This window comes from Microcoleus sp. T2B6 (genome assembly GCF_036700475.1).
Taxonomy (GTDB): domain Bacteria; phylum Cyanobacteriota; class Cyanobacteriia; order Cyanobacteriales; family Microcoleaceae; genus Microcoleus.
Genome location: NZ_JAUBOZ010000004.1, coordinates 1 through 169,007, shown reverse-complemented (window position 1 = coordinate 169,007; position 169,007 = coordinate 1). Strand labels below are relative to the sequence as shown.

At 44.8% G+C, this 169,007-nt stretch carries 137 protein-coding genes, 1 tRNA gene and 2 pseudogenes; 84 read left to right on the top strand and 56 right to left on the bottom strand.

All coding sequences use genetic code 11. The features are described 5' to 3' along the window. The first annotated feature begins 99 nt into the window (after positions 1–99). The 16 genes from QUA00_RS03165 (at position 100) to QUA00_RS03090 (ending at position 20,891) form a co-directional block, all read left to right on the top strand. Positions 100–1,728: a DUF2079 domain-containing protein gene (locus tag QUA00_RS03165; RefSeq protein ID WP_333408658.1), complete on the top strand. Its 1,629-nt coding sequence runs from the start codon at positions 100–102 to the stop codon at positions 1,726–1,728. Between the two features lie 173 nt (positions 1,729–1,901). Beyond that, positions 1,902–2,570 (top strand): DUF3318 domain-containing protein, encoded by a 669-nt coding sequence (locus QUA00_RS03160; RefSeq protein WP_333109239.1) that lies wholly within the window; start codon positions 1,902–1,904, stop codon positions 2,568–2,570. A 520-nt stretch (positions 2,571–3,090) separates the two neighbouring features. Beyond that, positions 3,091–4,089, top strand: a complete 999-nt coding sequence (locus tag QUA00_RS03155) for a sugar transferase (RefSeq protein ID WP_333408657.1) — start codon at positions 3,091–3,093, stop codon at positions 4,087–4,089. A 546-nt stretch (positions 4,090–4,635) separates the two neighbouring features. Then, positions 4,636–5,073, top strand: a complete 438-nt coding sequence (locus QUA00_RS03150) for an ATP-binding protein (RefSeq protein ID WP_333147319.1) — start codon at positions 4,636–4,638, stop codon at positions 5,071–5,073. A 160-nt stretch (positions 5,074–5,233) separates the two neighbouring features. Further along, a complete protein-coding gene (locus tag QUA00_RS03145; protein WP_333308394.1) occupies positions 5,234–6,502 on the top strand; it encodes a glycosyltransferase family 4 protein in 1,269 nt (422 codons plus the stop codon). 117 nt (positions 6,503–6,619) lie between these two features. Next, positions 6,620–7,036, top strand: coding sequence for a XisH family protein (locus QUA00_RS03140; RefSeq protein WP_333408656.1), 417 nt, complete (start codon positions 6,620–6,622; stop codon positions 7,034–7,036). Then, positions 7,024–7,377: a XisI protein gene (locus QUA00_RS03135; RefSeq protein ID WP_333408655.1), complete on the top strand. Its 354-nt coding sequence runs from the start codon at positions 7,024–7,026 to the stop codon at positions 7,375–7,377. The genes QUA00_RS03140 and QUA00_RS03135 overlap by 13 nt, the downstream gene beginning before the upstream one ends. After that, positions 7,364–7,516, top strand: a complete 153-nt coding sequence (locus QUA00_RS03130; protein ID WP_333408654.1) for a hypothetical protein — start codon at positions 7,364–7,366, stop codon at positions 7,514–7,516. The genes QUA00_RS03135 and QUA00_RS03130 overlap by 14 nt, the downstream gene beginning before the upstream one ends. Positions 7,517–7,684: 168 nt before the next feature. Next, positions 7,685–11,113 carry a protein NO VEIN domain-containing protein gene (locus QUA00_RS03125; RefSeq protein ID WP_333408653.1) on the top strand — a complete coding sequence of 1,143 codons (3,429 nt, stop codon included), beginning with the start codon at positions 7,685–7,687 and terminating at the stop codon, positions 11,111–11,113. Next, entirely contained in the window at positions 11,110–14,241 is a 3,132-nt protein-coding gene (locus tag QUA00_RS03120; RefSeq protein WP_333408652.1) for a DUF1156 domain-containing protein, read from the top strand. The genes QUA00_RS03125 and QUA00_RS03120 overlap by 4 nt, the downstream gene beginning before the upstream one ends. Before the next feature lie 287 nt (positions 14,242–14,528). Further along, positions 14,529–17,525: a DUF499 domain-containing protein gene (locus QUA00_RS03115; RefSeq protein ID WP_333408651.1), complete on the top strand. Its 2,997-nt coding sequence runs from the start codon at positions 14,529–14,531 to the stop codon at positions 17,523–17,525. 199 nt (positions 17,526–17,724) lie between these two features. Next, positions 17,725–18,360, top strand: coding sequence for a bis(5'-nucleosyl)-tetraphosphatase (symmetrical) YqeK (gene yqeK / locus QUA00_RS03110; RefSeq protein WP_333408650.1), 636 nt, complete (start codon positions 17,725–17,727; stop codon positions 18,358–18,360). A 137-nt stretch (positions 18,361–18,497) separates the two neighbouring features. Then, a complete protein-coding gene (rsfS, locus tag QUA00_RS03105) occupies positions 18,498–18,917 on the top strand; it encodes a ribosome silencing factor (RefSeq protein ID WP_333308381.1) in 420 nt (139 codons plus the stop codon). Positions 18,918–18,919: 2 nt separating this feature from the next. After that, a complete protein-coding gene (locus QUA00_RS03100; RefSeq protein WP_333408649.1) occupies positions 18,920–19,429 on the top strand; it encodes a CGLD27 family protein in 510 nt (169 codons plus the stop codon). A gap of 311 nt (positions 19,430–19,740) precedes the next feature. Further along, positions 19,741–20,694 carry an asparaginase gene (locus tag QUA00_RS03095; protein WP_333408648.1) on the top strand — a complete coding sequence of 318 codons (954 nt, stop codon included), beginning with the start codon at positions 19,741–19,743 and terminating at the stop codon, positions 20,692–20,694. A gap of 120 nt (positions 20,695–20,814) precedes the next feature. After that, a tRNA-Met gene (locus tag QUA00_RS03090) sits at positions 20,815–20,891 on the top strand. 350 nt (positions 20,892–21,241) lie between these two features. Here QUA00_RS03090 and QUA00_RS03085 read toward each other — a convergent pair. The 4 genes from QUA00_RS03085 to QUA00_RS03070 all read right to left on the bottom strand — a co-directional run bounded on the left by QUA00_RS03085 (position 21,242) and on the right by QUA00_RS03070 (position 23,992). Further along, positions 21,242–22,408 (bottom strand): RNA-guided endonuclease TnpB family protein, encoded by a 1,167-nt coding sequence (locus tag QUA00_RS03085; protein WP_333144244.1) that lies wholly within the window; start codon positions 22,406–22,408, stop codon positions 21,242–21,244. 150 nt (positions 22,409–22,558) lie between these two features. Beyond that, entirely contained in the window at positions 22,559–22,747 is a 189-nt protein-coding gene (locus QUA00_RS03080; RefSeq protein ID WP_333056627.1) for a DUF2949 domain-containing protein, read from the bottom strand. A 230-nt stretch (positions 22,748–22,977) separates the two neighbouring features. Beyond that, positions 22,978–23,382 carry a hypothetical protein gene (locus QUA00_RS03075; protein WP_333408647.1) on the bottom strand — a complete coding sequence of 135 codons (405 nt, stop codon included), beginning with the start codon at positions 23,380–23,382 and terminating at the stop codon, positions 22,978–22,980. 370 nt (positions 23,383–23,752) lie between these two features. Further along, a complete protein-coding gene (locus QUA00_RS03070; RefSeq protein ID WP_333144246.1) occupies positions 23,753–23,992 on the bottom strand; it encodes a hypothetical protein in 240 nt (79 codons plus the stop codon). Positions 23,993–24,043: 51 nt separating this feature from the next. Here QUA00_RS03070 and QUA00_RS03065 point away from each other — a divergent pair, with 51 nt between their 5' ends. After that, complete coding sequence (locus QUA00_RS03065; protein WP_333408646.1) at positions 24,044–26,932, top strand: PAS domain S-box protein; 2,889 nt, start codon at positions 24,044–24,046, stop codon at positions 26,930–26,932. A gap of 254 nt (positions 26,933–27,186) precedes the next feature. On the opposite strand, the gene QUA00_RS03060 is transcribed toward QUA00_RS03065, so the two are convergent. Then, the gene (locus QUA00_RS03060; protein WP_333408645.1) at positions 27,187–27,777 is read right to left on the bottom strand and encodes a rhomboid family intramembrane serine protease; all 591 of its coding nucleotides are present in this window, start codon (positions 27,775–27,777) and stop codon (positions 27,187–27,189) included. Between the two features lie 469 nt (positions 27,778–28,246). Between QUA00_RS03060 and QUA00_RS03055 the strand changes: the two genes are divergently transcribed. From QUA00_RS03055 to QUA00_RS03045, 3 genes and pseudogenes are all read left to right on the top strand, one after another. Then, complete coding sequence (locus QUA00_RS03055; RefSeq protein ID WP_333408644.1) at positions 28,247–28,624, top strand: Mo-dependent nitrogenase C-terminal domain-containing protein; 378 nt, start codon at positions 28,247–28,249, stop codon at positions 28,622–28,624. Between the two features lie 652 nt (positions 28,625–29,276). After that, a complete protein-coding gene (locus tag QUA00_RS03050) occupies positions 29,277–30,161 on the top strand; it encodes an SGNH/GDSL hydrolase family protein (protein WP_333144250.1) in 885 nt (294 codons plus the stop codon). A 120-nt stretch (positions 30,162–30,281) separates the two neighbouring features. Then, positions 30,282–30,416: pseudogene (locus QUA00_RS03045) on the top strand (Mo-dependent nitrogenase C-terminal domain-containing protein); the annotation flags it as partial. Between the two features lie 254 nt (positions 30,417–30,670). On the opposite strand, the gene QUA00_RS03040 reads toward QUA00_RS03045, so the two are convergent. Continuing rightward, a complete protein-coding gene (locus QUA00_RS03040) occupies positions 30,671–31,129 on the bottom strand; it encodes a hypothetical protein (RefSeq protein ID WP_333408643.1) in 459 nt (152 codons plus the stop codon). A 449-nt stretch (positions 31,130–31,578) separates the two neighbouring features. Next, the gene (locus QUA00_RS03035; protein WP_333108327.1) at positions 31,579–31,785 is read right to left on the bottom strand and encodes a ribbon-helix-helix domain-containing protein; all 207 of its coding nucleotides are present in this window, start codon (positions 31,783–31,785) and stop codon (positions 31,579–31,581) included. A 575-nt stretch (positions 31,786–32,360) separates the two neighbouring features. Here QUA00_RS03035 and QUA00_RS03030 point away from each other — a divergent pair. From QUA00_RS03030 to QUA00_RS03020, 3 genes are all read left to right on the top strand, one after another. Then, a complete protein-coding gene (locus QUA00_RS03030; RefSeq protein WP_333144253.1) occupies positions 32,361–32,990 on the top strand; it encodes a Uma2 family endonuclease in 630 nt (209 codons plus the stop codon). A gap of 143 nt (positions 32,991–33,133) precedes the next feature. Then, the gene (locus tag QUA00_RS03025) at positions 33,134–33,751 is read left to right on the top strand and encodes a Uma2 family endonuclease (RefSeq protein ID WP_333144254.1); all 618 of its coding nucleotides are present in this window, start codon (positions 33,134–33,136) and stop codon (positions 33,749–33,751) included. 303 nt (positions 33,752–34,054) lie between these two features. After that, positions 34,055–34,288, top strand: coding sequence for a hypothetical protein (locus QUA00_RS03020; protein ID WP_333408642.1), 234 nt, complete (start codon positions 34,055–34,057; stop codon positions 34,286–34,288). Between the two features lie 178 nt (positions 34,289–34,466). Here the strand turns inward: QUA00_RS03020 and QUA00_RS03015 are convergent, their stop codons facing one another. The 3 genes from QUA00_RS03015 to bchB all read right to left on the bottom strand — a co-directional run bounded on the left by QUA00_RS03015 (position 34,467) and on the right by bchB (position 37,517). Continuing rightward, the gene (locus QUA00_RS03015; RefSeq protein ID WP_333144257.1) at positions 34,467–34,946 is read right to left on the bottom strand and encodes a DUF2188 domain-containing protein; all 480 of its coding nucleotides are present in this window, start codon (positions 34,944–34,946) and stop codon (positions 34,467–34,469) included. Positions 34,947–35,111: 165 nt separating this feature from the next. Beyond that, positions 35,112–35,912 carry a DUF1963 domain-containing protein gene (locus tag QUA00_RS03010; protein WP_333144258.1) on the bottom strand — a complete coding sequence of 267 codons (801 nt, stop codon included), beginning with the start codon at positions 35,910–35,912 and terminating at the stop codon, positions 35,112–35,114. A gap of 78 nt (positions 35,913–35,990) precedes the next feature. Beyond that, positions 35,991–37,517 carry a ferredoxin:protochlorophyllide reductase (ATP-dependent) subunit B gene (bchB, locus tag QUA00_RS03005; RefSeq protein ID WP_190659189.1) on the bottom strand — a complete coding sequence of 509 codons (1,527 nt, stop codon included), beginning with the start codon at positions 37,515–37,517 and terminating at the stop codon, positions 35,991–35,993. A gap of 1,043 nt (positions 37,518–38,560) precedes the next feature. On the opposite strand from bchB, the gene QUA00_RS03000 reads away from it, so the two are divergent. Then, positions 38,561–39,814 (top strand): transposase, encoded by a 1,254-nt coding sequence (locus tag QUA00_RS03000; RefSeq protein ID WP_333056613.1) that lies wholly within the window; start codon positions 38,561–38,563, stop codon positions 39,812–39,814. Positions 39,815–40,381: 567 nt separating this feature from the next. Beyond that, on the top strand, positions 40,382–45,895 hold the full coding sequence (locus tag QUA00_RS02995) for an AAA family ATPase (protein WP_333408641.1): 5,514 nt from the start codon (positions 40,382–40,384) through the stop codon (positions 45,893–45,895). Positions 45,896–46,171: 276 nt separating this feature from the next. Here the strand turns inward: QUA00_RS02995 and QUA00_RS02990 are convergent, their stop codons facing one another. Then, on the bottom strand, positions 46,172–47,383 hold the full coding sequence (locus QUA00_RS02990; protein ID WP_333408640.1) for an acetate kinase: 1,212 nt from the start codon (positions 47,381–47,383) through the stop codon (positions 46,172–46,174). A 228-nt stretch (positions 47,384–47,611) separates the two neighbouring features. Between QUA00_RS02990 and psaK the strand changes: the two genes are divergently transcribed. Beyond that, entirely contained in the window at positions 47,612–47,872 is a 261-nt protein-coding gene (gene psaK, locus QUA00_RS02985) for a photosystem I reaction center subunit PsaK (RefSeq protein WP_333200839.1), read from the top strand. 44 nt (positions 47,873–47,916) lie between these two features. On the opposite strand, the gene QUA00_RS02980 is transcribed toward psaK, so the two are convergent. The 3 genes from QUA00_RS02980 to QUA00_RS02970 form a co-directional block, all read right to left on the bottom strand. After that, a complete protein-coding gene (locus QUA00_RS02980; RefSeq protein ID WP_333408639.1) occupies positions 47,917–48,555 on the bottom strand; it encodes a histidine phosphatase family protein in 639 nt (212 codons plus the stop codon). Between the two features lie 112 nt (positions 48,556–48,667). Then, positions 48,668–49,354 (bottom strand): DUF3226 domain-containing protein, encoded by a 687-nt coding sequence (locus tag QUA00_RS02975; RefSeq protein ID WP_333408638.1) that lies wholly within the window; start codon positions 49,352–49,354, stop codon positions 48,668–48,670. Beyond that, complete coding sequence (locus tag QUA00_RS02970) at positions 49,347–50,453, bottom strand: AAA family ATPase (protein ID WP_333200833.1); 1,107 nt, start codon at positions 50,451–50,453, stop codon at positions 49,347–49,349. The genes QUA00_RS02975 and QUA00_RS02970 overlap by 8 nt, the downstream gene beginning before the upstream one ends. Positions 50,454–50,490: 37 nt before the next feature. On the opposite strand from QUA00_RS02970, the gene QUA00_RS02965 reads away from it, so the two are divergent. Continuing rightward, a complete protein-coding gene (locus QUA00_RS02965; RefSeq protein WP_333408637.1) occupies positions 50,491–50,784 on the top strand; it encodes a DUF433 domain-containing protein in 294 nt (97 codons plus the stop codon). A gap of 316 nt (positions 50,785–51,100) precedes the next feature. Here QUA00_RS02965 and QUA00_RS02960 read toward each other — a convergent pair whose 3' ends face one another. Further along, positions 51,101–53,575: a phosphoketolase family protein gene (locus tag QUA00_RS02960; RefSeq protein WP_333408636.1), complete on the bottom strand. Its 2,475-nt coding sequence runs from the start codon at positions 53,573–53,575 to the stop codon at positions 51,101–51,103. A gap of 986 nt (positions 53,576–54,561) precedes the next feature. Between QUA00_RS02960 and QUA00_RS02955 the strand changes: the two genes are divergently transcribed. From QUA00_RS02955 to QUA00_RS02945, 3 genes are all read left to right on the top strand, one after another. Continuing rightward, positions 54,562–54,690 carry a DUF433 domain-containing protein gene (locus QUA00_RS02955; RefSeq protein WP_333308398.1) on the top strand — a complete coding sequence of 43 codons (129 nt, stop codon included), beginning with the start codon at positions 54,562–54,564 and terminating at the stop codon, positions 54,688–54,690. A gap of 132 nt (positions 54,691–54,822) precedes the next feature. After that, positions 54,823–55,149 (top strand): DUF433 domain-containing protein, encoded by a 327-nt coding sequence (locus tag QUA00_RS02950; RefSeq protein WP_333144268.1) that lies wholly within the window; start codon positions 54,823–54,825, stop codon positions 55,147–55,149. 4 nt (positions 55,150–55,153) lie between these two features. Then, a complete protein-coding gene (locus QUA00_RS02945; RefSeq protein ID WP_333025693.1) occupies positions 55,154–55,507 on the top strand; it encodes a DUF5615 family PIN-like protein in 354 nt (117 codons plus the stop codon). A gap of 102 nt (positions 55,508–55,609) precedes the next feature. On the opposite strand, the gene QUA00_RS02940 is transcribed toward QUA00_RS02945, so the two are convergent. Continuing rightward, positions 55,610–55,945: a hypothetical protein gene (locus QUA00_RS02940; protein ID WP_333408635.1), complete on the bottom strand. Its 336-nt coding sequence runs from the start codon at positions 55,943–55,945 to the stop codon at positions 55,610–55,612. Positions 55,946–56,398: 453 nt separating this feature from the next. Between QUA00_RS02940 and QUA00_RS02935 the strand changes: the two genes are divergently transcribed. Continuing rightward, entirely contained in the window at positions 56,399–56,770 is a 372-nt protein-coding gene (locus QUA00_RS02935; protein ID WP_333408634.1) for a hypothetical protein, read from the top strand. A 5-nt stretch (positions 56,771–56,775) separates the two neighbouring features. Continuing rightward, positions 56,776–57,204, top strand: a complete 429-nt coding sequence (locus QUA00_RS02930; RefSeq protein ID WP_333408633.1) for an HNH endonuclease signature motif containing protein — start codon at positions 56,776–56,778, stop codon at positions 57,202–57,204. 119 nt (positions 57,205–57,323) lie between these two features. Here the strand turns inward: QUA00_RS02930 and QUA00_RS02925 are convergent, their stop codons facing one another. Both QUA00_RS02925 and topA read right to left on the bottom strand, forming a co-directional pair. Further along, positions 57,324–59,165, bottom strand: coding sequence for an AAA family ATPase (locus QUA00_RS02925; protein ID WP_333408632.1), 1,842 nt, complete (start codon positions 59,163–59,165; stop codon positions 57,324–57,326). A gap of 278 nt (positions 59,166–59,443) precedes the next feature. Next, positions 59,444–62,206, bottom strand: a complete 2,763-nt coding sequence (topA, locus tag QUA00_RS02920) for a type I DNA topoisomerase (RefSeq protein ID WP_333408631.1) — start codon at positions 62,204–62,206, stop codon at positions 59,444–59,446. Between the two features lie 463 nt (positions 62,207–62,669). Here topA and QUA00_RS02915 point away from each other — a divergent pair, with 463 nt between their 5' ends. The 9 genes from QUA00_RS02915 to QUA00_RS02875 all read left to right on the top strand — a co-directional run bounded on the left by QUA00_RS02915 (position 62,670) and on the right by QUA00_RS02875 (position 78,918). Continuing rightward, positions 62,670–63,443 carry a hypothetical protein gene (locus QUA00_RS02915; protein WP_333408630.1) on the top strand — a complete coding sequence of 258 codons (774 nt, stop codon included), beginning with the start codon at positions 62,670–62,672 and terminating at the stop codon, positions 63,441–63,443. 170 nt (positions 63,444–63,613) lie between these two features. After that, positions 63,614–70,423 (top strand): AAA family ATPase, encoded by a 6,810-nt coding sequence (locus QUA00_RS02910; RefSeq protein ID WP_333408629.1) that lies wholly within the window; start codon positions 63,614–63,616, stop codon positions 70,421–70,423. Next, on the top strand, positions 70,420–71,796 hold the full coding sequence (locus tag QUA00_RS02905) for a response regulator (protein WP_333408628.1): 1,377 nt from the start codon (positions 70,420–70,422) through the stop codon (positions 71,794–71,796). Before QUA00_RS02910 ends, QUA00_RS02905 begins: the two co-directional genes overlap by 4 nt. Positions 71,797–72,082: 286 nt before the next feature. Further along, positions 72,083–73,096 (top strand): poly(ethylene terephthalate) hydrolase family protein, encoded by a 1,014-nt coding sequence (locus QUA00_RS02900; RefSeq protein WP_333144851.1) that lies wholly within the window; start codon positions 72,083–72,085, stop codon positions 73,094–73,096. A gap of 490 nt (positions 73,097–73,586) precedes the next feature. Beyond that, the gene (locus tag QUA00_RS02895; RefSeq protein WP_333408661.1) at positions 73,587–75,158 is read left to right on the top strand and encodes an NAD(P)H-quinone oxidoreductase subunit N; all 1,572 of its coding nucleotides are present in this window, start codon (positions 73,587–73,589) and stop codon (positions 75,156–75,158) included. A gap of 266 nt (positions 75,159–75,424) precedes the next feature. Further along, positions 75,425–75,916, top strand: coding sequence for an OsmC family protein (locus QUA00_RS02890; protein WP_333408627.1), 492 nt, complete (start codon positions 75,425–75,427; stop codon positions 75,914–75,916). Between the two features lie 110 nt (positions 75,917–76,026). Further along, positions 76,027–76,626: a Uma2 family endonuclease gene (locus tag QUA00_RS02885; protein ID WP_333408626.1), complete on the top strand. Its 600-nt coding sequence runs from the start codon at positions 76,027–76,029 to the stop codon at positions 76,624–76,626. Positions 76,627–76,889: 263 nt separating this feature from the next. Next, a complete protein-coding gene (locus QUA00_RS02880) occupies positions 76,890–78,509 on the top strand; it encodes a cyclic peptide export ABC transporter (protein WP_333144849.1) in 1,620 nt (539 codons plus the stop codon). Continuing rightward, on the top strand, positions 78,490–78,918 hold the full coding sequence (locus QUA00_RS02875; RefSeq protein WP_333104348.1) for a GNAT family N-acetyltransferase: 429 nt from the start codon (positions 78,490–78,492) through the stop codon (positions 78,916–78,918). The genes QUA00_RS02880 and QUA00_RS02875 overlap by 20 nt, the downstream gene beginning before the upstream one ends. A 63-nt stretch (positions 78,919–78,981) precedes the next feature. On the opposite strand, the gene QUA00_RS02870 is transcribed toward QUA00_RS02875, so the two are convergent. Together QUA00_RS02870 and QUA00_RS02865 are read right to left on the bottom strand one after the other, a co-directional pair. Further along, a complete protein-coding gene (locus tag QUA00_RS02870) occupies positions 78,982–79,338 on the bottom strand; it encodes a Spx/MgsR family RNA polymerase-binding regulatory protein (protein WP_333144848.1) in 357 nt (118 codons plus the stop codon). 159 nt (positions 79,339–79,497) lie between these two features. Continuing rightward, on the bottom strand, positions 79,498–79,941 hold the full coding sequence (locus QUA00_RS02865; RefSeq protein WP_333306702.1) for a DUF4332 domain-containing protein: 444 nt from the start codon (positions 79,939–79,941) through the stop codon (positions 79,498–79,500). A 396-nt stretch (positions 79,942–80,337) separates the two neighbouring features. Here QUA00_RS02865 and QUA00_RS02860 point away from each other — a divergent pair, with 396 nt between their 5' ends. The 9 genes from QUA00_RS02860 to QUA00_RS02820 all read left to right on the top strand — a co-directional run bounded on the left by QUA00_RS02860 (position 80,338) and on the right by QUA00_RS02820 (position 91,158). Then, the gene (locus QUA00_RS02860) at positions 80,338–81,726 is read left to right on the top strand and encodes an aminopeptidase P family protein (protein WP_333408625.1); all 1,389 of its coding nucleotides are present in this window, start codon (positions 80,338–80,340) and stop codon (positions 81,724–81,726) included. 403 nt (positions 81,727–82,129) lie between these two features. Next, positions 82,130–83,698, top strand: coding sequence for an adenylate/guanylate cyclase domain-containing protein (locus QUA00_RS02855; protein ID WP_445305715.1), 1,569 nt, complete (start codon positions 82,130–82,132; stop codon positions 83,696–83,698). A gap of 54 nt (positions 83,699–83,752) precedes the next feature. Beyond that, positions 83,753–84,616: an RNA-guided endonuclease TnpB family protein gene (locus tag QUA00_RS02850; RefSeq protein ID WP_333408623.1), complete on the top strand. Its 864-nt coding sequence runs from the start codon at positions 83,753–83,755 to the stop codon at positions 84,614–84,616. Positions 84,617–84,662: 46 nt separating this feature from the next. After that, positions 84,663–84,878 carry a transposase gene (locus QUA00_RS02845; protein ID WP_333408622.1) on the top strand — a complete coding sequence of 72 codons (216 nt, stop codon included), beginning with the start codon at positions 84,663–84,665 and terminating at the stop codon, positions 84,876–84,878. 298 nt (positions 84,879–85,176) lie between these two features. Continuing rightward, a complete protein-coding gene (locus tag QUA00_RS02840) occupies positions 85,177–86,160 on the top strand; it encodes a GntR family transcriptional regulator (protein WP_333104356.1) in 984 nt (327 codons plus the stop codon). 202 nt (positions 86,161–86,362) lie between these two features. Further along, entirely contained in the window at positions 86,363–87,037 is a 675-nt protein-coding gene (locus tag QUA00_RS02835) for a nitroreductase family protein (RefSeq protein ID WP_333104359.1), read from the top strand. A gap of 159 nt (positions 87,038–87,196) precedes the next feature. Beyond that, complete coding sequence (locus QUA00_RS02830; protein WP_333408621.1) at positions 87,197–89,086, top strand: hypothetical protein; 1,890 nt, start codon at positions 87,197–87,199, stop codon at positions 89,084–89,086. 169 nt (positions 89,087–89,255) lie between these two features. Then, positions 89,256–90,392, top strand: coding sequence for an AAA family ATPase (locus tag QUA00_RS02825; RefSeq protein WP_333144842.1), 1,137 nt, complete (start codon positions 89,256–89,258; stop codon positions 90,390–90,392). After that, positions 90,385–91,158 (top strand): hypothetical protein, encoded by a 774-nt coding sequence (locus tag QUA00_RS02820; protein ID WP_333144841.1) that lies wholly within the window; start codon positions 90,385–90,387, stop codon positions 91,156–91,158. Before QUA00_RS02825 ends, QUA00_RS02820 begins: the two co-directional genes overlap by 8 nt. Before the next feature lie 113 nt (positions 91,159–91,271). Here the strand turns inward: QUA00_RS02820 and QUA00_RS02815 are convergent, their stop codons facing one another. Together QUA00_RS02815 and QUA00_RS02810 are read right to left on the bottom strand one after the other, a co-directional pair. After that, positions 91,272–91,913, bottom strand: a complete 642-nt coding sequence (locus QUA00_RS02815; protein WP_333408620.1) for a Uma2 family endonuclease — start codon at positions 91,911–91,913, stop codon at positions 91,272–91,274. 180 nt (positions 91,914–92,093) lie between these two features. Beyond that, positions 92,094–92,873 (bottom strand): ABC transporter permease, encoded by a 780-nt coding sequence (locus QUA00_RS02810; protein ID WP_333408619.1) that lies wholly within the window; start codon positions 92,871–92,873, stop codon positions 92,094–92,096. Between the two features lie 127 nt (positions 92,874–93,000). Here QUA00_RS02810 and QUA00_RS02805 point away from each other — a divergent pair, with 127 nt between their 5' ends. From QUA00_RS02805 to QUA00_RS02790, 4 genes are all read left to right on the top strand, one after another. Then, entirely contained in the window at positions 93,001–94,158 is a 1,158-nt protein-coding gene (locus QUA00_RS02805) for a DegT/DnrJ/EryC1/StrS family aminotransferase (protein WP_333408618.1), read from the top strand. Between the two features lie 484 nt (positions 94,159–94,642). After that, complete coding sequence (locus QUA00_RS02800; protein WP_333144836.1) at positions 94,643–96,319, top strand: AarF/ABC1/UbiB kinase family protein; 1,677 nt, start codon at positions 94,643–94,645, stop codon at positions 96,317–96,319. 162 nt (positions 96,320–96,481) lie between these two features. Next, complete coding sequence (locus QUA00_RS02795) at positions 96,482–96,856, top strand: hypothetical protein (protein ID WP_333047934.1); 375 nt, start codon at positions 96,482–96,484, stop codon at positions 96,854–96,856. Between the two features lie 190 nt (positions 96,857–97,046). Continuing rightward, positions 97,047–97,997, top strand: coding sequence for an NAD-dependent epimerase/dehydratase family protein (locus QUA00_RS02790; RefSeq protein WP_333144835.1), 951 nt, complete (start codon positions 97,047–97,049; stop codon positions 97,995–97,997). A gap of 135 nt (positions 97,998–98,132) precedes the next feature. On the opposite strand, the gene QUA00_RS02785 is transcribed toward QUA00_RS02790, so the two are convergent. From QUA00_RS02785 to QUA00_RS02705, 17 genes and pseudogenes are all read right to left on the bottom strand, one after another. Then, positions 98,133–100,031 carry an Npun_R2821/Npun_R2822 family protein gene (locus QUA00_RS02785; RefSeq protein ID WP_333144834.1) on the bottom strand — a complete coding sequence of 633 codons (1,899 nt, stop codon included), beginning with the start codon at positions 100,029–100,031 and terminating at the stop codon, positions 98,133–98,135. Positions 100,032–100,074: 43 nt separating this feature from the next. After that, on the bottom strand, positions 100,075–100,452 hold the full coding sequence (locus QUA00_RS02780) for a hypothetical protein (protein ID WP_333408617.1): 378 nt from the start codon (positions 100,450–100,452) through the stop codon (positions 100,075–100,077). 12 nt (positions 100,453–100,464) lie between these two features. After that, positions 100,465–101,337: an Npun_R2821/Npun_R2822 family protein gene (locus QUA00_RS02775; protein ID WP_333408616.1), complete on the bottom strand. Its 873-nt coding sequence runs from the start codon at positions 101,335–101,337 to the stop codon at positions 100,465–100,467. Continuing rightward, positions 101,334–102,308 (bottom strand): Npun_R2821/Npun_R2822 family protein, encoded by a 975-nt coding sequence (locus QUA00_RS02770; RefSeq protein WP_333408615.1) that lies wholly within the window; start codon positions 102,306–102,308, stop codon positions 101,334–101,336. Before QUA00_RS02770 ends, QUA00_RS02775 begins: the two co-directional genes overlap by 4 nt. A gap of 107 nt (positions 102,309–102,415) precedes the next feature. After that, positions 102,416–103,531, bottom strand: coding sequence for a formylglycine-generating enzyme family protein (locus tag QUA00_RS02765; RefSeq protein ID WP_333104377.1), 1,116 nt, complete (start codon positions 103,529–103,531; stop codon positions 102,416–102,418). Positions 103,532–103,542: 11 nt separating this feature from the next. Further along, on the bottom strand, positions 103,543–104,493 hold the full coding sequence (locus QUA00_RS02760) for a glycosyltransferase family 10 domain-containing protein (protein ID WP_333408614.1): 951 nt from the start codon (positions 104,491–104,493) through the stop codon (positions 103,543–103,545). Between the two features lie 143 nt (positions 104,494–104,636). Further along, positions 104,637–105,878: a glycosyltransferase family 4 protein gene (locus tag QUA00_RS02755; RefSeq protein ID WP_333306724.1), complete on the bottom strand. Its 1,242-nt coding sequence runs from the start codon at positions 105,876–105,878 to the stop codon at positions 104,637–104,639. A gap of 119 nt (positions 105,879–105,997) precedes the next feature. Then, positions 105,998–108,001 carry an ABC transporter ATP-binding protein gene (locus tag QUA00_RS02750; protein WP_333144827.1) on the bottom strand — a complete coding sequence of 668 codons (2,004 nt, stop codon included), beginning with the start codon at positions 107,999–108,001 and terminating at the stop codon, positions 105,998–106,000. A gap of 93 nt (positions 108,002–108,094) precedes the next feature. Continuing rightward, on the bottom strand, positions 108,095–109,246 hold the full coding sequence (locus QUA00_RS02745) for a glycosyltransferase family 4 protein (RefSeq protein ID WP_333104383.1): 1,152 nt from the start codon (positions 109,244–109,246) through the stop codon (positions 108,095–108,097). A 280-nt stretch (positions 109,247–109,526) separates the two neighbouring features. After that, positions 109,527–110,363, bottom strand: coding sequence for a hypothetical protein (locus QUA00_RS02740; RefSeq protein ID WP_333144825.1), 837 nt, complete (start codon positions 110,361–110,363; stop codon positions 109,527–109,529). A gap of 254 nt (positions 110,364–110,617) precedes the next feature. Beyond that, the gene (locus tag QUA00_RS02735; protein ID WP_333408613.1) at positions 110,618–111,541 is read right to left on the bottom strand and encodes an alpha-1,2-fucosyltransferase; all 924 of its coding nucleotides are present in this window, start codon (positions 111,539–111,541) and stop codon (positions 110,618–110,620) included. A gap of 97 nt (positions 111,542–111,638) precedes the next feature. Continuing rightward, positions 111,639–112,261 (bottom strand): annotated as a pseudogene (gene galE, locus QUA00_RS02730) (UDP-glucose 4-epimerase GalE); the annotation flags it as partial. Beyond that, the gene (locus tag QUA00_RS02725) at positions 112,177–112,461 is read right to left on the bottom strand and encodes a hypothetical protein (protein ID WP_333408612.1); all 285 of its coding nucleotides are present in this window, start codon (positions 112,459–112,461) and stop codon (positions 112,177–112,179) included. The pseudogene galE (QUA00_RS02730) and the gene QUA00_RS02725, both read right to left, overlap by 85 nt. Positions 112,462–112,500: 39 nt before the next feature. Next, positions 112,501–112,911 (bottom strand): hypothetical protein, encoded by a 411-nt coding sequence (locus QUA00_RS02720; protein WP_333311087.1) that lies wholly within the window; start codon positions 112,909–112,911, stop codon positions 112,501–112,503. 164 nt (positions 112,912–113,075) lie between these two features. Continuing rightward, complete coding sequence (locus tag QUA00_RS02715; RefSeq protein WP_333408611.1) at positions 113,076–113,951, bottom strand: hypothetical protein; 876 nt, start codon at positions 113,949–113,951, stop codon at positions 113,076–113,078. Further along, complete coding sequence (gene galE / locus QUA00_RS02710) at positions 113,917–114,915, bottom strand: UDP-glucose 4-epimerase GalE (protein WP_333408610.1); 999 nt, start codon at positions 114,913–114,915, stop codon at positions 113,917–113,919. The genes QUA00_RS02715 and galE (QUA00_RS02710) overlap by 35 nt, the downstream gene beginning before the upstream one ends. Positions 114,916–115,115: 200 nt before the next feature. Continuing rightward, the gene (locus QUA00_RS02705; RefSeq protein ID WP_333144783.1) at positions 115,116–115,319 is read right to left on the bottom strand and encodes a hypothetical protein; all 204 of its coding nucleotides are present in this window, start codon (positions 115,317–115,319) and stop codon (positions 115,116–115,118) included. Positions 115,320–115,554: 235 nt separating this feature from the next. Between QUA00_RS02705 and gloB the strand changes: the two genes are divergently transcribed. From gloB to QUA00_RS02685, 4 genes are all read left to right on the top strand, one after another. Beyond that, positions 115,555–116,328, top strand: a complete 774-nt coding sequence (gloB, locus tag QUA00_RS02700; protein ID WP_333408609.1) for a hydroxyacylglutathione hydrolase — start codon at positions 115,555–115,557, stop codon at positions 116,326–116,328. Between the two features lie 659 nt (positions 116,329–116,987). Then, positions 116,988–122,156, top strand: coding sequence for a PAS domain S-box protein (locus tag QUA00_RS02695; RefSeq protein ID WP_333408608.1), 5,169 nt, complete (start codon positions 116,988–116,990; stop codon positions 122,154–122,156). Positions 122,157–122,425: 269 nt separating this feature from the next. Next, a complete protein-coding gene (gene rplI, locus QUA00_RS02690) occupies positions 122,426–122,884 on the top strand; it encodes a 50S ribosomal protein L9 (RefSeq protein WP_333108796.1) in 459 nt (152 codons plus the stop codon). Positions 122,885–123,051: 167 nt separating this feature from the next. Then, positions 123,052–125,667, top strand: a complete 2,616-nt coding sequence (locus tag QUA00_RS02685; RefSeq protein ID WP_333408607.1) for a replicative DNA helicase — start codon at positions 123,052–123,054, stop codon at positions 125,665–125,667. Positions 125,668–125,760: 93 nt separating this feature from the next. On the opposite strand, the gene QUA00_RS02680 is transcribed toward QUA00_RS02685, so the two are convergent. Then, positions 125,761–126,348 (bottom strand): FKBP-type peptidyl-prolyl cis-trans isomerase, encoded by a 588-nt coding sequence (locus QUA00_RS02680; protein WP_333408606.1) that lies wholly within the window; start codon positions 126,346–126,348, stop codon positions 125,761–125,763. 278 nt (positions 126,349–126,626) lie between these two features. Then, a complete protein-coding gene (locus tag QUA00_RS02675) occupies positions 126,627–126,953 on the bottom strand; it encodes a phasin family protein (RefSeq protein ID WP_333408605.1) in 327 nt (108 codons plus the stop codon). 215 nt (positions 126,954–127,168) lie between these two features. Between QUA00_RS02675 and QUA00_RS02670 the strand changes: the two genes are divergently transcribed. From QUA00_RS02670 to QUA00_RS02655, 4 genes are all read left to right on the top strand, one after another. After that, complete coding sequence (locus QUA00_RS02670) at positions 127,169–127,525, top strand: zinc ribbon domain-containing protein (RefSeq protein WP_333408604.1); 357 nt, start codon at positions 127,169–127,171, stop codon at positions 127,523–127,525. Between the two features lie 203 nt (positions 127,526–127,728). Beyond that, on the top strand, positions 127,729–128,694 hold the full coding sequence (locus tag QUA00_RS02665) for a BadF/BadG/BcrA/BcrD ATPase family protein (protein ID WP_333408603.1): 966 nt from the start codon (positions 127,729–127,731) through the stop codon (positions 128,692–128,694). 399 nt (positions 128,695–129,093) lie between these two features. Beyond that, positions 129,094–129,750: a hypothetical protein gene (locus tag QUA00_RS02660; RefSeq protein ID WP_333108808.1), complete on the top strand. Its 657-nt coding sequence runs from the start codon at positions 129,094–129,096 to the stop codon at positions 129,748–129,750. Between the two features lie 103 nt (positions 129,751–129,853). After that, positions 129,854–130,255 carry an MgtC/SapB family protein gene (locus QUA00_RS02655; protein WP_333144774.1) on the top strand — a complete coding sequence of 134 codons (402 nt, stop codon included), beginning with the start codon at positions 129,854–129,856 and terminating at the stop codon, positions 130,253–130,255. A gap of 931 nt (positions 130,256–131,186) precedes the next feature. Here the strand turns inward: QUA00_RS02655 and QUA00_RS02650 are convergent. Together QUA00_RS02650 and QUA00_RS02645 are read right to left on the bottom strand one after the other, a co-directional pair. Next, a complete protein-coding gene (locus QUA00_RS02650) occupies positions 131,187–131,399 on the bottom strand; it encodes a hypothetical protein (protein WP_333408602.1) in 213 nt (70 codons plus the stop codon). 50 nt (positions 131,400–131,449) lie between these two features. Further along, positions 131,450–131,680 (bottom strand): hypothetical protein, encoded by a 231-nt coding sequence (locus tag QUA00_RS02645; protein WP_333064039.1) that lies wholly within the window; start codon positions 131,678–131,680, stop codon positions 131,450–131,452. Positions 131,681–131,806: 126 nt separating this feature from the next. Here QUA00_RS02645 and QUA00_RS02640 point away from each other — a divergent pair, with 126 nt between their 5' ends. The 3 genes from QUA00_RS02640 (at position 131,807) to QUA00_RS02630 (ending at position 135,230) form a co-directional block, all read left to right on the top strand. Next, positions 131,807–131,974 carry a hypothetical protein gene (locus tag QUA00_RS02640; protein ID WP_333408601.1) on the top strand — a complete coding sequence of 56 codons (168 nt, stop codon included), beginning with the start codon at positions 131,807–131,809 and terminating at the stop codon, positions 131,972–131,974. An 82-nt stretch (positions 131,975–132,056) separates the two neighbouring features. Beyond that, complete coding sequence (locus QUA00_RS02635) at positions 132,057–133,808, top strand: hypothetical protein (RefSeq protein WP_333408600.1); 1,752 nt, start codon at positions 132,057–132,059, stop codon at positions 133,806–133,808. Between the two features lie 795 nt (positions 133,809–134,603). Next, positions 134,604–135,230, top strand: a complete 627-nt coding sequence (locus QUA00_RS02630; protein WP_333144769.1) for a hypothetical protein — start codon at positions 134,604–134,606, stop codon at positions 135,228–135,230. A 316-nt stretch (positions 135,231–135,546) separates the two neighbouring features. Here QUA00_RS02630 and cobS read toward each other — a convergent pair whose 3' ends face one another. Next, on the bottom strand, positions 135,547–136,344 hold the full coding sequence (cobS, locus tag QUA00_RS02625) for an adenosylcobinamide-GDP ribazoletransferase (RefSeq protein ID WP_242722367.1): 798 nt from the start codon (positions 136,342–136,344) through the stop codon (positions 135,547–135,549). 261 nt (positions 136,345–136,605) lie between these two features. Here cobS and QUA00_RS02620 point away from each other — a divergent pair, with 261 nt between their 5' ends. From QUA00_RS02620 to QUA00_RS02610, 3 genes are all read left to right on the top strand, one after another. After that, positions 136,606–137,055, top strand: a complete 450-nt coding sequence (locus tag QUA00_RS02620; protein WP_333144768.1) for a hypothetical protein — start codon at positions 136,606–136,608, stop codon at positions 137,053–137,055. Positions 137,056–137,551: 496 nt separating this feature from the next. Beyond that, entirely contained in the window at positions 137,552–138,682 is a 1,131-nt protein-coding gene (gene tgt, locus QUA00_RS02615) for a tRNA guanosine(34) transglycosylase Tgt (protein ID WP_333144767.1), read from the top strand. 60 nt (positions 138,683–138,742) lie between these two features. Next, a complete protein-coding gene (locus QUA00_RS02610) occupies positions 138,743–138,880 on the top strand; it encodes a photosystem II reaction center protein K (RefSeq protein ID WP_006634808.1) in 138 nt (45 codons plus the stop codon). Between the two features lie 173 nt (positions 138,881–139,053). On the opposite strand, the gene QUA00_RS02605 is transcribed toward QUA00_RS02610, so the two are convergent. Next, positions 139,054–139,608, bottom strand: coding sequence for a glutathione S-transferase family protein (locus QUA00_RS02605; protein ID WP_333144766.1), 555 nt, complete (start codon positions 139,606–139,608; stop codon positions 139,054–139,056). Between the two features lie 211 nt (positions 139,609–139,819). Then, on the bottom strand, positions 139,820–140,401 hold the full coding sequence (locus QUA00_RS02600; RefSeq protein ID WP_333144765.1) for a manganese efflux pump MntP family protein: 582 nt from the start codon (positions 140,399–140,401) through the stop codon (positions 139,820–139,822). Positions 140,402–140,598: 197 nt separating this feature from the next. Here QUA00_RS02600 and QUA00_RS02595 point away from each other — a divergent pair, with 197 nt between their 5' ends. Next, positions 140,599–141,198 carry a cytochrome b/b6 domain-containing protein gene (locus QUA00_RS02595; protein WP_333408599.1) on the top strand — a complete coding sequence of 200 codons (600 nt, stop codon included), beginning with the start codon at positions 140,599–140,601 and terminating at the stop codon, positions 141,196–141,198. A gap of 445 nt (positions 141,199–141,643) precedes the next feature. Here the strand turns inward: QUA00_RS02595 and QUA00_RS02590 are convergent, their stop codons facing one another. From QUA00_RS02590 to QUA00_RS02575, 4 genes are all read right to left on the bottom strand, one after another. After that, complete coding sequence (locus tag QUA00_RS02590; protein ID WP_333144763.1) at positions 141,644–144,052, bottom strand: cache domain-containing protein; 2,409 nt, start codon at positions 144,050–144,052, stop codon at positions 141,644–141,646. A 696-nt stretch (positions 144,053–144,748) separates the two neighbouring features. Further along, positions 144,749–145,213, bottom strand: coding sequence for a hypothetical protein (locus tag QUA00_RS02585; protein ID WP_333144762.1), 465 nt, complete (start codon positions 145,211–145,213; stop codon positions 144,749–144,751). A gap of 309 nt (positions 145,214–145,522) precedes the next feature. Further along, on the bottom strand, positions 145,523–146,083 hold the full coding sequence (locus tag QUA00_RS02580; protein ID WP_333144761.1) for a sugar O-acetyltransferase: 561 nt from the start codon (positions 146,081–146,083) through the stop codon (positions 145,523–145,525). A gap of 277 nt (positions 146,084–146,360) precedes the next feature. After that, entirely contained in the window at positions 146,361–147,035 is a 675-nt protein-coding gene (locus tag QUA00_RS02575; RefSeq protein WP_333408598.1) for an MBL fold metallo-hydrolase, read from the bottom strand. Between the two features lie 33 nt (positions 147,036–147,068). On the opposite strand from QUA00_RS02575, the gene QUA00_RS02570 reads away from it, so the two are divergent. From QUA00_RS02570 to QUA00_RS02550, 5 genes are all read left to right on the top strand, one after another. Next, positions 147,069–148,541: a site-2 protease family protein gene (locus QUA00_RS02570; protein ID WP_333144759.1), complete on the top strand. Its 1,473-nt coding sequence runs from the start codon at positions 147,069–147,071 to the stop codon at positions 148,539–148,541. A 481-nt stretch (positions 148,542–149,022) separates the two neighbouring features. Beyond that, positions 149,023–150,135 (top strand): glycosyltransferase, encoded by a 1,113-nt coding sequence (locus tag QUA00_RS02565; RefSeq protein ID WP_333105143.1) that lies wholly within the window; start codon positions 149,023–149,025, stop codon positions 150,133–150,135. Positions 150,136–150,227: 92 nt separating this feature from the next. Continuing rightward, on the top strand, positions 150,228–150,878 hold the full coding sequence (locus tag QUA00_RS02560) for an IS607 family transposase (RefSeq protein ID WP_333408659.1): 651 nt from the start codon (positions 150,228–150,230) through the stop codon (positions 150,876–150,878). Between the two features lie 9 nt (positions 150,879–150,887). Next, the gene (locus tag QUA00_RS02555; protein WP_333105145.1) at positions 150,888–151,733 is read left to right on the top strand and encodes a transposase; all 846 of its coding nucleotides are present in this window, start codon (positions 150,888–150,890) and stop codon (positions 151,731–151,733) included. Next, a complete protein-coding gene (locus QUA00_RS02550) occupies positions 151,724–151,966 on the top strand; it encodes a zinc ribbon domain-containing protein (protein ID WP_333105146.1) in 243 nt (80 codons plus the stop codon). Before QUA00_RS02555 ends, QUA00_RS02550 begins: the two co-directional genes overlap by 10 nt. Before the next feature lie 232 nt (positions 151,967–152,198). Here QUA00_RS02550 and QUA00_RS02545 read toward each other — a convergent pair whose 3' ends face one another. Next, positions 152,199–152,987, bottom strand: coding sequence for an FkbM family methyltransferase (locus QUA00_RS02545; protein ID WP_333408597.1), 789 nt, complete (start codon positions 152,985–152,987; stop codon positions 152,199–152,201). A gap of 135 nt (positions 152,988–153,122) precedes the next feature. Between QUA00_RS02545 and sat the strand changes: the two genes are divergently transcribed. Continuing rightward, positions 153,123–154,304, top strand: coding sequence for a sulfate adenylyltransferase (sat, locus tag QUA00_RS02540; protein ID WP_333143028.1), 1,182 nt, complete (start codon positions 153,123–153,125; stop codon positions 154,302–154,304). 207 nt (positions 154,305–154,511) lie between these two features. Then, complete coding sequence (locus QUA00_RS02535) at positions 154,512–156,683, top strand: caspase family protein (protein ID WP_333408596.1); 2,172 nt, start codon at positions 154,512–154,514, stop codon at positions 156,681–156,683. A gap of 48 nt (positions 156,684–156,731) precedes the next feature. Here the strand turns inward: QUA00_RS02535 and QUA00_RS02530 are convergent, their stop codons facing one another. From QUA00_RS02530 to QUA00_RS02520, 3 genes are all read right to left on the bottom strand, one after another. Next, positions 156,732–157,292, bottom strand: coding sequence for a Uma2 family endonuclease (locus tag QUA00_RS02530; protein ID WP_333207316.1), 561 nt, complete (start codon positions 157,290–157,292; stop codon positions 156,732–156,734). Between the two features lie 374 nt (positions 157,293–157,666). Further along, entirely contained in the window at positions 157,667–158,944 is a 1,278-nt protein-coding gene (locus tag QUA00_RS02525) for a valine--pyruvate transaminase (protein ID WP_333408595.1), read from the bottom strand. Between the two features lie 112 nt (positions 158,945–159,056). Continuing rightward, positions 159,057–159,233, bottom strand: a complete 177-nt coding sequence (locus tag QUA00_RS02520) for a hypothetical protein (protein WP_333207314.1) — start codon at positions 159,231–159,233, stop codon at positions 159,057–159,059. A gap of 96 nt (positions 159,234–159,329) precedes the next feature. On the opposite strand from QUA00_RS02520, the gene QUA00_RS02515 reads away from it, so the two are divergent. The 4 genes from QUA00_RS02515 (at position 159,330) to QUA00_RS02500 (ending at position 162,714) form a co-directional block, all read left to right on the top strand. Next, the gene (locus QUA00_RS02515) at positions 159,330–159,482 is read left to right on the top strand and encodes a hypothetical protein (RefSeq protein WP_333105153.1); all 153 of its coding nucleotides are present in this window, start codon (positions 159,330–159,332) and stop codon (positions 159,480–159,482) included. Positions 159,483–159,653: 171 nt separating this feature from the next. Continuing rightward, positions 159,654–160,196 (top strand): carboxymuconolactone decarboxylase family protein, encoded by a 543-nt coding sequence (locus tag QUA00_RS02510; protein ID WP_333207313.1) that lies wholly within the window; start codon positions 159,654–159,656, stop codon positions 160,194–160,196. 21 nt (positions 160,197–160,217) lie between these two features. Further along, positions 160,218–161,423, top strand: a complete 1,206-nt coding sequence (locus QUA00_RS02505; RefSeq protein ID WP_333105155.1) for an adenylate/guanylate cyclase domain-containing protein — start codon at positions 160,218–160,220, stop codon at positions 161,421–161,423. 451 nt (positions 161,424–161,874) lie between these two features. Further along, complete coding sequence (locus QUA00_RS02500; protein WP_333408594.1) at positions 161,875–162,714, top strand: Tab2/Atab2 family RNA-binding protein; 840 nt, start codon at positions 161,875–161,877, stop codon at positions 162,712–162,714. A 582-nt stretch (positions 162,715–163,296) separates the two neighbouring features. Here QUA00_RS02500 and QUA00_RS02495 read toward each other — a convergent pair. Further along, positions 163,297–163,503 carry a hypothetical protein gene (locus QUA00_RS02495; RefSeq protein ID WP_015177188.1) on the bottom strand — a complete coding sequence of 69 codons (207 nt, stop codon included), beginning with the start codon at positions 163,501–163,503 and terminating at the stop codon, positions 163,297–163,299. 209 nt (positions 163,504–163,712) lie between these two features. Here QUA00_RS02495 and QUA00_RS02490 point away from each other — a divergent pair, with 209 nt between their 5' ends. From QUA00_RS02490 to QUA00_RS02480, 3 genes are all read left to right on the top strand, one after another. After that, entirely contained in the window at positions 163,713–164,585 is an 873-nt protein-coding gene (locus QUA00_RS02490; protein WP_333408593.1) for an S-methyl-5'-thioadenosine phosphorylase, read from the top strand. Positions 164,586–164,750: 165 nt separating this feature from the next. Continuing rightward, positions 164,751–166,073 carry a three-Cys-motif partner protein TcmP gene (gene tcmP, locus QUA00_RS02485; protein WP_333408592.1) on the top strand — a complete coding sequence of 441 codons (1,323 nt, stop codon included), beginning with the start codon at positions 164,751–164,753 and terminating at the stop codon, positions 166,071–166,073. Positions 166,074–166,079: 6 nt separating this feature from the next. Then, complete coding sequence (locus QUA00_RS02480) at positions 166,080–167,018, top strand: radical SAM protein (RefSeq protein WP_333160781.1); 939 nt, start codon at positions 166,080–166,082, stop codon at positions 167,016–167,018. Between the two features lie 128 nt (positions 167,019–167,146). On the opposite strand, the gene QUA00_RS02475 is transcribed toward QUA00_RS02480, so the two are convergent. Beyond that, the gene (locus QUA00_RS02475) at positions 167,147–168,370 is read right to left on the bottom strand and encodes a tetratricopeptide repeat protein (RefSeq protein WP_333408591.1); all 1,224 of its coding nucleotides are present in this window, start codon (positions 168,368–168,370) and stop codon (positions 167,147–167,149) included. A gap of 76 nt (positions 168,371–168,446) precedes the next feature. On the opposite strand from QUA00_RS02475, the gene QUA00_RS02470 reads away from it, so the two are divergent. Next, the gene (locus tag QUA00_RS02470) at positions 168,447–168,938 is read left to right on the top strand and encodes a WbuC family cupin fold metalloprotein (protein ID WP_333143040.1); all 492 of its coding nucleotides are present in this window, start codon (positions 168,447–168,449) and stop codon (positions 168,936–168,938) included. The last annotated feature ends 69 nt before the right edge of the window (positions 168,939–169,007 follow it).

Genomic DNA, 169,007 nt, shown 5'->3' with positions numbered 1-169,007 from the left:
CTGCCTCCTGCCTCCTGCCTCCTGCCTCAAAACTCCAATTTCTAGCGGAGGGCTGCAAAGGTGAGATGCTCCCAGCAAATATCGCGTTCAGCAAAAACTATGAAATTTAAACCTCTCTACTACTGGAACAATCAAACAGGATTGCGTCAAGTTAAAATCCTAGCAACCATCTTTTTTGTATTAGTTTTAACTTTTAGCATAATTCGCTACGAAAGCTTCTTATCCACCTACGATAACGGTCTATTTAACCAAGTATTTTGGAATAGCATACACGGTCGATTTTTTCAAAGTTCAATGTCCTCAGCCGCCTCCAGCGCTTCGCTGATGGACAGACAACTTTCCTACCCATCTTACATTCATTTAGGCCAACACTTCGTCATCGATTTTCTGATTTGGATGCCGATTTATGCCTTATTTCCATATCCCATTACCCTGATAGTGTTGCAAGTTGCTTTAATTGCCGCAGCCGGAATAGTGCTGTATTTCTTAGCAAGACACTATCTATCTGTTCCCCTGTCGGTAATGATAGTAGCCAGCTATTACGGAGCAAATGGTGTCATCGGCCCGACGCTGGGAAATTTTTACGAACACTGCCAAATTCCTCTATTTCTATTTAGCTTGCTCCTAGCATTAGAAAAGCAGCGCTGGCCGCTATTTTGGCTGTTCGCAGTTTTAACATTAGGCACTCGCGAAGATGCTGGAATTAGCTTGTTTGGCATCGGATCGTATTTAATTGTCAGTCGGCGCTACCCCCGCGTCGGCCTAGCTTTGTGCGCTCTCAGCTTTAGCTACGTGGTGTTCATAACTAATACAATTATGCCGATGTTTTCGGTTGACAATTCCCGCTTGTACTTAGCTACTTACTTTAGGAAATTTGTCAAAACCGAGAACCCGTCAACACTAGAACTGCTTTGGGCGATTATCAGTCAACCTCATCTTATAATAGAAGTATTTTTTAAAGATGCAAGTAGGCGAATTTTATATCTTTTAGGTCATTGGTTGCCGCTAGCCTTTGTACCTGTGATTACTCCTAGCGCCTGGTTAATGACTGTTTTTCCTTTACTGGTTCTGTTGCTGCAAGTTGTTAATAAGGCCGCTACTGGTATCAACACCCGCTACACATTTGCTATAATTCCGGGGTTGTTTTACGGTACAATCCTGTGGTGGTCGCAACATCAAGATAAATTCAAACCCAGGTTCCACCGCTTCTGGATTGGGTGTATCGGTCTGTCAATACTGCTTACGTACACTTCCAATCCGAATCGAGCTTTGTATTTCATCTCTCCTTATTCTTTTCAACCTTGGGTTTATCAATCTTTGCCGGCTCAACTCGGACACGCAGCTAATGTCAAAAAAGTCTTAAGTTTGATTCCCCAAGATGCTAGCGTTTCTACCAGCGGTTATATCGTTTCCCACCTTTCTGGCCGCCGGAACATCATCCGTTTAGAAGTGATGCAGATGAAAGACGAAGAGGGAAAAGTTGTTGATATTGATTATGCGCTGTTGGATTTGTGGCAGTTGAAGCAAAATAATTTGAAAGCTGAGGTTGACAGAGGTAGAGTTCGGGGGGGAGTGCGTTTTACTGATGTAGCTCTGCGGAATGGTTTGTACGGAATTGCTGAAGTATTGGACGGAGTTGTTTTAGTTCAAAAAGGCATAACTTCTAAGCCGGAAGTTTTGTCGGCTTGGTCGAAATTGCGGCAAGAAATCGAACCGTTGATGAAATAGTCGAAATTCAATGATCTAGCAGGCAGTTGCGATCGCCCCCTGAGAGTAAAATCAAGTAAAATTGCAAGTATTGGTCGATCGACCCCCGTTACTCGACTATATTTGGATTCAAGGTTTGCTATACTCCAGAAACAGACACATATTAACCTTTGGAAAATCAATAGGCCGGAGCTATGACATCCTATGCAACCTCTACAGCAAGAGCCGAGATGAGTGAGATCCGGCGCTTGAAAAACATACTGCCCCCAGAACTCCAAAGTTGGGTAACAGTAGAAAAAACAATAGAAGTTAATCCTACCCTGATCCGCAGCGAAGAAATAGGCAAAGACCAGGTAGAAATCCAAATAGACCTGATCCGCTGGGAACAGCTAGCAATGGATCAGCGCAACCTCCTATTTTGGCACGAAGTCGCCAGAATCCAAAACGACACCATCCCCAGAGACGGTTGGGAAATGGCAGCCCTCGCCATTGGTTTAGGCGGCGCCGTCGGCGAACTTTGGGTGCAAGACGGCTTGCTGCTGTTACTGGCCCTATCCCTGTGCGGCGTCTCCGGCTGGAGACTTTTCCAAAAAAACAACGGAGAGAAAAGTTTAAAAGAAGCAATAGACGCCGACGAAAAAGCCCTCGCCCTAGCCACCCGCTTCGGCTACACTCTCCCAAACGCCTACAAAAGCCTTGGCAGCGCCTTAAAAACCTTAATCGAGCAAACCTCCAAAAAACAGCAGCGGGCTAAATACGAAGCTCGTCTCCAGGCCCTCAAACGCAACGCAGCCAAAGCCAAAGCCAAAGTCAAACCGATCACCCGCGAAACATCCCAGTCAGAAAACGTCTACAATTCTTAACCTCATCCCCCGACGCTTGGTACGGGGTTTTCCAGTTAACCGTTAACTGTTGACTTCTGTGTTAGCTGTTAACTGTTAACTGCGATGGCTATCCGGTGCAAGACAGGCAGGAAAATTATTAACGACAAGATTAAGGGGCCTGAATCCACAAAAATTTTGATTCCGATGTCAAAGTTTGGCAGCGACTGCGTTGAAAAATCTTTGGGCCAAAACTGGCAAAAATAGACTTATAGCGGTTCTCAAGCGTGGTGAGGTATGCCCTATGCCCTATGCCCACGGAGGCCTATGCCCTATGCCCACGGAGGCCTATGCCCTATGCCCATGAGTACCTCATATGAGAGCTCGAAAGGCTATAAGTCTATTTTTGCCTTTGATATCATTCTCGGCGGGCGACTTGGCAGGCGTTTTTGTAAAGTTTGTATAAAGCTAGCCTTTTGTTAACCATAATATTTGGTAAAGGTGGATCTGCTAGGACAGAATAGGCTAAAGACATCAGCTTGAAATTTGAAACCAGGACTTCATGGTCAGTCAAACCCCAGAGGCAGATTTTCGGGTAACGTACTCGGACGAGATTCCCTCAGTTCACATACCCGTGCGCTTGAGCGTACTTGAAGCCGTAAACTTCAAGACAACCTGCCAGCAACTTTTTTCGGGAAGCACCGTTCCCAGCAAGATTGTCCTAGACTTTAGTCAGACGACATTCATCGACAGTAGCGGGATCGGTGCTTTAGTCAGCAATCTGAAATTTGCCAAACAGCGTGGCAGCGACTTGGTGCTCCGAAGTCTCAAGCCACAGGTGATGGCAGTATTTGCTCTCACCAGCCTAGATCAAGTGCTGACGATCGAGCAGCCCTCTGCAACCTCAACTCCCACAGAGACTAACCCCTCGGACAATCACCTACCGATGACCCACCCTTCAGTGCAATCGTGGGTGAAGCGGCTGATAGATATCGTTGGGGCAATCGTCGGTTTGATGATTACAGGAATTTTGCTTGTACCCATAGCTGCAGCCATCACTATCAACGATCCAGGCCCGATATTTTTCGGTCAAACCCGCTGTGGCTGGATGGGCAGACAATTTCGGATTTGGAAATTTCGATCGATGTGTACCAACGCCGAAGCCATGAAAGACCAAATCAAAAACCAAGCTTCTGGCGCATTTTTCAAAAATGACAACGACCCGCGGATTACCAAAGTCGGGCGCATCTTACGCAAAACCAGCCTCGACGAACTGCCGCAGTTTTGGAACGTGCTCAAAGGCGAAATGAGTCTAGTCGGCACTAGACCGCCTACCCCAGACGAAGTTGAGCGCTACGAAGTCCCTCAGTGGCAGCGTTTGGATGTCAAACCCGGGATGACCGGGGAATGGCAAGTCAACGGTCGCTCTCAAGTCCGCGATTTTGAAGATGTCATCCGTTTAGATTTAAAATACCAACAAAACTGGAGCCTGGTGTATGACTTGAAACTAATTGTTAAAACTGTAACAGTCCTTTTTAACAAAAATAGTGGCGCTGTGTAGGAGCCCTCAACAACCCAGCCCTGAACTTTCAGGTGCTGTTGCCGACGGGCGGCGGGAACTCAAACTTGATACTTAGTCAAGCAGACGATCGCTAGCAATACCTACGTTAGCATTAAGTGTTAAAATTCACACGCCCAGAAAATGCACAGCTAGTTGCCAGCTCTGCAATCAGAGCATTAATAATTAGCAATTAGCCAGTTCCAGTCATACTCAAATGCTCCCAGCATGATTTTCGAGGACGAGAAGAACTCACCTGTGTTTAGAAAAGTAGCGACTGCTAACACGGTCGAAGCTTAAATCACTGCCTCGCAAGCTGACTCGGAAATTTTCCCTATTTAAACGCCCTACCGAGGCGGCTTACAGTATCGGAAGTCTCTCATTTGCTGTGCGAGTAAATGGTGCGAAAGGAATGCTCACCTTGAGGCAAAACGGGCTTCTTCAACTCAAGCTTGACTTAACTAATATGTTGCCAAGACCTTGCCCTCCTTTTTCTCTCCCTCCGGCGCTGAGTACAGCGGTGGTGGGGGCCGACCTGGGGGAAGAAAGATGAAAGACAAGCAACCAAAGGCCGAGTGGCACCTGCAGGTTGAAACAGACCTGAATGCTTTAACATCCGTTTTGGAATGGTTGGAGAATATCGTTTTGCCAATGATACCAGCGGATTTCTGGTGGCAGTGTCGGCTGATAATCAACGAAGGCTTTACAAACGCTGTCCGCCACGCTCACCAGAACTTGCCCCCCACGACGCCCATAGACATTGAGGTAAAAGTGTTTGCCGATTACTTAGAAATTAGGATTTGGGACAGGGGTCAACCCTTCAACTTAGAAGCAAAGCTGCACTCGATCATGCAAGAGCAGCGCGATCCTTTGGACAGAGACGGAGAAAGGGGACTGGTGTTCATGTACAAGCTCACAGACGAGCTTCGGTATATCCGTACCGACGATCGCCGCAACTGCCTGGTAATGCGAAAAAACATTAGCTGAGGGCGCGATACCCGCCCGGTAAGGGCGGCTTCTTTCCCAAGCAGTGAAAGATCCCTCGCCCCTTATTGTCCTACCCGGAACCCAACCACATCCTCTGCAATTCTGCGGGTGCAGGCTCGATGCAAGCGGCTGCAGGACAATTTGCTTCAAAATAAATATTATGCGTATTCTAATTTATTCCTATAACTATTATCCAGAGCCGATCGGCATTGCCCCCCTGATGACAGAACTAGCGCAAGGCCTAGTCAAGCGCGGGCACCAAGTCCGAGTCGTCACAGGAATGCCCAACTATCCCCAGCGCCGGATTTATCCGCCATATGAGGGCCAATTTTACCTTACCGAAGAACACAACGGCGTCACAATTCAGCGCAGCTATCTGCGCGTCAACGGCCCCCACCCCAGCCTCCTAGACCGACTTGTGCTAGACGGCAGTTTTGTCGTCTCCAGCGCCGTCCAAGCCTTCAGAGGCTGGCGTCCAGACGTGATTTTCTCGACAATGCCCCCTTTACCGATTTGCGTCCCAGTCGCCTTTTACGGCTGGATTCGCGCTTGCCCGATCGTCCTCAACGTTCAGGATATCGTCTCAGAAGCAGCCGTGCGCGTCGGCTTGGTCAAAAAAAATGGACTGCTAGTTCGCATTGCTGACGCTTTGGAAAAATTGGCATACTGCACAGCCAGCCAAGTCAGCGTCATCGACAGCGGTTTTGTCAAAAAATTGCACTCTCAGGGAGTACCCCCGGAAAAAATAGTTTGCGTTCCCAATTGGGTTGATGTCAATTTCATTCGGCCGTTACCCAAGGAAAGTAACTCATTTCGAGAAACTCACAAACTCAAGGGCAAATTTGTCGTTCTCTATGCTGGCAATATTGCCCTAACTCAAGGCTTGCAAACAGTTGTCCAAGCAGCGGCTCGTTTGAAACACATACCCGAAATCGCTTTTGTAATTGTGGGGGAATCAACAGCCTTGGCGCGCTTGCAACAAGATTGCGAAACTTACAAAGCTAATAATGTAATGCTGCTACCATTTGAACCGCGAGAAAAATTGCCAGAATTGTTAGCTGCTGCTGATGTTAGTTTAGTTGTACAAAAGCGCCGCGTTACTAACTTCAATATGCCTTCAAAAATTCAAGTAATTCTCGCCAGCGGCAGGGCTATTTTGGCGTCGGTTCCCGAAACTGGTACTGCCCACAAAGCTGTGCAGCAAAGCGGTGGCGGGGTGGTGGTAGCGCCGGAAGATCCGGAGGCTTTGGCGGAGGCTGTTGAGGATTTGTACCTGCACCCTGCTAAGGTGGATGCGTTGGGCGAGCAAGGCAGAAGTTATGCTGTAGAGAATTACGGATTTGAGGAAGCTTTGAATCATTATGAAGCTTTATTTGCGGCGGTTGCAGCAAGTCATGGTGATAAGCTGTTGCAGCCTTTGCCGAAATAATAAGCTCATTAGGTTAGTAAGTACCGACCGTTATTTGTTTCTTGGTGAAACCGACTCTTAAGAGTTATAATGTATTTACTGTATTTAAAGAGCGAGTAATATTTAACTGTTTTTACAATGCCTGCCAAAGACACCTATCACAATGCAGTTAAAAATGCCCTGCTAAAAGATGGTTGGATAATTACGGCTGACCCGTACTTCATCAAATATGAGGATGCGGAGTTGTATGCCGATATAGCAGCAGAAAAGCCGATCGCCGCAGAACGCCAAGGACAAAAAATAGTTGTTGAAATTAAGAGCTTTATTGGGCGATCGCTAATGTATGATTTCCACGGGGCACTCGGTCAATACATTGTCTACCGAAATCTGATTCAACTCACGGCTCCAGAATACAGGCTCTATTTGGCAATTGATGATATCGTATACCAAGATTTTTTTAAACGCAAGTCTATCCAAGTAATAACTAATGAAAATCAGGTTTTGTTAATGGTAGTTGAAATGGCAAAGGAGGAAATTCTGGAATGGATAAATTAGAATACTATCGCAATACAATTAAACAAATATTGACTGGATATTATGAAATGACCGTCAAAGGGGCGATCGCACTAGATGAATTAGAGCCAGAGCATCGTCTAGCATTTGACGAAGAACGAGATCACTATCTATGGTTTCATTCGGGCTGGGATGGCAAAAAACGGCTCCGTCATATTACGATGTATCTTCGGATTAAAGATGGTAAAATTTGGGTAGAAGAAGATTGGACGAATTTGTGCGTAGTTGATGATTTACTAGCAGCAGGAATTTCTAAGGGCGATATTGTTTTGGGGTTTCATCATCCTAGCAAAAGACCTTTGACAGAATTTGCCACAGTTTGATGAAAGACAAAAATTTATAGCCTCATTTCACTCCTTTGGCTGTCACGGATTTGAGGAAGCTTTGAATCATTATGAAGCTTTATTTGCGGCGGTTGCAGCAAGTCATTCTGAGAAAATATTGGAGCCTTTGCCGAAATGAGCGCTAGGGGCGATCGCTCCGGTAAATGAAATCGCTCCCGTTGATAAGATAAAATTAGTAAGATGGGTGTAAAATAGCTACTTAATTATATTGTTTTATCCATAAAAAACTAAAGTTAGCAGCTAGACCGTATTAATTATAAAATCCTGTTTGGGGAATGGAAAGCTGATGCAAGTAGAGCAAATGAAGTCCAATGTAATTCTGCGAGGCTCCCTCTTCCCAGAACCTGTAAAAGTAATTATGGTAGTGCCGATGGGAGATGCCATTAAACTCATCGGCAAAGGAATCAATACCAACCAAGTTTACGAGCCCATTCTGTCCAAAGAACAGGTGGCTCAACTAGAAGCTACGCCAGAACAAGAACCCTTTGACGGCAACGCCCTGCATTTTCGCCTGGGCGTGGAAGCCCTGCGCTTGGGTTTAGCCTACGAATATGACCCTTATTTTGCCCTGGCGATCGCCCATGTAGACCCCCTGCCCCACCAACTAGAAGCCGTCTACGAATACTTTCTCAAACAACCCCGCATCCGCTTCCTGCTAGCCGATGACCCCGGTGCTGGTAAAACCATCATGGCCGGACTGCTACTCAAAGAACTCAAAGTCCGGGGCTTAGTCAGACGTACCTTAATTGTCACCCCCGCCAACCTCACATTTCAATGGCAGCGGGAACTCAAAGACAAATTCCGCGAAGATTTTGAGGTGATTCGGGGCGATGTCCTGCGGGCAAATTACGGATCAAACCCTTGGAAAGAAAAGAAACAAGTCATCACCTCAATATCCTGGGTTTCCCGCATTGAAGATGCCAAAAATAGTCTCCTGCGGAGTCATTGGGACTTAATCATTGTGGATGAAGCCCACAAGATGAGCGCCTATAGTTCCGATGATAAAACCTTGGCTTACAAACTCGGTGAAGAACTCTCCAAACTCACCGACCACTACTTATTAATGACCGCCACGCCTCATAAAGGCGACCCCAAAAACTTTTGTTTATTCCTAGAACTTCTAGACCGCGATGTTTATGGTGATGTTACGAGTTTAGAAGAAGCAATGCGTCGGAATAATGCTCCGTTTTATCTGCGGCGCACCAAAGAAGCTCTCGTTACTTTCCCCGATACAGAGACAGGTCAAGCCAAAAAGCTATTTACTAATCGCAAAGTTGAAACCATCGACTTTCAAATTGATGACGAAGAATTGGATTTCTACGACGACTTGACTAAGTATGTAGAAGACCAATCCATCAAAGCATCGGCTGATGATTCCGCCCGCGGTCGCGCCTTGGGTTTTACGATGGCAATGTTGCAACGTCGTTTCGCGTCTAGTGTCTACGCAGTGCGGCGCAGTTTAGAACGAATGCGCGATAAACGCCAGCGGATATTGGAAGACCCAGAGGCTTATCGGGCCGAACAGATTGCTAAGAAAGTTCCAGAGGATTTTGATGAATTGACTGAAGCAGAACAGGAAAAAATTCTGGGAGATTTGGAAGGAGTCGTCGCTTCCATTGACCCCGTAGCGCTGCAACAAGAAATCTATCAGTTGAACAAACTGATCGACCAAGCGCGGACGTTGGAAAAACGAGAAGTTGAATCGAAACTGGTGAAACTGAAAGAAGCTATTACCCAGAAAGGCATATTCCAAGACCCGCTGATGAAACTGCTGCTTTTCACCGAGCACAAAGACACCTTGGATTATTTGGTGGGTAAGCTGCGGGAGTGGGGACTATCGGTGACTCAGATTCACGGGGGGATGAAAATTGGAGACAGGGATACGCCCAATACCCGAATTTATTCTGAACGCGAGTTTCGGGAAGATTGTCAGGTATTGGTGGCGACGGAAGCGGCGGGGGAGGGCATTAACTTGCAATTCTGCTGGTTTCTGATTAATTATGATATTCCCTGGAATCCGGTGCGCTTGGAACAGCGGATGGGTCGCATCCACCGTTACGGTCAGGATAAGGATTGTCTGATTTTTAACTTTGTTTCGACGAATACCCGCGAAGGACGGGTGTTGTGGAAGTTGTTTGAGCGCATCCGGGCGATCGAGATTGACATCGATCCAGAACGCACTGGCAAAGTGTTTAATGTTTTGGGCGATATTTTTCCGGCCAATCAGCTAGAACGGATGATTCGGGAGATGTACGCTCACAACTTGACGGAAGATGTGATTAAGAACCGCATCGTCGAGCAAGTGGACACCGATCGATTCCGCCGCCTCACGAATTCCGCTTTAGAAGGATTAGCTAAGCGGGAACTGAACTTAAGTGCGATTATTGGTAAATCAGCAGAAGCAAAAGAGCGGCGTTTAGTGCCAGAAGTGATTGATGACTTTTTTGTGCAAGCGGCGCCGATTTCGGGGATTCACCCCAAGGAAACGCGCCAGCATCAGAAGGTGTACCGCATTGGGCGAGTACCGCGTACTCTATGGCCGATCGGGGAACGTTTGGAAACCCGCTTTGGCAAATTGGGTCATGACTACAAAAAGATTACGTTTGATAAACATAAGTTGACAGATGACCCAACGCTGGAATGGGTGACGCCCGGACATCCGCTGTTTGAGTGCGTGCGGGAAGATGTGCTAATGCGGGTACAGGATGATTTGCGCCACGGGGCAGTATTTTTCGATTTGCATCGCGATCGACCTGCGAGATTGGATGTGTTTTCGGCGGCGATCGCCGATGGACGCGGTAACAAGCTGCACGAACGTGTCTATGTGGTGCAGACGGAAATCGACGGGACAATGACTGTGCGACAGCCGACTTTATTTTTAGATTTGGTGCCAGTAACTGATAGTGCCAAGTTGGTTGTTAGTTTGCCAAATGATACCAATTTACCCAGTCGCGACCAGACAGAACAAGCGTTGATAGAACAAGAATTGAATCGTTTTTTGACAGAAATCAGGACTCAACGACAGCAGGAAGTTAAGACTATTTCTGACCACATGGAAATTAGTTTTAGTACAATTATTGACAAAGTGCAGTGTCAGTTTGCTGAGTTAATTTCGCGACAAGAATCTGGTGTCAAGGAATCTGGACTAGACGGCCGCCTCAAGCAAATGGAAGACCGATTGTTTGAGTTAAACGGGCGATTGGAAACGCGGCGGGAGGAACTCGAAAAAGAGCGCAGTTGCACGATCGCGGATATTCAACATCACGGACGGGCTTGGGTACTTCCCCATCCAGAACGCACATCCCCTGAAATGGCTGCTATGGTTAGCGATCGCGAAATTGAGCGAATTGCAGTCGAGGCAGTTATTGCCTACGAGGAGGCGAGGGGCTGGCTGGTGGTGAGTGTAGAAAAGGAGAATCGCGGCTTTGATTTAATCTCCCGCAAACCTCATCCAGAAGATCCAAGCACGGCGATCGCGGTGAGGTTTATTGAGGTTAAAGGGCGATCGCGGGTGGGTGAAGTAGCCCTCACCACCAACGAATACAAGACAGCAGAACGCTTAAAAAAAGACTACTGGCTGTATGTAGTCTTTAACTGTGCCTCTACTCCAGAAGTGCGTTCAATACAAGACCCCGTGCAGTTGGGATGGGAACCGTTAGTGAAGATTGAACATTATCATGTTGATGCAGAGAAAATTTTGGAGGCGAGCAAGTGATTAACAAAACTAATTATCCCAAACGCCTCATTGAAGTTGACCTCCCCATCAAGCGGATTTCTGCCCACGCCAGACGGGAAAAATCTATCCGTCACGGGCATATTTCCACGCTGCATATTTGGTGGGCGAGGCGACCTTTGGCCGCGTGTCGGGCGGTGATTTGTGCTTCCTTGTGGATCGATCCTGTGGATGAATTATGTCCTCAAGAATTTCGGGATAAAGCAGCCAGCATTATTAATGATTTTGCTAAGAAAGTGGCGAAGGATAAAGATTTAGCTAATCATTGTTCTCGTGAAAATTGGAGTATGTGGAAAGTTTTAGCCAAAACAGAAAATCAGTTAGATCCTAATAATCCCCAGCATTTCAATATTCTCCGCTATCGGTTATTGGATTTTATTGCCGATTTTGCTAATTGGGATAATTCCACACAGCAAGACTATTTAGAAACCAGTCGCGCTTTAACTCAAGCAGCCCATGAAGCTTTAGGCGGCGTTCCCGGAACTCGTCCCCTAGTTGTTGACCCCTTTGCTGGGGGTGGTGCGATTCCTTTGGAAGCGTTGCGGGTGGGTGCGGATGCTTTTGCTTCTGACTTGAATCCGGTGGCGGTTTTGTTAAATAAGGTGGTGTTGGAATATATTCCTAAATATGGGCAAAAGTTAGCGGATGAGGTGCGAAAATGGGGACAATGGGTTAAGGAAGAAGCAGAGAAGGAATTAGCTGAATTTTATCCTAAAGACCCTGATGGAAGTACACCGATTGCTTATTTATGGGCTAGGACAATTATTTCTGAGGCTCCTGATGATGGGACGGGGATTCCTGTGGAAGTGCCGTTAATGCGTAGTCTTTGGTTGGCAAAGAAAGCAGGGAGATATAGGGCTTTGCGCTGGGTACGGGATGCTTCGGGTATTGTGCAAACTGAGACGATAGAAGTGACTTATGCCGATGGGGTAACGCGCAAGGTGCGCCGTCCTTTGTTGGAGATTTTTGAGCCGAAGAGTGAGAAGGAAGTTGAAAAGGGATCGTCTAAAGGCGGGGTGGCTACGTGTCCAGTTACAGGATTCTCAAATTCGGTTGAGAGCATAAGAATTCAACAGATTAAGAGAATTGGGGGGACAAGCGACTCAAGGTTGATATGTATTGTTTTTCCTAAAGCATCAGGACGTTCTTATCAATATCCCTCAGAAATGGATTTATTATCATTTGTAAAAGCCAAGGAAGAAATTGAAAAAAATAAACAAAACGCAACAAGTTCATTGTCTTTGGTTCCCGAAGGTAAACTCAATCATTTAAGAGGGTTTTTCAATGTTGTTTTGTATGGAATGACAGAGTGGGGACATCTATTTTCCCCTCGACAAAATTTGATGCTGACAACATTTGCTAAACTAATTAGAGAAGTAGGAATAGCAATTAGCAAAGAGGAAGGAGAAGATATAGCTAAAGCCGTTCAAACAATACTAACGATGGTATTTGGACGCCAAATTGACTACAGTTCCAGTCTTTGTATGTGGGCATCATCTGGAGAATTTATTGCTCATACATTTGGACGGCAGGCATTACCAATGGTTTGGGACTATGCTGAAGTTAATCCTTTATCTGATCTTGGCTGGACTGGTGCAAGTGAGTGGGTATGTAGAGTTGTTGAAGAAATTGCAGCAGCTAAGTTAGTTAGTGGTTCTGCTTCTCTCACATCGGCTACCCGTCAACTTTTACCCGACGATTCTGTAGATGCAACTATAACTGACCCACCATACTATGCTGCTATACCTTATGCCGACTTGTCAGATTTTTTTTACTCATGGCATAAGAGAGTTCTTGCTGAGATTCATACAAACCTTTTCAAAACGGATTTAGCACCAAAAGAAGAGGAATGCGTTTCTTTATCACATCGAGCTGCCATGTATAGGCATAAAGATGCTCAATGGTTTGAAGAAATGATGAGTAAAGCTTGTAGTGAAAGTCGGAGGGTGACAAGTCCAAGAGGGATTAGTCTTTTTGTCTTTGCCAACAAAGAGACTTCAGGTTGGGAAGCAATGTTAGCTGCATTAATTAATTCTGGGTGGATTGTAACTGCTTCTTGGTCTATAGATACAGAGAGATCAGGGCGCTTGAGATCAAATAACTCTGCCGCCCTTGCCTCATCAGTTCACCTTGTCTGCCGCCCTAGAGAAAACCCTGATGGCACATTACACGAAGAAATTGGCGATTGGCGCGATGTATTGCAAGAACTACCGCAACGGATCAAAGAATGGATGCCGCGCCTCACGGATCAAGGCGTAGTCGGAGCCGATGCCATCTTTGCTTGTTTGGGGCCCGCCCTCGAAATTTTCTCCCGTTATTCCAGTGTCGAAAAAGCCAGCGGCGAAATCGTCACCCTCCGCGAATATCTCGAATATGTCTGGGCTGCTGTTTCCAAAGAAGCACTCAGCACCATCTTCAAAGATGCAGACACTTCCAGCTTTGAAGAAGATGCTCGATTAACTGCCATGTGGCTGTGGACACTTTCATCAGGTGATGGAGAAACAGGCAAGATGCCTGTTCCACAAGGTAATGGGAAAACAGGCAAGATGCCTGTTCCACAAGAGGAAGAAGATGTTAGCGATGATGACGACGAAAGCACAGGCAAAAAAGCAAAAATCACAGGCTTTAGCCTGGAATATGATGCCGCCCGCAAGATTGCTCAGGGACTCGGCGCTAACTTGGATAACCTCACCAGTCTCATACAAGTAAAGGGGGACAAAGCCCGACTGCTGCCCGTCTCGGAGCGATCGCAATATTTGTTGGGCAAAGACGCCGGCCAAGCCCCAGTCAAGCGCCCGAAAAAAGGCCACAAGCAATTGAGTCTCTTTGATACTTCAGAGAGCACAGCCGATGAAGTGTCGGAAGATTGGGGCGATACCAATATTGAGAATCCAGGTAAAACTGTACTCGATCGCATCCACCAAACCATGATTCTATTTGCGGCTGGACGCAGCGAAGCCCTCAAACGCTTCTTAGTCGATGACGGCGTGGGAAGTGACAAGCGCTTCTGGACATTAGCCCAGTCCCTCTCAGCCTTGTATCCCACGGGCACTGATGAAAAGCGCTGGGTGGATGGAGTTTTAGCAAGAAAGAAAGGACTAGGATTTTAAATATAGCCGATTCCACCTTTATGAAGTACATCCTGGATCTTTGGTGTCAACAACCAGGTCAAACCGATAGTCCGACAGGGGTTTAAACCCCTGTCTCATAGCGAAAGTCCTCTCAAAGAGGACTGAAGAGTTAGTTGATGTGTATTGGTTTGGGGCAAATCTTCAGTCGGTTTCAACCGACTTTAGCTATTAGACAGGGGTTTGAACCCCTGTCGGACTCGTGGGATGACTGCACTCCATAAACCTGGGATACGCTGTAAATTAACCCATAAATAGGAAGTAATATTGTGGCAGGACTCAAACCTTGGTATAAAATTGAAGGACTTATCCCCCGCGAAGACTTGCGCGAGGGCAAACCTTTAGATGCTTCCGAATTTGCGGTACATCTCGACCAAGTGCGAGACAAACGAGCGCCCGCAGATTATCAAGAACCCGATCGCTTTTTCGATCGCACTTATCTTACCAAATATTTAACATACCTCGCCGCTCAGGTAGTCCGGCGACTCTCTGGTGAAACCACAGAAACTTCAGCTATATTTAATCTTTCTACGCAATTTGGCGGCGGCAAAACTCACGCATTAACTCTACTCTATCACTTAGCAAAACACGGCCCGGCCGCTAACAAATGGACGGGAGTCGATAAAATCTTAAACCAAGCAGCCATTTCTGCCATCCCCGAAGCGGCTGTAGCCGTATTTGTCGGCACTGAATTTGATTCCATCACCGGGCGCGGTGGCGATGATGGCACTCCTCTACGCAAAACACCTTGGGGTGAAATTGCCTATCAGTTGGGAGGGGAAGCGGCTTTTAATATTGTCGCCGAACACGAAGCACAATTTATTGAACCCAAGGGCGATGTGATCCGCAAGTTTCTCCCCAAAGATAAGCCCTGTTTGATTTTGTTAGACGAGATTATCAACTACGCCAGCACTTATCGCAAAACCGGTTATGGCGATCGGCTTTATAACTTCATTCAAGCACTTTCAGAAACTGCCAGAGGTGAAAAAAATGTCGTTTTAGTAGTATCTATTCCCGCCTCAGAAATGGAATATACTGCTGCTGACGAAGCCGACGAACAGCGCTTCAAGAAAGTGCTCGACAGATTGGGTAAGGCAATTATGATGTCTGCCGAATCTGAGACATCAGAAATTATCCGCCGTCGCTTATTTGAATGGACTGCTAATGCTGTCACCCCTGAAGGTAAAATCATGCTTCCCAAGGATGCTGTTACTACCTGTAACGAGTATGCAGATTGGGTGATTGAGCACAAGCAACAGTTGCCTAGTTTCCCGATTGAAAGTGCGCGGGAAGCCTTTGTCGCGAGTTATCCTTTTCACCCAACAGTGCTATCGGTATTCGAGCGAAAATGGCAGGCTTTGCCTCGATTTCAACGCACCAGAGGTGTCCTCCGACTCTTAGCTTTGTGGGTGTCTATTGCCTACCAAGAAGGTTATAAAGGCAACCATCGCGATGCCCTAATTGGATTAGGAACTGCACCCCTAGATGACCTATCATTTCGAGCCGCCGTATTCGATCAACTTGGAAACGATCGCCTAGAAGGGCCGGTGACAACTGATATTTGTGGCAAAAAAAACTCTCACGCCATTCGTCTTGATGCGGAAGCTACGGAAGATATTAAGAAATCACGACTGCATCGGAAAGTGACGACTGCGATCTTTTTTGAATCCAATGGTGGCTGCACTCGCACAGAAGCAACTGTCCCAGAAATTCGACTGGCTGTAGGTGAGCCAAATGTAGATATTGGCAATGTAGAAACGGTTTTGGAATCTCTAACTAGCGATTGCTATTACTTAACTGTCGGGCAAACAAAATATCGATTTAGTCTCTATCCAAACCTCAACAAAATTCTAGCAGACCGCCGCGCTAACGTGCAAGGGCATCGCATTGATGAGCGAATTCTCAATGAGATTCAGAAGCTATTTGCCCTTAATCAGGGAATTCAGGTTATATGTTTTCCCGAACAACCTAACAATCTTCCGAATCAAGCTGTGCTGACTTTAGCGGTGATGTCTCCCACCCATTCCAAACAGGATGAGAGTACCCTAAAGTTGGTGGAGTCAATGATTCGCGAGTCTGGTGCGTCAGCGAGAACGTTTAAGAGTGCGCTAATTTTTGCGATCGTCGATTCGGATGTTCAATTGCGCGAAGAAGCCCGCAAGATGCTATCCTGGGAAGACATTCGGGATGAGGAAGCCAATTTAGATGACCTGCAGAAAAAGCAATTATCTGAAAACCTGAAAAAGGCTCAGCGCGATTTGATTGAAACCGTATGGCGCGCATATAAATACGTCGCGTTGTTAGGGAAAGATAATAAGTTACGGGTGGTTGATTTGGGTTTAGTTACGTCGAGTTCTGCCAAATCAATTGTAGACTTAATTATCAATCGGTTGCGTCTGGATGGGGATGTGGAAGAGGCGGTGAGTCCTCGGTTTTTGGTTCGCAATTGGTCTGGTGCTTTCCAGGAGTGGAGTACCAAGGCTGTGCGGGATGCCTTCTTTGCTTCACCTTCGTTTCCGCGACTTTTGAAAGGGGATGCGGTGAAAGAGGCGATCGCTCGTGGTGTCAAAGATGGTACTTTAGCATTAGTTGGCAAAGCATCAGGCGATCGATACGAACCGTTTGAGTTCAAAACCGATTTACCAGCCAGCAAAATCGAAATTTCAGACGATTTGTTTATCATTAAATCAGAGGTAGCCGCCGCTTACCTGCAACGTATCACCGATCCGCCAAAGTTGAGCGCGTTAATAATTTCCCCCACCAAAGTGCAACTAGAACCCGGTAAAAAGCAAACTTTTATCGCACGGGGACGCGATCAATATGACAAAGAAATTGCTATTGGTGAAATACAGTGGACTACTACAGGCGGTAATATTGAACCCAATGGCCTACTCACGGGTGGGGAAAATGAGGGCAATTTCACTGTGACAGCAACAGTAGAAACAATCAGTGCTATTGCTGAATTTACCGTAAAATTTTCTAATGGTGGCATAGCGAAACAAAATGCTACAATTTATCAATTACCAGACCCCAAAACCATCCCACTTCCACCTAAAGGATTGAGATGGATTAGTGAAATTAGTCCTCAGAAGTGGATGAATTTTTATACTAAAGTTCTGAGTAAATTTGCCAGTGACAAAAATGTTAAGCTCACAGTGAAAATAGAAGTTTCTATCGAAGGTGAGGTATCTCAGCAAAGGCGGGATGAGACTAAAATTGCACTCCAAGAACTCGGATTGAATGATGAGGTGGATGTTCTAGAATGAAGTGGAGGGGGTAGGCACGGGGAGTAGGGGTCGCACTACCCCTACAAAACCATGATTTGCCGATCTAATGAAACCGCCCAGCCTTCGCCCCCTTCACCCCTCCCCATCCCAGATATCACCACACCCCTGCGTGCCCGACACCGCAGTCCATTAAAACAAAACGCTAAAATAGTAGCTCATACAATTTCGGAGTTAATATTTGACACTTGCACCCGCGCGCGAAAACGTCCTAGCTTGGCTCTCTGAGCGCGTTCCTGCTGCCCGAATCAAACACATCCTCGGAGTCGAACAAGTAGCAGGTGACTTGGCTCGCCATTACGGCCTCGACGAAGCAAAAGCCCGATCGGCCGGTTTGTTGCACGATTTGGCAAAATACTTCAAACCTCCACTGCTGCTGCAAATCGCCCAGAAGGAAGGTTTAGAGTTAGACTCAGTGTTGGAAGCACACCCGCATTTGCTGCACGCAGACGCCAGCGCGATCGTCGCCAGAGACGAATTCGGGGTGGTCGATCGAGAAATTTTGGACGCAATCGCCAATCACACCCTCGGCAGACCAAACATGAGCCAGCTCAGTTGTACCGTATTCATAGCAGATACCATAGAGCCAAGCCGCGGCAACACAGCCCAACTAGAAGCACTGCGCGAGGCAAGCTTGCAAAATCTTTATGCAGCCGTGTGGCAAACTAGCGATTATTCTCTTAAATATTTGCTAGAAACTCGCTGCTACATCCACCCCCGCACCGTACTTACGCGGAATTGGGCGCTGCAAATGGCCCGCGAATCGCCGGAAACAGGAAATTCGACGGAGAAGTCGATCGAACAAATCACAAGTTAAAAGTAAAATTTACCAGAAATCCTGTCCTTACTTTTGGCTTCAACCTAACTCCTATTTCCCGTCTCAAACTGCCAACAACCGATCGCGAAAACGCACCGATTCCCCCTTACCCTATCAATTAGGAAATTAAACACTTAATGTCTGATCTAACTCAACTCCAATACTCCAGGGCCCAGTCTACAACAACCGACGGCACCTCCTCAGACGAAGCTCGTGGCCTGATCATGACCGTTGCCCAAGCAGCCGATGACCGCAAAGCAGTAGATATTGTATTGCTCCGCGTGTCAGAAGTATGCTTTTTGGCAGACTACTTTGCGATCGTCACCGGATTTTCCAACGTGCAGGTACGAGCCATCTGCCAAGCGATAGCAGACCAAGTTGAAGAAGAGTGGCAACGCTTGCCACTGCGTACACAAGGGCTATCAGACGCTAGTTGGGTCGTCATGGACTACGGCGACGCGATCGTTCACATTTTGAAGCCTCAAGAGCGGGAGTTCTACAATTTAGAAGCGTTCTGGGGACACGCCGAACGCATTGACTTTTCCCCCACGCCGTGAGGATGGCTAATGTGAAAAACGTTTCAGCTTCTATTTGTCCCGTTCCGCAAGAACAGCGACCGATAAATGAATACCAAGAACTTAAAGAATCCTGGTTTTTTAGCTGGGTAACACTCAATTGGCCCGGATACCTGGCAAAACTAGCTTGGGTGTGGGCTTGGAGTTGCTTGGTATCGGTGCCGATAGCTGCTTCTAGCTTTGCTCCAAGCAAGTATCCAGCTCAGTTTGTCCTGTGCGGTGCCGCAGGTGCCGGTTTTATTCTAGGATTAGCTTTGCTGCGACTCTACTTGGGTTGGTTCTACGTGCGATCGCGCCTTTCAAATCCCACGGTCGTCTACGAAGAGTCTGGCTGGTACGATTGTCAATCTTGGCCTAAAACTCCCGAAGTTTTGCTTCAAGACCAGTTGATTGTCAACTACCAACTAGAACCAATTCTCAGGCGTCTGCGGCAGACATTTTATGGTTTGACAGTGTTGCTGGTTGCCGGGGGACTAATTTGGAGTTGTTTGTAATCGGTTCGGGAAGGGAGTTTTGACTTTTGAGTTTTGAGTTAGAAACGCTCGCCAAAAGATTAACTTCACAACTCGCAATTCATAAATGACAACTCGCAACTCATAATATCGTTTCCGGCTGCATCGTCAGGTGATAAATTAGAGGGCAATTCATGAATGATTGTTACAAGTCGCCACCTATCTCGGCGCAATTTTCAGTTGTTCGATTCCCAGTCAACAGTCAACAGTCAACATCATTCCGGTGCAACCGGAATTGATATAACTTCCACCGGCCTCAATCTAAAATCTAAAATCTAAAATCTAAAATTGATATGACAAGGGGAAAACGAACCCAAGCTCCCGAACTGGAAGTCACACTGCTGCGCGAAGGTATTGTGGAATCGAGGCACCGCGCCCAGGCCGCTGTCTGCGACAACCGCGGGCGCGTTCTGTCTGTTGCTGGTAACTCGGAAACGGCCTCATTTGTCCGTTCTTCACTCAAGCCTTTTCAAGCTTTGGCGGTGACGGGGACTGGCACTTTAGAACGCTACGAATTGACCGATCGAGATTTAGCGATTATTTGCAGTTCCCATCAAGGTACGATCGAGCAATCGCGCCAGGTATTTAACGTCCTGTGGCGCTGCGACATTGACCCCTCTAAACTTCAATGCCCCATTCCCGAAGGCAAAAAGAGCGCCCTGCAATACAACTGCTCCGGCAAACACGCCGGAATGCTGGCTGTCTGTCAGCAACTGCACTGGCCTCTGGACACTTATTTACGCCGCAAACATCCTGTCCAGCAGCTTATTTTAGGCAAAGTGGCTGACTTGCTGGAAATGCCTGCCGAAGAGTTTATCAGCGCTCGTGACGACTGCGGCGCTCCTACCTATCTGTTGCAGTTGGGGCAAATGGCGTCTTTGTACGCTCAGTTAGCCTCCGGCCACAATGTGGATATGGAGCGGATTGTCCGCGCTATGACTCATCACCCAATGATGGTTGCCGGTGAGGGCAAATTTGACACGGAACTGATGCGCTTGACTCAAGGGGAATTGGTGAGCAAGTCCGGCGCCGAAGGGGTGCAGTGCATTGGCCGCGTGGGCGAAGGCATGGGCTTGGCAATTAAGGTGACGGATGGAGGAAAGCGTGCTCAATTTGCTGTGGCGATTCACTTGCTCAAGCAGTTGGGGTGGATTACTCCGACGATCGCCGAAACTCTGGCGGAAACTTACCTCACTCTGAGCGAATTCAAGCGCTTGGAGGTAATCGGGGAAGTTTCGATGCTTTAGGGCGATCGAGACTCGCTCGCCGATTTCAGCAACCCCTCCCACAATCTAAAAAGTTTTTTTGATGGAGGGGTTGCAATTTTCAGAAAGATATGTTTATATTAGTAAAGAGACAAAAAGCGACGCGGGATAGAGCAGCCTGGTAGCTCGTCGGGCTCATAACCCGAAGGTCAGTGGTTCAAATCCACTTCCCGCCACCAACTTAAATAAGACAAGCCCCGGCATCCTAAAAGTTGCTGGGGTTTGTTTTATGCCGTCTGTTTGATGCCGTCTGCGATCGCCTCTTCGACAGATTGAAAACAGTTTATTTTAGTCGGCAACAAAAATGAGGACACAACAGTGTTGTGTCCCTACTGTATATTTGTATTTTTCTAATTGGGACAAAATAAGACCCACCCTTAACCTAAACACTGAACCCTATACTTTCCGACGACCGTTTGTGCAAGCTTTATTTGTTAAAAAATTGCAATCCGATATCCCTATTTTTTAACTCAGGATTGTGAACTACCAGACGCTGACCACTTAAGTGGTACAGCGCTGGCTTCCTGATTCAACGGGGCGGGGCGTCCCACAAAACCGAAGTTTTACCAGATCGACTTACATCCCCTCCACAGGCAGAAGCGCTAGTTCCTAACGCCAAAATCCGCAAGGCTTCATTTCTAATATTGGTTGCCGCGTTTACGTCACGATCGTGGTGAGTACCACAATGCTGACAACTCCATGCTCTAATATCAAGAGTGAGATTCTCAACTCGATTTAGACATACATGGCAAGTTTTAGAACTCGGAAACCATCTATCGATTTCGACATATTGCTTTCCTTCGCTCTGGGACTTGTACTTGAGCATGGTACAAAACATACCCCAGCCAGCATCACTAATAGCTTTGGCTAGATTATGATTCTTTACCATGCCTTTGATGTTGAGATTTTCCACTGCAATAACTTGGTTTTCGTTAACTATCTTGCGGGATAGCTTTTGTAGAAAATCTTCCCGGCATCGGGCAATCTTGGAGTGAACTTTTGCCACCGCCCGTCTTGCCTTTTTCCTGTTTTGACTGCCTTTCTTTTTGCGAGAAAGCTTTTGCTGCTTACGTTTTAGGTTCCGCTGACGTTTAACAAAATGCTTGGGATTGCCAAACTTAGAACCATCACTGGTAATCGCAAAATGAGTCAACCCGACATCAATGCCAATAGCTTTACCTGCTGGGACGGATTCAGGCTTTTCTTTCCCGTCGTCAGTCAAAACAGAAATAAAGTGTTTGCCGTCTGGGTTACGAGACACGGTAACGGTCTTGATGTCGCCCTCGAAATCACGGTGCCGCCGACAGAAAACTAAACCAATTTTAGGTAAATTAATATAGTCACCGTCAAATTTGACATTTTGAGGATAACTGATCGACTGCCTGTCGTGCTTGGCTTTGAATTTGGGTGGCATCGCCCTCTTGTCAAAGAAGTTTTTGTAGGCAGTAGATAAATTCAATGCAACGACCTGCAAGCATTGAGAATAGGGTTCTTTCAACCATTCGTATTCTTTCTTGAGTGCAGGGAGCAAACCTTGTATGTATGCTCTCGATAGTCCTTTCCCGGTATTCTTGTAAGTTTCTTGACACAGATTCAAAGCATAATTCCAGAACCATCTCGCACAGCCAAAAGACTTTGCCAGCAAGACATCTTGCTCATCTGTGGGATAAATTCTGTACTTGTAAGCTTTATACATTTATCAGGAGTGCAGAATACCGGTAAAAATATCATACGCGCACAAAAACGATATTGATTCGCTGTCGCTCAATTTATTTTCTGACTCATTTTCATCCCGACGCTCACCTTCGGTAGAGCGCGGGACTTCCCATTCGCATTAGTTAAATTGCTAAGTTGGCTGAGCTTCCATCCAATCAAAAATCAGGTTTAATTGTTCCAGTGTTACTAACCCGTACTGCCACAGAACCATCGGCAGTTCGCTGGCATCTTGTTCACCGTGTCGGAGAGCAACGGCGATCGCAGAATTCGATATTGCCAACTCTCCCCGCAAATAATCGATCAGTTGAGCCTTTCTCATCACCTTCACCGCCTGTTTTATGCGCTATTGTAAAGATATGTAGCTAATCAGTCTGTATCGGAAGTTTAATTGGTCTAATCTTAGGTTCACAAAAAAGAACCCAGTGTGATGGAAACCGCACAAAACTTGTGATAAAACTCAGATAAAAAAGCGATCCCAGTCACAAGAACTGGGAGAATCAAAAATAGGGTTCCGCGATCGCTCGCTTCAAATGAATTCATTTAAAATTGCTAAAGTCCTAGCAGAAGCTGAACTCCCGCTTCTGTACCGCTGTCGGTTTGTTTTGGAGGTAAAGGATTTCCTTGACGCTGGGCGTCCGAAGGAGTAGTAATAAATTCCAATGGGCCCTCTATTTTGAGGCGAAATGTGTCGCCCAAGCTGCTTTCCCTTCTAGCAGAATTAGCCGCCGTTTCTGGTTCACCAATCAAGTTGTGGTAGTCCGAGTCTAAGGTTCTGTCCTCCACAGTCCTCAACGAGTCCCCCGATAAAGTCGTTTCCGAATATTGGGGCGTTGGTTGCAGTCTTTGTTGGGCGAGAACCGCCGGAGTCAAACCGATAAAAATTGAGCTAAGTCCGAGAGCAGTGCCAAGAGTAGCAATAACTGCGTTCATCATCCATGCCTCCGCTAGTTGCATCCTACTATGCTTATTTTACCTAGCCGGAATTAAGTTGCACTCTATCAAAAGTAGCTGCTTGTGGAGATATCAATTAAATTTCCTGTCAAAACTTATAACTTTCGATCGCGCTATCGGTCAAATAGAACTGACGCAGCAACCGGGTTGAAACGCCAAAATACGTCATTTCAGGCATGAGTCAACCAAAAACTCGATTGGTTTGATTAGCGGGCGTCATGAGTGGAAAAATAGTTAGTGCTGGACGCACGGGCGGCGATCCATCGGTTGTTTTTCACGAAAATAGTTCGTTGCAGACCGCCAAAACGCTAAAAAAACCTGGTTTGAGATACCTGTTCAAAAAAAAATGCAACGGCCGGCAAATTCTAAACCCTTACAGAACCAGTCTTTCTGAATTCTTTAATTCTGGAATCTCAAATCTATAATAGTATGAGCGTGTAGAGTGAGTCCAGGATTGATACGCATTCATCTCGATTGCCCCTGTTCTCAAAGCGGACGATCGCGCTAAGATGGCGGTGGCAGTCGTTAAAAATTCAGTTGCCAGCGACCAATTCCGAACTCTTAACAGCACTTGGCCTACTAAAACCATCTCAACTTCAAAACCGGCGCTCATCAGGCTGTACTTTACCGAAATGTTGTGGGTTCGTAATATTTCTGCTTCATCATGCCAATCAGATATTTGACCGACCAAATTTTAAAAATGTCAGGCAAAGTGCCAATTCGCATCGTCCTTGTTGTGCCTTTTGCCCTCCAGACTTTCGCGGCGGTAGGGTTGACGGGGTGGCTGTCGCTGCGGAACGGGCGCATAGCCGTCAACGATGTTGCCGCACAACTGCGGACAGAAGTCACATCGCGTATCCAGCAACATATTAATAGTTATATTGAAACGCCACACCAAATCAATCAGCTCAATCTCGATGCCATCCGTCTCGGCATTGTGAACCTGCAGGATAGTGAGAGTTTGCAACGCTACTTCTACAAACAAATCAAAATTTTTGATAAAATTAGCTACATTCAATTCGCATCCGAAGAAAAAGATTTTATTGGAGTTGAACGCCTCGACGACGGCAAGTTGCAAGTTCAGATTTCTAATCCATCTACTGGCTATAACTTGCATAGCTACGCGCTGTCCGAGTTCGAGGAACCAACCAAGCTATTAAAAACTACTCTCAACTACGACCCCCGCGTCCGACCTTGGTACATAGCTCCGGTGCGCGCAGGCAAACCGACTTGGAGTAAAATCTATAATTTTTTTGACGCTCCCAAACTAGCGATTACGGCTGCTCAACCAGTTTATGGCGATGATGGTAAACTGATTGGCATCCTGGGTTCTGACTTGGCCCTTGCCAAGCTCAATCAATTCTTGGAAACTCTAAAAATTGGGAAATCAGGACAGACTTTTATTGTAGAAAGGTCTGGGCAATTGGTGGCAAATTCTACTAGGGAACCGCCATTTATTGTTAGCAATGGTGTTGCGAAACGGATTGTGGCAACGAGCAGCAAGAATGTTCTCATTCGATCGACCGCCCGCTATTTGACAGAACACTTCGGGGATTTGCACAAAATTGACAGATCTCGCCAGTTAGATTTTACGATCGACGGTCAACGGCAATTTCTACAGGTGACGCCGCTTTTAGACAGCAGGGGCCTCGACTGGTTGATTGTGGTGACGGTTCCTGAAGCCGATTTTATGGAAAGGATTCATGCCAACACTCGGTATACTGTGGTGATGTGTCTGGGTGCTTTGGTGCTGGCAACGGCGATTGGCGCTCTGACTTCTAGGTGGATTGTTGTACCGATTCGGCGTCTGAGCAAGGCTGCGGAGGCTTTGTCCCGGGGAGAATGGGACGGGATGGTGGTAGATTCCCGGTTGATGGCGTCTGTAAACCGGGAGGATGAGGTGGGTGTCCTGGCTCGCTCTTTTAATATGATGGCCGCTCAATTGGAAGAGTCGTTTACTACTCTCGAAGATCGGGTACAATCTGCGATCGCCGACAAAAATGAATTAATTATTTCTCTGAAAAACTCGCAGCAAAAACTGGCTCTCCATCTTCACCAAACTCCTTTGGGAGCGATTGAATGGAATCTAAACTTTGAAGTAGCGGAATGGAATTTGTCAGCGGAAAGAATTTTTGGATACAACCGCTTGGAAGCTATGGGATGCCACGGAGTCGATCTCATAGTTCCTGAAAGTGCTAAGGAGTACGTGAGGCAACTATCTATAACTTTGTTGACTAATACAGGAGGAGTTACCAGCCTTAACGAGAACATCAGAAAAGACGGCAAAATAATTCTGTGCGAGTGGTACAATACGACTTTGGTTGATGCTGACGGCAGCATCATCGGAGTGGCATCGCTGATTCAGGATGTGACTGAATTTCACAGTGCTGTGGAGAAGTTGCGGGCCAGCGAGGAGCGGTTTCGCCAGTTGGCAGAAAATATTCATGAGGTATTTTGGATTAGAGAACCCAATCAAAAGCAGCTAGTTTATGTGAGTCCGGCTTGCGAGAAAATATGGAATGTGAGCTGTCAGAGTTTGCAGTCAGAAGCGGAGGCTTTTTGGGATGCTATTCACCAGGAGGATCTCGATCGCGTCAAGGCTGCTTTTGAGAAACAGGTGCGGGGCGATTATGATGAGGAGTATCGGGTAGTGCGCTCGGACGGTTCAGTTTGCTGGGTGCGCGATCGGGCTTTTCCAGTCCGCAGCCAAACCGGAGAAATTTACCGCATCGTCGGTATTGCTGAAGATATTACCCAGCGAAAATTAGCAGAAGAATTCCAAAAAGTCGCTCAAACTGCTCAAGCTGCAAACCAAGCCAAAAGCGCCTTTTTAGCTAATATGAGCCACGAATTGCGAACTCCCCTCAACGCGATTATTGGTTACAGCGATATGCTCAAAGAAGACGCCGAGGATTTAGGCTGCGAAGATTTTATCCCCGACTTGCAAAAAATTCAAACAGCGGGGAAACACTTGCTATCTTTAATTAGCGACATTCTAGATATTTCTAAGATTGAAGCGGGGCGGATGGAACTTTACTTAGAAACTTTCAACCCGGTTAATTTAATTGACGAGGTAGTTTCTACTGTCAAACCCTTGGTAGATAAAAATTCTAATAAGTTTGAAGTTGATTGTGCTGAGGACTTGGGAATGATGTATGCGGACATTACCAAAACTCGTCAAATATTGCTCAACCTGCTGAGCAATGCAGCCAAATTTACGGAACATGGCACTATTACTCTCTGCATTGAAAGAGTTAAACATGACAGCTTAACCACTCAAGAAATAGCAGAACCTTCCGACTCAATAATTTTTCGCGTAGCTGATACGGGCATTGGGATTCCCCCCGAACAATTGCAGCATTTATTTCAAGCATTTATGCAGGGCGACGCATCAACTACCCGCAAGTATGGCGGCACGGGTTTGGGATTGACTATTAGCCGTCACTTTTGCGTGATGATGGGTGGTGATATGCAGGTTGAAAGCGAGTTAGGTTGCGGTTCGGTTTTTACTGTGTGCTTGCCGGCCCGCGTTGAATTATTGGTCAGCAGTTAGTCTTGCTATCCGGGAGGCAAGTGTTATATCATTTCCGGTAACACCGGAATGATGTTGACTGTTGACTGTTGACTGTTGACGCCGTGAACAGTCAACTGTTAACGCCGTGAACACTGAACTCGAATTTACTATTCCGATGAAGAGTGGATTTGATCTTACACAAGAAACCAGGTTTATTGACAAAAAACCTACGCTTTTAGATAATTTATGAGCAATAAACCAAGGTGATGATAGGATGCAGCCTCAGTCTTATTCTAGTTAATTCGCCGTTTCTGCCGCCCCAAAAGTTGAGCTGTTAATACGCCGCCGACAAAGCCAAAGAAATGCGCTTGCCAGGAAACTCCCGGCTGCGAGGGCAAAACTCCCCAAATTAAACTGCCGTAGAAGAAACCGACAATTAAAGATACCAAAATAGATGTAAAGCTGCGTTCAAAATAGCCCCGTAGCAGCAAGAAGCCGAAGTAACCAAAGATTAATCCGCTGGCACCAATGTGAACGGAATAGGGCGCGCCAGTCAGCCAAACTCCGAATCCGCTGACTAGCACAGTGACGGCACTCACAATAAAAAAGTCGCTAATTTCTCGCAGCATTATCAACCAACCCAATGTCACAAAAGGGAGGGTATTGGCGGCTAAGTGAGCAAAACTGCCATGCAGAAAAGGCATCAACAGGATGCCTTGAAGTCCGTCGAGGCTGCGGGGGCGGACTCCGTAGGCATTCAGCCTGCCTCGGAACAGGAATACATCGACAATTTCGATAATCCAGAGGAGGGAGACGAAGCCGCCGAGAATGGCGGCGTGGCTTTGCAATTCGCGGGTGATAGCTTTGGTTTCTGGGTTGCTCATGGGTGGTGAGGGCGGTGATACCGATTATTTCTCATTGTATGAGTTTCTGAGCGATCGCGAGCAAAGATTGTTGGGTCAAGGTTTCAGGGTTTTTTGCAGCAGAGCTTATTTAGAAATATTATAAGTTTTATTAAAAGTTCCGCATTTTCACGTATAGGATAATTCACCTGGATGCGTCACAATTGTAATTGAACTACAAAAGGAGAGTCAACCGAAGGTTGAAGCTAAAACGTAGAAGACAGAATTTTTACCCTATCAATCAATTGTTGGGCTTGAAATGAGGACACTTTTTAGAGCGCACACCGTCTTTTAAAAAATCAGGAACTACTTTTCTCGCCCTAAGTCATAAATTTAAGAAGTTCAATCCGGTAAAGCAAAACGAGATGCTGTAGATACTGATTGTAGATAATATCGCACAAGCTCTACAGAGAGTTCTTGGCACCTCGTTATAAAAGAGGAAGAGAGCAAAATGAACGTATTTGAGCATACAGTCTCCTACCGAACTCTGCCACATTGGGTAGGATTTGGCAAACAAGAAACCGCCGTTAATGTCGCTACAATTTCTCAACCTTACGGTCAAAAGCCACACTTTGACCCCTTGCATCCGCTAAAACAATGGCTTGATAACACTGCAATTAAAAGTCAAAAGTTGGCTCGGTTGCTGTGTAAGTTTATTCCCAGCCAGTGTCCGTTTGAGCGAGAAGTCAAAATTGGCGATCGCACTTTATTATCCATTCCGCCGCTGTGCAAGTTAAATCCGCTTTACGAGCAAGTGGTTGGGCTGCGCTTTCGAGCTTTGTGTTATTTGGCGGACGAGTGTGGCGAAGATGTAACTCCTTATTGTTAATTCTGCAAAAACTTAAATTTTTCACTGTCTTTTCACCCTCCCTTCTCCTTGTTGGGGAGGGTTTTTGTTTTGTGCAGGCTTTCCGGGATAAAAAGTGCGCTCAATTTCTTGATCGTCGAGTAAATCAGCTTTAAATCCCTTCTTTTTTTATTGATATTTACCTCAAGGGTAGTTGTTTGGGAGGTTTTGGTGGTTCGCCTCTTGCGTAACTTTATTGGGTAATCTCCCAAAAGATGTACGGTTCTGCCCCCGCCACAGCGCTATGAGCTAGATACCATTAGAAAAGTGTCAATCGATTTTAGATTTTAGATTTTAGATTTTAGAGGCGACCCCAGGGATAAATGCGGGGGCTTGAGGATTTTCGATTTTCGATTTTGGATTGGTTCCACGGATAAATCACGTGGCGAGTACCACCTTTGAAATTCTTGGTCAAGGACATCACCAATCTATGTAGGTTGAGCAGTGGAGTGGGGCAACCCACAATTAAAGTTCAGGTTTACTCCCCACATTTTTTACAAAATTGATATATTAGTAATTTGGGCAAATATTTAAGCGATTTCAAGAATATAACTAACACTAAATGTCAAACTCACGAACTCGGTAATTACCGGGTACAATTTATCAAATATTTCAAGAATATAACTAATACAAAGTGTTGAAAAAAACGTTTTTTGCCGTAATTATTGCGCTTTTATCTTTTATGGTTGCACTCATCCTATCAGCTCAAAGTTCTGAGGCTGTCAATGAACTATATGTATTTGGGGACAGCCTTTCGGATATGGGAATGGTGTTTCGATCGAGCGGGGGTCAATATCCGCCTCGTTCGACTTACTTTCAAGGGCGTTACTCGAATGGTAAAGTTTGGGTAGAGTATCTTGCCGATCGCCTAAAGTTGCCGCCTGAACGAGTCACTAATTTAGCCTATGGAGGTGCAACAACGGGGAGCGATCGCAATAGCCTTGTCCCTGGTGTGTTAGCTCAAGTTCAGTCATGGACTAAATCCCAAAAACAGGCAAATCCTCATGCGCTGTATGTACTGTGGGCGGGTGCAAATGACTATTTGCAGGGGGTAAATAATGCGAATGTTCCCGTTGAAAATGTGGGGAGGGCGATCGCGTCTCTTGCTGATGTGGGTGCCAAAAATATCCTGCTGGCAAATTTACCAGATTTGGGGCAGTTACCGGCGACGCGAACAGGCGCTAATTCTGCAAGGCTGACTGCATTAACACAAGCACACAATCAGGGTTTGAGGCGGACGGTTAAGGTATTAAGTCAACAGCATTCTGACTTAAAGATTGCGACTCTGGATGCTAATGCGCTTTATCGGGAAGCGATCGCAAACCCGGCTAAATATGGCTTGACTAATGTGACGAGTGCGTGTTTATCGGGTGGAGGTGTTTGTGGTAGTCCCGATCGATTTTTGTTTTGGGACGGCATTCATCCGACGACTGCCGCACACAAAATTTTGGGGGAAGCAGCATCCGCAATTGTGCAGGAGAGCGGGATGATTAAATCTGGATTGGGGACGCTTCGGTAAACCATTTTAAGGCTCGACGGGCGCCACAAGACCGGGATGCTCCCTTGGAGTAGAGGTTGACATGATTTTTTGCATGAGAGCAAGATTGGCTCATCTGATATTGTAGAAATTTCTCTCGTGGGCGATCGCACTTTATTATCCATTCCGCCACTGTGCAAGTTAAATCCGCTTTACGAGCAAGTGGTTGGGCTGCGCTTTCGAGCTTTGTGTTATTTGGCTGACGAGTGCGGCGAAGATGTAACTCCTTATTGTTAATGCTGCAAAAACTTATATTTCTCACTGTCTTTTCACCCTCCCGTCTCCTTGTTGGGGAGGGTTTTTTTATTGTGAGATTATTAAGCGGTTGAAACCTGTTAACCTCAAACTTAAATGTGGCGAAGCACCGGTCATTTGAGTTCGAGGTTAAATTACACAAACTTTCGTCTGTCTCAGCAGACAAGCCAGATATTCTGTTAGAACCCCGGCTTTTTGAAGAAGTCGGGGCTTGAAAGAGCGATCGCATTTAAATACTAAAGGGAGCGAATCACTCGTTGTTCGAGAATGCGTTTGCCTTTGTTATAAATACTAAGGCTAGCTCCTGTAACGATGTAATCGTAGGTGCCATTTTTTGCCACGTAACCAGTCCCCTCTTCAGTTCGAGCACGCAGGGCGATTGTGCTGCCGTTACTCTTTTTAACGCCGTAGTAATATAGTTGATTGGCCCTGTTGTAGCACAGATAAATCCGAAAGTTGCTGGTCTCGAAATAGTTTTCCACTTTCTGTCTTTTGCGAGCACAAAAATCCCTCACCAGTTTTTGGGGAGTGGATACATTAGCTATTTGTATGGTTTCAATCGGAGACTGAATGCGAGACGTTGTTGGTGCGGTGCTTGTGTTCGATTGTCCTAAAGCTAAGGTTGCCGCTGGATTGCTGGCAAATAGCATTAAACCGAGTAAGCTGGTTTGTGTGAGTCTTGCTGTGAAGTTCATAAGTCATTCCTTTAAAATATGTTGATGCGTCTAATCTAGGTAAGTTGGATTGATGAGGGCGAGCGAACAGTACAGTTTTCACAATTGGCCTCAAGGAGGAAATCCTGGGATGCAATTTCCGTTTCCCCTGAGAGATGGCACTATTCTCAATAAGCTTTTAGGGGCAGGCTAGAAGCCCGCCCCACAATAGGATTGAATGTATAGTCGAAAGCTGGTTACTGAGAATGATATTTTTATGGGAGTTTCCCTGCAACTGAGTAGCCGGCGGACAATTAAATAACTGGCACTTTCGATTGCTGATAGGACTTATGCACTAACAGGCGATCGCGAGGACAAAGCAGAGAATGATTTTAAATATTGGGCGCCAACTGCGGGCGCTGATGCTAGTTTTCATCAATTTCGATAAGTGCGATCGCGCGACACGCCCCCGTAACCCACGAGGGAACTGTTTACGTGTCGCTTTTGGGATCTTCAGGCCCAGAGGGTACTTCTCCCCTTTGTTGGGCTTCCAATAAAGCCGTTTCCACGAGAAAGGCTATCAGGTTAGCCGTGGATCTGCCTTGCTTGTCAGCCCATCGATCCAAAGCTTCATATACGTAATCAGGAAAGGTAACGTGAACGCGCTTGCTCAATGTAAATGTTTGTTTGTTTGCCAACGCTCTTAATGGTACAAGCTTACGCTCCCGATCGTGTTGTTACCCTATTCTTAAAAATCTACTGACACATATTTGGGCTTATTATGTTACAATTCCTCTAATCCCATCAAGGCTCAGTCAAAAGCCAGTCCGATGCTTTCCGAGGGCTCAGGACTGGCTATGGCTCCAATTAACAAGGAGATACACCTATTATGCCGTATGAGAAACGTCTCAAGCCGTGGATCGTGGTTCGTTTGCTTCCAAATCTACAAAGGGTCGTTATCGGTCGCTTTCGCAGTTGGTCAGATGCAGAGGGTCATTTGCGAGTTCTCCAACAACTGCTTCCCGCGGCTCGATTGACCTTAGTTTTCGATCCAATCGATTAATTTTGGTTGCGAGTTGATAAGCGTGCGATCGCCCTTAGTTGAAAGAGGGCGATCGTAGATGTTGGAATCTTATCAAAAACAGGCTTTCCGGCCTGTTCCCCAAAGAATGGTTTTTGTTGTGGGGTGTAGGGGTTGGGCAGGAGAGCCCGCGCCTACTTTCGGGCAATGTTAAACTGGACGCAAAATATAAATTGAGTTGGGAAAAAAACCGTGACAGCTATTCTACAAGCAACAGAACAGCCAACAGCACAGCGCTACTTCACTCCCGAAGAATATCTAGCCCTGGAAGAAGCAGCAGAGTATAAAAGTGAATATCGCGACGGAGTAATTATTCCTATGACAGGTGGAACTACGAATCACAATCAAATCGCTGGAAATATTTATATCGCATTAAGTCTTGGCCTCAAAAAACAGGACTATAGAGTGTTTTTCGGCGACGTGCGTCTGTGGCTGCCGAAAAAGCGAACTTATACTTATCCCGATGTGATGGTAATTCCGGGGACACCTGAGTATTTCAATAATCGCCAGGATACGGTGATGAATCCTCAAGTGATTGTGGAAGTTTTATCGAAATCTACGAAAGCTTACGATCGCAGCGATAAGTTTAAGTTTTATCAAACGCTGCCGACATTTCAAGAGTATATTCTGATTGACCAATCTCAGGTTTATGTAGAACAGTATTGTAAGTTGGCAAACAAGCGGTGGTCGTATAGTCAGTACGATGAGGAGGATGCGGCGCTAGTTTTGAATTTCTTTCAAGTTGAAGTAGCGCTGGCTGATGTCTATGAGAAGGTGGATTTTGAGGCGGAAAATGAGCCAGAAGAAAGCGGGGAGGAATAAGGGCGATCGCTTTCTTGGAAATGCGGGTTATCATTTAAGTGAGCGATTCCCTACCCTGCGGGAACGCTTCGCGAACGGGATAGCTTCGCACGCGCGTACTCAAAAGAAATATTTGTTCAACATCCTTGCGGGAGAACATCAACATGACAGGCACTTTGCAAACAACCGAGCAACGTTACTGCACAGAAGAGCAATATTTAGCACTGGAAGAAACAGCAGAGTACAAAAGCGAATATCTCGACGGCGAAATTATTCCTATGACAGGCGGATCTACGAATCACAATCGGATCGCAGGAAACGTTTACATTGCTTTAAATTTCGCTCTTCCAGAACAAGAGTATGATGTCTTCATCGGTGACGTGCGTCTGTGGATACCAAAAGTGCGACTGTACACTTATCCCGATGTAATGGTAATTTTTGGGCTACCTGAGTACCGCAACAATCGCACAGACACGATTACCAACCCTCAAGTTATTGTGGAAGTTTTATCAAAGTCTACTAAAAACTACGATCGAGTTGACAAGTTTACATTTTACAAAACTATTCCTTCTTTTCGAGAATACATTCTGATTGACCAAACAAAAATCAAAATCGAGCAGTATTCTAAGACCGAGAATAAAAGATGGTTGTATAGCGAGTATGATGAGGAAGATACGGCATTAGTGTTTAATTCCTTTCAGCTAGAAGTTCCTCTATCTGCTATTTATAAGAAAGTGAGTTTTGAGCAAGTTGAGCAAGAAGATAGTCAAAATGAGGAGTGAGAGCGATTCCCTACCCTACCCTACGGGGAACGCTTCGCGAACGGGATAGCTTCGCACGCGTACTTGGTTTGAAAAGGGCGATCGCTCATGCCTGGTGTTAATACCAATTCTCCAAACTCTTGCAACAATTATGAGTTTTTGGTTTGTTTACGCTCACGCTTCAGGTAAGGTGCGTCGCTTGGAGATTGTCGCTCTTTTTTAGGATTGGCAGGTGGCGACGCACCCTACAGCTACTGTTGCATGAGTTTTGAGAATTAGTATAAACTGAATCTAGCGGTAGTGTTAAGCAAGGAAAAAATAGCCGTGATACCTATTCAAGAACAAATTGTTGACAAACTGAAAAATTTCTCTGAAATCGAACTGCAAGAAATCCTCAACTTTGCTGATTTTTTGTTATGGCAACGGAGGAAGCAGGAAGTATCTTCACCACGCGAGGAAACTGGCAACAGCAAACCAGCAAATATGGATGAAGAGTGCGAAGTTCATTATGTTGGTGGAGTCTTAGTCGTCAAAGCATCATCAGTAAAAACTAAATAGCTTTCATTCGTAATTACCAAGTAAATCAGCTTTCAATTGTTCTAGAGTACCGCCTTTGGCATTCCCTGGTTTGAACGCGGTTAGGGTTTATCTAGCATTTCTAGCAATTTATTCGCGACGATTTTTAATTATTATAGCAATTTTTATCGTGGGCGATCGCACTTTTATTTCCCTGCCTCTAAACACTATCTAAACATTCATGTTTCCCGGACTCAAACTCCCGCCGCTTTCTACGCTGCAACAGCGCATCTATGGCTGGATTGATCGTTTCCTGAACTTCTCCATTTTCACCGTGAATTACCACATCAAGCCATTGAGCTTTTGCAGAACCCACTGCATATTTAAACGCTGCTTCCTGAGTGGGAAATACCTTTTGACTTGACTCTACATTTTCCTCTGTCACCGCCCACCCATTGGGATGAGGTGTTACGTGCAGTTTGCGGTTCAATTCCTTCAATACCCGCTGGCGCAACCCAATTAAAGTAATGCCGACAATAGTTTCACTATCCTCATGATAGCGGGCGATCGCGCCATCGCTAATGTCCACAGCTACAGCTTCGCGCGGTTCTCCCAGCGAGAGATATAGAACATCCGCTTCTTTATCGTAGAAACCCGTAATAGTTGTGGAATCTTCGAGAATCTTTACTGTTTTATCCATATAATTCGCTTATTTGATGATGGCTGTTTTCTCAGGTAAGCTGTTGTGATAAATCCATCATAGATACCGTAGGGTGCGTCGCTATCTAACATCTCCGAACTCAATCGAAAATCTTATAGCGACGCACCATACCAGAACTCTCAAAATACCATTTTTTACCCTCAATCAACCGCAATCCCACTCGTAGATAACATCGCTAAAATCCAATTTTTGTAATGCTGATTCTTTGACAAAAAAGTTACCTACGCCACCATCGCCCCACATAATATCTATTACCTCATTTCCATCGGTATCCATTTGAAATAAAAGGCTATAGGGATCGCTTTCGCAATCTGGTCTAGGATCGTGTGATTGAAAAGAATCATGATAGCCACCAATTTTATGACCGCCAGGGGCGCATAGATCCATATAATCATCCTCGAGTTGCTCGTCTTCTCTAAATAATTGATAAAAATCTTCTCCTAAAAGTTTTGTAAGCCCCTCATCGCAATCACTAATTGGCGCATACTTTTTAGTAAACTGCAAACTGCAACTTCCCCAAATAGGCCCGCGTTCAAATTTGGGCAAAAAATCATAATTGGTGATGATATTCTCAAGGTTGAGATCGGGTTCAGGAAAATATAAAATTTGAAAAATATCTTCACCAGAGTCGAAAGATAAGCCATAAAGACATAATTCATCATCTGGAAGATAAAACTGCAAGATTCCTCGATCGGGAAAACCTTCAAGATGCGGTACTTCGGAAAAGTTGATTTGGGCAAGCAATAAGAAGCAATCGCCATTAGGAGTTTTAGGATACTCGAATCCTTTAGGTAAGTATGGCAACCCACCAAATTTACTTTGCCACCAGTTCGCAGGTTCGTTGTTTTCAATTGTAATTTCAATATAGGGTTTGATAGTTAATTCGATTCGATCGCGATACTTTTCTAGTTTGGGAGATAGCGGCACATCAAGTTTGTAGTTCATAAACCGATCGCAACTTAACTTATTTTAACTCCAAAACAAAACTTTGCAAGGTGGGCAAATGCCCACCCCAACAATAAACTACGCGCCGACAGATTCCTTCGCTGCGTACAGCACCTCAACGGTAATCTTATCAATCCCCCGATCGCGCGCAAACTTCTCAGTATTTCGCTTCACCTTACCCCGCACAAAACCAGGGATTTTATTCAACTCAGCCTGTCCATCCTTCGTCCAACCCATATCAGAGTCAGCCGAAATACCCTTCGTAATCACTTCCTTGGTATCGTGGCCGCCGAAGATTTCCAGCAAGTGGTCTTCCATTCCCAAAGTGAAGGAATTGTAGACCAAATCAACGCACTGATTCGTGCCTTCATAACCCAAAAATGGCTTGTAGCCGATCGGGAAATTTTGGACGTGAATCGGTGCAGCAATTACGCCGCAGGGAATATCCAACCGCTTACCTACGTGGCGTTCCATTTGCGTACCGAAAATTGCCGAAGGTTCCGCTTTGGCGATCGCATCTCCGATCGCCCCGTGATCGTCCGTCACCAGCACTTCATCGCAATACTCGCTAACCTGTTCCCGGAACCAGTCAGCGTCGTGTTTGCAGTAGGTTCCTGCCCACACAACGTGGATTCCCATCTCGCGAGCCAAAATCTTCGTCATCGCCGCAGCGTGGGTATTATCGCCAAATACGACGGCTTTTTTGCCGGTTAAGTTTTGGCAGTCGATCGATCGCGAAAACCAAGCAGCCTGCGACACAAACCGCGTTTGTTGGTCAATAAAATTTTCGTAATCAACATCCGCACCTTGAGCGTTCAAAACTTGCTGAATCTTGCGGATACAGCGCGCAGTTTCCACCACACCCATCGGCGTAATATCCACCATCGGCGTACCGAATTCTTTTTGCAAATACTCCCCGGCCATCATCCCCAATTCCCGATAAGGAACCAAGTTAAACCAGGCGCGCGGCAGTCTTTTTAAGTTATGAACCGAAGCACCTTCGGGAATAACTTCGTTGACTTCAATGCCCAAATCTGCCATCAAACGTTTCAACTCGGTGCAGTCGTGCTGGTTGTGGAAACCCAGGGTAGACATACCGATAATGTTGACAGATGGTTTTTCGCTTTTGGCTTCTACTAAATCGCCTTTTTTGCGGGCTTTGTTAATGTAAAATTGGACGATTTGATCCAAAGTGCGATCGGCTGCTTGCAGTTCGTTGACGCGGTAATGGTTAACATCCGCCAGCAATACATCGCCTTTGGCATCCAATTGAGCTCGTTCCACGAAGTTTTCCAAGTCTTCTTGCAGAATGCTGGAGGTGCAAGTCGGGGTGAGCACGATTAAATCTGGGTGTTCTTCTCTGTCTTTGCGGGTGATGTTGTCCACCACCCGTTCTTGCGAACCCCGCGCCAGTACGTGTCTGTCAACGACGCTGGTAGTTACCGGGGTGAAATCCCGTTCCCTCTCCAGCATGGAACGCATGACGTTGAAATAGTCGTCTCCAATGGGTGCGTGCATGATTGCATGGACGTTTTTGAAGGAAGTGGCGACGCGCAAGGTGCCGATGTGGGCTGGGCCTGCGTACATCCAATAAGCCAATTTCATAGTTTTTTTCCTGGTGCTGGTTGAGAATTGCCCGATCGGGCGATTACTGCTAAATTTTAAGGTTGTTTCTGATTTTCTCACCGGATGAATCCTTGAGAAATACTAAGTTTCTGAGGATTTACACATTTGGGAAATGCTCAAACGCTTTGCCCGCTTGGCATTTGACTCGCAATTCAAACAACTTTACCTGGGTTTTATGGCAATAATTCTTAATCTTTCCTAAAATTTTCTTAAGAGTTAGGCAAATTTGATTAATGTAGGGTTCGCTGCCGCGCACCAGACAAGGTGCAATAATTCTGCATTTTTTGTCAAATTTACTCTGCTCAAACGGTCAATCGATTTTAGATTTTAGATTTTAGATTTTAGATTAAAGAATTGAAGCATTGACCCCACGGATAAATTGGGGGGGCAAGTTTCATCGGATACAGGTTTTTTATTTCTGGGTCCTGAGTCTGCGAAGGAATGAATTCGGGGGCTTGTCTCCTGGATGCTTTCGGTCAATCGATTGCGCGATTTGAGATTTTCGATTAAAGATTAAAGAATTGAAGCCTTGACCCAGCCCAAAAACGGATACGCTGCCACGTACAGGAGTCGTGGAAAGATAAAAATTGTAGACCCTAGTTCAAGCTCCCAGATTTATCTGTGGGGTAAATCTAAAATCTAAAATCTAAAATCTAAAATCGACTGACCCCACGGATAAATTCGGGGGTTCCTTTATCGGATACAGGTTTTTTATTTCTCCACCCATGAAGCCGGGGGCTTGTATCCTAGATGCTTTCGGTCAGTTAGCTAAACAGACGGGAATCCCCGCACTATATCGCTTCGATTAGTGTGGGATGAAAGGCGCGTGAGGTGAGGATTCCACCCGTCTAGCAATTCAAAACTATGTTTTGAATTGCTAGACGGGTGGATGACGAAACAAACAAACTCTTTGTTTAACGAGTCTATTTTGTACTTCAATATACTTTACTCATGCACTTGACAGTAAATAAAGTATTCTGGTACAGTAACACTAATTGATATGTACCGACCACGCCAAAGGAATGAGAAGCTCTTACCAATATCGATTACGTCCAACAAAGTTACAAGCCATTGAAATCGACAGATGGCTGTCGATGCTATGGGCTCAATACAATTACTTGTTGGCTGATAGATTCAATTGGTACGAGCAAAACCGTTCTCCCATCAATGCGTGTCCGCTAGTTTGCCATTTACCCGAACTGCGGGATAATCCCGAATATTACAGTCAGAAAAAAACGTTACCTCAACTCAAGAAAACTCATCCTTGGTATGCTGAGATTTACTCTCAAGTTCTTCAAGATGTAGTTAAGCGAGTTAAGGTATCTTTTGATCGTTTCCTAAAAGGTGATAGCAACGGAAAGCGTAGTGGCAGACCGAGATTTAAACCACGCAGTCGTTATCGCACGTTCACTTATCCTCAAGTTAAAGACGGTTGTTTACAAAATAACTTAATTAACTTGCCGATGCTTGGAAAAGTTAAGGTTGTTTTACACCGTTCCATACCTAATGGATTCAAAATCAAAACCGTCTCTATCACTAAAAAGGCTGATGGGTACTATCTTACGCTCTCCCTAGAAGATTCAACAGTTCCTACGATTAAACCAGATTTTAATCCTCAAAAGATTACTGGAATTGATGTTGGGCTAAAGAATTTCTTGACAACCTCTGAGGGCGAAACAGTTGCAATTCCTCAACATTACCGCAAAGCCGGGAAACGTCTGCGAACTATTCAGAAGCGAGTATCGCGTCGTAAAAAAGGTAGCAACCGGAGACAGAAAGCAGTTAAGCAACTGGGAAAATGTCACAAGAAAGTAGCAGAGAAGCGTAAAGACTTTCATTTTAAGACGGCTAACGAGCTGTTGAAAAAATATGATGTTGTTGCGGTTGAAAATTTGAATATTAAAGGACTGGCTCGTACAAAATTAGCTAAATCTGTGTTGGATGCTGGGTGGTCAAGCTTTCTGTCGATTCTAACAAATAAAGCCGTAAATGCTGGTGTGTTGGTAATCCCAGTAAGTGCCTACAATACTTCACAAGATTGCTCTAGTTGTGGCGAAAAAGTACCAAAAAAGCTGCATATTCGTTGGCATGACTGCCCTCACTGTGGGTGTAGTCTAGACCGCGATCATAATGCAGCAATAGGAATCAAAAATAGGGCGGTGGGTCATCCCGTGCTTAAAGCTCAGTCAATGTCCGAAGCAATAGCTGGAGTCACTGAGAAGCCTACACCAATGGTGACAGCTTGTGTTGGTGTAGGAGTATGTCACTATTGTTAATCGATGGTCAAAATAGATAGAACTGAAGGAACTTGCAGCTTCCGAAGCAACACTTAACTCCCTCCGCGCCTCGGTCGCCAATTATAGTTAAGATTTGCATCGGCCGTTGTTTTGAAGCACCCCAAATTCGTGCCCGATCGCCGGAAAAAATAAATCTTTCAGCACTTGCGTATTTTCACGAGATGTGGTGACGCTCCACTAAAGTCAAGCGATTGCTTGGAATCTGAGATGATTTAGTTGTCAACATGGCGATCGAGCATTAAAGTAAATGCTTGCACAAATCCTGTATTTGTGATTTTGTTTACCTAACTGCTGAGGTGACGAAAGCCCCAGCGTGCTTTTGTCAGCAGTAGCTCATTCCTGTCAAGGCCTGCTTTCCCACACATCCCAAAAGATAGCTCTTGAGCGATAATGAAGAATAACATAGGATTTAGGATAATAAACCCGATTTACCCGAAAAAATCTTGGGTTTGTCAACGACTAGCAACGAAGAAACCGGGTTTCTAGCCCGCCGCGCGTCAGTCCTGTAACATTGACCAAGCACACCTAATTTGAGAGAACCCAACTATGATGGCAATTCCCGGCGTTGCAGTTCTCGCTCTCATTTATGAAAGCAGCACTTCCCTGGTTTACCGCGGCCACAACGAGCAGAACAACCAACCTGTTATTATCAAACTTATCAAAGAAGACTATCCGACTCCTGAAGAACTGAATAGATACAAGCGCGAATATGAGATCACTGCCAACTTAAGCCTGTTGGACGGAGTTGTGAAAGTGTATAAGTTGCAACAGGTTAGAAATAGTCTGGCAATGATTTTAGAAGATTTTGGCGGGGAATCTTTAAAAATTTTTATGGGATCCCAAAAATTTACCCTTTTAGGATTTCTGACTACTGCCATCAAAGTTGCTGAAACTTTGGGAGAAATTCACGGGAAAAATGTAATTCATAAAGATATAAATCCCTCTAATATAGTTTTTAATCCTGCTACCGGACAAGTTAAACTAATAGATTTCAGCATCTCAACAGCATCCAACCTGGAAAATATTCCCAGTAAAAATCCCAATTTTCTAGAAGGCACCTTAGCCTATATGTCTCCCGAACAAACCGGTAGAATGAACCGGGTAGTCGATTACCGCACCGACTTTTATTCCCTCGGCGTGACCTTCTATGAAATCCTGGCAGGACAACTCCCTTTTCCCACTACAGATCCTATGGAGTTAGTTCACTGTCACATCGCCAAACAGCCAGTACCTCTCGCTGAAATAGCCCCAGAAATTCCTAAAGCTGTTTCAGATATTGTGATGAAATTGTTAGCAAAAACCGCTGAGGAGCGCTATCAAAGTGCTTGGGGACTAAAAGCAGATTTGGAATCCTGCCTGTTTCAGTGGCAAACATCTGGGTTTGTTTCCGATTTTCCTCTCGGTCGCCAAGATATTTCCGACAAATTTCAAATACCTCAAAAACTTTACGGCAGACAGCGAGAAGTTGAAACTCTTTTAGCGGCATTTGAACGGGTAGCAGCAACAAATAATCGAGGCTACCGCACCGACGATTCTCAAATTTCAGTCATCAAAAAAGAGTTCAAATCAAAAAAAGAAGTTCCCTTGTCAGTCCTAGCGAGAGGACAACATAAATCCCGCAGCGAGATGATGCTGATTGCCGGTTATTCCGGCATTGGAAAATCTGCAATGGTGAAGATTTTAGACAAACCTATTACCCGCAGACGTGGATATTTTATTTGGGGAAAGTTTGACCAGTACAAGCGGACTATTCCTTATTCTGCCGTTGTCAGCGCTTTTTCGGAATTGGTGCGGCAACTCTTAACTGAAAGCGAAGCTCAATTAGCAGTTTGGCGCGAAAAACTCCGCACTTCCTTCGGTCAAAACGGACAAATTATTATTGATGTCATTCCCGAAGTTGAACTAATTGTCGGAGCTCAGTCTCCTGTAGCTGAATTGGGGCCGACGGAATCTCTGAACCGCTTTAATTTAGTATTTCAAAATTTCATTCGCGTATTTTGCCAGCCAGAACATCCGCTGGTCATTTTTCTCGACGATTTGCAGTGGGCTGATTCGGCTACTCTCAAATTGATCGAATTGATGATGACAGATGAAGCTACGCAATATCTGTTTTTAATTGGTGCTTATCGGGATAATGAAGTTAGTCCTACTCATCCTTTAATGATGACTGTGGAGACGCTGCGAAATCAGGAAGCTATCATTAATCAGATTGCTTTGTCGCCGCTGGGGGTGGAAAACATAACTCATTTGATTGCGGAGACTTTGCACAGCGATCGAGAATCTGTCAAACCGTTAGCTGAATTGGTAATCAGCAAAACCGACGGCAATCCTTTTTTTGTAAATCAATTCCTACAAACATTGTATCAGGAAAACCTGCTAGTTTTTCACCCGCCACAGTCGGGGAGCAAGGGCGGCTGGCATTGGGATATGACTCAAATTGAGCAGTGCGCGATCACTGACAATGTAGTAGATTTGATGGTACAAAAATTGAGAAAACTGCCAAGCTCAACGCAGCAAGTTTTGCGTTTAGTGGCTTGTTTGGGCAACGAATTTGACTTAAATACTCTTTCTTTAATTAATGAAAAAGAAGCCTCGGAAACTTTTTCTCACCTGTTGCCCGCGATTAAGTCGGGACTGATTCTGCCAACTTCGGAATTGGAAAGCAAGTCATTAGATTACGTGCTGTTTCCGCTATTAATTCTGAATTATAAATTTTTGCACGATCGCGTACAGCAAGCAGCTTACGCTCTGATCGACGACTCGCAAAAAAAGGCAGTTCACCTGAAAATAGGCAGGCAAATCCTAGAAAACACCCCGGCTGAATATCGCGCTGACAGAATCTTTGAATTAGTCGATCACTTGAATGTGGCTCGATCGCTAATTAAAGACGATCGAGAATTAATTGAACTGGCAACGCTGAATTTAGACGCCGCCCGCAGAGCCAAAGATGCCACTGCTTATGTTGCTGCCTTGCAGTATTTGACCGCAGGCATGGACGGTTTGAGCGCCGATATTTGGGATGCCCACTACGATTTAGCCTTTGCCTTGCACATGGAGCGGGCAAATGTTGAGTATTTAAACGGTTTTTTTGAGAAGTCTGAAGAATTTATTAATATAACTCTGGAAAAAGCGCGATCGCCCTTAGAAAAGGTAGAAATTTACAACCTGCTGATCGTGCAGTACACCCTGCGGGCGAAGTACGAAGAAGCCGTTAAAGCCGGAATCAAAGCTTTGGACTTGCTAGGCATTGACTTACCCCTAGACGGGCTACAAAAAGTCATATCCGAAGAATTTGCAGCAGCCACAAATATTTTAGCAGGTAGAGAAATAGCTTCCCTAATTGACGCCCCCGAAATGACTGTACCCGACAAAAAAGTTGCAGTCAAATTAATTACAAACTTGCTGACATCGGCGTACCTTAAAAATCCAGACTTGTGGAAAGTCAGCGTTTTAAAAGGAGTCAATCTTTCTCTACAATACGGTTTAGTACCCGAAGCCTCTCTTTGCTATGCTGGCTACGGTATGTTCTTAAACGCAGTTTCGGGAGATTACAAAGCTGCGTATCAATTCGGCTTGCTATCGCTGAATCTCAGCGAAAAATCGGGCAATATCGGCTTGAAGTGCAGAGCTTGTTCATCCCTGGTCAGTATTTTTTATTACTGGTTCAACCACATCAAAGATTCCCACGCGATCAGCAATGAAGGATATCAAGCAGCTTTAGAATCAGGAGATTTAGAGTATGCGGGTTATATCCTGTCCAACCGCATAGCTAACTCATTTTTTCAAGGTAAAGAAATATCGCAAATTCTGGTCGATACGAGCAGGTATTTGCAGTTCAGCCAAAAAACCAAAAATCAGCTCGTAACCGATATATTATTAGGGGTAGAGTTAATCCTGCGTAACTTGAGCAAACTAACTCCTGAAAAGTTTGTATTTGAAAGCGAAGATATCAGCGAAGCTGAATACGTACACAACTGCCAAGCTCATCAAAATTTGTACTCGCTCTGCCTTTATCAGATTCGCAAATGCCAGGTAATGTACTGGTACGGCAACTTCAACGAAGCGCTACAACTAGCTTTTGAAGTAGAAAAACAGCTATCTTTTATTACTGGAGCCATACCCGCTACCGAATGGAATTTTTTCTTTTCTCTAACTTTAGCCGCCGTTTTCCCAAATGTTTCAGAAGAGAAGCAAAAGGAATATTTGGAAAAGTTAGAGGAAAACCAAAAACAGATGAAAATTTGGGCAGACAACTGTGCCGAAAATTTTCTGCACAAGTACCTTTTAGTACAAGCAGAAATAGCCAGAATTTCCAAGAAAGATTCAGAAGCTGTAGAACTGTACGATTTCTCTATAAATTTAGCCCAAGACAATGAATTTGTCCAAAATGAAGCGCTAGCTAATGAACTAGCAGCTAAGTTTTGGTTGAGTAAAGGCAAGTATCAATATGCCAAAATCCACTTGCGCGAAGCTCACTCGTGCTACTTGCGCTGGGGTGCAGTTCGCAAAGTAGAAGATTTAGAACAGAAGTATCCGCAGTTGCGGGAAATGACCCCGATCAACGGAAGTTTTAACAACAATCAAACTACCACAACTATTCATACTTCTACGGGCAGCGATGCGAGAGTCCTGGATTTGGCAACGGTAATGAAAGCATCTCTGGCGATTTCTAGCGAAATTGTCCTCGATAAGTTGCTGGCTTCTTTGATGAGAATCTCCTTAGAAAATGCGGGTGCTCAATTAGGTTTTCTGATTTTAGTCAGAGATGGTCAACTGTTGATTTCAGCTAAAGCCTCAGTATTTGCTGAAGATGTAGCTGTGCTGCAATTTACGCCTGTTGAAGGCTATCAGGATTTACCTGTGACGGTTATTAATTATGTGGAAAGGACTCGCTCGGATTTGGTGTTGAGCAATGCGGCGGCTGAGGGACTATTTACAGCAGATCCTTACGTTGCCAAACACAAACTCCAATCTATTTTGTGTACTCCCATCATCAATCAAGGGAAACTAATCGGCATTCTTTATTTAGAAAACAATTTGACTGTCGGAGCATTTACTCCCCACAGATTGGAAGTTTTAAGGTTGCTTTCTTCCCAAGTTGCTATTTCTTTGGAAAATGCTCTACTTTACAATTCTGTGGAACAGAAAGTGCAAGAGCGGACGCAGGAGTTAAATGAAAAAAACGAGCGTTTAGAACAAACTTTGCGCGAACTTAAACTAACTCAAGCTCAATTAATCCAAACGGAAAAGATGTCTAGTTTGGGGCAAATGGTCGCTGGTGTAGCTCACGAAATTAATAATCCTGTAAGTTTCATCTACGGCAATCTTAATCCGGCTAGCGAATACGTTAAAGACTTGTTAAAATTGATTGAGCTTTACCAGCAGCACTATCCAGAGCCTGCTGAGGAAATTCTCGAAGAAATAGAAACAATTGAGCTGGAATTCTTGAGCGAGGATTTGCAAAAGCTGCTGGATTCCATGAAAGTGGGAGCGGAAAGAATCCGGGATATTGTGCTAAGCTTGCGGAATTTCTCGCGCCTCGACGAAGCGCAAATGAAGTCGGTAGATATCCATCAAGGCATCGACAGTACGGTGATGTTGCTGCAACCGCGCCTGAGAAAAGAGGGCGGGCGTTTGGGAATTGAGGTGATTAAAAATTACAGCACGCTACCCCTAATTACTTGTTATGCGTCTCAGTTGAATCAGGTGTTTATGAATATTTTGACAAATGCGATCGATGCTCTCCTCGTAGCAAGAGATTGCCCGGAAAACTCTCATAAACAGCCTACTATTACAATTTCTACAGAGGTGACAGACAGGAATTCTGCCATAATTAGAATTGCCGACAGCGGGCCGGGGATGAGCACTGAGGTGCTGCACAAGATATTCGATCCATTTTTTACAACTAAGCCCGTGGGTTCGGGAACTGGTTTGGGATTGTCTATTTCTCACTCGATTGTTGTCAGTTCTCATGGCGGAAAATTGACTTGCGTTTCTGCACCCGGAGAGGGAAGCGAGTTTATTATTGAAATTCCGATCGCCCCACGGCAAGTTTTGTAATCGGCGCTACTATCAACCCACAGCATTGCTGAAAGAGTAATGATGTTTCAGGGAAAATGGAAGAATAAACGTCTCTACCTCTCTTTATCTGCGTAAATCCGCGTCCATCCATTGTCATCTGAGGTGAATACATTCTCTTTTTTTAACCGCCGATGAGGGCAGATAAACACAGATAAACGCAGATGAATTAGATATATTCCGGTTGCGCCGTTCGTGATTGTTGACCCTTCTGCGAAGCTGAGTGGGCATAGCTGTTGCAGGAATTCATACAATAAGTTAGTGATAAAGTTTCCAGCATTCTCGCGCAATTTCCCAATCCTCCTGCGTGTGAATTACCAAAATTCTCACCGCTGAATCCACTGCCGCAATATCTTGATCGATCGGTGAATGTTGATTTTTCTCCTCATCCAATTTTAACCCTATAAATCCAAAAGCTTCGCAAGCGGCATCCCGCACAACAGCAGAATTTTCGCCAACTCCCGCCGTAAAAATTAAAGCATCCAACCCTCCTAAACTCGCCAGCATGGCACCAATTCCGGCACGCAAACGGTGGATGTAAATATCCAAAGCAAGTTGAGCTCTCTGATTACCTTGGGCGATCGCATCTCCAATCTGCCGCAGATCGCTAGACACGCCTGAAATCCCTTTTAAACCAGAATTTCGATTGAGAATACCATCAAGTTTCTCAGCAGTAAAATCGGATTGTTTTAACAGATGAATGAGAATGCCTGGATCGATCGAACCCGATCGACTTCCCATCATCAAACCTTCCAGAGGCGTAAATCCCATCGTGGTGTCAACACTCCAGCCACCCCGAATGGCCGCCAGAGAACATCCGTTGCCCAAATGACAGCTAACCAACCGCAAATCTGCCACATCTCGACCCAGAAGGTCGGCGGCCCGACGCGCGCAATATTGATGGCTAATCCCGTGAAAACCGTAGCGCCGAATCCCATTTTCCAGCCATTCATAGGGGCCGGGATAAACAAAGGCTGCGGGCGGCAATTGTGCGTGAAAAGCTGTATCAAATACTGCTACTTGCGGCACATCTTCGAGGATTTTTTCAATCGCTTCGATACCTTCGAGGTTAACCGGATTGTGGACAGGGGCGAAAACAGATAAACGGGCGATCGCCTTTTTAACATCCGGCGAAATTAACGTACTTTGCTGATAATCTTCCCCGCCGTGTACGACGCGGTGGCCGACAATATTAATCTCTTTTAAATCATTAATTGTTTGAGTTCTTCCCCTCCAAAGACTCTCCAGCATTCGAGAAATAGCATCTTTGCGAGACTCGGATGCAAATTCCTCCTCAAGCCGATCGCCTTTTGCTGTTTTGACTTTCAACTCTGCTATACCCTGCTGGTGAGTCCAATCAATTTGAGCTGACCAGAGGGGTTGCAAAGGTCGATCGGGGAGGACATCGTTTAACTCGTAAAGACAGCTCTTTTGACTGCTAGAACCCGCATTTAACACCAGTATTTTCATGCTTTATTATTTCCTGTTGATTCGTTCTTTCGATCGCTAGGCGATTGCAATCGCATCTTGTCCAACTTTCATCCGCCTGCACAGACGAAGAAACCTTGAGATCCTGGGAAAATTTTTAAGAAATATGTCGAAAAATTAACTCTTAATGCAATGTGTAGCGAACAGTTGCATTTTTTTGATATATCTTCTATGCACATTTTCGTTTACTAAAGTTTAAGGAGTCGATCGATGTTTACACCAATTTTACTTGCCGTTGCCCCCAGAACCATAGAGTGGAGCCCCACGATCGGTTTGATTATGATTCTTTGCAATATTTTAGCTATTGCGATCGGCAAATCAACCATCCAAAAGCCTCACACAGGCCCAGCAATGCCCTCATCCAGTATGTTCGGCGGTTTGAGTTTGGGTGCAGTTGTGGGAACTATGGCATTTGGTCATATTTTGGGAGCAGGTGCTATTTTAGGATTGTCTAACTTAGGCGCGATTTAGTTGCAGAATAGAGGGTACGCAGTACGCGCACCCTACCCGCAATTTCAAGTACCGGGCAAATTGCGGAGGTTTTCATCCATGTACGATCGATCGCCCAAAACCTCCAGCAGTGGCCCGTGCACCTCAAACTTAACAATACTGACAGAAGCTGCTAAAGCGGCAATGCGATCGCGATAACGTCCCAAATCAATCCCCAACAAACTGCACAGAATAATCCTAATAGTTGCTTTGTGCGAGACAACCAACACATTACCGCTCTTGTACTTTTCCTGAATTTCTGCGATAACTAAGGAAGCTCTACTGGCAATTTCCACGGAAGTCTCGCCGCCGTTTGGTGCATTCCAAGCAGGTTCAGTCAGCCAATTAATATAATCTTCTTCGTATTCTTTTTTGACCTCTTCTACTGTTTTGCCTTCCCACTCACCGTACTTAATTTCCCTCAGTCCGTCGCGAAGCTGCATTTCAATTCCCACAGCATCGCACAAAGGTTTTGCAGTAGCAATAGTTCGTTTCATCGGACTGACATAAACAGCATTCCAAGGCAACTTTGCGTAAGTAGCAGCAAACTGTTCTGCCATTTGAGAACCTTCGGGCGTTAATTCTGGATCGATAGCGCCGCAGAAGCCACCTGTTTGGCTGTAAGTCGTCTCACCGTGTCGTAGAAAGTAGATTTTTAAGCTCATAAATTACTTAATTGTGATATCAAATCCTGTTTATTCTTTAGTCCGCGAAGGCGGACTTCGCTTGTGTAGTAGCGGTTTCAACCGCCGAATATTTCTTGTTTATTTTATCATATTAGCAAAAGAGTTTAAAAAACTCCTTCAAATCATCGAGTGCAGGATTATCCCAATCCCAAATATCTTTTTTGTGTTTCATAACATAATCAAACCCAGACATACTGCATTTCCTGCCAGCTTGTTGCTGTTCGTTATCTGAGCAAGTATCATACCTGAGATAGATGCTTACCCAGAATTTATCAAAACCTTTCTGGTTAATTTGCTGTCCCTGGCTTTCTATGCAGGTTTTCCAGCTATCCAAACAATCAGCATGAGGAGATTCTCTAGCCTTTATTGCCTTTAAAAGCGTTTCCAGTTCGCCTTTACCTTCAAAATTTGTAAAGTAACAAGCCAATTTTGCATTTGTTCCATAATTTGTACAAATATCGATAAATTGTTTAGTGCTTGACAAGCTTGCAGCTTCAAACACTTGTTTTATACATCTATCTACGAATTTCAGCCGTTCTTGCTCTGAACACTTATCAATATCGATAATAATTCCAATCTTTTCGATGTCTTTTCGGTCAATCTTTCTTGGTAAATTTTTTAAAGCTTTGATTAACTCTGTTTCGCTCAAGCCTTCCAAACTTTTATAATCATCTATATAAATAGGTGGATCTACCTGGATATCACAGTTTAGTTTCTCAACCATTGCCTGCATGAAAATTTTATCATTTTTACTTTCTACTATGACAATATTACTCACCTCTCACTCCTTCTTGATGCTCAATGGCATAACTAAGAGTTTCCAAATCGAGCCGACTTCCGATTATTTGATTTGTTTTGAGTTTCCTTGCTAGTTCAAAATATGCGCTGCTGCATTCCTGATTTTGTTCTAAACCCACATCCGCAAATGCTTGAAGCATCTCTAAACTGTGCGTTGTAGCAAAAATCTGCGTATCCATTTCAACCGCCAACCGAAATAACACTCTCCAAAACTCCCGCTGACTTGTATGGTGTATGCCATTTTCTATCTCATCAATTAGCAGTATTTTGTGTTCGCTGTTTACCAGTTTAAGGATTATTTCTGCAACTCTGTTAATGGCATCTCCAAACAATGATAAAGGCAAACGCTTTTCGCCTTTCCTTCTCAAGTAGAGCGTGGGTTCCCCGATCGAAAAACTGTCTACTGATTCTATTGAATAGTCGAGAATTTGAAAAGCTTTCAAAACTTCGCTATCTTTTTCATTCAAACGCGCCAGGTCAAATAGTTCCGTGAGATTCCTTTCAAAAGACCTCATACAAGATGGAATAAAATGCGGTTCTTTAACATTAGGACGACTGCCAAACCCCATTTTTTTTGATGAAGTAGCTATTGCAACGGAATTAACAGTTTCTTGATTGTATCGAGTTAATTTGATATTTAGGACTGACAAATCATCTTTATCCTTCAAGAATAACTCTCTTAATCTTTCTACATTTGTGTCTGAGAAAATATTGTCTACATTTCCAGATTCATCTAACCAAATTTCTATTTTATCTACGACATTACTTTCATCTTTTCCATGAATTACTATAACTGCGTCTTTGTTGAGGGAATAAAACAAGTTGTCCCATTCCCTTTTATATATGGATTCTATTGATTCTATCCATTCTGAGGATTCTGACGATGCTGACGATTCCATTCTCAGCTTTTTTAATGCGAATATACTTCTACCGTCGGGATCGTTATAGAGAAAAAGTGCTTCTAGCAATGCTGTCTTGCCAGCATTATTTTTACCGCCGATTAAATTTACTCTTTCAAACCCAGAAATTTTGATTTGCTCAAAACACCTAAAATTTTGGATTTCTATTTCTTTAAGCATTCCCGCCTCTTTTGAATGTACAAATCCTAAACCACCATTGATTTATGATAAGATTAATTCTATCTTAGTTGTTTTACTTCATCCGCAACAAGCAACGAACGTCATGCAGAATATAGACCTCTTTGAAGTCATTGAACGCGATCCGACCAAGGTGAGTGGTGCATGGATATTTCGGGGAACGCGCGTACCTGTTGCCGCCTTTTTCGAGAACCTTAAAGATGGGGCCTCTATTGACCAGTTTCTCGAATGGTTTCCGGGAGTAACTCGCGCCCAAGTTGAGGTATTACTCGATCGCGCCCTAGCCTCGTTAACGCAGATGGCACAAGCATGAAGATATCGATTAACCCGCAAGTCCGCCGGGGGTTGAAAACCCCCGTCTCATAGCGAAAGTCCTCTAAAAGAGGACTGAAACGCCAATTAAATAAACCACTTAATTCCTAATTTCAAATCTCAAATCTCCAATCTCAAATCAATAATTCCCAATCTAACATCTAAAATCTAAAATCGATAGTCGGTTTCAACCGACTTTTGCTATGAGACAGGGGTTTTCAACCCCTGGCGGACTCGCGGACTAACGACAGATTTCTCATAACAACTAAAAAAAGCCCTCAATTTCTGAGGACTTTCTTTTCAGACAGCGATCGCACCTACCCAGGAGCACCCGATCGCACGGTTTGATCTCCTGTCGTTGTCGGATCTTTCGTTTCCTTCGGCGCTTCCGGCGAAACCGGGCCCGCGTGCGGCCACTTCCAGTCGCGGATTTCCGGCATATCATCGCCGTGTTCGTTGATATAGTGCCTGTGTTCGATCAGCTTGTCACGGACAGCTTGTTTGCCGTAAGCTGCGACAGAACTCAGTTTGGGAACGCGATCGAGTACATCTCCAACTAAATGGAATCGATCGAGGTCATTAATCACCACCATATCAAACGGCGTCGTAGTCGTTCCCTCTTCCTTGTAACCCCGAACGTGAATATTCGAGTGATTTGTCCGGCGATAAGTCAAGCGGTGAATCAGCCAAGGATAGCCGTGAAAAGCAAAAATCACCGGCTTATCTTTCGTGAACAAAGTATCAAAATCCTTGTCAGACAAACCGTGGGGATGTTCGCTAGCAGGTTGCAGCGTCATCAAATCCACCACATTCACCACCCGTACTTTTAAATCGGGATAATCTCGGCGGAGAATGTCAACCGCAGCCAAAGTTTCCAGCGTCGGAACATCACCCGCGCAAGCCATCACCACATCTGGTTCGCCACCTTTATCGTTGCTGGCCCACTCCCAAATGCCGATGCCGGCGGTACAGTGTTTAATCGCAGAATCCATATCCAAATACTGCAATGCCGGCTGCTTCCCTGCAATAATCACGTTGACATAGTGGCGACTGCGGAGACAGTGATCCGTTACTGACAGCAAAGTATTCGCATCGGGCGGCAAATAAATCCGCACCACTTCCGCTTTCTTGTTAATTACGTGGTCGATAAAACCCGGATCTTGGTGAGAAAAACCGTTGTGGTCTTGCCGCCAAACGTGAGAAGTTAGCAGGTAGTTGAGAGAGGCGATCGGTCGGCGCCAAGGAATGTCGTTAGTAGTTTTCAACCACTTGGCGTGTTGGTTGAACATCGAATCGATGATGTGAATAAACGCCTCGTAGCAGGAGAAAAATCCGTGGCGTCCCGTCAGCAAATAGCCTTCCAGCCATCCCTGACATAGATGTTCGCTGAGGACTTCCATCACCCGGCCATCGGGGGAGATGTGGTCGTCTTCGGGCAAAATTTCCCCCGCCCACACCCGGTTCGTCACTTCAAACACCGGATCGAGGCGGTTTGAGGCCGTCTCGTCAGGCCCGACAATGCGGAAATTGGCGTTCTCCTGATTCAGTGTCATCACGTCTCGCAGGAAGCGGCCGGAAACGCGGGTTGCTTCTGCCATTACAGTGCCCGGTTTTTGCACGTCAACGGCGTAGTCTTCAAATTTCGGCATTTTCAAGTCTCGCAGCAGCAGGCCGCCGTTAGCGTGGGGATTTGCCCCCATGCGCCGAGATCCCTTGGGTGCGAGTTCTGCTAATTCGGGAATTAACTTGCCGTTTTCGTCGAAGAGTTCTTCCGGCTTATAGCTTTTCATCCAATCTTCCAGGAGTTGGACGTGTCCCGGCTTAGAAGCCATTTCCGAAAGTGGGACTTGGTGCGATCGCCAATAATCCTCAGTTTTCTTACCGTCAACTTCCTTCGGCCCCGTCCAGCCTTTGGGAGTTTTCATCACAATCATCGGCCACTGGGGACGGCCGGAATAGCCCTCTGTCCGGGCTTTTTCCTGAATCGCCTTAATTTCGCCGATCGCGGTATCGAGAGTTGCAGCCATCAACTGGTGCATGGTTTCCGGGTCTGAACCTTCCACCCAATAAGGTTTGTAGCCATAACCGACCATCAAACTTTCCAATTCCTCCTGCGGAATGCGGGCCAACAGAGTTGGATTGGCAATTTTGTAGCCATTCAAGTGCAAAATCGGCAACACCGCCCCGTCGCGAACCGGGTTGAGAAACTTGTTAGAATGCCAGCTAGCAGCCAAGGGGCCGCTTTCGGCTTCCCCGTCACCGACAACGGCCGCCACAATCAAATCGGGATTGTCGAAGACGGCACCGTAAGCGTGGACGAGGGCGTAGCCGAGTTCGCCGCCTTCGTGAATCGAACCGGGGGTTTCCGGGGCGACGTGGCTGGGGATACCGCCGGGAAAGGAGAACTGTTTGAACAGCCGTTTGATACCCTCTTCATCTTCGGAAATGTTCGAGTAATATTCGCTGTAAGTGCCTTCGAGATAGGTGTTGGCGACCAAGCCCGGCCCGCCGTGTCCAGGGCCTGCGATGTAGATGGTGTTGAGGTCTTGGGCTTTGATGATGCGGTTGAGGTGAACGTAGATGAAGTTTAAACCTGGAGTAGTGCCCCAATGTCCGAGGAGTCTCGGTTTGACGTGTTCGATTTTGAGGGGTTCTTTGAGTAGGGGGTTGTCGAGGAGATAGATTTGTCCGACGGATAGGTAGTTTGCCGCCCGCCAGTAGGCGTTCATTTTGTGTAGTTCTGAGTCGGAAAGCGGCTTTAATTGCGGGAGATCGGTTGTTCCTAGCATCATCAGCGATTGACTCCTAAGTTGTGGTTGTTTTGTAAAGTGCGATCGAGAAGTGCGATCGATATTAATTTGTTATAGCAGACTTTTTGTATTTAACCTCCATGTCTTCCACGCAAACTATTGAATTCTAGCTCGTTTATGCCTAAATTAAAGTTTAAATCAATGTTAATTTCTGGCTAAACATCGCACAGTTCTGCTCGAATAAAGGCGACGATTTTCGGGGATCAAGGAATTCAGCAATAGAAAATAGGATTTACACCAGATTTTTCGTAGAGTGTGCATTGCGAACCGATCCGTATATATTGCGAGTGGTGCGATATGTTGTGCAAGTACCGAAAAATATACTTCTCAAGGTAGAACTCATCATGATTTATACCTAAAGTTGATTGTACTTTGTGCCTGCCGATAGCTGATACCGGTTATCAAAAAAAATCCAACTGTAGGCAATATCCAAAGATTTATGTCCTCAGTCATTCCCAATCTAAAATTTAAAATCTAAAATGGTATGACTTTTTTTATCTTAAAGTTTTTTGTGTTCGTTGAAGCTCAGGGTAAAAGGGTGAGCAATTTTTATAATTTAGAGATTTATCAAGAAGTTAAAAAGATATATAGCCTTTTTCAGTAACATGAGGTGCTCTCGCGGGCATAGGCCTCCGTGGCCTCCGTGGCCTCCGTGGGCATCAGTTGCGAGCGGTGTGTACCTCATTTTATTGAGAACCGCTATAGCAAGGCTATTTCATTTGTAAACGGGCTTTTTTTTATGAATCGCAGAGGCGCAGAGGGCGTAGAGGAAGAGATCCGAGAGAAAGGAATTGCGTATAACAACCAATACATATTATCTAATTATTAACCCAAAATTTAGCTAAGCTGAGGCGCATCTAAATTTGACAATCAAATTCGAGCAAATTCTTGTGGGGATTAGGGGCCCTAGCGTTCCGCCCGCCCAAAAATACAATTTAGATGCGTAAAAGCTTAACACCTGGCAATGAATTAGCCAAACTCCCGGTGCCTGTGGCGGTGATGCTTGTAGGAGAAATACTCGCATTCTTGTTTGGGTACTGGAAAGTTTTCGTCGTTTGGGTATGAACAAGTCTCGACTCCTGGCGATCGCACTATAATAGCAAATACATACATATAGCCTTTCTCATTAACATGAGGTGCTCATAGGGCATAGGGCATGGGCATAGGAAGGAGCCCGCATACCTCACCACGCTTGAGAACCGCTATATTTCATAAGTACCAAAATTTCTATGACTATCAAAGAATTAGAAGCGCAACTTCTGGCTTTAACGCCAACCGAGAAAGCTCAAATCATCCAATTATTAACCCAGAACTTAGCCAACACCTGGCAAGGAATTAGCAAGACTCCCGGTGTCTGCGGCGGTGATGCTTGTATCAGAAACACTCGCATTCCTGTTTGGGTACTGGAAAGTTTTCGTCGCTTGGGTATGAACGAGTCTCGACTCTTAGATAACTATCCCACACTAACGGCTACTGATTTAGCAAATGCCTGGACTTATGCGGCAGCTTTTCCCGATGAAATTGAAATAGCTATCCGCGAAAATGACGAGGATTGAAATGATGGCGCGTCTTTATGGTGACGAACAATTTCCCCGAGAGGTTGTAGAATTGCTGCGCCAGATGGGGCACAATATTCTGACAGTGCAAGAAGCCGGAAAAGATAACCAAAAAATTCCTGACGAAGAAGTGTTAGCTTTTGCAGTCAATGAAAATCGAGCTGTTTTAACTCTCAATCGCCGTCATTTTATTAGACTGCACAGCTCACAGCCTGACCATGCTGGTATTATTGTCTGTAAGGCAGATGATGACTTAGCAAGAATGGCGACTAACATTAATGAAGCTATTTCCTCACTTGCAACATTAACAGGTCAATTGATTCGCGTCTATCGTTCTGGGTCGCCATCTATATCTTAAGCGATCGCCACAAAGTAAACTCAAGCAATCTCAATCCGAAAATCACTGCATCGGTTTGATTGCTGGCTAGATGCCATCGCCGATATTTCCCGCTGAAAAAACTTAGGAGGCGACTAAAACAGGGCTCTCTGAAATCCGGCAAACATTGGACACAGTTGGCTGGTGGGAAACGACTCGCAGTTCGTGAGAATACCGGGGACGCGGGTCATTTTCTAACCAGATGGGCGGTACCATCATCACTTCATAGTAAGCGATCGTATGCAAAACCCCGGGCTGGGACTTCAACTCCACTGTCAAGCCCGCTCGGTACTCAAATGCTTCTTCCCAGTCTAGGTTTTCATTCATACCCATAGCGATCGCGCCTCTTAATCTTGTTTCTTTTGTCCATTGTAGAGCGGTACATAAAAGATTGGGTACTTTCTGTTGCTTATGATACAATTTTTAACCTTATATGTTCGATCCCTGACAATTGAGCAGAGAGGAGCAATTGTCAATAAGTAAATAGGATGATTTTGCTGACGGGTGACAAGTAAGCAGAAAAGCTAGGCTTGACAAGAGTTGGAGTTGAGATGTCTCAAAAAAATAGGGGCGATGGAACCGCGCAGACGTTTATGAGACAAAGGAAGAGAACCGAAGAGAATTTTAAGGACGGAAGTACAAACCAACTTTTGCCAGCTTGTCTAGTATTTTATAAATAAAGAAACTCCGTTTTTTTAATAAACCGGGTTTCTGGATGAGTGAAAACTCAACTAATTTCACTTAGTTTTCTTCTTTGTCGCTGTCGCCGTATTTTTAGCAAGCGAGATCCTGCTTCATTTCTTTTTGGCAGATGTCTAATACTCAAAGTAAAATATGGCATAATATAAATATTAGTTTCATAGCTTTGCACCTATGACCGCCCAAATCACCCTAAATCTGCCAGATGAAGTCTATCACCAAGCAGAATTGCTAGCGCAGCAACGCCACCGCACCGTGAGTGAGATTCTAGTAGAAACTCTGGAAAATTTTCTCTTACCAACCGCTAAACCAGTATCAGCACTGTCTGATTCAGAAGTAATCACTCAGACTCAACTCCGGCTGCAACCACTCCAAGAACAACGATTGAGTGAATTGCTAGACCGCCAACAATCCGGTACGATCGCATCTGTAGAACTGGCTGAATTGCAGGGCTTAATCCACATATATGAAACTCGACTATTGCGACAAGCTCAAGCCTTAAATGAAGCTGTGCGGCGCGGCTTGCTCGAACCATTAAAAGGATAAGCAAAATGGCGATTTCCGAACAAGTTCGAGCCAGAGTTCGCGCACAAGCTCAAAACCGATGCGGTTATTGTCGCAGTTTACAAATGTATGTTTTGGGAATACTGGAAATTGACCATATTATTCCTAAAGCGATTGGCGGTACTGACGAAGAAGAAAATCTCTGGCTGGCTTGTAGTCTGTGCAATAATTACAAAGGAACCCAAACTGACGCATTTGATCCGGTCACGCAAAAGCACGTTAAGTTGTTTAATCCGCGCACTCAACAATGGTCACAAAATTTTGCTTGGAGTGAAGACGCTACAGAAATTATTGGACTTACAGATTGCGGCCGCGCAACAGTCACAGCACTACAACTAAACAATAATATTGCTGTTACTGTCAGGCGTCAGTGGGTTAGTGCTGGATGGCATCCGCCCACAGACATTTCTCCTTAAAAGGTTTGAGGGTTACAAATGGTCGATCGCACATATCGTCTTTTTGGTGGTCCAGGAGATTTTAGATCAGGGCGAGGTCAGGGATAGGGGGTTTGGGCGATCCGTCACGCAAACGCGCATCAAGTCGTTTCATCCGCGCACTCAACGGAAAGAAACTCCCGAATGATTGGTACTAGCAGTTTTTCAAACTGAAGAAAATCTTTTTTTTCTGTTCGTTGACATACCCATTCACAGAAGATTTTCTTCTTTAACGTCTTCGTAATACTTTCCCCACCATCTCCTGTGTCTTTAGTGTTTACGTTGTAAAAATCGTCTTTAAACAATTCAACTGGTAAAAGATTTTCAATACCTTTTTTGGCTTTGGTATTGGTGTTATTCTGAGGTATGCAACGAATTGAGAGATAGCCAACATTGTCAGCCTGTTTATTTGTATCACAGTCGTAAAGCAATAATACTCGTCGGGGAAAGCGGTTGTGATTATTCTCTAGAAATTTTCGTGCAGTGTCCAAGCTAGTACACCCGCTACCTTCTGCACCTTTTTTTCCGGTCTTGCCAACCTCATCGATTTCTAATTGCTCTAGAATATCTGTATGCCCTAACAATTCCAAGGCTTTTTTGATGTAAGCAACATCTGTCTGTCCCTCGGTTAATACTAAAGGTTTAGATGTCGCTAACACTTGTTCTTCAACTGTATTCTCGAAGATTTGCGTCTGACGGTAGAACTCGAATGATTTTAAAAACTCCTCAAATCTTTCCGTACTAATTTGCTTACCTGTAGGCATTTCCAAAATCTGAATACCTTCAGCACCAAACTCATGCTCCATGCCAAGCAGAAAAAGTGGTGCGTGTGAGGTAATAATAAATTGTACTTTTGGAAATAGCTTAACTAGCTTAGGAAGAACTTTGTACTGCAAATCTGTATGTAGATGAGCATCTATTTCATCAATTAAGATAATTCCCTTAATTTCATTGAGGTTAATGCTGTTGTTAATATTGGCCATATCTGCGTAGCGAATGATTGTAGCAAACAGATTGAAGAGTAAAGCCTGCCCCGCTGAAAGGTGCATCAATGACGGGACAATAACACCATTTCCAAAGCGAAGGGCAACCCGTCCATGTACTGCATTTCGGTAATTCAAAATCATTTGAGCGTTTTCGTCTTCAAGAACTGCACGAAGCAATTTCTCAACATTTTGTCGCCCAACTTTGAGCAAATACTTGTCTGGAAGATATTGCGGCTGCGGTTGAAAGTAGATTGGTGAAGCCTCCTCAAGGTTAGGTACTCCTACAACAAAGTCTCCATCTACAAGCGAGTCGAGTAAAACATCCATTAACCATTGCTGATTGTCTTCGGCAGCCCGTTCAACAATCAATGGTTTTCCAAGCACTCCTGACATCCGTTGATTGTTGCTAAACAGAGGTCGATCCTCTACTGCACTAAAATTCAACCAATGGGGACGCTCATGGCGAGAGGATGGAAAAAAACAGACTGCTCCTGTGTGGAAAAAAGTTTCAATCTGTTTCTCATCTCCTGTAGCTACCTTATAAACTGGTTCATTTTCTGGCCATGATTGTACTGGCTCAAATCGACCTCTTAGTTTTATTGTGTAGATCTGTGGATCGATTTGACCCACTTTTTCTATATAACAGAACTTATTGTCTGCGTCTGAGAATTCTAACAGGCAAAGGGTGCTTCCAGATAAAGAGCGGATATCTCCACCGCTAGTTACCTTGAAAAACGGACTATGGCCAATCTGTTGTCCTATCGCTATATCACTAAACTTCTTCTTCGCTAATTCTGCTAGCGCATCAAGAACATAGGCTAAAAAAATGGTTTTTCCTGTTCCATTCTTACCTACCAGAATAATCGGTTTTGGATTTCCAAAAGTATCTAAATCCAACTCAACATCGAACTCAGGAATCGGTCCAACATTTTGAATGAAACATTTGCGGAGATACATCTTAGATATTTAAGCTTTAAGCAATTTGGGAATAATTAATATTATATGTGTCTTTGCCTAAACTTGTACTTGTATTTAAGCAATTATTCTGATACCTTGTAACTCTATCAGATGTAGATTCGAGCGCTCTACTACATTCAAACCCAATTTGAAGGACTGAAATCTTTACTACCAACCTCAGCTTGTCAAATAGTTTACCCACAAAGAAACCCGATCGCACTTGGGGCGATGCCCCCGTGCCCACCGGGTTTCTGGGATGACGGAAAACTCAACTAATTTTACTTAGTTGTTTTCTTGGCTGTTGTGGCAGTCGCCGTCTTCTTAGCAGTGGTTTTCTTCGCCGCAGTCTCCGTCTTTTTAGCAGTGGTTTTCTTCGCCGCAGTTTCTGACTTCGCCGCAGTAGTTTTCTTCTCTGCAGTCTTCTTCGCCGCAGTCTCCGATTTCGCCGCCGCAGTCTTAGTTGACTTCTTCGACTTGCTGCTAGATTTTCCGCCGCCCGCTGCTTCCTTCGCTGCTAACAAATCCAGTGCTTTTTGTAAGGTGAAATTCTCCACAGATTCATCCTTAGCCAAAGAAGCATTGATATCGCCGTGTTTGACGTAGGGCCCATAACGGCCGTCGTAAACATTGATAAGTTCTCCCGATTCTGGATGCGCGCCCAATTCCTTCAAAGGTTTAGCTGTTTTGCTGCTGCCGCGGGCGGCTTTCGGTTGCGATAACAATTCTAATGCCCGATCGAGCTCGATCGTCAAAACATCATCCGGCGGTTTGATCGATCGATAATCTTTCCCCACCTTACCCTGGTCATGCACCACATAAGGCCCGTACATCCCCAAATTAGCTTGCACCTTCGCCCCCGTCTCCGGGTGAGTGCCCAACAACCGAGGTAAAGTCAACAAACTCACCGCCATATCCACCGTCACGCTATCCTTATCCGTCCCCTTCGGTAAAGAAGCCCGCTTCGGTTTCTTGTTCGTTTCCGAAACATCCCCTAACTGAACGTATGGCCCATAACTGCCAATCAGCACATAAATCGGTTCCCCGGTTTCTGGGTGAAGACCCAATTTTTCCGGGCCTTCCATTTTTTGCTTTAACAGAAACTCCACTTGTTCCGGGTCTAAATCTGCAGGCGTCAAATCTTGGGGAATCGATGCTTTTACCAGGCCTTCTTCGCTTTCAGATTCCAGGTATGCGCCGAATTTGCCGATGCAGACTTTAGCAGAAATATTCTCCAGTACCACAGTTCGGGCAACTTTCGCATCAATCTGACTTTCCTGTTCTTTAACTTGGGTTGCGAGTCCGGTTTCCCCTGTATAAAACTTTTGCAAATACGGCAACCATTTCGCCTCGCCGGTGGCAATTTCATCGAGGGTTTGTTCCATTCGGGAAGTAAAACCGGTGTCTACTAAATCGGGAAAATGTGTTTCCAATAAAGTGGTGACGGCGAAAGCGGTGAATGTCGGAATTAGGGCATTAGCTATTAATTTCGCATATCCCCGATCGACAATTGTACCGATAATACTCGCGTAGGTACTCGGACGGCCCACACCTTCGCTTTCAAGCATTTTCACCAGAGAAGCTTCCGTGTAGCGGGCGGGAGGTTGAGTTTCGTGCCCGATCGCCCCTAAATCCTTACAATTAGGTTTATCCCCCACCTTCAGCGCCGGCAAAATCACCTCCTGGTCTTCCAACGCCGCATTCGGATCGTCGGAACCTTCCACGTAGGCGCGCAAAAAGCCTGGAAAATCAATGCGTTTCCCGCTGGAACGGAAACCGGCATCTTCTACCTGAGTTAATACAGTGACGTGAGTTTGGCGGGAATCGGCCATTTGAGAAGCGACAGTCCGCTTCCAAATCAAATCATAGAGGCGGAAATCAATCCCATCCAATCCCGTTTGCTGCGGAGTCCGAAAAGTGCTGCCGGCGGGACGAATAGCTTCGTGGGCTTCCTGGGCGCCTTTGCTTTTCGTGGTGTATTTGCGCGGTTGGGGGCTGAGGTATTCGCTACCGTAAAGTTCTTGCACGCAACTGCGCGCCGCTTCGATCGCCTGTTCGGACAAATGCACCGAATCCGTCCGCATATAGGTGATAAAACCGCGTTCGTACAGACTTTGGGCAATTCGCATGGTTTCCCGCGCACCCAGCCTCAGTTTGCGGTTAGCTTCCTGCTGCAAAGTCGAGGTCGTAAACGGCGGCGAAGGTTTGCGGGTGACTGGCCGTTCTTCAATATTCCCGACAGTCCAAGGTTTGTTTTGAATGCGTGAGAGTAAAGCCCGCGCCTGTTCTTCGTTGAGCAAAAGTACACGGCGGCCTGCGATAATTTGCCCGGTATTTTCATCAAAATCGCTGCCGTTTGCAACTTTCACATTGCCGACAGTCACGAGTTTGGCATCAAAGGAAATCTTGCCCTTTTCCAAAAGGGCTTTTAAATCCCAGTAACTACCTTGGCGGAAAGCGCGGCGTTCCCGTTCCCGCCGCACCAACAGGCGTACAGCGACTGACTGCACTCTACCGGCGGACAAACCCCAAGCGATTTTTTTCCACAGTAGCGGAGAGAGTGTGTAACCGACGAGTCTGTCGAGAATTCGGCGAGTTTCTTGGGCTTGTACAACTCGATTGTCGATATCGCGGCAGTGAGTCAAAGCATCGCGGATTGCTTCGCGGGTGATTTCGTGAAACACCATCCGCTTGATGGGAACTTTGGGTTTGAGGATTTGCAGCAAATGCCAGGAAATGCTTTCGCCTTCCCGGTCTTCGTCAGTGGCTAGAATCAGTTCTGTGGCGTCTTTGAGGGCGTCTTTGAGTTCTTTAACAATTTTCTTTTTATCTTTCGGGATGACGTAGAGGGGTTCAAAGTCTGCTTCCACGTTTACGCCCAGTTGCGCCCATTTTTCTCCTTTAACGGCTTCTGGTATTTCTTCGGCGGAGGATGGTAGGTCGCGGACATGGCCCATCGATGCCTCTACACGGTAGGTGGAGGGCAGGAAGTTGCGGATGGTGCGGGCTTTGGTAGGAGATTCGACGATGACTAAGGTTGACATGGCATCTTTTAAATATGGATGGCAGCGCAGCTAGAGGGTCTAAGTTAGAGAGTTTAGGTCAGATGTCAAGGCTTCTTTCAACTTTGGGCGATTATTTTCAAACTACCTTAATTTTTAACTTACTGCCGATCGGGTGGCAGGTGACAATGTGATGGGATTTTACTGCTTTGGGGGCAGAGGCTGCGAATCGCCTCTCTACAAGATGCACGGGATGATGACCTGACTCTAGCAGAATTGTCGCTAACTGGATGTTGAGACTGCGGGATGCGGGCGGATGGTTCCTCAATCTGGTTGTAACTTGAAGGCTGGGGCGATCGATTGCGCGATTTTAGATTTTAGATTTTAGATTTTAGATTGGGAAAGATTTACTGAGTAGAGGTTTGGGATTATCGATCGGGCGATTTTAGATTTTAGATTTTAGATTTTAGATTGGAAAAGATTTACTGAGTAGAGGTTTTGGACTTTGGTACAGTACGCTGTGCAGCATCAGCGTGGCGATCGGAAGGAAACCCATCACAGAAGGTTAAAATTACTTGAGCGATCGCTCAATTCTATGAACAATGCTATGACATTTGAATTCGACCATCTTTTCATCTTTACTGATATTGGTGCTTCCGAAGCTAATCGTTTATCATCCTTTGGTTTAGTTGAGGGTGCATCTCGCATTCATCGCGGACAAGGTACAACCAACCGCTCTTTCTTTTTCCATAACGCAATGTTGGAATTGTTATGGATTCACGATCCAGAAGAGGCGAAGTCTGAGCCAATTCATCGGACTCGTCTTTGGGAGCGATCGACAAATCGGAATAATGGTGCGTGTCCGTTTGGCATCTGTTTGCGTCCAGCCAAAGGTTCTGAGGACACAGTTGCATTTTCTAGTTGGGCATATCGTCCACCTTATTTATCTGAAACGATGAGTATCGCGGTAGGAACAAATAGTGATGTTTTGACTGAGCCCATGCTTTTCCAAATTTCCTTTGGTAAACGTCCAGATCAATACTCTGCTGATAAGTCACAGCCTTTGGATCATGGTGTTGGTTTACGTGAAATTACTCGCGTAGAATTAGTCAGTCCTGCTGCCAATAATCCGTCACCTGAACTGCAAGCAGTGGTTGAGACAAATCAGCTCAAGTTACGGATGGGAACCGAGTATTTTGTGGAGCTTGGTTTTGATGGAGAAGTGCAGGGACAACAGGTAGATTTTCGACCGGGATTGCCGCTTATTATCAGTTGGTAATCTCAAGCCGTAAAACAATTAATAATATGGCTTCAGTATCCAACGAACTGCGAGCGTTCGTACAGAACGCGGACTGACAAGTGCAGGAACATTAGAGGCCATTGAGAATTTTCCAAGTTTGCTGAGTAAACTAGATATATAGTAACCCCCAATTTATTGAGGACTGAAAAATGGAGACAATTACTGACCTGCCTGGGTATCGCATAACAGAACAACTCTATGCAGGATCTCGCACTCTAGTCTATCGAGGTGTTCGTGAGTGCGATCGGACTCCAGTCGTCATCAAACTGCTGCGAAACGAATACCCCAGCTTCAGCGAACTGCTGCAATTCCGCAACCAATATACCATCGCCAAAAATCTACGTCTGCCTGGAGTGGTTGAACCCATCGATTTAACACCTTACAAAAACGCCTATGCTTTGATAATGGAGGACTTTGGAGGAGTTTCCCTGTCTACTTATCTCCCGGCAGCAACTGATAAAAACCAACCAGATAAATCTCTATCTTTAGAAAACTTCCTCACCCTAGCCAGGGAACTAGCAAATATTCTCCACTCTCTCTACCAAAACCGAGTTATTCATAAAGATATCAAACCAGCCAATATTCTGATTAACCCACATAGCAAACAAATTAAACTCATTGACTTTAGTATTTCTTCCCTGCTGCCGAGAGAAACCCAAGAAATCCAGAATCCCAACACCATCGAAGGAACCTTAGCTTATCTCTCCCCAGAAAAGACAGGAAGAATGAATCGAGGCATTGACTATCGGAGTGACTTTTATTCGCTGGGTGTCACCTTCTATGAATTGTTGACAACACAGTTACCCTTCGACTCAGACGACCCAATGGAGTTAGTGCATTGTCATCTAGCCAAACAGCCGATTCCCGTACATCAAATCAAGCCAGAAGTTCCCCTAATTTTATCCCAAATTGTTAGTAAACTGATGGCAAAGAATGCGGAAAATCGCTATCAGAGTGCATTAGGACTGAAACACGATTTAGAAATTTGTCTTGCTCAATTACAAAACACGGGTAACATTGAGACGTTTGCATTGGCAACGCGGGATATTACAGACCATTTCCTCATCCCCGAAAAACTCTACGGCAGAGAAACAGAAGTTGAAACCTTATTAGCAGCCTTTGAGCGAGTCAGCAGGGGCAGCACCGAAATGATGCTAGTATCCGGTTACTCTGGCATTGGTAAATCCGCCTTAGTACAAGAAGTTTATAAACCAATTACTAAAGCCAGAGGTTATTTTATTGCCGGAAAATTCGACCAATTTCAACGAAATATCCCTTACGCCGCCGTTGTCAAAGCCTTTCAATCATTAGTCAAGCAACTCTTAACAGAAAGCGAAAATCAACTCAATACCTGGAAAGAAAAAATATTAGCTGCTGTTGGCGCTAATAGTCAAATCATTGTCGATGTCATTCCTGAAGTAGAATTAATCATTGGCCCACAGCCAGCCGTACAAGAATTAGGCGCTACAGAAGCACAAAACCGCTTTAATTTAGTATTTCAAAAATTCATCCGCGTCTTTTGTTCAGTTGACTATCCCTTAGTCATCTTTCTCGACGATTTACAATGGGCTGATGCCGCTACATTGAAATTGCTACAAGTAATGCTCGCAGATGAGCAAACCAACTATCTATTTCTAATTGGTGCTTATCGAGACAACGAAGTTAACCCATCTCATCCTTTAATGATGACTTTGGACGAGCTGCAAAATGAAGGTGCAAGAATCGAGCGAATTACTTTAGCTCCCTTACACCTTCACCAGATAGTGAACTTAATTACTGATACCGTGCGTAAAGACCAAAAATCAGCGCTCCCCCTCGCCGAGTTAGTGGTCAGTAAAACTCAAGGCAATCCTTTTTTTGTCAATCAGTTTCTCAAAACTCTCTATCAAGAAAACCTGCTGAGATTCAATTTTTACGAAAGAAACTGGGATTGGAATATTGCAGAAATTGAATCAGTAGGTATTACTGATAACGTCATTGAATTGATGATTGGCAAATTGAAAAGACTGCCCAAATCAACTCAGCAAGTTTTGCGTTTGGCTGCTTGCGTGGGTAATAGTTTTGACTTAAACACTCTTTCAATTATTAACGAGAAATCTTGGGGAACCACCTTTCAAGAACTATTGCCAGCCATCCAAGAGGGATTAATTTTAACTACTTCTGAGTTAGGTGCTACCGAATCAGAAATAATTAACTCCGACTTGGTAATTACTACTTATAGATTTTTGCACGACCGCGTGCAGCAGTCAGGTTACGCTTTGATTGACTCAAAACTGCAAACAGCAATTCACCTACAAATTGGTCGTCTGTTACTGGCAAATATTTCTCCTGAGCGACGAGCCGAAAGAATTTTTGAAATTGCCGATCATTTAAATTCGGGTCGGAATTTAATCATTGATGAACGCGAGAAAACTGAACTCGCTATTTTAAATTTAACAGCCGCTCGCAAAGCCAAAGATGCAACGGCTTATGCTGCTGCCAGAGATTACTTAAAATTCGGTCTAGAAATTTTACCGGGCGATATTTGGCAAGAATCCTACGAACTAGCTTTTACCTTTCATAAGGAGCTAGCCGAAGCCGAATATTTAAACGGCAATTTTGAAGAATCAGAAGCTTTAATAGAAGTGGCATTTGCCCAGGCTAAATCTGATCTAGAAAAAGCCGAAATTTACAACATTTTGATCGTGCAGTACACTCTGCTAAGTAAATATGAATCAGCAATTCAATCTGGATTAAAAGCCCTTCAATTGCTGGGCATAGACTTGGATGAAGATAATTTAAGCGAGGCGGTTAATGCGGAAATGGTGGCAGCTAAAGCCAACTTGGCTCACCAAGAAATTGCTTCATTAATTAATGCCGACAAGATGAAAGATCCGGCTCAACAAATGGCAATGAAATTATTGGGCAACATGGGGCCGCTAACGTTCTTTTCATCTCAAGAACTGTGGAAGTTGACTGTGATCAAAGCGATTAACCTTTCTCTCAAGTACGGTTTTGTAGCGGGAGGGTCTTACTGCTATTCATGTTATGGAATTATCCTGAATTCAATTTTAGGGGATTACCAATCGGCTTATGAGTTTGGCAGACTCGCTCTGACTCTGAGCGAAAATTCAAATAACTTGTCTCAAAACTGCCAAGATAGTGTGATTTTTGCCAATTACTTAAACTGCTGGGTGAGACCGCTCAAAACTACGGCTGAAATTAATAACGAAGGTTATAAAGTTGGCTTGCAATCGGGGAATTTGCAATGGACGGGTTATAACCGGATGTTTCAAACCATTACCTATTTCTTCCAAGGCATGAATTTGAATAGTCTTTTGGAAGATATTGGCAAGTCGCTCCATTTTTGCTATCACACTAAAAATTTATGGGCAATTGATATTATTATTGCTAATAAGATAGCAATTTTAAATTTGATGGGCGAAGAGGATGAAGTTAGCGAAAAACAGCATTTAGAAAATTTTCAGGGCCGTAAAAGCATGGCAGCGCTGTGCGAGTTTTATGTTTTAAAAGCGCAGACTTTATATCTTTACGAACAGTATAGTGAGGCGCTAGAAGCATCTGAACGCGCGGCAGAGCTGATTGATTATTTGATGGGCCATATTTCTAGTGCTCACCATTATTTTTACCGTTGTCTGATTTTAACGGCTCTGTATTCAGAGGTTTCTGAATCGGAGCGAAAAGATTACTGGCAGCAATTAGAAGCTAATCAGAAACAAATCAAAGTTTGGGCGGATAACTGCTCGGAAAGTTTTGCACATAAATTCTCGCTGGTGGCGGCAGAAATGGCGAGAATTTCAGGTCGAGATTTGTCGGCGATGGATTTGTACGATCGCGCGATAGCCCAGGCTAGAGAGTATGATTTTATTCAGAATGAAGCGCTGGCGGCGGAACTGGCGGCTAAGTTCTGGTTGGGGAAAGATAAAGAAGAATTTGCCCACATCTACCTGACTAAAGCCCACTATGGCTACCAATACTGGGGTGCTAAACGTAAAGTTGAGAGTTTGGAGGAAAAATATCCCCAATTAATAGTGAGAACTTCAGGGAAGACAACTACTCAAACAAAGGTTAACCGCACAACGACGGCGACTACTAGCAGCAATTTGGGTGAGACGCTAGATTTAGCTACGGTGATGAAAGCAACGAGCGCGATTTCGGGTGAAATAGTTTTGAGTAGGTTGCTGGAAAGATTGATGAAAATTGCGATCGAGAATGCGGGGGCACAAAAAGGTTTTTTGATTTTAGAAAAAGCGGGAAACTGGGCGCTAGAGGCGGAAGGTTCGGTGCAGGAGGATGAAGTTAGTGTGCTGCAATCGCTTCCTCTCAATCCGATAGCAGCTTCTGGGGGCACTCCTTTGCTGGCTTGTGCGATCGCCAATTATGTGATTCGCACTCAGGAAAATGTGGTGTTAAATAATGCGGCCCAAGAGGGACAATTTACCCGCGATCCTTATATTGCAGCCACTCAACCGAAATCTATTCTTTGCACTCCTTTGCTGCACCAAGGTAAGCTGACAGGCATTCTTTATTTGGAAAATAACCTGACTGAAGGGGCTTTTACTACCGATCGGCTAGAATTGTTAAAACTTTTATCGGCCCAAATTGCTATTTCCATTGAGAATGCTCAACTTTACGATCAATTAGGGGAATACTCGCGAACGCTGGAACGTAAGGTTATAGAAAGAACGCAAGAATTGCAACAGGAAATCGCTGTTAGGATGCAGACAGAAAGAGCCTTGGGCAAGTCTGAGGAAAAGTTTTCTAAAGCCTTTCGTTCCAGTCCTAACCCGATCGCGATCGCCCGGTTTGCAGATGGACGCTACATCGAAGTGAACGACAGTTTCCTCAGCACTTTTAGTTACTCTCGCGAACAGGTAATTGGTTTTACAGCAAGTGAGTTGAATTTTTGGGTTAATTTAGAAGAATGTGACAGATACAAACAGCTATTGCAAGAATCAGGAGTGCTTCGCAATCAGGAATTCGATTGCCGTACTTCCGCAGGCGAGGTGAGGAAGATGCTGGTATCAGCAGATATTATTGAGCTGGGTGGAGAAGCGTGTATTCTCTTAGTCACTAACGACATTACCGATCGTCAAAGGGTAGAAGAAGCGCTCAAAGAAAGCGAGGCTAAATACCGTGACTTAGTTGAAACATCGCAGGATATGATTTGGTCAGTTGATGCTGAAGGGCGTTATACCTTCGTCAACGCTGCCGTCCAACAGATTTTTGGCTACTGCCCTGAAGAAATGATAGGGCGAAAATTCACTGATTTCAAACCACCTCAACAACTTCCCAAAGATCACGAGATATTCCAACGTATGCTGAACGGAGAGTCCGTCTTTCAGTATGAAACTATACACTTAGCTAAAGACAGCAGACCTATCAATCTCCGGCTTAATTCAATTGTAGTGCGGGATTCCGAGGGAAATATTCTAGGAATAACTGGCACAGCAAGCGATATTACGGAAAGTAAAAAAGCAGAGGCAGCCTTACAACAAGCCAAAGAAGTAGCAGATGCGGCTAACAAGGCTAAAAGCGAATTTTTATCAAAAATGAGTCACGAATTGCGAACTCCCCTCAATGCAATTCTCGGCTTTACCCAAGTGTTAGCCCGCGACTCATCCCTTTCTCACATACAGCAGGGACAGATTGGCATCATTAGTCGTTCTGGCGAGCATTTGCTGACGCTGATTAATGACGTGCTGGAAATGTCTAAAATCGAGGCAGGTCGGATTACCTTAAATCCTACTAGCTTTGACCTGTATCATTTGCTCCATTCTCTCGAAGAAATGCTCAAACTCAAAGCTGATTCTAAAGGTTTACAGCTCAGTTGGCACATCAGTTCTAACATTCCTCAGTATGTAAAAACTGACGAAAGTAAATTGCGTCAAGTTTTGATTAATCTGCTAGGAAATGCGATAAAGTTTACTACAAAGGGAAGTGTAACGCTTCGGGTTGCAGCAATTAGTGCGAAACAAAAGTCCCCCATAGACAACGAACCACGGACTCTTACGTTTGAAGTGGAAGACACTGGTTACGGCATTGCTCCTACTGAGCTAGATTCTCTATTTAAGGCTTTTGTGCAAACTGACGCAGGTCGGAAATCTCAAGAAGGAACAGGCTTGGGTTTACCCATCAGCAGACAATTCGTACAACTGATGGGAGGAGACATTACCGTCAGCAGTACCTTGAATCGAGGAACAACTTTTAGTTTTGATATCCAAATTAGCTCCCCTGATATGGCTGAAATTCAACCTCGACAATCAAGAAGGCGGGTAATTGGTTTAGAACCCAACCAACCCTCGTATCGCATCTTGGTGGTTGATGATAAATGGGAGAGCCGTTTGCTATTGGTTAATGTTCTCGAACCGCTTGGCTTGGAGGTACGCGAAGCAGTAAATGGTCAAGAAGCTATTACAATCTGGGAAACTTGGAAACCCCACCTAATTTGGATGGATATGCAAATGCCTGTGATAGATGGGTATGAGGCCACCAGACAAATTAAAGCCAAGATTCAAGATGAGGCTACCTCGATTGTTGCGTTGACCGCTAGCGCTTTTGAGGAGGAGCGAGCCATTGTTTTATCATCAGGCTGTGACGATTTTGTGAGCAAGCCTTTCCAAGAAGAAGTTATTTTTGCCAAAATGGCTGAACATTTAGGGGTACAGTATATCTATGAAGATTTACCGAACTTTACATTATCTCAGCTTGAGGGTCAAGACTTGAGTGTAAAAGAAGGGGAAAAAACTGAAAATTTAAGGACAACTTTGGGGACAATGCCTGCGGAGTGGGTGATACAGTTACATCAAGCAGCTATCGATGCTGATGCAGAGCTGATTTTAAGTTTGGTCGCCGCAATTCCTGAATCTAATACTTCTTTTGCGGAGGCTATCGCTGATTGGGCTAACAACTTTCGTTTTGATAAAATTACTAACTTAACTGAAGAAAATATTCCATGAACAGCCAGCAATTAGAATCTCATGTTGCAAATCTTTTAGTGGTGGACGATACCCCAGACAACCTGCGTCTTTTATCCACTATGTTGAGCGACAAAGGATATAAAGTTCGGGGCGTAATAAACGGGGAAATGGCATTAAAAGCAGCACGTTCAACCCCACCAGATTTAATTTTGCTCGACATCACGATGCCCCAGATGAATGGCTACGAAGTTTGCCAACATTTAAAAGCGGATGGCAGAACTTCGGGTATTCCAGTTATTTTCTTGAGCGCCCTAGATCAAGTGTTGGATAAAGTCACAGCCTTTGCTGTTGGAGGAGTAGATTACATCACCAAGCCATTTCATTTAGAAGAAGTTTTAGCTCGTGTCGAAAATCAACTAACTCTTCAGCGTTTGCAAAAAAAATTGCACGAGCAAAATGCGCGATTGCAGGAGTCAGAGGCTAAAGAGCGAGAGAAAGCCCAAGAACTAGAGCTGGCTCTACAACAGTTACAAAATGCACAAGCTCAACTCATCCAAAGCGAGAAAATGTCAAGTTTGGGGAATGTTGTAGCAGGAGTAGCTCACGAAATTAACAATCCGATTAGCTTCATTAAAGGGAACCTCTCGCCCGTAAGGGAGTACACTGAAGATTTGCTGAGGCTGGTGCAACTCTACGCAGAAGATTTCCCCAATCCCACAGCAGCTATCCAGGAACAACTGGAGGCAATCGATTTCACTTTTCTCAGGAATGACTTGCCGAAGCTAATTGCTTCTATGAGCATAGGAGCTGACCGAATCGGAGAAATAGTGCACTCGCTACGGAATTTTTCCCGCCTCGATGAAGCTGAGTTGAAAGCGGTAGATATCCATGAAGGGCTTGAAAGTACGCTGATGATTTTGCAGCATCGGCTGAAAGATGAAGCAGACCAAACGATAATTAAAGTGGTAAAAGAGTATGAGGATCTGCCAAAGATAGAATGCTACGCAGGGCAAATTAATCAGGTTTTTATGAATGTTCTGACTAATGCGATTGAGGCGTTGCAATCCCAAAAATGTTTGGCAAATGATGTAGATGATACCAGCCCAATCCCTACTATTACTATTTGCACGAAATTACTCTCCGACTTTCAAGTGGGTATTTATATTACTGATAATGGGCCCGGCATAACCGAAGATATTCAACAACGCATATTTGAGCCATTTTTTACAACGAAGAAAGTGGGTCAAGGAAAGGGGTTGGGGTTATCGATTAGCTATACTATTGTAGTGGACAACCACGGGGGGCAACTCCGTTGTTTTTCGATACCGGATCAAGGGGCGACATTAGCCGTCGAAATTCCGATTTACCACTCTAAAAAAGGTTTTTTTAAAGCAGATTTGGTCGGGGTATAATCCACGCTAAAATAAAAGTAGTCAAAAAGGGTCTAAAATCGTGAATCGTGTTTATTTAGGAGTCATATCATGCCCGATCGATTAACCATAATATCCCGGTCGGGGCGGGTTTTTGAGATTGTCAATTATTGGCAGGTATTGTGGGTGAACCCGCCCCTACAAAAATTGCGATCGAGGGGACATGATATCATTATGATTTGCAATCTTTACACAAATTTCCCTTAATGGCAAGTCGCCAAATTGCTTTTTTTTAGTAGCTTATGCACGCACTCTCAAACCCAAAATAATGATGAATTTAAACCCTGATCTTTTTTCCGTAAAAACCCTAGCAATTGTTTGTGCAATTGCTGCGTTGGTTGTCCTTGGGGGCAAAGTCCTTGCCACAACAATCGATTATGCACCGCCATTTAAAGAAACTAGCTTTTACAGTACGACTATATCTGCTAATAACGATTTAGCTGATATTTATTATCCTAAACCATCCGATCTTAATTCGGGTAATTACTCTTTCCCCATTGTACTGTTATTGCAAGGTGCGCTTGTAGATAAATCATTTTATTCAGATTACGCTAGCCATGTGGCGCGGTACGGCTTTGTGGTAGTTGTTCCGAATCATTTGCGCCCTTCGCCCTTCAATCCCACTTCACCGCCTAATTTGGCGTCGGAAACTTCGCAAATTGCGGCGGTTTTGTCTCAAATGGCGATCGAAAACACAAAGCCCACATCTCCGATCGCGTCTGTTATCGATACGCAGCGCCTTGGTTTATTGGGTCATTCTTTTGGTGGTGCAGTGGGGTTATCCGTTATTGCTAACAAATGTCTCCCAGAATTGTATTTGTGTCAAGAGCCATTTACGCGCCCGAAAGAACTATTAGCGGGTGCCTTTTTTGGAGCTAACCTGCGGAATCCCATTGCTAATGAATTTGTACCCATCGCTAATGATGGCATTGCAGTGGCGTTGATTCAAGGATCTATCGATGGTGTCGCCCTGCCCGATCGAGCTCAAAGCACCTTTGACCAAATTCAAACACCACCCAAAGCTTTGATTACTGTTATGGGTGCAAATCACTTCGGCATTACCAATGTTAATAACCCCGCTGGTGCGATGCCCGATCGCAATACTGCTACCTTAGAGCGAGCCGTGGGTATTGAAACGATCGCCCGTTGGAGCGCCCTGTTTTTGCGGGCAAATATGCTTAAAGATCGATCGGCATTTGATTATATTTACTCTCAAGGTGACGCCCTAGATCCGAATGTCCGTGTTACCACCGTTGCAGTTCCAAAACCATCTTCTAAGTAGCTCCACTTAAAAAAACGTAAGATAGATTAAGGCTAATAGATAGTGTGCCTACATTTAATCGTATACTGGAGGTCAATCGATTTTAGATTTTAGATTTTAGATTTTAGATTAAAGAATTGAAGAATTGACCCCACGGATAAATTCGGGGGCTCCTTTATCGGATACAGGTTTTTTATTTCTGGACGGATGAATCCGGGGGCTTGTATCCTGGATGCTTTCGGTTATGCCACATTAGTGGTTTAACTTTCTACATTGTGCCAGTTATGGTCGATCGCGACTCTCGTCGGATGTGACATCAGTCAGCAATCTCTACAATGCCCGCCAATGTATGCAAAACCGCTACCGAGTATCCACTCTCCGGCAACAAACACCCGCCCAATTGGGATCGCGAAGCTGTAATCCGCTACAATCTGTGTTTGGTAAAGAATTTTTACAAGTTCACAGCCCTTTACAGCCTTTGCGGCTTGTACTACCCAACCTGCCTGAAAATATGGATTTTGCTACTCTTGCTGCCCAGCTAAATGCTGGAACTATCTTGCCAGAGGGAATTGTCATCCTCACCCTCTTGGTGGTTCTCGTCGGCGATTTAATCGTAGGCCGCAGTTCCTCGGGTTGGACTCCCTACGTTGCCGTTGCGGGTTTGCTGGCCGCCGTCGCTGCCTTGTGTTTGCAGTGGGATAACACGGATACCATCTCGTTTCTGGGCGGTTTTAACAGCGATGCCTTGAGTTTAGTGTTTCGCGGAATTATCGCTTTGAGTACGGCTGTCACTATTTTGATATCCGTCCGCTATGTACTGCAAACGGGTACCGCTTTAGCGGAATTTATCGGCATTTTGCTGACCGCTACTTTGGGGGGAATGTTCCTCAGCGGCGCTGATGAATTGGTGATGATTTTTATTTCGTTGGAAACTCTGAGTATCTCGTCTTATTTGCTGACGGGTTACACAAAACGCGACCCGCGTTCCAATGAAGCTGCTTTGAAATATTTGTTAATTGGGTCGTCTTCTTCGGCGGTGTTTCTCTACGGGCTGTCGCTGCTGTACGGCTTGTCTGGTGGCGAAACTAAGCTGAGTGCGATCGCGGCTAACCTTTCTACGGTGAATGAAGGTCAATCTCTCGGTTTGGTGATTGCTTTGGTTTTTGCGATCGCCGGAATCGCCTTCAAAATCTCTGCGGTTCCCTTCCACCAGTGGACTCCTGACGTTTACGAAGGTTCTCCTACACCCGTTGTTGCCTTTCTTTCTGTCGGTTCCAAAGCAGCAGGTTTTGCCCTAGCAATCCGCTTGTTAACAACTGCTTTCCCCGCACTTATCGAACAGTGGCAGTTCGTGTTCACGGCCTTAGCCATTCTCAGCATGGTGTTGGGAAATGTGGTTGCCCTCGCCCAGACTAGCATGAAGCGGCTTTTGGCTTATTCGTCGATCGCCCAAGCCGGTTTTGTAATGCTGGGTTTGATTGCAGGAACAGAAGCCGGTTACTCCAGCATGATATTTTATATGTTGGTTTACCTGTTTATGAACTTGGGTGCTTTCGCCTGCATCATCCTGTTCTCGCTGCGGACGGGAACCGACCAAATTAGCGAATACTCGGGTTTGTACCAAAAAGATCCGCTGTTAACTTTAGCCTTAAGTATTTGCCTGCTTTCTCTCGGCGGAATTCCGCCCCTGGCTGGATTTTTTGGCAAAATCTATCTGTTCTGGGCTGGCTGGCAAGCAGGACTTTACGGCTTAGTTATTCTGGGATTAATTACCAGCGTAGTTTCGATTTACTACTACATCCGTGTTGTCAAGATGATGGTAGTAAAAGAACCTCAAGAAATGTCAGACGCGGTGAAAAATTATCCCGAAATTCGCTGGAACCTTCAGGGAATGCGGCCTTTGCAAGTCAGCGTTGTACTCACCTTGGTGGCGACAACATTGGCGGGAATTTTGTCGAACCCTTTGTTTAATTTGGCTAATGATGCTATTACCAAAACTCCCATGTTGCAGTCGGCATTGAGTCATGTGCAACCTGTTGTGGGTGCGAAACTTGAATCGAATCTGGTGTCTCGCCGGGATTAATTTTTCCTGGTTTTGAAATAGTGGAAAACGCCTGACTCTTTGCAGTTGGGCGTTTCTTTTTTGTTGTGATATACTTAGGACTAATGCCAACTGGGGACTATCGACTTGTAGGGTGCGTCAGACTTTCATTATCAACGGGTAATTAAGAGTTTACGCTATGACGCACCTTACTAATTATGACACTTGCGTAACTCCTGATACTGTTAATTATGATTTTTAAGCGCAGATTAACGCAGATTAACGCAGAGAAAAGTGGGTAATTGAGAATGACTAAAGAACACGTATACCGCATCAACACTGTTTGGACGGGTGCCAGTCAAGGTTCTACTTCATCTTACGACGCTTATTCTCGTGAGTATGCCATAAATATTGAGGGTAAGCCGCCATTTGTGGGTTCGGCAGACCCGACTTTTCGGGGCGATGCTTCTCTGTACAATCCCGAAGATTTGTTGTTGATGGCACTGTCAGCTTGTCATATGTTGAGCTATCTTGCTTTGTGCGCTCGTGCTGGCATTCGGGTAGTCTCTTACTCGGATGCAGCGACGGGCAAGATGGCACAAAAGAATGGAAAGATTCGGTTTACCGAGGTAATTTTGCATCCGCTGGTAACAATCGAAGCTGGTGACGATTTGGAAAAAGCCCGCAGTTTGCACGACAACGCACATCATGTTTGTTTTATTGCTAATTCGGTGAATTTTCCAGTGCTGCATGAAGCAACAGTTATGGAATTAAACAGTTCTGGAACCAATCCCATATAAAATTGGGTGCAATATCTCAAATCGCACCCTTTCAAGCTACCTGAAAATTTGCTATCATATTCTATAAAATCCTCCGTCGTTAAAAATTAGTCGCAACTGTAGAGGTAAAAATGTTAGTAGAAAATAAGCAAAAAATTTATACTCTAGATGAGTACCGGGAGTTAGAGGAAACTGCTGAGTTTAGAAATGAATACCGCGATGGAGAAATTGTACAAATGACTGGTGGTAGTATTAATCACAGCCGGATTATCCGAAATTTGAGTAGAGTCTTGGGAAATTTGCTTGAGGGGCAGCCCTATGAGCTTTTTCACAACGATTTGCGGTTGTGGATTCCTCGGTACCGACGCGGAACTTACCCGGATGTAATGGTGATTGAAGGAGAACCCATTTTCAACGAGGGACGCAGTGATGAGATCCTCAATCCGATGCTCATCGTGGAAGTGCTTTCTAAGTCTACCAAAGATTTTGATCGAGAGGATAAGTTTCGGTTTTATCGATCGATTCCTCAATTCCGTGAATATGTATTAGTCAGCCAATACGAATTGTTAGTCAAACAGTATATTAAAACTGAATCTAATCAATGGTTATTTCAGGAATATGAGGGAGAAACAGCAACAGTTTCTTTTGCTTCCTTGGGAGTGCAAATGTCGATGAACGAGATTTATGCAAAAGTAGTATTTGAAACCCAGGAAACGGAAGTACAAGAATAAAATTAATGCTATATAGCGATTCTAAATGAATTGTGTAATTGTTGTAGGGGCAAAACCCACGCCCGGTTGCCCCGATCCGTGGGGGGTAGGCACGGGGAGTAGGGGTAGCACTACCCCTACATATTTTTACAACTGATGCGAGGATTGCTATATATCCCCGACTTCTGAATCAAATTCATTGGCGAGCGAGATTGTAACCAAGAAGTAGGGGATTTGCTTGGTTTATTCCAGAGTTTCCAAATTTAAATTAAGAGTAAAATTAGATGAATGTAATTTGGTTACTGTTAAAGGCTTCTTGGTTAAATGTTTCCATTGCCATACTCACCGGCTTAATCAGCGGCGGTTGCAGCGCTATGTTAATTTCCCTAATTAATCGGGCAATCAGCGACAATTCCAATGGTAATTTAGTCTGGTATTTTGCGGGATTAGCAATCTTGGCTCTTTTGAGTGGCTTTGTATCCCAATTTTTGTTAATCTACCTTTCTCAAGAAGCTGTTTACAATCTGCGGCTGAGTTTGAGCCGTGGCATTTTGTCTACTCCTTTGCGGAATTTGGAAGAGTTGGGTGCTAACCGCTTGCTGGCAACTCTCACGGATGATGTGGGAACGCTTTCTAATACTATATTTTTGATTCCTTTTCTCTGTGTTGATATCGCTGTTGTCGTGGGCTGCTTAACTTATTTAAGCACGATTTCGGGTACGGTTTTTGTTGTTGTATTTAGTTTTCTGGTGCTGATGATTGGCACGGTGCAGTTGTTGCTGAGCAAAATGCGGAAATTCTTCGATTTAGCCAGAGAAGAACAAGATATATTATTTAAGCATTTTCGCAGTATTACTGATGGAATTAAGGAACTTAAACTGCATTCCTTGCGCCGCCAAGAGTTTTTTACGGAAGAATTGCAGGTGAGTGCTGATGCTTCCCGCGATTATAACGTGACTGCTTTGAATACTGGTGCAGTTGCGATTGGAGTGGGTCAGTTGCTATTTTTTATGCTGATGGGTTTGCTGCTGTTTGCTTTGCCGAAATTTGTGCCGGTTTCAACTCCGGTTTTGTCAGCTTACATTCTGACAAGTACCTATTTGATGTCTCCGTTTAACAATATTTTGCAAAGGTTGCCGGCGATTTTTCGTGCTAATACTTCTGTCGAAAAGATAGAGAGGATGGGATTGGCCTTGGCAAGTCAAGCTGAGATAAATTCAGCGGTTAAACCGTTTCAAACTGCTGAGTGGGAGACGCTGGAGTTAAATCGAATAATTCACAGCTATCCGGGAGAAAAAGAAGACAGCAATTTTAGTTTGGGCGAGCTGAATTTGAAGTTTCATCCGGGTCAATTGGTGTTTATAATTGGCGGTAACGGCAGCGGTAAGTCTACTTTAGCTAAGTTAATCACTGGTTTGTACATTCCTGAATCGGGAGAAATTCTCCTAGATGGTCAGCCAATTACTGATGAGAATCGTGAGTGCTACAGGCAGAATTTTTCGGCAATTTTTTCGGATTTCTATCTGTTTGAAAGGCTTTTGGGGATGACTAATCACGATTTGGACAAGCAGGCTGCTGAATATTTGCGAGAGTTTCATTTGGACAATAAAGTTCAGGTGAAAGATGGAGTTTTGTCAACTACGGCTTTGTCTCAGGGACAGCGAAAGCGGCTGGCTTTGCTGACGGCGTATTTGGAAGATAGACCGATTTATTTGTTTGATGAATGGGCTTCGGATCAAGATCCGTTTTTCCGCGATATTTTTTACAAGCAGTTGCTACCAGAGTTGAAGCGGCGGGGGAAAACGGTGTTTGTGATTAGTCACGACGATCGCTATTTTGATATTGCCGATCGCGCAATTAAACTAGATTACGGTAAAGTAGAGTATGACCGCTCAAATGGATAAGTACCGAATTGTCGAAACTTTGACCGAAAGCCAGGTTTCCGACTTGATGGATTTGTACAAAAACGAGTTTTGGAGTGACAAGCGGACGCGGGAGGATGTTGTGAAAATGCTGGCGGCGACTGATGTTATCATTGGTTTTGTCGATGAGAGCGATCGGCTAATTGCTTTTACTCGCGTTATCACCGATTTTGTGTACAGAGCAACAATTTGTGATGTCATCGTCAACCCAACGCACCGCAAGATGGGACTAGGTGTGAAGTTGATGGATGCAGTTGTAAATCATCCTAAATTGCAAGCTGTTGAAACATTAGGACTTCACTGTTTGCCGAAGATGATACCATTTTATGAACGGTGGGGCTTCAGTGATGATGTGGGCGAGAGGAAATTTATGAAACGAAAAAAGTCCTGAGATTAGTAATTTTCTTTCATCTGCATTTATTCGTAGCCGTAAGGTGCGCCCATAAGGGCCCTTCTAAATTCCCAACTTTTCTCGCATCACATCTGGTGTCTCTCTAAAGCCTACTAAAACAGCCGTTCCATCTTTAACAAACATAGGACGTTTCAGCAGCATCGCATCCTTAGCAAAAGCCTCTACCCACTGTTCGCTAGTCCAATTATTCTTGTCGTCGCCCAAAGCGCGGTAGGATTGACCTGAAGTATTTCGCATGGGTTGAAAACCCAAAGCAGCTACCCAGCTTTGGATTGTTTCGCGAGTCGGCGGCTGTTCTTTTGTGTCAATGAACTCGTAATTAACATCGCTATCTTTGAGCCACTGGAAAGCTTTTTTGCAGGTTCCGCAGTTCGGGATTCCGTAAACTTGAATTGACATAATGATTGTTGACTGTTGACTGTTGACTGTTGACTGTTGACTGTTGACTGTTGGCTAATAACAACTGACTAATGACTGTTGACTGTTGACTGTTGACTGTTGGCTAATAACAACTAACAACTGACAACTGACAACTAACAACTGACAACTGACAACTGACTAATGACTACTGACTAATCTAGCTTGTTGAACCCATTTTTGCACGCGATCGACTGAAGGAGTTAAGTCATTGCGCTGCATTGTCGCTACGTGCAGCCTTAAAATTTGTTGGTGCAATCTCTCGACGGGCATTTGAGCCAATTGAGCCGGCGAAGCAACGCCGGCGTGAAGTAACAGCCCGCAATACTGACACCCTACACTTGGAATTCGAGCCAAATTTGCCATCGCTACCCATTTATTAACATATTGAATGTTAATCTGTAATTGATTGGCTAGCAACACTTTCGCCGCCTGCGTTTTCGTCAGGCTAATTAGTTGTCCGGTTGTCGTGATGCTGCACTCTTCCAGTTGAGATTGGTTTTCCTTGCTCAATCCCGGTAAGTGTGCTATCGGCCAGTCGCGTACTTGCACAGAAGTTTGAGGAGCTTTATGAGAAATTTTCATGTTTTTTCTGTTAATTTTACTTATACTTTAAAGTCTCATATATCAAACAGTCAATAGAGGATCTCGCTCACGTCACCCAATCAACAAAAACCAGACCCAGGAATTTGACTAATTGCGGGGGTTGTGACCTTTCTGCTAATTGCCTGCGGAGTAGCCGTTTCAGCCTGTTTTTACTGACTGGGGATCGGGCTTACAGCTTAACCCAATCATCCGGGTGATGACGACCAAGACTATAAAAAAGACAGCCTATAAATGCTAGCAAAAAAGAAGTGACCGATGAGAATTTTCTCAAAAATGCCTGCCAAGTTGGCAGTCAGAATTTTAGTGCTTTAATGCTGAGAATGCAAAAACTTGTGGCTGACTGCAAACCCAACTCTAAATTATAGGTTTTTACCCATGACAATTACACAAGGTGATGATTTGTTAACTAATACTCTACACCAACGGCGGCAAAAACTGGCTAGTTTAATTAATTTTCCGGTAATTTTATGGTCGGGGCGCAGCATTCCTCGCAATTATCCGGCACTTACTTATCCCTTTCGTGCCAGCAGTCACTTTCTATATTTTGCTGGTTTGCCCTTAGAAAATGCTGCCATTCGCTTAGAATCGGGCAAATTAGAATTGTTCTTAGATGACGCACCTGCTAGCAGCACTCTTTGGCACGGAGAAATGCCGAAAAGAGCAGAAATTGCCGAACTAATTGGGGCTGATGCTGCTTTTCCAATGACGGAATTGAAAGCGCGCTCAACAAATGCAGCAACGATCGCAATTCAGGATTCTTGGACTCAGTTGCAACAGTCTCAAATTCTAGATCGCCCTCTGGCACCGCCCAACTCGCCAACCGGAATCGACCTAGAATTAACCAAGGCCATCATATCTCTGCGCCTGAGCCACGATGCAGCCAGTTTGGCCGAATTGCGTCAAGCTGCCGCTGTCACTGTAGAAGCTCACAAAGCGGGAATGGCGGCAACCCGAAATGCTCAAATTGAAGCAGGGGTGCGCGCTGCAATGGAAAGTGTCATCATCTCCAAAAATATGACCTATGCCTATCCTAGTATCGTGACGGTGCATGGAGAAGTGCTGCACAGCGAACATTATCACAATCCCCTACAAACAGGAGATTTGCTGTTAGCAGATGTCGGTGCGGAAACATCAACGGGATGGGCGGCTGATGTGACTCGCACTTGGCCGGTTTCTGGCAAGTTTTCTCCGACTCAAAGAGCGATTTATGATGTAGTTTTGGCAGCACACGATGCTTGTATTGATAAAGTTAGTGCGGGGGTGGAATATCGAGACATTCACCTGTTAGCTGCTCGGATTATGGCGGAAGGATTAGTTGATTTAGGTATTTTGCGGGGCAATGTTGAAGATTTGGTAGAAATGGATGCTCACGCGCTGTTTTTTGTACATGGAATCGGACATTTAATTGGTTTAGATGTTCACGATATGGAAGATTTAGGAGATTTGGCTGGCTATGAAGAAGGAAGAACGAGAAGCAGTCGGTTTGGGTTGGGATTTTTGCGGTTGAATCGAGTTTTGCGTCCGGGAATGCTGGTATCGATCGAACCGGGATTTTATCAAGTTCCGGCCATCTTAAATAACCCAGAAAACCGCGCTAAATATGAAGATTTTGTTAAGTGGGAGGAGTTGGAAAAATTCGCCGATGTGCGGGGGATACGCATAGAAGATGATATACTTGTCATCGATGAGGGTAGAGAAGTATTGACAGGCAAATTGCCCACAAAAGCTCCGGAGATTGAGGAGTTAGTTGCGGTAAATACGTAAGTAGAGCCGAGTTCGATCGCACCATTGGTGTCAACTTAACGTCAAACCCAGTTAGAGACTGATGTTTGACTATTAAGGCTAGATCACCCTGGCGCCCCCCTTAATAAGGGGGGGACAGGAGTCTTCTCAAAGTCAACCCCTACTCCCCAACAATCAGGGGGATTTAGGGGGATCTAGACTTTACCTAAAAGCGACATTGATCAGGGGTTTCAGGCTTAAGTTGACACCAATGATATCGCACATACGCAGTTCCATCAGGGGTGAAAAAAAATAAATAAAGATGAATAAAGGTTGGCCAACAAGTCTTTTGATATTAGTTAAAAAAGTGGTCTCGCAAGTCAGAAAATTCGCTGCACTAATACTTCCACGCATTGTTCGCAAACCTATATCCTCGCGGCCGCCGATGCAAGCTGCACCTTTGCCCAGCAACGAAGAAGAGAGAATAGAAGCACTTCACCGCTACAACATTCTCGACACAGAAGCCGAAGCAGCTTTTGATGATCTAACAGCTTTAGCATCCTATATTTGCGGCACTCCTATTGCTTTAGTAAGCTTAATAGATTCTAACCGACAGTGGTTTAAATCCAAAGTCGGCCTGGAAGCGCCCGAAACTCCGAGAGAGTCAGCTTTTTGCGCCCACGCTATTTTAAATCCCAACGAATTGCTAGTTGTACCCAATGCTTTAGATGACGATCGCTTTGTCGGCAATCCGCTAGTAACTTCCGATCCCAATATTCGGTTTTATGCTGGAGCCCCGCTAGTAACTCCTGACGGTTATCCGATCGGCACTTTGTGCGCGATAGATACAGTTCCTCGTAATCTCACCCCACAACAGCTAGAAGCGCTGCGGACTTTAGGACGGCAAATTATTAACCAAATGGAGTTGCGAATAAATATAACTAAATTAAAGCGCGCACAGATCAGGAACAAACAAGTAGAAGCCAAACTCCGTTCTACAGACGAGCAAATTGTCAATTTTTTAGAAGGAATGAGCGATGCTTTTTTTGCTTTAGACACCCAGTGGCGATTTACTTACGTCAATTACAAAGCAGGGCAATTTTTGCAGCGATCGCCGGAAGAAATTTATGGTAAAAATATTTGGGAAGAGTTTCCCGAATTAGTGAGTTCTGATTTTTATGAAGAGTATCATGCAGCGGTAGCGAAACAAGTTGGAGTGAGTTTTGAAAAATATTATCTTCCCTTAAAAGTGTGGTTGGAAGTCCGGGTTTTTCCTGGTCACGACGGCCTTTCTGTGTTTTTTCACAACATTTCCAAGCGCAAGAAGATGGAAGCTGCACTCAAGAAAGAACAGAGAAAAACTGACGGTTTACTGCTAAATATTTTGCCCGGACCGATCGTGGATCGGTTGAAGCACGAACCGGGGGTAATTGCAGACAAGTTTGAAAAAGCAACAATTCTTTTTGCTGATTTGGTGAATTTTACCCAAATTTCTACCACCATGTCCGCAACTAAATTAGTGTACTTGCTGAATGAAATTTTCTCAGCTTTTGACCAACTGAGTGAGAAGCACGGCTTAGAAAAAATCAAGACGATCGGGGACGCTTACATGGTAGCAGGCGGCATTCCCATTGAACGCCCAGACCACGCAGAGGCGATCGCCGAAATGGCGCTGGATATGCTAGTAGCAATTGAGAAATTAAATGTGAAGCTAGACGCGAAATTTGAGCTCCGCATCGGGATTAATAGCGGCCCGGTGGTAGCAGGGGTAATCGGCACTAAAAAATTTATTTACGATTTGTGGGGAAATGCGGTAAATACAGCCAGCCGTATGGAATCTCACGGCATAACAGGCCGCATTCAAGTCAGCCATTATACTCATAAGTTGCTGCAGGATAAATATGAATTTGAAGATCGCGGCGAGATCGAGATTAAAGGTAAAGGGCCAATGCAAACTTATTTACTGACGGGGAGAAAAACAGGAAGCGATCTCAAAATTGCAGATATTGACTAAAGTGCCAAATAGTTTGCTAAAATTCTCCATAGTTGATTATTGAGAGGAAGTTTTGTGTTTGCTATTAAACGAGCGCTCAAACTGAATAACAGAGAAGCGACCGTGATGGCAAAACACGCAGGATTCCGGCGCGTAGTATTTAACTTTGGGCTGAGCTTGCGGACTCAAATGTATAGCGAAGGGAAATTTACCGACTCGAAGGTGATAGGCGAAGTCAAGAAAGTTCTCACCAACTACGTCAAGAAAAAGCCTGAATTTGCTTGGATGAACCAGTTATCTAGTCGAGTTTACCAAAATGCGTTAATCGATCTAAAAGATGCTTTCAATCGTTATCGCTCTGGGAAAGCAGGTCATCCAAGATTCGCCAGCCGCAGAGACAGTCAATCCTTTACAGTCGATTCGTCTAACGGCAAAGTTTTGTTGGTCGCTGGTAGCACCATTAAAATCCCTACGCTGGGAAGTTTTCGGCTTTTTGAACCATTAGAATGTGGTTTTATTTCTCAAACTTTTACGGTTTCAAAAGAAGGAAGTCGTTGGTTTGTGTCATTCTGTGTTGATGCAGAACGTTTGCCTGTTCAACAATCTGAAAGCTCTGTAGGAATCGATGTAGGCATTAATTCTTTTGCCACGCTGTCAAATCAGCAGGTATTTGATGCGCCAAAGCCGTTAAGAGCCAGTGCGAAAACCAAACTTGCTAAATTGCAACGCAAAGCATCAAAACCGGTAAGAGGTTCTCAAAACCAGCGTAAAACCTACGATAAAATCCGTCGGCTCCATGCACGGCTAGCTAATATTCGTTTAGATTTCCTTCACAAGTTGACAACTCCCACCGTTAAAACTTTCAAGCTAATCAAGATTGAAAACTTGAATGTTCAAGGAATGATGGCGAATCACAAGGAACGCTGGAGCAATATCTGACCTTGGATTCTACGAGTTCAAACGTCAACTTGACTACAAGTCAAAAATGTATGGAGCTAATTTAGTGTTGGTAGACCAGTGGTTTCCTAGCACTAAGACTTGTTCCAATTGTGGTACAAAAAAAGAGATGCCACTAAGCGTTCGGACTTTTGATTGTCCTGCTTGTGGCATATCTTTGGATCGTGATTTTAACGCAAGTTTAAATATTTTAAACTGGGAACCCTCGGCAGCCAGGGGGATAGCCTACTTATCTTGGGATTAGCCGTCTACCCAACAGCGTAGGAAGTAAACTCCGAATTGTGTCTAAAAATGGGTTTAGACAAGTTTAGGTAAGTTTTACAAAGCAGTAAATAAAACTAAGACTTGAAAGTACCTGATTGTTGAGGGAAACTCTGCAGGCTGCGATTAATCGCCTCGAAGGCGCCATCGCCCGCTCGGCAGAACGGCTGCAGCAGAGCAGCCAAATAAGATTATGCTATAGACAGAGATATCGCAGCAATCCGAGGCGCGGTACTCGACCTTATAAAAATACTAAGTTGAAGTCGTCGGAGCCTTTAATAATGGTTCAATTTCATATTCAAACCGATAGCGATATTCCAGCATCCACCCAACTATTCAATCAAATCAGGTTTGCGATCGCCTCGCGACAATTTCCGCCCGGACACCGCTTGCCCAGCACCAGACAGCTAGCCATGCAGACGGGTTTGCACCGCAACACCATCAGCAAAGTATACCGCCAGCTCGAAAATACCGGACTCGTAGAAGCCCAAGCAGGATCGGGCATTTACGTCCGTGCTCAAGGCAACGAACACGGCAACAAACTCAAATCTCCGATCCTCGAAGAATATCCCCTTGCCAACAAAATAGTGCAAGGAAGTATCGATCAACTGCTGGGACAGGGCTGTACGCTCAACCAAGCGAGGGAATTATTTTTGGCCGAAATTGACTGGCGGCTCAGGTGCAGCGCCCGCGTGGTCGTTACAGCCCCCACAGAAGACATCGGCGTGGGTGAACTGATGGCGAAAGAACTCGAACAAGCTCTCCGCATTCCCATACAGTTAGTGGCGATGGAACAGCTAGGTACTTTTTTGGATCAAATCTCTTCGGGAACTGTGATCACGAGTCGATATTTTATCGGAGAAGCAGAATCGATTTCGGCACCTCGTTCGGTGCGAGTGATTCCCGTAGACATCTACGACTACAGCCAGGAAATCCAGTTAGTCGGGGGTTTGCCGAAAGACAGTTATTTGGGTCTCGTTAGCCTGAGTCCGGGAATGCTACGATCGACCGAAGTCATCATCCACAGCATCCGGGGAGAGGATTTGCTGGTGATGACGGCCTTGGTGTCAGACGAGTACAAGATTAACTCGATCGTGCGATCGGCCAGAACAATTTTTTGCGACCAACCGAGTTTTGCTACAGTTAAAGCTGCCATCAATGCGGCTAGAGAAGATATTATTCGTCCCCCGCAACTGATATGCTCCGAAAATTACATCGGATCTAAGTCGATTAATTTGCTCAAGCGCGAGTTGGGCTTGGGGTAAGTCAGCAGTCATTAGTCATTAGTCATTAGTCATTAGTTATTAGTTATTGGTAGCCACTCACAAATAACATCGGACAAATAACAAATAACAATGCCCAATGCCCGATGCCCGATGCCCAATGCCCAATTCCGAATGCCCAATGCCCAATGCCCAATGCCCAATGCCCAATGCCCAATGCCCAATTACCAATTACCAATTATCCATGACAATTGAAATCCAACCTTCAATTAATGTTAAAACGGCGATCGAAAGCCGGCGGGCCGCGCGCAGTTTCCAACCCGATCCGATTCCCCCAGCAATATTGGCAGAGATTTTGCGATTGGGAGTGCGATCGCCCTCTGGTTACAACTTGCAGCCTTGGCGGTTTATCGTACTTCAAAACGCAGCCAGCAAGGAAAAATTAAAAGCTTGCGCCTTCGATCAGCGCCAAGTGGTAGAAGCCCCAATAGTATTAATCTGTTGTGGCGATCGGCGCGCCGCCAGGCCCGAAAACACCGAAGCCGTCATCGACTTGGGCAAAACCACAGGCGCAATGAATGACAATTTAGCCGGTTATATGCGACAAGCAATCCCGCAATTGTTCGAGAACCGTCCCTGCTTCGACTCCCTAGAAGCTTGGACAAACAGACATACAATGCTCGCAGTAGCCCACTTAATGATTGCAGCTAAAAGCTTTGGGGTTGACAGTTGTCCGATGGAAGGTTTTGTCAGCGCTAAGGTGAAAGAAGCCTTTCAAATTCCCGAAGAAGTAGATGTTTGCTGTTTGCTGCCGCTTGGTTATGCAGCAGCACCTTTGAAACAATATGGCGGACGTTTTGACGTGACTCAAGTTTATTACAGCGAAAGTTATGGACAGGCTTTGCAAGCTGAGATTTGAGAGTTAAGATTTTGTTGCAACTTGAATTTTAAGAGTTAAGATTTGGAAGGAATCGGTGCCCAAGTTCAAACAAATCACAAATCCCGACTGTTCTGCAACCTAAAATCTAAAATTCAAAATCTAAAATCGAAAGTGGTGATATCAGAGAGAGGAAAAAATATGACAGCAGCAACGCGACAAAGCAACGCACAAATTCTGGAAGTAAAATTGCAGCAACACTTGCAAGCAGCCGGATTTAAAAACTTACCGCTTTATATTAGTTGTGATTTTCGAGATGAATCTTTAACGGTTGTGGGAGAACACCCGCGCAGTTTAGTTCTCAAAGCCAAACCGACTTTTGCGGTGCTAGAAGCAGCAATTCTCGAAATAGAACCAGCATCTATTCAACAGATTGGACTTTGCCTAAAAATTACCGGGCAAAAACAGCCTTATGCTTTCCATTCTTTTACCATGCACCAGCCTGTTTTGTCAAGACCAAAAACAGTGCTGTTGTTCAAAAAAACCGAGAATCCCCCCGCAGAAGAAACCGGGATAGTATTAACAGAAAATGTAGCCCAGACGGCGGATGTAGAGGAGGAGATACCGTTAGAAACGGATGGGAAAGATGCGTGGGATGAAGAATATTTCCCCAATTTGTCTGAGAGTTCCAGCAATTCCGAGCCGATCGCCTTTAAGGTAGCTGCAATCCCGGCAGATATTGCAGACAATCCCTTCAATCCGCTGGATATGGAAGTGGTAACAGTTGCCCAAAAACCCAAGCATTCACCATTTGCGATGCTGGCGGCAGCAGGAATGGTCAGTGTCGCCGCGCTAGTTTTGGCAGGCGGTTATTATATGCTGAGCCGGCCCTGCGTCATCGGAGGATGTAGTGCATTAGCTAATGCCAAACAGTTGAGCGAGAATTCAACCAAGACGCTGAAAACGTCAAAAGTTGCCAACAGCCCCCAAGAAGCGCAGCGACAGTTAAAACAGGCGATCGCCCTTTTGGAACCGATTCCCTCATGGTCAATTCATCGCGGTGAAGCTCAAAGCGCTCTGGAAAACTACCGTTCGCAAAATCAGAATTTAAACTCTGCGATCGATGCAGCGCGCCTCGCACAGTCAGCAGCCCAGAAAACCCAAAATCCGCCTTATTCTGCCGAGGACGGGCAGGAAGCGCAAGCTCTGTGGCAAAGTGCGATCGCCGAACTCGGAGAAATCCCCCCAGACAGCCCTGTTTATCCATTTGCTCAGAAAAAGTCAAAAGAATACCGGAAGAATGTAGCAACAGGAAATCGGCAGTTAAGCACAGAGAAAAAAGCGGAAAAAACCCTGCTCGCGGCCAAAAATACAGCCCAAATAGCAGAAGCTCGCGAAGCAGTAGCGACTACTGCCGAGACTTGGGATCAAGTGCAATCAGGTTGGGAAGAATCCCTCGAAATCCTATCAGAAATTCCCACGAACACGACATCTTACCAACAAGCTAAACTGCTAGTTCCCAAATACGAAACCAAACTTTCAGAAGCTCGCGAGCGCAAAAATGTCGAAGGAATTTCGGAAAATGCCTATACTCAAGCTGTGACTTTAGCAGCGGAAGCTCGAATTTTTGAGGGCAAAAACGCCTGGTTTAAAGCATCTGAATCCTGGCGAAGAGCTTTGAGTTACGCTGAGCAAGTGCCGGCGGCAACTGCCTATTCTCCGAAAGCCAAACCGCTGATCGCTTCCTACAAAACTTCATTGCAGCAAGCAGAAGTAAAGTTGCAGGAAGAAAGGAACCTGCAAAAAGCCCGCACGGATTTAGATAGAACTTGCAAAGGCAACCCCAAGATTTGCGACTATACTGTTAGCAAAGATTTGATTGCGGTGCAGATGACTCCAGGTTACGTGCAGAAACTGCAAGAAACTTTCATCCAAGCAAACAACAACAATGCTGTGAAGACTCGCCAAGCTGTAGAAAAGCACGTTCAAACGTTGCAAAAAGCTTTGGAGGCGATCGCCGAAAACGCCAAAATCCCGATGCAGGTGTACGATGGCGAAGGCAAGCGGATTGGGAGTCACGAACCGAAGTAAGCTGTTACGGCATTTAATTTTAGTTTTTGGGGCGGGCTAGGAGCAACGCCCCACTCATTGTTTCAAGAAACATGATTGTTACAATTAAATGCGCGCTAACAACTTAGAACATCCGAACACACACTACAAGCTCGGCAATCAAACTGTATAAAATAATATTAGCAATCAAATGCTAGAAAAGGTCAAACTTCATAACTTCAAAAGTCATAAAGATACAGAACTTAGTTTAGATAGTTCACGCCTACACGCACTCGTAGGACAAAACAGTTCGGGTAAAACATCAGTTTTGCAAGCAGTGCATTATCTCAGTCGGCTTGCTAATTCATCATTTGACAAGATTTTTCAGCATGAAAAAGAGCCTCAATTTATTACAACAATTGGGCAAGATAATATGTCTGTTACTGCAAGTGGTTTTTGGAAAAACCCAGATATAAATAATTGGGAAGCTTCCTATGAGTGGAGACGAAACGTTAATCAGATGTGGGAGTTTACAGCATTATGGAAGGCAGATAAAAACCAGGAATATAGGAAAGTAATGTCTGAAACTTCCTTAATGACTACGGAAGAGCCAATTCAGCAATCTTTGAGAAACGCAGTTCATCTTAAGCTCGTAGCTACTAATCTTGCTAAAGCAGCTTACAGTGATGCAATTACACCGCGAGTTGAGTTCGATGGTTCAGGGTTAGCACCTACCTTAGACTATCTTCGTGACGAAGATCCAGATAAATTTCAATCTTTACAGAAAATGTTGAAACGGATTGTACCAGGTGTCCGCGAGGTAGGGGTAAGGCGAGCTAAAGTTATGGTCAATCGCCAACGCTTAATCGAAGTCGATGGCAAATCTATCTCCTACGAAGAAAGTCAGGAAATTGCAGGGCAAGAAGTTGTCCTAGACATGAATACTGGTAAGCGCATACCAGCCCATGCCATTAGCGAAGGCACAATGCTCGCTCTCGGATTACTGACTGTTTTGATGAATCCCAATCAACCTAATTTAGTGTTATTAGATGATGTTGAACAGGGACTCCATCCCAAAGCGCAACGAGAATTAATCGCTGTTTTCAAGGAAATTCTTCAATACAACAGCAATCTGCAAATTATTTTTTCTACCCATTCTCCTTACATTGTGGATGAACTTCTTCCTTCTCAAGTTCATGTATTAAGTAACAACTATTCAGGTGTGACTCGTTGCAAACGATTGGATGAACATCCTGATGTAGAATGGGCAAAACAAACTTTAACCACTGGAGAATTCTGGGATGCTGAGGGAGAAGATTGGGTGGTTGCAGGAGAAATAAATGATTGAGTTTGTGGTGATTGTAGAAAGTAGTGCAGACGCACGAACCGCTACTAGATTAGCCGATCGCGTTTTAGTAGAAAAAATTGATTGGTTAGAACCTGAGATGCTGCAACATCTATTTCAATGGAGTGGTTTAGAAGCTGGCACGGAGAATTCTTGCTGGAAAAATATTAATCAAATTATAGATAATTTCCAACAAAGCTTAGGATTTCGTCCTCCAAGGTATTTAGGTCATCGTAAAGATGGAGCCTTAAAAGCTGATGGTGCAGCAGCTATAAAAATTATTAATTTAGTACGATTTATTCAAAAAACACGACAGATTAAAGCAGTTCTCCTGATCCGCGATTTAGACAATCAACCTCAGCGAAGAGAAGGTATTGAGCAAGCACGTTCAGAACAAATCGAACGACAACCTAAATTAGAAATTATTATGGGTACAGCCGACAGAATGCGGGAAGCTTGGGTTTTAAATGGGTTTATTCCATCTAATCAACAGGAAAAACAAATTCTTCAAGAGATAATGACCGAATTGACGTTTAATCCTTGCGAGGAGTCACACAGACTACGCTCTAACTCATTGACAGAACCCGATCGCATTAGAAATCCTAAAGTTGTTGTCGAAAAGCTAACAGGTGGCAAGATGGAACGCGAACAACAGTGCTGGGAAGACACGCCTGTGGAATTTCTACGAAAAAAGGGTGTTTATACAGGCTTAACAGCCTATATTGATGAAATCGAGGAACGATTAATTCCTATTCTTTTATCTGAGTAAAAGAGTAACTCAGGATTTACGCATAACCTCTATCTTGCAGGTTTGCAATGCGCGCCTTACCGCTATGGGTAGGGCGTAAAATCACTTCTTCCCTAAGTCCTGTTCCTTCAAAACTAATCGGTATCCCCAGCAATTTCATCCCCAGTCAATCCAGCTTGAAAAACTTGTTTAGCCGTCAAATTCAACTCTGGAAAAGTTGGCGACTCAATCCTATCATTTCCCCGAAACAAACTCACCTCATACTCGCCATCAACCAACTGATAAACCGATATCGTTGGTTGCTTGGGATTCCCGATAAACCTACGGCCGCCCAAACCGAGATAATCCACAATCCAGTATTCAGGAATCCCAATTAGTTCGTATTCGCCTACTTTTTTGATGTAGTCATCTTGCCAATTCGTGCTAACTACTTCAATAACCAGCGGAATTGATGCGCCTTGAGTCACGGTTGAGAATTTTTTCCACATAGGTTCTGACGCTAAGTTGGGGCGATTTAATATCGGAAGATCGGGCGAATAAGCTGATTCGTTTTTCAGTGGCTTAACTAATGCTTGTTTGGGGATGAAGTACGGAAGTTTTACCTTTCTAAACTCAGCAGTTAACTCTGAGGCTAAAAAACCGATAACTTCTTCATGGTCTCCTAATGGCTGTGACATTTCAACAATCTCTCCATTGTGCAGTTCATAACGTCCGTTTTCTGGCTTCCATTCCGCAAATTCTTCAAAAGTTAGCGTTTTAGTTGCTGTTTGAATCATGGTTATTCTCCTTAGTGATGGCTAGGGCGGGCTAGAAGCCCACCCCACAAGATAACTCACTCTTTGTGGAACAGGCATCTTGCCTGTTCATAAAAATACTGCCACATACAAGTTCCTACCTACATTATATTATCAATTCCCAATGTCCTGTTTGGCCAATTCCCAATGCCCAATTCCCAATTACCATTTTATCAATTGTGCATCTTGATTGAAAAACTTCCGGGACAATCCCTCAGTCAACAGCAGAGTTGCGATTACAGTTGCCAGCGCTAACACAAACATAATTAAAATCTGGTAAGATGCTGCATCGAGAGGACTGACACCGCTCAGCATTTGACCTGTCATCATTCCGGGTAAAGTTACGATTCCTACCACCGTCATTGTATTTAATAGTGGGATTAATCCAGCTTTGATGGCATCTTTGCGGTACTGCTTTACTGCTTGCTGCGGCGTGGAACCTAAACTTAAATGGGTTTCTATTTCTAACTGGCTGCTATTAACTGTACTGACAAGTCTTTCGCCCGCGATCGCCCCGGAGTTCATGGCATTGCCCAAAATCATACCCGCTAAAGGAATCAGGTATTGCGGTTCGTACCAAGGGTCAGGTTGCAAAATTAGCAAGTTTGTATAGGCGAGAGTCAAGGCCGTACTGATAAAAATTGAACCCCAAACTAAGGGCAGTAAGTTCTTGATTTTTTTGCTGATGCGGTTGCTGGCAACCATGCTAGCTGTTGTCAGCATGATTGCTAAAACTGCTAAAACCAGCCAAGGATTTTTCCCCTCCGGGTCAAATACGACTGCGAGCACGTACCCGACTAAGATTAGCTGGATCAGGGTGCGCCCTGCGGCGATCGCGATCGCCCCCTCCAATCCCAATTTCTGCCACGCCGAAAGCCCGATCGCGATCGCCACCATCCCCAAAGCCCAACCCAAATCTGTAAAATCTAGCAGAATTAACACCGGCCTACCCTTTCGATAACGTGATTGTTTGCCTGTCCAAATATAAGATATTTGAATAAACGTTTCTGGGAAACAGTTTTGCTGCAAGAATTTGCTTTGATAATGCTTGAAATTTATGGTGTGAAGAGTGAATAATGTTCCCCCCCTCGACTTAACCCGCCAATACGCGCAGATTGGCGACGAGATAACCGCTGCGGTGCAAAAAGTGCTTGCCTCTGGCGGCTACGTAGGCGGCCCGGCCGTGAAGAGTTTTGAACGAGAGTTCGCCGACTACATCGGCGTTTCCGAGTGCGTTGGCTGCAACTCCGGCACCGATGCCCTGATTTTGGCTTTGCGTGCTCTCAAAATTGGCCCCGGCGATGAAGTGATTACCACTCCTTTTACTTTTTTTGCCTCGGCTGAGACAATTAGCGCCGTCGGTGCGACTCCAGTATTTGTCGATATTGACAGCGAGACTTTTAATCTGGATGTCGAACTCCTCGAAGCGGCAATTACCGAAAAAACCAAGGCAATTATGCCAGTGCACATCTTCGGCCAACCGGTAGACATGACTCGGTTGATGGAAATTGCGACTCGGCACAATTTAGCCGTAATTGAAGATTGCGCCCAATCTGTCGGGGCCCAGTGGCAGTCTCGAAAAGTCGGCAGCATCGGCCATGTCGGCTGCTTCAGTTTTTATCCGACCAAAAATTTAGGCGCTTGCGGTGACGGTGGCGCGGTGACGACAAACGATCCAGCCCTCGCAGCTTCGATGCGAGTGCTCAAAGAACACGGACAGTCTTCTAGGTATTTCTACGAAGAAATCGGCTACAACAGCCGTTTAGATGCCCTGCAAGCGGTGATTCTCAGCATTAAATTGCGATATCTCGACAGTTGGAACGCCCAGCGGCAGGAGAAAGCGACACTTTACAGCGAATTTCTCTCCCGCGTGCCCGGAGTTGCCCTCCCCAAAGAATTGCCCGAAGCAAAAGGAGTTTGGAATCAATACACGATCCGGCTGACAAGTCCAGAAGACGCGCAAAATCCCTCTGGCAATTTCCGGGACTCGGTGCGGGCTCAGTTGCAGGAAGCTGGCATCGGTTCGATGGTTTACTATCCGTTACCTTTGCACCTGCAACCTGTTTACAAATCTTTGGGCTATTCTGTCGGTCAATTGCCACAGGCTGAGCAAGTTTGTCGCGAAGTCTTGTCTTTGCCGATGTTCCCGGAACTGTCGAGGGATCAACAAGAGCGGACGATTTATGGTCTGAAAGATTGCTTGGCAAAGGGCGATCGCATCCGGTAGCTTTGGCGCGATGGCATCAGCGAGGGAAATGCAGGAGGAGAAAAGAATTGCAGGGTTGCATTGCTGTGAGAATGTGCAGCGGTCAGGGAGAGCTGTTAAGTATTTTGACTGATCACTTGTACTTTTATGTACTATATTTAATGAAAAGAAACAAATTTAGGCTAGCAATCCGCCTCGAACGGGTGCATTTTCCGCTCGCCTAAAACTTGAAATGCGATCGGTCAATGATGAAAAAGGAAGTTCGGCAACGGATTCGCTCGACGGATGTAACGGAGGTAACGGATTTCAGGAAGAGGGAAGAGGGAAGAAGGAAGAATAAAGAATAAAGAATGTTGGAACTTTCGACTTCTAATCCCCGATGCCCGATGCCTGATGCCCGATGCCCGATGCCCGATGCCCGATGCCCGATGCCCGATGCCCGATGGCCGATGCCCAATTCTCAATTTAACCTGTAATTTTCAGAAGATAAGAGGAAAATAAACGAGTGCCTCAGTATCAATTCACTCAGGCTAGACGCTACGATCCACAAGCGATCGCTCAGTATTACCGCAACCGTCCTTGGAAAGCAATTTGGCGCGCAATTACCGTTATTTGGTCTTTTGCGGGCTTTGTGCTAGGGATGCTGTGGGACAGTTGGCAGCACGAAGTCGCAGCACACCAGCCGGAACGGGCCGCCCACCTGCGACAAATACTCACTCGCTTGGGCCCAACTTTCATTAAAGTCGGCCAAGCCCTTTCTACCAGACCGGATTTGATCCGCAAAGACTTTCTTGAAGAATTGATCAAACTTCAGGATCAATTGCCGCCGTTTGACTCGGTGCGCGCTTTCGAGATTATTGAAGCGCAACTCGATCGCAAAATTAGCGAAACCTACAGCGAAATCTCCCCCGAACCTGTCGCCGCGGCAAGTCTCGGTCAAGTCTACCGAGCTCGCCTCCTCACCGGGGAAGCAGTAGCAGTCAAGGTTCAGCGACCGAATTTGCTGCCAGTCTTGAGCCTTGACCTTTACTTAATGCGCTGGGCCGCTGGATGGTTGGGCCCCTTGTTGCCGCTGAATCTCGGTCACGACCTTTGTTTGATCGTCGATGAATTTGGTATCAAATTGTTCGAGGAAATTGATTATATCAATGAAGGCCGCAACGCCGAGAAATTTGCTACAAATTTTGCCGACGACCCGACAGTAAAAGTTCCGAGTATTTACTGGCGTTATACTTCAAACTGCGTTCTGACTCTCGAATGGATTGACGGCATCAAGCTGACAGATATGGCAAGTGTTAAAGCCGCAGGTTTGGATACCGATAGTTTAATTGAAGTCGGAGTCCGCAGCGGTTTGCGACAGTTGCTGGAACACGGATTTTTTCACGCTGACCCCCATCCGGGAAATCTGTTTGCCTTAGCGGACGGCCGCATGGCTTACATTGATTTTGGGATGATGGATCAGATGGAAGAAACAACTAAAGAAACTTTGGTTGATTCTGTCGTTCATTTGATCAACAAAGATTACTTACAATTAGCCAAGGATTTTGTCAAACTTGGCTTTTTGACTCCAGATACAGATATTATGCCGATCGTCCCGGCGTTGGAATCTGTACTGGGTGATATCGTCGGCGAAAAGGTGTCAGATTTTAACTTCAAGACGATTACAGACCAGTTTTCGGAGTTGATGTACGATTATCCTTTCCGGGTGCCGGCGAAATTTGCCTTAATTATTCGCTCTCTGGTCACAGAAGAAGGTTTGGCCCTGACGCTGAATCCGAATTTCAAGATAGTCGAGGTGGCGTATCCTTATGTAGCGCGGCGTTTGTTGAACGGAGAATCTCCGGCACTGCGGCGGCGTCTGATTGAGGTATTATTCAAAGATGGCAAATTCCAGTGGAACAGGTTAGAGGACATGATCGCGATCGCCCGATCGGATCGCAGTTTCGACTTGCTCCCCACAGCACAACTAGGCTTGCAATTTTTGCTGTCCGAGGAAGGGTCGTTTTTGAGACGCCAGCTAATGTTAGCTTTGATTGAGGACGATCGAATCCACACCGAAGAAGTTCGCAGCCTGTGGAACTTAGTCAAGGAAGATTTGCAGCCCGGTCGCCTGTTCAACGTTGCTCTAGGCGCTTTGACGGAGTTTTCCACAGCAGGAGCAGCCGCGCTAACTCGATTTTAGTCATTAGTCATTGGTCATTAGTCATTAGTCATTGGTTATTTGTTGGTTGTTAGTTGTTGGTTCTAATAACTAATTCCCCATACCCAATGCCCTGCGCGGGCCAATGCCCCATGCCCCATGCCCAATTCCCCATTCCCCCTTCCCCCAATTAAGGAATTATTCGTGTATTATTTTCCAGAACCTCCCTATTTTTTAATGTCGGCTGGATTACTAGCAGGTATGGCTTCCGGCGTAGCATTTGAAGCAACTCTCAAACAATCGGTACAACAGTGGTCTAAAAATCGTTCTACTCGCACCTTGGCTAACCTGCCAAGGCTGCAATTGGTCATACCTTTTCTGGGAATGGCTGGCGGAATTTGCGTATTTTTAGCTTCTGGGATGGAGATTTTTGGCTTCCCAAAACTACTTTGTTATGCCCTAGCTTTGCCACTGACGGTACTCACGGGCTGGCTAGTTTGGACTCAGCTAGGTAAGCTTTTGATCGAGTTAGAACGCGGAGGTTCCCAAGCGCTGGATTTAGATTCTTTTGAACAATGAAAGTTAACTATCAACCTCTTTTGTGAGAAGCAAGGGGGTTGATAGTTATCTATGATTATCCTATTTGATGCTTTTTGAACCGCAGAGAACGCAGAGTACGCAGAGGAAGAGAAAGAAGAAGATGACAACTTAGGCAATAATTTGTGTATTTTTTTAAAAATAAAATCTAAAATCTAAAATCTAAAATCGAATGAGTATTTTAATTGTTACGGGTGCGGCGGGATTTATTGGCTCTAATTTAGTAGAAACTCTTTTAAATCGAGGGGAGACGGTGATCGGTGTTGATGAGTTCAACGATTATTACGATCCGGATCTCAAGCGCAAGAATATTGCACGATTTGAAAGGTATCCGGGTTTTGAATTGGTGGAAGGCGATATTTTGTCTGTAAATTGGCGAGGTCTTTTATCTGATGCGAAGGTAATATTTCATCTGGCGGCGCAAGCAGGAGTTCGTGCTAGCTGGGGCGATGGTTTTCGCAGCTATACCGAACGCAATATTAACAGCACTCAAGTATTGTTAGAAGCGGCCAAAGATGCGCCAAGATTGCAAAAGTTTGTCTATGCTTCTTCTTCTTCAATTTACGGCAATGCTGAATCTTTTCCCACGAATGAAAATGCTTGTCCGCAGCCGGTTTCTCCCTACGGAATTACGAAATTAGCCGGTGAACGTTTGTGCGGACTTTATTACAAAAATTTTGGCGTTCCCACTACTTCCCTGCGCTATTTTACTGTTTACGGGCCGAGACAGCGCCCCGATATGGCTTTTCACAAGTTTTTTAAGTCGATTTTGTTTGACGAGGCGATTTCAATTTTCGGCGACGGATTGCAAACGCGGGATTTTACGTTTATCAGCGATTGCGTTGCGGCGAATTTAGCGGCGGCTGAGGTTGCGGAAGCTGCGGGGGAAGTTTTTAATATTGGTGGGGGAAGTCGGGTAGTTTTGAAAGAAGTTATTGATACAATAGAGAGGATTGTCGATCGACCTATTCGGATAGATTTTACCGAAGCTGCGAGGGGAGACGCGCGGCACACTAGCGCGGATGTGTCTAAAGCCCAGAAAATCTTAGGTTATCAGCCACAGGTTGCTTTAGAAGAAGGATTAAGGCGCGAATGGGAGTGGATTCAGTCTGTGTACAGTTAGAGTACAGTTAGAGTACAGTTAGATGCTATCTATCCCAGAAATTCCGCAACTTAAATTGAACATTGTTGATTTTTTGAATTCGCCAACTTTTGAGGTTTATCTGCAATCGAAATGCTGCGATTATAGCATTATATTTTAGAAAAAATCGCACTTGTTGTGAGTAGTAATGGCTTCGATAATTTTATTCAAAACTTTTTTAGAATCAGTCATTGTACTTAGCCAATAACTGCCTGAATGTAGCCGATGATAATAACTTAAATTACTCACAGCATACAAGCTGGCGCCACTTTTTAACCACAAATAATTGAAAGCGGCGACATCGGAAGCTTGCACGCAAATATCTTGATTATCCTCGGCACAATCCAGGTATTTCTGTACATTGACGAAGTAGTTTCCATCATTAATAAAATTGCGAAATAATTTAGGATTGGGATTATTTAGAATTAATTCTCGTGCTTTTTCAAGATTGATTTCTGTGTCCGAAAATAATTTAAAATTAAAGTAGGGATTTGCGGATGTCGGACAGTAAATTAGGTTGGGATTCCATGCAGTTATGTGGTATAGTCTATCGACATAAGTTTCGCTCAAGGCATTGTCAGAGTCAAGAATAATTGCCCACTCATTTTTGCAGTGGGAAATCGCCATAATTTTGCTTTTATACGCACCAAAATTTTGCTCACCTCTGCGGATAGAAATCTTAGGTGACAAGTTTGCTATATTTGCTTGCATCCTAGAAAACTCTTCGGGGGAGGAAGCATCATCGTAAATAATAATATCATCAATGCGATCGTCATACAAAGCATTGCACAATGCCCCTACAACCAAACTAGAACGGTTAAAATGGGTAATAGCTAGAGATATTTTACTTCTGTTAGCCACAGACGGACGCCGAATTGAAGTTAAGCGAACGCCTAGAAGGCTTGTCCGCAAGTCCATCATAATTTTGTAATACTGTTGGTAAACTTTATTTTCGAGTTGTAAACTGCGAATTTTTCGGCCAGCTTTTCGCCAAATATTCATTTCTGTATTTGCCAATCTATACCTAAAGTTGATATTTTTTTGCCTGACAAAGGTTTTGGCCTTTCTGTATCCGCGCACTAGCAAACTTGGGGATTTGAGTTTGGGGCATTTTTCCGGCGACTTCAAATAACGGTAGTGCAGAAATACATCTCGGTAGGGAATCTCCACATCTTCACCAGCACACAATAGATTAATTTTGGTAGCCGAAATACTCATGTAATGCAAATAAGTCAACCGTCGCCCTTTGTCATATAGAACATAATCTATCACATCAAATTGAGAAGACCAATGATTCCCCGTCACCTGTTCGGGTTGAGTATATGCAAAGTTGTAAAAAGATATTTTGCTGCGGGCGACTAAATAGTTAAGTAAAGATTGGTCAGCGCCCCGCAAAGACATAATTTCCGCTTCTCCTGATGTTAATTTTTCGATAAATTGAGAAGCATTATTTCGATTAAAAACCCCTAGTTTTGACGCAAACCAACCCGCACAAAAAGTATGAGATGGCAGTTCGTCAATATTTAAAATGTGAGGTAATTTGGCGGAGGAAAAATCAAATATATAATTGAGGTCGGATTTGTATTGAAAATCGTTTGCTACCCAATCAAAATCATCGAGTTTTTGATAAATGTAATCGAGAGAACCCATTAACAGAGTGTCTGCGTCAAAATAGATGAATTTATCAAAAGGGCCGTCGAAACAACATAATTTTCGGTGCATCTCCAAACATTGAACAGGTTTCAAACCTTTAGATTTCCATACTTTTTGAGCTTTTGCATGAGTTTTCCAAACTTGAGTCGCAAAGTCTTCCCAGAAATGGAGGGAATCGGTATTTTCAAACAGGGTGACATGAGGACGAGTTGCAATTTCTACTTGCACTTTTTTCATTCTGTCATCGTAGGGAATGATGCAAACTGGAATATCTTTTGCCCCATTGACTTCGAGGCTGTTTAATAAAGCGACTAAGTGGTCAAAAACAACATCGTTTGCCAGAATATAAATGCCGTCAGCCATAGTTTTTTAGTTAATAAGTAACCCAGCGCATATATATTTCTTTTTAGGTGCGGGCAAGATGCCCACACCACAAGAAATAAAATTTATTGATTGTGGAACAGGCATCTTGCCTGTTCTCCAAAGCTTGTTGGCTGTCAGAAACACAACAAAATTTATGAATTGTGGAACAGGTATCTTGCCTGTTCTCCAAAGCTTGTCTGGTGTCAAAAGCACCCCCAAATTTCTGAATTGTGGAACAGGCAAGATGCCTGTTCTTCAAAGCTTGTTGGCTGTCAGAAAAACCCCCGAATTTCTGAATTGTGGAACAGGCATCTTGCCTGTTCTTCAAAGCTTGTCTGGTGTCAAAAACACCCCCAAATTTATGAATTGTGGAACAGGCATCTTGCCTGTTCTCCAAAGCTGGTTGATAATGATACAACATATGATTTTCTCCTCACCTACTGAAAACCCGAAATATTTTTTGCACTAAATTTGGTTGTTCCTCATTGAGATAACGATAATGTTTCCAAAGATTCCAATAAGGACTACCCGATTTAATTGGTATTCCCGCCCAGTGAATATATTTTAACCTTTTGCCTTTGTCATAAAGAACATAATCTATTTCTTGAAAATGCTTGGAACCAGCCCAGCTTCCCGGTTCGCTTGGTGAAGCTTTAACAAGGTTGCAGCGCTTGGGAATCAGCTTAAGAGTAATATAATTTAGTATAGGTTGGTCGGTGACATTTTGAGTAAAGTCAAAATATTCTCGATGCTGCGAACATTCTCGCAAAATTTCATACATTTGCGATTCTGTAATATTTCCTTTTCTGGAAGCCCAAAAACCGCTGTTGAATACATCTTGAAGCTGTGAGTCGGTAAAGATATTCTGTTCTTTTACAGCGGGTGAAAATACATTTCGCAGTTTTTCGCTGAGGTGGTGATAGTCGCAGCAAAAAAAGTCTACTTCTGATAGTTTGTTTAAGTTGTCTGCGATGTCTTCAAAGACGATGATATCGGTATCGATGTACAGAAATTCGTCAAGGGGGCCAAACCAGGCGGCGAGTTTTCGCATTTTGTTGGGGAGGGCTAAAAAGTTGCGATCGAACATTTGGCCAATTTCTCTGGTAAACTGTTCCACAAACTCCAGATTTGGGAACAATCGCACCCCGTGGAGACTGCTGAGTGCGGCTGCGACTTGCTGATAATTGTCGTCGAAGGGAATCAGAAAAATTGGTACTTGACAATTGTACAGACGTATGCTGTTTAAAAGGGCGATCGCACTTTCGAGCACTTTATCATTCGCAACAATATAAATACCGCGATTCATACATTTATCCTCAACCTTCTCAATACCCTTGTTAACAAATTCGGCGCACAAACCTCAGTATAAGACTTTGGCGCTTGGGCAAAAATCGGACGCTTGGACGGTTCCCGGAGATAGCGGTAATGCAGGAACAAATCGCGATATGGAAACTCAATATTTTCGCCCGCACAAACTCTCCGAATTAAATCCGGCGGCACACCAATATAATGAATGTAAGTAAGTCGGTTTCCCTTGTCGTACAAAATTCTATCTTGCTCTTCAAAATGTTTAGAAGTGACGCTACACCCAGTTTTTTCGCCATCCGGGAGGCTGTAAGCAAAATTATAGCTATTCATCCCCGTTTTCATCACCATATAATTGAGCAACGGCTGTTCTCCCGCACCTTCATACAGCATTTCCGCCTCGCCCGATTGCAGTTGAGCTAACAGCCATTCCCTAGTGTTTTGCTCAAACAATCCTTGCTTGCTGGCATAAAATCCCGAACAAAATATTTCCGAGTCGATCCGATTTGGCTCAAAAACTTCGAGGAGTTTTGGTGAGTGAATATTGTATACTTTAGTTGGGGATAGAAATTGAAAATCATAAACCACAAAATCTGATTTCTCTAACTTCTGAAAAACCGCATCAAGGGAATTCATCACCAAAGTATCGGCATCCATATAGATAAACTTTTCAAACGGGCCGTCGAAAGCGCAAAAGCGCCGATGTGCGCCGTAAAGCCGGAATTTTTTGCGGTTCAAACGCTCTGGCGCCGCTGCTTGCATGAATTTGTCCCATCGCTGAATAGATGCGCTATCTTCATAAATAAAGACGTTGGGACGGTTAACAATTTCAGCTTTGATTTGCTCTATTTGGTCGTCGAAAGGATAAATGCAGACGGGAGTATTTGAGCCTAAGATAATTTCAATACTGTTGAGCAAGGCAATTAGTTGGTCGTAAACTGTGTCGTTGGCTAGCGTGCAAATTCCATTCATATCTATTAGTCCGCGTAGGCGGACTTTGTTTGTGTAGAAGCGGTTTCAACCGCCGAATCATTTAAAGGGTAAAAGGATAGAAAAGACTCCTCGCGGGAAAACTAGGACTAGGGAGAAACCGACGCTACCGCAACGCGAAACCCCGCGTAGGGCTCGCGAGCGAGTACGAATAGCGAGAACTGATTGGCACTGCGGCAAGAGTACGCCTTGCTGATCCAGGAACCGCCACGCAGCACCCGGCAACCCCCTGTGCAACTTTCCCAGGAACTTCCGTCAGTTGGTGCGCCGTTATAGTTCGAGTGCCACGCAGCGGTGCGATCGCTGCACCACTCCAAAACATTGCCGTGCATATCGTACAGTCCAAAGGCATTGGGGGGAAAACTCCCGACATCGGTTGTTTGGTGGCGGTAAAGTCCTTTGGGGGCGTTTGCGTAGGGTTTGTATCCGTCATAGTTGACTAATCCCGGGGTAATAGTTTCCCCAAAATGAAATGGGGTTGTAGTTCGGGCACGACAGGCGTATTCCCATTCTGCTTCACTTAGGAGGCGATATTTTTTCCCGGTTTTTTGCGATAGTTTGCCACAGAATTCGACGGCCATATCCCACGATACTTTTTCTACAGGACGTTTTTCACCTATGTAATAGGATGGGTTGTTTCCCATCACTGCTTGCCACTGTGCTTGGGTGATGGGATATTTGCCTGCAAAAAAAGCGGGTACTGTTACTTGATGCTGGGGACGTTCGCTATCGGAACTATATTTTTCTGTTGCTGGGGAACCCATCATAAAAGTGTCGCCGGGAATATAAACCATTTCCAGCACAACTCCATTTCCTAAGTATTCTGCGAAGAAGTGAGCATAATGACGGCGACGACTGTTTTCTTTTCCTTCAGCATCCACTGTTATCACATCGAAGTCAAAAGTAGGAAAATATTTTTGTAACTGCTGTTTTATCTTTGGTTCATCTCTATCCTTCAACAGCGAATAGGCTGCAAACTTCACCAACATTGATTCCTCTTGCAGCACCCCAATTATTAAATCTAAACCTGCATCTCCATATTTCAGCGCTTCAGACAGTGCAGCAATCTTCTCTTCGACAATCGGTGAAGCCAAACGGCTCTTAACGCCGGAAATCCCGCCTAAGACAGCAGCATCTATGGGTGGCGGATTTTGACCGCCTTTGACGGCATCATATTCTCTGGGTTGATTTGGGTTTTCTGTCATGGCGCTATTTCCTAAGATACAAAGTTAGACAGCCAATTGAGCAGGTTCAATTCATGGAGAATGATTTGTCTGGCTTCGGCCATTTTATCCCTCGCTTCATGCCAATAATCCGCATTAGCCACAACCTCTTTAATAAATTCTACTCCTTTCTCATCCAAACTCGGCAGCCGCAGAAAACTCCCTGCAGGCAACAATTTATCCGCCGCCGAACCGCCGTAATAAATTGGCAAACACCAAGCTAACAAAGCATCCCAAAGCTTCTCGCTGACATACCAATCGTTTTCGGCATAATTTTCAATAGCTAAGTTGTAATAGTATGGCGCGACGGCGTGCCATTTATTGTTTACAGTGCCGTTACCCCGCGCCCAAGTTGGCAAGTTTCGCCCGTAAAGGTCAAAATCCAATTCTTGCGATCGCAGCAATTTGATAAAATCTAATCTCTGGCGGTGATTGGCGGTGCGGCTAACACCTGAAGTAATCCAAGAACAGGATTTAGTTTTCGGCGGCGCAGGCATTTCATCTAGTTCTCGAAACGAGTTAGAGTGATACCAAATCGCGGGCATATAATCGGGTTTTGGTGCGAAATCGTCTGGCCCGGAAACGTAACCGCAATAAAGTTTGGCTTGTTCGTAGTTGGCTTTGGTAATTTCAATAACTTCTGGTAATGGTGGCTCGCGGATTAGGTAAATTATCCGTTCCTGGGGGACGCCGCGCAATTTTTCTCGAACGTCATTTTCGGGATTTTGGGGGCTGGGACGGCGAATTTTGTCGAGCCAGGATTGCTTTTTGGAAGGTTGGGGAAAGTCGAATTGATACATGAGTAAAAAGTCTGGTTCGGGGTGGTTGGCGAGCATTTGAATGTTGCCCCATTTGCCGAAGTTGTGGGGAGTTTGTTGCCACAGCCAGTCGCTTTGGTTCATGCCTGGGTATGTGGTGATTGTACCGATAATTTTTGGGTTCATATCTAATAATAAATCGGGTTTTTGCGTGTGGGCGGGGCGGGTTTATGAGATTGTTTACTTGAGGCGATTATGGTTGGTAAAAGCCGCCCCTACTGATAATAAATGTGGTTTTTGCGTTTGGCAGGGCGGGTTTATGAGATTGTTTATTTGAGGCGATGATTGTTGGTAAAACCCGCCCCTACTGAATTTTGAATTATCGGATATCGCACTTGCTCATCTACATAACCCATAATTTTCTGTATCCTATTTTCCCAGGAAAATTGCTTGACAAAATTCAATGTTTCTGCATAACCTTCGCTTTTCCTCGGATATTTGGTTAAACAATCTCGAATGCTTTTTGCAAATTCATACGGGTTATCCGGTTCGCACCAAGTTGCTGCTATATTTCCAGATTTAAATTCCATTAAAGATGCAATCTCCGTCGCTACAATCGGAGTTCCCGATGCCATGTAATCAAAGAATTTTAAAGGAGATGTGAACGTCGCGGCCTCTGTCAAACAGTGCGGGTGAGTCAAAACATCGGCTGCTTGCAGCAAGCTAGCCAGTTGATTTTGAGGCAGGTAGCCGAGAAATTTAATGTTGTTAACTTGCTTGGATTTGGCTAACTGCTGGTATGCTGTTACTTGGGATGAATCACCGCCCGCGATCGCAAATTGAACCAGTGGCAATTCCTTAGCCACATCCACCAACATATCAACACCTTTAAACGGGTAAAGTCCGCCTGCATAAACTGCTAAATGCTGTCTGTCATCTTCTAATAATTGCTGTCGCCAATTCTGGGCAGATTCTGTTTGTCGGGCGAGAAACAAATGGTTAAAACCGTTGTGCAGCATAATTACTTTTTCCGGTGGCATCCCATTCTTAATCATGCTGTCTCGGACAGTATCGGCAACAGTTACAGCAATTTGAAATAGAGGATTGCGAACGATTTCTGATTCAAATTGCTTGTTTTCATGGTGATGCTGTTCGTAGATAGCGGGAATTCCGTTTTTAACTGCTGCTTTGACAAAGTTCCAGTCGCGGGTGTGGACAATTTTAGTGGATTTAAGCAGGTGAATCGGTAAATAGTATTTGGATACTATTGTACTGGAACTCGTCCACTTGCTGTCCAAAAGGTCGATCGGCCACGGCATCGGTAAATCTGCTACTTTTAATTTATCTTGAATATTGTAAATTTTGGCAAGTTTGTCATCGGGTTTCCTGGGTTGAAAAGGAAAAAGCAAATCAACCGGATTCAAAGCACTCCAGCCTTTGCGGAGATATACCAAAACTGCTGGTAAACCGAGATTTGCTGCGGCATTTGCAGAGTGTGCAACTTGAACTAAGCTCGCTACATTGGGTTGCGGCAAGATATTTCGGGTAAAAAATACATAATATTTGGACATGGTAATTGGTAGTTAGTAATTGGTAATTAGTAATTGTTGACTGTGCAGACTGTTGACTGTTGACTGTTGACAACTGCCAACTGACAACTGCCAACTGCCAACTGCCAACTGCCAACTGACTACTTTTTAACAGCCTGACGCTTAATAGTATTTTCTATAAATTCTAAAGTAGTGAAAATATTAGCAGCCGAGTGAAATGATTCTCTGATTAACTCGTCTCTTTCTTCGGGAGAGTCTACCATTTCATCTACGAGCAATTTGAGGTAAGCTATCATGGGAGTCAGGCGAGTGCGAATTTCGTAAGAACCTCTAATTAGAGCTTCATCGCGAGCGGTTTCTTCGGCAAATTGCACTGAATACAAGCGAGTGTAGTACCCTCCTTTGGCTAGCAATTCTTCGTGGGAACCCATTTCTACTACTTGTCCGCGATCGATCACGGCGATTTTGTGGGCTTTTTGGACTGTGGAGAGGCGGTGGGCAATTACCAACGTTGTGCGATCGCAGCTCAATTTCTCGATCGCCGCTTGCACGTACCTTTCCGAAACCGTATCCAGCGAACTCGTTGCCTCATCTAAAATTAAGATTTCCGGATTTTGCAGCAGGGCTCTAGCAATTGAAATTCTCTGACGCTGCCCTCCCGATAAGATCACGCCCCGATCGCCAATTTGAGTATCCAACCCCTCCGGCAATAGTTGGATAAACTCGTAAGCATTCGCCCCCTTCGCCGCTTCCACAATTTCTTCCTCAGTCGCTTGGGGTTTAGCATAAGCAATATTTTCCCGCACTGAAGCATTAAATAAAAACGTATCTTGGCTAACAATACCCATCGCTTGCCTGAGACTTTTCAGCTCAAATTCGCGCAAATCCCTGCCATCTAGCGAGATATGACCTTCAGTAGGATCGTAAAATCTCGGCAGTAAATCTGCCAAAGTTGACTTGCCCGAACCCGAAGTTCCTACCAAAGCCAAAGTAGTACCGTGAGGTAGAAATAAATCAATTCCTTGCAAAACTAAATTTTTGTGGTTAGGATAACTAAAAGATATTTTATTAAAATGAATTCCCGATCGCAAATGAGTGTAAGGCACAGAACCGTTCAGCATAAATGGCTTGTCCTCGCAGCTCAAAAAATCATTAACCACCTCTACACTAGCCGACGTATTAGCAAATTGACTGCGCCCGCTATTCAACTGAGAAATTAAAGGAATTAACCTAAAAAGTACCAATAAGTAGGTTAATAAAATTGTCGAAATAGACTCTATCTCATTAGCAAATATTGTGCGACCTATAAATACAATCAAAATTACAACTATTAAATTAACAACTTCGTTAATTGGGGCGATCGCCGCATAATTTACCTGAGCCTGAAAATCCGCTTGTTCTCGCCTTTGAATTAAATGCTTGATCCGCTGATACTCCCTTTCCTCGTTCCCCGTTGACTTGACCAGCCGAATCCCAGTAATCGTTTCCAACACCCTAACCGAATAATCTTTCGACATTTCAGAAAGCAGGTAGCCAAAATACTTGGAACGGTTAATAATATATTGATTTGCCCAAGCAACTAAGGCCAGCAAAAGTGTAGCTGTCACCGTCAGTTTCCACGAGATAGAAAGTAGCAGACCCACAAACACCAAAACGGTGATTGACGTAGTAAACATTCCGATGGCCGTACCAACTGCACTAGCAGTCCGACCAATCTCTCCGCCCAATCTATTAATTAAATCCCCGACTTTAGTTTTCGAGTAAAAATCTAAATCTACTTCTAACAACAACCGCAAACCTGCTTCTCGCAAATCAAAAGTCAGAGAGCGCGTCAGAGAAGTAGCTACTAAAGTATTGATATAACTCGCAACATTTTTTAAGAAAATTGCCAGCACAACCGCCCCGGTCATCAACATTAAACGCTGATTTTCGGGCATTCCCTCAAAGGGATACATCAAAGTTTTAATTAGAGGTGGAGCACCACGCAGCTCGATAGCGTGCTCTAAAAAACTTAAAAGCACTGGTACAATCAGAGTAGTGCTGATACCGTTGAATAAAGCGCCAGAAAAGCCCAGCATCACAGTTAAGAGAATCCTGCCGGGATATCGTCTGGCAAATTTTAGGAGTAGCTTATTGGCAGACATGAAGCATTCCCAGCTAAACAGTACGGCATCTCAAAATATTCTTTAATAACAGCCAGCTTTTCTTCCTCCCGTGAGTTTTTTTTTAAATAACATTTACATACCTGCGATTATATCTGAAAGTATCGGTTTCATTGCTTCAATACTATATTCTTTTACACATTTTTCCCGAGCTTTCATTCCTTGTAAATTAGCCACTGTAAAATTTTGAAATATCCATTGAATTTTTTGTGAAATTTGAGCGGGAGAACTCGGATCGACTAAATAACCCGTTCCTCCTAAAATTTCTGGAATATCCCCCACTCGCGTAGACAAAACAGGCTTAGCCATTGCCATGCCATCTGTCAGCTTGAGCGGAAACTGAGCCACGGCTGTGAGAGTTTCTCGCTGAGGAACAACGACAACATGAGCCGCCGCTACAACCGACGGCATCATCTCCACTGGAAACCTTGGCAGTTTAATAATCCAACGCCCCCATTGTTTCACAAGTTTATCATCATAATCATCATAAGGACTCCCGCCGACGATCGCTAATTTTAAATCGGGTTCATTTAACTGTTCGAGGGCCATCAAAACATCCTCAACACCTTTGTGAGGTCGCGGCGCACCGGGGAACATTAAGATTCTATACCCGGACAAGCCGTAACGCTGTCTGCTCAATTCAGGATTGTATTTAGCAGGGTCGAACATTGCAGTATCCTTACCATTAGGCAAATATACACCACCAAAACGCTGTTTTAAAAACTCAGTATCAACGGTGACTGCATCCGCACGGTGAATGAGACCTTCCATCCACTTGAGATAGAGGGGATTATCGGGTTCTCTCAATTGACCATTGTGTTTAAAAATATCTCGATAAAGTTGTTTAAAAGAAGGACGGTATTGCCATTCATCTCCCCCGTACCAGCTCAGTTCCCAGTCGTCTATATCTAAAATTATAAAGTGGCGACTCGCCAGTTTTTTTAGCAGCGATAACCCAAAGCTTGTCGGTTTAGGTTTGACTGCATAAATAATATCCCCATCTATTTTTTTCCAAAGTTTTTGAGCATCCATCAAAAACCCCGGATAATTTTGAGCTGGTATCGCACATACGGGGATGTCTCTGGGAGGAGTCGCATACAAGTCCTTGCCAAACTGAAATCCCACTACTTCTACATCACATTTAAGCTCTATCAAGACTTGAGCTAATAAAAAAGCACGAATTGCACCTCCTCCTGACAAATCGCTCACTACTAATGAAACTTTCACTGAGTATTTTGTTTAAAACATTTGTTTAATTTTCCTGCTTAACCGAGCTTTTGTCAAGGCGATAGGGACTCACGCACTCCCGACCAAAGCAACCGGGTTTTTAACCAGGGGAAAGGACAGCAACGCGTCTTTTGGTAAAAATCAACCAGTGATGCACCCAGGACTGTTATTCAAGCCAGCAATAATTCTTATAGGTAAATTTTCGGATATGTTGAGGCTAATTTTTTTTATGGTGGGCTGAATTTTGTTGCTTTTGATGCAGTTGGCCAACAAACTTTAATTATTTTAAACGCCAGGGATTGTTAAGTTGATTTGGTAAAAATATTTGAGCCGTGCGATCGACTATTCTAGTAAAGAGCGATCGCGTCACGTTCTTCGCGTATTGAGGGCGGTAAGGATAAGTGCAGTGCATTACTTTAATCGGTTTGTCGATCGTATAAACATCTTTCCACTTATCTAAGTAGTTGTAAACCGGGGACAAAGTTGTCATTTTCGGTTTCACCGATTCCACAGCAGCCGCAAAAGCGCCCTGGTCTTTTAACAGTAGCACATTTTGATGCGCCACTACCATCTCGAAATATTTCTTAAAGTTTGTAAACAATTCCTGAGTTTTACTGCTTTTCGTAAAAGCGATAAATCCGCCATTGTATTGAATGCTATTTTCATTTAGCGGCAACCCGACCGACTGCAAAGTTGACAGAATATCCTGCTTGACTCTTAATAAATTTGCCGCTTTAGCAATCGCAGGCTGCACATCTTCCGTCACCAACAAATCCACCCCATCAAGAAAATCAAACACCTCATCTATTGGCGACAGCAAACAAATATCACAATCCATATAAATAGTTTTCTCAAACAGAGATTCCCCGTACAAAGCCAGCTTAGCTAGCCGCGACGCTAAAACAGGATTTTCATTAGAGGGCGCAGGTTTCAATATGACATTTCCGAACACGTGAAGTAAAGGATATAAAATTAGAGGAACTCTATCTATTAAAATAATAATGGGTTCCCGGTGAAACTTCCTGACAGACGCCAGAAAATGAACGCAATCCTGGAAAGAGTAAAGACCAGTTAAAATAGTGATAAATCCCTTGACTGCTAATTTATTTGAATTCATTAATTTACTTATTGATTTACTTATATAGCAATCCTAAATCATTTGTAAAAATATGTAGGGGTAGTGCTACCCCTACTCCCCGTGCCTACCCCAGTCAAGGCGGGGCAACCGGGCGTGGGTTTTGCCCCTACAAGAATTACACGAATCATTTAGGATTGCTATAGCGGTTCTCAAGCGTGGTGAGGTATGCCCACGGAGGCCTATGCCCCATGCACGTCGGGTACCTCATGTTACTGAGAAATGCTATATTTCCCTCAGTGTGTCCACTCCCAAAAGCTCTCACTCCAGTCATCTCGACCGTGAAAAATTCCTTGCCATTCATAAAAATGTACAAAATCTTTCAGGTTAATTGTTTTATTGACATCGCGGATCATATAAAGAGGTTTATCTCCATAAAAAGAAGCCCACATAGTATAACTGCTAGGCGGCCCGACAACATAGTCGCACTCAGCCAAAGCATACATATCTTCAATTAAATGACCGCTGCCAAATCCACAGTTAAAATCGTCAAAAAAACTCGGATTTTGCGAAACATTAGAACAAATCAAAAAGTTTATTTTTTTGCCTTCAAATAGCCTCCTCACATAATTCATGACTTCTAAATATTGCTCACTTGTGTAAAAGTATCTACCCTTTTGATGCTGAACATAATCCCCTTGGCGGATGTGAATTCCGACTAGGATATCAGAGTTATTTTTTAAAGTCAATATCAAACGATCTACATTGATTCTATATCGCTCTAATGGTGCAAAGTATGCTCTAATCGGGTCGGCGTACTTGTGTAAATAGGGGATATCTTCTACAAACCAGCCATCTCGAAATAGCCAGCCTTGAAAAAAAACAATTGAACCCTGCTTGATTTGTTCGATCTCCTGATATTTGAGCCAACTAAAAGGTTGTTTTCGGGTTATTTCTTGCGTTTTTAATATTTTTTGTTTGCTTAAATACTTAATAAAATTATAATATTTCCTTCTGACAAACTTGTTACCTGCTGCGGTAAAATATGGAGGAGGATAACAACACAAAAAATCCCCTGCGGTTCCCACAAAGAATTCTGCATATTCGTCAAAAGCAGGATTGAGAACAGTCAAATTATGCTCGATCGCCCAAGCGATGAAATTAGCAAAAAGCAGCAGTCGGTTGCCCAGTTGTCCCGATTTAGCAGATATTATTAGCATATTGTATTTTGGGGGCGGGCGGGACGCCCAACCCCTACTCCCCACAAGAATTCAATCAAACTTTGCTGTAATGGTAAGGTGCGCTGCACCTTACAGACTAAGAGTTGTGGCGTTTTTGGTGCCACTGCCAAGCATGGGAGATAATGTTCTTAATGTCGGGATATTCAGGAGACCAGCCCAAGGTTTTGATGGCTTTCTCGCTGCTGCCAACCAAAGCAGGTGGGTCTCCCGGACGCCGCACGAAACCGCCTTAATCTCTTTTCCCGTCACTTGACGAGCCGTTTCTATCACCTCTTTCACCGAAAACGCGCCGCCATTGCCCAAATTAAAGAAATCAGATTTGCCACCATTTAGCAAATATACTAATCCTAAAATGTGACCAGATGCCAAATCGTTAACGTGAATGTAATCCCGAATGCAAGTACCGTCAGGAGTCTCGTAATCCGTGCCAAAAATCGCGATCGAATCTCGTTTACCCAAAGCCGCGAACAACACCAGTGGGATCAGGTGAGTTTCTGGATTGCGATCCTCTCCTAACAACCCGTTCGGGTCAGCCTCAGCCGCGTTAAAATAGCGGAAACAAACAGACTTGAAATCGTAGGCAGGGTCAAAATCCGACAAAATCCGTTCTACCATTAACTTAGTAGCACCGTAGGGATTGATCGGATTTTGCGGGTTGTCTTCTGTGAGCGGAATTTTCTGCGGTACACCGTAAGTCGCGCCAAGGGATTGTTAAGTTGATTTGGTAAAAATATTTGAGCCGTGCGATCGACTATTCTAGTAAAGAGCGATCGCGTCACGTTCTTCGCGTACTGAGGGCGGTAAGGATAAGTGCAGTGCATTACTTTAATCGGTTTGTCGATCGTATAAACATCTTTCCACTTATCCAAGTAGTTGTAAACCGGGGACAAAGTTGTCATTTTCGGTTTCACCGATTCCACAGCCGCTGCAAAAGCGCCCTAGTCTTTCACTATTAGCACATTTTGATGCGCCACTACCATCTCGAAATATTTCTTAAAGTTGGTGAACAATTCCTGAGTTTTACTGCTTTTCGTAAAAGCGATAAATCCGCCATTGTCTTGAATGCTATTTTCATTTAGCGGCAACCCGACAGACTGCAAAGTTGACAGAATATCCTGCTTGACTCTTAATAAATTTGCCGCTTTAGCAATGGCAGGCTGCACATCTTCTGTTATCAGCAAATCTACTTCATCAAGATAGTCAAAAACTTCATATATTGGCGATAGCAAACAAATATCGCAGTCCAGATAAATAGTTTTCTCAAAAGGAGATTGTTGATACAAAGCCAGCTTAGCTTGTCGCGATGCTAAAACAGGATTTTTGTGAGACGGTGCGGCATGCAATCTCACATTTCCGAACACCAAAAGTAATGGATATAAAAATCGCGGGGATCTATCTATTAAAATAATAATTGGTTCGCGGTGAAACTTCCTGACTGAAGCTAGAAAATGTATGCAGTCTTGAAATGAATACAATCCAATTAAAATGGTGATAAATCCTCTATCTTTTTTTTCTAACGATAGTAAAAATCGAAATTTAATAAGGCAATTAACTGTGTTTTTAATAACCGATAGAGATATTGCCAATGCTCAAACTGCAATTTAGCCCAAACTTTATCCCAAAAGGTTCTTACTTGATTTTTTTCCCAGTCCCAATGAGCCAAAGAATGCTCCATAATTTGAGCGAGTTCCTGCCACCCATCATTACGAATATTCCACCCAACTTTAGCAGTTGCTAACCCAATGGGATTACCGTCTTTTGTTTTGACTTTTTGCACTTCAAAAAATCTTCCAATCTTTCCCCATTCTTGAATAAACTGAATTTCTTTCCCATTGTCTCTCGCAATTACGAACAAGTTTTCTGGAACAAAACTTACATTATTCAATGGTATTTCTAGCTTTTTTGCTAATTTATGAATTGCCTCTTTTCTCCCCGGCAATGATTGATTTGGTGGATGTTCTAGAATGGGAATAAACTCTTTACAAGTAATTCCTGACCTCCATTCTCTCTCCGGCACTTTTCCTAGGATTCTTGTATCTGCATCCACAAAGATTGTCACTCGGCATAATTCTAAGGCTTTTTTTAGTGCAAATCGTTTATCATTATAACAATAATCTACACCTTCGCGACTTTTTTTAAAGGCGAAAACATTCGTCAACTTCTGAAAGTCATTTGGGTAGTCAGTACAAACAACTAGCATCGTCCCTAGAGAATGAGTTTCTAAGTCTGCTGCTAGTTGTTTGGCTAATTCGCGATACTTTTTCCCAAAAGCTAAGGTGCAAAAACAAAAATCTTTGTAACTGTTTAACATTATTTTTGACTCAATTTTTGCACTTGTTTTATTTGAGTTTATGCTAACTGTGACGCTTTTGATGCCACTGCCAAGCATGGGAGATAATGTTCTTAATGTCGGGATATTCGGGAGACCAACCCAAGGTTTCGATCGCCTTTTTGCTGCTGCCAACCAAAGAAGGCGGATCTCCCGGACGCCGTTCACGCTCAACAGCCTTAATCTCTTTTCCCGTCACTTGACGAGCCGCTTCTATCACCTCTTTCACCGAAAACCCGCCGCCATTGCCCAAATTAAAGAAATCAGATTTGCCACCATTTAACAAATATTCTAATCCCAAAATGTGAGCAGATGCCAAATCGTTAACGTGAATGTAATCCCGAATGCAAGTACCGTCAGGAGTCTCGTAATCCGTGCCAAAAATCGCGATCGAATCTCGTTTACCCAAAGCCGCGAACAACACCAGTGGGATCAAGTGAGTTTCTGGATTGTGATCCTCTCCTAACAACCCGTTAGGGTCAGCCCCAGCCGCGTTAAAATAGCGGAAACAAACAGACTTGAAATCATACGCAGCGTCAAAATCAGACAAAATCCTTTCTACCATTAACTTAGTAGCACCGTAGGGATTGATCGGGTTTTGTGGGTGGTCTTCTGTGAGCGGAATTTTCTGCGGTACACCGTAAGTCGCGCAAGTAGAAGAAAACACAAATTTCTTCACGTCAGCAGCGATCATTGCTTCCAAAAGCGTAATAGTGCCGATGACATTGTTGCGATAATATTTAGCTGGGTCGGTAACAGATTCGCCCACGTAAGCGTATGCAGAAAAGTGCATTACCGCATCAATCTTGTGCGTAGTAAACAAGTTGTCTAGAAGAGTGCGATCGTTCGTGTCGCCAACTACTAACTCCACCTGCAAAGCCCGATCTACTATATCTCTGTGACCGTAAACTAAATTATCCAAAATCACCACACCGTAACCGGCGTTTTTCAGCGCTAATACCGCGTGAGAGCCAATATATCCAGCTCCCCCCGTCACCAAAATAGTTTGTTTTTCTGAACTCATTTTCTTCTGCCTGTTTTTGTAGCTGGGATTGCCAAGAGCCTTGTTACTTTGAGACTGCCACATCTGACGCTTTCACACTCGGCGTGAGCCGGAGAATTCGAGCGAAATATATAGGCTTTGCTGTGCCCGACGGGACGCTCGCACTCCTAAAAAACGCTTTTTACACTCCAGACAGATGCTGAGGGAGCAAGTCTTTCTGTTCACTCGATAAACTTGAGGCGACCAATTTGGATATAATCAAATATCCGATTAATCTGATGTCGATCCTCTTCTGAAATTTTATCATCTGACAGGATAGCCGAAGTCAAAACTAAGTGTTCCCTGCGACTGATCTTGCCAGACGCTACAATCCGATCGACTTTTTGAGAAATTGTTAAGTTCGATTTGTTGTGAGATGTTCGCATTTATTCGATCGCTTTTATGCCAAAATAGTTAAAGCCGATTGCAGTTCATGACCCAAAAATGGTGCGTACCCGACCGCAAATCAATTTGCTCAACAGCAGAAATAACGTATCAGAAACGTATCAGAGTTTTACTTCCCAAGATAGATATGCGGACTTAATAAATCTGCAATCAGCCTTCGGATAGCGTTCAGACTAACTTAATTATATAATATTTTTCCGAGAGAGGCACTTTTCTATGCAGGTTTATCGGCTTCCGGTACTCTCCGACAATTACATTTTCTTGCTGCACGACCCCGATAGCCACACAGCAGCAGTCGTCGATCCAGCGCGATCGCAGCCAGTGTTAGAGCAACTGCAAGCACTCGGAGCCGAATTAACAGCAATTTTCAATACCCACCACCACAGCGACCACATAGGCGGCAATCAGGAACTGATCGATCGCTTTCCCCAAATTAAAGTTTACGCTGGCGCAGAAGACCGAGGCAGAATACCCGGACAGCAAGTGTTTTTACAAGCGGGCGATCGAGTTTCTTTCGCCAACAGAACCGCCGAAGTCTTCTTCCTACCCGGCCACACAAAAGCTCACATCGCCTACTATTTCCCCCCCAACAACCCCAGCGAAACCGGCGAATTGTTCTGCGGCGACACCTTATTTGCTGGAGGCTGCGGCAGGCTCAAAGAAGGCACTCCCGCCCAAATGTTAGCCTCTCTGCGGCAACTGCGAAACTTGCCTGATAGTACGAGAGTCTGGTGCGCCCACGAATACACGCTGAACAACCTGCAATTTGCCTTGAGTGTGGATGGCGACAATCCCGATCTGCAGCAGCGCTGGGGATCCGTCAAGGAAGCGCGCAGTCGATCGCAACCTACAATACCATCATCGATCGGGCTCGAAAAAAGCACAAACCCATTTTTGCGCTGGGATTTTCCCAACATCCAATCAGCCACCAACACCCGCGATCCAGTGCAAACCTTCGCTCGATTGCGCGGCATGAAAGACCAATTTTGACCACTGCAAACAATAAATATCACAAGATCGAGCCATAATTCATTGGGGGGCTTTCCCACGGTTTCGGTATTGATAAGAAAGTGCAGCACTTGAGTTGACATATAGCCTTTGGAGCTCTCATATGAGGTACTCATGGGCATAGGGCATAGGGCATAGGCCTCCGTGGGCATAGGGCATACCTCACTTTTTTGAGAACCGCTATATAGCGTTTCTCAGTAAGTAGTAGTTCCGAATTAATTACACAATATTTCTACTGAAACCCTTGCCTAGCAAGGAGTCTTCATGTAATTAATTTTGTGTAGTTACTTAACATGAGGTGTTCTTGGCCAAACAGGCCCAACAGGGCATTGGCCAAACAGGAAGAGTACCTTACTTTCCTGAGAACCGCTATATCTTCAATATCGTGGTTGTGCCATACTTGCTCGCATTTGAAACAGCAAGAAAATTCCCCGTCGCCTGTGCTGAATCTCGCAAATGGTTCAGAGGTGGGACTCTACGATAAAATAAATTGTCTAGATATCGGTATTACCGCAGAACGATCGACATCCATCTTAGGTTTGAAGTGTCACCCTGCTCAAATCAAAAGTTCCTCTGGTTATTTCCCTATTATTGACCGCCATGTGCTTTGCCCAAAGTAAAATGAGCGTTGTTAGAAACCGATGCAAAACCCCCCCAATACTGAACCCCAAGCAAAAATCGACCCCTCTGTTTCAACGGATTCTAACAAAGCGTTCTACCCAGCCGCGCCTTTGCCAACTGATGTAGGGATGGTTCTGCAATTGGCAGATGGTAGCATTCAGGGCTGCAATTCTCACGCCCAGGAGCTATTGGGGATGACAGCAGAACAGATGCAGGGCTGGACTTCAATCAACAGTCGCTGGCACACTCTGCGTGAAGATGGCTCGGATTTTCCCGGCGAGACACATCCGGCGATGGTGGCGCTGCAAACCGGGCAACCATGCTCAAATGTCATCATGGGCTTTGATCGGCCACAGGGAGAATTGATTTGGTTGAGGCTCAATTCTCAACCTTTATTTCAGGGAGATCGATCGACTCCCTATGCGGTAGTAACCACCTTCACTCCTATCGCTCAACAAAAGCCTGAACCAGTCTGTAACGCGCCCGCGCCCCAACTGTCAGACACCCTCGAAAGTATTTCGGACGGGTTTTTTACTTTGGATCGAGATTGGCGATTTACCTACCTCAATTCGCAAGCAGCGCGGTGGCTAAATCGAGCCTCGCAAGATTTGATTGGCAACAACATTTGGGAAGAGTTTCCCGAATCAGCGGGCAGTTTGTTTGAGATCGCATCTTGCACCATTCTCAAGAACGGGCAAGATGCCCGTTCCACAAAAGATGAATTTTCTTCTTGTGGAACAGGCATCTTGCCTGTTCGGGAACAAATTACGGTTAGTTTTGAATCTTTTTATCCGCCACTCAATGCTTGGTATGCGGTACGAGCCTATCCCATCCCATCGGGACTTGCCGTTTATTTTCAAGATGTCACCGAGCAGAAAGCGGATCGGGCTGATTCAATTAAACAAGCACAAACTGTGCAGCAGCAAGTAGCAGAAATAGAGGCGATTTATGCTAGTGCGCCGATCGGACTTTGCTTCCTCGATACCGAGTTGCGGTTTGTCCGCATCAACGATCGGCTAGCAGAAATTAACCGAGTTCCAGCCGCCGCCCACATCGGTAAAACATTGCGCGAAATCTTGCCAGAAATGGCAGATGATTTAGAGCCGCTTTTCCGAGAAGTTATTGAAACTAAAGTTCCACTCAAACAGCTCGAAGTTCGGAGGACGAACTCTGTAAAGCCGGGATTAGAACAGGATTGGCTGTTGAGTCTCTATCCGCTGAAAGCCGAGGACGATCGCGTGTTGGGCGTGAATGTGACGGTGCAGGAAATTACCGATCGCAAAGCTACCCAAAAAGAAATTCAACGGCTCAACCAGGAACTAGAGCGACGAGTTAATGAACTGCAATCGATACTTGATGCTGTACCCGTTGGCATTACGATCGCCCGCGACCCACAGTGTAAAGTAATTCGCGCTAACCGATTTGCCCAGTCGATGTTGAGAGTGCCGCCCGATACCAATGTTTCAGGAACCGGAGAGCAAGCCGCAGCCCTTCCGTTTAGACGATTCCGCAACGGACAGGAAATTCCGGGAGAACAACTCCCAATGCAACTAGCTGCAGCTTCCGGCGTCGAAGTGCGTGATGTGGAAATTCAAATGGTGCGATCGGACGGGGTAGCCTTTGATTGGTTGGTGAATGCGGTGCCGTTATTTGACGAAGAGGGCACAGTTCGTGGCTGTGTGGCGGCCTTTATGGATATTAGCGATCGCAAACAAGCTCTTGCTGCTTTGCACCGATCTGAAGAACGCTATCGCACTTTGTTTGAGTCCCTAGACGAAGGCTTTTGCATCATCGAAATGCTGTTTGACGAAAACGACAAGCCGATCGATTACCGCTTTTTGGAAGTCAATCCTGCCTTTGTGAAACAAACCGGACTCGAACAAGCTACAGGTAAAACGATGCGACAGCTCGTTCCTGATCACGAAAATTATTGGTTTGAGGTGTACGGCAAAGTCGCGCTCACGGGGGAACCCTTGCGCTTTGAACACGGCTCGGAAGCCATGAACCGCTGGTTTGAGGTTTCGGCGTTCCGCACTCCTGAGCCACAGAGCCGAAAAGTTGCCATACTTTTCAAAGACATCAGCGATCGCAAACAGTCGGAAAATCTCTTGCGGCAACAGGAAGAGCAACTGCGGCTGTTCGTAAAACATTCGCCTGCGGGGGTGGCGATGTTTGACCGCCAGATGCGGTATATGCTGGTGAGCGACCGCTGGCTGTCAAGTTACGGGCTCGGCACTCAAAACATTGTGGGCCGATCGCATTACGACATCTTTCCCAATTTGCCCGATCGTTTCAAACAAATCCACCAGCGCTGTCTGGCGGGAGCAGTCGAAATCTGCCAAGAAGATCAGTTTCCCCGCCCTGATGGCTTAATCGACTGGGTGCGCTGGGAAATTCACCCTTGGCGAACCAACACCAATGAGATTGGCGGCATCATGATTTTTTGCGAAATCATCACCGATCGCAAAAACGCTGAACTCGCGCTCTCTGCGGCCAACCAACAAGTCAGCAATATTATAGAAAGTATTACCGATGCCTTTATCGCGATCGATTCACAATGGTGCTATACCTACGTTAATGCCACAGCAGAAAAACTGCTTTCTCGATCAAGAAACGAGTTGTTAGGTCGATCGATCTGGGAGGTATTCCCCGCCGAGAAAGAATCCAATTCAAGGGCATATCAAGAATTTCATCGAGTTGTTTCCGAACAAGTTTCTGTCAAGTTTGAAGAGTTCTCGCCGTCGCTTCAGATGTATATAGAAGTAAGCGCCTATCCTGCGGTCGAAGGACTTACGGCTTATTGGAGCGATATTAGCGATCGCAAACGCACGGAAGAAGAACTGCGGCAAAAGAATGCGATTTTGAACGTGATTAACGAGTCAGCACCCACGCCAATTTTTGTCAAAAATCGAGAAGGACGGATTATTTATGCCAATCCAGCCACGCTGGAAATAATGGGCAAATCGGCTACTGAAGTAATTGGTGGTCGCGATATCGATTTATACCCAGTAACAGAACTTGCAGTCACAGTCACGGAAAACGATCGGCGTATTATGGAATCCGGTCAAACAGAAGTCCTCGAAGAATCTCACGATGGCATTCGGACATTTCTGGTAATGAAAGCTCCCTACCGCAATCAGGCGGGAGAAGTCATCGGCTTGATTGGCATCTCCAGCGAAATCACCAATCGCAAACGAGCCGAAGTCGCCATGCAAGAACAAACTAAGTTACTGCAAGTCATCATTGACAGCATTGGCGATGGTTTAATTTTGGCCAACCAACAAGCGGAGTTTGTGTTGTTTAACCGAGCCGCCGTAGGAATATTCGGTCAGCTATCGAATGAAAAATCTTGTGAGGAATGGTCGAGCACTTACGGACTATTTTTGGCAGATAAAAAAACCCTCTTCCCCGCCGCTGAACTACCTCTAGTCAGAGCAATCAAAGGTGAATATGTCAATGATGTAGAGGTATTTGTCCGCCGCGAAGATTCCGAAGAGCGCTGGATCAGTATCAGCGGTTATCCGGTAGTTGATACTAGCAACGAAATCAAAGGTGGAGTGATTGTCTGTCGCGATATCACAGAACGCAAACAAGCCGAAGCAGCCCTGCAAGAAAGCGAAGAACGATTCCGCACTATGGCTAACAATGCTCCTTTTATGGTCTGGGTAACAGACTCCACAGGCTATTGCACTTTCTTGAGCGAAACCTGGTATGGATTCACAGGTCAAACTGAGGAAACAGGTTTAGGATTGGGTTGGATAAACGCGCTGCATCCAGAAGACCGAGAACAGGTCAAGAAGGCATTTTTGACCGCCAACGAACGTCAGGAACCGTACAGCGTGGAATATCGCGTCGGGCGCAAGGATGGCGGATATTCTTGGGCGATCGATGCTGCGGCTCCCAGATTTTCCGAAAGGGGACAATTTGAGGGTTATATCGGCTCTGTAATCGACATTACAGAACGCAAACAAGTGGAAACCGAGCGCGATATGGTTCTCCAATTAGAACAAACTGCCCGCGCGGAAGCCGAGCGAGCTAACCGCATTAAAGACGAGTTTCTGGCGGTGCTTTCTCATGAGTTGCGATCGCCCCTGAATCCGATTTTAGGCTGGTCGCAACTGCTCGTCGGTGGCAAGCTGAAGCCGACTCAAACTGCCAAGGCCTTTGAGACGATCGAGCGCAACGCCAGACTGCAATCTCAATTAATCGAAGACTTGCTTGACGTGTCTCGGATTCTCCAAGGAAAACTCAGATTGAATGTTGCTCCGGTGAATCTGGCAACCATTATTCCATCTGCTGTGGAAACGGTGCAATTAGCAGCCGAAGCTAAAAAAATTCAAATCCAAACAATCTTAAATTCTGATGTGGGGCAAGTTCTCGGCGATACAAGTCGCTTGCAACAAATTGTGTGGAATTTGTTATCAAATGCGGTGAAATTCACGCCCGAAGGCGGTCGAGTAGAAGTTCGATTAGGGCAAATCGCACACCAAGCTCAAATTCAAGTTATAGACACTGGTAAAGGTATTCTTCCCGATTTCTTGCCTTATGTTTTTGACCATTTCCGACAAGAAGATGGCGCTACAACGCGCAAATTTGGCGGCTTGGGATTGGGATTGGCGATCGTCCGCCAACTGATCGAACTTCACGGCGGAACGGTGTTTGCAGAAAGCGCAGGAGTTGGTCAAGGAGCGACGTTTACGGTGAGATTACCGCTATTAAATGATGATTCTAGAAGGCAGGAGGAGGAAGAAGGTCATGGGGCTGCTAGTCCCGATCTCTCATCCTTGCCGCTAGTTGGATTGAGAATTTTGGTGGTAGATGATGAACTCGACTCGCGAGATTTTGTCGCTTTCGTGCTTGAGGAAGCGGGTGCAGAGGTGATTTCCCTGTCATCTGCTGCTGAGGCGCTGGAGTCGATCGAACAAACTGCACCGGATTTGCTCGTCAGCGACATTGGAATGCCCCAGATGGACGGGTATATGTTGATCGAGCGCATCCGCACTCAGCTTGCGCCTGAGTATCGGCAGTTGTTGGCGATCGCCTTAACGGCCTATGCTGGAGAAGCGAACGAGCGCCAAGTTTTGCAAGCCGGATTTGACAAACACTTAGCCAAGCCGATCAATTCGACCCAGTTAGTTGCTACTGTAGCGCGATCGATCGTTGCCCAGCGCCTTGAAAATAAAGCCTGAGTGCTCGGTAAGACATTGCACTGTAGTTGATTTGGCTCATTACAGCACCCGCGTTTTGCGTAATTTCCAACTGAATTTGCCCGTTAAAAATATTATCCCTGTTTCTTCTCTCGAACCTGGAATCTCGAACCTCGAAGATCAACATCCATCCGTTAAATCCGTTAAATCCGTTACATCCGTTACAAAATCCGTTGCCGAACTTCCTTGCGATCGCCCCTCAAACTTCGCTATTATAAAAAGTTGCAGTTAAAACCCCACAACCCACGATCATGGCCAAGCGCGTTCAATTAGTTTTAAATAAAGATGTCAGCAAACTCGGCAAAGCTGGCGACGTAGTAGAAGTAGCCCCAGGCTACGCCCGCAACTACCTAGTACCCCAAGGAATGGGATTTAAAGCCACTCCGGGCATTCTCAAGCAAGCAGAGCGCCGCCGTGAAGAAGAAAGACTGCGCCAGCTAGAGCTCAAGCAGCAAGCTGAAGTCCGCAAAACCGCCCTCCAATCGGCTGGGCCTTTCATCATTTCCAAGCAAGTTGGCGAAGCTGACGCGATTTTTGGTACAGTCACCAACCAAGAAGTAGCAGAACTGATTTTCAACTCTACCAGTCAAGAAGTCGATCGGCGCGGCATCACCCTACCCGAAATTCGCCAAACTGGTACATACAAAGCTGAAATCAAACTACACGCAGAAGTTACCGCCGAAGTTGATATTCAAGTTGTTCCGATGTAATTAAGAGTTATCAGTCATCAGTCATTAGTCATTAGTTGTTAGTCATTAGTCATTAGCTAACAACTAAGCATTCCTAACTTGCAAAGTGAGTAACGCCTTCCTTACAGATTGAGAACTGACGACTAATAACTGGCAACTAATAACTAATGACACAGAAGTATTGACTAATGAGCGATTTGATGCCGACAAATATAGAGGCAGAAGAAGCAATTTTGGGCGGGATTTTAATTGACCCCGAAGCTATTTCCCGAATTGCCGAACTGCTGCGACCGGAGTTTTTTGCCATCACCGCTCATCAAGTCATTTATCGATCGGCATTAGGGCTATTTTTACAGGGTCAACCTACCGATTTAATGACGGTAACAACTGCGCTAACCGACCGCAACCAGTTAGAGCAAGTAGGAGGACTAACTAAATTAGCACAATTAGTCGATCGCACAGTTTCCGCAGTCAACATCGACCAATATGCAGTTTTAGTAGAAGACAAATATCAGCGCCGCAAATTAATCGAAGCTGGCAACAACATAGTACAATTAGGTTACGAGACAGCAACACCACTAGAAACAGTCTTAGACCGCGCCGAACAAGAAATTTTCAGCATAACTCAAGAACGCCCGCAACAAGATTTAGTATCGATCGGCGAAACACTAAACCAAACATTTCAAGACCTAGAAAATCGCAATGAAGGTCTCACACTTCCCGGCATTCCCTGCGGTTTTTACGACTTAGATGCCATGACAGGAGGCTTTCAGCGATCGGATCTAATCATCGTTGCAGCCAGGCCGGCGATGGGAAAAACGGCCTTTTGTACCAACATCGCCCACCACATCGCCGCTGGACAGCAGAAATTACCGGTTGCCGTTTTCAGCTTAGAAATGTCGAAAGAACAGCTAGTGCAGCGTATCCTCTCCAGCGAAGCCAAAATAGAAAGTAACCGATTGCGATCGGGTAGAATCAGTCAAAACGAATGGGAACCAATCAGTACAGCCATTGGCAATTTATCAGAACTGCCACTATTTATTGACGATACTCCCAATATTACCGTCACAGAAATACGATCGAAAGTCCGCCGCCTCCAAGCAGAACAAGGCGGAACCCTAGGATTAGTCTTGCTAGATTACCTGCAATTAATGGAAGGTACCAGTGACAACCGCGTGCAAGAACTATCTCGAATTACCAGAAGTCTTAAAGGTTTAGCGCGCGAACTCAACGTGCCGATTATTGCCTTATCTCAGTTGAGTCGGGGTGTGGAAGCGAGGACAAACAAGCGGCCGATGATGTCTGATTTACGCGAAAGCGGATGTCTCGGTGGCGATAGTTTAGTTACCCTGGCGGATAGTGGATTAGAAGTCCCGATTCGTGATTTAGTCGGCCAATCTGGCTTTGCTGTTTGGGGATTAAATTCAGATACCCTGAAACAGGAAAAAGCGATGGTGACTAATGCTTTTTGTACAGGAGTCAAGCCCGTCTGGGAGATGACGACTTGCTTGGGAAATTCGATTACAGCAACAGGCAATCATAAGTTCTTTACATCAGATGGTTGGAAGCGGTTAGATGAATTAAAAATAGGCGATCGAATTGCTACACCTCGCTCAATTCCTTGTACTGAAGTGCAGACGATGGGTAATGCTGAATTAGCTTTACTAGGACATGTAATTGGTGATGGTTGTACTTTACCCCGACATAGCATTCAGTACACGACGCGAGAATTAGATTTAGCTGAATTAGTTGCACATTTGGCTAGAGAAGTATTTGGTAATAAAATTAATCCCCGCCTTAAACGCGAACGCGATTGGTATCAAGTTTATCTCTCCGCTAGTTATCGTCTCGCTCCCAATATTAAAAATCCGATTACTAAATGGCTCGAACAATTAGAAATATTTGGTTTACGTTCCCATGAAAAATTTATTCCCAGTTTAGTATTTACCCAACCGCAAGAATCGATCGCTCTTTTCCTTCGACACCTATGGGCAACTGATGGTTGTATCCGCACGAGTAAAGACAATTCCCACTATCCCAGTGTTTACTATGGATCTAGTAGCGAAAAACTAGCGCGGGGAGTTCGAGCGTTATTATTAAAATTGAATATTAATGCCTCTTTTAAATCCATTTCCCAAGGAAGTAAAGGGCGAACTCAATATCAAGTATGGGTAGGTGGGAAGCAAGAGTTAGAAAAATTTGTATATCGGATTGGTGCGGTTGGCAATTATAAACAAGAAAGTTTAGTCGCAGTCAAAATATATCTAGAAAAATCTGGAGGGGCTAATACCAACCGAGATTTAATTCCCAACCAAGTTTGGCGAACCCAAGTTAATATGGCCAGAGAACGTTTGGGTTTAACAACTAAACAAATTAAAGCAAGTTTGGGCCTGCGCTATTGTGGCAACAGTTCCTATCAATGTGATATCAGTAGAGAACGAGCTACACAGTTAGCTACTCTTCTAGAATCTGAAGAAGTTCTGAAAATTGCTGTTAGCGATATCTATTGGGATAAAATTCAAAAAATAGATTTCATAGGCGAAGAAATGGTTTACGATCTAACGGTAGAGAAAGTTGAAAACTTTGTTACACAAGGATTGTACGCTCATAATAGTATCGAGCAAGACGCAGATTTAGTAATTATGCTCTACCGCGATGAATATTACAACCCTGATTCCCCCGATCGCGGAATTGCCGAAGTAATTATTACCAAACACAGAAACGGCCCCACAGGAATCATCAAACTATTATTCGACGCCCAATTTACCTGCTTTCGCAATCTGGCATCTCCGAAGCGATCGTAAATCCACCAGAACATACCCAAAAACCCGGTTTCTTAAAAAAACCGGGTTTCTAAACGCCGTAAAAGTTTTACGTTGAATTAGGTTTTGAGCTACCTAGCCAGCGATTTTCAACAATTCCACATCAAAAATCAGCGTAGCATTAGGAGGAATCACCCCGCCCGCACCGCGAGCACCGTAACCGAGTTCAGGGGGAATAATCAATTGGCGGCGGTCTCCCACTTTCATAGTACCGACACCTTCATCCCAACCCTTAATTACTTGACCCACGCCAATTTTGAACTGAAAAGGAGAATTGCGATCGCGCGAACTGTCAAACTTCGTGCCATCCTCCAAAGTCCCAGTGTAGTGTACCACAACCGTCTGCCCGGTTTTTGGAGTCGCCCCATTACCCTCTTTCAATTCCACATATTTCAGACCTGAATCTGTGGTGACAGTTTTCTCAGTATTATCAGTCATGTTATTGCCAGCGATAGTAGCTGGTACCTCCGGTAAAGTAGCATCAGCTACTAGCAAGTTATTTTCATTCACAGACTGTGCTGATAACTTCTCAATAGCAGTCTCTGGTAAAAGATTGTTCAATTCGGCTGCAACTGCTTGGGACCCAGAACCGCCCATTTGAGCGACTATCAAAAACACAAAGCAAACCAGCATTACCCCCAAGCTGACTAGAACTCCTCGCAAAATTAATCCTCCTAATACTTTTAACCGCGATATCTCAGATATCTAAGACATCTAGTACAACAAGAACCACCAAAATTTATCTGAACTTTTCCACCAAAAAACGGCAGGTACCAGATAATTTTAAAGGCAAAAGTATGAAGTCAGAATGTTTGTAATTCTACATAAGTGGCTTCTACATAAGTGCCTTTTTTAGCCTTCTGCCTTCGGGTGACAATCTTATCACAAGATAGCAGCGAACTCCTCGCGGGCGTTAGCGAAGCCCTCGAAGAGGATCGAACTCAGCGCCAGTTACGGTTTTCTAAATCCCGCATCTGACGTTCCAAACGATCGAGCCTTCCCCGCAACTCATCCATTTCGGACTGTCGGGGAACTCCCATATCTTGGAGAATATTCCGCAATTGCCGCTGCAACTGCGTATCCCAATTGCCCTGCTCAGACTTGAGGTGATCCGTCACGTCATCGACAAAGGTTTTGGCTTGCTCGGGATTGATTTTGCCATCTTTGACCCATTGCTCGCTAGCTTCCTGTAATTTCTCGGCTACCAGAGAGGTAGTACCAATGCCCAGCATTACCAGTTGTTTGAGTAAGTTGCTATTGTTATCCATAGATTTTTCCTACTGTTTGCCCTTTCATTCCCGATCGGCTCAGGTCGCCTGCTGTCGCTGCGAAACCATCTGTAAACTTAAAGTTACATCAGCGCACACCTACCTTTCTATTTTGGAGCATCCAGCCGCCTGATGGCGAGCCGATCGCGCTAATCGGCGTTCGGAAAACCCGCTAATGAGCCTACCGACCACATTACCCCATAACCCTGCTGTCTATGCCTGATTGCCCCCGCTGTCACCAACCTGTAGACGCCCAAGCGCTCGCCTGTGCACACTGCAAAATCCCCCTCAAAGCTTTCGGTCATCCGGGTATCCCTCTTTATCGAGCGAAACCCGAAGAATTTCTGTGCGCTACCTGTATTTATCACGAAGACGACACTTGCAACTACCCGCAGCGTCCCTTTGCCAAAGAATGCACGCTTTATCACGATCGAGCTGAGCCACTTGTGCCACAGACGATCCCTTACAGCAGCGGCGACGGGCTGCAATCAATCAAAAATTGGTGTCAGCGCCATCTGGTTTGGTTAGCATTATTAGGTTTAATTATTATTAGCATTGCTCTGTCGATTTAATCTCACATCTTGCACCATTCTGAAGAACAGGCTTTCCGGCCTGTTCCACAGGAGATTAATTTTCTTGTGGAACAGGCCGGAAAGCCTGTTCATAAAAGGCTTATTGACAATGGTGCAACATCTCAGTTTAATCTGATTGTACAAAGCGTAGAATAGAGAGATATCTGTTAATCTGGGTTGCTCTATTATTATCTAAATTATTCATGAGCTACGTATTCGGCATCGACGGCGGCGGCACTAAAACTATCTGCCTTTTAATGGATGACAACCACCTTGTTTTAGGACGGGGTGAAGCAGGGCCGTCCAATTATCAAACCCTGGGAATTGAGACAGCAAAACAATCCATCCAATTGGCGATCGAACGAGCAGTTCTGTCCGCTCAGGTCGAGCCTGTAGGCAATCTCAACATAGAAGCAATTGGTCTGGGACTAGCAGGCGTCGGGCGTCCAAAAGATCGTGAAATAGTGCAATTTGTAGTGCAGAACTTGCAGTTGACGAATACTTTACCAGTAACCCGATCGTTCCTGCCCAGGAATATAGTAATTTCCAGCGACTGCGCGATCGCACTTGCTGGCGGTACAGGCCATCCAGTGGGTATCGCCGTTATTTCAGGAACCGGTTCGATTGTTTTCGGGCAAAACCGTCACGGGAAAACTAAACGAGTCGGCGGTTGGGGATACATTTTAGGCGATGAAGGCAGCGGATATAACATCGCCCTTCAGGGTTTGCAAGCTGCTTTGAAGTTCTATGACGGACGCGAAGATTTTACTGTGCTTGCGGAAAAATTTCAAGAGCATTTAGGCCTCAATAACCTAGAAGAATTGGTAGAAGTCGTTTACGGGCGCGGTTGGGGAGTCAAAGAAATTGCTGCTTTAGCGCCGATTGTCGAGGGAGCAGCAGCAGAGGGCGATCGCGTCGCTGACTGCATTATCAATAATGCTGTGGCCGAATTAACCTATTCAACAAAAATAGCCATTTCAGCGCTATTTAACCAAACAGAAGAATTTGAAATTGTGATCGTAGGAGGTGTGTGGGGTGGAGAGGCAAATTGCCGAGGTCGGTTTGAAGCGGCCATAAGTGCGATCGCCCCAAAAGCTAAGGTAATTTCGCCCCGATACGAACCAGCTTTCGGTGCTGGATTGCTAGCCTTAAACGCTCTCAACAATTAATTGTTGACTGTTGACTGTTGACTGTTGACTGTTGATTGTTGACTGTTGACTGTTGACTGTTGACTGTTGACTGTTGACAAGCGAAATATTTTACACCTACTTTCCAGCTTCCAGATTCATCTGTGGAGTCAAATCTCAAATCTCAAATCTCAAATCTCAAATCTCAAATCAACTGGCTGTTGACTGTTGACTATCTTCCTTATCTTCCCGATCGCCCCTGTATTGGGGATTTTCTCGATTTTTCCAAATTTTCAACTTCTTGATTATCAACCTTATCTTCCCAACTGGTAGAATTCCAGCCTGCCATAATCAAAACATCAGATGAATGCGAAACCAGAAACAAATTTAGCAGTAGTGCGTTCCTAAGTAAACAAAAACCGAAGCAAGGAGACAATTTATATGATTACTTCTCAAAAATGGCGTTCAGCAACAGCAGCAATCCTCGCACTGGGCATTACAGTGGGAACCAGCGCGCCGCTGGTGGTAGCTACTCCCGCAGAAGCCCAACAACGAATTTCCCAATTTGATAGCATCCGAATTCCGTCGGGCAGTGTAATTCCAGTTAGCTATGAAAAAGACAAAATAGTTGTCACCCGCGAAGAAACTGCACCTTTAACTTTAACAGTAGCGCAAGACATCCGCACACCTCAAGGCAGAGTATTAATCCCCGCAGGCAGCCAGATTGTCGGGGCACTGCAACCTGTCAGAAGAGGCAATCAAATTGGTACTCAATTTGTTGCCAGAGAGTTAATTATCAGCCGCCGCCAACGCTATCGGATTGACGGAAATTCAGGAATTATTACCCGAACCGAAAGAGTCCAAAAAGGTGCTGGCACAGGTTCAGTAGCGCAAGGTGCAGCCTTGGGTGCAGCAGCAGCTGCTGCACTCGCAGGCATTACCGGCGACAAAGCGATCGCGACTGAAGAAGTATTAGGAGGCGCTGGGATCGGCGCTTTAGCTGGAGTATTGTTGGGGCGGCGCAGCGTTGACGTGCTCGTGATTCGCCCGGAACAAGATTTGGCAGTGAGATTGCGATCGGACATCGTGCTCCGCTAATATTGGGCTATTCGGATTAATTATTTGCAGTAAAACATTGTCGATCGCTAACTTGTGGTCTCCCGATCATTGGCTAGGCATACTGTTAAGGTTGTGCCTAGCCATGTTTGTTGGCGGAATTATTGGATGGGAGCGCCAACTCAGAAACAAACCAGCGGGATTGAGAACTCATATGCTAGTTAGTATGGGTTGTGCACTGTTTGTTTTAATGCCGCTGGCAATGGGGAAAAATGAAAACGGAGGAGATGCTGTAGCGCGCGTAATTCAAGGGATTGCTGCCGGGATTGGGTTTTTGGGAGGCGGAGAAATCCTGCGGCAAAATCACCAGGAAAGAGGCAAAGTTGAAGTTCACGGCCTCACCTCTGCCGCCGCTATTTGGGTGTCAGCAGCTTTAGGAACTGCTGCCGGATGTGGGTTGTGGCAACTGGCATTAATTGGCGCTTTAATGTCGCTGTTTGTTCTGAGAGTAATTAAAGAGTTAGAGCGCCGAGCTCGTAGGAAATAGTCTCAAGGATTATATAAAAGTGGGTATAATAACCGTTATAACGTTTGTAGTGACGGGAAGTACGAGCGAGTTTTATGACGGTCAAAATCCTCACTACCAACTAATTTTATTGCGGTCGATGGAGGGTAAATAATATTAGCTGTTTCATACCAAGTCCAGTTAATCACTGCTCATAAATTGTTTGCCCTCATCCCAGCTATACCTGTCCAAATGGTGAACAAGGGGCCTTACACAATTTGAGGATGATTATTGTGGGCATTGGTGTCAACTTAACGTTAAACCCTCATTCCGGCAGGGGTTTCAGCAAGAGTCTCAAAGTCAAAGTCCTCTCAAAGAGGACTAATGAGTTCTTCAGTCCTCTTTGAGAGGACTTTCGCTATGAGACAGGGAATTCATTCCCTGGCGGACTTCCGGGTGAGCGGGAGGACTGGCGGACTAAAAGCTTAAGTTGACACTAATATATTGTGGGGTGTTCCGCCTGGTGTGAAAATACACGCCTTCGGACTACGAGAGCCCATCCCCCAAAAAAACAATCAAAATTATCCCGCAATTATGCAACGCCTAAAAAGTGGCTCAAACGCTTGAAATCTCTGCTTGGGGCGATCGATAAATCTTCTCCATTTGATAGAGTATTAACAATACATAACTTTTCAATAATAATGCTCAACTTTTACGAAGCAAACACTTTGACTACGCCTTGACAGGTCTGGTCATCCAAGCCTGACCTTTGACGAGTGAATTCCTCACTATCCACTGACATATTCATTTTAATATTTATTTCAATTTTATTTAACTTGCTCAACACCCATTGAACCAAAATACCAATATTTTTTAAATTAATGAGTATATAAATCAGCAAAATAACTATACATAACCAGCCTTTAGTGAGTATAAGAATTAATATCTACCTGACCAGATAACTGAAAAAAAATTAATTCCTATCTGGAAAAACTGGCATTTTTATCAATTCCAAAGACTCTTGCCTCACCCGACCAGCCATTGCAGCTAACTGCAAGCTCATAAAAGCATTCAAATCTTCCAAATCACCCTTGGCTGAGGAAAAAAATTTCAGCATTTCATTTTCTGCTTCCAAACTCAGATATCCAGCGGCAATAGCTTGTTTTACAACTTCACGAACCTGCACTGTAGAAATGTCCCTTACTAAATTTTAACTAATCAAAAGCCAACTAATTACTAACAGGAAGTTTCGGAAGCCGTCTCGCCAAAGATTTCAAATTTTTTCAGCTCACGAGACTCTTGTTTCACTCCTCCGGACATAGCTGCTAGTTGCAAAGCCATAAAAGCATTTAAGTCTTCCAAGTCATATTTGGTGGTAGTTAACATCCGCCGCAGTTGATTTTCGGCTTCAAGGGTTAGATAGCCCAGAGCCAGAGCTTGCTGGGCGAGGTCGCGAATTAGTACCATAACACTTCGGGATTTTATTGGTTCAAGCCTAAGTATCGAATGTTTTCACAGAATCAGCAGTGACGGCTATTGCTCGATAGGTGTGACATTGTTACGGGCCACTCGTGACAGCCGGAGTCGCAGAGTGTGACTAATTCTTTGCACGGTTGTGACGGCGATCACATGGGGGATGCCAGAGGAGGAGTCGGAGAGTGGGGAGTCGGAGAGTGTCCGGGTGTCTGGGTGCGGGAGTCGGAGAGTGTCCGAGTGGAGGAGTCGGAGAGGGGGAGCATTTTTCTTCTTCCCTCGGACTAATGACTGATGACTACTGCCTTCTACCTTCAGAAGACGCTCAACGTCTATAATCAGCAAGTTAAATATTTACTGCAAGACCCATATGGAACTAGCTCATAAAGATTTGCTACAACAAATAGCCCGACTATCTGAAACTTATGCTAATTTGGCCGATCGCCTATCCCAAGCAGCAAAACAACTGCAAGACTCCGGCCTTCCTCCCTCTGACAGCTTGCTGCAAGAAGTAGCCGCCTACAGCCGCAACTTTGCCGCAGTCCAAAAACAAGCTCTCGAAGCAAACAAATCCGCGATCGCCCCAGGAGAAATTACTTCCCTCAAAGACATTCAAAACTTAGTCGAGACTGCCTCCGCTTCTGAAGGTAAAGCAGAAATTCGCGATGCAGCATTGAAAGTGATCGATCGAGTATTGGCGATCGCCCACCGCGAACAAAGCGACTTCGCGCCCTTACAATCAGTTCATGCCAGAGCCCGCGAACTGCTGCGCGCGATTTCCGAATCAACCCCAACTCAACTGCATTCAGACGCAGAATCCTTAGTCAGCGGCAAACACCCAGTTTCAGCAGTCCTCGCCCTGGTGGAACAGCAAGACAAATTAGACGACGAACAGTGGGTAATCCTCGAAGAAACAGTCAGCGCCGCTTTTGGCAAACAAATAGCCGTAGCCATTTCCAGAGGCAAATTAACCATTGCTGAGATGGTAAAAGCAGCACCTGCAAAAGTCGAACCCGCATTTAAACCAGCGCCAGAACAAAAAATCAGCGCCGAACCTTTGCCAGAAGTGATTGTCATCCCGTCAGGAAATGTGGCACCGAAACAAGTTACAGTTGCGCCACAGATCCAGATTTTGGAATCCCCCGCACCTTCTGCCCCCATGCACGAGGTGATTATTGTTCCCAGTGTGGAAGTACCTAAGTCTCTTCAGACAACCGGTTCCGGGAACATTGTTTTTGGAGCACCTAGGGACATTCAACCAGCGGTGGCAGTAGAGGGCGCTTTGGGAATCAAAGTTTTGGTGCACATTCAGGGAATTGGCGATCGAACTTTCGGTGCTCAAGAATACGCGGGCTCTAAAGGTCAAGGGCGGCGCGTCGAAGGATTTCAAATTAATATCGATCCCCCAATTCCCGGCTTAAATGTCGAGTACATGGCTCACGTCGAAGGTGTGGGCGACACTCCTTGGCTCAGTCAGGGAGAATTGGCCGGTTTTCGGGGTCAAGCGAAACGAATTGAAGGATTTGCAGTGCGATTGAGCGGGCCGCAAGCTGATAAATACGACGTATTTTATAACGCTCACATTCAGAATATCGGCGACACCGACGTGTCCTCCAACGGCGAATATTGTGGCACTCGCGGTAAAGCTTTGAGAATAGAGGGCATCAAAGTTTGGATCGCGCCGTCTGCGAGTTCCCAAACAGTGGCGCCTGTGGGTTTAAAAGTGTTGGCGCACATTCAAGGAATTGGCGATCGAACTTTTAGCGATCGAGAATACGCGGGTACTAAAGCTCAAGGCCGCCGCGTGGAAGGATTTCAAATTAAAATAGAGCCTCCCGTTGCCGGTTTAAATTTGCAGTACATGGCTCACGTTGAAGGAGTTGGCGATACTGCTTGGATCTCGGAAGGGGAGTTAGCTGGATTCCGGGGCAAAGCCAAGCGGATTGAGGGATTTGCCGCGCGGCTGACTGGGCCGCAAGCTGATAAGTATGACGTATTTTATACGGCTCACATCCAGAATGTGGGCGATACTCCTGTTACTGCTAACGGTCAATATTGCGGCACTCGCGGCAAAGGTTTGAGGGTTGAGGGGATGACTTTTTGGGTTGAGCCGAAAGCGTAAAAATTGAGAATGAATGGAAAATTTGCCGTTGCATTTTCCCTTCATTTAACACCGGGTTTTTTAACCAAAATATGCCATGACAGTCAGGGGTATTAGGTGAAAAAATCCGGTTTATCGCCACCCAACGACAGGAATTATAGCGCACGATCTCAGAAACCGGGTTTCTGAGTGTATTTTTCGTACTCAACCGAAATTTGTCGCAGAAACCCGGTTTCTCGTCACCTGCAAAGTCTTGGCGCACGCTGATCTCACTACTATTTGTTAAATTGGTTGAAAATAATGCTTGAACAATAGGTAAAAGCTTCAAAAACAAGAGTTAAGTTTAATCAAATTTTGTATATTAAACTGGTCGGCGTTGCTTAATCAGGGCATCAAAAAAAATAGTTAAAAATCCAGAAGCTTTGTGGATAGTGGTTTCTCTGATATCATTTCCGGTTACACTCATACATGATGTTGACGGTTGACGGTTGACGGTTGACTGTTCACTGTTCACTGTCAACAGTCAACCGTCAACAGTGAACTCGAATTTACTATTCCGATGCTAACGGATTTGATATGACTTGCATATTTAGCCCTTCATACCGTAAATCAGCAACGCCACTTTTTGTTGGGTAGAGTTTCGATTCGCACTGTACTCGACAAAACAGGACAACCCGACCAATAATCCGTAACTCAACTCGATGACTTATTTCCCTTGCAACACCGTACCGTTCGAGGAGAATTGTAGCTGCGATTAATATCATTTACAGTAATTAATAGCGAAACAAAACCTATAATGGTCAACTAGAAAAAATTATGCCATACAGTCAATTTACTACGATCGCCAAAGCGAAACAAGCTTTCGGTCTCACAGTCCAAGAGGGAACTCGCTTTATACCTCCGCTAAACCCGATCGCACCCTCAGACATTCTCAGCGGTACTCTCAATGATAGCCTCCCCATCGTCGCTACATCGGGAAGTGAAAAAGCGCGATCGGAAGGAATCATCTATCCCGTACTGCTGGAAGTGAGGCGGATTCTCGATCGCCAAATTAGCCTCTTCTCCGGCGAAGATTTCACCATCGACGAAGCTGTCGGACTGAATGGAGTGTTTGATTTTCTGCTGACGCGATCGTCCGAAGTCCTAGAAATTGAAGCCCCCGCCGTTGTAATTGTCGAAGCTAAAAAGACCGACCTCAAAAGCGGATTGGGTCAGTGTATTGCCGAAATGGTTGCCGCTCAACGCTTCAATCAAGCCAAAGAAAAAAACATCCCCATCATTTATGGGAGCGTGAGTAATGGCATTCAATGGCAATTTATCCAACTCGAAAACCAAACTGTGACGATCGACTTATCCGTCTATCCTCTGCCCCCTGTCGAGCAAATCCTCAGCTTTTTCGTTTGGATGATGCAGAATGATGCCGTTAACTCAGAAACAATTTAACCGATACTTTTTTGCTAACATTTGCTAACAAATACATAAGTTGAGATCAGATCTCAACCAAGGCGTATCAACCGATGCCCGTAGAATTTTCTACAAGCACTTATATTCTTGCCTTCAGCTTGGTTATCGCTTACAGCCCCACGCCAATCTGATTATTTGCTTTGATAATGTAGAGGCAACTTATTTATATAGCGGTTGCGTACTACCAAGGTTTTTCACCTACATCTGAGTGGCTAAATTCATTCTATATGACATGAACACCAGAAGGCAAATGTAACTGATTGTTAGCAAATGTGAGAAAAAATCTTACTTTTAATCAACCTTCCAAAGCCGCCAAAAGACACAGCAATAAAGCCTCCGTCCACTCGACTACAGCACCGTAAGTATCGCCCGTGTGGCCGCCCAAACGGTGGTTAAACCAGGCTCCGGCAAAAATCCCGATCGCACTTCCCCCCAAAGCCATCCCCACCGCCAACAGCCACCGATCGCCCTCCAAGACAACTTGCACCACGCTCAAACTCAGCAGCAACAGCACTCCCGGTATAAAATCAAAAGGAGAATAAATCGATTCCTTGTGAAAAGCTCCCTTACCCTCTGCCCGGAGATAGGGATAGCGGGCGATCGCCACCAGTTGGGCCCACCTCCCCCAACCCGCGACACCCATCAAAGCCAGCCAGCGATAGTTATTCAAGTCCGAGAGAGCGGCAGTTTTCAGCAGCACGATCGCGATCGCAGCCATCGCCCCAAAAGCCCCTGTAACGCTGTCCCGCATGACTTCCAGCCGACGCACGGGGTCGGGTACAGCCAGCCCGTCCGCCGCGTCCATTGCCCCGTCTAGGTGCAGCCCGCCAGTCACCGCGATGCCCAAGACTACCACCAAGGCCGATCGAGTCAGAGCAGGCATTCCCAACAACTGCAACCCAACATCCGCCAGTCCCACCATCCCCCCAATCAAAAGCCCGATCGCCGGTGCCAAGCGGGCAATGCCCCGAAACTCCAAAGTCCAAGACACCGGTACCGGCAAACAAGTATAAAAAGCGACTGCGGCTGCGATGGCAGCGCCTTGATTCCGGAAAAAGTCGATCGTAGAGCGAACCCATTTATCATGCACCATAAGATAGAAAATTTTTCATCTGGTATGCAGTTGTCAATCGATTAGCGTGTGCCAGAATTGGACTGTAACACCCTAGTTTTTTGGATCGAGCATTCCTCCTGTCGCCCGCTCTTTTCCCCGGAAAACCTCTGTCGGCAGCGATCCCAAAGCTCCCTATCTAAAAAGACTAAACTCAAGATCCGCGTTTCCCTTCCCAAAAATTCTAGCTAACTCCCTGATTTTCAAGACGGGAACATACACTACAACAGAGGCTTTTACTCCATGAGTCACGATCAATTGAATAACAGGGTAGTTGCTCCTTGCATCATCGATACAGGGATTGTCGTCAACAAACGCGATATCAAAAGATTGCTGTTTGATTTAGGACGTGTCCGCTACCTTCACATACAAGATGGCCAGATTTATAGCGAAGGGGAAGGTTATGTACTCGAAGTCTTCGCCAACCCCCACCGTTCTACCCTGATTGCCAATCATGCGCTTTATTTGAACGTGTATAGTTTTGATTACCTGGAACTGAAACAGTCCCCGGTCGATGGTGCTTATTTTGACTTGGTTCAAGACGGACGGCTGTTGCGGTTAATTCCCCTCTCCAATCCTTTGCAAGAACAATTCGCCCGGAATTTAAATGCTGCGGCTTTGGATGCGGTTGTCGATCAGGTACTCTCAGGCAACTGGGATCTGCAATTGGATGATGATGATTCCCCCTTTTAATGGTCAGTCGATTTTAGATTTTAGATTTTAGATTTTAGATTTACTCGCAGCGCCGTGAATCTGGGAGGTAGAACTAAGGTCTAAAATTTTTTGCCCTCCACGACGATTGTCGGAAACTTGTCTCCGTTTTTGGGCGGGGTCATTCGATTTTAGATTTTCGATTGTCGATTTTGGATTGACTTGCGCGAGATAAATTCGGGGGCTTGAGGATTTTCGATTGTCGGTTTTGGATTGATTCCACGGATAAATCACGTGGCGGGTACCATCTAGAAATTCTCGGTCATGAGTTTTTTGTCGCGATGTCAACAACAATAGATTAAATAACACTCACATCTTGCACCATTCTCGCTTAACAGGCTTTTCGGCCTGTTCCACAAAGAGTGAATTTTCTTGTGGAACAGGCCGAAAAGCCTGTTCCTAAACAAGTAATTGAGAATGGTGCAACATCTCAAATAACACGGACGGCCGAGTAGCGGTTAACGAGCATCGAGGACTAATGACTGAGGACAAGGCGAAATTTTCTTTTAAATGTCAGGCTAATTGCAGCCATACCCAAGCGCGTGCAGGGGTTTTTGCTACTCCCCACGGTGTTGTGGAAACACCTAAATTTATGCCAGTGGGGACGCTAGCTAATGTCAAAACTTTGACACCTGCACATCTTGAGGCGGCGGGTTCTCAAATGGTTTTGGCAAATACTTATCACTTGCACTTGCAGCCGGGGGAAGCAATTGTCGCAGGCGCGGGCGGATTGCATAAATTCATGGCTTGGCCGGGCCCGATGCTGACGGATTCGGGTGGCTTTCAGGTGTTTAGCTTGAGCCAAATGCGGACTATTTCTGAGAATGGGGTGACTTTTCGCTCTCCCCGCGATGGCCGCATGATTAATTTGACGCCGGAACGATCGATCGAAATTCAGAATCAGTTGGGCGCCGATGTGATTATGGCCTTTGACGAGTGTCCCCCTTACCCGGCTACACGGGAGGAGGTGGAGGCGGCCACAAATCGCACTTACCGCTGGCTGCAACGCTGCATTCAAGCTCACTCGCGTCCGGATCAAGCTTTGTTCGGCATCGTCCAGGGGGGCGTTTTCCCTGATTTGCGATCGCGCGCGGCGAACCAGTTGGTAGATTTGGATTTACCAGGCTACGCCATCGGCGGCGTTAGTGTGGGGGAATCGGGGGATTTGATCGCAGAGATTGTGAAGGTGACTGCGCCCCTGTTGCCGGCCAATAAACCGCGTTATTTGATGGGGATTGGGACTTATCGGGAAATGGCGCTGGCGGTGGCGAGTGGGGTAGATATGTTTGACTGCGTGATTCCGACTCGGCTGGCCCGCCACGGGACGGCTTTTGTTGGTGGGGAACGCTGGAGTTTGAAAAATGCTCGGTTCCGGGACGATTTTGCTCCGCTGGATGAGTCTTGTCCTTGTTATACCTGCCAAAAATTCAGTCGGGCTTATTTGGCCCATTTGGCGCGGGCTAACGAAGTGCTGGGGTATACTTTGCTTGCGATTCACAATGTGACGGAGTTGATTCGCTTTACTGGGAGGATGCGGGAGGCGATTTTTGCCGATCGATTTACTGAAGAGTTTGCCTACTGGCTTGCACCGAGAGTCGATCGATCATGATTGCCGTGGGTGAAGATATGCGACAATTATGAAAATTGTGTTGGATAGGTAGGTTGATTCATGGAAGCTGCATTACTCTTAGCAAAACTGCCCGAAGCTTATTCGATTTTTGAGCCTTTGGTTAATGTTTTGCCGGTCATTCCCGTATTTTTCTTGCTGCTGGCTTTTGTTTGGCAGGCGGCTGTAGGATTCAGATAAGTTTGATTTTGCTAAAAGCAGGGGCAATTTATGAATTGCTCCTGCTTTTACGTGTTGAGTTTTTGGGCTGATCTCGTTTACGGTTGTTTCGGAATGATTTAACCGCAGAGACCGCAGAGACCGCAGAGGAAGAGAAGAGAGAGATGAATAATTAATCCGTGTAGTGCCTTGCTTCAGCTACCGCCGATCGCACTTTTGAATGCCGGTCTTTCTGTGATCCGCTTGATGTAATCTACAACAGCCGGATAAGGACTGAGGTCGAGTTTTAGCATCATCGGAATGTAGGCTAAAATTGACCCGACTGCTGCGTCGGCGACGCCGAATTCATCACCCATTAAAAATGGCTGTTTCTCGAAGATTTCATTTAACGGTTTTAACAACTTGGGAGTTTCGCGATCGCGAGTTGCTTCTGTAAATATTCCCGGCCCCAGGGTGGCGTTAGCAAACGTGACCCACTGCACGATTTGAGCTTGCTGCTCCAAAGTGTCTGGCATTTTACCATGTTTTTGAGCTAAATATAGCAGAATTGCGCCGGATTCCCAAAGTTTAAAATCTCCATCAACAATTGCCGGTACTTTGCCGATCGGGTTAATTTCGAGATACTCTGGCTGCAAGTGTGCCCCTGCTTGCATATCCAGGGTGACGAATTCGTAAGGAATTCCTATTTCTTCTAGATACCACTTGACAATTGAGGCCCTGCTGCGGGCTCCGCCGTAAAGTTTCAGCACAAAATTTTTATCCTTTAACGCAATATTGCTGTTATAGCATTTTTTGGTCAGTTGTCAGTTGTCAGTTGTCAGTTGTCAGTTGTCAGTTGTTAGGAAAGCAGTTGTCAGTTGTCATTTGGGAAAATTCCCAATTATCTTTTTGCCAATTACCTTTTTCCCAATTACCCATTCCATTACCAATGACTACTGACTAATGACTGCTGACTAATGACTAATGACTAATGACTAATGGCAGTTCTGTCAAGTGCATAAACAAGATTCTGCTGCCAATAAAAATCAAAATTGCTCCGCCCAATATCTCAATTTTATTAGCAAACAAGTTGCCGCACTTGTTCCCGATAAACACGCCTGCAAAGGCTAAAAAGAAAGTAATAAATCCGATCGCAGTCACCGCAAGAGCAATAGAATCTTTCAGGACAGCAAATCCGATACCAACTGCGAGGGCATCGATACTCGTCGCCACCGACAGCGTTATCAAAGTCCCCGTATCTAAGGGATTGAACTTTTTCTCGCATTCTTCGCCTTGCAGCGATTCGTAAATCATTCTCCCGCCAATGAAACTCAACAGCCCAAAAGCTATCCAATGGTCGATCGGTGTTATCAAAAAACTAAAACTAAGACCGATTAACCATCCTATTACGGGCATTAAAGCTTGAAAACCTCCGAAAAATAAGGCAATTTTTAAAGCTTTATTGACCTTCATGTGTTTGATTGCTAAACCGCTCGAAACAGCGACAGCAAAAGCATCTGCTGCTAGTCCCAAGGAAAGTAAGATGGTAGTGGCTGCATCCATTTTTGTAAAGTGTTAGGTGTTATAAATAAAGTGTTCCTCTTGACTGTTTTAGTTTACACTTAATTTTGATATTATTGCGTTTTTATCATAATGTTTTCATTTTTATTTCAGATTTATTTCACAATTGGCGAGGGTTGAAAAAATTTGCGCTTAGCTGTATTATGTAAAAGATTATTTATCAACTAGCAGAATTAACGATGCCGCCATCTAGATTGTACCAGCCACTGCTGCTCAGGTTACTGCACGGGGTTAACGCTGCGATCGCCCTTTTAGCAATTGTGAGCGCATTTCTGGTTTACAACACCTACGATGGGCGGTTTGGCAAAGTCCCCGTGCCCCAGATTGCAGATATTATCGGGATTCACGGCACTTTTGGCAAGATGTTGCTGTTAGGAATAATGCCGGCTTTTGCATTGTACAGTTTCCACGCAGGTCAAAAACGCTTGGTGCAGCCGGATTCTTTTGGGAAACTAACGCAGTTGGGAAAACCGATTTGGTGGTACAGTTTGCACCGGATTGTGAACACGTTGATGTTGCTGGCACTGACTTGGGCGATCGCTTCTGGCAGTATGGTTAAGGAAGAATGGCTGCCGGCTGGGGAATTGACGCAGGTTTGGTATTATTTACACGCTTCTGGTTGGGTGGTATTGGTATTTTGTCTGGCAATGCACTTGTTGATGAGTGCGAAGGTGGGGGGTTTGCCGCTAATTTTGTCGATGTTTGATGCCGCCTATCGCCCGGAAGATTCGCCTGCTGCTTGGTGGAAGAAAATTCGCTCTTTTGTCGATCGCTCTTAATGTGAAAATGCTTAATTTGAAAATGAACAGAAATATTTTATTAATTGTTGCGGAAGTCTTAGTCATGGGAGGCTGGTTGTTTGCTGTGGTTGCACCTTTATTATTTCCATAATCCTATCATAGCAATTTGGGTTAACAAATGATCGTTAGGTTTGTAGTGAGGACTTCAGCCCTCTGTTTTATGGCTAAAGTCCTCATACCAATTTAATGTGAAGTTGCACATATCTCGATCCCCCTCGCATCCCCCTTAAGAAGGGGGACTTTGAGAGGAATCTTGTCCCCCCCTTTGTAGGGGCGGTGCCCCCGTGCCCGCCCTCTTGGCTAGGGGGGATCAGATTCTATGCAACCTCATAAAAAATTGGTATCAGTACAAACCGAAATTAAGCTTTTCGCGCAGCTTGCTAGCAAGATTTGCGACGGGTTTCTCTGGCGGCCAAATGCGATATCAAACGATCGGCAATTTTACCCTAAATTCAGCACCGCCCCCAGTTTGAGATTTAATTTGAGGTTGAACCGGAGATTCAACTGTCAGGCGGCCGCCGTGCAATTCTACAATAATTTTATAGCAAACCGACAACTCCAACCCGGTAAAATTTTTAAAGGATTTAGTATGACCAAACTCCTCAAATATTCTGGGTTGAATTTCCGGCGGAATAATTGAGCCATTGTGGGCGATCGCTACAACAATAAATCTGCCTTTATATTCCTCGACAATATCGGTTTTGATTGTAATAATTTGAGCGGAATTTTCAATACTTTTAACTGCATCTATAGCATGGATGATCAGACTCGCGAATACCTGGCTCAGTTGACCGGGATAACAAAAAATTGGTGGCAGGTTGTTGTACTCCTTGACTACTAATATTTTTTGCTCCAGTCTGTGAGCCAGCAACAGCAAAAGATTGTCGATGCTCTCATTAACGTTGGCGTGTTCTTTGTTGGCTTCGTCAGGAAGTGAAAATTTCCTCAAAGCCAGGACTATCTGGCGAATGCCATCGGCTCCTATTTTCAAAAAATTGAGGATTTGTGGCAACTCTTTGCTGATAAAATCTAGGTCGCAACGCTCTATTTTTTTGGCAATTCGTGGCACAGGCTCAGGATATTGTTCTCGATAGAGGCGAATTATACTAAGCAAATCTTTGATATAATCATTGAGGTGAATCAGGCGGCCGTAAATAAAGTTAATCGGGTTATTAATTTCCTGAGCAACTTCGGAGGCTAGTTGACCCACAATTGTAATTTTTTCGCTTTGTACTAAATGCTCTTCGGTGATTATGAGTTTGGCTAATACTTCTTCCAAAAGTTGGATTTCTTCTTGAATTTGCCCGTGGAGTTGGGATTGGGAAATTGCGATCGCCAGCGAGTCTGCAATTGCTTCCAAAACTTCCACCTCGTCGGGAGTCGCAAACCGGCGCTTTGCACAGGCAAACAGATATCCAAGCCGATGATTCTGAGTTAGTACGGGTACTGCTGCGTAGTGACGATTTGTGAGTTCGATATGGGCGTGTTCCTCAGACGCTGTGGCATCAGGGGCGGCGGTTTTATGTAGCAGTATCGTTTCGCAGCGGTGAAGCCGTGCAGCTAAATCTCCAGAGGGCCCTCCTGGAACACCAAAGATTCCCAAGCGCCCCGGCAAACCTTCCCGGCAATATTCCCAGCCAAATTCTAAAGTATCTTGTCGGGGGTCGTACCATGCGAAAATTGCTCGATCGAGCTTCAGTAAAGTACCGAGTTCGTCTACTGTAGTTTGGAGGATGCGATCGAGGCCCAAGCAAGCGCGAATGCGGCCGGTCAAGCGGTGGAGAAGGGCTTCTGTGCGACTGCGAATGCCATTTAGGACAAACAGCTTGAGCGCCACCATTGTTGCGAAAATAGCTGCGGCGGCAAGTACGCCGGCGGCTACTGCTAGTATCTTGAAAGGAAGGAGTTCTTTTTCGAGATTGTCGCGGGGAATTACAACGGCGATCGACCATTCAGCTTGTTCTAAAGGAAGATAGGCAACATAAACTCTGGCGTCGTTGATTTGAGTCAGCACAATGCCCGTTTTTTGATAAACCATCTCCCGCGCTACATTCGCCAAATTAGCATCTGCGGACTCTAAAAGACTCGGAGCCGGCTTGTGGATATTTCCGATTAATCGAGCGTCGGGATGGACAATTGGCACTCCTTGAGAATTGAGAACAAAAGCGTAAGTTCCTGCCCCATATTCCAGCTTTCCTACTACTTCGGCAATTCGATCCATGCTAATGACGCCGTTCATTACTCCGATCGGCTTTTCGGTTGTTTTATCAAGAGAATTTACCGAACTTGACCACACTGGAGCCGAAATGGGAACAATCCTTCTTGGTTTTTTGAGCGTGCGAGAAATGGTAGGATCTGAAACATAGACTTCCCCAGCCATTGCCTTTTTGAAGTGTTGGCGGTCGCTAACATTAATCAAGGATCTGCCCACTTTTGTGGTGAAATAAGAACCGTCGGGATCAATTAATGCCAAGTGCTGGAATTCTTGCAGTCGATTTACTTCCGATTTTAAATAAGGCTGTGCCACTGACCAATTCATCGAACGAACGGGAGGAGTGTGGGCGAGGATTTCGATCTCAGCCTTTCTAGTGCCGAGCCAGCGATCGATCTTGTTTGCCCGCTCCCTAACTTCTAACAAAGCATTTCGCTCGCTTTTGGTGATAATCAAGCGGCGAACGCTTTGATAGCTGATACAACCCGTAATGCTAGCTGCCAGAATTGTTCCCCCCAAAATTAAGAGCGCAGTTTGATACCCAAGATGGTATTCGCCCTTTAATCCCGCTGGCAATAGTTGAGTTAATTTCCACCACTTTACTCTCGCAAAGCTTCGCATGGTTTGACCAATTTGTGAGATTGAAATCCTTAGCTCACCTACTATCTACTCGCCCGCCTGCCAGTCGTCTTAAACTACTAGCATTCAATAATTGCGGGGATTTTTTAATTTTTTCCCCCCGAGCAGATCCTCTCGTTTCCGGTTGCACCGAAATGATATAAAGGACACGGCAGTGCCGTTTCCCTACCCAGATTAATTGTAGGGACACGGCACTGCCGTGTCCTAGCGGTGGGTAATATTAATTCCGAGGCTACCCGATTTGATATCACTTTGTTAAACAGGAATAATATCATACCACATTTTTGACCAATTAAAAAAGTTTATCAACTACTTAATTTTTGTTTACAGTCGTTAATAATTTATGTTATTTAGGTGATGTGAGCAGTAGACATTTTAGGTTGAGATGTTTGGTGTGTGTATTAATCAATAGTCCAGACTGTTTTTAGTTCGTAGTCTGAAACCCTTGATTTTCGGTTGGTATTTCGAGTACGCGATCGCCTTGAAACCGTTATTCTACGGTTGGTAATCAAAAACTGTCCGCAGTATTGCTTAATAACGAAATATTAAAAGTTTTTCGTTCATTATTAATGAAGGAAAAACTTGTTAAATCTTTAATTTACATCTCAACAATCAAAACTATTTTCCGTGCATCCGCTGGCTGAGGCACTGCTAAATTGCCCCAGTTGCGGGATTTGTTTAAAGAACCTTGTGAGTGTGTTCGTGCTGTTTCACATTGTCTTCAGTGCGAATGATGCGCTCGGAGTTGAGCACCCTTTTGCGTTCTAAGGAATAAGTAAAGTCGTTGCGAACTGTTCCCAAGGGAATGTGAAGTTGAGCTTGGGGGCGGATTTTGTAAGTGCGGGCAGCAGCGATCGCCCGAAAGCCAAATTCTTCGCTAAACTGAGCGGATGTCGGGAATTCTGGCAACATTTTGGGTGTTTCGCCGTCGAGCACTGCTCCCAAAGTCGTCCCGCAAACCATTAAATAGGATGTGGGAATTCCCTTCACAATTGCTTCTAAAGCTGCTGAGGGAATAGCTTCGATTACTTGCACTTCAAAAACTTCGCCTTCTTCTTTGATGAAGCAGGTAGCTACACCGACTGCTATGTAGTCGTCGGTGCCGAGATCAGGAGCGTTGGGATAAACTGTTGCAGTCGTCATAAGAAAAGCTTGGTAGTGTGGAAACCGGGAACGAGAAATTATATCATTTCCGGTAACACCGGAATGATGTTGGCTGTTGACTGTTGACTGTTGACTGTTCACTGTCAACAGTCAACCGTGAACTCGAATTTACTATTCCGATGCTAACGGATTTGATATTAAGCGATTTTAGATTTTAGATTTGAGATTTATTGCACGGTTTTTTTCGGGGATTTTACGTGAAAAATCTTAAACCGGCTGTTCTAATACCTAAAATTTTTTGGTTAAGCTCCAAGGAGCCGATCGCACGATTGTGTCGATCGTACCACATCAAGGTAGATGCCGGATGATTCGGCAAGGATTCCCCGCCGCCACAACGTTTGCGGGAATATCTTTGACAACAACACTGCCTGCGCCGATCGTGCTATTGTCGCCAATAGTGACTCCTGGACAAATAATACTGCCGCCGCCAATCCAAACATTATTGCCAATATTAATTTCAGCGGCGAGTTCTAGGCCAGAAATTCTCATTTCCGGGTCTGTGGGGTGAAAAGCGGTGTAAATTTGTACGTTGGGCCCGCACAATAAATTTTCGCCAATATTAACTCGATTGCAGTCGAGAATCACGCAGCCAAAATTCATATACAATCCGTTTCCCGCATAAATATTACTGCCGTAGTCGCAGTAGAAAGGTGGCTCGATTTCAACTTTTGGGCCAACTGCACCGAACCATTCGGCGAGAATTTCTAACCGTTTGTCTGGTTCGTCTTCGCGGGTTGAATTGTAAGTTCTGGCGAGGCGGCGGGCTCGCTGGCGATCTAAAATTAATTGCTCATCGGCAGCTAAATACAATTCGCCGGCAAGCATTTTTTGTTTTTCGGTTTTTTCCACAGTTTTTTCCACGGTAAGAATCGGCGGTTTCAACCGCTACTTCACCAACAAACTTCCTTTCTAAGTGACTGAAGAATAATGTAGGGTGCGCTAAGCTGTGTTGCATCTAGATTGCCTATGGTACTAGAGAGGGAGAGGGGGAGAAGGGGAGAGGGGGAGAGGATTTGACGATTTTTGATCGGGACTCGAAATATACAATTTAAATGCACAACAGCTTAGGCGCACCTTACCGCTATAATTAGCGCGTCAGATCATTTTTTGATTTTGTAGCATACATTTAGGGTTCAGGTTTTGACTGCAAACAAACAGCTAAATCCAGATTGGCTAATTTCTCAAAAGCTCGATCGATCGATCCTTTTCCCCGCAAAAAACCAGTATTTGCACCGGGACAAATATACTGTAAAGTTTCCGGCGAAAATCGATCGATAATTGACTTGACGCTGTTAATTTGCCTAGGCCAGTGAAAAGTTTTTGCCGTCAACAGCGGTACTGGGGCACCTTCGAGGTTGGGAAGCAAGTGTCTGCCCGAAAACAGCACTCCACCGCTGCCACTATGATAAAGGCAAGAGGAACCAGGAGAATGGCCAGGAGTCCAAAATGCTTTCATTCGATCGCTCACAACAAATTCACGCTCAAAAACCGTCACCTTCAAACCCGGCAGTAAATAAGCTTCCTGTTCTTGAATCAGGATCTCGCACCCCGTGGCTTCCTGAATCTCCCGCGCCTGGGCGATAGCGCCACGGTGGGTGAGAAACAGCAGTCGCACGCCGCCGTGTTCCCGCAAAAATGTTTGGTTAATCTCATCCCAAGCGGGACAATCCACCAGGATGTTAGTTTGGTTTTCTACAATGAAATAGGCTGTTGCACCCAGGGTATCCCGGTTAGGGGGGAAAGCCAGGATATTGTCGAGCACGGGCCTGGGTTGTTTGGAGACTGAACTCTGTTGTTTCAAGGAAGTATTTCAGAAGGGAATGGGATAAATATTATGTTCTTTTTACTATGGTTGTTCGTATTGGGGCTGATATCGTACTTCTTGTTGCAGAACGGCACCAGCCGCATCACCAGGACTCCGATATGGCTGCTGTGGCTGGTAATGATGGCGCCCGCGCTGATTTGGAGTGGTTGGATGTTAGTGTACGGCACCAGCAAAACTGTACCGCCGGAGTTGGTAATTATACCTTTTCTGGTTTGCCCTTTTTTGTATTGGTTTTTGGTACAGTTGGGGCGCAAGAAAATTACGGCGGAAACTGTTGAGCAGGTAGCAGACTCTGCGACTGAACCTGTAAAGCCAAAACCGCCCGTGCGCCCGATCAATCAAGAAGAAGAAGCGAGTTTGCGCGATTGTTTTCCTTGGTCAATTTACTTTTTGCGAGATTTGGAATTTCGGCCGCAGGCTGTAATTTGTCGCGGACAGTTGCGGACAAACCCGGAGGCGGCTTATCAGGCGATTCGGGAGAATGTGGAGAGGCTTTTTGGCGATCGCTTTTTAGTAGTATTTCAAAACAGCTTGAGCGGTCAACCTTTTTTTGCTATCGTTCCCAATCCCAGCCACCAATCAGGGGAAACTCCTGTCACAACCGAATCTGTAACCCGGCCATTTTTCGCCTTAGCTTTGCTGCTAATCACGGTGTTTACGACTACGCTTGTCGGGGCGCGACTTGCCGGAGTTACTGAACAAGCTTTGCAGTCCAACCCATCAATGTTGCTGCAGGGTTTGCCTTACTCGCTGGCTCTAATTACTTTTTTGGGAATTCACGAATCCGGCCACTATTTAGCTGCCCGATTTTACAAAATTCGCACGACTTTGCCTTATTTTATTCCGATTCCTTTTTTCTTGGGAACTTTTGGCGCTTTCATTCAAATACGGAGCCCAATTCCCAACCGCCGAGCTTTATTTGATGTTAGTATTGCCGGGCCCCTGGCGGGTTTAGTTGCGGCAGTGCCATTATTAATTTGGGGTTTGGATCATTCGACAATTGTACCGCTGTCAGACAAGTCGGGAATGTTAAATTTTGACTCTTTCAAACCCAATTTTTCGCTGCTGATGAGTCTCTTGAGCAAGTTAACCTTGGGTGGTGCTTTCAATGCGGAAACTGCGATCGATTTGCATCCGGTAGCGGTGGCGGGTTATTTGGGTTTGATCGTGACGGCGTTTAATTTGATGCCGGTGGGACAACTCGACGGCGGGCACATTGTACACGCGATGTTCGGCCAGCGAGCGAGTATGGCGATCGGGCAAGTTGCTAGACTTTGTATGCTGCTGCTTTCTTTTTTGGAACAGGGTTTGCTGCTGTGGGCGATTATTTTGTTTTTCACGCCGCTAAACGACGAACCGGCGTTGAATGATGTCAGTGAATTGGATAATCGGCGGGATTTTTTGGGGTTGCTGGCGATCGGGCTTTTGTTAATGATTTTGTTACCCGCGCCCAGGGTACTCCTTGAGTGGTTAAATGTTTAGTCTCAAGAAGGGGAAGGGGAAGGGGAAATAGGAAGAAGGAAAAGGTTCATAAATCCTAGGGACTTTAGCATTTATCAACCCGCTCTTTCTAGACGCGATCGCGACGAGCGCGGCAAAATACATATTGTTAAAAAATTATCATCAATATTGACATTGAAACCATAGATGTGTTATTGTTTTCCCTGATTACGGGATAGATTCACCCACTGCAAGTGCTGCCATAGGTGCGATCGGCTAGATTTGCTAGCTAGTAGCTAGGTAAATTGGGAAGTCGATTCAGGGGAATTGGCATTTCAAATTTAATTAAACAGGACTTACGCACAGCCTATACATATAGCGTTCATATAGCGTTTCGTAGGGGCAATCCCTCCGGCGTTGCCTCTATCCATAGGATTGTTGCGTCCAGAACTATTGAATTTACCCTAGTCCCCTCGTCTTTGGTATAATGTGCGGGATCATTTAATAAAATTAAAATCGAGCTATGAATATTTTTGTACTTTCTTCACGGGGTTTATGGTCGAGCGTTTCCTGGGACCCTGTTTTTGAATTAGAAAATATTGTGGTACGAACCTGCAACGCACAACTTTTGGTACCATCTGCCCGCGATGTAATCCAGTGGTCATCCACACTTTATCCGCTAGCTGGTCGAGTAATCCGTAAAGCTGTTAAGTCTACTACAGGTGTATATAATTTACCACCTTTACCTCAATTGTCAGACAAACCTAATGTTTTACTGATGATTGGGATATCAGGAGCCGATCTGGAACTACTCTCAAGTATACCTAAGTGGAGGGAGCGTTTTGATGTTGTCATCGCTTATATTTTCGATTCTTGGGCACCGGAAATTTATTCAAAAAATGTCTATCATTTAGATCATTTATTCGTGGCACTTCCAGAAATTATAGATGAACTGAAAAAACGTTTTGGTATACCAGTATCCCTGATCCCTTTTGCTGCTGATGTTCTCGCTCAGGGTTCGTGTCAACTCAAGCGTTCAATAGATTTAACAAGCTTCGGGCGGATACCTTCACATTATGACACTGTGTTGTTAAATAAATTCAATCAACCTGGTTCCGAACAAATTTACTATAAATCTACGCCCAGAACAGCAGAGGAATTTCCGAAATTGCCTTACGAAATGCGTAGAGACGAGCCAGATACTCGGCTGCTATTTCACATTCTCAGACATAGCAAACTCACCTTGGCATTTGACACTCTCTATCCTGGTATGCGTCGGTTTCCTTACTCGTTTATTACACTGCGTTGGTTTTATGGTACTGCGACTGGCGGTGCGGTAGTTGGGAAGCGTCCAACTACACCTCTAATGGATGAGTTGATGAATTGGGAAGATGCTACTATTGAGTTGCCCGATGACCCGCAAAAAAGTGTTGAATTCATTAATGAACTTTTACAGGACGAGGTGAGGCTTAATTCTATATACAAACGCAACTATGTTGAGAGTTTAGCCCGTCACGATTGGAGGCATCGGATTCAAAGTATGCTGGAATCTGTGAAAATTCCTCTACCGCAGGGACTGCTGGAAGAACTGTCACAGATGAAGATGATTCATGAAAAAATGGTCAGCCGATTTTAGATTTGGGATTTGGGATTTGGGATGGGAGCTAGTACCTAGGTAGCGAATAAATAGACAAAATGGTACACTTATAGACAAAGCTACGGTGTACCATTTTGTTTAAACCACACGAATTCGCGAAAAAGCTCGGATTGTCAGTAAAAACACTCCAGCGTTGGGATGTTTCAGGAAAACTACCAGCCAAGCGCACCCTGTCGGGGCATCGGTTCTACACAGAAGACGATTTCTTGATAGCCAACGGCTTGAAGCCCGTAGAAGCCAAACGAAAGATCGTAGTTTACTGTCGAGTTTCATCCAGCGGGCAAAAGCCAGAGCTAAAAAACCAGTTGCTAGCGATGGAAGCCTTCTGCTTGGGACGAGGACTGAGCGTTGACGACTGGGTATCAGAAATTGGTGGCGGACTAAACTTTAAAAGAAAAAAGTTTCTAGCAATTATGCTGTCAATGCTCAAAGGTGAAATATCAATAATTGTAATTGCACACAAGGATAGGATGTGCAGATTCGCGTTTGAATTTATCCAAGAACTTGCAGCATCAGTTGGATGTGAAATTATAATCGCCAACCAAGAATCACTGTCTCCCCAGCATGAGTTAGTAGAAGATTTGATGGCAATTATCCACTGTTTTTCTTGTCGGCTGTACGGTTGGCGAAATTACTCCAAGGAAATCAAAGAAAGTTTAAAAAGTGCTATTGACAAACCCGTACAAGACCTGACAGAATCAAGCAAAGAAATCCAGTGTTGAGGTCGAACAATGCTTTTATCCATCAAAACAAAGTTAAAGTTAAACAAGAGCCAAGCAACAGTTATGAGTAAACACGCTGGCATAGCGAGGTTTACTTATAATTGGGGACTGGCTACTTGGAACAATCTTTATCAAGATGGATTGAAGCCCAACAAATACCTGCTCAAGAAATTCTTCAACAATCATGTAAAACCTGAGTTCACTTGGATTAAAGAAACGGGAATCTGTCAGAAGATTACCCAATATGCTTTTGACAATCTTGGAGATGCGTTCTCTAGATTTTTCTCAAAAAAAGGTGGGTATCCTAAGTTTAAAAAGAAGGGGTATCACGATTCCTTTACGATTGATGCTGGCGGTAAACCTATCCCCGTAGGTGGTACGTCTATAAAGTTACCGACAATCGGCTGGATAAAAACCCACGAAGGATTGCCTCATACAACTTGCAAGTCAATTACCATTTCGCGCACTGCCGATAGTTGGTTTATCGCTTTTGCCTACGAACAAAGTCATGAGCCGACCATCAAAACTCATAAGGTTGTAGGAGTAGATTTGGGAGTGAAAGAATTGGCTACGCTTTCAACGGGCGTAGTATTTCCGAACCAAAAGCACTACAAAGCGCACCTCGCAAAACTCAAGAGATTATCAAGAGTTTTAGCGAGGAAGGTGAAAAACTCTAGCAATAGATATAAAGCCAAAATCCAGCTAGCTAGACACCATGCAAAAATAACAAACCTCAGAAAAGATACTCTGCATCAAATCACTACTTACTTATGCAAAAACCACGCAACGATAGTAGTAGAAGATTTGAACGTCAGTGGAATGCTAGCCAATCACAAACTTGCGGTATGGCAATAGCTGACTGCGGATTCCACGAATTCAAACGTCAGCTAGAATACAAAGCCAAAAAGTTTGGTTGCGAAATAATTGTTGCCGACCGCTGGTTTCCGTCAAGCAAAACCTGTTCAAATTGCGGACACATCCAAGATATGCCGTTGAAAGAAAGGATTTACAACTGTGAAAGTTGCGGTCATTCGATGGACAGGGATTTAAATGCAGCCATAAATTTATCGCGGTTGGCTAAACCGTGAAAGCTTACCGAGGGATAGCCGCTCCCATGCTCCCGATGAAGTAAGAAGCAAATGTCTAGACTTGTCTAGTATTTGTAGAGCAGAATTACTCCCATCCTGAGTCTGCGAAGGAATCAATCCAGGGGCCCGGCACTAAATTGCTTGATTGCCTGCCAGAGCTGATTGTAGAGAAATAAAAGTGATAGATTTGAATGGGATTCCTATCGACTTTGCCGTCAATTTATTCACCGCGCTAATTGGCAACACTTTGTTCGCGCTTTCCAGCGGAACGGAGTAGAGACGACTTAGTTTTTTCTACTGTTAGAAGCAACTTAATCATTTGAAAACCCAGCCAGTCTTTATACGGAATTTTACATCGATTCGTATTGATAAATAAGAAGTCACAGGTATCCATGTCAGGGAACAGGTATGAAAATGGGATACAGATAAAACCCAATCTTTTTAACCTGTTGGTAATTTTGTTAACTTCTTCAGCGCTAATAGAACCTGGCATAAAATCGTGAAACTCTATAGTTATCTGCTTAACATTGCAGAGCGTGGCATCGCTAGTTGAGTTAAAAACGGCTTCTTCAGCACCTTCAATATCTATCTTCAACAAATCAACTAACTCGATGCTCTGGTTGTTCAGAAAAGTTTCTAAAGTGATACCATCCACTGATATCTCTCCCTGAAGGCCGTAGACACTAGCAGCTTCCTGACTAATACTGTTACATTCTCGATTATCTGAAACATATATTTTTAATGGCTCATTTCGGTCTGATATAGCATAATTAAACTTTTTAACTAAGCCATTCTCTGGGAGTTGAGAATACACAGAAGGAACTGCTTCTATTGCGTAACACCTACAATTGAATTCGCGAGTTATCGCTTCGCTAAATTGACCGACATTGGCGCCTAAATCGATCACTAAAGAGTCAGAGCCGAGGATTTTAGAATAAATAGTATGAGTTTTGAGATTGCTCAAGCCTGAATGCTCTTGCCAGAAATCGATAGATTTCACTAATAAATTATAAAGTGTCATAAGTGGCGGAATAAATTATGGTTGATACCAACATTAAAAACCATGTGTGCCGACTGAGGGAGGAAAATTAATTAATTGTAACAATACTTTGGTAGGATATACTCTGGCAGCTAAAACCCACAACTTCAAATCGACATGAGCCAGCATTCAGACCGCATTGCCCCTCACGGCGGCACCCTGGTCAACCGCATTGCCACACTAGACCAGAGACAAGAATTTTTCGATAAAGCAGAGTCCCTGCCGCGAGTCCAGTTGTCGGATCGATCGATCTCCGACCTGCAAATGATCGCCATCGGCGCCCTGAGTCCCCTCAAAGGGTTCATGAACGAAGCGGATTATCGATCGGTCGTTAAACAAATGCGCCTCTCCAACGGCCTTCCGTGGTCGGTTCCCATCACCCTCTCGGTAACAGAGGAAGTCGCCGCCCCCCTGAAAGCAGGAACTTTAGTGCGCCTCGACACCCCGGCGGGCAAATTTGTCGGGCTCTTGGAACTTGCAGAAAAATATCACTACAGTAAAGAAGAAGAAGCCCTCAACGTCTACCGCACCGACGACCTCAAACACCCGGGTGTCCAGGTAGTAGACAAATCCGGGCCCGTTAACCTCGCAGGCGACATTTGGCTGCTGGAACGCGAACTAGATGTCCGCTTTCCCCAATACCAAATTGACCCGGCGAAATCGAGAATGCTGTTCACAGAAAAAGGATGGAAAACCATAGTCGGTTTCCAAACCCGAAACCCCATCCACCGCGCACACGAATACATCCAAAAATGCGCCTTAGAAACAGTAGACGGCTTGTTCCTGCACCCGCTAGTCGGGACGACTAAGGATGACGACATCGCCGCTGACGTGCGGATGCGCTGCTACGAAATTCTGCTAGAAAAATACTACCCAAAAGATCGCGTAATTTTGGCAATTAATCCGGCGGCAATGCGCTACGCCGGGCCGCGAGAAGCAATTTTTCATGCTTTAATCCGCAAAAACTACGGCTGCACTCACTTTATCGTGGGGCGCGATCACGCGGGAGTTGGCGATTATTACGGGACTTACGATGCCCAACATATTTTTGATGAATTTGAGCCGGGAGAATTGGGAATTGTGCCGATGAAATTCGAGCACGCTTTCTATTGCAAACTGACGGAACAAATGGCTACAACTAAAACAAGCCCCAGCACTCCCGAACAACGGGTACATTTGTCGGGAACCAAAGTTCGGGAAATGCTGCGCGCTGGAAAATTGCCGCCGCCGCAGTTTTCCCGGCCGGAAGTCGCCGCAGAATTAGCCAAGGCCATGAATATTTTCAATTACGAGATTTAAATCTTGAAGATTGGTGTGGGCGACATTCTGCATAGTTTTGAATTTTGAGTTTTGAGTTTTAAATGGGAAATTTTAAACTTAAAGCTCAAAAGTTAAAACTTAAAAACTCCCTTAATCCTAAACAGTCACAATCTAATTAATTCCCCTAAAATTAGTGAGGGGAATTTAACTTAAAATTCAACGCTTAAAATTCAAAGCTATTTAAAAATGGGACTCAAGCGGCGGGAATTTTTGCAGCAAGCTGGCCGGGTGCTGGCCGCCATCGGCATCAGCGAGGCTTTGTGGCTGCCGTTGGGCTCGCGCTACCTCCAAGCCTTAGCCCTGCCGACAGCCAGGAAATTGGCTTTGTTGGTTGGCGTTGACAAATATCCAGACTCGCCCCTGCACGGCTGCGTCACGGATGTGGAAATGCAGCGGGAACTGCTGATATATCGGTTTGGGTTTGTGCCCTCGGACATTTTGACTTTGACTGACGCTCAAGCTACCAGGGAAAATATCGAGACGGCTTTTGTAACTCACTTGGGCGAACAAGCAAAACCCGGTGACGTGGTAGTTTTTCACTTTAGCGGCTGCGGTAGCCGAGTCAGTTTGGCCGAGTCTCCTGGAAAAATGCAAAACAGTTTGGTGCCGGCGGATGATGTTTTGCCGTTGTTAGCAAACCGGGCGGTGAACGATATTTTAGAGGAAACGGTGTTGCTGTTGATGCGATCGCTCGCGACAGAAAATGCGATCGCCATCCTCGACACCAGCTACACCTATCCGGGTTTCCCCAAAAACGGCAACTTTCGCATTCGCTCCCGCCCCCGCCCCACCATCGGCGAGCCAAGCCTCGCAGAATTAACGTTTGCCCAAGACCTCCTATCCCGCCCAAATCTCCGCCCTGCGGCCGCCGTACTTGCCGCGGGCGCTAATTCCCAACTCGCCGCCGAACAAGAGTGGAACGGATTTACCGCAGGTTTGTTTACCTACGCCCTCACCCAAACTTTGTGGTGGGCAACTCCTGCTAGCAGCTTCAGCGTCAGTTTCAGTCGTGTGGCGGGTAATGTCGAGCAAATCGCGGGGTTATCGCAGCAACCGCAAATTCTCAATCACGATTTAACAACCGCGCCGGCGGTAAATTTTTCCAATTTAATCTTCAATTCCCCTGCATCTGACGGCGCTGTGAGGGCGGTGGAAGAGGGGGGCAAAACTGTGCAGTTGTGGCTGGGCGGGTTGTCGCCCTCGGTTTTGGAGTGCTCCGGGGGTTCTGTGTTTGCAGTGGATTCTTCGGAGGGCGCGAGGCTTTTGCTGCGGGGACACACGGGCCTTTCTGCTAAAGCCCAAGTTTTAGACGGGTTTGATCGAACTTTCGGCCAATTAACAGTCGGCGAACTGGTGAGGGAAGAAATTCGGGTATTGCCACGAAACATCGGTTTGACAGTAGCTTTGGACTCAGGTTTGGAACGCATCGAGCGCGTGGACGCTACCAGCGCCTTTGCGACTTTGCCACAAGTTTCGGCGGTAGGCAGTGAGCAATGGGCTGACTGTCGGTTCGGCAGAGTCCCGGAAACGACTTTAGCTGGAACAGTCTCAGCTCACGAGCCTGCTTTGTATCAAAGCCGTTACGGTTTGTTTTCTTTGGCTCAAATGCTGATTCCCGATACTCAGGGCGACGGGGGAGAAGCAATCAAGGTGGCGGTGCAGCGCTTGACTCCGCAGTTGAAAGCGCTGCAGGCTGGGAAGTTGCTGCGGCTGACAGCCAATGAGGGGTCTTCGCGCCTGAAGGTGCGGGCGGTTCTGGCAACTACCGCACCGCAAGCGCGGGCTGTGGCGCAGCGAGAGCCTGTGCGGGCCGGCGGTGATTATCGGCTGGAACCGCTGAGCGGGGAAAGTGAGAAATCGGCAAGCGCTCATATACTAAGTTTGCCAGAGGGCAGCCGAGTTCGCTACAGATTGTATAACGACAGCGATCGCCCGGTTTACTTTGCGGTGTTTTGCTCGGACAGCGCCGGACGGCTGTCAGCGATCGGCGCTGAGAGCAAAGAGTCTGTGGGAGTTATGTCGCGGGCGATCGCTCCTGGGGAGAATTTGACTCTACCGGCGGCTGGGGGGAGCGGGTGGGCGGTATCGGGGCCGATCGGACTTGCGGAAACTATGATTATATTTAGTGAGAGTTCCTTCGCTCAAACTCTGGCTGCAATAGAAGCCGAAATGCAGCAAACGAGGGATGCCCTGCCAATTCGAGTGTTGTTGAATCCTTTAAAGGTGGCGCGGGCGGTACTCGAAGATTTGCACGCGGCTAGCATTCCGGGGGTACAGAAAGTGGGGATATCAACGGATGATTTGGCTTTGGATGTGAATGTTTGGGCAACTCTGAGTTTTGTTTATCGGGTTGTTTAATTGAAAAATGGGGACTTGGGAATGTTTTCTATAACCTATAATCCGAATCTATCCCAGTACGAAATCGATATTCACTTCCAAATCAGGAAAGGCGAGCGACGCAACTTGTTGACCCCGCCAAAATTTTTGGATTAAACTGTAACCATTCGGAGTTGGCTGGCGGTAAACTTCTAAACATTGTGCCTCTATATCTACTAGCCAAACTTCTTGAATTAGCGATCGAGCGTAAATCAGAACTTTCACATCTCGATCGTAATCAACCGTGCTATCGGATACTTCTACCAACAGCAAAACTTCTGACGGTACTGGATGTGCTGTTGAATAGTAATCAGCCCGGGGTTGCAGCAATACTATATCAGGTTGAGGTTCGGTTCGCTCGCTCAACTGGATGGGGTTTTGCACATCCAGAAAAGCCCGGTTACTGGGAATTTCGCTGAACAGTCCGATGAATCGTCTCACACAGGAAGCATGACGAGTTCCAATTGCTGCCATTTGGATAAGTTCTCCTTCTATCAGTTCTACCCGATCGCCCTCGGAAAGAATACCAGCTTTGCCCATTAAATGATATTCTTCTACGGTCAACAACCTTTTGAGTAATTGCACTGCCATAACCTACCGCGCTGCTAATTATTATTTTTTAAATTGTAGTCGATATGCCAAAGAAGAAGTCAATCGATTTTAGATTTTAGATTTTAGATTTTAGATTAAAGCATTGACCCCACATATCAATTCGGGGGGCAAGTTTCATCGGATACAGGTTTTTTATTTCTGGACGGATGAATCACGTGGCGGGTATCCTGGATGCTTTCGGTCATTATCATCGGTAACTGATAATTGGTAATTGGTAACTTGTAATGCCCTTCGACTTACTCCGGCTACGCTCAGCACGAGTCGCTCAGGAACCGCGTACCCGAAGTATTGGGAATGTTAACAGTCAACTGTCAACTGTCAACTGTCAACTGTCAACTGTCAACTGTCAACTGTCAACTGTCAACTGACTGATAAAGCTTTTCTACCATTTGGGCCAAGCGTTTCATGGCAGTTTCAATCTCATCATTTGTCGCAGTCAAACTGATGCGTAAACACTCATGTTTGTGCTGCCAATCTTCCCGCAAACCGGGGAAGAAAGAACTTCCTGGCACGACAATTACGCCGACTTTCTTCAACTCTTGATACAGTTCCCAATCAGTCATTGGCAAATCTTTCAGCCACAACCATGCGAAAATTGCTCCTTCGCCCCGGTGCAAAAACCACGGCAAATCCTTCGGCATTGCTTGTTCTAGGGTGCTTTCTACGATCGCAAATTTGCTTTGATAGTACGGGCGAATTACGTTGATGGAAATGTCGGCAAGAGCGCCGGAAGCAATGGCCCGCGTTGCGATCGCCTGTCCGTATCTCGGCGAATGAATGCACATATTGGTCTGAAAACATTCTAATATTTGAATGATTTTTTCATCGCCGATCGCAATTCCGATTCTTTCACCCGGCAATCCGGCTTTCGACAAACTCATGCAGTGCACGATATTGCCGCCAAAAATCGGCGTCATTTCGGTAAAATTCAAGGACGGAAAGGGAGGGCCGTAGGCGGAATCAACGAACACCGGCACGTCGAAAGCGGCTGCTAAATCGGCAATCTTCTTAACTTCGTCGTCGGTGAGAACGTTGCCGGTGGGGTTGCAGGGACGTGAAAAAATGACGCAACCGGTGGTTTGGTCGATCGACAATTGGCTGAAATCCGGGCGATATTTGAACCTGTGAGCAGCCGCATCAATATCGAGAGTGGGTTTGCAAGCGACTACCGCTTCGGGAATCAAGCTAACGCCGCCGTAACCGGTGTAGTCTGGGCTCAGCGGTAAAACAATATTTTTAAGCTGTTTGCTGGTAGTGTAGCCGCCGAAAGCGTTGGCTGCGTAGAAGTAAATCGATTGACTTCCGGGAGTAATTAGGATATTGCGATCCGTCAAATTCAGTCCGTAACGCTGATTAAAATCCGCCAAAACCGCATTGATTAATGGCTGATAACCTTGACTGGAACCGTAGCGACAAACCACCTCGCCGTATTCCGGACTCGCCAAAAGTTCCGCAGTGCAGTCGCGCCACAACTGCTCGACTTCCGGCAAAATTACCGGATTTCCGGCGCTCAAATTGATAAACTCCTGCCCGCTGCCGGCTCTGAGAGTTTCTATAATATCTTTCATAATTGCCCGAACTCCCGTGAGGTGGGACATCTGAGCGCCAAATTGAGTCAGGGCAGGGTTCATAGCAAATGCAGCGACAATGATAGAAGTTTACAGTTTACCCATAATAACTCCAGTCGCAGGCGTTAGCCTAGCTTATCTGGGGCATGGGTTGTCGATCGAGCTTCTGATTAATTCAATAAACTCGATCGCACTGCATTTTGTTTTTCCCCTGTGCGCGCGCCGGATCATAATATTCTGGGCATTTGTGGAGTTTGATCGAACTGAGATGTTGCACCATTCTCAATAAGCTTTTTAGGAACAGGCAAGATGCCTGTTCCACAAGAAAATTCACTCTTTGTGGAACAGGCATCTTGCCTGTTCTTGACAATGGTGCAAGATGTGAGATAGAACAGTGTTTTTTGCCTAAAAATTAGCGAACCGAACAGCCATCTCTAATTCAAGAGTTTTGGTAAGATTTCACACCGCCGCGCCTCATGAATTGCCCCTACTTGACAGCAGCCATTGGAAACATCTAAAATTAGCCGTAGAACCCGATCGCAACATAATTTTCTTGGCTCCGGTTACTGCTATAATTGCAGGTTTAATCCAGCCTCAATAATCAGATTTGTGGCTAGCTTATTTTCAGGATTCGCGGTTTGCTGACAGCGGTGCATTTTATTATCAATCCGACTAAAGCCCAGATAGCTCGTAAGGTCGCCCTTTGAGTGGCGTTACATAACAAATACCTAAATCCCAACCCAAATTAACTGCCGTCAAGTTCAACACAACAATGACACACTTTCCACTTATAGAATACGAGCAACTTACAGATCCTAAAGCCAAAGCAGTCTACGAAGAAATTTTGACAGACTTGGGGTTTGGCATTGTCCCCAACCTGTTCAAGTCAATGGCAATTAACCCTGACATATTAGAAGCTAATTGGAAAAAATTTCGGGGAACAATCCTGCAAGGAGACTTACCGCGCACGCTTAAAGAAATGGTCGGCGTCGCTATTTCCCAATCAAATAATAGCGAGTACGCTCTCCAAGTTCACCTGCACGGATTGTCAGCGTTGGGGATGAGCGAAGAAATCCTGCGAACCCTAGTTTCTGACTTTGCCAACTGCCCTTTGCCAAAACGTGATAAAGCCGTAATTACCTTTGGCTTGCTTGCTGCTACTAAACCCCTGGAAGTGACAGAAACTCATTACCAAAACCTGCGGGATTTAGGGCTAGATGATTCTGAAATATTTGAGATTATTGCAACAGCCGACCTGTTTAGCTTTGTCAACCGATATACGGATTCAATAGCCCTCGAAATAGATGCTTTGTAATCTATATTTTATATCCCTATTATGGGCGATCGGCTAGAAGATCAAGATCGAGAAGAGCTTCTGTTGACAGCCCGCCGTTTGTTAGCAGAAGCTCAAGCGCTTTCCATCCGCATTTCCGCCGTCAATGAAATTGCCACTGCCATTAACCGCACCCTCGATCTGGGTCAGATTTTGCGGGTAGTAGGTAAGCAAGCCAAATGGCTGCTGGACTTTGAACACTGTAGCGTTTGCCTGCACAGCAATAACGCTTGCATGACTTTATTTGGCCCGCATATCCCTGTAGATATTTCAGCCCTGACAGAGGGCGGCCCGATTAAGAAGGCTTTTACAACACGTCAACCTCAATTAATTCAAGAAGCGGATGCTACTGCTATTTTATCCCCCTACCCTTCGCAAATTATCATTCCCTTGGAAAGCGAAGGTAAGGTTTTAGGAACCATTAATTTTGCCACAACCAAGCCGCGGGCTTACACCCAAGAAGACTTGCGGATTGGCTATCTTTTGGCTTTGCAACTATCCTCAGCCATCCGCAATGCTGAACGCTTTAAAGAGATAAATAACCTGTATTCCGAGCTCGATGCCGAAAAGCACAAATCTGACCAGCTACTGTTGAATGTGCTCCCGCTTGAAATTGCCGAGGAACTCAAAAATAACGGCAAAGTGGAACCACTTTATTATGATAGCGTATCGGTTTTATTTACTGACTTTAAAGGCTTTACTCAGTTATCTGAAAACATGACGCCGCGAGAATTAGTTGACGAACTTGATTATTGTTTTTCTTATTTCGATCGCGTGATGGATAAATACTCTATGGAAAAACTGAAGACTATTGGCGACAGCTATATGTGTGCGGCAGGAATTCCTACGCCTCGCCCTACACACGCCTTTGACGCTGTACTTGCTGCCATAGAAATTCGACAGTTCATGGATTTGAGAAAAATACAGAAAGCTCAACAAAATATCCCTTATTGGGATATCCGCATTGGCATTCATTCAGGCCCTATACTTGCTGGGGTAATTGGCAATAAAAAGTTTTCCTATGATGTCTGGGGAGATACAGTTAATACTGCATCTCGGATGGAATCTTCCGGCGTACCTGGAAATATCAATATCTCTCAGGAAACGTTTGAATTAGTTAGAGATTTTTTTGAATGCGAATACCGAGGCAAAATTTATGCTAAAAATAAAGGCGAGTTGGATATGTATTTGGTTCACCATCTTAAATAAATTTGGTAATGGCTAATTGCTAAGGGAAAATGGCTAAGCGAGCCATACGATTTTAGATTTTAGATTTTAGATTTTAGATTTTAGAAGGGGGAATTACTGATTATTAGCACGGTTTGGATCGCTGGCCTACAGTTGCAGTTTTTTTAACGGGTGTAAGATATTGCAATCCTTGCAGGAGTCGTAAATTTTTTACCCCACCCCAACCCTCCCCTTATAAAGGCGAGGGAGTAAGAAATTCACAAATGATGCGAGGATGGCTATATCGCTCGTTGTAAATTTTTTACCCCACCCCAACCCTCCCCTTTATAAGGGGAGGGAGTAAGAAATTCACAAATGATGCGAGGATGGCTATATCGCTCGAAGTTTTTTTTTTCAAAGTTCGGTATTGTATCGGATTGTCACCAGGCTATATTAAAATTATCGAGTTGTAGATTTTATTTTTAAATTATTTATGCGTATTTGGCAAGCCGATTTTTACCGCCGCCCTCTCCAAGACGAAACTGGCAAACCACTGTGGGAACTCTTAATTTGCGACCCGGAAGGCAGTTTTCAATTTAGCGCTGTTTGTAGCCAGGGGGACGCAAATTCTAATTGGCTAGCTTCGCAGTTGCAGCAGCAAGCTCAAACTAAGAATTTGCCAGATTTGATTCAAGTATTTAGACCTCAGTCTCTGGGCTTAATCGAAGCTGCAGGCAAAGTTTTGGGCATCAAGGTAGAAGCGACGCGGCGCACTGCGGCTCTGAAATTGCGGCTGCAACAACGCGCCAAAGAATATTCGAGTATGCCTAATTATACAGGTGAAACTTACAGTGCGATCGCCCTCGACTCGCCGCCGCCCGTACCCTTACCCGAAAACCTCTGGGGCGATGGCTGGCGTTTTGCTTCCCTACCCGCCGGCGACATTGAAGAGGCTTTCCAAGGGCGTCCCTTGCCCATCTTGGAAATGCCAGAATTGCTGTTACCGCTGAATTTAGGCTTGGCCTCAACAGTACCCGTACCGGGAGTGGTGATTGACGGCGGACGCCAGTCTATGCGGTTGGCTAGATGGCTTCAGGATGCCAAACCTTTTGCTTTGAATTATATCGCTGGAGAACCAGACGGATTGATATTGGAAGCTGGGTTAGTAGATAGGTGGGTTGTGGCTACTTTTGAAGATAGCGAAGTGAAAGCGGCCGCCCAAATTTACCAACAGCGCAAGCAATTAAGTAAAGGATTACATTTTTTGTTAGTGCAGCCCGATGATAGTGGCATGACTTATACAGGCTTTTGGCTGTTGAATTTTGATCGATAAGATGTAATATCAATTCCGGTTGCACGAGGGAAATGATTGTTGACTGTTGACTGCTGACTGTTGACTGTTGACTGTTGACAAGCGAAATATTTTACACCTAATTTCCAGCTTCCCGATTCATCTGTGGAGTCATACCAATTTAATGTGAAGTTGCACATATCTAGATCCCCCTCGCATACCCCCTACTCCCCCTGGTTGTTGGGGGACGAAAGATCGGAATCTTGTCCCACCCTTAGTAGGGGCGGTGCCCCCGTGCCCGCCCTTGGCTAGGGGGGATCGGATTCTACGGGGCCTCATAAAAAATTGGTATCAATTCTAAAATCTAAAATCTAAAATCTAAAATCGACTGACTGCTGACTGTAGAAGGAGGGGTCGCAAAACTGAATGGTTGAATGTTAACTGTTGACTCGATTTTATTAATTCCGATGCAACCGGAAACGATATAAATAATATTATTTGTGATGTCGATCAATTGCTCGCGAAAAATAGTAAAACGGCGCCCAAACGCAGTTCCAGCAGATACAGACTCAGACACAAATTTTAAAACACCTTCTTGAGCTAGCAAGATATAGTGCTGGAAATTTATTCTACAACTAAAATCAAGCCGTTTTGGATGCCCTGACACACTCGGTTGATGTGGCACTGGTCTTTCTCGTTCAGACCTTTCTGGGCTAGCATTGCTGATTTCAGCAGCCGTCTGTCAAGGGGGGTAATCTGGCGAAAAGCAAAGATGCGCTCGACGATCGCCTCGATCGAGATTTTGGGGAGGTTAGCAGAGCTGACTGTCATGACCTTAACACGCTAAAAATAAGTAACAGAACTGTGTACCTTTATTTTTAAAGATTTTGTGAAGGTACTTTGTGATTAATATCACATATATTTTGTGACAAAATAGTGTATGTGGGGTGACTGTTGTCACGAAATCTTCAATTATCTTTACGCCAACTTAACGATGGCCCGATAGAATCACGGTGGTAAAACTCCAGCAGAGGGTAAAAATGGCACAAGCAAAAATCGGAATTATCGGCGGCAGCGGTTTGTATAAAATGGAGGCCCTCAAGGATATTGAAGAGGTGAAAATTGATACACCTTTTGGAGCGCCATCCGATGCCGCAATTGTGGGAACATTGGACGGTACGCCGGTAGCATTTCTGGCTAGACACGGCCGCAACCACACTTTTTTGCCCTCAGAAGTGCCTTACCGGGCAAATATTTATGCAATGAAGAGTTTGGGAGTTGAGTATTTAATCTCAGCGTCGGCGGTTGGTTCTCTGAAAACAGAGGCGAAACCTTTAGATATGGTAGTGCCGGATCAGTTTATCGATCGCACAAAAAATCGAGTTTCTACCTTTTTTGGAGAAGGAATTGTTGCTCACATCACATTCGGCGATCCGGTTTGCGGCGAATTGGCGAAAGTATTGGCAAGTGCGATCGAATCCTTGAACCTCTCCGACGTTACCCTGCACCGGGGCGGCACTTACGTCTGCATGGAAGGCCCCGCATTTTCCACAAAAGCAGAATCCCACCTTTACCGCAGTTGGGGGGCGACAGTCATCGGAATGACAAATTTGCCCGAAGCAAAATTAGCCAGAGAAGCAGAAATTGCCTACGCAACTTTAGCATTAGTCACCGATTACGACTGCTGGCACGAAGATCACGACAGCGTAACAGTAGAAATGGTAATAGCAAATTTGCACCGTAATGCAGAGAATGCTCAAAAAGTCATTCAAGAAACAGTCCGTAGACTAACAGAAAATCCCCCAGTATCTGATGCACATTCTGCGTTGAAATATGCAATTCTGACTCGGCTGGAGCAAGTGCCGGCGGCAACTAAGGAGAAAATGGGTTTGCTCTTGCAGAAGTATTTGTAGCGAATAGGGCATCGGGGGCCCCATCGCCTAAAAGCATGGGGCATTCAATCTAATTGAGTAAGATTAGCCTATTCGCTAGACAACCAACCGATCGCCAGATTCTGGTAGTAAAAATTAGTAAAGTATATTACAATAAATAGAGCGATTATTCAAGGAGCCTAAACAATGAGTAACTCTGATACTAAATGGTCTGCTGATGGTACAAACATTCCTAATATTGAACCTCATACTAAAACTAAGCATTTATTAATAGAGCAATATGTTACTGATTTGATTTATACGCTTTATGGAACAGGGAAACGTGGTGTCACAAATTTTACTATTGTTGATGGTTTTTCTGGAGGAGGTATTTACAACGATCGAGAATCACATAATATTTGGCATGGTTCACCTATTCGATTAATTAATGCCGTTAGAAAAGGTTATTTAAAATCACAAAGGACTTATCCTTTAAATGTAAAATTTATTTTTATAGAAAGAAATAAAGAGCATTTAAAATGTCTTAAAAATGTTGGTATGTCCCAAGCAGAATTTGGACAGTTATCGGATGAAGAACCACATACTTTTACAACTGAATTTCCCAAAGGAATAGGTGAACGAATAGAACAGTGTGAATTTATTAGTGATGAATTTGAAAACAAGGTTAATTATTGCGTTTTTCAAGCTGAACAAAGAAAAGGTCATTCTTTATTTTTTCTCGATCCTTATGGATGGTCTGATGTATCTATGGAAAGTTTTAGAACAATAAATCGTCTTAATAAGTCAGAAATTATTTATACATTCATGATTAATTTTATTAAAAGATTTATTTATGACCCAAAGTGGACAGGGAGAACAACTTTTGAACAAATACTGGAAACAGATGGTTATTTTGATATTAATCATTTTCAAACTTTAGATACATTTGGAGAGCAAGCAGGATTTAGAAATGAATTGATCAGATTGTTTCGAGATAAAGGTAATGCAAAAAAAATCATTACATTTGCTATGATGCCTAGAAATGAGGAGAGAGTTCTATATTATTTAATTCATATTTGTAGCCATCTTAGAGCATTAGAAGTAATGAAAGATGGAAGTTGGAATTTCAATAATTTAGATTATCAATATCATTATGATATTTATGGTTATGGGTTTAAAACAGCAGCTTATTATGAAGAACATCAGCTTGATATAAAGTTAGATATTAACCAAGATAGTGAAACAGCTTGTATTAATAAACTTAGCAAAGATATTGATTATTTAATAAATAACAATCCTGATGGTATTTTGTTTAAAACTCTTTGTGCACAAACAATGGAACTTAATCCTGCTACCAGAAAACATTATTGCAAATATCTTCAACTTTTACAAGATGCAAAAGAAATAGAAATTGTTAGGAAGGGTAAAAGAATCAAAATTACAGAGAAGACAAAATTAGAAAATTCTGATATAATCAGAAGATCACATCAACAAACATTATTTGCTCTAAGACCTTTTATCCAAAGGTAACTAATTATGATTACTGGAACAGAAACAATAGTCAATCCACTCCAAAAAAGTGCTTTAAATAAAAAAAGTCTATGTGACTATGTTGTTAACATAGCATCGGGCTGTCTACATGGATGTACATTTTGTTATGTTCCTTCGACTCCAAGTATTAGAACACAACAAAAAAGATTACATCAAAAAGGAGTAGATAATCCTCAATTAGATTGGGGAAAATATCTTTTTATTAGAGAGGAAATTCCCGAAAAATTAGAAAATGTTTTGACCCGAAAAAGAAAATGGGAAAATACACCTTCAGGTAAAGGAGTTGTTTTACTTTGTTCCGGAACCGATCCTTATCAAAATAAACAAATAGCAGAAATTACTCGTCAAACAATAAAAATTTTACTTAAACACAATAAAAAAATTAGAATTTTAACTCGGGGTTTATTGTGGCAAAAAGATTTAGATATTCTCGTTAATCCTAATATTACATTAGGTATGAGTATTCCTTGTATAAATGATGAATTACTCAAAAAAATTGAACCACAAGCACCTTTATCTTCCGATAGATATAAAGCGTTACAAAAGGCATATCAGGCTAATTGTCGTTTATATGTAGCAATGGCTCCCACTCCACCTATGATGACTTTAGATGACTTTAGATTTAATTTAGATAAATTTATGCAAATTAATCCAGAATTAATATTTTGGGAACCCATTAATGCCAGAGGATCAAATGGTCAAAGAATGTTAGCAGCAGGTTTAGATTTTGCCAAGTCAATTATGACTAAAAAATCTTGGGCTGAAACTTTTATGAGACAATGGGGATTTATTGAAACAGCAGCAACAGAACTAGAATGTTTAGAAAAAATACATATTTGGCCAGATCCATCCTTAAAAGGTTTTGTCAATGAAGAAAAAATTAATCATTGGCTATATAAGCCAACTATAGAAAAATGGAATTAGTCCTACTAGAATGGGCTAAAGCTCAACTACTAGAACCAGAAACCGGGTTTCTCAGACAACTTTGGCCTCCCAAAAAATATTTTTATATAGAAACCCGGTTTCTTAATTACAGCCCTAGGCTCAATGTATTAACTTATCAACTGCTTGAATGCGTCGTGTTCGCGAATCTTCTCCAAATCAGCTTCACTTTTTGCCAACTCTTTACACACATTCGGATTGAGATTGAGGGCGCGCTTTAAATTTTCAATGGCTAATTCAATTTTACCTTGTAGCGCATAACATCGGGCTTTATTGTACCAAATCCTGTAAAAGTCAGGCCGGATTTTAGCAGCGTTGTCGTAGGAAGCGATCGCCGCTTCGTATTTTTGCAATTTGGAGAGTGCAACGCCTCGATTGTTCCAAGCGTCAGTATAATCATTTTTAATTTGTAGGGCTTGATTGTAAGAAATTACTGCTTGTTCGTACTCCTGCATTTTGGAAAAAGCAACGCCTCGGTTGTTCCAAGCATCGGCATAATCGGGTTTGGCTTGAATTGCTTGTTCGTAACAGCCGATCGCCTCCTGGTACTTCTGCAACTCCAACAATACCACGCCTCGATTGTTCCAAGCATCGGGATAATTGGGGCGAATTGTAGTAGCTTGTTCGTAAGAGGCGATCGCCTCTGGATACCGCTGCATTCTCGTGAGCACTACTCCTCGGTTATTCCAAGTATCGGCTAAATCCGGCTGAATTTGCAGGGCCCGATCGTAAGCCGCGATCGCATCTTGATAACGGTTTTCAAAGAAACAAGCATCTCCCTGTTTAGCATAGTCGGCGGCCGTCAATAGCTGTTGGTAATTGCCGTAGTTAACCGGAGCAAATTCTTGAATTTGGGCATCGGGGAATAAAAGGTCTGTTTCTGCCTCGGTCGAGTGACTTGGGTTTTGAATTTCGCCTAAGATAGTTTCAGCGTCCGAAATTAATAGTTTTAATTGAGAGATTGTATCGTAATGGAGACTTTCAATTTCTTGGCGAGCAATTGTTGTCTGCTTGGACAATTTGCTCAACAGAAACCAAACCCCGACTCCGGCTGCTGTCGGAAATAAAGTTAGGGCAATTATCAGCCCGTTAAGCAGTACCGCCGTGCGCCCGAACGCAATGTCAACTTCTTCTTGAACTCGATCGTGAATTTCTTCTTTAAGTTGCTGCTGTGAGAATTCCTGCTGAACCAACAGTGCCGCCGTCGGTTCAGATGCAAAAACAGTATTGGCGCAGACTAGAATAGTCGAAAGGGCGATCGGGCTAATACTTTTTCTAAAGATACTTGACAAACGCATTGCCTTAGTGATAAGCACCTGAGTTGCGATTTCCATGTGTCAAGAGATGCTGATAACGATGATCCCAGACTAGCCCATTTGTTCACAAACTCTTAAATACAGGATATCTGTTGTGCAGTCCCCTCCGATCAAATTGCTGACGCAAGAATTGCTAGACGAAGTTGCCGCTTCCTCCCGCCGCAGTCCCCGCCAGCGACAAAATTACAATTTCCATGATTTGTCTGAAAAGGTGCAGCGGTTTGTCAACGTGCTGCAACCAGGCACTTACGTCCGGCCTCACCAACACCTGCGCCCGCCTGCTGTTAACGGTTTTGAGTTTTTTGTGGTGATTCAAGGAGAAGTCGGTATTGTTATTTTGAACGAAAACGGTCAAATCCTGCGATCGTTGCGAGTCAGCGCGGCCGGCCCGACTCGCGCTGTCGAACTGCCAGAGGGCACTATTCACACGTTAGTAGCTTTGACACAGGATACTGTGATTTTGGAGTTTAAGGAAGGGCCTTACGACGTGGCGGCTGATAAAGACTTTTTGGCAAGTTTTCCTGCGGAGGGAACTGCGGCGGCGCGAAAATTAGTCCTGATTTGGGAAGCGGAATTTAACAGTTGACAGTTGACAGTTGACAGTTGACAGTTGACAGTTGACAGTTGACAGTTGACAGTTGACAGTTGACAGTTG

What these genes read in the sequence shown, in the direction of transcription:
- QUA00_RS02495 (WP_015177188.1), bottom strand. Translation starts at nt 163,503, where the DNA reads ATGACAGTCAGCTCTGCTAACCTCCCCAAAATCTCGATCGAGGCGATC.
- QUA00_RS03025 (WP_333144254.1), top strand. Translation starts at nt 33,134, where the DNA reads ATGACAGGCACTTTGCAAACAACCGAGCAACGTTACTGCACAGAAGAG.
- QUA00_RS02840 (WP_333104356.1), top strand. Translation starts at nt 85,177, where the DNA reads ATGGTTCAATTTCATATTCAAACCGATAGCGATATTCCAGCATCCACC.
- QUA00_RS02825 (WP_333144842.1), top strand. Translation starts at nt 89,256, where the DNA reads ATGCTAGAAAAGGTCAAACTTCATAACTTCAAAAGTCATAAAGATACA.
- QUA00_RS02820 (WP_333144841.1), top strand. Translation starts at nt 90,385, where the DNA reads ATGATTGAGTTTGTGGTGATTGTAGAAAGTAGTGCAGACGCACGAACC.
- QUA00_RS02765 (WP_333104377.1), bottom strand. Translation starts at nt 103,531, where the DNA reads ATGACAGAAAACCCAAATCAACCCAGAGAATATGATGCCGTCAAAGGC.
- QUA00_RS02815 (WP_333408620.1), bottom strand. Translation starts at nt 91,913, where the DNA reads ATGATTCAAACAGCAACTAAAACGCTAACTTTTGAAGAATTTGCGGAA.
- QUA00_RS02480 (WP_333160781.1), top strand. Translation starts at nt 166,080, where the DNA reads ATGATTACTGGAACAGAAACAATAGTCAATCCACTCCAAAAAAGTGCT.
- QUA00_RS02735 (WP_333408613.1), bottom strand. Translation starts at nt 111,541, where the DNA reads ATGCTAATAATATCTGCTAAATCGGGACAACTGGGCAACCGACTGCTG.
- QUA00_RS03165 (WP_333408658.1), top strand. Translation starts at nt 100, where the DNA reads ATGAAATTTAAACCTCTCTACTACTGGAACAATCAAACAGGATTGCGT.
- QUA00_RS03160 (WP_333109239.1), top strand. Translation starts at nt 1,902, where the DNA reads ATGACATCCTATGCAACCTCTACAGCAAGAGCCGAGATGAGTGAGATC.
- QUA00_RS02665 (WP_333408603.1), top strand. Translation starts at nt 127,729, where the DNA reads ATGAGCTACGTATTCGGCATCGACGGCGGCGGCACTAAAACTATCTGC.
- QUA00_RS02960 (WP_333408636.1), bottom strand. Translation starts at nt 53,575, where the DNA reads ATGATGCTAGGAACAACCGATCTCCCGCAATTAAAGCCGCTTTCCGAC.
- QUA00_RS03055 (WP_333408644.1), top strand. Translation starts at nt 28,247, where the DNA reads ATGAACGTATTTGAGCATACAGTCTCCTACCGAACTCTGCCACATTGG.
- QUA00_RS02755 (WP_333306724.1), bottom strand. Translation starts at nt 105,878, where the DNA reads ATGTCCAAATATTATGTATTTTTTACCCGAAATATCTTGCCGCAACCC.
- QUA00_RS02500 (WP_333408594.1), top strand. Translation starts at nt 161,875, where the DNA reads ATGCGTATTTGGCAAGCCGATTTTTACCGCCGCCCTCTCCAAGACGAA.
- QUA00_RS02890 (WP_333408627.1), top strand. Translation starts at nt 75,425, where the DNA reads ATGACTAAAGAACACGTATACCGCATCAACACTGTTTGGACGGGTGCC.
- tgt (WP_333144767.1), top strand. Translation starts at nt 137,552, where the DNA reads ATGACTGAGGACAAGGCGAAATTTTCTTTTAAATGTCAGGCTAATTGC.
- psaK (WP_333200839.1), top strand. Translation starts at nt 47,612, where the DNA reads ATGTTTACACCAATTTTACTTGCCGTTGCCCCCAGAACCATAGAGTGG.
- QUA00_RS02885 (WP_333408626.1), top strand. Translation starts at nt 76,027, where the DNA reads ATGTTAGTAGAAAATAAGCAAAAAATTTATACTCTAGATGAGTACCGG.
- galE (WP_333408610.1), bottom strand. Translation starts at nt 114,915, where the DNA reads ATGAGTTCAGAAAAACAAACTATTTTGGTGACGGGGGGAGCTGGATAT.
- QUA00_RS02505 (WP_333105155.1), top strand. Translation starts at nt 160,218, where the DNA reads ATGGGCGATCGGCTAGAAGATCAAGATCGAGAAGAGCTTCTGTTGACA.
- QUA00_RS02855 (WP_445305715.1), top strand. Translation starts at nt 82,130, where the DNA reads ATGCAAGCTGCACCTTTGCCCAGCAACGAAGAAGAGAGAATAGAAGCA.
- QUA00_RS03040 (WP_333408643.1), bottom strand. Translation starts at nt 31,129, where the DNA reads ATGAACTTCACAGCAAGACTCACACAAACCAGCTTACTCGGTTTAATG.
- QUA00_RS02695 (WP_333408608.1), top strand. Translation starts at nt 116,988, where the DNA reads ATGCAAAACCCCCCCAATACTGAACCCCAAGCAAAAATCGACCCCTCT.
- QUA00_RS02785 (WP_333144834.1), bottom strand. Translation starts at nt 100,031, where the DNA reads ATGGCTGACGGCATTTATATTCTGGCAAACGATGTTGTTTTTGACCAC.
- QUA00_RS02535 (WP_333408596.1), top strand. Translation starts at nt 154,512, where the DNA reads ATGGGACTCAAGCGGCGGGAATTTTTGCAGCAAGCTGGCCGGGTGCTG.
- QUA00_RS02565 (WP_333105143.1), top strand. Translation starts at nt 149,023, where the DNA reads ATGAATATTTTTGTACTTTCTTCACGGGGTTTATGGTCGAGCGTTTCC.
- tcmP (WP_333408592.1), top strand. Translation starts at nt 164,751, where the DNA reads ATGAGTAACTCTGATACTAAATGGTCTGCTGATGGTACAAACATTCCT.
- QUA00_RS02545 (WP_333408597.1), bottom strand. Translation starts at nt 152,987, where the DNA reads ATGACACTTTATAATTTATTAGTGAAATCTATCGATTTCTGGCAAGAG.
- QUA00_RS02775 (WP_333408616.1), bottom strand. Translation starts at nt 101,337, where the DNA reads ATGAATCGCGGTATTTATATTGTTGCGAATGATAAAGTGCTCGAAAGT.
- QUA00_RS03085 (WP_333144244.1), bottom strand. Translation starts at nt 22,408, where the DNA reads ATGTATAAAGCTTACAAGTACAGAATTTATCCCACAGATGAGCAAGAT.
- QUA00_RS02655 (WP_333144774.1), top strand. Translation starts at nt 129,854, where the DNA reads ATGTTTGTTGGCGGAATTATTGGATGGGAGCGCCAACTCAGAAACAAA.
- QUA00_RS02870 (WP_333144848.1), bottom strand. Translation starts at nt 79,338, where the DNA reads ATGTCAATTCAAGTTTACGGAATCCCGAACTGCGGAACCTGCAAAAAA.
- QUA00_RS02530 (WP_333207316.1), bottom strand. Translation starts at nt 157,292, where the DNA reads ATGGCAGTGCAATTACTCAAAAGGTTGTTGACCGTAGAAGAATATCAT.
- QUA00_RS03145 (WP_333308394.1), top strand. Translation starts at nt 5,234, where the DNA reads ATGCGTATTCTAATTTATTCCTATAACTATTATCCAGAGCCGATCGGC.
- QUA00_RS02550 (WP_333105146.1), top strand. Translation starts at nt 151,724, where the DNA reads ATGGCAATAGCTGACTGCGGATTCCACGAATTCAAACGTCAGCTAGAA.
- QUA00_RS02830 (WP_333408621.1), top strand. Translation starts at nt 87,197, where the DNA reads ATGACAGCAGCAACGCGACAAAGCAACGCACAAATTCTGGAAGTAAAA.
- QUA00_RS02490 (WP_333408593.1), top strand. Translation starts at nt 163,713, where the DNA reads ATGGCACAAGCAAAAATCGGAATTATCGGCGGCAGCGGTTTGTATAAA.
- QUA00_RS02670 (WP_333408604.1), top strand. Translation starts at nt 127,169, where the DNA reads ATGCCTGATTGCCCCCGCTGTCACCAACCTGTAGACGCCCAAGCGCTC.
- QUA00_RS02860 (WP_333408625.1), top strand. Translation starts at nt 80,338, where the DNA reads ATGACAATTACACAAGGTGATGATTTGTTAACTAATACTCTACACCAA.
- QUA00_RS03155 (WP_333408657.1), top strand. Translation starts at nt 3,091, where the DNA reads ATGGTCAGTCAAACCCCAGAGGCAGATTTTCGGGTAACGTACTCGGAC.
- rsfS (WP_333308381.1), top strand. Translation starts at nt 18,498, where the DNA reads ATGTCTGATCTAACTCAACTCCAATACTCCAGGGCCCAGTCTACAACA.
- QUA00_RS02555 (WP_333105145.1), top strand. Translation starts at nt 150,888, where the DNA reads ATGCTTTTATCCATCAAAACAAAGTTAAAGTTAAACAAGAGCCAAGCA.
- QUA00_RS02660 (WP_333108808.1), top strand. Translation starts at nt 129,094, where the DNA reads ATGATTACTTCTCAAAAATGGCGTTCAGCAACAGCAGCAATCCTCGCA.
- topA (WP_333408631.1), bottom strand. Translation starts at nt 62,206, where the DNA reads ATGTCAACCTTAGTCATCGTCGAATCTCCTACCAAAGCCCGCACCATC.
- QUA00_RS02475 (WP_333408591.1), bottom strand. Translation starts at nt 168,370, where the DNA reads ATGGAAATCGCAACTCAGGTGCTTATCACTAAGGCAATGCGTTTGTCA.
- QUA00_RS03080 (WP_333056627.1), bottom strand. Translation starts at nt 22,747, where the DNA reads ATGAGAAAGGCTCAACTGATCGATTATTTGCGGGGAGAGTTGGCAATA.
- QUA00_RS02635 (WP_333408600.1), top strand. Translation starts at nt 132,057, where the DNA reads ATGGAACTAGCTCATAAAGATTTGCTACAACAAATAGCCCGACTATCT.
- QUA00_RS02510 (WP_333207313.1), top strand. Translation starts at nt 159,654, where the DNA reads ATGACACACTTTCCACTTATAGAATACGAGCAACTTACAGATCCTAAA.
- QUA00_RS02725 (WP_333408612.1), bottom strand. Translation starts at nt 112,461, where the DNA reads ATGACAACTTTGTCCCCGGTTTACAACTACTTGGATAAGTGGAAAGAT.
- QUA00_RS02630 (WP_333144769.1), top strand. Translation starts at nt 134,604, where the DNA reads ATGCCATACAGTCAATTTACTACGATCGCCAAAGCGAAACAAGCTTTC.
- QUA00_RS02995 (WP_333408641.1), top strand. Translation starts at nt 40,382, where the DNA reads ATGATGGCAATTCCCGGCGTTGCAGTTCTCGCTCTCATTTATGAAAGC.
- QUA00_RS02900 (WP_333144851.1), top strand. Translation starts at nt 72,083, where the DNA reads ATGATGAATTTAAACCCTGATCTTTTTTCCGTAAAAACCCTAGCAATT.
- QUA00_RS02845 (WP_333408622.1), top strand. Translation starts at nt 84,663, where the DNA reads ATGTATGGAGCTAATTTAGTGTTGGTAGACCAGTGGTTTCCTAGCACT.
- QUA00_RS02865 (WP_333306702.1), bottom strand. Translation starts at nt 79,941, where the DNA reads ATGAAAATTTCTCATAAAGCTCCTCAAACTTCTGTGCAAGTACGCGAC.
- QUA00_RS02740 (WP_333144825.1), bottom strand. Translation starts at nt 110,363, where the DNA reads ATGAATTCAAATAAATTAGCAGTCAAGGGATTTATCACTATTTTAACT.
- QUA00_RS02600 (WP_333144765.1), bottom strand. Translation starts at nt 140,401, where the DNA reads ATGGATGCAGCCACTACCATCTTACTTTCCTTGGGACTAGCAGCAGAT.
- QUA00_RS02990 (WP_333408640.1), bottom strand. Translation starts at nt 47,383, where the DNA reads ATGAAAATACTGGTGTTAAATGCGGGTTCTAGCAGTCAAAAGAGCTGT.
- QUA00_RS02950 (WP_333144268.1), top strand. Translation starts at nt 54,823, where the DNA reads ATGACTATCAAAGAATTAGAAGCGCAACTTCTGGCTTTAACGCCAACC.
- QUA00_RS02930 (WP_333408633.1), top strand. Translation starts at nt 56,776, where the DNA reads ATGGCGATTTCCGAACAAGTTCGAGCCAGAGTTCGCGCACAAGCTCAA.
- QUA00_RS02895 (WP_333408661.1), top strand. Translation starts at nt 73,587, where the DNA reads ATGGATTTTGCTACTCTTGCTGCCCAGCTAAATGCTGGAACTATCTTG.
- QUA00_RS02780 (WP_333408617.1), bottom strand. Translation starts at nt 100,452, where the DNA reads ATGTTGTATCATTATCAACCAGCTTTGGAGAACAGGCAAGATGCCTGT.
- QUA00_RS02790 (WP_333144835.1), top strand. Translation starts at nt 97,047, where the DNA reads ATGAGTATTTTAATTGTTACGGGTGCGGCGGGATTTATTGGCTCTAAT.
- QUA00_RS02645 (WP_333064039.1), bottom strand. Translation starts at nt 131,680, where the DNA reads ATGGTACTAATTCGCGACCTCGCCCAGCAAGCTCTGGCTCTGGGCTAT.
- QUA00_RS02590 (WP_333144763.1), bottom strand. Translation starts at nt 144,052, where the DNA reads ATGCGAAGCTTTGCGAGAGTAAAGTGGTGGAAATTAACTCAACTATTG.
- QUA00_RS02620 (WP_333144768.1), top strand. Translation starts at nt 136,606, where the DNA reads ATGAGTCACGATCAATTGAATAACAGGGTAGTTGCTCCTTGCATCATC.
- QUA00_RS02585 (WP_333144762.1), bottom strand. Translation starts at nt 145,213, where the DNA reads ATGACGACTGCAACAGTTTATCCCAACGCTCCTGATCTCGGCACCGAC.
- QUA00_RS02935 (WP_333408634.1), top strand. Translation starts at nt 56,399, where the DNA reads ATGACCGCCCAAATCACCCTAAATCTGCCAGATGAAGTCTATCACCAA.
- QUA00_RS02760 (WP_333408614.1), bottom strand. Translation starts at nt 104,493, where the DNA reads ATGAACCCAAAAATTATCGGTACAATCACCACATACCCAGGCATGAAC.
- QUA00_RS03135 (WP_333408655.1), top strand. Translation starts at nt 7,024, where the DNA reads ATGGATAAATTAGAATACTATCGCAATACAATTAAACAAATATTGACT.
- rplI (WP_333108796.1), top strand. Translation starts at nt 122,426, where the DNA reads ATGGCCAAGCGCGTTCAATTAGTTTTAAATAAAGATGTCAGCAAACTC.
- QUA00_RS02715 (WP_333408611.1), bottom strand. Translation starts at nt 113,951, where the DNA reads ATGCTTGGCAGTGGCATCAAAAGCGTCACAGTTAGCATAAACTCAAAT.
- QUA00_RS03065 (WP_333408646.1), top strand. Translation starts at nt 24,044, where the DNA reads ATGCCAATCAGATATTTGACCGACCAAATTTTAAAAATGTCAGGCAAA.
- QUA00_RS02570 (WP_333144759.1), top strand. Translation starts at nt 147,069, where the DNA reads ATGTTCTTTTTACTATGGTTGTTCGTATTGGGGCTGATATCGTACTTC.
- QUA00_RS03095 (WP_333408648.1), top strand. Translation starts at nt 19,741, where the DNA reads ATGACAAGGGGAAAACGAACCCAAGCTCCCGAACTGGAAGTCACACTG.
- QUA00_RS03100 (WP_333408649.1), top strand. Translation starts at nt 18,920, where the DNA reads ATGGCTAATGTGAAAAACGTTTCAGCTTCTATTTGTCCCGTTCCGCAA.
- sat (WP_333143028.1), top strand. Translation starts at nt 153,123, where the DNA reads ATGAGCCAGCATTCAGACCGCATTGCCCCTCACGGCGGCACCCTGGTC.
- QUA00_RS02945 (WP_333025693.1), top strand. Translation starts at nt 55,154, where the DNA reads ATGGCGCGTCTTTATGGTGACGAACAATTTCCCCGAGAGGTTGTAGAA.
- QUA00_RS02910 (WP_333408629.1), top strand. Translation starts at nt 63,614, where the DNA reads ATGGAGACAATTACTGACCTGCCTGGGTATCGCATAACAGAACAACTC.
- QUA00_RS02905 (WP_333408628.1), top strand. Translation starts at nt 70,420, where the DNA reads ATGAACAGCCAGCAATTAGAATCTCATGTTGCAAATCTTTTAGTGGTG.
- QUA00_RS02880 (WP_333144849.1), top strand. Translation starts at nt 76,890, where the DNA reads ATGAATGTAATTTGGTTACTGTTAAAGGCTTCTTGGTTAAATGTTTCC.
- QUA00_RS03070 (WP_333144246.1), bottom strand. Translation starts at nt 23,992, where the DNA reads ATGAGCGCCGGTTTTGAAGTTGAGATGGTTTTAGTAGGCCAAGTGCTG.
- QUA00_RS02980 (WP_333408639.1), bottom strand. Translation starts at nt 48,555, where the DNA reads ATGAGCTTAAAAATCTACTTTCTACGACACGGTGAGACGACTTACAGC.
- QUA00_RS02705 (WP_333144783.1), bottom strand. Translation starts at nt 115,319, where the DNA reads ATGCGAACATCTCACAACAAATCGAACTTAACAATTTCTCAAAAAGTC.
- bchB (WP_190659189.1), bottom strand. Translation starts at nt 37,517, where the DNA reads ATGAAATTGGCTTATTGGATGTACGCAGGCCCAGCCCACATCGGCACC.
- QUA00_RS02970 (WP_333200833.1), bottom strand. Translation starts at nt 50,453, where the DNA reads ATGCTTAAAGAAATAGAAATCCAAAATTTTAGGTGTTTTGAGCAAATC.
- gloB (WP_333408609.1), top strand. Translation starts at nt 115,555, where the DNA reads ATGCAGGTTTATCGGCTTCCGGTACTCTCCGACAATTACATTTTCTTG.
- QUA00_RS03015 (WP_333144257.1), bottom strand. Translation starts at nt 34,946, where the DNA reads ATGGATAAAACAGTAAAGATTCTCGAAGATTCCACAACTATTACGGGT.
- QUA00_RS02925 (WP_333408632.1), bottom strand. Translation starts at nt 59,165, where the DNA reads ATGTATCTCCGCAAATGTTTCATTCAAAATGTTGGACCGATTCCTGAG.
- QUA00_RS02675 (WP_333408605.1), bottom strand. Translation starts at nt 126,953, where the DNA reads ATGGATAACAATAGCAACTTACTCAAACAACTGGTAATGCTGGGCATT.
- QUA00_RS02520 (WP_333207314.1), bottom strand. Translation starts at nt 159,233, where the DNA reads ATGCCTGTTCCACAAAGAGTGAATTTTCTTGTGGAACAGGCATCTTGC.
- QUA00_RS03010 (WP_333144258.1), bottom strand. Translation starts at nt 35,912, where the DNA reads ATGAACTACAAACTTGATGTGCCGCTATCTCCCAAACTAGAAAAGTAT.
- QUA00_RS03075 (WP_333408647.1), bottom strand. Translation starts at nt 23,382, where the DNA reads ATGCAACTAGCGGAGGCATGGATGATGAACGCAGTTATTGCTACTCTT.
- QUA00_RS03140 (WP_333408656.1), top strand. Translation starts at nt 6,620, where the DNA reads ATGCCTGCCAAAGACACCTATCACAATGCAGTTAAAAATGCCCTGCTA.
- QUA00_RS02875 (WP_333104348.1), top strand. Translation starts at nt 78,490, where the DNA reads ATGACCGCTCAAATGGATAAGTACCGAATTGTCGAAACTTTGACCGAA.
- cobS (WP_242722367.1), bottom strand. Translation starts at nt 136,344, where the DNA reads ATGGTGCATGATAAATGGGTTCGCTCTACGATCGACTTTTTCCGGAAT.
- QUA00_RS02750 (WP_333144827.1), bottom strand. Translation starts at nt 108,001, where the DNA reads ATGTCTGCCAATAAGCTACTCCTAAAATTTGCCAGACGATATCCCGGC.
- QUA00_RS02595 (WP_333408599.1), top strand. Translation starts at nt 140,599, where the DNA reads ATGCCGCCATCTAGATTGTACCAGCCACTGCTGCTCAGGTTACTGCAC.
- QUA00_RS02525 (WP_333408595.1), bottom strand. Translation starts at nt 158,944, where the DNA reads ATGAACCCTGCCCTGACTCAATTTGGCGCTCAGATGTCCCACCTCACG.
- QUA00_RS02685 (WP_333408607.1), top strand. Translation starts at nt 123,052, where the DNA reads ATGAGCGATTTGATGCCGACAAATATAGAGGCAGAAGAAGCAATTTTG.
- QUA00_RS02610 (WP_006634808.1), top strand. Translation starts at nt 138,743, where the DNA reads ATGGAAGCTGCATTACTCTTAGCAAAACTGCCCGAAGCTTATTCGATT.
- QUA00_RS02835 (WP_333104359.1), top strand. Translation starts at nt 86,363, where the DNA reads ATGACAATTGAAATCCAACCTTCAATTAATGTTAAAACGGCGATCGAA.
- QUA00_RS03060 (WP_333408645.1), bottom strand. Translation starts at nt 27,777, where the DNA reads ATGAGCAACCCAGAAACCAAAGCTATCACCCGCGAATTGCAAAGCCAC.
- QUA00_RS03000 (WP_333056613.1), top strand. Translation starts at nt 38,561, where the DNA reads ATGAGAAGCTCTTACCAATATCGATTACGTCCAACAAAGTTACAAGCC.
- QUA00_RS02770 (WP_333408615.1), bottom strand. Translation starts at nt 102,308, where the DNA reads ATGAATGGAATTTGCACGCTAGCCAACGACACAGTTTACGACCAACTA.
- QUA00_RS03125 (WP_333408653.1), top strand. Translation starts at nt 7,685, where the DNA reads ATGCAAGTAGAGCAAATGAAGTCCAATGTAATTCTGCGAGGCTCCCTC.
- QUA00_RS03150 (WP_333147319.1), top strand. Translation starts at nt 4,636, where the DNA reads ATGAAAGACAAGCAACCAAAGGCCGAGTGGCACCTGCAGGTTGAAACA.